This is a genomic window from Pseudomonas sp. DTU_2021_1001937_2_SI_NGA_ILE_001 (assembly GCF_032463525.1).
Taxonomy (GTDB): domain Bacteria; phylum Pseudomonadota; class Gammaproteobacteria; order Pseudomonadales; family Pseudomonadaceae; genus Aquipseudomonas.
Window position 1 is genome coordinate 113432 of record NZ_CP135971.1, and the last position, 230686, is coordinate 344117.

Consider the following 230686-nt stretch of genomic DNA (forward strand, 5'->3'; position numbering starts at 1 on the left):
TCAGCGAGATTCGACTAACATTCAATCAGGACGAGCAGCGTCCCCATGAGGATGACGCAGCCGGAGTGGCAGTGCAGGAAGCGCGGCCGAGTCTGCAGGCGCCGCCGATGTACAAGGTGGTGTTGTTCAACGATGACTACACGCCAATGGATTTCGTTGTCGAAGTGCTGGAGGTGTTCTTCAACCTGAATCGCGAGCTGGCTACCAAGATCATGCTGACCGTTCATACTGAAGGCCGGGCGGTATGTGGGTTATATACCCGTGATATCGCCGAAACCAAAGCCATGCAGGTCAATCAGTACGCCAGGGAAAGTCAGCATCCGTTACTCTGTGAGATCGAGAAGGACGGTTAAACGCCGACCACTTGGGTATGAGGTGAAGCTATGTTAAACCGTGAGCTCGAAGTCACCCTTAATCTGGCCTTCAAGGAGGCGCGCTCCAAGCGTCATGAGTTCATGACTGTCGAGCACCTTCTCCTGGCCTTGCTGGACAACGAAGCCGCCGCCACCGTCCTGCGTGCGTGCGGTGCCAACCTCGATAAGCTCAAACACGATTTGCAAGAGTTCATCGACTCCACCACGCCGCTGATCCCCGTACACGACGAGGATCGCGAGACCCAGCCGACCCTCGGCTTCCAGCGCGTTCTGCAGCGCGCTGTCTTCCATGTGCAGAGTTCCGGAAAGCGTGAAGTGACCGGTGCCAACGTGCTGGTCGCCATCTTCAGTGAGCAGGAAAGCCAGGCCGTGTTTCTGCTCAAGCAGCAGAGCGTGGCCCGGATCGATGTCGTCAACTACATCGCTCATGGAATCTCCAAGGTTCCGGGGCATGGCGAACACTCTTCCGAAGGTGAGCAAGATATGCAGGACGACGAGGGCGGTGAGGCTTCTTCCTCGGGCAATCCTCTGGATGCCTATGCCAGCAACCTGAACGAACAGGCGCGCCAGGGGCGTATCGACCCGCTGGTCGGTCGTGAGCAGGAAGTCGAGCGTGTGGCGCAGATTCTCGCCCGTCGTCGCAAGAACAACCCGCTGCTGGTCGGTGAGGCTGGGGTGGGCAAGACCGCCATCGCCGAAGGTCTGGCCAAGCGTATCGTCGACAACCAGGTGCCGGACCTGCTGGCTGGCAGCGTGGTGTACTCCCTGGACCTTGGCGCGCTGCTGGCCGGCACCAAGTACCGCGGTGACTTCGAGAAGCGTTTCAAGGCGCTGCTCAACGAGCTGCGCAAGCGGCCGCATGCCATCCTGTTCATCGACGAGATCCACACCATCATCGGTGCCGGTGCGGCCTCGGGTGGCGTCATGGATGCCTCCAACCTGCTCAAGCCGCTGCTGTCTTCCGGTGAGATCCGCTGTATAGGTTCCACCACCTTCCAGGAATTCCGCGGCATCTTCGAGAAGGACCGTGCCCTGGCGCGGCGCTTCCAGAAGGTCGACGTGTCCGAGCCTTCCGTGGAAGACACCATTGGCATCCTCAAGGGGCTCAAGGGGCGTTTCGAGCAGCACCACGCCATCGAATACAGCGACGAGGCGCTACGCGCCGCCGCCGAACTGGCTTCGCGCTACATCAATGACCGGCACATGCCCGACAAGGCCATCGACGTCATTGACGAGGCGGGCGCCTACCAGCGTCTGCAACCCGTCGAACAGCGCGTCAAGCGCATCGAGGTGGCGCAGGTCGAGGACATCGTTGCCAAGATCGCGCGTATTCCGCCCAAGCACGTCAACAGCTCCGACAAAGAGCTGCTGCGCAATCTGGAGCGCGACCTCAAGCTCACCGTGTTCGGGCAGGATGCGGCCATCGACTCGCTGGCTACCGCCATCAAGCTTTCTCGCGCCGGGCTCAAGTCGCCAGACAAGCCAGTCGGCTCGTTCCTGTTCGCCGGGCCTACCGGTGTCGGCAAGACCGAGGCGGCGCGGCAATTGGCCAAGGCGCTGGGCGTCGAGCTGGTGCGCTTCGACATGTCCGAGTACATGGAACGGCATACCGTCTCGCGGCTGATCGGTGCGCCTCCGGGCTACGTCGGTTTCGACCAGGGCGGCCTGTTGACCGAGGCCATCACCAAGCAGCCGCACTGCGTACTGCTGCTCGATGAAATCGAGAAGGCGCACCCCGAGGTCTTCAACCTGCTGCTGCAGGTCATGGACCACGGCACCCTGACCGACAACAACGGGCGCAAGGCGGACTTTCGCAATGTGATCCTGATCATGACCACCAACGCTGGCGCGGAAACCGCCTCGCGGGCTTCCATTGGCTTCACCCAGCAGGATCACTCCTCGGATGCCATGGAAGTGATCAAGAAGAGCTTCACGCCGGAGTTCCGCAACCGTCTGGATACCATCATCCAGTTCGGTCGCCTCAGCCACGAAGTCATCAAGAGCGTGGTGGACAAGTTCCTCACCGAACTGCAGGCGCAACTGGAAGACAAGCGCGTGTTGCTCGAAGTGTCCGATGCGGCACGCAGCTGGCTGGCCCAGGGCGGTTACGATGCGGCGATGGGCGCGCGGCCGATGGCGCGGCTCATCCAGGATCGCATCAAGCGGCCGTTGGCCGAGGAGATCCTGTTCGGCGAGCTGTCCGAGCATGGCGGTGTGGTGCATATCGATGTCAAGGATGGCGAGATCACCTTCGACTTCGAAACCACGGCGGAAATGGCCTGACCGTCTGCCCGTCCCGCAAGGGACGGGTAGCGATCCTGCAGAAACGACAAAGCCCGGCATTGCCGGGCTTTGTCGTTTGAAGCTTACGCGATCAGCGAGCGCGGTAGGTGATACGCCCTTTGCTCAGGTCGTAGGGCGTCAGTTCAACGCGCACCTTGTCACCGGTCAGAATACGGATGTAGTTCTTGCGCATCTTGCCGGAGATATGCGCGGTTACGACGTGCCCATTTTCCAACTCCACGCGAAACATGGTGTTGGGCAGGGTGTCGACGACAGTGCCTTCCATTTCGAAGCTGTCTTCTTTCGACATGCAGTAAAGCCCTCGGGTATCAAATGAGTGGCCCGGTGCAAGTGGCGCCAGGCAAAAGCGGCGTGCATTGTGCCCGAAAAAGGCCTGTCAAGCCAAGGACTTCAATACAGAGTGACCCATCTTTGATTGGTCAGCAGTTCGATGGGTCGATATTGGGTCTTGTAGTTCATCTTCTTGCAGTTCTTTATCCAGTAGCCAAGATAGACCGCGTGAAGATGCAGGCGCGCGGTTTCCGCAACCTGCCAGAGAATCGCATAGCGCCCGAGGCTGCGCCGCTCTTCGTCGGGATCATAGAAGGTGTACACCGCTGAAAGTCCGTTGGGCAGCAGGTCGGTGACCGCAACGGCCATCAGGCGGCCTTCGGCGCGGAACTCGTAGAAGCGCGAGAAGGGCAGGTCGCGTACCAGGAAGGTGGTGAACTGATCGCGGCTGGGCGGGTACATGTCGCCGTCGGCATGGCGTTGCTCGATGTAGCGCTGGTAGAGGTCGAAATATTCCTGGGTGAACACCGGCTTGACGCTGCGCACTTCCAGGTCGGCGTTGCGCTTGATGATGCGCTTCTGCTGCCGGGTGGGCACGAACAGTTCGACGGGGATGCGAGCTGGTATGCAGGCGCTGCAGTTCTGGCAGTGCGGTCGGTAGAGGTGATCGCCACTGCGGCGAAAGCCCATGTCCGAAAGATCGGCATAGACCTGCACGTCCATGGGCTGGCTGGGATCGAGGAACAGCGTCGTGGCCTGTTCTTCGGGCAGGTAGCTGCAGGAGTGGGGTTGAGTGGCATAAAACTTGAGCCGCGCCAGCTCTGTCATGATTGCCCCCGTTTACATAAGCCGATAGACAAGAGTGTAAGCCAGCCTGTCAAACTCGCCTAGGCAACCAGTCGGCGTTATTTTCGGCATCGATGTAACGGTTCAGGTAATCGGCGAATGCCGCGCGGCTGATGGGGCCGGCTCCGAGGCTGTGCAGGTGGTCGGTCGGCATCTGGCAGTCGATCAGTACGAAGCCCCAGGCCGCGAGGTGCTCCACCAGCGTGGCGAAGCCAACCTTGGATGCGTTGTCGGCGCGGCTGAACATGGATTCGCCGAAGAACAGCCGGCCCATGGCCAGGCCGTAGAGTCCGCCGACCAGTTCGTCGCCCCGCCACACCTCAACGCTGTGGGCATGCCCGCGGCGGTGCAGCTCGCGATAGGCATCCTGCATGCCGTTGGTGATCCAGGTGCCCTGTGCATAGCTGCGTGGCGCAGCGCAGGCGCCGATCACTGCGTCGAAGTCCTGGTCGAAGGTCACTCGGTAGCGTTGTTGGCGCAGCAGCTTGGCCAGGCTGCGTGAGACATGCAGCTGTTCGGGCAGCAGCACCGTGCGTGGGTCGGGCGACCACCAGAGGATCGGCTGGCCATCCTGAAACCACGGAAAGCAGCCGTGGCGATAAGCCTGCACCAGACGCTGCGCAGACAGGTCGCCGCCAGCGGCCAGCAGCCCGTTGGGTTCACGCAGTGCCTTGTGCAGCGGTGGAAATTCCAGACTGTCGCGTCTTAGCCAGGTCAGCATGGGGCGAGATTTCTCGGTAGGGGAGGGCAGATGTGCAACTCTGTATGCCAGGTATGGTCAGAGCCAGGTTGACGTGAGTTTATCCTGACCTATGTCGTGGATGAATCCTGCTTCATAAGCCTTTGTCACGAAAGAGAATGCGTGCTCAAATTGAGCCTCGTCGGCGATGCTTGAAGACCCAGCTGCTGCGCGCCAGACTTGTAGCGCGCCGCGCCATGTCCGCAGGCGGCCAAGGGCGTACAATGCCCCCGTTGCGCGTTATGATTCAAGTCACGCGTCCGATGCTGTCGCCTGGCTTGAGCCAGGCGCTGCCGTTCGCGTCGGGTCGCCGTCGTACTGGTCGTTAAATGAGATGTTCGCGCTGTTGCGCAGGAATTAGAGCGTTTTGAAGAAATCCACTCCAGCACCCGCACCTGCGGCTGTCCCCCTCTGGCGACAGCAGCTGCACTATCGACTCAAGGAAGGGGCACTGATCGCCTTCGGCTTCCTGTGCCTGTACCTGATCATGGCCCTGCTGACCTATGACCAGAGCGATCCGGGCTGGAGCCACACCAGCAGCAACGGCGCCCAGGTGCAGAATGCCGCCGGCCGCGCCGGTGCCTTCAGTGCCGACATCCTGTTCATGGTCCTGGGCTACTTTGCCTATATTTTCCCGCTGTTACTGGGCATCAAGGCCTGGCAGGTGTTCCGCCAGCGTCACGAGCCCTGGCAATGGAGCGGCTGGCTGTTCTCCTGGCGCCTGATCGGCCTGGTGTTCCTGGTATTGGCCGGTGCCGCGCTGGCGCATATCCACTTCCATTTCGCCGCTGGCTTTCCCGGTTCGGCGGGCGGTGTGCTGGGCGAGGTGCTCGGCGACCTGGCCAAACGCGCACTGAACATCCAGGGCAGCACCTTGCTGTTCATCGCCTTGTTCCTGTTTGGCCTCACCGTGTTCACCGACCTTTCCTGGTTCAAGGTCATGGACGTCACCGGCAAGATCACCCTGGATCTTTTCGAGTTGCTGCAAGGCGCCGTGAGCCGCTGGTGGGCGGCGCGGGTCGAGCGTCGCAACATGGTGGTCAAGCTTCGCGAAGTCGACCTGCAACTCGAAGACGAACGCCACGAGCCCAAGGCCTCTGCGCGCCGCGAGCCGGCCCTGGGTGCCCGGGACAAGGTCTTCGAACGCGAACAGCCACCGGTCGCCAAGCCTGCGCCTGCCGCACCGGTTGCCACGCCAGCCGCCAAGCCCGCCGCGGAGCCGCGCGACAAGGCCGCTCCGGCGATCATTCCACCGACCCCGGCCAAGGCTCCGGAGCCGAGCAACCGGGTGATGAAGGAAAAGCAGGCGCCGCTGTTCGTCGACAGCGCCGTGGAAGGCACCTTGCCGCCTTTGTCGATCCTCGACCCGGTGGAAAAGAAAGCCCTCAGCTATTCGCCGGAATCCCTCGATGCAGTGGGCAAGCTGCTGGAAATCAAGCTCAAGGAGTTCGGCGTCGAAGTGACGGTGGACTCCATCCATCCCGGTCCGGTGATTACCCGCTACGAGATCCAGCCGGCGGCCGGCGTGAAGGTCAGCCGCATCGCCAACCTGGCCAAGGACCTGGCGCGTTCGCTGGCGGTGACCAGTGTGCGGGTGGTCGAGGTGATCCCCGGCAAGACCACCGTGGGTATCGAGATTCCCAACGAAGACCGGCAGATCGTGCGTTTCTCGGAAGTGCTTTCCACGCCCGAGTACGACAGCGCCAAGTCGCCGGTCACCCTGGCCCTGGGCCATGACATCGGTGGCCGACCGGTCATCACCGACCTGGCCAAGATGCCGCACCTGCTGGTGGCCGGTACCACCGGTTCCGGTAAGTCGGTGGGGGTCAACGCCATGATCCTGTCGATCCTGTTCAAGTCCAAGCCCGAAGATGCGCGGCTGATCATGATCGACCCGAAGATGCTCGAACTGTCGATCTACGAAGGCATTCCGCACCTGCTGTGCCCAGTGGTCACCGACATGAAGGACGCCGCCAATGCGCTGCGCTGGAGCGTCGCCGAAATGGAGCGGCGCTACAAGCTGATGGCGGCCATGGGCGTGCGTAACCTGGCCGGCTTCAACCGCAAGATCAAGGACGCCGAAGAGGCCGGCACACCGGTCAGCGACCCGTTGTACCGCCGTGAAAGCATCCACGACGAGGCGCCGTTGCTCAGCACCCTGCCGACCATCGTGGTGGTGGTCGACGAATTCGCCGACATGATGATGATCGTCGGCAAGAAGGTCGAAGAACTCATCGCGCGGATCGCCCAGAAGGCGCGGGCCGCCGGGATCCACCTGATCCTCGCTACCCAGCGTCCATCGGTGGACGTGATCACCGGTCTGATCAAGGCCAACATCCCGACCCGCATGGCGTTCCAGGTGTCGAGCAAGATCGACTCGCGGACCATCATCGACCAGGGCGGCGCCGAACAGCTGCTCGGTCACGGTGACATGCTCTACATGCCGCCGGGCACCAGCCTGCCGATCCGCGTCCATGGTGCCTTCGTCTCCGATGACGAGGTGCATCGCGTGGTTGAGGCCTGGAAAATGCGCGGCACCCCCGACTACAACGACGACATCCTCTCCGGTGTCGAAGAGGCCGGCAGCGGCTTCGAGGGTGGCGGCGGCGGAGGCGACGGCGATGACAGCGAGAGCGACGCCCTGTATGACGAGGCGGTCAATTTCGTGCTGGAGAGCCGTCGGGCATCGATTTCCGCTGTGCAGCGCAAGCTCAAGATCGGCTATAACCGCGCGGCGCGGATGATCGAGGCCATGGAAATGGCCGGTGTGGTCACCCCCATGAACTCCAACGGCTCGCGTGAAGTGATCGCCCCGGCGCCGATGCGCGATTGATCCCTGGGTTTCAATGGCGATGCCGTGTATCGTGCATCGCCGCCCTTACAGCGAATTCAAAGAGGACCCCCATGCGTCTTATCCGCATGTTTCTCGCCACTGCTCTGACTCTTTCCGCCGTGACCGCCCATGCCGATGGCAAGGACGTGGCGCGCCTGACCCAACTGCTGGAAAAATCCCAGACTCTCAGCGGGCGTTTCTCGCAGATGACCCTCGACGGCGGCGGCACCCAGTTGCAGGAAGCCCAGGGCAGCATGATTCTGCAGCGTCCCGGCCAGTTCAACTGGCATACCGACCCACCCCAGGAACAACTGATGGTCTCCGACGGCAAGAAGGTCACCCTCTGGGACCCGGACCTGCAGCAGGTGACCATCAAGACGCTCGACCAGCGCCTGACCCAGACCCCGGCGTTGCTGTTGTCCGGCGACGTGTCGAAGATCAGTGAAAGCTTCGACATCACCTCCAAGGAGGCCGGTGGTGTAGTCGACTTCGTGCTCAAGCCCAAGACCAAGGACAGCCTGTTCGATAACCTGCGCCTGTCGTTCCGTAATGGCCTGATCAACGACATGCAACTAGTGGACAACGTCGGCCAGCGCACCAATATCCTGTTCACCGGCGTCAAGGCCAACGAACCGGTGCCCGCCGGCAAGTTCCAGTTCCAGATTCCCAAGGGCGCCGACGTCATTCAGGAATAACACCGCGGATCATGGACCTGTTCAGTCGTGAACCCATCGCCCAGCCCCTGGCCGCACGCTTGCGCGCCACCAACCTGGACGAGTACGTGGGCCAGGAACATGTCCTGGCCCACGGCAAGCCGTTGCGTGAGGCGCTGGAGCAGGGCGCCCTGCATTCGATGATCTTCTGGGGGCCGCCCGGGGTGGGCAAGACCACCCTGGCCAGGCTGCTGGCCAAGGTTTCCGATGCGCATTTCGAGACCGTCTCGGCGGTGCTGGCGGGTGTCAAGGAAATCCGCCAGGCCGTCGAAGTGGCCAAGCAGCAGGCGGCGCAGTACGGTCGGCGCACCATTCTGTTCGTCGACGAGGTCCATCGCTTCAACAAGTCCCAGCAGGACGCCTTCCTGCCGTATGTCGAAGACGGCACGCTGATCTTCATTGGCGCAACCACCGAGAATCCCTCCTTCGAGCTGAACAACGCGCTGCTGTCACGCGCCCGCGTCTATGTGCTCAAGAGCCTGGACGAAGCGGCCCTGCGCAAGCTGGTGCAGCGTGCCCTGACCGAAGAGCGGGGCTTGGGCGGGCGGCATCTGAGCCTGTCCGATGAAGGCTTCGCCACGCTCATGGCTGCCGCCGACGGGGACGGTCGGCGCATGCTCAACCTGCTGGAGAATGCCGCCGACCTGGCCGAAGATGGCAGCGAGATCGGCACTGAAATGCTCAACAGCCTGTTGGGCGACAGCCGCCGACGCTTCGACAAGGGCGGCGAGGCCTTTTACGACCAGATTTCCGCCCTGCACAAGTCGATCCGTGGTTCCAATCCCGATGCCGCGCTGTACTGGTTCGCGCGCATGATCGACGGCGGTTGTGACCCGTTGTACCTGGCGCGCCGGGTGGTGCGCATGGCCAGCGAGGATATCGGCAACGCCGATCCGCGTGCCTTGCCGCTGTGCATGTCGGCCTGGGATGTGCAGGAACGCCTGGGCAGCCCGGAAGGCGAGCTGGCGGTGGCGCAGGCCATCGTCTACCTGGCTTGCGCGCCGAAGAGCAACGCCGTTTACATGGCCTTCAAGGCGGCCATGGCCGATGCCGCCGCCAACGGTTCGCTGGAGGTGCCGCTGCACCTGCGCAACGCACCCACCAAGCTGATGAAGCAACTGGGCTATGGCGAGGAGTACCGCTACGCCCATGACGAACCGGACGCTTACGCTGCCGGTGAAGACTACTTCCCCGAAGACCTCGAGCCGCGCCAGTACTACCAACCGGTGTCCCGTGGCCTGGAATTGAAGATCGGCGAAAAGCTTCGTCATCTGGGGGCGCTGGATGCCGCCAGCCCTCGGCAGCGGAGAAAATCATGATTCAGACCATTCTGGCGGTGTCGATTGCCGGCATCGCTGGTACATTACTGCGTTTCGCGACCGGCAACTGGGTCAACGTCCGCTGGCCGCAGCACTTCTACACGGCGACCCTGGCGGTGAACATCGTCGGTTGCCTGATCATCGGCGTGCTGTATGGCCTGTTCCTGATCCGTCCGGAAGTGCCGGTCGAGGTGCGCGCCGGCCTGATCGTCGGTTTCGTAGGTGGTCTGACGACCTTTTCATCCTTTTCACTGGATACGCTGCGCCTGCTGGAAAGCGGGCAGGTCCCGCTGGCCCTGGGCTATGCCGGCATCAGCGTGTTCGGCGGCCTGCTCGCAACCTGGGTAGGCCTGACATTGACCCGACTTTGATAGACGAGAGAACGATATGCTCGATTCCAAACTGTTACGGACGCAACTTCAGGACGTAGCGGATCGCCTGGCCTCCCGTGGTTTCACCCTGGACGTGGCGCGCATCGAAGCGCTGGAAGCTCAGCGCAAGGTGGTCCAGACCCGCACCGAACAGCTGCAGGCCGAGCGTAACGCCCGTTCCAAGTCCATCGGCCAGGCCAAGCAGCGCGGCGAAGACATCGCGCCGCTGATGGCTGACGTCGAGCGCATGGGCAATGAGCTGTCCGCCGGCAAGGTCGAGCTGGACAGCATCCAGGCCGAGCTGGACGGCATTCTGCTGACCATTCCCAACCTGCCCGACGCTTCCGTGCCGGTCGGGGAAGACGAAGACGGCAACGTCGAAGTGCGCCGCTGGGGCACGCCGGCCAGCTTCGGCTTCCCGGTCCAGGACCACGTGACCCTGGGCGAGAAGTTCGGCTGGCTGGACTTCGAGACCGCCGCCAAGCTGTCTGGCGCGCGTTTCGCATTGCTGCGTGGCCCCATCGCCCGTCTGCACCGCGCCCTGGCGCAGTTCATGATCAACCTGCACATCAACGAGCACGGCTACGAGGAAACCTACACCCCGTACCTGGTGCAGGCACCGGCCCTGCAGGGCACCGGCCAGTTGCCCAAGTTCGAAGAAGATCTGTTCAAGATCGGCCGCGATGGCGAAGCCGACCTGTACCTGATCCCCACCGCCGAAGTGTCGCTGACCAACATCGTCTCCGGGCAGATTCTCGACGCCAAGCAACTCCCGCTGAAGTTCGTCGCCCACACCCCGTGCTTCCGTAGCGAAGCCGGTGCTTCGGGGCGTGACACCCGCGGCATGATCCGCCAGCACCAGTTCGACAAGGTCGAGATGGTCAAGGTGGTGGCGCCGCACGAATCGATGAACGAGCTGGAATCGCTGACCGCCAATGCCGAGCGCGTCCTGCAACTGCTGGAGCTGCCGTACCGGGTCCTGGCGCTGTGCACTGGCGACATGGGCTTCAGCGCAGTGAAGACCTACGACCTGGAGGTCTGGGTCCCCAGCCAGGACAAATACCGCGAAATTTCCTCCTGCTCGAACTGCGGCGATTTCCAGGCGCGACGCATGCAGGCGCGCTGGCGCAACCCGGAAACCGGCAAGCCGGAGCTGGTCCATACCCTCAACGGTTCGGGCCTGGCAGTCGGTCGTACCCTGGTCGCGGTGCTGGAGAACTACCAGCAGGCCGACGGTTCGATTCGCGTACCGGAAGTACTCAAACCCTACATGGGCGGCCTTGAGGTCATCGGTTAAATGGAATTCCTGCCACTGTTCCATAACCTGCGTGGCAGCTGGGTCCTGGTGGTGGGCGGCGGCGAGATCGCCTTGCGCAAGTCGCGCCTGCTGGCCGACGCGGGTGCGCTGTTGCGGGTCGTCGCTCCGCAGGTCGAAGCCCAGTTGCAAGAGCTGGTCGCAGGCAGTGGCGGGGAAATCCGCCCGCGCGGCTACCAGGAGACCGACCTGGACGATTGTGTGCTGGTCATCGCCGCAACCGACGACGAGCCGCTCAACGCCCAGGTATCCGCCGACGCCCGGCGTCGCGGCATGCCGGTCAACGTGGTGGACGCGCCGGCGCTGTGCAGCGTGATCTTCCCGGCCATCGTCGACCGCTCGCCGCTGGTCATCGCGGTGTCCAGCGGCGGCGATGCGCCGGTGCTGGCGCGGCTGATCCGCGCCAAGCTGGAAACCTGGATTCCTTCCACTTACGGACAACTGGCTGGCCTGGCGGCGCGCTTTCGCCATCGGGTCAAGCAGCTGTACCCGAATGTGCAACAGCGCCGCGCATTCTGGGAAGAGGTGTTCCAGGGGCCGATCGCTGATCGGCAGCTGGCCGGGCAGGGGGCCGAAGCCGAACGCCTGTTGCAGGCCAAGGTGGATGGCGAGCCGCCCCACGCGCCGGGCGAGGTGTACCTGGTCGGTGCCGGCCCTGGCGACCCGGACCTGCTGACCTTCCGCGCCCTGCGCTTGATGCAGCAGGCCGATGTGGTGCTCTACGACCGCCTGGTGGCGCCGGCGATTCTAGAGCTGTGCCGTCGCGATGCCGAGCGCGTCTATGTGGGCAAGCGGCGTGCCGACCATGCCGTGCCGCAGGATCAGATCAACCAGCAATTGGTCGACCTGGCCCGCCAGGGCAAGCGCGTCGTGCGCCTCAAGGGGGGCGACCCGTTCATCTTCGGCCGTGGTGGCGAAGAGATCGAAGAACTGGCAGCGCATGGCATTCCGTTCCAGGTCGTGCCGGGCATCACCGCCGCCAGTGGCTGTGCAGCCTACGCCGGCATTCCCCTGACTCATCGTGACTATGCGCAGTCAGTGCGCTTCATAACGGGACACCTGAAGAACAACACCAGCGACCTGCCCTGGAGCGACCTGGTTGCCCCGGCGCAGACGCTAGTGTTCTACATGGGCCTGGTGGGCTTGCCGACCATCTGCGAACAGCTGATCGCCCACGGGCGTGCCGCTGACACCCCGGCGGCACTGGTGCAGCAGGGCACCACGACCAACCAGCGGGTGTTTACCGGCACCCTGGCCAACCTGCCGCAACTGGTCGCCGAGCACGAAGTGCATGCGCCGACCCTGGTGATTGTTGGCGAGGTGGTAGTGCTGCGCGAAAAACTGGCGTGGTTCGAAGGCGCTCAGGCTGATCTGCCAGCCCTGTAGCCTGTCTGGCAGGACCGCCCATCCAAGCCCTGGAAGCGAGGCCGCTCGCTCCCAGGGCTTTTTTCATTGCCAGATGCCTTTGCCCGGCAGGCGCTCACGGTCGTGGGCCTGGGTGAAATCCTGCTGCGGTCCTTTGGGCACCACGCCGGTCGGGTTGATGGTGCGGTGGCTGCCATAGTAGTGGTGCTTGATGTGCTGGAAGTCCACGGTCTGCGCCACGCCTGGCCACTGGTACAGCTCGCGCAGCCAATGGCTCAGGTTCGGGTAGTCACTGATGCGCCGCAGGTTGCACTTGAAGTGGCCGTGGTACACCGCGTCGAAGCGGATCAGCGTGGTGAACAGGCGAATGTCAGCCTCGGTCAGGTATTCCCCGCTCAGGTAGCGTTGCTTGCCCAGTAGCTGTTCCAGCTCGTCGAGCTTGGCGAACAGCTGGTCGAACGCTTCTTCGTAGGCGCCCTGCGAGGTGGCGAAGCCGGCGCGATACACACCGTTGTTGACGTTCGGGTAGATCTGCTCGTTGAGCGCGTCGATCTGCGTGCGCAGTGGCTCAGGGTAGAGGTCCAGGGGGTTGCCGGTCAGGCCGTCGAACGCGGAGTTGAACATGCGGATGATCTCCGCCGACTCGTTGCTGACGATGCGCTGGGTCTTTTTGTCCCACAGTACCGGCACCGTGACCCGCCCGGTGTAATGCGGGTCGTCCCGAGTGTAGCGCTGGTGCATGAACTGCAGGTTGTCGAGGGCGTCGCCGGACGAGCCGGTGGCGGTATCGAAGGTCCAGCCGTTCTCCAGCATCAGCCAACTGACCACCGACACGTCGATGAGCTTTTCCAGGCCCTTGAGCTGGCGCACGATCAGCGTGCGATGCGCCCAGGGGCAGGCCAGCGAAACATACAGGTGGTAGCGCCCGGCTTCGGCAGCGAAACCGCCCTGTCCGGAAGGCCCCGGCGCGCCGTCGGCGGTCACCCAGCTGCGGCGCTGCGCGCTCTCGCGCTGGAATGCGCCGTCTTTGGTTTCATACCACTGGTCGTGCCAGCGCCCTTCGATCAGCAAGCCCATGATGGTCTCCGTTTCCATAGTGGTTCATTGGAGACCAGTCTAAAGGCCATGGTTCGAACTAAAAGTGCAAATACTGGCCGCTATCTATCGAATCAGGCGATAGATAGGGCATTGCGGTCGCGCCTGTCCCAGAACTGCCGGGCCTGCTCGAATGCTGCGTCCCGCTCGACACCCAGGCCGCGCAAGGCCAGCGCCATGGTCGCCAGCAGTGCCAGGCTGCCGTAACTGTCTTCGACTTCACCACGCCAGAACGCTACCAGGTGGGCAGGTTCCAGACTGGCGGGCTTGACGTGGCGCCGTTCGGCCAGCGCCGGCCACTCTTCGTCCCAGTCCGCCCCGGCCGTGGTGCCATACAAGTGGCTGATGGTGTCGGGGTTGACCTCGATTTCGCCGCCGTCGCCCTTGATGACGATGGCGTGGTCACCCAGCAGCCGGCTCGCTTCGCGATGCACGGCCTGGTAGCCGGGGTGGAAGATGCTTTGCAGACCGCAGCGTGCCTGGAGCGGGTTGAGCACCCGGGCCAGGGAGTGGATCGGCGAACGCAGGCCGAGCGTGTTGCGCAGGTCGATCATGCGCTGTAGCGGCGGTGCCCAGTCGCTCAGGGGGATGAACGCCAGATGGCGCTGCTGCATGGCGGTCTGCACCGCGCCCCAACCACGGCACAGGGGAATGTCCAGTAGCTCCAGCAACTGCTCGGTGTACAGTCGCCCGGCGGTGTGTGCGCCGCCGCCATGCAGCAGCACACGCACGCCGTTGTCGGCCAGGCAGCGGGCCGCCAGCAGGTACCAGGGCAGATGGCGTTTCTTGCCGGCATAGGTGGGCCAATCGATGTCGACGTCAATGGCTGGGGCGTTCAGGCGCTGGCGCACGGCCTCGGTGAAACCGGCCAGTTCCTCCGGGCTTTCTTCCTTGTGACGCAGCAGCATCAGGAAGGCGCCGAGCTGCGCCTCTTCAACCTGTTCGTCGAGCAGCATGCCCATGGCTTCACGGGCTTCTTCGCGGGTCAGGCCACGGGCGCCGCGCTTGCCCTTGCCAAGAATGCGCACGAACTGCGCAAAGGGATGCTCGGCGGGCGTTTCGGTGACGAGGGGGCGGTGGTCGGTCATATGCAGTTGGTCGGCTTGGGCAGGCCTGCCAGGCGCGCAGCCAGCTTGGCGGGGCGGCCGTTGAACAGGCGGTTGAGGTACTGGCTGTTGCCCTTTTCCGGGCCCAGCTTGAGGGCAGCGTACTTGATCAGCGGGCGGGTGGCGGGCGAGAGCTGGAATTCGGCGTAGAAGTCGCGCAGCAATTGCAGCACTTCCACGTGCTCGTCGGCGAAGGCGATGTCTTCTTCGGCGGCCAGGGCGCGTGCCACCTCCAGTGACCAGTCGTCGAGGTTCTCCAGAAAACCGTCCTGGTCCAGCGGGACCTGGCGGCCGGCAACGGTAAGCGCATTCATAGCCAGGTGTTCACCTTGTCGAAGCGGATGGACAACTCGACGAAGCCGAAATAATCCACCGCGCGGGCTGTGGCGGGCAAGACAAGGCCTCGCGCGGCGCGGTCTTCTTCGAGGATGAACAGTCGTTCGCCCAGCGCCAGCAGTACGGCATCGGGCTGGCTCAGGGCATAGGTGGCGTCGCCGCACAGCAGCACGGCGTCTGTTTCGCCCAGTACGCGCAGGCAACTGGCCAGGCGGCTGTCGGCGAAGGGGGAGTGGGATACAACGTGCAAGGTCGCCATCAGATCGTAATCACCTGGTCGTAACGGGCAATGAGCGCGGCGATGTCGGCACCACTGGCCAGCGGCTCGATGGCCTCGTCCAGCGTTGCGGTACAAATGCCGCGTTGCTGCAGGCTGTGGCCGCAGGCATACAGCTCTTCGACACCGAACATCGGCAGGGCCTTGAGATTGGCGGTGACGTCCTTCTGCTGCACGGCGCCGGCTGTCTGGCCGGCCTGCAGTTGGAACACGCCATCGTCGAGAAACAGCAGGGCGACCGGCAGGTCGAAGGCGCCGGCGGCCAGGACGATGTCCAGCGCTTCACGCGCTCCGGGGCCTGACCAGGGCGCCTGGCGGCTGATGATCAACAGGGATTTGCTCACCTTACGGCCCTCCGAAGCAGACCACCCGGTCTGCTGCCTGTACGGCGTCGTGCAATTGCCCCAGCCCGGACAGCTCCCAGCCGGGCATCAGGTTGCCGGCCTGGCGCTGGTAGCGCGTGGCTTCCTGGTCGTTGATCACGCCGCGGCGCAGACCAGCAGCGATGCACACCACGCCATCCAGCGCGTTGTGGGTGACGAAGTCATGCCACTGGCGTGGCAGGTCCTGTTCGTCCTGAGGCGTCACGACGGTGCTGGCAGCGTTGTAGACGCCATCCTGGTAGAAGAACAGCCGTACGATCTGGTGCCCGCCGTCCAGCACCGCCTGGGCGAACAGCAGGGCGCGGCGCGACGAGGGATCATGCGGCGCGGAAAAAACGGAAATGGCGAACTTCATGGCGGGCCCGGTGGTTGTCACAGGCCGCCATGATAAAGAATTCGAGGCCCTGCGTGTGAGAACCGGCGCGGCGCTGCGGGTTTGCCTGGCGCACCGGCTGGCACCGCAGCGCGGCTGAAGCGCTCCCTGTCCTGGCGAGGGAGCGGTAGGACCGGCTTCAGCCAGGATTGGCCTATGCGCCCTCTACGGGCATCTGTAACAGCGCAGCGCCCAGGCATTTGCCGTGGGCGTCCAGGGCCAGGGAGCGGGTGACACCGCCGCGCAGCAGGCCGGGCAAGACGAAATTCAGCGCGTGCAGCTGCGGCAGTTCATAGCGCTGCACCGGCCCGGCGCTGGCGTCGCGAAGATGAGCGAACCAGGCCTCGACCCGCTCGGCGGTCAATGCCTTTTCCAGGGTCGGATAGTCCTCGGCCTTGAAGGCGATCACCGAGATGTTCGACGTATCGCCCTTGTCACCGGTTCGGGTGTGGGCGAGCTGATGCAAGATGACAGTCATGGGCTTACCTGCAGATCGACATGGGCAATGGCCTGCTCGCGTGGCAGATACAGGCTGGCCACGGCCAGCACCTCGCGCACCTGGCGCGTGGCGCCGCCACCGCCCGCCGGACCATTGGTGTAAAGGGTCTCGACCTCATTGGCGAGGGCCTGGGCCAGTTCGCGGGTCGCGCAGCGCCCGGTGACGCGCAGACGCACCTCCCAGGGTTCGGCCGTCTGGCCGAACGTGCTGCCGTGCAACGAGTCGACGCCCAGCAGTTCGCAACGCAGCTCTTGCACCTGCACCCCGCTCAGCGCCAGGCGCTGCTCGACGATCTGCCCGGCCAGGCGCGCCCGAGCCACGGCATTGGGGCCGCCATAGGACATCTGTCCTTCGCCGATCCAGCCATCGCGATAACCGACCGTCACTTTCAGGTGTTCAGGGCGCTCGCGACCATTGGCGCCACTGACCGCGATACGGTCAGCAGCGACCGGGGTGAAGGTGACCGCGGAAAAGTCGGCGGTGACATCCGGGGTGAGGTAGCGGCGCGGGTCATGCACCTCATACAGCAGCTGTTCGGTACAAGTCGCCACGTCGATGCGCCCACCGCTACAGGCCACCTTGGTGATCTGCGCATGACCGTCGCGGTCGATCTCGGCGAGGGGAAAGCCCAGGCGGGCCAGGTCAGGCACGTCCTTGACCCCAGGGTCGGCGAAATAGCCGCCGCTGACCTGCCCGGCGCACTCGAGCAGGTGGCCGGTCAGCGTGCCGCGTCCGCGCCGCAGCCAGTCATCGGCGGCCCAGCCAAAGGCATGCGCCTGCGCAGCGAGAAACAGCGAGGGGTCGGCCACGCGGCCGGTGATGATCACATCGGCATCCAGCTCCAGGGCCTGGACGATACCTTCGATGCCCAGGTAGGCATTGGCCGAAACCAGGCGTTCGCCCAGCTCGGCCACCTTCAGGCCGTTGTCCAGTGTCCACTCGGGGTGGGCGCGCAGGGTGGCGAGCACGTCGTCGCCCTCCACGGCGGCGACCTTCAGGCCGTGCAGGCCCAGTTCGCTGGCGATTTCCAGCACCTTGCGCATGGCCCCACGGGGGTTGGCCGCGCCCATGTTGGTGATGATGCGCAGGCGTCGGCCGCCCTGGCGCAGGTAGGGCAGAACGGCGCGCATGCGGGTGGCCAGCAGCGGGTCGTAGCCGGCCAGCGGGTCGGCCAGGCGAGCCTGCTGGGCCAGCGCGATGGTGCGCTCGGCCAGGCATTCGAAGATCAGGTAGTCAAGCTCGCCGTGGCGGGCCAGCTCCACGGCAGGTTCGAGGCGGTCTCCGGAGTAGCCGGCGCCGGCGCCGATACGCAATGTGGTCATGTTCAGAACACTCCAAATGCCAGTGCTGCGAGGGTCATCAGCACCGAGGCGGCAAACAGGAAGGGCAAGGTAAAGCGCTGGTGGTCGGCGAGCTCCAGCTTGCACAGACCGACCAGCAGGAAGGTCGCGGGTGTCAGCGGGCTGACGGGAAAACCGGTGGTGTGTACGCCCAGCAGCGAAGCCTGCGCCACTTGCACCGGGTCCACACCCAGCGAACGGCCGACTTCAGCGATTACCGGCATGACGCCGAAGTAGAACGAATCAGGATCGAACAGCAGGCTCAGCGGCATCGAGATGAAACCCACCACGGCCGGAATCAGGCTGCCGTGCCCCGGCGGAATCTGCTGCACGGCCACTTCGGCCATGGCCTTGAGCATGCCGGTGCCCTGCATGATGCCGGTGAACACCCCGGCGGCCAGGAGAATGCTCGCCATGGTCAGCGCGGTCTTGGCGTGGGCGTCGATGCGCTGGCGTTGCTGATCCACATTGGGGTAGTTCAGGCACAGCGCCGCCACGGTGCCGAGCATGAACATCACCACCGGGTCGACCCAGCCGGCAATCATCACCGCCATCACCACGATGGACAGCGTCAGGTTCAGCCAGAACTTGCCTGGCTGGCGCAGGCTCTGCTCTTCCGGCGTCAATACGCGCTGCGGTGCAGCGGCCTGGCTGCCAGCGGTCAGGCCCAGACGCTTCTCCTCGCGCCAGCCCAGCCACCAGGCACTGGCGAAGACGAAGGCCAGGCCCACCAGTTGCACCGGGATCAGCGGCTGGAACAGATCGGCGACGGGAACGTGCAAGGCCGCCGACGAACGCAGCACCGGGCCGGTCCAGGGCAGGAAATTCACCCCGGCGGCCATCGCCGCCACGCAGGCCAGTATGCGCCGGTCGATGCCCAGCCGCGTATACAGCGGCAGCATCGCCGGGACCGTGACCAGAAAGGTCACTGCCCCGGAGCCGTCCAGGTGCACCAGCAAAGCGAGCAGGGCGGTGCCGCAGACGATCCGGGTCGGGCGCGTGCCCACGGCGCGCAGGATGCGGTCGATGATCGGGTCGAGCATGCCGGCGTCGGTCATCACCCCGAAGAACAGGATGGCGAAGATGAACATGCCCACCACCGGTGCCACGTTCTTGATACCGGTGAGAATGAAACCGCTGGTCTGCAGACCGAAGCCGGCCAGCAAGGCGGCGGCCACGGGTAGCGCGATCAGCGCCACCAGGGGGGAGAGACGCTTGCTCATCACGGCGACGAGCAGGCAGAGAATCGTGATGACGCCGTAAAGCGCAAGCATGGGGACACTCCGGATTGTTTTTGTTGTTGTGCCGAGTATCGGGAACGGGCGAATTGCCTGTAAATTGCAATTACCTGGTGGTCACATTCGAAAAAATTAAATGAAGAATGCCCTGCAGCACATTCGTGCCTTTCTTGCCGTGGTGCATCGTGGCAATTTCGCCCGCGCCGCCGACGACCTGCACCTTTCGCCCTCGGCGCTGACCGTGCAGATTCGCCAGCTCGAAGGCTGGCTGGGCATCAGCCTGCTGGAGCGCAGCCCGCGCCACGTCGAGCTGACCGCCGCCGGCCGCGAAGCGCTGCCGGCCATGGAAAAGCTGCTGCTGGATTTCGCCAACATCGTCAACGCCGGGCAGGGGCTGGCTGCGCTGCGCCGTGGAGTGGTGAGTGTCGCCGCCCTGCCTTCGCTGTGCTCCAGTGCTCTGCCTGAATGCCTGGCGGTGTTCCGCGGCGAGTTTCCCGGCATCGAAGTGCGCCTGCGCGACGTCGTGGCTGATCGTATCTGCGAGCTGGTGCGTGATGGCGACGTTGATTTCGGGCTCGGAGTGCGACCGCGGATGGTCCATGGGCTGGATTTCCAGACGCTGATGCAGGACCGCCTGTGCCTTTTCGTGCCCATCGGCCACCCGCTGGCCGATGGCACCCTGACGCTGGCCGACCTCGACGACCAGCCGATGATATTGACGGGGCGTGACAGCAGCGTGCGGGTGCAGATCGAGCAGGTGTTTCAGCTCGGTGGCTTGGCGTTGCGCCCGGTGCTGGAGGCCAACTACATGTCGACGGTGCTTGCCCTGGTGCGCAACGGCCTGGGAATCGCCTTGCTGCCCGAGTCCGCTGACGATGGCGACCCGCGCCTGGTACGGCGGCACCTGAGCGAACCGGGTCTGGCGCGCGAGCTTGGGGTGATCACCCGCCAGGGCTACGGGTTGTCGCCAGCGGCCTTGCGTCTGGTGGAATGCCTGGAGGAACTGTCGAACGCCGAGCCTGTGCCAGACAAGACAAGGCCCTGAATGTCCAGGACCTTTTACCGGCTGTTTTCAATCGCTCGCTGATCAGGTCTTGAAGCGACCGACCAGCGTTTGCAGGTGCGTCCCGAGGCGCGCCAGCTCGACGCTCGAAGCGGCCGTTTCATCACTGCCGGCAGAGGTCTGTTCGGACAACTGGCGTACATTGAGCACGCTGCGATTGATCTCGTCAGCCACCGCGCTCTGTTGTTCGGAGGCGGTGGCAATCTGCAGGTTCATCGATTCAATGGTGGCCACCGAACGGGTAATGCTCAGCAGCGAGGTGCCGGTGCGACGCGTCAGCTCGACGCTGTTGCCGGTCAGCGCGCGGCTCTTGTCGAGAGCTTCGGCGACCTGCTCGGTGCGCCGGTGCAGGCTGCTGATCAGCGCCTCGATCTCCTCGGTGGACATCTGCGTGCGTTGCGCCAGGCTGCGCACTTCATCGGCGACCACGGCAAAACCGCGTCCGGCCTCACCGGCCCGGGCCGCTTCGATGGCGGCGTTGAGGGCCAACAGGTTGGTCTGCTGGGCAACCGACTTGATCACATCCAGAACGCTGCCGATCTTGTCGCTTTCCTGTTTCAGCTCGGCCATGGCTGCCGTGGAGTTGCCGACCTCGGCATCCAGGTGGGTGATCTGCTCGATCGCCTGGTTCACCACTGCGTCGCTTTCACGGGCGGCGTGTCCAGCGTTGACTGCCGCGCTCGAAGCCTGTTCGGCACTGCGCGCCACCTCCTGCACGGTCGTGGCCATCTCGTTCATGGCCGTGGCCACCTGATCGGTCTCGAGCTTCTGGCTGTTCACCCCGGCGCTGGTCTGCTTGGTCACGGCTGACAATTGTTCTGCGGCACTGGCGATCTGTACGACACCGTCGCGCAGGCCGCCAATCAGCTCGCGCAAGCTCACGGTCATGCGTTGCATGCTGGTCTGCAGCAGGCCCAGCTCATCGCGGCGTGACACACGTACGTCCTGGCTGAGATTGCCCTCAGCGACCCGTTCGGCAATCTGCAGTACCTCTTTCAAGGGCGTGACGATCAGGCGACTGATCAGCCACGAAGCCAGGATGCCGAACAGCAAGGCCAGCACGGTAGCGCCCAGCAGGCGTTCGTTGGCTGTCTTGAGTTCGTCGTCGCGCTTCTGGGACTGGCTTTCCAGCAAGTGGCCGGTGCTGGCGAACACATTCTGGATGTCGGTATCCAGCGCCGCTTTGGCCTGGTTGTACTGCGCGTCGTTGTGTTCCTGGGTAGCACGCACGAAGTCCTGGAAATGACTGCGGTAACTGCGCAAGGCCGTGCCTGCTTCAGTGGCGGCACGCTGATTGGCTGGGTCTGCAAAGACTTTGCCCAATGTGGCGATGCCCGCATCGAGGTCATCCAGTATCTTGGTAACCTTGGCTGCACGCCCCTCGTCCGGGGTGATGGTATAGCTCAGCCGGGCAATCCGCAGGTCGCGCACGGTTTCGTTGATCTTGCCGATGTTGCTTAACCGGGTGCTGCGTTCACCCAGATCGCGCAAACCCTTCCAGCCCACCGCCGCAATCATCAGCGTCAGCAATAAAACCAGGGTGAACCCAAGAGCCAGTTTGGCCCTGACACTGATATCTCCCAACACGCTCTCAACTGAATTGAACATAGGCGTTACTCAAGGACTGGACTCAACTATCGGTAGGCACAATGAATCCTCAGCGGGTTGCAGAAGAGTCGCTGTGCCCGTTAAAAAAGTTGTCTGATGTCTTCAGCTGGCAGGAGCATCTTTCAGAGAAAAGCGCCGCGAAATGGGCGTTTGCCGTGTTTGAAGATGCGCACGCTTTGGGCCGTTCGTAACTATCGACCGGCCCTTCAGTTTCTGAACCAGCGAATAGTGCGGTTAACGCTAAAAGAATGCAGGGGTAAAAAACTATTTTTGTTCTGGATTTGATGTGGCGCACATTACGACCGCCACGTTCGGCCTGCCGTGGCGGCTTAGACAATAGTTTTTTCGTCTTAAAGGGCTGTGACAAACGCAAGACAACTAGCAAGCCCTTCGCTTGGCGAGATTTAGAACGTCGTGCATGCAATAAGCGCTTGGGGCTGTTGCGCGATGGCAGGCGCTTTTGCTCGCAAGCTTGATCACCCATTTCGAAAGCCGGCCTGAGCCGCGCGCACGACCGGAGCCTTTCAAGGTGGCCATGAGCCTCATCCGGCGCTTGGCGAGGCCAGCCTGAAACCTGACCTGAGACGAGCGCAAGGGCAGGGCGGGCAGACGCAAAAAAGCCCCGGAATACGGGGCTTTTCTGTCTGAATATGGCGGAGGCATAGAGATTCGAACTCTAGGACCTGTTACAGTCGGCAGTTTTCAAGACTGCTGCCTTAAACCACTCGGCCATACCTCCACTTTCGTTGCGGGCGCCATCATACCGGAATGTAACAAGCTGTCAAACACTGGGGCTGGAGCGGCTCGAAGGCTCTGTTATGATCTTTGCAACTTGTCATTTCAACAAGCTATCAACTGTGAGGAGCTTCGCCATGCGCGAACAGGATTACCTACTTAAAACCGGCGTGCAGGAAGCCGACCAGCTCGAGGTGAGTCGTGTCCTGCGCAATACCTACGGCCTCCTGGCCCTGACCCTGGCCTTCAGCGGTGTGATGGCCTTCGTCGCGCAGCAGATGCGCGTCGGCTACCCGAACATCTTCGTCGTGCTCATCGGCTTCTATGGGCTGTTCTTCCTGACCGCCAAGCTGCGCGACTCGGTCTGGGGTCTGGTGTCCACTTTCGCCCTGACCGGCTTCATGGGCTTCATCCTCGGCCCGATCCTCAACCGCTACCTGCAGATGAGCGGCGGCGCCGAAGTGGTCAGCTCGGCCTTCGCCATGACCGCCCTGGTGTTCGGTGGTCTGTCGGCCTACGTGCTGACCACCCGCAAGGACATGAGCTTCCTGAGTGGCTTCATCACCGCCGGTTTCTTCGTCCTGATGGGCGCCGTGCTGGCCGGTCTGTTCTTCAACATCAGTGGCCTGCAACTGGCGATCAGCGCCGGCTTCGTGCTGTTCTCCTCGGCCTGCATCCTGTTCCAGACCAGCGCCATCATCCATGGCGGTGAGCGGAACTACATCATGGCCACCATCAGCCTGTACGTGTCGATCTACAACCTGTTCGTCAGCCTGTTGCAGATCTTCGGCATCATGGGCCGCGACGACTGATCGCCGCGCTCCTGAAGTCAAAACAAAGCCCGCGTCAGCGGGCTTTGTCGTTTTCAGCGGTTGAAACGTTCAAGGCTGAAGGCCGACAGGTCGAGGTCGCTGTGGCCACGCAGGCAACGCTGCGCCAGCGCTTCGCCGAGCGCTGCCGAATGCTTGAAGCCATGGCCCGAGCAAGCCGACACCACGGTCACACGCGGCATGCTCGGGTGCTCGTCGACGATGAAGTGGTAGTCGGGTGTCACCGTATAGGCGCAGACCGAGGTCTTCACGGCGCGGCTGCCCACGCCGTCGATGCGCCCGGCGACCTGAGTGCGGTACATGGTTTCAACCTGATCGTCGTTGACCTGCCGGTCGAGTGCGTCCGGGTCGCAGGCCTGCTGGTACTGCTCGGTGGCGATCTTCATGCTGGCCTCGCCGGGCAGGGGCGGGAAACCGTAGTTGACGTCGATGAAGCCGGGGCCGTGGGTGAGGATGAAGCTGGGTGAGGCCGGGGCGAAGCGTTCGGGTGAGGTCACTTCGAACCAGTAGAGCGTCTGCCGGCAAACCCGCAGCAGGCTGTCGAACGGCGCGCCGAGCAGTTTCGCCGACCACATCCCGGCACTGACGACACCCGGTCGGCCAGAATTTCGCCCCGGTCGGTGCTGATCTTCACCCGATCGTCCATCTGTACCAGACCGGTTACCCGTTCATTGCAGCGCAAGGTTGCCCCTTGGCTGCGCGCCAGTTGCAGTTGCGCGGCAATGCAGCGTTCCGGGCGCAGATAGCCACCCTCTGGCTCGAAGTAACCCACGGCGTTGTCCTGCACCGGCGCGAATTGCGCAAAGCGCTGGCGGATCTGCGCCGCATCCAGCACTTCGTGCCGGATACCGTAGGCGCGGGCCAGGGCGATGGTGCGCTGGGTGAAGTCCTCCGGGTCTTGCGGATCATGGCGTTGGCTAGAGGTCATGACCAGCACGCCGCACTGCTCGAACAGCGCTTCGCCGGTGCGCGCTTCCAGCTCGCGCCAGATCGTCTGGGAGCGTCGCACCAGCGGCAGGTACTGCGGGCCTTCGCCGTTGGACAAACGCGTGATACGGGTGTCGCCATGGCTGGAGCCCTGGTCATGGGGCGGGTTGTAACGGTCGATGCCTACGGCCTTCACGCCAGACTGGCTCAACTGATAAAGCGCGGCGGCGCCCATGGCACCGAGGCCGATGACGGCGACTGGGTAATGCGTCTGCATGCGATATCCGTTTTGGCAAATGGCCCATTGCACCGGCGTGGCGTCTGAAAAGCAAGGCGCTTGCCCCTCAGGCGTGGACCGAAGGGGGGTTGCATTCGGCTGTCATTTAAGGTGCGGAAAAATGACAAAAGTTTTCCACGAAAAGCGTGGGTATGTCTGTGGGTAACTCTGTGGATGTCCCGTTTTTACTGGGCTTTATGGGTGTGGTTAATTTATGAGCAGCAAGCGGCGTGGTGGGTTTCCAACCTGTTTGAGGGGCATGCAAGCGGGATGAAAAGCGTGATGCAAATGGCAAATTGGCATTGTTTTACGAAAAAATTTCGTGGGCCTGCAGGTCCGTGAAGGCAGCGGCAAGAAAAAAGGCGCGACCCTTGCGGGGCGCGCCTTTTGCGTGAATCGAGGGCTATCAGGCGATAGCGCCGTCGCTCCACTCACCATTGACCAGGCGACGCAGGCCCAGCGGGTTGGCGTTCTGCAGCGCGGGCGGCAGCAGGGCGTCGGCATGGTTCTGGTAGCACACCGGGCGCAGGAAGCGGTCGATGGCCAGGGTGCCGACGGACGTGCCACGGGCGTCGGAGGTGGCCGGATACGGGCCGCCATGCACCATGGCGTCGCAGACTTCCACACCGGTCGGGTAGCCGTTGACCAGGATGCGACCGACTTTGTCTTCCAGCAGCGGCAGCAGCCACTGATAGCCTTGCAGGTCGCCCGGCTCGCCGATCAGCGTGGCGGTCAGTTGGCCGCGCAGGGCCAGCAGGGCCTCCTTGAGCTGGGCGTCGTCGGCCACTTCGATGGCGATGGTGGTCGGGCCGAAGACTTCTTCCTGCAGCAGTTCGTCGCCATTGAGCAGCAGGCTGACGTCAGCCTTGAACAACTGCGCCTGGGCCTGCTTGCCTTCCTGCGGCTTGCCAGCCAGGTGCGTGACACCCGCGTGGCTCAGCAGGTGCTCGACGCCCTTGCTGTAGCTGCGCAGGCCGCCGGCATTGAGCATGGTCTGCGGGTTCTGGCCACCGATCTGCTCGGCCAGTTGCTCCAGGAAGGCCGAGAAGGCCGGGGAGCGCAGGCCGATGACCACGCCAGGGTTGGTGCAGAACTGCCCGGCGCCCATGACCACCGAAGCGGCCAGTTCCTTGGCTACGGTTTCGCCGCGGGCATCCAGGGCCTGAGGCAGGACGATGACCGGGTTGATGCTGGACATCTCGGCGAACACCGGGATCGGTTGCGGGCGCTCGGCGGCCATCTTGCACAGCGCGTTGCCGCCATTGAGCGAGCCGGTGAAGCCCACGGCCTGGATCGCCGGGTGCTTGACCAGGCCTTCGCCGACGCCGTTGCCGAAGATCATGTTGAACACGCCCTTGGGCATGCCGGTGCGCTCGGCGGCGCGGACGATGGCCTGGCCGACCAGGTCGGCGGTGGCCATGTGGCCGCTGTGCGCCTTGAATACCACCGGGCAGCCGGCAGCCAGGGCCGCTGCGGTGTCACCGCCGGCGGTGGAGAAGGCCAGCGGGAAGTTGCTGGCGCCGAATACGGCGACCGGGCCGACGCCGATACGGTACTGGCGCAGGTCGACGCGCGGCAGCGGCTTGCGGTCTGGCAGCGGCAGGTCGATGCGCGCGCCCAGGTAGTCGCCGCGGCGCAGAATCTGTGCGAACAGGCGCATCTGACCGCTGGTACGGCCGCGTTCACCCTGGATACGGGCCTGGGGCAGGGCGGTTTCCTGGCAGACGATGGCCACGAAGTCGTCGCCCAGTTGGTCCAGCTCATCGGCGATGGCATCGAGGAATTCGGCACGACGCGCCGGGCTCAGCTGACGGAATTCCGGGAAGGCGGCCTTGGCGGCCTGCGCCGCAGCGTCGATCTCGCTGTCGGTGGCCTGCACGAAGCTGTAGGGCAGGGCTTCGCCGGTGGTCGCGTCCAGGCTCTGGTGCTGGCTCTGACCTTGGGCGCTGCGCGCGCCGCCGATGAAGTTGTGGCCGAGAATGGTGGGCATCGGTATCTCCTGTTGTTATGACCTGGGGTGCGGCAGGTGCAGCACCCTATGGGTTGCCGAGTAGCGGTTGGAGTAGGGAGGAGCAGGCAGGCCGCGACCGGTGCTGCTTCAGCTTCTGTACGAAAATTCGCTGCACTGGGCACAGGTCGAGAAAAACAGGGTCAGAGGCAGACGAATGTCCACAACGCTGCCGCCGACTACCTGTGTACCGGCCTGTGCCCCAGGCAACGGGTACCGAATAAAGTCAGCAGACATCGTACAACCATGCTCGTGCGCTGCGCAACTGCCGCACGGTGTTAACCTGCGGCCACCTTCATATTCGGAGAGTATTGATGTCCTACGTCTGGCTGGTGCCTTCGGTCGTTCTCGCGCTCGTCGCTGTGCTGCGGGTGCGTGGTCATTTCAGACGGGTCCGGGAACTGCGCCGTGAGCGCGTCATACGTGATTACGTGTTTCCCGGCGGCTTGTTCGACGCACTGCGCGTGCACCACCCGCACCTGACGATCAAGGAGTGTCAACTGGTTGCCCAAGGCCTGCGGCAATTCTTCCTGGCCTACCACAAGAGCGGTTATCGCTATGTGTCGATGCCTTCCCAGGTGGTCGACGACTTGTGGCACGAGTTCATCCTGCATACGCGGGCCTACGATGAGTTTTGCCGCCAGGCCTTTGGCCGCTTCTTCCATCACACCCCGGCGGCCGCCCTGGGCGAGCAGGCGGCGGCGAAGAGCGACGCGGGCCTGCGGCGTACCTGGTGGTACGCCTGCAGCGAAGAGAAGATCAACCCGAAACGGGCGCTGCGCCTGCCCCTGTTGTTCGCCCTGGATGCCAAGCTGGTGATTGCCTCGGGCTTCGTCTATGCCCTGGACTGTGAGGGCATGCGCCGCGCCACTGAGCAGCAGGGCGCGGCAGTGGTGCACTGTGGCAGCGACCTGTTCTGTTCCGACCCGGGTCTGGGCAGCGATGGCAGCGGTTCCGGTTGCGGCGGTGGCAGCGATGGTCACCACGGCAGTTCGGGGGGGGATGGCGGCGGTGATGGTGGTGGCGCAGCCAGCAGTGGCTGTGGTGGGGGCGGTTGCGGTGGCGGGTGTGGCGGAGGCGGCGGCGACTGAGCCGCCCGCCACCGTACCGGCAGCCCAGGACTCAGTGACAGCCCAGACGGTTGACCAGTTGCATCAGGGCCTGCACCGCCAGCCCGGCGTCGGCTGCGCTGATCGACTCTGCCGGGTTGTGGCTGATGCCACCCTTGCAGCGCACGAACAGCATACCCACAGGCCAGTGGTCGGCCATGGCGATGGCGTCATGCCCGGCGCCGCTGGGCAGTGACAACGAACGCCCCTGCACGGCCAGCAAGACCTCTTCGAGGCTCTGCTGAATGCTCTTGTCACAGGGCGTGGCAGGAATCGAATAGTAGGTCTGTGCGCTGAAACGCAGCCCGCGCTGCGCCGCAATCGTCCCGGCCTGGTCGAGCAACTGTTGCAGCAGCGCGTCCAGTGCCACGTCCTCGGGGCCACGGATGTCCAGGGTCAGGGTCACTTCGCCAGGAATCACGTTCACCGCACCGGGGTGGCACTGCACGGTGCCCACGGTGGCGACCAGCTGCGGACCGGCCGCGCGCGTGCCGGCCTCGATGGCAGCCATCCATTGCACCGCCCCCGCCAGGGCGTCCTGGCGATGGCCCATGGGCACCGTCCCGGCATGTCCGGCCTGGCCCTTGAACGAGCAGTTCAGCCGTCGGGCGCCGTTGATCGCCGTCACTACCCCAAGGGCCAGATTCTCGCCTTCCAGGCATGGCCCCTGTTCGATGTGCAGTTCCAGGTAGGCGGCAATCTCGTGCCTGGCCCTTGCGGCTTCGCCGACTTTCAGCGGGTCCAGGCCGAAGTCGAGCATGGCCTGCGCGACGCTGATGCCGTCGGCATCGGTTTCGTCCAGCCAGTGCGCCGGCCAGGTGCCGCTCAGGCCACGGCTGCCGAGCAGGGTGATGCCGAAGCGCGTGCCTTCTTCGTCGGCGAAACCGACGATCTCGATGGCGTGGTCCAGGCGCCGCTGCTGGTCATGCAGATGCTGCACGACCTCGATGGCGGTGATGACCCCGAGCATGCCGTCGTAGCGCCCGGCATCACGTACGGTGTCCAGATGCGACCCGAGCAGCAGGGCGGATGCCCCCGTCCTGCGGCCTTCGTAGCGACCGCAGATATTGCCGACGCTGTCCTGCCAGACCCGCATGCCCGCCCCCTGCATCCATTCGCCGACCAGGGCATTGGCCTGGCGATGCTGGGGCGACAGGTAGACGCGGGTCAGCGCGCCGGGCGTGGCGCTCAGTGTGGCCAGTTCGTCGCAGCGGGCCATGACACGGGCCGCGGCCTGCGCGCTGCAGGCCGCGCCCATTTCCATGAAGCTCATGACTGCACGCTGGCGTAGTGATCCCAGGCGGCCTGCATCGCGGCGCCTTGCGTGGTGCGCAGGCCCAGGCGGTTGAGCACGGCTTCCAAGGCGCAGAGGGTCTGCATCACGCAATCCTTGCGGGCGTTGTAGCCCATGGTGCCGATGCGCCAGATCTTGCCGGCCAGCGGGCCGAACGAAGTGCCGATCTCGATGCCGAAATCCTGTAGCAGCAGCTGGCGTACCTGCTCGCCGTGTACGCCCTCGGGAATCACCACGCCCAGCACGTTGTTCATCTTGTGTTCGAGGTTGCCGAAGGTCTGCAGGCCCATGCCCTGGATGCCCTTGAGCAGCGCGTCGCCGTGCAGCTTGTGGCGGGCGATGGCGCTGTCCAGGCCTTCTTCGAGCAGTATCCGGGCGCACTCGCGGGCGCCGAACAGCGCCGAGGTGGCCTCGGTGTGGTGGTTGAGGCGTTCGGGGCCCCAGTAGTCGAGGATCATCCCCAGGTCGAAGTAGTTGGAGTAGATCATCTCGTCTTCGCCGTCGCGATGCGCGTCGGTGCGGATGCCGGCTTCGACGCAGGCGCGGCGACGGATCACCTGCTCCATGCGCTCGCTGAGGGTGATCGGCGCCGTACCCGACGGCCCGCCCAGGCACTTCTGCAACCCGGCGGACACCGCATCCAGGCCCCAGGCGTCGCTGTCCAGCAGGTTGCCGCCCAAGGAGGCGGTGGCATCGGTGTAGAACAGCACGTCATGGCGACGGCAGATCTCGCCCAGTTCCGCCAGCGGTTGCAGCATGGTGGTCGAGGTGTCGCCCTGCACGGTGAGCAGCAGGCGCGGCTTGACGCGCTTGATCGCGTCTTCGACCTGGCCGGGCTCGAACACCTCGCCCCAGGGCGCTTCCAGGGTGTGCACCTCGGCGCGGCAGCGTCGGGCAATCTCGCACAGCAGGTGGCCGAAGCGGCCGAACACCGGTACCAGCACCTTGTCGCCGGGGCGGATCGCCGAGACCAGAATGGCCTCGATGCCGGCCCGCGAGGTGCCGTCGACCAATAGCGTCCAGCGGTTATCGGTACGGAACACGCCGCGATACAGCGCCATGACCTCGTTCATGTAGCCGGTCATGGCCGGGTCGTACTGGCCGATCAACTGGCTGGACATGGCGCGCAGCACGTGCGGGTCGGCATTGATCGGCCCGGGGCCCATCAGCAGGCGCTGTGGCGGGTTGACCGGCTGGTAGCTGGAAATGTTCATCGGCAGGAAACTTCCGTTGGTCATTATCGAAGACTCAGTTCAGCCCGCGAACGGACGAGATGAACTGCTTGAGTTCGGCGGTCTGCGGGTTGGCGAACAGCTCGCGGCTGTCGCCCTGTTCCCAGACGCGGCCCTGGTGCATGAACACCACGCGGTCACCCACTTCGCGGGCGAAGTTCATTTCGTGGGTGACCAGGATCAGGGTCATGCCTTCGGCGGCCAGTTGCTCCAGGACCTTGAGCACTTCGCCGACCAGTTCCGGGTCCAGCGCCGAGGTGATTTCGTCGCACAGCAGCACCTTGGGCGACATGGCCAGGGCGCGGGCGATGGCCACGCGCTGCTGCTGGCCGCCGGACAGGTTGGCAGGGTAGTAGTCCATGCGGTCCGCCAGGCCGACCTTCTCCAGCATGCGTGCGGCCAGTTCGCGGCATTCGGCCTCGCTTTTCTTCAAGACCCGGCGCGGCGCCAGCATGACGTTCTCGCGGGCGGTCATGTGCGGGAACAGGTTGAAGTTCTGGAACACCATGCCCACCGAGCGGCTGATTTCCCGGGCCTGCGAGTCGCGGTCGGTGACGGTCATGCCGGCCAGCTTGATGCTGCCGTTCTGGTAACCCTCCAGGCCGTTGATGCAGCGCAGCAGGGTGCTCTTGCCCGAGCCGCTGCGGCCGATGATCGACACCACTTCGCCGATCTCGATGTCCAGGTCCACGCCTTTGAGGACGTGGTTGTCGCCGTAGTACTTCTGTACCTGATCAATGGTGATGAGCGGCATTGAATTTCTTCTCCAGGAACTGGCTGTAGCGCGACAGCGGATAGCACATCAGGAAGTAGCCCAGGGCTACCAGCCCGAACACCTTGAAGGGCGCGTAGGTCACGTTGTTGAGGATGGTGCCGGCCTTGGTCAGCTCGACGAAACCGATGATCGAGGCCAGCGCCGTGCCCTTGATGACCTGCACGGCGAAGCCCACGGTGGGGGCGATTCCGATGCGCAGCGCCTGGGGCAGGATCACCCGGTACAGGGTCTGGCCGAAGTCCAGGCCCAGGCAGCGGCAGGCTTCCCACTGGCCACGCGGCAGGGCGCGGATGCTGCCGTGCCAGATGTCCACCAGAAAGGCACTGGTGTAGAAGGTCAGCGCCAGCGAGGCGGCGGTCCATGGCGAGACGTCGATGCCCAGCAGGGCGACGCCGAAGAATGCCAGGAACAGCTGCATCAGCAGCGGCGTGCCCTGGAACAGCTCGGTGTAGGCGCGGATCAGCCTGTGCAGCCAGGTGTGTCGCGACAGGCGCATCATCACCAGGGGAATGGCGACCAGAGTGCCGCCGACGAACGCGGTCATGGACAGCAGGACGGTCCAGCGTGCGGCGAGCAGCAGGTTACGCAGGATGTCCCAGTCGCTGAAGGTGGTCATCATGGCTGGTCTCCAAAGCATTTGCGGCCGATGGCCAGCAGCGCCTGGCGCATGGCGATGGACAGCGCCAGGTACATCAGGGCGGTGACCAGGTACACCTCGAAACTGAGGAAGGTGCGCGACTGGATCAGGCTGGCGGCGAAGGTCAGTTCTTCATAGGACACCTGGGACACCACCGAAGAACCGAGCATGACGATGATGCACTGGCTGACCAGCGCTGGATAAATGCGCTTCATGGCCGGTGGCAGTACCACGCGGATGAAGGTCTGGCTGCGGGTCAGGCCCAGCACCCGGCCGGCTTCCCACTGGCCACGCGGAGTGACCTGGATACCGGCGCGGATGATCTCGGTGCTGTAGGCGCCGAGGTTGATCAGCATGGCCAGCAGTGCGGCCTCACCGGCGCTCAGCTTGAGTCCCAGGTTGGGCAGGCCGAAGACGATGAAGAACAGTTGCACCACGAAGGGCGTGTTGCGGATCAGCTCGACGTAGGCGCCCCACAGGCGGCTGGCCAGCGAAGGCCGGCCGCTGCGCAAGGCAGCACCGAGAATGCCCAGGGACACCCCGCCCACGGTGGCCAGCACCGTGAGCTGGAGGGTCACCCACAGGCCGGCGAGCAGCTCCGGCCAGTAGGGCAGCAGGGCGGGGAAGTTCAGCTGTGCAAGCATGGCGAAGCCCTTAAGCGCCCAGGTTTTCAGGCAGTGGCGCTTTCAGCCACTCTTCGGAGAGCTTGTTCAGGGTGCCGTCCTGCCGAGCCTCGTCGATGATCGCGTTGACCTTGTCCTTCAGCGCCGCCTCGTTCTTGCGCAGGCCGATGAAGCACGGCGAATCCTTGAGCATGAACTTGGCCACCGGAGCGCGCTCGGCGTTCTGCCGGGCGATGGCGGCGACCACCAGGTTGCCGGTGGCAACGTACTGCACCTGGCCGGACAGGTAGGCCGACAGCGTGGTGTTGTTGTCTTCGTAGCGCTTGACCTGAGCGCCGCCCGGGGCGATTTCAGTGAGCACCATGTCCTCCACCGCGCCACGGGTCACGCCGATCGACTGTCCGGCCAGGCCGGCGGCATCCTTGAGGCTGGCATCCTTGGCACCGAACACACCGAGGAAGAACGGCGCGTACGCCTTGCTGAAGTCGATCACCTGTTCACGCTCGGCGTTCTTGCCCAGGCTGGAGATCACCAGGTCGACCTTGTCGGTCTGCAGGTAGGGCACGCGGTTGGCGCTGGTGACCGGCACCAGTTGCAACTTTAGTTTCATCTGCTTGGCCAGATGGCGGGCCATGTCGATGTCATAGCCCTGTGGCTGCAGATCGGTGCCGACCGAGCCGAATGGCGGGAAGTCCTGAGGGACGGCGATGCGGATGACACCGCGCTTCTCGATGTCCTGCAGCTGGTCGGCCAGCGCTGCGCCCGCCTGGGTCAGCAACAGAGCGCCTGCCAGTACCGCCATCAGTTTCTTCTTCATCTTCGACACCCCTGTTGATCAGCGTAATGAAACAAAAGATTCGTTAATCGTGATTCTGCAACGAGTGTGCCAATGGCCTTTCGCCGTGCGTCGGTCACCCGGCGGGTGCTTGAAACCAGTCGCAATGCTTTGAAAGTCAGGCTCTGCAAAGCTGCTCAGGTGCTTTGGGGGGGAGCTCCGGCGGTGGGCATGCGGCGGAAGGGGCAGAAAGGAAGCGGGCGAAAAAGGCGCTTTGGTGAGTTCCAGTGCGCCAACTTGGTGCGTTAGCGCTGTTCTAGCTCATCCAGCTCGCCATACAGGGTGGCGATCTGCTGGATGCGCTGGCGCCCGTCGCCGAGCTGCTCGTGCAGCACCGCATTGACCAGCAGGTTGATCAGGCTGTTGGCGCTGGCGTAGCTGTCGAAGGCCGAGACGCTGTCCAGCGGGGTGCAGAGGTGCCAGCGCGCCCGTTCGATCACTGCCTGGGCCTGCGGTTCACAGATCACCAGGGTAGGAATCTGCCGCGCCTGCAGGCTGTCCAGCAGAGGCTTGAGCAGGCGTGGGCGACGGCGGAAGCCCAGTACCACCACCAGGTCGTCGGTGCCGGCATCGACCAGTTCCTCGGCCAGGGTCTGGCCCGGTTGCGGCAACACCTGCACGGCACTGCGGATCTGCAGCAGCTGCTGGCGCAGGTGCAGGGCCACGGGGTAGGCGTTGCGCATGCCCACCACCCAGACCCGGCGGCTGTGGCCCAGCGCTTGCACCACTTCGGTGAACTGCCGGGCATCGATGGCATTCACCCATTGGCTGAGGTTGGCCATTTCCTGCTTGTAGTGCCGCGCCAGCAGGGTGTTGCCCTGCACCGCATCGCGGTTGTCGGCCACCGGCATGCCGGTCTGGCGCAGGGTGCGCAGCTCTTCGCGCATGTCCTTGTACTTCTCGTAGCCCAGGCGCTTGAACAGGCGGCTGACGGTGGCTTTGGAAACCCCGGTCAGGCGCGCCAGCTCGGCGCTGTTGTAGCTCACCAGGTCGTCGTAATGGTCGAGCATGAACTCGGCCAGGCGCTGTTCCTGGGGCGTGAGTTGCGAGTAGTGGCTGCGCAGGCGTTCGTCTAACTGATTCACAGAGGCACCTTGTAACTTTTGTTTCATTCGGTCGATGATATAGCAATCACGCGTTTGCCTGCACTGTCCGTTTCGCGACGGCATGCCAGGCGGCGGTCTTGCAGCCCGCGTAGCAGAAGCCGTGCTTCTGACGCCCCAAGGAGTTCACCATGACACAGGTCACGCCCGACTGGGCCGCTTACGTCGAGCAGATGGAACAGGTGCTGGGCCTGCAGCTCGATGAGGCCCGCCGCCAGGAACTGCTCACCCAGTTCAGCCGTATAGCCGCCATGGCCGAGCCGCTGATGGACTACCCGTTGGATGACCGGCTGGAAGTGGCGGGGGTGTACCGAGCATGAATCCAGCCTCCCTGACCATTGGCCAGCTGCGTACGGCATTGCGTAGCGGCGAACTCAGCGCCCGCGGCATCGCCGAACACAGCCTGGCGGCCATCGCCCGCCACGACCCGGCGATCAACGCCTGGACCCAGGTGACCGCCGAGCGCATGCTGCGCGAGGCCGATCAGCAGGACCTGCTGCGCCGCCAGGGAGCCGCCTTGCCAGCGCTGGCTGGCGTGCCCTATGCGGTGAAGAACCTGTTCGACGTAGAGGGCTTCGCCACCCTGGCCGGTGCCAAGCTGTTCCAGCAGCGTCCACCGGCCACGCGCGATGCCTGGGCGGTGCGCCAGCTGACGGCCAGTGGTGGCCTGCTGGCCGGGCTGCTCAACATGGACGCCTATGCCTATGGCTTCACCACGGAAAACACCCACTTCGGCGCCACCCGCAACCCCCATGACCTGACGCGCATTGCCGGTGGTTCGTCCGGTGGTTCGGCGGCGGCGGTGGCGGCCGGGCTGGTGCATTTCTCCCTGGGCAGCGACACCAATGGTTCGATCCGCGTGCCAGCCTCGCTGTGCGGGATCTTCGGCCTCAAGCCGACCTTCGGCCGCCTGTCGCGCAGCGGCACCCATCCCTTCGTCGGCAGCCTCGACCACATCGGCCCGCTGGCGCGCTGCAGCGAAGACCTGGCGCAGGTCTATGACGCGCTGCTGGGGCACGACCCGGACGACGGTTTTCAGGCCGACAGGCCGGCCGAGCCGTTGACCGTCAGCCTGGCGCGTGGCGCCGACGGCTTGCGCTGCGCGGTACTGGGCGGGTACTTCCAGCAATGGTGCGATGACACGGCCAAGGAGGCGGTGGCGCGGGTCGCCAGAGCGCTGGGCAGCGAGCGGGAGATCACCCTGGCCGAAGCCAGCCTGGCGCGCAGCGCGGCGTTCATCATCAGCGCCAGCGAGGGCGGCAACGCCTACCTGCCAGCGCTGCGCAGTGCGCCGCAGGACTTCGAGCCGCTGTCGCGCGAGCGTCTGCTGGCCGGGGCCATGATTCCTTCGGCCTGGTACGTGCAGGCGCAGCGCTTTCGCCGGCATTTCCAGCGCCAGGTGTTGCCGCTGTTCGACGAGGTGGATGTGCTGATCGCCCCGGCCACGCCGACGTCGGCGACCCTCATCGGCCAGGAAACCATGAACATCGGTGGTGCCGAACTGCCGACCCGCGCCAGCATGGGCATGCTGGCCCAGCCGATTTCCTTCCTTGGCCTGCCGGTGGTCAGTGTGCCGTTGCGCGGCGCCAATGGCCTGCCGATCGGGGTGCAGCTGATCGCCGCGCCGTTCAACGAACAGGCCTGCCTGCGCGTGGCGCATGAGCTGGAGCAGCGGGGCGTGACCCAGGTTGCGGCCATCAATCAGGAGTGAGGCGATGAACCTGCAAGCCATTGACCGCCCAGAGGTGCTGGCCGAAGTCAGCGCCGCGTTCCAGCGCTACGAACAGGCGCTGGTGGGCAACGACATCGAGGTGCTCGACGAGCTGTTCTGGCACGACCCGCGCACTGTGCGCCTGGGCGCTGGGGAAAACCTCTATGGCATCGAAGCGATTCGTGCCTTCCGCGCTGCACGGCCCGCTGCTGGCCTGGCCAGAACCCTGCGCAACACGGTGATCACCACCTATGGCGAGGACTTTGCCGTCTGCAGCACCGAGTTCACCCGTGCGGGCAGCGAACGCATCGGCCGCCAGCAGCAGACCTGGGCGCGGCTCGAGGGTCGCTGGCGCATCGTCGCCGCGCAGGTCAGCCTCATGAGCTGATTCGCCCCATTGACCCTGCCGGCGCGGCTTCAGCGAACAGCATTGCTCTTCAACCCGACTACAGGACACCCCATGCTCAATACCACCCAGGCCGCCCGCGGAATCGCAGTGGCGCCTCACAGCCTGGCCGCACAGTCGGCGCTGGCCATTCTGCGCAGCGGCGGTAATGCCATCGAGGCGATGGTCGCGGCGGCGGCGACCATCGCCGTGGTCTACCCGCACATGAATGGCCTGGGCGGCGACGGCTTCTGGCTGATCGTGCCCAAGCACGGCGCGCCGCTGGCCATCGACGCCAGCGGCCCTGCCGGCAGCCTGGCCAGCCTGGCGCGTTACCAGGGTCAGGCGCGCATTCCGACCCGCGGCGCGGCAGCGGCGCTGACCGTGGCCGGCACCGTCGGCGGCTGGCAGGAGGCGCTGGCGATCAGTGCCGAGCGCGGCGGCCGCCTGCCGCTGGCTACGCTGCTGGCCGACGCCATTCACTACGCCCGCGCCGGCGCACCGGTCACGCCGTCGCAACAGGCTGCCACCCAGGCCAAGCTCGGCGAGCTGCAAGCAGTGCTGGGGTTTGCCGACACCTACCTGGTCGATGGTCAGGTCCCGGCAGCCGGCAGCCTTTTCCGCCAGCCGCGTCTGGCGGCCACCTTGCAGCGTTTGAGCGAGCATGGCCTGGACGATTTCTATCGTGGTGAACTGGCCGCCAGCATCGCGGCCGACCTGGCGCAGCTCGGTGCGCCGGTCACCGCCGATGACCTGGCCGCCTACCGCGCACAGCGCGTACGTCCGCTGGAGCTGGCGCACGCTGCCGGCAGTGTCTACAACCTGCCGGCACCGACCCAGGGCCTGGTTTCGCAACTGATCCTCGGCATTGCCGAGCGTGCCGGCCTGGCACAGCAGCCGGTGGATGAGGCGCAGTACGTGCACACCTTGGTGGAAGCGACCAAGCTGGCCTTCAAGGTTCGCGATGCGCATATCACCGACCCGGCCGACATGCGCGTCGACCCGCTGACCTTCCTGGCGCCGCACTACTTGGAGCAGCAGGCGGCGCTTATCGATCCGCAACAGGCCATGCCCTGGGGTGCCGGCAAGGGGCCGGGCGACACGGTGTGGATGGGCGTCATCGATCAGGACGGCCTGGCGGTGTCATTCATCCAGAGCATTTACCACGAGTTCGGCAGCGGTGTGGTGCTGCCAGGCAGTGGCCTGGTGTGGCAGAACCGCGGCGCCTCGTTCAGCCTCGACCCCGGCCACCTGTTGGCCCTGCGTCCCGGCAAGAAGCCCTTCCACACCCTCAACCCGGCGGCTGCGCGTCTCAAGGACGGGCGCACCATGGTCTACGGCACCATGGGGGGTGACGGCCAGCCGCAGACCCAGGCTGCCGTGTTCAGCCGCTATGCCGTGTTCGGCCAGCCCTTGCAGCAGGCGGTCAGCGCGCCGCGCTGGCTTCTTGGACGCACCTGGGGCGACAGCAGCGATTCATTGAAGGTGGAGGGGCGCTTCGAGCCGGCGGTGCTCGCCGCGCTGCAAGCGCTTGGCCACGAGGTGGAAGTGCTGGCACCGTTCAGCGAAACCATGGGCCACGCCGCCGCGGCGGTACGCTGGCCCGATGGCAGCTTCGAAGGCGCCTTCGACCCGCGCGGCAATGGCGCCGCAGCCGGGTACTGAGGGCCGGCGAAGTGCTCAGGCCAACTGGCGAGCCTTGGCGGTGTCGCGCAGGAAGGCCAGCAGGGCGAGGCCGGGCAGGGCGGTGCCAGCGACCAGGATAGCGGTCCAGCCGCCGTGTTCGAACAGCAGGCTGGCCACGGCCGAGCCGATGGCGCCGCCGATGAAGATGCTGGTCATGTACAGCGCATTGAGGCGGCTGCGGCTGGCGGCGTCCAGGGCGTAGACGGCACGCTGGCCGAGCACCATGTTGACCTGCACGCAGAAGTCCAGCAGCACGCCGGTGACGGCCAGGCCGACCACACCGGCGCCGATGGGGCTCAGCGCCGGCAAAAAGCACAGCGCCGCCAAGGCCAGCACTGTCAGGCTGGCCTGGCGGGTGTGGCCGGCATCGGCCAGGCGCCCGGCCACCGGCGCGGCCAGCGCACCAATGGCGCCGACCAGGGCGAACAGCGCGATCTGGCTTTGCGACAGGCCATGGTGGCGCGCCAGCTCCAGCGGTACGGCGGTCCAGAACAGGCTGAAAGTGGCGAACATGCACGCCTGGTAGAAGGCGCGCTGGCGCAACACCGGTTGCTGGCGCAGCAACTGCCACAGCGAAGCCAGCAACGCCGGGTAGGAGGCGCGGTGCTCGGGCTGGCGACTGGGGATGGTGGTGGCCAGCATCACGCAGATGGCGAGCATCACCCCGGCGGCACAGGCGAATACCGCACGCCAGCCGAAGTGGTCGGCGATCAGACTGGCCAGCGGCCTGGCCAACAGGATGCCCAGCAACAGGCCGCTCATGATGCTGCCCACCACTCGCCCGCGCGTGGCTTCCGGCGCCAGGTGTGCGGCCAGCGGAATGAGGATCTGCACCGATACCGAACTGAAACCCACCAGCAGCGACAGCACCAGGAACAGGTTGGGCTGCTCGACCAGTGCCGCGCCGGCCAGGCTCAGCACTGCCAGCAGCGCGGTGGCGATCATCAGCCGACGGTTTTCCAGCAGGTCGCCCAGTGGCACCAGGAAGAACAGGCCCAGCGCGTAGCCGATCTGGGTCAGCGACACGATCAGGCTGGCCAGGGTGCTGGATAGGCCGAGGTCCGGCGCGATCAGTTCGATGATCGGTTGGGCGTAATAGATATTGGCGACGATGGCGCCGCAGCAGAAAGCGAACAGCAGTACCAGGCCGGGAGTCAGGGCTGCAGGTGTGTGGCGTGAAGTCATCGGGCGGTCCATGGCGTTTGGCTGGCCGGCCAGGCACAGGGCTGGGGCTGGCGGCGGGTGGAGGGGATGATGGCGTGCAGGCTACCGGCTTTCGCCGGCAGGCAGAACTGCCGGCGAATCGATACTGGCTATGCCTGCCGGTGATGGCGCTCAGGCCAGGGCGGTTTTCGTCGGGCAGTCCAGCACCAGGCTGGCACCGCCTTCGGCAGCGGCATCGATGCTCAGGCGGAAACCGTGCAGCTCGACGATGGCCGCCACCAGCGACAGGCCCAGGCCGAAACCTTGCGGGTTGTCGTGTTCGCTGCGGTGAAAGCGCTGGAACACCGCTTCGCGTTCGGCCGCCGGAATGCCGGGGCCTGAGTCGCGCACCTGGATGCGCGCGTGGCCTTCCCAGGTGCCGGCGTGCAGCACCACGTTGCCACCCGCCGGGGTGAACTTGATGGCGTTGTCTAGCAGGTTGGCCAGTGCCTCGAACAGCAACGCACGGTCGCCGGTCACCGCGGGCAACGGCTCGTCCAGGGTCAGGTGCAGGCTGATCTCGCCCTCTTCGGCCAGCGGGAGGTAGAAGTCATGCAGCTCCTGCAGCAACGGCGCCAGCTGCAGTTCGACGAACGCCGAGCGGCGTCGCTGGTCCTGCAGTTCGGAGATACGCAGCAGGCCGCGAAAGCGCGCCATCAGACCGTCGGCCTCGGCAATCACTTGGGCGATTTCCGGGCCGTGCGGCGAGTCCGGCGCCTCCTGCTGGATGCGATACAGACGGGCGCGCAGTCTGGTCAGTGGCGTGCGCAGGTCATGGGCAATGTTGTCGCACACGCCTTTGACTTCGTTCATCAGGCGTTCGATCTGGCCCAGCATGTCGTTGACGATCAGCGCCAGCATGTCCAGTTCATCGCGACGCGTGGAGACCGGCAGACGCTTGCTCATGTCGCCGCTGACGATGGCCTCGGCGCTGGCCTGCAGGGCATGGATGCGTCGCAACGGGCGACGGCGCAAGAGGTACCAGCCGGCCACGCCGGGAATGATGGTCAGCGACAGGCCCCAGAGCAGGGCATGCAGAATCAGGGTCGAGACGGCGAACAGCGAACCGTTGTCCCGCACGATGATCAGCCAGTTGCCGGCGCGGGTGCGGGTGGCCACGGCGGCGCAGCTGCTGCGCGGCAGGTTCGGGTCGGTGGAAACGATGCAACTGCCCAGTTCGTGGATCTGTCCGTCCAGCGGCAGGTTGGCCGGCACCTGGCGAATCGGCCCGAACAGGGGGCGCAGGCGCGCGTCGAACAGGCCGAAGGCATCCACCGCCGGTTTGTCGAAGGCCATGCTGGCCACCAGCGCTTCGACCAGGTCCTGGCCTTCGAAGCGGGCGAACAATTGCTGACGCTGCATCAGCGAGTGGCGGGCCATCTGGTCGAGGTAGCCCTTGACCTCCCAGTACAGCACCCCCAGCAGGATGCTGCTCCAGGCCACGAACAGCGTACTGTAGAGCGCCAGCAGACGGCTGCTGGATGAGCGCCAGCCCTTAGGCAGGTTCGCTAATGACATACCCCGTGCCCCTTACCGTACGGATCAGCGGCGCGGTGCCCGGTGGGTCGATCTTCTTGCGCAGCCGGCCGATGTGCACGTCGATCAGGTTGGTGCCGGGGTCGAAGTGATAGCCCCAGACTTCCTGGAAGATCATCATCCGGGTGATGACCTGGCCATGGTTGCGCATGAGGAATTCCAGCAGCTTGTACTCGGTGGGCAGCAGGGTCAGCACGCGGTCGCCGCGGCGCGCTTCGCGGCTCATAAGGTCCAGCTCCAGGTCGGCGACCACCAGCTGGCTCTTCTGCTCGGCCGGGCTGTTGCGGCGCAGCAGTACCTCGACCCGGGCCGCCATCTCGTCGGAGGCGAATGGCTTGGACAGGTAATCGTCGCCACCGGCGCGCAGGCCGCGCACACGCTCGTCGACGTCGGACAGCGCACTGATCATCAGGATCGGTGTGCTGATGCCCTGGGCGCGCAGGCGCGTGACGATGGTCAGGCCGTCGACCTGCGGCAGCATGCGGTCGAGGGTGATCAGGTCGTAGTCACCGCTGACGGCCTTGTCCAGGCCATCACGGCCGTTGTCCACCCAGTCCACGTCCAGCCCGTGGCTGCTGAGTTCCGCGACGATTTCCCTTGCGGTGACGGCGTCGTCTTCGATTGCCAGGATTCGGGTCATCTTGCCTGCCTGCAGTCTCGGAGAAAGCCTTATCTTGCCTGTGCGAACCTGAAAATTTCCTGAAAGAAAGTTCATGATGGCCCCTTGCCCGGCGCTGGCGTGCTTCTGCGCCTGGCGGGCAAAGGCCGGGCGCGGTCAGTCTTGGCGGCTGCGGCGCAGTTCTTCGAGCAGCTTGTGTTTGTCGCGTTCGCGTTTGGCGGTCATGTCTTTCTCGCCGCGGATCTGCGCGTGGCTGAGCAGAGCGAAGATGAAGCTGCCGCCGATGATGTTGCCAGCCAGGGTCGGCGCGGCGAAGTGCAGCCAGAAGTCCGACCAGCTCGCCTCGCCGGCAAAGACCAGGTAGGAGACCTCCACCGAACCGACCACGATATGGGTGAAGTCGCCCAGCGCCATCAGGTAGGTGATGACCACGATGATCGCGATCTTGGCGCTTTCCATCGAGGCGATCATCCACACCATGGTAGCGATCATCCAGCCGGAGACGATGCCCTTGGCGAGCATCTGCCCCGCTTCGTTCTCCATCACCTTGCGGCCGATGTCGAGGAAAGCCATGTCGGTCTGCGCGTCGAAGATCGGCAGGCGCAGCATCACCCAGGCCACCAGCAGGGTGCCGCACAGGTTGCCGAACAGCACCACGCCCCAGAGCCGCAACAGGCGCCCGAAGTTGCCCAGGGTGAGTTTGCTCATCACCGGCAGCACTGCGGTGAGGGTGTTCTCGGTGAACAATTGCTGGCGCGCCAGGATCACCGCCAGAAAACCTGCCGAGTAGCCCAGGCTGGCGATCACGTGGCTGGCGTCGCTGTCGCCCAGCCGTGAACGGAACAGCCCCATGGCCATCAGCGACAGGCCCATGGTCAAACCGGCCGCCAGGGCCGACCACCACAAGGCGGCGACGCTGCGCTCCAACTCATGGTCGCCCTGCACACGGATGGTCTCGTGCAGCACCACCGCGCGCGGCGGCAGCTTTTCATCGATCTCGCGCTCTTCTTCGGCTGACAGGCCGGGGGTCTTGCCGTCTGCTTGCTCTTGCATAGCCACTACCTTCATGAGAAATGCGACGGGGGCCCGTCTGTCTGTTGTGTCAGACCGATGGCCCCTGCAGTCGTTCGCCGCTCATGAAGTGGCCATTCAGGCCGGCAATGCGTCGCTGTGCAGGCGCTCGACACCCAGCTCGCGCATGGCCTGCCAGGCCGCCTGCAGCGAGCCGTTTAGGTCGATGGCGCGGCAGGCATCTTCGATCACCGCCGTGGCGAAGCCGGCACGCGCCGCGTCCTGCGCCGACCAGGCTACGCAGAAGTCCAGCGCCAGGCCCACCACATAGAGGCTTTCGATACCGTGTTCACGCAGGTAGCCGGCCAGGCCGGTCGGCGTCTGGCGGTCTGCTTCGAGAAATGCCGAATAGCTGTCGATCTGCGCGTTGCAGCCCTTGCGCAGCACCAGTTGGGCATGTGGCAGGTGCAGGTCGTGGTGCAACCGTGCGCCCTGGCTGTCCTGCACGCAGTGGGTCGGCCAGAGGGTCTGCGCGCCGTAGGGCAGGCTGATCGACTCGAACGGCACGCGGCCGGGGTGGCTGGCGGCGAAGGACACATGCCCGGCCGGGTGCCAGTCCTGAGTGACGATCACCCGGGCGAAGCGCTGGCCGAGCTGGTTGATCAGCGGCACCAAAGCATCGCCGTCGGCCACGGCCAGGGCGCCGCCGGGCATGAAGTCATATTGCATGTCGATCACCAGCAGGGCGCTGCGCCGGTCGCTGGGGGCGTGAAGGCGGGGCATCGAGGCTCTCCGGTCGAAGGATGATGGCCATTGTGCGCGTGTGGCAGAGCAAAGGCGACTGCTCCGCTGGCACGGTTGAGAGTTACATTTGGGAATAAGTTTCAATTGTAGTTACAACTCGGTACTATCCGCCGCGCTAAAAAAACGGGCCGCCATGAGCCCGCTGTTCATCAAGGGGATAAAACTACACATGCGTCGCACTCTGGTTTCTCTGTGTGCCCTGCAGGCGGCACTCAGCCCGCTGGCCTGGGCCGATCAGGCCATGGCTGACAAGCCGGGCATCGAACTGCAGGTCATCGACATCAACGCCGCTGGCGACAGCGAACAGGCCACCGGCCCGGTGCAGGGCTACAAGGCGACCCGTTCGGCCAGTGCCACGCGTACTGATACCTCGATTCATGAAACCCCGCAGTCGATCAGTGTGGTGACCCGCGAGGCCGTGGAAGACCTTGGCGCTACGCGCCTGCAGGAAGCCCTGGATTACGCCGGCGGTGTCGGTCGTGCCAACAACTTCGGGGGGCAGGGTCTGACCAGCCTGACCGTGCGCGGTTTCACCACCAGCGAGTTCTACCGCAACGGTTTCCCGATCAACCGTGGCTATCCGAGCATGCCCGACGCCAACACCATCGAGCGCCTGGAAGTGCTGCGCGGCCCGGCTGCCACCCTGTATGGCCGTGGCGACCCGGGCGGCACCTTCAACGTGGTGTCCAAGCAGCCGTCGCGCGAAGCTTCGGTGACCCTGGGCAGCCAGCTCAACGACCAGGGCATGACGCGTGGCACCCTGGACGCCACCGGCCCGCTGGACGAAGAAGGTCGCCTGGCCTACCGCCTGAACGTGCTGGGCGAGGGCGGCGAGACCTTCCGCGACCATGTCGAAACCGAGCGTTATGCGGTGAGCCCGGTGCTGAACTGGGAAGTCAACGACAGTACGCGGATCACCTTCGAAGGTGACTTCATGCGCAACAACGCGCCGCTGGACCGTGGCCTGACCCGCTACCCGGCGCAGATCGGCACGGCCTCGCCAGACACCTTCTGGGGCGAGAAGGACGTCGGCAAGCTGCACACCGACAGCAACATGGCGCAGCTGCGTTTCGAGCACGACCTGAATGCCGACTGGACCCTTGGTGGCGGCGTGCAGATGCTCGACGGCACCATGAAGGGCAATGGTGTCGAAGCCAACGGCATCGCCGCCGATGGCCGCACCCTGGGTCGCAACTTCAACTGGCGCAAGCTGGACTGGACCGATGTCGATGTGCAGCTCAATCTCACCGGCCACTTCAATGCGGGCGGCTTCGACCACCTGCTGCTGGCCGGTGTGGAATACGAAGACTACGACTACAAGTCGATCATCCTGCGTTCCAGCGGCGCGGTGAGCGCCTATCCGATCGACATTTTCAACCCGGTCTATGGCCAGCCACGTCCGGCACTGACCCGCACCACCACCCACGACAAGGAAAACCTCAAGACCTGGGCGGCGTTCCTGCAGGACCAGGTGAGCCTCACCGAGCGCTTGAAGCTGCTGGCTGGCGCGCGCATCGAGCGTTTCGAGCACCAGTACGATGCCTACATCACCGGCGTGCGATCCTGGGAAAAGAGCGACAGTGCCGTCACGCCGCGTCTGGGCCTGACCTACGACCTCACTGACGAACTGGCGCTGTATGCCAGCGCTTCGCGGTCGTTCAAGCCCAACAGCGGTGCCTCTCGCCTGGGTGGCGGTTTCGATCCGGAAGAGGGCAAGGCCTATGAGGTGGGGGCCAAGTGGCGGACCCTGGATGACCAACTGAGCGTGGAAGCGGCGATCTACCAGATCGACAAGAAGAACGTGCTGACCACCGACCCGGTCGACTCGACCTTCAGCGTGGCCGCCGGCCAAGTGCGCAGCCGCGGCTTCGACCTGAACCTGGTGGGTAACATCACCTCAGCGTGGAAGGTAATGGGCAGCTACGCCTATGTCGATGCACAGGTGACCAAGGACAACACCCTGCGCGACGGCACGCGCTTGCTCAATATCCCGCGTGAAAGCGCCAGCCTGCTGAGCATCTACGAGTTCCAGGACGGCCCGCTGCGCGGCCTGGGCCTGGGCGGCGGTGCCCGCTACGTGGCCGAACGCGCCGGACAGACCGCCAACGTGCCGAACTTCAGCATGGACAGCTACACCGTGTATGACGCGCTGTCGTACTACAAGGTCAACGACAAGCTGCGCCTGAACCTGGACGTGAAGAACCTGTTCGACAAGGAATATGAAGAGGGGGCGTTCGGTAACGTCTACGCCTACCCAGGCGCCCCGCGTACCGTGCAGGTGGGCTTCACTTACAAGCTCTGAAGCCTGCTTGTGGTTTTAGCCGCAATACGGGTCAGTTAGGCCAGGTAAGAGCGGCCTCAGCCGCGAAGCGACCGCCTGTTCACAGCAGATGCAGTGAATTTCCTGGCGATTTCGCGGCTAAAGCCGCTCCCACCGGGCCACATGCCGCTTAAGCGAACAATGTTGGCTTTAGCCGCGAAGACCGCATCACGGTCTCTACGGCTGAGGCCGACCCTACCGGGCCAGGCCGCGCCCGGTTGAGCGGTTCTTCACCGCTCAGGCAAAGACGCGGATCGGCTGGCCGGCGTGCCAGGCCTGGATGTCCTCGATCATCTGCCCGTAGAAGGTCCGGTAATTGTTGCGTGTCACGTAGCCGATGTGTGGCGTGGCCAGCACGTTGTCCAGCGTGCGCAGCGGGTGCTCGGCCGGCAGTGGCTCCTGGTCGAACACATCCAGTGCTGCACCGGCGATGCGCCGCTCGCGCAGGGCCTGCACCAGGGCCGCTTCATCGATGATCGGCCCGCGCGAGGTGTTGACCAGCTGCGCGGTGGGTTTCATCCAGCCCAGCGCCTGGGCATCCACCAGCCCGCGGCTGCGTTCGCCCAGCACCAGATGCACCGACAGCACGTCGGCCTGTTCGAACAGTGCCTGCTTGTCGACCCGCTCGACCCCCACTTCGGCAGCCGCCTCAGCCGTAAGGTTAGGGCTCCAGGCGATCACCCGCATGCCGAACGCCTGTCCATAGCGCGCCACCCACTTGCCGATGCTGCCCAGCCCCAGCAGCGCCAGGGTCTTGCCGTACAGATCGCCGCCGACGCCCACCTGCCAGCCCCCGCCACGCAGCGAGTTGGCCTCTGGCACCAGGTTGCGGGTCAGGCCCATGATCAGCGCCCAGGTCAGCTCCGGCGCGGCATTCTTGTAGCTGTCGGTGCCGCACACCTCGACGCCCAGCGCCCGCGCAGCGGCCACATCCAAGGCGGCGTTGCGCATGCCGCCGGTGACCAGCAGCCGGAGGTCGGGCAGGCGTTCCAGCAGGGCACGGTCGAATGCCGTGCGCTCGCGCATCACGCAGATCACCTGGAAGCCTTGCAGGCGGGCGGCAAGGGTTTCGGTGTCGGCGGGGTAATCATGCAGAAAGGTCACCTGGCCGATGGGGTCGAGCACCGACCAGTCCACCACACCGCTGGCCACGTTCTGCCAATCGTCCAGCACCGCAATCTTGAGCAGGGTCATCTTCGAGGGTCTCCGGGCTTGTGTGGCTTCGCACATTACCCCTGAAACGCTCAACCAAACAGCCCAGCGGCAAGATTGATGGTCAGGCCGAGGATTGCCGTGTTGAACACGAAGCCCAGCAGGCAGTGGGCAAGCACCACACGGCGCATGGCGCGGGTCATGACCCCGACGTCGGAGGTCTGCACTGCCACGTTCAGGGTGAAGGAGAAGTACAGGAAGTCCCAGTAGTCCGGGTGACGTTCACCATCGGGAAAATTCAGCGCCGGCTGCTCGCCACCACAGCTGTAGAACAGCCGCGCGTAGTGCAGGCTGAAGATCACGCCGGTGAGCAGCCAGGAGCCGGCGATGGTCAGGGCAGTAAAACCGTAGCGCAGGGCGGGGTTGGCCGGGTGGGCGTCGCTGTGATTGGCCAGCTCGACTACGATCGCCGCGACGCTGGCCAGCGCCCCCAGGCAGACCGTAAGTAATACCACCCCGGCGTTCTCGTCCTCCATGACCGCCACCCTCCTGACATCGGCGGCGCTGCTGCGCGCGGTGCGCGCGAGTATCAAGGCGAGAAACAGCCACACCGCCACGTTCCAGCCCACCAGGCCCTGCTGGATGGGGCTCAGCTGTGGGGCGACGACCACGGTAAGAAGGCCCGCCAGCAGGCCGACGGTGGCTGAGGCGGTGAGGCGCGGGTGGGTATGAACGACATGCGGCATGGCCGGATTCTCTGATGGCAGGCGCTCAATACAGCACAAATAGCTCGGCGCCGGTAGATCACGGCTCATGGGCGGAGGGTTGCAGCGGCTTCAGCGGCGAAGACGGCGACGTCTTCACTGCGTATGCAGCGGCTTTGCGCGATCTTCGCGGCTGAAGCCCTACATGCCCGGACTTCAGATGAATTTGACGCCTGGCCTGGCGCGCTCATCGACGCTCAATTCAAAGACGTCCGGTCGGGAATAGTGCCCGGTCACGTCGAAGTCGTATCGCACCCGGGCCAGCTCTGCGGTATCGATCTCGGCCACCAGCAGGCCGCGCTCGCCCACCAGCGGCCCGGCCAGCACCTCACCCAGCGGGCCGACGATCACGCTGCCGCCGTTGATCAATGGCCGCTCGGCCGGCCAGTTCTCCACCTCGGTGCCCAGTTGCTGCGGCGAGTCCTGCACCTGACAGGCGCTGACCACGAAGCAGCGCCCTTCGCAGGCGATATGGCGCATGCTGGCTTGCCACATGTCGCGCTCGTCGACAGTCGGCGCGCACCAGATCTCGACGCCCTTGGCGTACATGGCAGTGCGTAGCAGCGGCATGTAGTTCTCCCAGCAGATCGCCGTGCCCAGGCGCCCGGCGCTGCCTTCCACCACCGGCAGGGTCGAGCCGTCGCCCTGGGCCCAGATCAGCCGTTCGGTGCCGGTGGGCATCAACTTGCGGTGCTTGGCCACCAGACCATCCTGGGCCGTGAAGAACAGTGCGGTGCAGTACAGGCTATGGCCGCTGCGTTCGATCACACCGACCACCAGGTCGGCCCCAGTGCGCGCCGACAAGGCCGCCAGTTCGTCGGTTTCGGCGCCCGGCACGTCGATGGCGTTGGCGTGGTAGCGGGCGAAGGCTTCGCGACCTTCGGGCAGACGGTAGCCCAGCTGGGTGCCGAAGCGCTCGCCCTTGGGATAGCCGCCCAGCAGGGCCTCGGGCATCACCACCAGGCGTGCGCCGGCGTCGACGATGGCTTGTTCCCAGCTCAGGATCTGCGCCAGGGTTTCGGCCTTGCCGCCGGGCAAGGAACCGATCTGCAAGGCGGCAACGATGGATCTGGACATGACGACTCTCCGCAATGACAAGTGAATGGCGCCATTCTCAAACCTGCCGCGCTATGAATAAATACGCGCTCATTGCTAACTGATATGAGTGCCATGAATATCGAGTCTGTCGACCTCAACCTGCTCAAGGTCTTCGAAGCCCTGTTCGAAGAGGGCAGTGCCAGCCGCGCCGCCTTGCGCCTGGGGCTTACCCAATCGGCGGTTAGTGCGGCCTTGCGGCGCCTGCGCGAGGTGTATGGCGATACCTTGTTCGTGCGCACCGGGCGTGGCTTGGCGCCGACCTTGCAGGCCAACCAGCTGCGCCCGCTGATCGCCGAGGCGCTGGCGCGCTGTCGGCAGAGCCTGACGCTGCTGGATCCCCATCGGGCAGACTTCCAGGGCCGCAGCGTCAGCCTGGGGCTGTCGGATGATTTCGAGATCGCCCATGGACGGCGGCTGATTGCGGCGGTGCAGGCGTTGGCGCCCGGCTTGCGGCTGATCTTCCGCCAGACCCATAGCCAGATCGTCGCCACGGACCTGCTGGAGCGGCGTATCGATCTGGCGATCACCGTCGGTGGCTGCAATGCGCGGTTGCTCGGGCGCGAGGTGCTGGGGGAGGGCGGTTATGCCTGCCTGGTGGACCCTGCCAGCCTGCAGGCCGGGCAGCACGCACTGGACCTCGATGAGTTCGTGGCTCGTGAGCATCTGCTGGTATCGTCGGCGGGCTTCATCGGCATTGTTGATGAGGCGCTGGCCGCCCAGGGGCTGCGGCGCCGCGTGGCGGCTTCCACTACGCATTTCGCGGCACTGCCGTGGTTGTTGCGCGGCACCTCATGCGTTTCGACCATCCCGGCGCATGCCGCCGAGGCGATCGCCGCTGCCACCGGGCTGCGGGCACTGCCATGCCCGCTGGCGCTGCCGCGCTACCCGGTGGAACTGGGCTGGCGCACGGTAACCCCGGGGGACCCGGCGGTGGCGCGGGTGCGTGAAGCGATTGCTGCATGCCTGCAGCCCTGAAGCTTCATTGCGGCCACTTCTCCAGCAGCATGGCGACGAACTTCTCCGCTGCCGGCGACAGCGAAGCGCCACGTCGGTAGACCAGGCCCAGCGAGCGGTTCACCACCGGTTCTTCCAGCGGCACGCTGACCAGGGTCGGGTGGTCGGCGGCCGGCATCGCCAGGCTGGGCATCACCGACACACCCAGGCCGGCCTCCACCAGGCCCAGGGATGTAGACAGGTGTTGGACCTCGTAGAACCACTTGGGGCGCCAGCTAAGCCCGGCCAGGGCATGGTCGAGGATCATCCGGTTGCCGCTGAGCCGGCCTACACCGATCAATCGGTAGTCGCTCAGCTCCGACCAGGTCACCGAGGTGCGCCCGGCCAGTTCATGGTCACGGCGACAGGCGAGCACGAACGGCTCGTTGACCAGCGGCATGAAGTCGATGTCCGGGTGCTGGCCGCTCATCATGTTGATGCCGAAGTCGGCCTCGCCGCGCAGCACGGCCTCCAGCCCGTCATTGGCACTGAGGTCGAGCAGGCGGATGCGGATCTTCGGGTATTGCTCGTTGTACAGGCGAATCACCGACGGCAGGAAATAGAACGCCGCAGTGGGGATGCAGGCGAGGGTGACCTGGCCGGTTTGCCGTTCGGCCAGTTCGCGAATACTCAGAATCGAATCTTCCAGGTCGTCGAGCAGGCGCCTGGCCTTGGGCAGAAAATCGCGTCCCACACTGGTCAGGCTCACCCGGCGGGTGGTGCGTTCCAACAACGGGGTGCCCAAGCCTTCTTCCAGCTTCTTGATGCGTCGAGTCAGGGCAGGTTGGGAGACATGCAATACGTCCGCAGCTTCGTGGAAGCTGCCCAGTTCGGCGATTTTCACGAAAGATCTTATATCTTGTAGCTCATATTCCACGATGATGCTCCGTTGCGCGTTGCATTGTTATTGATAATTCGTGCGCAATAATGGCTACGATCTTTGCATTGGATTGATTTTTCAACTGCTGGCACTCTTGCCCCTAGAACATCAATAACACCGATTGATTAACAAGAGTCAGCAGTCATGCAACCAATTCCCTGCGTGCTCATGCGCGGCGGTACCTCCAAGGGACCGTTCTTTCTTGCCAAGGACCTGCCTTCCCAGCCAGAAGAGCGCGATGAGATGCTGATCAGTCTCATGGGTTCCGGCCATGAACTTGAGATCGATGGCATCGGCGGCGGCAGTCCGCAAACCAGCAAGGTTGCCATCATCAGCCCCTCCACGCATCCAGAAGCCGATGTCGATTACCTCTTCGTGCAGGTGATGGTCAACGAGCGTCGTGTCGATACAGCCCCCAACTGCGGCAACATGCTCTGCGCCGTCGGCCCGTTCGCGGTCGAACAGGGCCTGGTCACGGCCGATGACGGCAAGACCCTGGTGCGCATTCGCAACGTCAACACCGGTACCTTGGTGAATTCGCTGGTCGACACGCCCAACGGCGTCGTCAACTACGAAGGCACGGCCTCGGTCGATGGCGTTCCTGGTACTTCTGCACCGGTGCACCTGACTTTCCTCGATGCGGTCGGCAGCAAGACCGGCAAACTTTTCCCCACCGGCAAGGTGCGTGACGTCTTCGATGGTATCGAAGTGACCTGCATCGACATGGCCATGCCCATGATGCTCGTGGAAGCCGAGAAACTTGGCAAGACCGGCGGCGAAACCCCGGCCGAGCTGGACGCCGACACCGAGTTGCTCAAGCGCCTGGAAAACCTGCGCCTGCAGGCCGGCCTGGCAATGGGCCTGGGCGATGTCAGCGAGAAAGTGATTCCCAAACCCGTATTGATTTCTCGTCCTCGGCACGGCGGCACGCTGCAGGTGCGATACTTCATGCCACACAACTGTCACCGCTCACTGGCGATCACCGGGTCCATCGGCCTGGCTACCGCCTGTGTCAGTGCCGGCAGCGTGGCCGCCGAGCTGCTCGGCGAGTCGGCCCTGGCGCTGAGCCAGGTTCGATTGGAGCACCCTAGTGGGGGTATCGATGTGGCCTTGAGCCGCAGCGGCCCGGAGGGCACTTTGCAGGCATCGGTGGTGCGCACCGCCCGGCGTCTGTTTTCAGGATTCGTCTACGTTCCAACCCCGCAACGGCTGGCCGGCTGACCCGGTTCGTCCGTTGACCCAGCGCATCCGCACAATTTCAACAATGGGTGATGCCTCATGAGACTCATCAAATCGCTGTACTTCCAGATCATCTGCGCCGTCATCCTCGGCGTACTGGTCGGTCACTTCTGGGCGCAACAGGCCGTTGCGCTGAAACCCCTGGGCGACGCATTCATCAAGCTGATCAAGATGATGATTGCACCCGTGGTGTTCTGCACCATCGTCACCGGCATTGCCGGCATGACCGACAAGAGCACCCTCGGGCGTCTGATGAGCAAGACGCTCCTGCTGTTCCTGGTGCTGACGGTGATCAGCCTGGCGATCGGCCTGGCCGCCGTGTACGTGTTCAAGCCCGGCGTGGGCATGAACATCGACCCGGCAACCCTGAGTACCGCCGGCCTGGCGCAGTACACCGCTTCGGCGGCCAAGCTGAGCGTGGTCGACTTCTTCATGCACATCATCCCGGACACCTTCATCGGTGCCTTCAACAAGGGTGAAGTGCTGCCGGTGCTGTTCATCGCCGTACTCAGCGGCTTCGCCCTGTCGGCGCTGGGCGAGAAGGGCCGTCCAGTACTGACCGTGCTGGAATCAGCTTCGCAGATGGTGTTCAAGATCTTCGGCTACCTGATGCGCTTTGCGCCGGTCGGTGCTTTCGGTGCCCTGGCCTTCACCGTGGGCCAGTACGGGATCACCTCCCTGGGCTCGCTGGCCAAGCTGATCATGACCCTGTATGTCGCCTGTGCCTTCTTCGTCTTCGTGGTGCTTGGTGGCCTGTGCCGCATCTACGGCTTCAGCCTGTGGAAGCTGCTGCGCTACTTCCGTGAAGAGTTCCTGGTCGTGCTGGGTACCTCGTCCACCGAGCCGGTGCTGCCGCGCATGCTGGAAAAACTCCAGGGCCTGGGTTGCAAGAAAGGCGTCGTTGGCCTGGTGCTGCCGACCGGCTACTCGTTCAACCTGGACGGCACCGCCATCTACCTGTCGCTGGCCGCCATCTTCATCGCCCAGGCCTGCAACATCGACCTGACCGTCGGCCAGACCCTGACCATGCTGGCAATCATGCTGCTGTCGTCCAAGGGCGCGGCAGGCGTCACCGGCAGCGGTTTCGTGGCCCTGGCTTCGACCCTGACCGTGATCCATGACATTCCGCTGGCCGGCCTGGCCCTGCTGATCGGTATCGACCGCTTCATGTCCGAAGCGCGTGCGCTGACCAGCCTGGCGAGCAACGCTGTCGCCACCGTCGCCATCGCCCTCTCCGAAGGCGCCTGCGACCGCGAAACCCTGCAGCGTGCGCTCGATGGCAAGCCGGCAGCGCCGGTCGATGTACCGCAGCAATGGGTCACCGACAAGCCCCAGCAAATCAGCTGATACCTCGCTTCACCCCCAAAGGACTTCATGCAGTATCTCGCCTGGCGCCTCACGGCGCCGGGCGGGCAGGGAGGCCGTGTCTCTGAACATTGGCCGCGCCGACATAACAACAAGAGAAAAACAACATGCTCGCATTACTTGGCCTGGCCATGGTCGTGGTATTCACCTACCTGATCATGAGCAAGCGTCTCTCTCCGATCGTCGCTCTCACTGTGGTCCCTATCGTCTTCGCCATCATCGGCGGCTTTGCGCCGACCACCGGCAAGATGATGCTCGACGGCCTGAAAATGGTCGCTCCCTCGGCAGTGCTGCTGCTGTTCGCCATTCTGTTCTTCGGCCTGATGATCGACGCTGGCCTGTTCGACCCGCTGATCCGCAAGATCCTCAAGCGCGTCAAGGGCGACCCGATGCGCATTGCCATCGGCACCGCGCTGCTGTCGCTGCTGGTAGCCCTGGACGGTGACGGCACCACCACCTACATGATCACCTGCGCCGCGATGTTGCCGCTGTACAAGCGCATCGGCATGAACCCGATGATCCTGGCGACCATCTCCATGCTGTCGCTGAGCATCATGAGCGGCATGAGCCCCTGGGGTGGTCCGGCCACGCGCGCCATCGCGGCGCTGGGCCTGGACGCCACCGAGTACTTCATTCCGATGCTGCCGACCATGATCGGTGGTGCGGCCTGGGTGGTGTTCACCGCTTTCCTGCTGGGCCGCGCCGAGCGCAAGCGCATCGGCATCATCCAGCTGGAGTCTGGCGGCACCAAGTGCTACATCGAGGAAATCCTCGAGAACACCCCCTACAAGCGTCCGCGCCTGGCCTACGTCAACCTGGTGCTGGTGATCATCGTGATGACCGCCCTGGTGCTGGGCGTGATGCACGCCGCGATTTTGTTCATGATCGGCTTTGTCGCGGCGCTGATGATCAACTACCCCAAGCTGGAAGAGCAGAAGGAGCGCATCCTGTCGCACTCCGGCAACGCCATGACCGTGGTGCTGCTGGTGTTCGCCGCCGGTATCTTCGCCGGCATCTTCTCCGGCACCAAGATGGTCGACGCCATGGCCCAGACGCTGGTGGCCTGGATTCCTGATGCCTGGGGTCACTGGTTCCCGCTGGTGGTCGCATTGACCAGCATGCCGATGACCTTCGTGCTGTCCAACGACGCCTACTACTTCGGCGTGGTACCGATTCTTGCCAACGCAGCCGCCGCCTACGGCATCTCGCCGCTGGAAATCGCCCGCGCCTCGGTACTTGGCCAGCCGGTTCACCTGATGAGCCCGTTGGTGGCCTCGACCCTGCTGCTGGTGGGCATGGTCGACCGCGACATCGGTGACTTTCAGAAAGCCACCGTCAAATGGGCGGTGCTGACCTCGCTGGTAATCACCGTGCTGGCACTGCTGACCGGCGCCATCTCGTTCTTCGCCTGAGGGCGAACCTGGGCCGCCGGGGGGAGCTGGCGGCCCAATCCCCACCCTGCATAACAATAAAGAAGAGTACCTGGATCATGACCAAAGTCATTACCCGTGCGGCTGCCTGCGGCCTGCTGTTTGCCAGCCTGCCGGATGCCGGCGCCGCCGGTTTCATCGAAGACAGCAAACTCAAGCTGCAACTGCGCAACGTTTATTTCAACGAGAACTTCCGCGACGAGCAGGGCCTCAGCGCCCGTGCCGCAGCCACGGCCAAAAGCGAGCGTACCGAATGGGCGCAGGGCTTCCTGCTCGACTATCAGTCCGGCTTCACTCAGGGCACGGTAGGGTTCGGCCTCGATGCCATGGGCCTGCTGGGCGTGAAGCTGGATTCCGGCCGTGGCCGCAGCGGCACGGGTTTGCTGCCAGTGCACGATGATGGTCGCGCCGCCGACGAATTCTCCAGCTTCGGCGCCACGGCCAAGGCGCGGTTCGCCAAGACCACGCTCAAATACGGCACCCTGCTGCCGAAGAACCCGGTACTGGTCTACAACGACGCGCGCCTGCTGCCGCAGACCTACGAGGGCACACAGATTGTCAGTAACGACATCGAGGGGCTGACCCTGACCGGTGGCTTGCTCGATCGCCAGAAATTGCGCGACTCTTCCGACAGCAACGGCGTCACCCCGGATGGCTACAGCGGCGGCGAGTCGGGTGACTTCCGTTACTTCGGCGGCGAATACAAGCTCACCAAGTCGCTGCGCCTGAGCTACTTCAACGGTGAGTTGGAAAACTTCTACCAACAGCATTTCTTCGGCGTGCAGCACGACCTGCCGTTGGCCGGCGGCGTACTGACCAGCGACCTGCGGGTATTCGACAGCCGTGATGTCGGCCATGCCTGGAAGGGCCAGATCGACAACCGCATGTACAGCGGCCAGTTGGCTTACAGCCATTCCGGGCACACCGTCGGTGCCGGTTACCAGAAACTCAGCGGCGATGCCGGCCTGCCGTTCGTCAACGGCGCTACCGTTTATTCGTTCAGTAACGTGGGGATTGGCAAGTTCATCCAGGAAGACGAGAAAACCTGGATGGTCAGCTACGCCTACGACTTCGGCACCCTCGGCGTGAAGGGCCTGAACTTTTCCACTCGCTACCTGAGCGGTGACAACGGCAAGTCCGGCGCTGCTGGTCAAGCCGAGTGGGAGCGCGATATGGAACTGGCCTACGTGATACCCGATGGCTCGTTCAAGGGCCTGGGCGTGAAGCTGCGCAACTACGTGTACCGCTCCGACTTCTCCCGCGGCCGCGACAGCAACCGTATCTACTTCACCTACGACATCGCCCTCTGGTAATACCTCCTTCCACGCGCGGGGCCTGCAAGGCCCCGCCGTGCCTCAGCGCCAAGGCCTGATCAATACCGCCCTGAGCCGGGCGGTACTCCTTAGACCCCTAGCCCCACCAGATACCTTCTCTGTACTGCACCGTGGGCGGCAGTACCGTGCGCAGAAAGGCGAGGTATTGCTCGAATAGCTCTTTATTGGGGAGGCGGGCTACGAAACCGCATTGTTCTTCATCGACGTGGACGGCGATGATGAGGAAATAACGGTCGATGGTGACGTGCTGATAGTTGTGCCAAGGGAGGCTGGTTTCGTGTACAGCGGGTGGGGGCTCCCAGCTCAACAGTCGTAAGGCAGCGATGATTACCATCGCCACAGGGCCGAGAAGCACGGCAGAGCCAAGGAAAACGGCTAACCCCAGCAATGCGACAATGACGATCAGCGCCATCCCTTTCACAAAGTCTTCCATATAGCGGGGGACGCATAGCTGATAATTGACCTCAGCGCGTTCGAGATGAATGCGGTAGTGAAAATGTGATTTTCTGAAGGCACCTACTAAAAGAAGAGCTAGCATGCCTATTGATAGGCTCACTGTCATCATCCAGTCGTTCAGGTCTTCGCTTAAATACCAGACTAAAATGCCTACTGGCAAAAAGGACGCCAGCATGAAGAGTGGCAAGGTCCAAAAGCAACTTCGTGGAAGTTTTATTCTTTTTGCGGACCAGCTCAGCTTTGCAGACGACGCGCGGTCGGGAAGGAGGTTTTTTGGGGAGGCCATTATCTTGCTGTTGTGTCGATTAACTATTACAAAGTCGTGTTTTTATGAAAAAGGAGTTTAGCAAAGCACAATCAGGTTGCTTTTTTCGGTCGTTCGCGCTGCGTTACCAGTAATGGGTTCTCCTCTGACTCATTAGTCTCATTTGCGTATGGCTGGAGTTTTAATTGAAATAGATATCCGGTAACTCCAGCGCCACCTGATCGGCCAGCGACAGCCCGCTCATGTCCGATGCGCTCGTGCAGGGAAAGTGTTCACGCCGGTCGCTGCGACCCGAGCGGAGATGAGTGAGGGCTGGGGAAGAAGCTTCGCCGTGGTGGGCTTGGGCATGGAAAGGCTCCGCAGACCGTCTGGATTGTTCAACAAAGGCTTGGGTAAACATTAGCTATTAACGTGCCAGATACGGTCTGCGGCGGGGGAACAGGTCAGAGACTGTTTTCTTGGATTCAGAGTCTGGTTGGGGAAATTCACCCTTTCTTCCGGTCTACCCCCACCAGATACCTTCCCGGTACTGCGCGGAGGGCGGCAGTACCGTGCGCAGAAAGGCCAGGTATTGCTCGAATAGCTCTTTATTGGGGAGGCGGGCTTCGAAACCGCATTGTTCTTCATCGACGTGGACGGCGATGATGAGGAAATAACGGTCGATGGTGACGTAGTTGTACTCGTGCCACGGCAGGCTGGTTTCGTATTCTGTGGGAGGCGGCTCCCAGCTACTCAGTCGCAAAGCCGTTAGGATCAGACCCCCTGCGCCTAGAATAAATATTATTGATTCCGTATAAGCGGCGACTGCAAGCAGTACAAGAAGTCCGGCGGCGGCAACGCATTTATATACTAAGCCTTCGTGCTTGAAGTAACGAGGGCGGTAATCTAGCTCTCCCTTTTCGGGGTGAATTCTGTAGTTGAAGTCGGTGCGCTTTAATGCGTCTGACAGAATGCAAAGGCAGGTGAGAATTGCTCCAGATATAAAGATGGCGTAAGTGATGAAAAAGTCCGTGTACAGATCTCGAAAAATAATGATGGTGAGTACCGGCCATATGGTTAGCCCAATTGGCCAGATCCAGATTGACGCGCGAGGAAGGTTTATTCTCTTCACGGACCAACTGTAAAGAGCCGGGGGTGTGGTCGGTAAAGCCTGAACTTCATGAGATACTTCGAATGCGTCCGGCGTTGGCTTGTCTAAGATCATTGTTCCTGGGGCCTTTAATTTATGACGGGTGGGCGCTCGACTTCAGCCCCACCAGATGCCTTCCCGGTACTGCGCGGAGGGCGGCAGTACCGTGCGCAGAAAGGCCAGGTATTGCTCGAATAGTTCTTTACTGGGGAGGCGGGCGTCGAAACCAATATCTTCTTCGTCGGTTTGAAGGGCGATGATTCGGAATACTCTGTCGATGGTGACGTAGCGATATTCCTCCCAAGGCAGCGTGATGACGTGCTCGGTAGGTGGCGGCGGGGGTAACCGGGTCGCACGCAACGCGGCGTAGATCATGAAAACGACGGGGCCGATCAAGAAGAGCACCGATCCTATAACAGATGCTACAGCAAGCAGAAGAATGATCAGAATAGCGGCGATGACATTAAAAACCGTGCCTAGATGCTTGTAGTAGTGGCGGCGAATATCCATTTCTGCTTGGTGCCTGTATATCCGATAGTCGAAAACGGAGCGGCGCAAGGCTTCAGCGAGCCAACAGCAACCCGCTGCGAGAGATGGGATAAGAATCAAATATAACTCAGAAGGATCCTCTAATATTTCTTTCCAGGATACTGCCGCGAGCAATGCTGGAAATGCCATTACGATAAAGGGGGCGATACAAATGGCTCCTCTTGGGAGGTTGATTCTTTTCACTGACCAACTCTGGAGTGTCGGAAGATCGCTCTGTGACGCCTGAGCTTCTCGGGGTGATTCGATTACGTCAGGGTTTGGCTTGCGTGCAACCATCGATGTTCGGAGTCCTTCGATTCATGACAAAGAAGCGGCCGGCGTCAGCCCCACCAGATACGTTCTTGGTATTGCGTGGTGGGGGGCAGTACCGTGCGCAGAAAGGCCAGGTATTGCTCGAATAGTTCTTTATTGGGGAGGCGGGCTTCGAAACCGCATTGTTCTTCATCGACGTGGACGGCGATGATGAGGAAATAACGGTCGATGGTGACGTGGTTGTACTCGTGCCACGGCAGGCTGGTTTCGTATTCTGTGGGAGGCGGCTCCCAGCTACTCAGTCGCAAAGCCGTTAGGATCAGACCCCCTGCGCCTAGAATAAATATTATTGATTCCGTATAAGCGGCGACTGCAAGCAGTACAAGAAGTCCGGCGGCGGCAACGCATTTATATACTAAGCCTTCGTGCTTGAAGTAACGAGGGCGGTAATCCAGCTCTCCCTTTTCAGGGTGAATTTTGTAGTTGAAGTCGGTGCGCTTTAATGCGTCTGACAGAATGCCAAGGCTGGTGAGAATTGCTCCAGATATAAAGATGGCGTAAGTGATGAAAAAGTCTGTGTACAGATCTCGAAAAATAAAGATTGTGAATGCCGGCCATATGGTGAACGCAATTGGCCAGATCCAGATTAATGCACGAGGAAGGTTTATTCTCCTCACAGACCAGTTGAGTGTCGGTGTGTTTTGATCGGTTTTAGCAAGGGTGGGTGGATTGTTCATGTGGTTAAATAGCTTTTTAATCCGTAGCATGAAAGTGGTTTAGGGGCTTTCTTAAGTTGTCAGTCTCTAAGCATGATGAAGCTGTTCTTGGGGCGTTTTAGATTCCTGATGAGCCAGTTTTCAACTGTTGAGTCGTCCTCAGAAATTTCACCCGTGTTGCTCAGTTTTATCCGAAAGCGATAGCCCATATCACTCATCGACGGCATGAGGACTTCTGTGGGATACCAGATCTGGAATTCTAAAAAGGTAGCTGACTCGGGCAGCGGTACCCACGTCTGCCAGATAGCTGGAGTATTCTTTTCAATTTTCTGAGGTGTGGCGACGGCAGGCTCTGCCTGCAATACCCCCCATTTCGATAAGGGTAAGCACTGACCGTCCTCGATAAACGTGTTCCTCAAACACTCATCCCAGTCAGGACTGATTTTCGCTCCGCTGATGATGTCGATAACTATTTGTTGGTCGCGTAGATTGGCGGGAAAAAGTACTTGTATAAACGCACCTGTATGAAGCGCTTGGCTGGCATTTAGTTCGCCGTGAGCGGTATGGTAATTAGCTTGGGATTTGACCAATATCTGTGGGCAGAGCAGCGCTTCCTTGAAGGCGCGTATTTCTTCGATATGATCAGAGAAATTTTTCCCAAAGCGATTTTTTTCTGTATAGGACCAATAGCATCTTCTCAACCAAGCGCTAATGTGGTCCTGCTTAAGGGCGTTGATTAGGGTGCTGGCGGTAAGATAGATAACACCGCCGATAAGCGCTATCAGAGCAGCCCTTCCGCCGAGCACTGATATAGCAGCACCCATGGCAAACTTGGCTGAAGCCAATGCTGCTATCTGCTGCGCAATAACTACGCCGCCCATGATGAATACACCTAGCCCTTTTACCAACATTAAATTTCGCTCTCTAGGGTTTTTGGCTGCGTTGATATCATCATGGATTTCTGCAAGCTCAAGAGCTGCAGCTCCCGCCCCAGCTGATCCCATCAGAAAAAGTCGAGTTCGAAAACTCGTTACTGTGCTGGCCCAGCCGAAATTGCCTCTCTTTTTCCAATATGCTGCTGACTGATTCAAAATAGAGGTGGTTTTATCGCCGATCTTCGTCGGAGGTGTATTTCGAATGGTTTCCCAAGAGGCGGCTACGTAAATGCCCAGCCAAAGGTTCAGGGTGTAGCCTAAGTTGTAGCCGATTTTTATCAGGTCTTTCTGATTAATCGTGCCATCCTTTCTGACGTCATTCCAAACTACGATGACATTGATAAGATTAATGAGCACCACAATCGAGGCGAACCTTCCGCTGAGGTTCTGGCGAGCGGCCCACTCCCTGCTTTGTAGAGCCCACCTTTCTAGGTGCTGTCCTGAAGACCAGCTGAGATTGATGATTTCCCGGCGAAATCGGTCTATGTAGTGCTGGCCTTGGTAATCCAGCAGCAAGGGCATGTTCACACCATGACTGCGCAGTTGAGCTGTCTGAGCGCGAATTTGTTGCCCCAGATTGTGGCGCTCTTGGCGGTTAACAGTGTAGTGCCAGCGATTCTTCAAATCTTGCAACTGCTGAGTTAGCAAGCGTTGCTGATTTTTCCAGTTCTTGAGCTTGGCGGCGATCTCTGGGTCGATGGCTAAAGGCTTGCTCTTAGGGGCCAGAGTCTGGTTCAGGAGCAAGTGACGAAGCAGCGCGCTAACGGTTTTCGTATCGTGCAGGGAACGGCTTCCCAGAAGGGCGAGGCTCGTCTGCAGCATCCCCTGCATCAGTTGGCCAGTGGCGCGTTCGCCGAGAGCTACCATGGCTTCCAGGGTCTTGCGTGGAATATCTTTCAGTGCTTTTACCCAGGGAACATGGGCGAAGTCCGGGTGATTGAAGGCACTGTTGAACTCTCCCGCGCGAGTGGCCAAGCTGGTCAGGTCGCCGAAGCCTTGCAGTAATCGGTTGGCCTCGGAGTTCAGGGCGGCCTTGATGGCTGGGGAAAAGCCGTAGTTGTGCAGGCCGAACAGTGTAGTGGTCTGATGTTCCTGGTCCTCCAGCCACTTTCGGGTTTCTTTGTCCTGGGCGAAGATCACCTGCATCTCTTCGAAAATACCCGTCAGATGCATTAGCGTCTTGGGGGTGAGTGTATCGATGAACAGCGCCATGGGCTCGATGCCAACATGAATCAGCCATCGCTCAACATCGTTACGCGTGTCCTTGATGCGCTGCAGCAATCGTTCTTGCATAGGAAGCTGCTCCAGCAGGTAGTAGCGTGCTGCCTTCAGGTCTACTTCCTTGCGCCAGTTCTTGCGCCTGAGCCACTCTTTAACGTCGGCGTCATCGGGTGTTTTGCCGTAGCGGTTGAAGAGTTGGGCTTTTTGATCATCAGCGATTCTGTGTCCGTTCGTCCTGTAGCCTGATCCTCTGTTTTGGTTGGCTTCCTCACGTGTATGGTCGGCTTCCCTTTTTGCCAGATACGCCTCGGCATCGCGCAGATACTCATGGGTCAGGCGCAGATCCCCCTTGGCTTTCTCCGGTAGCTTGTCTCCTTCAACGCCCGGATCTGCCCCGCACAGTTCGGTCACATAACCGGCAATGGTGATCCGGTGTGCATGTTCGGTTTCCCAGACCTGGTATTCGGCGATTTCGGCGGCCATTTGCGCCGCCAGGTCGCGGGCCACGGCCAGTGGGTCGTCCAGTGCGATGAGCAGCGCGCTGTCCTTGTCGGGCACGCTGCCCAGCCAATGCACGTCGGCTCCGAGGGGGACCCAGCTCGGTGTGTCGGGCTCTTCCGGTGTCGGCGGCGGTTCGCTGCTGGGCAGCGAGGTGTCGTCGAAACGCTGGTCTTCATGGACACTGCCGGCATCGATATCGGCCACCACACGGGCCAGTTCGCGCAAGGGCCGCGTGTGCGGTTCGTTCAGGGTCTGGCAGTAGCTGGCCAGGTCCAGGCGTTTCATCCAGACCGTGCGACTGCCGGTGTGCGAGCGCATGTGTTCGCACAGGCGCCAGGTCCACTGCACCGGGGCATAGGCGATGTGCAGCACATGCCGGCGCGGGTAGAGCAGGAAGGGTCTGGCTTCGCCGGCGCCGTTGCGTTCATCGAGGCCAAGGTGGGCCTGGGTCCAGACGATGCGTGCCAGGCTCGCGTCGTGGGCCGAGTAGGTGTACTCGTGAAAAGTGCCGGCGGTTTCGTCGAATACGTAGACAAAACCGTCGGCCAGTTGCCGAAGCGTGTACTGGCGGCTTTGCAGAAGCGGCAGGCTGGCCCAGCGACCCTCTCTGGGCAAGGGTTTCAGGGCGCTTGGATTGGCGTCGTAACGCGAGCGGTCCAGTGCATAGCGCATGGGCACGATGGCGATGTCCGGGCCTTTGAACGGGCAAAGGCTGGTGCCGCTGGCCGGGGTCTTGTCGAATTCGGTGGCGAGGCGCTGGCGGCGCGTGCCGTGTTTTTCGGTCATGGCTGATGTTCCTGGGTCTGACGGCGGCAGCCGACGAGGGATGAGCGCCTGAACCAAGATTCGTGCCGTTGAGTAATTTCTCTTCTATTTCAGTTGGTTAGTTTGACTTTTGCGGCGCGGCGGCCTTCCTGGTGGCCGCGGACCGAGCAAACCGTTGCGCATCGCCGTGCAATGGCTTGCGCGGGCACCGGAGGTTGCAGCCGCCAAGGGGAGAGGTGCGACGAGGACGGTATTTTGCGCGAAGGTGACTGCGCAGATCCTGCGCATCATGGTTGATGGCTGGCAGCGCGGAGAGAATGAAAAAACGGCGCGCAAGGGGGCTGCGCGCCGGTGGCCCATCAGGGCGAGGGGTACCGCTTGAAGAGGGCTTAGCGCACCAGGCACGGCTGCTTGTTGTTGAAGCTCCAGCCGGGAATCAGGAACTGCATGGCCACGGCATCGTCACGGGCGTTCAGGCCCATGCTCTTGTACAGCTCGTGGGCCTTGTTCAACTGGTCCATGTCCAGCTCCACGCCCAGGCCCGGCTTGTTCGGCACCGCGACCTTGCCGTCGACGATCCTGAACGGTTCCTTGGTCAGACGCTGGCCGTCCTGCCAGATCCAGTGGGTGTCCAGGGCGGTGATCTCGCCGGGGGCGGCGGCGCCGACATGGGTGAACATGGCCAGGGAAATGTCGAAGTGGTTGTTGGAATGCGAACCCCAGGTCAGGCCCCACTCGTTGCACATTTGCGCCACCCGCACCGAGCCCTGCATGGTCCAGAAGTGCGGGTCGGCCAACGGGATGTCCACCGACTGCAGCTGAATGGCGTGGCCCATCTGCCGCCAGTCGGTGGCGATCATGTTGGTGGCGGTGCGCAGGCCGGTGGCGCGGCGGAACTCGGCCATCACCTCGCGGCCGGAATAACCGTTCTCGGCGCCGCAGGGGTCTTCGGCATAGGCCAGTACGTTGTGCTGGTCGCGGCACAGGCGAATGGCTTCCTTCAATGACCAGGCGCCGTTGGGGTCGAGGGTGATGCGCGCATCGGGAAAGCGCTCGGCCAGGGCGGTGACCGCTTCGATCTCTTCGTCGCCGCGCAGCACGCCGCCCTTGAGCTTGAAGTCCTTGAAGCCGTAGCGGGCATGGGCGGCCTCGGCGAGGCGCACCACGGCCTCTGGGGTCAGGGCCTTTTCATGGCGCACGCGGAACCAGTCGTTTTCCGCATCCGGCTCGCGGCGGTAGGGCAGGTTGGTCTGGTCCTGGTCGCCCACGTAGAACAGGTAGCCGAGCATCTCCACGGCATCGCGCTGCTGGCCTTCGCCGAGCAGAGCTGCCACCGGCACCTCCAGGTGCTGGCCAAGCAGGTCGAGCAGGGCGGCTTCCAGGGCGGTGACCGCATGAATGGTGATGCGCAGGTCGAAGGTTTGCAGGCCGCGGCCGCCGGCGTCGCGTTCGGCAAAGGCCTTGCGCACGTCGTTGAGAATCTTCTGGTAGGTGCCGATGCCGTTGCCGACCACCAGGGTGCGGGCGTCTTCCAGGGTTTGGCGGATCGCTTCGCCCCCGGGGACTTCTCCCACGCCGGTGTGTCCGGCGCTGTCCTTGAGGATCAGGATGTTGCGGGTGAAGTAGGGGCCATGCGCGCCGCTGAGGTTGAGCAGCATGTCGTCATGGCCGGCTACGGGCACTACTTGCAGGCTGGTGATGACGGGGGTGCTGCCGGAAGTCTGAATGGTCATGTTCGGTTCCTTTGTTCTTGTCAGCGTTCAGCGGCTCAGTGGCTGGGTGAGGTCTTGATGTCGGCCACCGGCGTGGCGCCTGGCTTGGGTGTGTTGCGTGCCGCGAAGACGATGACCGCGGCGAAGATCGAGGTGAAGGTCAGGCCATAAAGGCCGCCCTGGATGGAGCCGGTGTGCTGTTCCAGGAAACCGAAGGTGGTGGGTGCAACGAAACCACCGAGGTTGCCCACCGAGTTGATCAGGGCGATGACCGCCGCGGCGATGCGGGCGTCCAGGTAGGCCTGGGGGATTGGCCAGAACAGCGAAGAGGCGGACTTGAAGCCCAGCGCCGCGAAGCAGATGGCCACGAAGGCGAAGATCGGCCCGCCGGTGGTGGACATGAACATGCCGGCCGCAGCCACCAGCAGTGCGGCGGCGACCCAGGCCTGCTGGCGCTTCCATTTGCCGGCCAGGCTGGCGAAGGCGTACATGCCGATGATCGACAGCAGCCACGGAATGGAGTTGAACATGCCGACTTCGAAATCGCTCAGGCTACCCATCTTCTTGATGATGCTCGGCAGCCAGAAGGTCGCGGCGTAGATGGTCAGCTGGATCAGGAAATAGATCAGGCAGAACAGCAGGATCTGGCTGTCCTTGAGCAGTTGCCCCAGTGAAGGCTTGATCGGCGTGGCGGCTTCACGGGCCTGTTGCTCGGCGTCGATGGCGGCGACCAGGGCGTCCTGTTCGGCGCGGCTCAGCCATTTGGCGTCATGCGGCTTGGAGTCCAGCCAGAACCACACGAAGAAGCACAACACCACCGAGAACATGCCTTCGATGAAGTACATCCATTGCCAGCCCTTCATGCCCAGGCCGCTGATCTGCAGCAGCAGGCCGGACAGCGGGCCGGAGATCAGCGAGGCGATGGCCGAGCCGCTGAGGAAGATGGCGATGGCCTTGCCGCGCTCCACGCCAGGCAGCCAGCGCGTGAAGTAGTAGATCACCCCAGGAAAGAAGCCCGCTTCGGCGACACCCAGCAGAAAGCGCAGGATGTAGAAGTGGGTTTCGTTCTGGATGAAGGCCATGCAGGCGGCCACGATGCCCCAGGTCAGCATGATGCGGGTCAGCCAGACGCGAGCGCCGACTTTCTGCAGGAGGATATTGGAAGGGACTTCGAACAGCGCATAGCCGATGAAGAACAGGCCGGCGCCCAGGCCGTAGGCGGCAGCGCCGATGCCCAGGTCGGTTTCCATGTGCGAACGTACGAAGCCGATGTTCACCCGATCGATGTAGTTGACGATGAACATGATGACGAATAGCGGCAGGACGTGACGCTTGACCTTGGAAATGGCCGACTGCAGGGTCGGGTCCAGGGTGCTGTTCATCCCGGGGGTGGATGTACTCACTGGGTTTTCTCCCACTCGTTGTTTTTATGCGGGTCATGGGCGAGTCGATGCTCGCCTTGTTGGTCATCATACAAGTAAAGGTTATTGCTGCAAGAGGGAAGTGCAGGGGAAGTGCGCGCAAAAGCGCATGGGTGTGGTTTTTAAAATAGTGTTTTTTGCTGATTTTAAGCGCTAAAACCCGCGTATATTCGGATTTTTAAGGGTTTTATGAGGTGTTGTAAAAAGCCTTTGAGATGCGCTTTTTATCGGCCGAGCGGTGACGGGTGAAAAGATTGATGAGGTAGCTTGTCTAACAAGTTAGACGAGTCAGACCGGACATGTGCAGGCCTTCGAATGACGCTGCGATGCTATGATGCGGCGCATCCTCGTTGGCCGGGCCGGTGTGAAAGCCTTTTTCGCCGGGCAGGTCACCGAGAAAAAATACAACTTCCAGCCGGAACGCCTGCATGCAAGAAACGCCCGCTGCCGCACCCAAGCGCCGCTCCCACAGCCTGGCCACCGACCTGGTGACGGAACTCAGCCAGCGCATCCTGCTGGGCAAGATCGCACCGGGGCAAAAGCTGCCTTCGGAAAACGAGATCGTTCGCGAATATGGGGTCAGCCGCACCGTAGTGCGTGAGGCCATCTCCAAGCTGCAGGCCTCCGGGCTGGTGGTCACCCATCATGGCAAGGGCACCTTCGTGCTGCCGCGTGAGGACCAGACCGGGCTGCGCCTGAAGGTCGAGACCGCGTCACGGGTGCGCGACATCATCGAACTGCGCATTGGCCTGGAAACCCAGGCCGTGGCCCTGGCTGCGCTGCGCCGTACCGACGAGCAGCTGGCGGCGATGCGCCAGGCGCTGGATGACTACCAGGACCTGCTGGCCAAGGACGACAGCTGCGTAGAGGCCGACAAGCGCTTTCACATGCTCATCGCCGAAGCCACCGGCAACCCGTATTTCCTGGAAATCATGCAGCACCTGGGCAGTGCAATGATCCCGCGTACGCGTATCGCCAACAGCGAGCGCGCTGGCAGCAATCTCGTCCCACACGGCTATCTGGCCAACCTCGAACATGAAGCGCTGCTCAGTGCCATCCGCCGCAAGGACCCCGATGCTGCACGGGCGGCGATGTGGACTCACCTGAGCAACAGCCGCGAACGCCTGGTGCCTCTGGAATAGCCGCCAGCGAGCGGTTTCGATTGCCTCGGGCCTCGGTCACTGCGCGTCTGCCGCCAGAACCTCCAGCATCACTTGCGTCTGCCATGGGTAATAGGGGTTGAAGGTCAGCCGGGCGTGGACCTTGCCCGGCTCGCGATAACCCCAGTCTGAATACCACACCGGCTCACCCGCCAGGCAGCGGGCCATGTCCTGTGGCGTCTGGCCGTTCCAGCAGATTCGCTGGCTGCCTTGCGGGCCGTACAGCGGGTTTTCCGGCGAGAACAGCAGGCCCATGTGGGAAAACTGGCTGATCCGCAGCTGTGGCAGGTGATCGTCACGCACCAGCACCCTTGGGCTGCGTGCCGCCGGTGCCGGGTCGCTGCCGTACCACAGCAGGCGGCTGGCCGGGTGGCTGAAGCGCTGGTTGAAGGTATCGAGCACAAAGGCGGTGTCCAACACCGAGTCGTGTTCGGTGATCGCCACGAACACCGGTTTGTTGTACGGCGCCTGTTCCAGGCGCTGGCGCGCCAGCAGGCTGCTGCGATGGAACTGCGCGAAGCCATTGGTGGGCACATTGAGGTAGCGCACTGGCGTTTGCATCGGTCGCCCGTTTTCATGAGGCTTGGCCAGCCACGGGCGTGCCCAGCTGATCCACGGGGTCAGCCACACGTATTCGCTGTCGGACCGAAACGCCGGGGAAAACAGCACAAGTCCGGCGATTTCTTCATGCTCGTAGGCGTAGTCCAGCACCAGGTTGGCGCCAGTGGAGAAACCGCCGAGATAGATGCGTGGCACCTCGCGGGTCAGCTGCGCGGCCTGTTCGCGTACCACTTGCTGCCATTGTTCGAGGGGCACTTCGAGCATGTCCTCGGGGCGGGTGCCATGGCCTGGCAGCAACACGCTACGCACCAGATAACCCTGGTCGGCGAGGCTCTGGCCAATGTCATGGAACGACCACGGCGAATCACCCAGGCCATGCACCAGCAGGATGCCGCCCCGCAGGGTGCCCGTCGGGCGCCACTGCTGCGGGGCATTCCAGGCCAGCTCCGTGGCGTGGTCGGGGGTCTGGAAGTCGCGCGTGTCGCGTAGCAACTGCAGGGTGGTCTGGCGATAGCGTTCAAAGGCCGTGTCGGACGAGGGCTCGTCGGCCTGGCTGACGCAAGCTTGCAGGGGTAGGGCGCACAACAGGGTCAGGAAGCGGCGGATCAACGGCGTGCACCTTGAGGGCGGGAAGGGCGAAGCATGCACTGTGCCACGGCCTTAGCCCCGGGCTCCAGTTTCAGGCACACTGCCGGCTTCGATAAATTCAACAAAACCCATTCGTCGGGAGTCTGCCATGTTCGCCCTCGATCGCGCCCTGGCCCAGGATATCGTCGACCGTGCCATGGCGATCCTGCCACACAACGTCAATGTCATGGACTATCTGGGCATCATCATCGGCAGTGGTGATGCGCAGCGCCTGAGCAGTTGCCATGCCGGTGCCCAGCAGGTGCTGGCGACCCGGCAAGTGGTGGAGATTGACGCCGGCGCCGCCAGCCGCCTGGGCGGCGTCAAACCGGGCGTCAACTTGCCGCTGATGCTCGACCATCAACTGGTGGGGGTGCTGGGCATCACTGGCGATCCGGAGCAGGTGCGGGTCTATGGCGAGCTGGTGAAGATGACCGCCGAAATGCTCATGGAACAGCGCCGCCAGCAGGCCGATCTGCAATGGCGCCAGCAGCGCAGCGACGAACTGCTGGCGCGTCTGCTGTGGGGCGACTGTCCCGACAGCCTGGCCGAAGAAGCGCGGCAGCTGGGTCTGCAACCGCAGCTGCCGCGTCAGGCGCTGCTGCTGCAGGCCAGCGAACCGCTGAGCATGGAGCACCCGCTGATCGCCCGGTTGCGTGCACGCTGTCCCGACAGCTGGTGCATCCTGCGTGGGCCCGACCTGGTGTTCTGGTGCCGGCCCAGCCAGCGTGGCCTGGCAGACCTGCAGTGGCTGGAGCAGGGCTGGCCGCTGCTGCGCATCGGCGTGGCGGAACCGGCGCAGGACCTGGCCGAGCTGCGCCAGTGTTGTGCGGCGCTGCGCGACCTGATCGATTACGCGGCCCAGCGCTGCCCGGCACAGCGCCTGCTGTCGCTGCACGAGCTGCGCCTGCCGGTGCTGTTCTGGCGTCACCGCGATGACTGGCTGGCCCGTGACATCGCCGCACCGATGAGGCCCCTGCACGAACATCCACAGCTGCTGGAAACCCTCGACCGCTGGCTGCAGCACAGTGGCGAAAGCCAGGTCTGCGCCGAAGCCCTGGGCATTCATCGCAACAGCCTGCGTTACCGCCTGGAAAAGATCGCCGAACTCACAGGATGCGATCCCTACCGCACCGCCGACCTGCTGCAGCTTTATCTTGGGCGCCAGGTGCAGGGAATGTGCAAATGAGCGGCATTGTGCAAATGAACGGCACCTGACGGTGATGGTTGTGCGCCAGCCCGGCGTAAAGCCAGGTTGCCGATGCGAAGATGCGGGCACAAGAACAGGAGTTGCCTCATGAACATCGTCATTGCCCCCGACTCTTTCAAGGACAGCCTCAGCGCCCAGGCCGTCGCCCAGGCGATCGCCAGCGGCCTGCAAGAGGTCTGGCCCGACGCCGAGCTGCGCATCTGCCCCATGGCCGACGGCGGTGAAGGCACCATCGAATCCGTCCTCGAGGCCTGCCACGGCCAACTGCGCCAGGCGCGTGTGTCCGGGCCGCTGGGGCAACCGGTAGAGGCGCACTGGGGCTGGCTGGCTGACAACCGTACGGCAATCATCGAGATGGCCACCGCCAGTGGCTTGCAACTGCTGGAGACGGTACAGCGTGACGCGCGAGTGACCACCACCTATGGCACCGGCGAGCTGATTGCCCAGGCCCTGGATGCCGGAGCAAGGCGAGTGATTCTGGCGATTGGCGGCAGTGCCACCAACGACGCTGGCAGCGGCATGCTGACGGCGCTCGGTGCGCGTTTCCTCGATGCCTGCGACGAGCCCCTGCCACCCGGCGGATTGGCCCTGGCGCAACTGGCGCGTGTGGACCTGACCGGGCTTGATCCGCGACTGGCCGAGGTGCGCTTTGAAATTGCCGCCGACGTCGACAATCCGCTGTGTGGTCCGCAAGGCGCCTCACACATTTTCGGCCCGCAAAAGGGCGCCACACCCGAGCAGGTGCTGGCGCTGGATGCCGCGCTGGGACATTTCGCCGATCACTGCGCGGCCGTGCTGGAGCGTGACCTGCGTGACAGCCCCGGCAGCGGTGCGGCCGGTGGCATGGGTTTCGCGGCCAAGGCTTTCCTGGGCGCCAGCTTTCGGGCGGGTGTCGAGGTGGTCGCCGAGTTGACCGGCCTGGAGCGCGCGCTGCAGGGGGCCGACCTGGTCATCACCGGTGAGGGTCGTTTCGATGCCCAGACCCTGCGAGGCAAGACGCCGCTGGGCGTGGCGCGATTCGCGGGTCGCCAAGGCGTCCCCGTGGTGGTACTGGCCGGTACGCTGGGCGAGGGCTATGAACAGTTGTATCAACAGGGCATCAGCGCGGCCTTCGCCCTGGTCGATGGGCCGATGACGCTGGAGCATGCCTGCCGATACGCCGCCGGCTTGTTGCATGATCGGGCGCGCGATCTGGCCATGTTCTGGCAGTTGGCCGCTCAGCGACGCCGCTGACGGGGTTTCTGGCGTCTGCCCGGCGAGCCGACGGGGAGATCGATCGGATGGCATTTGCGACTCAAGATGTATGACGAGAGGCCGATAAGCCGGTGATGTCGTCTGACGACTGCGCGCCGTTTCCTCTCTCATAACAAAGAGTCGTAGCCATGAACCTACGCAATATGACCATCGCCCGCCGTGCGGGCTTGGGTTTTGCCCTCATTTCTCTGCTTGTTGCATTGCTAGGCTGGTTCGCACTGGTACAGATGCACACCATTCGCCAGAGTGAAGTGGCGGTGGAAACCAACTGGGTACCCAGCATGCGAGTGGTCGCTGACATCCGCGAAATCATGCTGCGCATCCGCACTATCTCGCTGCGCATGGCCCTGGACCCGGATCCTGCCAACGTCGGCACCTACAAAGGCCAGATGGACACCCGCCTGAAAGACCTGGACGGCAAGATGCAGGTGCTCGACAAGTTCGTCGACACCCCGGAAGAAAAGACCCTGGCCGACCAGTTCCGCACCACGCTGGCGCAGTACCGTGATGGCCTGGCGCGCTCCTTCGATCTGGCCGCGCAGAAGGACATGGCTGGCCTGAACAAGCTGTTGCTGGTGGACATGAAGACCATCGTCGACGGTTCGGGCAAGCAACTGGCCGACCTGAGCGATTTCTATAACAAGCAGATCGATGCCGAAGGCATGGCGGCCGAAGCGCAATACGACAATTCCAGCCATGTGGTGCTGATATTCGTGGTCATCGCCGCCCTGGCCACCATCGGCCTGGCGCTGTGGTTGACGCGCAGCATCGTGCGCCCGCTGGAAAGCGCCGTGCGGGCGGCAGAGCATGTGGCCGAGGGCGACCTGACGCGTACCATTCACGTCGAGGGCGAAGACGAAGTGACCCGTCTGCAGCGCGCCTTGCAGCAGATGCAGAACAACCTGCGCTCGGCCATGACCCACATCAGCAGCTCGGCCACCCAGCTGGCCTCGGCGGCCACCGAGCTGAACTCGGTGACCGAAGACAGCTATCGCGGTTTGCACCAGCAGAATGCCGAGATCGACCAGGCGGCCACGGCGGTCAACGAAATGACCTCGGCGGTGGAAGAGGTGGCGCGCAATGCCGTGTCGACTTCCGATGCCTCCAACCACTCCAGCGCCTCGGCCAAGGCCGGGCAGCAGCGGGTGATGGACACGGTGCAGTCGATCCAGTCGCTGACCGACAACGTGCAGAGCACCGCCACCCTGGTGCAGAACCTCGCCGATCAGTCGCAGGACATTGGCAAGGTCCTGGATGTGATCCGCGCCATCGCCGAGCAGACCAACCTGCTGGCCCTCAACGCGGCCATCGAAGCGGCGCGCGCGGGCGAGTCTGGCCGTGGCTTCGCGGTAGTGGCCGACGAAGTGCGTGCCCTGGCGCATCGCACCCAGCAGTCGACCCTGGAGATCGATGCCATGGTCAGTGCCATGCGCAACGGCTCGGCCCAGGCCTTGACCTCCATGCTCGCCAGCCGCGAGCAGGCCGGGTCGACGCTGCAGATGGCCCAGGGCGCCGGTGAGTCGCTCAGTGAAATCACCCAGTCGATCAACCAGATCTCCGAACGCAACCTGGTGATCGCCAGTGCGGCGGAAGAGCAGGCGCAGGTGGCGCGAGAAGTGGACCGCAACATCGTCAACATCCGCGACCTGTCGATGCAGTCGACCCAGGGCGCCAATCAGATCAGCGCCTCGAGCAACGAGCTGTCGCGCCTGGCCGGCGACCTCAGCCAGGTGGTGGCGCGCTTCAAAGTGTAACGCCCGTCGTGACATTTCTGGCCCTTGCTGCCGACCGGCCAGCGCGCGCATGATGCGCTCGGTCGGTCAGGCATCCTTCCCGCAGCCTGACCTTTCGGTTGAGGAGGGCCAGAGCGTCATGGACAAGCATCTCACCCCGCACGTCTTCAGCAGTTGGCTGCACAATCCCACGCATCGTCAGTGGCTGGCCCTTGAGGCCAATCGCCTGCTTGGCTTTGCCAAGGCCGCACGCCTGGAACAGGGCTTCGGTGACCTGGACGGCTACGGTCGGCTCAAGGTCGGCGCCTGCGCCCAGACCCTCAACACCGCTCGCCTGGTGCATTGCTTCTCCCTCGCGCATATTCAGGGCATTCCCGGTTTTGCTGAACTCATCGACCACGGCCTGGCGGCGCTGCAAGGCCCGTTGCGCGATGCGCAGCACGATGGCTGGTTCGATGCACCGCTGGAGGAGGGTGGCAGCAGCGACAAGCAGGCTTACCTGCACGCTTTCGTTGCCCTTGCCGCCAGCTCGGCCACGGTGGCGGGACGCCCCGGCGCGGCGGCGTTGCTGGAGCGTGCGCAGGCCGTGTTGCTCGAGCGCTTCTGGAGCGAAGAGGAAGGCGCCCTGCGCGAGGCGTTCTCCCAAGACTGGCGGCATGAAGAGCATTACCGCGGCGCCAACAGCAACATGCACGGCACCGAAGCATTTCTGGCTCTGGCCGACGTCACCGGCGACGCTCGCTGGCTGGATCGCGCCCAGCGCATCGTCGAGCGGGTGATCCATCAGCAGGCGGCGGCCAACGATTTCCAGGTCATCGAGCATTTCAGCCGCAGTTGGGAGCCGCTGCCAGACTACAACCGCGACAACCCCGCCGACCCGTTTCGCCCGTATGGCACCACCCCCGGCCACGGTTTCGAATGGGCACGCCTGCTGTTGCATCTGGAAGCGGCGCTGCTGCGGGTACGTTGCAACGCGCCGGGCTGGCTGGCCAAGGACGCCCGGTACTTGTTCGACAGTGCCTGTCGTCATGCCTGGGAGGTCGATGGCGCCCCTGGCATCGTCTATACCCTGGACGACCAGCGCCGCCCGGTGATTCGCCAGCGCCTGCACTGGACCCACTGCGAGGCCATCGCCGCTGCCGCTGCCCTGTTGCAGCACAGCGGCGAAGAAGTCTTCGAGCAGTGGTATCGGCGTTTCTGGGAGTTCAGCGAAGCCCGTCTGATCGACCGGGAGCACGGCAGCTGGCACCACGAACTCGATGAGCATAACCGGCCGGCGGGGATCATCTGGGACGGCAAGCCGGATCTCTACCACGCCTACCAGGCGGTGCTGTTGCCCATGCTGCCCCTGGCGCCCAGCTTGGCCACGGCGCTGGCGCAACAGGGCGCGGTGCACTGATGCTTTGGGCGGGAACGGTTGTGTTGGCGAGCCTGCTCGCGAACAGGCCAGGCATGCCCATGCATCTGCCGTGGGCGTGACACAGCCATCGCGGGCAAGCTCGCCAACGGCAATTGAACGTTACTGGCTGCCGCCGCGCACAGGCTGGCAAGGCGAGGGCATCAGCTGCGCTTCTCGCTCCAGCGCATCACCTGGCGGGCCAGGAAGCTCCCGGTGAAAATCACGCCAAACAGGCGCAGGGTCTGCATGGCCAGGACGAAGCCGACATCGGAATGGGTGTCGATGGCGATGATCGCCATACTGTCCAGGCCGCCAGGGCTGGTGGCCAGGTACACCGACAGGTAGTCCTTGTCCATTGCCAGCGAGATCAGCCAGGCCGAAACCGCGCACATCAGGATCAGCAGCAGCGAAGCCAGGGCCATCATCGGCAAGTGCCGCCAGACATACAGCACGGTCTGGCGGTCGAAGCGCAGACCCACGTAGCAGCCCACCGCGCCGTAGGCGAAGGGGATCAGCCAGCTCGGCAGACTGATTTCCAGCACGCCGGACAGCTGCAACACCGTGCCCAGCAGCAGCGGCACCAGCAGGGCCCCGGCGGGCAGGCGCAAGCCCAAAAACACACCGGTACCGATGACCGCAAGACTGAGGCCCACGTTGCTCAGGTCCAGGCTGGCCGCGTGGCTGGTGCTGGCATGCCCCGTGGCACCGCCCACCGAAGCCCCCAGCCAGTGGCTGACCAGCGCGCCGAACATCACCACCAGCACGACTCGCACGTACTGCATGGTGGCCACCACGCGGGGGTCTGCGCCGTAGTCTTCGGCCATGCCCACCATCGCCGATGCTGCGCCAGGCGAGGTGCCCAAGGCCGCAGTGTGGCTGGGAATGCCGGCGTAGCGCACCAGAACCACGCCGACCAGGGCGCTCAGCATCACGGTCAACACGGTACCCAGCAGCATGACGTGCCATTCCTGCAAGGCCATGAGCAATACACTCAGGCTCATGGCGTGGGCGATCATCAGGCCGACCGTGCCTTGGCCCAGTTGAAAGAGGATCTTCGGCAAGCGAATGGTGGCACCGGCGACGCCAAAGGCGATGGCCACCAGCATGGGGCCGAGAAATAGCGCGGCAGGCAGGTGCAGGGCGCTGAACAGTTGGCCGGCCAGGCCGGCGCAGAGAATCAGACAGGCCCATTGGGCCAGAGCGGGGAAGGGGGTCGAAGCGAGTGGTAAAGCGCGCGGCAAGGCAATTCTCCCAGGCGAGTGACGCGAAGCCTTGATGACGGTTCGCATGAGGGAATTATCCGGGCTTGAAATCATCAAGTCTATTTTCTAATAATCATGAATCAATAACTAATGTTGATCGATTATGGACCTGCGCGACCTCACCTATTTCGAAACCATCGCCGAGCTGGGCCACTTGGGGCGCGCGGCGCAAAAGCTCAATCGCAGCCAGCCGGCCCTGACCAAGAGCATCCAGCGTCTGGAAGAGTCGTTCGGCACCCGGCTGTTCCAGCGCGACGGTCGACGCATCAAGCTCACCCCGGTGGGTGAACTGCTCAAGGCGCGCGGCAAGGAGCTGCAGCAGAGCATCGCGCAGACCCAGCGCGAGGTGCGCGACTTCGCCAGCGGGCTGGTGGGCAACATCCGCCTGGGGTGCGCGGCGACCATGGCCGAGCACCTGCTGCCCAAGCTGACCCAGGCGCTGATGCAGCGCGCTCCCGATCTGACCTTCAAGCTGGTGATCGGCCAGGACGACCTGCAGCGCGAGGCGCTCAACCAGGGGCAGGTCGACATGATCATCTGTTCGCTGATCCCCGACAGTGAGCAGTTCAGCAGTTTCCCGTTGTTCGACGACGAACTGGTGGTGATCGCCAGTGAGCATCACCCGGTGTTCGACAGCGCCCTGCAGATGCGCGACCTGTGCGATTACCGCTGGGTGCTGCCGCCGATCGGTGTGTCGTCACGCAAATGGCTGGATGCGACCTTCGCCGCCCACAGCTTGCCGTTGCCGGTGGTGCAGATCGAGGCCAACTCGATTTCCCTGCTGCCGGGCCTGATCGCCCAGAGCAACCTGCTGAGTTTCATCGCCCGGGAAAGCGTGGAGTTCGGCCAGAGCATGAAACACCTGCGCGTGGTGCCGGTGCCCGAAGTGACCATGAAGCGCACCGTCGGCGTCACGGTGCGCAAGGGGGCTTATCAGTCCCCGGCCGCCCAGGACATGCTGGCAATGCTGCGCGATCATGGCCGGGATTTCTTGAGCTGGTCTTGAGTGCGCCCCACCGCGCGCCGCACAAAAGGGGATTTTGCTGTTATAACAACCGCTTGAAACGTTTCAGACAGGAGCACGATCAAGATGCATCACGCTGACCTCGCCATGGATAGCCCGTTTTTGAACCCGGCCTTGATCCGCTTCGAGCTGCATTTCGGCGGCGACCGCTCGCCGCTCAACGACGCCGACGCCGATGAAGACCCGGAAGCCGAAGTCTACCTGGACCCTGACTTGCTGGGCCTGGACGACTTCGCCGACGCCGACAAGCTCGACCCCGGTTATACCGGCGACATCGGTTCCGCCTCGCTCAACTGAGTGCGCCGTTACGTGCCAGGTAGCGGGCCAGTGCCTCGGCGGCCAGCTCTACGCTGGAGCTGACCCCGGCCCAGCTACAGGCCAGCATCAGGTTGCGCGGCAGGCCGAAATTCTCCACCTCGAACCCCTGCGCGTCTAAGCCCTGCTCATCGTGCGGCACTTGCTCGCGCAGCGGCACCAGCGGCTTGCAGTAGGCCCACACCGGTTTTTCCAGGGCCACCGCCATGCCCACCTCGAAAGCGGTGCCGGAGTCCGGTTCCAGACCACGAAAGGCGTTGAGGTTGGCCAGCACCGCCGTGCAGCGCTGCAGCATGCCGATATTCTGCTGGCAGATCAGCCGCGCCGTCTCGCCGGGCGGCAGTCCCGGTTCCACCTGGTTATCGAATGGATACAGACCCTGCATGCCGTGCGCGGCGCACAGGTCCTTGAGGTAGCGGCCGTGCTCGATGGCATTGGCGCGAAACACATCGAAACCGGCCAGGTAGATCAGCGGTGCAGGCATGATGGCGTTCCTCGTGGCAGTGCAGGGCACAGCATGGCAGGTCGGCCTGACGACCGCCACTGATCGGGCTGGACGGCCAGCGGCTGCAATCTGTACGGATAGCCAGTATCCTTGCCGGGTCTTCGATTCGCCCGGCGCCTCCCGTGACTCCTCCACCGCTCGACAATCCGCTCTACTACCTGGTCAATTTCCACCAGGTGCTGGCCTGGATCAGCCAGCGCTACGACGACCTGCTCGATACCAAAGAGCGGCAGTTCATCCACGACTTTTGTGCACTGCCGACGCCGGCCCAAGGCTTGCTGGTACGCATGGTGATGCGCAAGGGCAGCCTGTTCCGCATCAGCAAGCTCAGCTACGCCGAGCTGGGTGATGCGCGACTGGCCGTGCAACCGTTGGTGGCGCTGGGCTGGGTCGACGATTGCCCGGCCTTGGACCTCGACGCGCTGTTCCAGGTGCTGCGCAAGGACGAACTGCTGCAGTGCTTCAAGGCCCATGGCATCAAGGCGAGCGAACGCAAGCCGCAGTGGTACGAGCGCCTGCTGCCGGCGTTCGCCGAAGCTCGGCCGCTGCGCGCCTGGCACCCCGACCTCGAAGAGCAGGTGCTGGCCCTGCGGGTGATGGAACTGTGCGACCGCTTACGGCTGCTGTACTTCGGCAACCTGCACCAGGAGTGGTCGGAGTTCGTGCTTGCCGACCTGGGCATCTACCGTTACGAAAGCGTGGAGTTCGCCGTCGACTCACGCGCCATTGTCAGCCGCGCCGACATCGACGCCTGCGTGTGCCTGCATGCCTGCCGCAAAGCGCTTGAGGCGGGTGCCGAGCTGGCTGAGCTGGCCGCCACGGCCCTGAACGTCACGACCGACAACCCCTGGCTGCGCATGCGCCGGGGCAAGTTGCTGTTTCTCATCGGCCAGCAGGCCGAACGCCAGCAGGACTGGCCGCTGGCCCTGCAGGTGTATCGCGACTGCGGTTACCCCGGCGCCCGTTCGCGGCGTGTCCGGGTACTGGAGCGCAGTACCGACTACGCCGCGGCCATGGCGCTCTTGCAAGAGGCACGCAGCCTGCCGGAAAGCGATGCCGAAGTGCAGCACCTGCAGCGGGTACTGCCACGCCTGCAGCGCCAACTGGGGCTGGCGACCGAGCGTCGGGGCCGCGTGGCGGCGCCGCAGCGCATCGACCTGTGCCTGCAGCCCGAACCGGGCCTGAGTGTCGAACAGCTGGTCAGCCTGCATCTGGCCGAAGAAGGCAGCGAGACCCATTACGTGGAGAACACCCTGGTCAATTCGCTGTTCGGCCTGTTGTGCTGGCCGGCGATCTTCGCGCCGTTACCGGGCGCGTTCTTTCATCCTTTCCATACCGGGCCCAGCGACCTGCACAGCCCCGACTTCCATACCCGACGCAAGCCATTGTTCGACGCCTGCCTGGCGCACCTTGATGATGGCAGCTGGCAAGCGCTGATTCGGGAACGCTACGCCGCCAAGTACGGCCTGCAGTCACCCTTCGTGTTCTGGAACGCCTTGCCGCCCGAGCGCCTGGAACTGGCCCTGGCCTGCCTGCCGGCGGAGCATCTGCGCCGCTGGTTCATGCGCCTGCTGCAGGACATCAAGGCCAACCGCACCGGCATGCCAGACCTCATTCAGTTCTACCCGGCGCAACGCCGCTACCGGATGATCGAGGTCAAGGGCCCTGGAGACCGCCTGCAGGACAACCAACTGCGCTGGCTGGCCTTCTGCGCCGAGCACGGCATGCCCGTGGAGGTCTGTTACGTGCAATGGGCCAGCAGCGACCAGAACCTGGCGCAAAGCGCCTGAGCCGTTGCCCGCTGCCGTTGCCCGCTGCATGGCGGCTCAGTCATCGACGTCGCGCTCGCGCGACCAGTTGCCACGCTTGCCTTCGCCCATTCCCTTGTCATGCATCTTGCCGTCCGGCCTTCCGTTTGCCGCGTCGTCCCGGTCGGTGGTCGACGGCGGCATGCCGGGGGTGTCATTGCCTTGGCCAGGGCGGGTCTGGTCGACATCCGGCTGGGTGCTGCCGTCGCTGCCCATGGTGCTGCCGCGGCCGGTGGGGGGTTGGGTCGGGTCGGTGTCGACGGCCAGCGCAGTGTTGCCGGCCAAGGCCAGAATCAGGGCCAGGGCCAAGGTGCTGTTACGGATCATGATCGCTGCTCCCAGGGGATGGATGGTCCACATTGGGTCTCGGAGAGCGGCAGGCGTGCGCGGGCGGGAGATGGAAGGCAAGGGCAGGCGACCACTGGTGCGGAGGCCTGCCGGGCGGCCGGGCAGGGGGGGCTGCCCGGCATCGCGGATCAGTTGACCACAGGCTTGCCGGAAGGCGTGGTGGTCTGGGTCTTATCGTGGTTCATGTTGTTGTGACCGTCATGGGTGGTCTTGCCCGGAACCTTGCCATGCTGGACATCGGTGCCACTTTCGCGAGGCTGGGTCTTGGTGCCTTGGGTGTTGGAGGTATTACGGTCAGTGGTCGGCGTGCCATCAGTGCCAGGCAGCTTGGTGGCGTTCGGGTTGACCGGGTTGGTAGGCCCGGTGGAGCCGGCCATGGCGGCGCCGGAGACGGCGGTGAGCAGGCCAGCGAGGGCGAGTGCGGTCAGTCGGGTCGTGCGCATGCTGATTACTCCTGTGAATGAGGCATACATGGATTGGTCATGAGCGATGATGCTTAGGTGCCATGCTCGCCGACGAACGGTGCTACGTCGAGCCGCTCGGTTCAATACCACCCCAAAATTTCCCCTCAATGTGTGTCGTCAATTGGTCATGAAAGGGTCATGACTATGAAATGTCAGACGGCGCGAAACCTCGGTTTTTGACAGTTCTGCTACAGAGGTGGCGGGCTGCCATCCATAGATATTGGCGCTTTGATATCAGCCTGCGTTGTGTCAGCGAAGCGCCCGTAAACCGGGAGCCAGAAAGGCTTTGTCAGGTTTTTTCCAGCCCCGGAAAACCCGCGAAAGCGTCTCGCGGGAGGGCGCTTTCGAGTGTTTGTCATTAAACAGAAACATTTCCGGTTTTAAATCCGCCTCGGGCCTTCTCAAGTGGACCACCCCACAATTTCTCCTGGATCGAGGTATTCCCGTGACACTGCTGACTAAAAAACGCTTGTCTGTCCTGCTCGCTTCGCTGTGCCTGAGCGGCATGGCCCATGCGACCGACGTAACGGGCGCGGGTTCGAGTTTCGTTTTCCCGGTGATTTCCAAGTGGTCCCAGGACTACAGCAAGAACTCGCCGAACCGCATCAACTACCAGTCGATCGGTTCGGGCGGTGGTATCGCTCAGATCAAGGCAGGCACCGTTGATTTCGGCGCTTCCGACGCTCCGATGTCGGCCGAAGACCTGCAGGCCGGCGGCCTGGGTCAGTTCCCGAGCGTGATCGGCGGTATCGTGCCGATCGTCAACCTCGAAGGCGTGGAAAGCGGCAAGCTGAAGCTCGACGGTCCGGTACTGGCCAAGATCTTCCTGGGTGAAATCAAGAAGTGGAACGACCCGGCACTGGTTGCGCTGAACCCAGGCCTGAGCCTGCCAGCCACCGACATCACCGTGGTTCGTCGCTCCGACGGTTCGGGCACCACCTACAACTTCACCAACTACCTGAGCAAGGTCAGCCCCGAGTTCAACGAGAAGCTGAAGTTCGGCTCTACCGTTCAATGGCCAGTGGGCGTGGGCGGCAAGGGTAACGAAGGTGTATCGGCCTACGTGAAGCAGATCAAGGGTTCGATCGGCTACGTCGAGCATTCCTACGCGACCACCAACAAGCTGGCCTACACCCAACTGAAGAACGCCGCCGGCAAGTTCATCGAGCCGACCGCCAAGGCCTTCGCCGCCGCTGCCGACACCGCCGACTGGGCGAGCGCCAAGGACTTCAACCTGATCATGACCAATGCTCCGGGCGAGGCTGCGTGGCCAATCACCGCCACCACCTGGATCATCATGTACAAGCAACCCAAGAACGAAGAGAAGAGCAAGGCAGCTTTCGACTTCTTCAAGTGGTCCCTGGAAAACGGCCAGTCGCAGGCCGAATCGCTGGAATACGTAGCTCTGCCGAAGTCGCTGGTCGACCGCGTAGAGACCTACTGGAAAGCTGAGTTCAAGTAACAGCGTTTCAAGCCTGTAGCTCACCCCCGTCATCAGCCAGGCAGGCCGGTGGCGGGGGCTTTCCCTTGCGAGTGGATCGAACATGACTGAAAACACCCAATATCTGTCCGCCGAGCTGAGCGCTGCCGATTCCGACAGCGAAAAGCGCGCCCAACGGGATCATCGTCACGATGTGTGGTTCCGGCGCGTCCTGCAGGCCTCGGGGATGCTGGTGCTGATACTGCTGGGCTGTATCGCGGCATCTACTCTGTGGGGTGGAAAACTGGCCTTCGAAACCTTCGGTTTCGGCTTTCTGACCAGCACCGACTGGAACGTCAACGAAGGCAAATTCGGCGCCCTGGTGCCTATCTACGGCACGCTGGTGACCTCCTTTCTGGCCTTGCTGATCGCCGTACCGGTGAGTTTCGGCATCGCCATCTTTCTGACCGAAGTCGCGCCGCCATGGTTGCGCATGCCCATTTCCTCGGCCATCGAGCTGCTGGCTGGCATTCCTTCGATCATCTACGGCATGTGGGGCCTGTTCGTCTTCGGCCCGTTCATGGCCGCACACATTTCGCCATGGATCACCGAGCACCTCGGCAGCCTGCCGTTCGTAGGTGTGCTGTTCCAGGGCGCGCCGCTGGGTATCGGCATGCTGACTGCCGGTATCGTGTTGGCGATCATGATCATCCCGTTCATCACCTCGGTGATGCAGGAAGTTTTCCGCACCGTACCGACGACCCTCAAGGAGTCGGCCTACGCGCTGGGCGGTACGACCTGGGAAGTGGTCTGGGACATCGTCCTGCCGTACACCCGTTCGGCGGTGGTCGGCGGTATCTTCCTCGGCCTGGGCCGTGCCCTGGGCGAGACCATGGCGGTGACCTTCGTACTGGGTAACGCCATCCAGTTCTCGCCGTCGCTGATGATGCCAAGCAGCTCGATCGCCTCGGTGATCGCCAACGAATTCAACGAGTCCTACACCGACCTGCACCGTTCGGCGCTGATCGCCCTGGGCTTCCTGCTGTTCGTCGTGACCTTCATCGTGCTGGCCCTGGCCCGCCTGATGCTGTCCCGCCTGTCGCGCAAGGAGGGCCTATGAGCGACGTGAAAGCCAACGCCAACCTGTACCGGGTTCGCGCGCTGAAAAACAACATCGCCATGGTGCTCAGCTGCGCTGCCACGGCATTCGGCCTGCTGTGGCTGGTGTGGATCCTGCTGACCACCATAGTCGAGGGTGTCAGTGCCCTGAACCTCGACCTGTTCACCGGCATCACTCCGCCACCCGGCGCCCAGGGCGGCCTGGCCAACGCCTTCTACGGCAGCATCCTGATGTCGCTGATCGGCCTGTTGATCGGCACCCCGATCGGTCTGATGGCCGGTGTCTGGCTCGCCGAGTTCGCCCGCTACTCCAAGCTGGGCAACGCGGTGCGCTTCATCAACGACATCCTGCTCTCGGCACCGTCCATCGTCCTCGGCCTGTTCGTCTACACCGTGGTGATCCTGCCGCTGAACGCCGTAAGTGGCCACACCATCGGCTTCTCGGCCATCGCCGGTGCCATTGCCCTGGCGCTGCTGGTGATCCCGGTCGTGGTGCGCACCACCGATGAAATGATGCAGCTGCAGCCCACCACCATGCGTGAGGCGGCCCTGGCCCTGGGTGTGCCGCAGTGGAAGCTGACCATGCAGATCGTCCTGCGTGCGGCCAAGGCCGGTATCGTCACCGGCATCCTGCTGGCCCTGGCGCGCATCACCGGTGAAACCGCGCCGCTGCTGTTCACCGCATTCGGCAACCAGTTCTGGAGCAGCGACCTGCTCAAGCCGATCGCCAGCGTTCCGGTGGTGGTCTTCCAGTACGCCATGAGCCCGTTCGAAGACTGGCACGCCCTGGCCTGGGCCGGCGCCCTGGTCATGACGCTGTTCGTACTGCTGCTGAGCCTGATGTCTCGCTTAATTCTTCTGCGCAATAAGGCGTCCTGATGAACAACCTTTCTCTCGCGAACGAAAAAATCAAGATTCAGGTCCGTGGCCTGGAGTTCTTCTACAACAGCCATTGCTCGCTGAAGTCGATCGACATGCTGATTCCCGAGAAGCGCATCACTTCGATCATCGGGCCGTCCGGCTGCGGCAAGTCGACTCTGCTGCGCGTGTTCAACCGCATCTACTCGATGTATCCCAAGCAGGAAGCGCGTGGCGAAGTGCTGCTCAATGGCGAGAACATCCTGGATTCGGGCTACTCGATGAACCGCCTGCGCAGCCACGTGGGCATGGTGTTCCAGAAGCCGGTGCCGTTCCCGATGTCGATCTACGACAACATCGCCTACGCCATCCGCCACCACGAAAAGCTCTCGCGCCGCGAGATGGAAGAGCGTGTCGAGCAGGCCCTGCGCGGTGCCGCGCTGTGGGACGAAGTGAAAGACAAGCTCAAGCAGAGCGCCACCGGCCTGTCCGGCGGTCAGCAGCAGCGTCTGTGCATCGCCCGCACCATCGCCCTGCGCCCGCAGGTGCTGCTGCTCGACGAGCCGACCTCGGCCCTCGACCCGATCTCCACCGGCCGGATCGAGCAACTGATCACCGAGCTGAAGGAGCAGTTCACCGTGATCATCGTGACCCACAACATGCAACAGGCCGCGCGCTGCTCGGACTACACCGCGTTCATGTTCCTGGGTGAGCTGATCGAGCACGGCGATACCGACACCATGTTCACCAAGCCGTCGAAGAGCCAGACCGAAGACTACATCACCGGTCGTTTCGGCTGATTGCCGCCACTTGGCAGGAGCATGACGGGAGCCACCCAGGTGGCTCCCGTTTTTTTTCGCCTGCGCAAAAGGTGCGGCCAGCAACATTCGGGTGGGGCCGGCTCAGGTCAGGATCGGGTGGTTCGGTCTGGGCCGCGGTCTCCCGTCAGGGTTTGTCTCGCTGTTCACCCATGAACGCCTCGATCCGCTCGCGCAGCCAACGCTCGGCCGGGTCGCTGTCCATCACGCTCAACCAGGTCATCGACAGGTCCAGCCCGGGTGTCTCGAAGGGCAGGGGTTCGTCCTTGAGCAAGCCCATGCGGCTCATGGCCTCGGCGGCGTAGTCCGAGAGGTTGGCGATCAGGTCGGTGCCGGCCAGCAGTGCAGGCAGGGAGGTGAAGCGTGGTATCGACATCACCACCTGGCGCTTGCGGCCGATGGCCTCCAGCCATTCATCGGCGAAGCTGCTGACGCTGGCCACGTGGGACACCACCACGTGCGGGCGCGAGCAGTATTCGTCGAGGGTCATCGGTGTTTGCGCGGCGTCGGCGCGCACCACCCGTGGCTGGCAGTTGCGCAGGCGCTTGCGCTTGGCGTTGGCTGGCAGGTCGCGGGTCAGGCACACGCCCACGGTGATTTCCCCGGACATCAGCAGGTCGGAGATATTCCAGTAATCGGCATGCTTGACCACCAGCACGATACCCGGCGCCTCCTCGCGCAGGGCGCGCATCATGGCCGGCAGCAGGCTGAACTCCACGTCGTCGGACAGCCCGATACGGAAGGTCAGGGTGCTCACCGCCGGGTCGAACTCGCGGGTCAGGCTCAGCGCGGTGGACATCGCGTCCAGGGCCGGGGTCAGGTGGCGGAGAATCTCGTGGGCCCGCGCCGTGGGTTCCATGCGATGCCCCACGCGCACGAACAGTGGATCGTCGAGCAGATTGCGCAGCCGGTTCAGCGCTGCACTGATGGTCGGCTGGCCGAGAAACAGCTTTTCCGCCGCTCGGGTGACGTTGCGTTCCTGCATCAGGGTCTCGAACACCACCATCAGGTTGATGTCCGCCTTGCGCAGCTCGTTACGATTCATCGGCAAATTCCTTGATTCCGGCCCCCAGGTGCCGGCCGATGGGCGCCAGTCTAAAAAGTGCCATCACCCGGCGTCCAGCCTGTTGCCGTCGCCCGCCAAAACTTTTTGCAATGCATTTTCACCTTGCGAGCGTAATTGTCGTGCGCTTCGGTGGTCTGTGTTCGGTACGCTGCCTGGCTCGGCTCAGCGCTGCCGTCGCTCTGGCACGAGGCTTCGCGCCGACCCCAACAAGGAAAAGGAGCTATTCGCATGCAGGTTGCAAAGATCGCCACCCTGGCATTGTCCATCGCCTTGCCGGGCCTGGCCCAGGCCGCCACGCCGAGCTACGGCGAGCGTCTGGAGGGCTTTGCCTATCCCTATCCGCTCAAGTCGTTCGCCTTCGAGTCGCAGAACCAGAAACTGGAAATGGGCTACATGGACGTCGCACCCAACGGCAAGGCCAACGGGCGCACGGCAGTGCTGATGCACGGCAAGAACTTCTGTGGCGCCACCTGGGTGGCGACCATCAAGACCCTCAGCGAAGCCGGCTACCGGGTCATTGCCCCGGACCAGATCGGTTTCTGCACCTCCAGCAAGCCCGCGCATTACCAGTACAGCTTCCAGCAGCTGGCGCTCAACACCCATGCGCTGCTCGACAGCCTGGGCGTCGACAAGGTGTCGCTGGTCGGTCATTCCACCGGCGGCATGCTCGCCACCCGTTTCGCCCTGATGTACCCGCAGCAGACTGACAAGTTGGTGATGGTCAACCCCATCGGCCTGGAGGACTGGAAAGCCGAAGGCGTACCGTACCGCAGCGTTGACCAGTGGTACCAGCGGGAGCTGAAGGTGAGCGCCGAGGGCATCCGCCAGTATGAACAGAAGACCTATTACGATGGGCGCTGGAAGCCCGAGTACGACCAGTGGGTGAACATGCTCGCCGGCCTGTTCAACGGCCCCGGCAAGCAGGCCGTGGCGTGGAATTCGGCGTTGATCTACGACATGATCTTCACCCAGCCGGTGTTCTACGAGTTCCCCAACCTCAAGGTGCCGACCCTGCTGATGATCGGCGACCGCGACACCACCGCCATTGGCAGCGACATCGCCCCGCCTGAGGTCAAGGAACGCATCGGCCAGTACGCGCAATTGGGCAAGGACACCGCCAAGCGCATTCCGGGTGCCGAGCTGGTCGAGTTCAAGGGCCTGGGTCACGCGCCGCAGATGGAAGAGCCCGAGCGCTTCCACAAGGCGTTGCTGGAGGGCCTGCAGTTGAAATAACGGCCGCTTGCGCAGCAGGCCGGCCCTTATACCTCGGCCCAGGCGCGTCAGTTGGGCGCTTGACTGCTTTTGTTGGAGAGCGTGTTCGCGAATGGAAGGCTATCTGGACCGGGTACACCCGTCGCTGCATCAGTGCCCTTGAGTCACCTTTCCGCCTTTACGGCGGGTTACTTTTGGTTTCCAGGTGCCCTGCGCGCCAAAAGTAACCAAAAGCCATTGCTCCTGGCTTGGGTCTGCCCTGCGGGCAGACTTCCCTCCTTCCGGCCTGCGCCGAAGTCGCGTTCGGCGGCGTCTGTAAGTTCTGTGCTTGAAAAGCAAAAGCGACGCCAGACCAGATTCCTCTGATCTAAAAGATCAGTATTGGTTTTAACCGCAATACTGTTCGCTTAAGCGGAATGTGGCCCGGTGGGAGCGGCTTTAGCCGCGAAAGCGCCAGGAAATTCAGTGCATCTGTTGTGAGCTTGCGGTCGCTTCGCGGCTGAAGCCGCTCCTATCCGGTCTAGCTGACCGCTATTGCACTCAGGTCTGAAACCGACCAAGACTCGCCATATCGAAACAGCCGCACATCAACACCCGGCGAATCTTGGTATGGTGATCTTACCGTGCCATGCCATAAGGAAATCTCATGAGCTTGTCCCTGCTGAGTCGCTACGCGTTCTTCGTTGGCTGCGTGCTGTTCACCCTGGCAACCCTGCCATTCGCCCATCAGCATGAATGGCTATGGCCATTGACCCTGGTGTTCGGGCTGCTCAGCCTGCTGGGTGTTTTCGACCTGCTGCAATCGCGCCATGCCGTGCGCCGCAACTACCCCATTCTGGGCAACATTCGCTACCTGATCGAAGGCATTCGCCCGGAAATTCGCCAGTACTTGCTGGAAGCCGACGGTGAAGCCTTGCCCTTTTCCCGAGCCCAGCGCGCCCTGGTGTATTCCCGAGCCAAGAACGAGCCTTCGGACAAGCCGTTCGGCACCTTGATGAACGTCTACCAGACCGGCTACGAGTTCATCAGCCACTCCATGCGCCCCGCGCCGCTGTCGGACCCGGCCAGCTTTCGGGTAGAGATCGGAGGGCCGCAATGCACGCAACCCTACTCGGCTTCGGTGTTCAACATCTCGGCGATGAGCTTCGGTTCGCTTAGCGCCAACGCCATCCGCGCCCTGAACAAGGGCGCCAAACTGGGCCAGTTCTCTCACGACACGGGGGAGGGCAGCATCAGCCCTTACCACCGGGAGCATGGCGGGGACCTGGTCTGGGAGCTGGGTAGCGGCTATTTCGGCTGTCGCACCGACGACGGTCATTTCGACGCCCAGAAGTTCGCTCGGCAGGCCAGCGACCCGCAGGTGAAGATGATCGAGATCAAGCTCAGCCAGGGTGCCAAACCCGGCCATGGCGGTATCCTGCCCAAGCACAAGGTCACCCAGGAAATCGCCAGCACCCGTGGCGTGCCGATGGGCGAAGATTGCATCTCGCCTTCCAGCCACAGCGCCTTCTCCACACCCCTGGGACTGATGCACTTCATCGCCCAGCTGCGCGAGTTGTCCGGCGGCAAGCCGGTCGGGTTCAAGCTGTGCCTGGGCCACCCGTGGGAATTCATGGGCATCGCCAAAGCCATGCTGGAAACCGGGATACTGCCTGACTTCATCGTCATCGATGGTGCGGAAGGTGGCACCGGTGCGGCACCGGTGGAGTTCACCGACCACCTTGGTGTACCGATGCGCGAGGGCCTGTTGTTCGTGCACAACACTCTGGTGGGCATCAACCTGCGCGACAAGATCAAGCTGGGCGCCAGTGGCAAGATCATCAGCGCTTTCGATATCGCCAGTGTCCTGGCCATCGGCGCAGACTGGGGTAATGCTGCCCGTGGCTTCATGTTCGCCATCGGCTGCATCCAGTCGCAGTCTTGCCATACCAACAAATGTCCGACCGGCGTCGCCACCCAGGACCCACTGCGCCAGCGCGCCCTGGTGGTCGAAGACAAGGCCACCCGCGTCTACAACTTCCACCGCAGCACCTTGCATGCCCTGGCCGAAATGCTCGCCGCCGCCGGCCTGAGCCACCCCTCGCAACTCACCGCCCGCCACCTGGTGCGGCGTATGTCCGCCACCGAAGTGAAACTGTTCTCCCAGCTGCACGTGTTCCTCAAGCCAGGCGAACTGCTCAGCGGCGATGTGGCCGGAGAGTTCTACGCCCGCATGTGGCGTGCGGCACGGTCCGACAGCTTCGACCCGATGCCGGCGGATGAAACGGCGATGGAGCCGACGGTGATTGGGCAGGCGAGAGCGTAACAGGCAGGGTATGTCGCTGGGCGGCGCTGCAGGCGACGAAAGTCGCCTTTGAGGCTTCTGATGATTCTGTCGTTAGACGGTGCCGGCTAGGTGTTTTGAGGTTGGCGGATGTCGATCACTGCTTTCGGCCAGACGCTGACCTTTCCAGGAATGTAAGTTATAGCTCGCTGCGGTCTCCGTTCATGGATGCCCGCAGCCTTATAGGCTCCCGTTTTTCCCCCTCAAGACATTGCATCGATCAAGGACGTCTCATGAGTATCCTGCGTTTTACCTTGTTTAGCTTGTTTCTCAGCGTGGCTGGCTTTGCGCACGCGCAGGACGTACCGGATTACGGCGGCGTTCCCGATAAGTTGATACAGAAAGTCGGAGAGAAAGACTTCAAAGGAATGTTCAAGGTCATGTTCAGCGCCGCAAAGAATGAACAAAAGTCAGATACGGAAATGCTGGATGGCTTCTCCAAGCAGCTTGAAGAGCAGCTCGAGGACGCGGGAGATTTTTTGGATGCTGATTTGTACAAAGAAGAGCGCTTCGGGCAGCGTGTGAGCATTCTTAATTACGTAGTGAATTACTCCAGCAAGCCTGTGGGGGTCACCATCAAGATGTATAAAACGCGCATCGGTTGGGTCGCACTCAACGTGATGGTCAAAAGTGATTTCGACAAGTTCCTCAACGAAATGCGCGGTTTGCCGGCCAGTAAATGACTGTGAAAAGCGCCGGGCCTTCAAGTATCAAGTGATTGCTGAAAGCGCTAGCCATTACGGGAATTCTGGGTATTCGCTGGATCGGTGGGGGCGGCTTTAGCCGCAATACTGGTCAGTTAGACCGGGTAGGAGCCAACTGTCTTTCACCGAAGATCGACCAACGGTCAAATTGCACCCTCTCGCCATGGTGCACCATCTCGCACCATGGCGTTTAACCTCACCAGCAGGACTCGCATGCACGCCGTCAGCGCCACCTTCGCGCACTTACCTCGGGCGCGAAGTTGAGCGTATCGGTTCTTGAAGTCCTCGTTGTAACGGACCATCACCAAGGTACTCATGTACATCGCACGGCGTAGCTTCGCGCGTCCGCCGTAAATGTGCCGGTTACCGCGCTTAGTCCCACTGTCGTTGTTGTAAGGCGCCACTCCTGCCAAGGCCGCCACCTGTCCACGACTCAGATCCCCCAGCTCGGGCAGATAGCAAAACAGGCTGGAGATCGACACCGCGCCGATGCCTTTGATCGCTTGCAGGCGGTCCACCAAGGCCCCATCGACCTGTCGAGTCTGTGCAGCAATGCGTCGGTCTGCTGCCTTGATCATCTCTTGGATTTTGGCATTGAGCTCCCGATAGGCCTGCTGCACTTCAGGTTCTTGCGCTTGTTGAATACGGCGACGGTTGTCATCACGCTGCTGAACGAAGGCGTCACGCTGGTTCACCAGTTCGGTCAACTTATCGCGCGCTTCATCGGCCACCACAAACTCTTTCTTTCGCAAGGCATGGGCGAACATGGCCAGCATCTGCGCATCGATCGAGTCGGTTTTGGCTTGCTTGCCCATGGCCAGAGCGAACTGGCGAGCACGCAGCGGATTGATACGCATGACCTTGAATCTGGCCTTGGCCAGGAGTTTGACCGATAACCTTTCATAGCCGCCTGTGGCCTCAACCAGTACCTGCTCGACCCGGTTATCACTCAACCATTGGATAAGCTGGTGGATTCCTTCAGAGGTGTTGGTGGTGCAGAAGCTATTGCTCTGGGGATACAGCGCAATCTGCAGGGTATCTTTGGCGACATCGATTCCGGCGTAGGCGGTCATAAGAAAAACCTCTAGGCTTAAGGGCGAGAGGTCACTCTGAACGGGCTCACGCTTGTTGTTCGAGGTCGGACTCAGTCAACTGTTCGAGCTTGGAGTCAGAGTGAAAAGAGTGGATGGCAGTTGGGCTCCTACACGTGCTCCAGGGCACCGCGGCTTAACAGTTGCCATCCACCCCTCTCACCTCTGACTTTACCCTGTCGAAAGACACAAGCGGCTTCAGCCGCGAGGCGACGGCATGTTCACAGCAGATGCAGTGAATTTCCTGGCGCTTTCGCGGCTAAAGCCGCTCCCACCGAGCCCCGTGACGCTTAACCGAACAGTATTGTCTGTAGGCTGTTTCACTATTCATCGAAAGGCAGTGCTGTATCCGAGCCTCTTCGCACTTCAAACACATTCAGGGTCATGGCCACCAGCGTGTAGTAGCCGTATACGCCGACCAGTTCGACCATTCCTTGTTCACCGAACAAGGTCACGCCTTGCTGGTAAAGATCGGCAGGGACGCGGCGGGTTTCGTAAAGCGCTTTGCCAATGTCATAAACACACTGTTCATCCTGCTGCTCGAACGTGGGTGTCTTCTGCTGCTTGAGTGCTTCCAGTACTGCATCAGAAAGCCCCGCGCCTTTGGCAATAGGCTCATGGATTTGCCACTCGGCTTGCGAACGCCACCAGGCTGCCGTGGTAAGAATCGCCAACTCGCTCAAGCGCAGTTCGAGCCCGGTACCGTACCGGCAGAATGCACCCAGCCGCTGTGCATGATCGGCCAGCGACGGGCTGTGAATCCAGGCCAGGAAAGGACCATCGAGATTGCCCCGCGGCCCCTGGAGAATCTCGGCCAGCACCCTTTGCTGATCATCCGTCATGGCGCTGCTCGGCAAAGGGCTCAACCGGGAAGTGATGTCCATGCTTATCTCTCTTGCAGGTTGGAAAGGTCGGTCACAATGGCGCGGGCTAGCTTCTCGGCAATCTCGTCGATGTTCAAGCGTCGCGAAGCTGTTTCAGGATCTTCACCCGCTCACCCCGGCCACCCGCCTCAACGCCCAAAACTGTCCCGGTAGAACGACGGTGCCAGGCCGACCGTTTTTCGGAAGGCCACCCGGAAGCTCTCCACCGAGGCGAAGCCGCAGCGTTCGGCAATCTGCTCGGTATTGAGGATGCTGCTTTCGAGCAGCGAGCGAGCCTGGGCCATGCGTGAATGTTGCAGCCAGGCTTTGGGCGTCATGCCGGTCGCTTCGCTGAAGCGGCGTAGAAAGGTGCGCTCGCTCATCAAGGCTTTTGCTGCCATGTCGCGAATGGTCAGCGGCTCGCTCAGATGTTCACGCGCCCAGTCGAGTACCGCCGCCAGGTCGTGCCGGGGTGTTGGCGCGACCGGTGCTGGAATGAACTGCGCCTGTCCCCCGGCACGCAGTGGCGCCATCACCAGGCGCCGAGCGACGGTGTTGGAGATATGTGCACCGAAGTCCCGTTCGACCAGGTGCAGACAGGCGTCGATGCCGGCGGCGCTGCCTGCCGATGTGATGATCTGGCCGTTGTCGACGTAGAGCACCGCTGCATCCACTTCTATTGCCGGGAAGCGTGCTGCGAGTTCTTCACAGTAGCGCCAGTGAGTGGTTGCTCGCTTGCCATCGAGCAGCCCGGCGGCGGCCAATACAAAAACGCCGGAGCAGATCGACAGCAGCCGCGCGCCACGCGCATGTGCTTTGCGCAGTTCGGCCAGCAATGCCGGGGGAGGAGGCTCGTCCCGGTTGCGCCAGCCTGGAATGATGATGGTGCGTGCCGCTTCAAGCGCTTCATGGCCCGCGTCGGCGCTAACCGCAAAACCGCCGAGCGCGCGCATGGGACCCTGGTCGGCCGCCACCACGGCGTGTCGATACCAGGCAAAGTCGAACTCGGGGCGTGGCAGCGCGAAGATCTCGATGGCAATGCCGAACTCGAAAGTACACAGGCCGTCGTAGGCCAGAATGGCGACCAAACCGGGGGCATCATGCATTTGGCGGAAAGTTACCAGTGGCTGTCGAGTTCGCCACTGTAGCGCAGTCACTCACGCGCCTAAAGTGGCCCAACCCCATTTGCGAGAAACAGCGCCATGTCCAGCCTGATCACCCAAACCCCAGCCGCCAGTGCCAACGAGGCCCTTGCCCATTTCAGCAATCGCCTGCGCTTTGAAACCGATTGCTCGGACGTCTACCACAGCCAGCAGGCTGGCGAGATCGACTATGTACTGGTGGATGTACGCGGCGCTGCCGCTTTCGCTGCAGGACATGTGCCCGGTGCGCTGAGCCTGCCGACCAAGACCATCACCGCCGAACGTTTGGCGGCGTTTCCTGCCGATACCCTGTTTGTCGTCTACTGTGCCGGGCCCCACTGCAACGGTGTTCACCGGGCCGCCGTTCGGCTGGCCCGGTTGGGTTACGCGGTCAAGGAAATGATCGGTGGCGTCACGGGCTGGCTGGATGAAGGCTTCACGCTTGCCAATGATGACGGCGGGCCGCGCGCATCCACTCCGATTTCTTGCGCGTGCTGAGCGTAGGCTCGGCTGCCAACGCTGATGGCGTCATGCACTGATCCTCCAGATACGCGCCTTGGCGGCATTCGAGGAGTATCTGGATGGGGTCAGCGTGGATGAGCCGACCTTGCCAGCGCAATCCCCCTAAGGCGCCTCATACCGCTCGTAATCCAGCGCAATCCCATCGTTGGCCGGATAGCTGACGTACACCACGATGTCGTCGCTGGTGGCCACCAGGGCGTAGGGCCATTTGCCGTTGGCTTTGCGCAGTTCCTGGTACAGCGAGAGGAAATAGCTTTTCGTCAGCCCGGTGGGGTCGTAGGGCACCTGCCCGGTGAAGATGGGGTAGTGGTCCTGGTTGCACAGCTGTACGCGTTCCAGCTTGACCTGGTTCTTCTCCAGCACGGCGCGGGCTGGGTGGTGCCAGGTCGCCAGGTCGACATCGTGACAGTCTGCCGTTTTGCGCTGGTAAAGCTCGGTATCCTGCAGCGCCGGCAGGGCCATTGCCAGGGAAGGCAGAGCCAGTAAAACCACTAGAAGTAAACGCATCGCCTGAGCGCTCTCGGACCTTGGGGCGAGGAGTGTAGAGGTTTGTGGGTCGAGGCGGCTATCACTGCCGGCTTGGCCGAGGCTGATGGGCTGTAGCGTAAGGGCGGGCGGCCCTGAAACGATCTGTAAGTCGCTCCAGGGCTGGCATTGTGCCTGCCGATGTCATTCCTTGCTCAGATCGACCAGCGGCGTCTGCCGCACTTCGGTTTCCCGCCCGCCCTGAATCTCGCTCACCTGCTTCAGGGCCTTGTCCACCGCCGGCTTGTCAGCCAACAGGCTGTACTGGATGCGGAACTGCTTGTGTTCCTTCGGCGCGATGGTCGGCACCAGGTTCAGCGGGCGCTGGTAACGACGGTTGTAGGAGAAGCTGGTGCCAGGCTCCAGCCCGGTGACGTAGCCCTGGCCCTGGGTGTCGGTGTTTTTCCACAGCGAGAACACCGGCAGGGTCTGGGTGTTGAAACCGACCGAGACGCCCAGGCTGCCGGCCTTGTTGTGCAGTACGGTCAGGGTGTCGCCCTTGGCGTCGGCGTAGGGCACCACGTTGTAGACCGTTTCGTCGTAGTCCTTGGTGGGCGCGCGATAGGTTTGCCAATCGGCCAGGTCGCCCTTGGCCTTGTCGTTGAACGGCGACACCTGTTTCACCGGTGCGGCGAACCGCGCGCCTTGCTCCAGGAACGGCGTGCTGAAGTTGCTGTGATACAGCGCCTGGTATTCCTTCGGATAATCGCCGTTGTTGGTCAGGGTGTCGTTGAGGGCGAAGGTCACGCTGCCGGGCTCGGTGACCAGCTCGGTGGCGACGGAGAAGTCGACCTTCTTGAAGGCCTGCTCTTTCAGCTCTCCACGCAGGGTGATGGCGTAGGGCGGTTTTTCATCGATGTGCAGGGTGACCTTGCTGGCTGGAATGTTCGCGGCCCGGCCATGCAGGGTCAGCAGTTCGCCATTGTCCATGCCGGGGTGGCCGACCCATTCGTAGCCACAGCGGGTGACCAGCTCGTTGAAGCCTTCCAGCCAGCCCAGGCCACCGCGGCCATTGAGTTCGATGAAGGCCGGGTTGACCACTTCCTTGACCGGCGAATCCCAGCCCATACGCACATCGCCAACCGAAGCCTGCAAGACGTTCATGCCGCGCGTCGGCACCACGGAAAGCTTCAGGGTGCCGTTGTCGATGTCGACGATGCTGACGCCTTCCTGCCGCCCGCCGTGCAGGGTGCGCAGGGTGACACTGAAGGGTTTGTCGGTTTTCACGCCGAGTTGTTCGCTGGTGATCTGCCACGGCTGGGCGGCCTTGTCGGTGTCGAGCAGAACGTAATCCCAGGCCATGGCGTGGGAGGCAGCGGACAGTGCGCCGAGTGCAACGAAAAACTTAATAGGGGTCATGACAGCAGCCTTTCTTGGAGTTGTGCCATTTTTATAGACCTGAAGAAACGTTTCAGCAAGCTTAATCGGCGCTGTCCCACCGCAGAATCCGGCACGATGCTGGCGACTGGCCAAAGGTCGTGATTCGCCCCGCGTGGCAATCCGCGCTACCATCGGGCGCAGACCTCATTGATCGCCAGGCCACCTGGCGGCGCTGTTCCACCTTATTGTTGACTGCCCGATTCCATGCCTAAAACTCCCTCATCCGAGTCGCGCCTGCGTGCTCGTCTGTTCGCCTTTTTGCGTGCCTTCTGGCCCGCGCCTCATGCCATCGACAGCCTTGAACGCCTGCGTGCCAGTGGAGGTGCGGCGCTGGGGATCCTCCTGGTCGGGCTCGGCGCGGCGTTCTGGCTCAATGGTCAGGCCGCCCACCAGCACGGTCTGCTGGCCCTGGCGCTGGTGGCGCCGCTGGGCGCCAGTGCGGTACTGGTGTTCGCCGTGCCGTCCAGCCCGCTGGCCCAGCCGTGGTCGGTGGTGGGCGGCAATACGTTGTCGGCGCTGGTGGGTATTGCCTGTTGCAAATGGATTCCCGACGCCGGCCTGGCGGCGGCGCTGGCGGTGGGGCTGTCGATTGCGCTGATGCTGTTCATGCGCTGCCTGCACCCGCCGGGCGGGGCTTCGGCGCTGCTGATGGTGCTGATCGGTTGCGAGCGCTTCGAGTTCGCGTTCAGCCCGGTGCTGGTGGACTCATTGCTGATGGTGGCCGCCGGGCTGGTCTACAACAACCTGACCGGGCGCAGCTGGCCGCACTTGCCACTGCCGACCAAGGCGGCGCCCACCCACCTGCAGCGCAGTGACCTGGACGCGGTGCTGGCGCGCTACAACCAGATTCTCGATATCAGCCGCGATGATCTGGAAACGCTTCTGGAGCAGGTCGAGGCGCTGAACTTCCAGCGCAGCGTCGGCGAGCTGCGTTGCCGTGACGTGATGACCCGCAACCCGCTGACGGTGCGTCAGGAAACCTCCCTGCGCGAGGCCTGGGCCTTGATGCGTGAGCACCGCATCAAGGCGCTGCCGGTCACCGATCGCCAGCAGCACCTGCTGGGCATCCTCACCGTGGCCGACTTCATGGGCCAGATCGACCTCGACGTACACGATGGCATCGCCTGGCGGCTGCGCACCCTGGTGCGTCCGAAGAAAGCCGCCGAGGTACGTACGGTGGGGCAGATCATGACCCGCACCGTGCGCGTATCGAGCAGCGACCGACTGCTGCTGGACCTGGTGCCGGTGTTCTCGGACAACGGCCACCGGCATATTCCGATCATCGACGACACCCAGCGCCTGGTCGGCATCATCACCCAGTCGGACCTGATCCGCGCCCTGTATCGCGCGGTGCGGGGCTGAACGGCAGCGCTTCACGCTGGCGCCGCGCCCGGCCCAGGCGCAGGCCGACCCAGGCCCACAGCAGCGACAGCGCGGCGCCGCACAGCATGGCCAGTGCCGGGTGTTCGCCGAGCAGGTCCAGACCACGCTTGAGCCAGCCGCTGAGCGCATCGCCGCCGCGATAGACCACCGTGTCGATGAAGTTCTTGGCCTTGTACTTCTGCTCGGCGCCGACCACGCTGTAGAGCATCTCGCGACCAGGGCGCACCAGCGCGTATTCGCCGGCGCGGCGCAGCACCATCACCAGGGCGAACACGCCGAACACCGGCGCCACGGCCAGCAGCACGAAACCGACGGTCAGGGCCAGGGGCACGGCGGTGAGCAGCAGGCCGACACCGAGCTTGCTGGCGATACGTCCGGTGAGAAACAGCTGGGTGAAGATCGCCAAGGCCTGCACCACGGTATCCAGCAGGCCGAACACCTGGGTTTGGGTAATGCGCTCGGGAAAGCGCTCGGCGACGATGCGCGCCTGTTCGAAGTACAGGAAGGTGCTGACGCTGGCCAGCAGGATCACGAACAGCGCGATGCCCAGCAGAAAAGGCGTGCGCAGCACCGCCGTGGCGCCGGCCAGTGGGTTGCCGCCCAGCGGCTGGCGGCGTTGCTCGACGGCCTCGGCGTCGGGAGCCTTGGTTTCACGCCAGCGCAGCAGGCCCAACGCACAAGCCAGGCTGCCGGCCAGCAGCAGGGCCGAGAGCACCAGCAGGCCGGCATGCCCCAGGTACACCACCAACAGCGTTCCGCTTAGCGGGCCGAGCAGGCCACCCAGGCTGGCGCCGCCGGCGATCAGCGCGAACAGCCGCTTGGCCTGGGCGTTGCTGAACACATCGGCGAGCACGCTCCAGGCCAAAGAAATGCTCAGCAGGTTGAACACCGACAGCCACACGTAGAACACCCGACCGGTCCACAGGTTGTCCGGTTCCACAGCCAGGGCCGCTGCGAAGCCCAGCAGGTTGGCGACGAAAAAGCCGAATACCGCACTCAGCAACCGTGCGCGGTCGAGCCGCGAAGCCAGCCAACCAAACATCGGCAGCGCGGACAGGGTGGCGACGAAGGTAGCGCTGAACAGCCATTGCAGGTTGTCGACGCCACCCGCCACGCCCATCACTTCGCGTACCGGGCGCAGCATGAAGTAGCCGGTGAACAGCAGCACGAACACGCCCAGGCCGAGCAGGACCGGGCGCTCCTCTCCAGGCCGCAGGTCGAAGAGCCGGCGAAGGCGGGTCAATGAAGGCAGCGGTGTTGGGTTGAGCAAGGGTGACTCCCGTGGCCGACGAGGGGGGGTGGCCTGCGCGGCGGCTGGGCACCCATGGTCGGCTGCGGCGGGACGGCGGTGCAGTGCGCCGCCGCGCCGCGGGAGTGCTCAGGTCAACAGTTGGGCGAATGCCTGGTCGGCTTCCAGCACCGCCGGCAACTGCTTGAACAGCGTATCCAGGTCGATGCCGTCGAACAGCGGGCCGCTCACCGCCGCCATGGCCTCGGGAGTGGCTCCACCGTGCTCCTGCAGCGCCTCGCAGACGACGATGGCCTGGGCGATGATGCGCGGCAACGGGGCATTCTCCGGAGCCTGCATCGGCCGCGCCTGGAAGGCGATGGCCTGCTGGATCACGTTCGGCAGATGCCAGCGTCGCGCCAGTTCCGCGCCCACTTCAGGGTAGCCGAAGCCCAGGTGCAGGGTTTCGTTGGCCGCACGGCCCGAGGCGCCGGAGCGACTGGCGTTGTTCAGCCGTTCGGCCACTGCAGGGGCGCCGGTCTGGATCAGCAGTTCACCGATGTTGTGCATCACCCCGCAGGTGAAGGCGATTTCCGCATCCACGCCGGTCTGTTTGGCCAGCAGCCGGGCAATGCCGGCCACCTCGAAGCTCTTGAGCCAGAAGTCCTTGAGGTCGAAGTTGGGAACCGCCTTGAACGCACCCGTCACCGCCGAGGCCATCACCAGTGTGCGCAGGGTGTTGAAGCCCAGGCGCATGGCTGCGTCTTCGATGCTCGAAGAGTCCCGCGAGCCCCTGAAGCGCGCCGAGTTGGCCAGGCGCAGGATCTTGGCGGAGATTACCGGGTCCTTTTCGATGTTGCGGGCGATGCTCTCCAGGCTCGAAGAAGGGTTGTCGAATTGCAGCATCAGGTCCTGAGCGACCTTGGGGATGCTGGGCAGGCTTTGCAGATCGGCGAATACGTGTTCAATGTCCATGGGCGCATCCTCATGACTTCGGGGATGATTGCAACGATAGTCAGTATTTGCTCACTTGCACGCTTTGCCGATCAGTTTGGGAAACAGTCCGCAATATCTCGGTTATCGAATTTCGTTTGCGCCTGTCGGGTATCTGACCAGCTGTCATGAAAAAAACCAGGTCATGTGATATCAAGTAGCCGTTATTTTGGCCGTCACAGTTTGTTGTAGCGGATCGATTATCCCGTCGACCGGCCTCCCGGCTGTGAGTGGCGCTTTAGAGCGGTCGCAACCGGCCGCCGATAAGGCCTTGCGTGCAACAGGGCTTATCGGACGACATGTGATACAGCTTCGCGTATTCACCGATAAAGTTTCGAAATTGGATCACTTAATGAGAAGTCTGGGTTTCAGCAAGAAAATCCTGCTGGCGGCTGCGTTGACCGTGGGCGTGGCATTTACCGTGTTCATCGTCGCCAATGATTACCGGCAACGGCAGACATTGAAGAGCAATGTGCTGAACGAACTTCAACAACTGGGCACCCTGACCACGCAGAACATCCAGGTGTGGCTGGAAGGCCGCAGCCAGTTGCTGCAATCCATGGCCCAGCAGGTCGCGCTGGATGGCCAGGACGTCCCGGCGTTGCGCCGCGCCATCGACCTGCCGGCCTACACCGAGAACTTCCAGCTGAGCTACTTCGGCGCCAGCAGCGGGCTGATGTTCTCCATCCCGACCGGTAATCGCCCGGCCGACTACGACCCGCGTGCGCGCGGCTGGTACAAGGCCGCGCAGACCGCCGGCAAGACCGTGGTCACCGACCCCTACATCGCCAGCTCCAGCGGCAAGCTGGTGGTCACCGTCGCCACGCCGGTCAACCGCCAGGGGCAACTGGTTGGCGTGGCCGGGGCTGACATCAGCCTGGAGGCCATCAGCAAGACCATCAACTCGCTGAATTTCGGCGGGCACGGTTATGCATTCATCGTCAACGCCGAAGGCCGGGTACTGGTGCACCCGGACGCCAGCCGCTTGCTCAAGCCGCTGAGCGAGCTGTACCCGCAGGACACCCCCAAGGTCGCGCCCGGTGTGAGTGAAGTCGAGACCGGTGGGCGTGGCGAGATCATCGCCTTTACCCCGGTGGAAGGGCCGACCGCCAGTCGCTGGTACGTGGCCCTGGTGCTGGAACAGAACGCTGCCTACGCGATGCTAGGTGAGTTCCGCAGCTCGGCGATCACGGCGATGCTGGTGGTGGTGCTGGCAGTGATCCTCATCCTCGGCCTGCTGATCCGCGTGCTGATGCAACCGCTGCACCGCATGAGCGGCGCCATGCGTGACATCGCCGCTGGCGAGGGCGACCTGACCCAGCGCCTGTCGGTCAACTCCCAGGACGAGTTCGGTGAGCTGGCCGGCTCGTTCAACCAGTTCGTCGAGCGTATCCATGCCTCGATCCGCGAAGTGGCGTCCACCGCTGCCCAGTTGGGCGCGGCTGCAGGCCAGGTGGTGGAGGTGTCGCATGCGTCGATGGGCCAGTCGGACGAGCAGTCGCATCGCACCGAAAGCGTGGCGGCAGCCATCAACGAATTGGGCGCCACAGCCCAGGAAATCGCCCGCAACGCCGCGCAGACCTCGCAGAAGTCGGCAGATGCCAGCCAGATGGCGGGCGACGGTCGCCAGGTGATGCAAGAGTCGATCAGCGCCATGAACGCGCTGTCGGGCAAGATCAGCGAATCCTGCGCGCACATCGAGGCGCTCAACGGCAAGACCGCCAACATCGGGCAGATTCTTGAAGTCATCACCGGCATCTCGCAGCAGACCAACCTGCTGGCGCTCAACGCCGCCATCGAGGCTGCACGGGCCGGTGAGGCGGGGCGCGGCTTTGCGGTGGTGGCCGACGAAGTGCGCAATCTGGCGCACCGCACCCAGGAGTCGGCGCAGCAAGTGCAAGGCATGATCGACGAGCTGCAGGGCGGGGCCAAGGATGCGGTGACGACCATGCTCGCCAGCCAGCAGCACAGCGAGACCAGCGTGGCCATCACCAATCGTGCCGGTGAGCGACTGGGCGCGGTAACCCAGCATATCGACGAGATCAACGGCATGAACCAGTCGGTGGCGGCGGCCACCGAAGAGCAGACCGCCGTGGTCGAGTCGATCAACCTGGACATCACCCAGATCAACACCCTTAACCAGCAGGGCGTGGCCAACCTCAAGGTCACCCTTCAGGCCTGCCAGTCGCTGGAGCAGCAGACTCGCCGCCTGCAGCAGCTGGTGGGTTCGTTCAGAATCTGAGTGGCCACGGCAGCCGGGGCGTACCCCGGCCGCCATGATGTTCCGGGAGGTGCTGCTGGCTGACTGTTATCGATTTGCCATGGTCGGTACACTGCGCTGCAACATCCAGGCTGCAGGGTGTCAGTCGGCGCAGGTCGTGCGCCGCCGCAGCCTCGCCCCCCGGTCGCCTGTCGGCCGGAGCGTTCTTACCGGAGTGATTGCATGTTGCACCGTCTCGGGCGCCAGCTGGCGTCTGTCGTCGTCCTGGTCTTTTGCCTGTTGGCCGTTGCCCGGGCGCAGGATCCCGTCCTGCATTTCGGCATCCTCTCCACCGAAGCCTGTGAGAGCCTGCGGATCATCTGGCAGCCGTTGCTCGACGACATGGGTCAGCAGATCGGCCAGCCGGTGCAGCCGGTGTTCGCCGACGGCTATGGGGAATTGATCGACGGTCTGCGCCAGGGGCGCATCGACATCGCCTGGCTGGGCAACAAGGCGGCACTGGCAGCGGTGGATGGCGCAGGCGCCGAGATCTTCGCCCAGACCTCCATGGACAACGGCCTGCCGGGCTATTACGGACTGTTGATCGTGCGTGACGACAGCCCGATCCACACCGTCAGCGACCTGCTGCGCCTGGCCCCGCAGCTGACCTTCGGCAACGGTGATTTCAACTCCACTTCGGGTTATCTGGTGACCGGCTACTACCTGTTTGCCCGCCAGCACGTCGACCCGGCCACGGCCTTCAAGCGCACCCTCAACCAGAGCCATGAAGCCAATGCCCTGGGCGTGGCCAGCGGTGAACTGGATGCCGCCACCTTCAACACCGACAACTGGGACCGCCTGGCCTTGGTGAACCCACAGGCGTTGGCGCGCCTGAGGGTGGTCTGGAAGTCACAGATGATTCCTTCCGACCCCATTCTGTGGCGCACATCGCTGCCGGCCCCGCTCAAGGCCAAGGTGCGCAGTTTCCTCCTCGGGTATGGCAAGACCGAGCGGGAAGTGCAGGTGCTCAAGGGGCTGCAACAGAATCGCTTCGTGGCCTCGAACGACGATCAGCTATTGCCGATCCGTCAGTTGCTGTTATTCAAGGAACGCACCGACGTGGCGGCCAGTCAGTTGAGCGTGGAGCAGAAGACCGCGCGCTTCAGAGAGATCGACGCCCAGCTGGGCCGCCTGCAGGACCGTATCAAGCCGCTCGAAGGGCCGCGTTGAGCACGGCAGCACTACAGATTCTGCTGCGCAGGCAGTACCATGCGCCGCTTCAGTCGCAACCCCGCCACGAGGACAGAACATGCCTGGCAGGCTGATCTATCTCATCGGACCTTCTGGCTCTGGCAAGGACAGTTTGCTGGACGCCGCACGTGACAGCCTCGCCGCGCGGGGCTGCAAGGTGGTGCGCCGGGTCATTACCCGTTCCGCCGAAGCGGTGGGCGAGGCCGCCGAGGCGGTCAGCGTCGAGCGCTTCCTGGCCCTGCAGGCGCAAGGGGCCTTCGCCCTCAGCTGGCAGGCCAACGGCCTGTACTACGGCATTCCGGCGCAGATCGATGACTGGCTTGAGGCCGGGCATGACGTACTGGTCAACGGGTCGCGTGGCCACTTGCAGGCCACCCGGCAGCGTTATCCGGCGTTGCTGGCGATCCTGCTGACCGTCGATCAGGACGTGCTGCGCCAGCGCCTGCTGGCCCGCAGCCGCGAAACCCCCGCCGAAATCGAGGCACGCCTGGCGCGCAACGCACGCTTTGCCGCCGAGCTGCTGGCCGAGGCGCCCTATGTGCGTCTGCTGGACAATTCCGGCGCCTTGCAGGACAGCGTGCGGCAACTGCTCGCCTGGCTGGAGCACCCCGCGACCTTCTAGCCGAGCTGATTTTCAGCCGCGGACAGCGCCTAACCCGCCAGCCACATCCAGAGTGGCAGGGTCACGGCCGAGAACAGCGTCGTCAGGGCAATCGCCGAGCTGGTCTTCTGGCTGTCTTCCAGGGTGGTGGCGAAGGCCAGCACGTTCACGCCGCTGGGGCCGGCGGCCATCAGCACCAGCACGCTGCGCGGCATGCCGTCGATACTCAGCACATGGCAGGCCAGCCAGGCCATGACCGGCATCACCAGCAGCTTGGCCACGGCGATGCTCAGCGCTTCGGCGCTGGGTGTCAGCCGGTAGCTCGACAGGTTGGCGCCGAGCACCAGCAAGGCGCAGGGCAGGGCTGCCTTGGCCAGCCAGGTGGCCAGTTGCTCGGCCCACGACGGCAGCGGCAACCCGGACAGATTCACCGCCATGCCCGCCAGCAGGCCGATGATGATCGGGTTGGCCAGGCTGGCCACCAGGCTGCGCACATTGAAGCGTGCGCTGCCGGTGAGGGTTTCGTACACCGAGTGGAAGCTGAACAGCAGCAGGCTGTGCACCGAGACCACGGTGAACAGCAACAGCAGGCCGGGCGGGCCGAACAGGGTGCTGACCATGGGGATGCCGATCAGCAGGTTGTTGGAAAAGCTCGCCGTCAGCCCGAAAGGCACCGGGCGCCCGCTCCAGCGGTGGGTCAGCGCGTTGACCAGGATGAACACCAGCAACGCCGGTACGAAGTAGGCCGCCAGCACGCCGAGGTCCAGGCCGTCATGCAGCGGCGACTTGAGCATGCCGGTGAACAGCACCATCGGCATGAACAGCTTGAACGCCAGGGTACTCAGCGCCTTGGCGTTTTCCCCGGCGATGACCTGGCGGCGGCCCAGGCCATAGCCCAGCACGATCAGTAGAAAGATGGGCAGGATGGCTTGGATGACGGCCACGGCGTGTCCTTTTACGGCGGTTTCGAAACGACGGCCGCGCAGTATGCCGGGTTGCACTGGCCTGCGCACGTGTCTGGCCCCGCGTTTCGCCCTCGCAGGTTTTGCGTGACGTCGATGTAACCATTGATGTTATATTGTTGCAAAATTAGCGAGCAGGGGCCGGACGTCTCCTTCCGGCCTGACCGAGATCCAGAGCATGAACACCTACCTTCCCGATGTAGCCCTGACCGAGACCTCCGCAGCCTTGATCCCGCTGGACTGGGTCGGCATGCAGGGCATTCAGTTGCCCTTGCTGATGGATGAGCCGGGGCAGAAATACCCGCTGCTGGCCCAGGCCGATGTGCAGGTCGACCTGGCCGACCCCAGCGTCAAGGGCATTCATATGTCGCGCCTGTACCGGCTGCTCGATGGCTTTGCCGAACACCAGCCGGTGTTGCCGCATACCCTCTATGCGCTGCTGGAGGCGATGGTGGTCAGCCACGCCGATTGCCTGTCCAGCAGCGCACGGCTGCAGTTGCGCTTCGATCTACCATGCCGCCGGCCAGCCCTGGTGACCGCCGGGTTGAGTGGCTGGAAAGCCTACCCGGTGCAAGTCGATGCGGTATGGCAAGGGGGCCGTCTGCAGCTGGATGTGGCGGTGGATGTCACGTACTCGTCCACCTGCCCGTGCTCGGCGGCCTTGTCGCGGCACCTGCTCGAAGCGGCCTTTCGCCGGCGCTTCGTCGGGCACAGTGCCGTGGACCCTGAACAGGTGGCGGTGTGGTTGCGCGAGCACGGTTCGTACGCCACGCCGCACAGCCAGCGCAGCGTGGCACGGGTTCAGGTGCGCCTGCCGGAACAGGCTGCCAGTCTGCACCTGATGGAACTGATCGACCTTACCGAACAGGCCCTGGGCACGCCGGTGCAGACTTCGGTCAAGCGCGCTGACGAACAGGCTTTCGCCCGTCTCAACGGCCAGAACCTGATGTACGTCGAGGATGCGGCACGCAAGATCCAGCACGCCTTGCAGGACCGCTTCGCCGCCTCCAGCGTCAGCGTCCAGCACCTGGAAAGCCTGCATCCCCACGACGCCGTGGCCTCTACCTCCAATTACCTGATCTGAGGGGCAGTGCATGATCCGCAAGAATCCGTCCGGCCATCTGCCGGTCATCGCCGAGTCGGCGTACATCGACAAGACCGCGATCATCTGCGGCAAGGTGATCATCCAGGACAACGTGTTCGTCGGCCCCTATGCGGTGATCCGCGCCGACGAAGTGGACGCCAGTGGCGACATGCAGCCCATCGTCATCGGCGCCAACTCCAACATTCAGGATGGCGTGGTGATCCACTCCAAGTCCGGCGCCGCAGTGACCATCGGCCAGTACAGCTCGATTGCCCATCGCTCCATCGTGCATGGCCCCTGCGAAGTCGGCTACCGGGTATTCATCGGCTTCAACAGCGTGCTGTTCAACTGCAAGGTCGGCCACGGCAGCGTGATTCGCCACAACTCGGTGGTCGATGGTCGCGACCTGCCGGAGAGCTTCTACGTGCCGTCCACCACGCGCATCGGCCCGGCCACCGACCTGAGCCAGTTCCCGCCGGTCAGCGTCTCGGCCTCGGAGTTCTCCGAAGATGTAGCGCGTACCAACATCGACCTGGTGCGCGGCTACAAGGCCCTGCAGAACGAGTTCTAAGGGGCCGTGATGACTGAACAGGAACTCCTGGCCCAGCCGGCCGAGTGCTACATGGACGACGCCCAGCAGGGCTACTTCCGCGAACTGCTGCTGCGCCAGCGCCATGAGCTGCAGGAGCGTATCGCCGGGGAATTCGACGACCTGCGCGAGTACGAGCCGGTCAGCGACCTGGCCGATATCGGCGCCGCCGAAGAGCAGCGGCACTGGCAATTGCGTGTGCTGGAGCGTGAAAAGAAGCTGCTCGACAAGATCGACGCCGCGCTCGAACGCCTGGCCCGTGGCGAGTTTGGCTGGTGCGCCGAAACCGGCGAGGCCATCGGCCTCAAGCGCCTTTTGCTGCGGCCCACGGCCAGCCTGTGCATCGAGGCCAAGGAGCGCCAGGAACTGCGCGAGCGACACCTTCGCGACCATTGATTTGCGTGGGGGCCAGGACCCATACCGCTCGTTCCAACAAAAGCCTAGGAACGCATGACTGACTGACCCGTGTCGGGCTCAAGGCCCCCGTACCACCACCCATTCGAACAACGGACCCTGTTTTTCCATGACCATTGCCGTTCAACCTCGACCCGCTTCGCGGCTGCGCTCGATCGACGCCCTGCGCGGGCTGATCATTCTGTTCATGCTGCTCGACCACGTGCGCGAGACCTTTCTCATGCATCACCAGGTGACCGACCCGATGGATGTCACCGCCACCGCGCCGGCGCTGTTCTTCAACCGGACCCTGGCGCATCTGTGTGCGCCGCTGTTCGTGTTCCTTACCGGACTGTCGGCGTTTCTGTATGGCGAGAAGCACAGCGGTCGCCGCGATGTATCGGCCTTCCTGTTCAAGCGCGGTCTGTTCCTGGTGGTGCTGGAGTGGACGCTGGTCAACTTCGCCTGGACCTTTCAGTTTCCGTTCGCGGTCGTCTACCTGCAGGTGATCTGGGTGATCGGCCTGAGCATGATCGCCCTGGCCGCGCTGGTGTACTTGCCGCGCCCGGCGCTGGTGGCGCTCGGGGTGGTGATCGTCGCCGGGCACAACCTGCTCGACGGCGTGCATTTCGGTGTCGAGTCGGCCATGCATGTGCCTTGGGCGGTGCTGCATGATCGCGGCTGGCTGCAGCTCGCCGAAGGCGTGCGCCTGCGCACCTCCTACCCGCTGCTGCCGTGGATCGGCATCATCACCCTGGGTTACGCCGCCGGCCCCTGGTTCGCCAGCCAGGCCGATGCCGCGATTCGCCGCACCCGCCTGCTGAGCACCGGCGCCGGCCTGCTGGCGTTGTTTCTGGTGCTGCGCCTGCTCAATGGTTATGGCGAGAAGCCCTGGGCCGTGGGGGAGAGCGGGGTGCAAACACTGATGAGCTTCTTCAACGTCACCAAGTATCCGCCGTCGCTGCTGTTCACTTGCCTGACCCTGGGCACCGGCCTTCTGTTGCTGGCCGCCTTCGAGCGCTGGCAGCAGCGCAGCTGGGTCAAACCGCTGGTGACCTTTGGTGCGGCGCCGATGTTCTTCTACCTGTTGCACCTTTACGTGCTGAAGATTCTCTACCTGAGCGCCGTGGCGATCTGGGGGCTGAACCAAGGCCAGTACTTCGGTTTCGACAGCGTAGCGGCGGTGTGGCTGGCCAGCGCGGCGCTGGCAGCGTTGCTGTTCCCGGCGGTGCGCTGGTTTGCCGAATTGAAGGCGCGGCGCCGTGACATTGCCTGGCTGAAATATTTCTGAGGCCACCATTCATCGCCGACACGGCACTTCCCGGTCGGCGACCTCTCCCATGCTTGCAGGCGTTCTGCATCCAAGACGGGAGAGATGTGATGGAAATCGACGAAAACGCACCCGGCAATATTTCCCAGTGCCCGGCGACCCGTACCACCGACAACGAAACCGGTTTCGACTCCAACACTCAGGTAGAGAACGAACCCATGCGGCCCGCGCGTCCTCAGGTGGATGAACGCCCGGCGCCGGCTCCGGAGCGTGCTTCCTGAGCGAAATGTCGGTAACACCCTGGCAAATACTGCCAGGGCCCTGCCGGGGATGGCCCTCTACGCTGTGAACTCCCGATGCCCAGGAGTACCCGCCATGGATGGAGCCGCATTCCCCGTCGTTCAGCCTGCCAGCGTGCACCAGGTGCACGTCCTGACCACCTTGACCGCACCCAGTACCACGCCTTTCCAGGACTTCCACCTCGGGCGGCTGCTGGTGCATGAGCTGCGTGCCGCCCAGGAACACGACCTGGCCGACAGCCTGGCCTGGGTGGTGCTGCCCGACCGGCTGCACTGGCTGGTGGCCCTGCGCGGGGCTTCGGCAGCGCGGCTGGTGCAACGTATCAAGGCCCGCAGCGCGCGGGCTATCAACCGTGCCTTGGGCAGCTGTCGGCCCATCTGGCAGGCCGGTTACCACGACCTTCCCGTCCAGCACGAGGGCGACCTGCTGACGCTGGCCCGGCAGATCGTCGCCTACCCTCGGCGTGCCGGGTTGGTGCGTCGCTCGCGGGACTATCCGCTGTGGGATGCCATCTGGGTGTGACCCGCAGCGTGGGGCTGCCAAAGGCAGGTATTGACGAACCTTTCGTCACTTTCCATGTGGGCACAAGAACATTTTTCCAATGCTTGCTTGACGAGGGAGAACGATCGTTCTACCTTAGTCTTCAAGGAGAAACCAATGACAGACACCCGAGCAAAAATCCTGACCACCGCCGAGCAACTTATTTATCAACATGGGATTCATGCCACCGGCATGGACTTGCTGGTAAAAACCTCGGGTGTCGCGCGCAAAAGCATCTATCGCTATTTCGCGACCAAAGATGAAGTGGCCGCCGCCGCGTTGAGTGAGCGCGATATACGCTGGATGCAGTGGTTCAGAACGGCATGCGACCAAGCAGATACACCGCAAGATCGTATTCTCGGCATGTTTACGGTACTTAAAGGCTGGTTCGAATCAGACGGATTTCGCGGCTGCGCATTCATCAATACAGCCGGTGAAGTCGGCGACCCCGAAGACCCTGTTCGGCAGATTGCGAAGTTGCACAAGCAAAAGTTGCTGGATTATGTACTTGAGTTGACCGAGGCATTGCAGGTCGAGCACCCGCAGGCCTTGGCCCGGCAGTTGCTGGTGCTGATCGAGGGCGCCATCACCACCGCCAGAGTGATGGGTGACTACAGCGCCGCCGACAGCGCAAAGGAAGTGGCGCATTTGTTGTTGAAACAGGCCCTGCCATAAGGGTCTGGGCTTTTGTAAGAAACGCGTGATGATGTTGCAACTATCCGATTGATCTGGAGGCATTCCCATGTCCGACGCTCGCGGTCACTAGTTCGAGTTTGGCCATCTTGGCGACCTCGAATAAGTTTGTTAACTGGCTTCAAACTGTTTGAAGTGCCTGGTGCCGCGTGCGTGGCATGCAGGGTACTGCAATACGCTTTACGTTTACTTCTGTTCAAACAGCCCTTGATGCAAGGGCTTGTGCAATACCCAAACTTAACTTGCGAAATCATTCAATTATCTTGGAGGCACTGCCATGTCCAACGAACAACCTCGCCCGCCACTTCCTCCGTTCACTCGCGAGTCGGCAATCGAAAAGGTTCGCCTCGCCGAAGACGGCTGGAATACCCGCAACCCGGAGAAAATCGCGCTCGCCTATACCCTCGACACGAAGTGGCGTAACCGCGCCGAGTTCGCCAACAACCGGCAAGAGGCCCAGGACTTCCTCACGCGTAAATGGAAGAAAGAGCTGGACTACCGTCTGATCAAGGAACTCTGGGCGTTCACCGACAACCGCATCGCCGTGCGCTATGCCTATGAGTGGCATGACGACTCGGGTAACTGGTTCCGTTCCTACGGCAACGAAAACTGGGAATTCGAGGCCGATGGCCTGATGCACCGCCGCTTCGCCTGCATCAACGACATGCCGATCAAGGAAAGCGAGCGCAAGTTCCACTGGCCGCTGGGACGTCGCCCCGATGATCATCCTGGCCTGACTGAACTGGGTCTGTAACAGGATCTGCCAACGCTCCTTGATGTGACAAAGCACCTTCATCAGGAAGGTGAGGCGTGAAGCCATCGGCCTTGAGTAAAACCCAGGTCGGAAAAACGCTCCTTGTGCTCCAGCCCTGCTGATTCACCCACGCCCTATCAGGCGGTGTGGTGAATCAGCACGGCTGGAGCGTTTTTTTGCGCCCCTGTAAAGCTCGCTCTGCCTGCGTTGAACGCTGCCCGAGTGCGCGCCGGAATTACCCTGCGACACCTTTGAGAACGCTGGAGCCTGCTTGCGAAGGCCGCGTCATGTTCATGGCAGAAGCGCTGGCTTTGCCGGCCTCTTCGCGAGCAAGCTCGCTTCCACGGTCGCAAAGCGCTTGATCGAACAGTTAGACCGGGTAGGAGCGGCTTCAGCCGCGAAGCGGTCGCCTGTTCACAACGGATGTGCAGGGAATTTCCTGGTGCTTTCGCGGCTAAAGCCGCTCCCACCGGGCTGAGCATGCCGCTTGATCGAACAGTTAGACCGGTTAGGAGCGGCTTCAGCCGCGAAGCGATCGCCGGTTCACAACGGATGTGCAGGGAATTTCCTGGTGCTTTCGCGGCTAAAGCCGCTCCCACCGGGCTGAACATGCCGCTTGATCGAACAGTCAGACCGGGTAGAAGCGGCTTCAGCCGCGAAGCGAGCGCCTGTTCACAACGGATGTGCAGGGAATTTCCTGGTGCTTTCGCGGCTAAAGCCGCTCCCACCGGGCTAAACATGCCGCTTGATGGAACAGTTAGACCGGGTAGAAGCGGCTTCAGCCGCGAAGCGACCGCATGTTCACGACAGATGCAGTGAATGTCCTGGCGCTTTCGCGGCTAAAGCCGCTCCCACCGGGCTGAGCATGCCGCTTGATCGAACAGTTAGACCGGGTAGGAGCGGCTTCAGCCGCGAAGCGATCGCCGGTTCACAACGGATGTGCAGTGAATTTCCTGGTGCTTTCGCGGCTAAAGCCGCGCCCACTGGGCCACATGCCGCTTGATCGAACTGATTTGGGCTAAAGGCAGAGAAGGTCTGCTCACCGGCGCACTCCAGGCAAAGCAATCGATAGCGCAGGCGCAGCGTTGGGCATGGGCGGGAGCGCAGGATTCAAGCCACTGGCACGCGGCGGCGTCATCGCCGCTGGATGGTCCGGAGCGAGGGGCGGGGAGGTGTTTCGATGAACAGGGCGGGAGATGGCGCTCTGTAGACGAGCGCCAGTCAGACAGGGGCAGGGGTCAATTGGTACAGCCGGTTGCCATGACCAGATACTCCAGGGTGTGACGACGGCCTTGGGAGTCGTCATAGGTCATCCGCACGGGGACGACTTCGCAGCCAGCAGGGATTTCGGGGTGTGAGACAACGTGGGCGATGTCCAGCGGCACGGTGTAGCGATAAGGCTCGACCGGAGCCGGCGCGGCCTGCGAGGACAGTTCATCGGCAGCGGCGACCGAGCAAAGGCCGCTGAGCAGTAGAGCGAACAAGGGTTTCATGATGGTTCACCGTATGGGGGTGAGCAGATCGCGCCGCGTGCGGCGCTGCTCGGAAAGCGCGGAAAGGGGGGGCGGCGCCGACAGGCACCGACCCTTTGCACCGCCAGGTCAGAAAGGCTTGGTAGGCAGGTATTTGCCGTCCAGGGTGATCACGGCGCGAGAACCGCCTTCCGGATCATCGACCTTCTTGATGTCCAGCTTGAAGTTGATGGCGCTGATGATGCCGTCACCGAACTTCTCGTGGACCAGCGCCTTCAGGGTGGTGCCGTACACCTGCATCATCTCGTAGAAGCGGTAGATGGTCGGGTCGGTCGGCAGGCTGTTCTCGAAGCTGCCGCGAATCGGGATGCTTTGCAGCAGCGCGATGCTGTCGGCATCCAGATTGAGCTTTTCGCCCACCACCTGCGCCGCACTGGCGGGCAGCGGGTGCTGGCCGAGCAGCGCAGCGGTGACGAAAGCCTCGGACAAGCCGGTGCCCTCGGTCAGCTCGGCGAAGGACAGCCCCTGGCGGGCCTTGGCCAGGATGATGATTTCGGTGAGCTGCTGGCGGGTGCCTTGGGTGACTTGAGACTGAATCATGGGGTGATCTCCTTGGGGGACAGTGCCTGTTGCGTTACGAAACGGCGTGGACTTCGGGGTTGTCGGCAAGGCACACGAAGGTGCCGGTGTGGCGATCGAAGGCATCGATGCGCCCGCTCTCGATGTCGTATACCCAGCCATGCAAGGTCAGCCGACCTTCTTCAAGCGCCAGGCGTACCGACGGATGGGTCTGAATGTTGGCCAGCTGGGCAATGATGTTTTCGCGCACCATGGCGGCGACCTTGGTCGGCTGGTCCGGGTGCTGCCGGGCTTCGTTCACCACCTTGGCGGAGTCGGCGTAGCGCAGCCAGCTGGCGACGGCGGGCATGTGGTCCAGGCATTTGCAGGTGGCGATGGCGGTCATCGCACCGCAGTCGGAATGGCCGCAGATCACGATGTCGGCAACCTGCAGGGCTGCGACCGCGTATTCGACCGAGGCCGACACGCCGCCCGGTTCCGGGCCATAAGAAGGCACGATGTTGCCGGCGTTACGGATCACGAACAGGTCGCCTGGCTCACGCTGGGTGACCAGCTCAGGCACCAGCCGGCTGTCGGAGCAGGAGATGAACAGGGCTCTTGGGTTTTGCTGAGTGGCCAGGTCCTTGAACAGTTTGACTCGCTCGGGGAACGCGTCTCTCTGGAACTTCAGGAAACCGTCGATGATGTGCTTCATGGCAGCGCTCTCGATGTCGCGGGGTGTGGAAGCGAGATTACGGAGCGCGAGACATAAGGTAAAAGTCTCATTTATTATGTTTTTTATTAGATATTCTTATGGTGGTAGGCATGCTCGCCCGACACATCCAGTACTTCCATGCGGTGGCCGAACATCTGAGCTTCACGCGGGCCGCAGCGTCGCTGCATGTCTCCCAGCCGGCGCTGTCGCAGCAGATCCGGCTGTTGGAGGAAAGCCTCGGCACACCGTTGTTCGATCGCTCGGGCCGCACGTTACGCTTGACCGATGCAGGGGAGGTCTACCTGCAGTACGTGCGCCGTGCATCACATGAATTGCGCGAGGCCAGGCAGGCCATCCACGATGTCAGCGACCTCAGTCGTGGCTCACTGCGGGTGGCCGTGACGCCCACCTTCACCACCTATCTGGTCGGGCCCATCGTGGCGGCCTTTCACGCCCGTTACCCCGGCATCACCCTGGACCTGCGAGAAATCTCCCAGGAGCGCATGGAAGACCTGCTCATCACCGGCGAGGTGGATGTGGGCATCGCCTTCGATGAGATACGCACGGCGGATATCGAGGCCGTGCCCTTGCTGGTGGAGACCCTCGCGCTGGTGGTCAACCGCCGGCACCGCTTGGCGGGGGAGGCGCGCATCGACCTGCAAAGCCTGAACGCCGAGTCGCTGGTGCTGCTCAGTGCAGAGTTCGCGACGCGCGAACAGATCGACCGCTACTGCCGCATGCATGGCATTCACCCCCAGGTGAAGATGCAGGTCAACGCCCTGGGCGCGGTGCTCGAAATCGTTCGCAGGACAACCCTCTCGACCTTGTTGCCCGCCAAGACCGCCTTGGCCCATGACGACCTGCTCGCCATCAGCCTCGATCCCGAGCGCCTGCAGCGCACGGCGGTGCTGATGCAACGCAAGGACGCCTATCGCAGCGCGGCGGCACGAGTGTTCATCGAGCTGGCCAAGGAGGTCGCCGCACACCTGGAGGATTGAGCGCTTGTGGACTCGGCAGGCACTGGCTAAAGGCAATACGGGTCAGTCAGGCCGGGCCCGAGGCGATGAGGTCGTGGCTCGCATCCACGAAGCCTTGCGGGTCTTCGAGCATCATCAGGTGCCCGCAGCCGGGCAGCTTTCGAGATGCCTTTTGCCCAGGCAATAAAAAACCCGCCGAAGCGGGTTTTTTGTCCCAGACCATCCCACCTCCCTGTCGGCAGTATCCCTTCACGGTCGATCGTCCCTGATCCTGGCGAGCATCCTGTTCGCCAGTGGTTGGATCCAATACTAGGCCTGTGCCTTGGGGTAGAAAATGGCGATTTCCCGCGATCGCGTGTAAGCCTTTGGCTATACCTACGTAATCTGACAGTCCTGTAGGCGATTTCCGGCAACGTCGGTGGCAATGATTGCAAGAAGCCGTCCTTCCGCTTGCAGGATATTTCTGAAAAAATCCCGCCCGCTTGCGCCCCGTACCCCCGCTCTCTACGCTGCCTGCCGTCGCTGAAGCCAGCGGCAGGGCTTGGCCGCCCGCAACGTCCGAAGTATGGAGATAGCGCGTCAGCGTGTTCGTGGGTACCCGTTATCCGCGCAACGTCATGGCAGCTGCGCAAGGGACACCTTCGGGTGTGCCGGGTGATCTCCTACCGTCCGGTCGGCCAACCCTTGTGCAGTTGCCACCCCATTCGTTTGGCCGCGGGTTGGGTCGGTGATTCCTGTTCATGCAGCCAGTAGGAGTACGCCATGAAGAAACTCGTTCCCGATCCGTCGCTTTCCCTGGTCGCCTCCTGTGCGACGCCGTCCTCGATGAGCTTTGAAGACCAGCTCAACCACGCCGCCGACCTGCTCAACTGCGCGAATGCCACGGCCTATGAATGCGGCGACAGCCTGCACGGTCAGCCGCGTGCCCTGGCGATGGCCTCCGCACACCTGATCGCCCAGGCCCAGGCGGTCATCGAACAGGCCCTCGCCGGCCTGCAGCACCTGCCGATCACCGATCCGCTGCGCGAAGGTACCTGAAGCTGGTCTTGGGGCGTCAGGCCAGCGTCGCGCGCAAACGGTCGGCAGCCGGGTCGCTGGCCAGCAGGCTGAACTGGTGCAGGCTGAGGAAGCTGCCAGCCTTGCATTCCACGTCACGCAAGGTGCCTTCCAGGGTAAAACCCAGCGCCTGCAGCAGCTTCACGCTGGGCAGGTTTTCCGGTTCGACGTCGGCGTGGACGCGGTGCACGCCCATGGTCTGCAAGGCATGCACCAGGATCACCGGCAACGCCCGGCGCATCAGGCCCTGGCCCCAGGCGTGGGGCAGCAGCCAGTAGCCCAGTTCGATTCGCCGATGCGGGTGGCACCAGTCGTTGAAACCGCAGGCGCCGATCAACTGGTCATCGGTCTGGCGCGCCAGCGCCCACCAGATCCCGCTGCCGGATTCGACGATGTGCCTGTACCAGGCCATCTGCTCCTCGGCGGCGGCCAGGCTGTCGTAAGACACCCCGTAGTGGGCGATGACCCTGGGGTCGGAAAGGCCGGCGTAGACCTGGGGCAGGTCCGTCGCGCGCAGCGGGCGCAGGCGCAGCTCGCCCAAGTCGAACGAGGGGCCTGCCTCGGCCGTGGCGGGGTGACGATAGGTGTGGGAAATCATGTGAATCCGTTTTCTGAAAGTGCCTGTGCGGTAATGAGAAACTCAGCCCCTGGCCATCCAGCTGGCCAGGCCATGGCGGCCCTTGACCCCCAGCTTACTGGCGGCGCGCTTGAGGTAGCTCTCTATCGAGCTGTTCTTCACCTGTAGCCGCGTGGCCAGTTCGGGCACGCTGGTGCCCGAGAGAAAACCGACGCACACCTCCTGTTCACGGGCCGACAGCGGCACATCCGCGCGTTCGAGTTTCCGCGAGAAGGCCTTGTCGATCGAGTCGCTGTGCTGGCCTGCGCCGGGCGTGGTCGGGCCGGGTGGCGTCAGATTGCGCGAGTGCTGTTCGAGCAGCTTCAGCAGGGTGTCCGCCAGGTTCTTGAGTACTGACATTTCCTGCAGCGAGAAGGGCGGCGAGCTGGCCTGCCGAGAGACGCAGATGACTCGGCGCAGGCTGCCACTGCCAGCCACCAGGCTGCACTGGTCGGCCAGGCGTTTCGAGTGCTGATCGCCGGCAGGCAGGCGGCGCTGGATCAGCAATGGGTCGTCCATATGCAGAATGCTGGGTAACAGGCTCTGCACGTGCTCGGCGCTGGCTGCGTTGTCAAGTGGTAGCCCAGAGCCACCCAGTACGGTGATCCGCTCGACGCTGGCCCGTTGCATGTCCAGTGTCCATTCGCTCATCTCCAGGCCATCGACCTGCACCAGGTCCTCGATCAGCCCGAGCACCTGAGCGGCGAAGCTCGGGTATCCCATGCTCGAGACTACCCGTGCCAACTGTCGGCAGAACAGTGGATCGTTGAGCTCGTCGATGCGTACTGCGCTGTTCATGGTGACCGCTACTCCCCTTAATGACACGTCCAGAAGCTTTCCGTAGCTCCCTTTCAAGCTGATCATCCTAGGTGCAAAGCATGTAACTACACCGTTCGGAAGGTTACAAATTGTTAACTGCCTGGGTTGCCCCGGTTTGAGGGGTCATGCGCGGCGAAAGGGGCGATGTTTAATTGGCGCCTGAATTTTGCCGAGAAGGACCTTGAGCCATGCCAGCCCGTGCTGCCGACTGTTTTGCGCTGAGCGCCGCCCAACGAGACATCTGGCTCGACCAGATCAGCCATGGCGACTCGCCCCTCTATAACATCGGCGGGTACGTGAAGCTGAGCGGGCCCCTGGAGGCCACGACGCTGCACCAGGCGCTGGAGCACCTGGTGGCGGCGCACTCGGCCTTGCGCACGGTGATGGTCCCGGGCCAGGACAGCGATGGCCTGCCGCTGCAGTGCTTCGCCGCGTCGATGCCCGTCAGCCTGCCGTTGCACGACCTCAGCCAGCGGGCTGAGCCGGTCGCGGCGGCGCAGCGCCTGGTCGACGAGCAGATGCAGCGTCCTTACCGGCTGTATGACAGCCCGCTGTTCAGCTTCTGCCTGATCCGCCTGGCTGCCGAAGAGCACTGGCTGGTGACCCAGGCCCACCACCTGATCCTCGACGGCTGGGGTTTCGGGCAGATGATCAAGGCGCTTGGCGAGCACTACACCGCGCTGTGCCAGGGCAGCAGCGTCGAGGGCGAGCCGCTGTGCTACAGCAGCTTCATCGCGGACGACCAGCGTTACCGCCAGTCCAGCCGCTTCCAGCACGACCAGGCCTACTGGCTCGCCAAGTACCAGGACCTGCCCGAGCCGGTACTCACCCCGCGCCAACGTGGTCGTGCCGCTGGCGCCGAGACGCCTGCGCACACCTGGGTGCAGGCGCTACCGGCCACGCTGCACGAGCGTATGCAGGCGCTTGCGCAACGCCAGCGGGCGTCGGCCTTTCATGTGCTGCTCGCCGCCTTGCATGTGTATTTCACCCGCACCACGCAGCGCCCGGAATGGGTGGTGGGCATCCCCCTGCTCAACCGCACCGGGGCACGCAACAAGGCCACCCTGGGGCATTTCGCACAGGTCAGTGCGGTGCGCCTGGACACCCCGGCACAGGCGGATTTCGCCAGCCTGATCAGCGAGGTGCGCGACCGCCTCAAGCGTGATTTTCGTCATCAGCGCTTCCCGCTGAGCGAACTCAATCGCAGCCTCGGCCTGTCCCCCGAAGCGCGTGGGCAGCTGTTCGAGGTATCGGTTTCCTACGAGCAGGAAGACCACGACTACCGCTATGGCGATGCCCGCGCCAGCACCTTGAAAGTCTCCAACGGCCACGAAAGCACACCCTTGGCCGTGCACCTGCGCAGCAACCGCCACACTGGCGACACCTGGCTGCATCTGGTCTACAACCGTGCCTGGCTGGCGCATGAGCAAGCCCAAGCCATTGGCGCACGGCTGCTGCAGGTGCTGGAGCAGGGGCTGGAAAACCCGGCGCTGGCAATCGCCGAATTCGAGCTGCCGACTCCGGCCGAGTGCCAGCGCATGGCCGCCTGGAACGCCACCCACATGGCCACCCTCGACCCGTTGCTGATTCATCGGCGCATCGAACGTCAGGCGCGTCAGCAACCGGATGCGTTGGCGGCGCGGCACCTCGACCAGCAGCTGACCTACGCGCAACTCGACCAGCGCGCCAACGCCCTCGCCACACGCCTGATCGAATGCGGCGCTGGCCCGCAGACCCGTGTGGCGGTGGTCTGCCAGCGCGGTCTGGACACCCTCGCCGGGCTGCTGGCGGTACTCAAGGCGGGCGCCGCCTACGTGCCCGTCGACCCGGCGCATCCCCAGGAACGCCTGGCCTATCTGCTGACCGACAGTGCGCCGGCGGTGGTGCTGACCCAAGCCGCGCTGCTCGAACGCCTGCCGCCGCTGGCAGTACCGGTCGTGGCGCTGGAGGCCGTGACATTGCAGGCGGCCGATCTTCAGCCTGCGCAGCTCGACGAGCAGGGCAACGACCTGGCCTACGTCATCTATACCTCCGGTTCGACCGGCCAGCCCAAAGGGGTCATGGTCGAGCACCGCATGCTCGCCAACCTCGTGGACTGGCACTGCGCAGCTTTCGATGTGCAGCCGGGCACCCAGACCTCCTGCCTGGCCGGCTTCGGCTTCGATGCCATGGCCTGGGAGGTCTGGCCGACCCTGTGTGCCGGCGGCACCCTGCACCTGGCGCCGGTGCAGGAGGGCGGCGACGATGTCGAAGCCTTGCTGGACTGGTGGCGTGCCCAGCCGCTTGAGGTCAGCTTCCTGCCCACGCCGGTGGCGGAACATGCCTTTGGCCATGCGCAGGAGCACCCGACCTTGCGCACCCTGTTGATCGGCGGCGACCGCCTGCGTCAGTTCAGCCAGGCGCGCCGCTACACGGTGATCAACAACTACGGCCCCACCGAAACCACCGTGGTCGCCACCTCTGGTGCGTTGCAGCCCGACGCCTGCCTGCACATCGGCGGGCCGATCGGCAATACCCAGGTCCATGTGCTGGACGCACACCGGCAACCGGTGCCGGTCGGCGTGGTCGGTGAGCTGTACATCGGTGGGGCAGGGGTCGCGCGCGGCTATCTGAACCGGCCGGAACTCACCGCCGAACGTTTCATCGACGACCCGTTCAGCGCCGTGCCCGGTGCGCGGCTGTACCGCAGTGGCGACCAGGTGCGCTGGAATGCCGACGGCACTTTGGAGTACCTGGGCCGTAATGATGACCAGGTGAAGATTCGCGGCATGCGCATCGAGCCGGGCGAGATCGAAGCGGCCATCGCCGCCCGGCCGGGGATCAAGGACGCCGTGGTGCTGGTGCGTGACCAACACCTGGTGGCCTGGTTCACCGAGTCGGCCGCTGTCGATGTCGGCCAACTGCGCGACGCGCTGCGCGGGCAGTTGCCGGCTTATATGGTGCCGCGCGCTTTCGTGCGCCTGGAGCAGTGGCCACTGACCCGACACGGCAAGCTCGACCGCCGCGCGCTGCCCGCACCGGATGCCGCCAGCCTGGACCTCAGCACCTACGAGGCGCCGCAAGGCGCGGTGGAAACCCGCATGGCCGAAATCTGGGCCGAAGTGCTGGGCACCGAACGGGTCGGGCGGCAGGACAACTTCTTCGAACTGGGCGGCCATTCGCTGCTGGCCATCGCGCTGGTCAAGCGCCTGCGCGGCGCTGGCCTGCAAGCCGATGTGCACACCTTGCTCAGCCACCCGAGCGTGGCCGCGCTGGCCGCCAGCGAGCAGCGCACTGCGGCGCTCAGCACCCCGGCCAACCGTATCCCGGCTGGCTGCACGCAGATCACCCCGGAGCTGCTGAGCCTGACCCGGCTGAGCCAGGCCGAGATCGACGTCATCGTCGCCGGCGTGCCGGGCGGCGCGGGCAACGTCCAGGACATCTACCCGCTGACGCCCCTGCAAGAAGGCATTCTCTACCACCACCTGAGTGCCGGGCAGGGCGACCCGTACCTGCTGCAGTGGCGCCTGACCTTCGACTCGCTGGCGCGTCTGCAGGCCTGGGCGGCGGCGTTGCAGCAGGTCATCGAGCGGCATGACATCCTGCGTACCGCGCTGGTCTGGGAGGGTCTGGAAACGGCGCATCAGGTGGTATGGCGTCAGGCGCCGCTGTCGGTGCAGGCCATCGACCTCGACCCGCACGACACCCAGGGCTCGACCCTGGAACGCCTGCAGCGCCCGTTCGATGCCCGTCACCATCGCCTCGACCTGGCCCAGGCACCCTTGATTCGCCTGGTGCACGCCCGGCAGCCGGGCAGCGATGAAATCGTGGCGATCATCCTGTTCCACCACTTGGTGCTGGACAACAGCGCCATGGAAACCGTCAGCCGCGAGATGGCGGCCATACTCGAAGGCCGCCGGGCCGAGCTGGCGCCGCCAGTGCCGTACCGCGACTACGTGGCCCAGGTACGCCTGGCCAGCGACGAGGCGCGGCACGCCGCGTTCTTCAGCGAGATGCTTGGCGATGTCGACGAGCCAACGCTGCCCTTCGGTCTGCAAGAGGTCGCGGCGGACGGCAGTGCCGTGGAAGAGAGCCGCCGTACGCTGAGCAGCGAACTCGCTTTGCAGGTACGTGAGCAGGCCCGGCGTGCCGGTGTGAGCGCGGCGAGCCTGTTGCACGTGGCCTGGGCGCGGGTGCTGAGTACCCTGGCCAAGCGTAACGATGTGGTATTCGGCACCGTACTGCTGGGGCGCATGGGCGCGGAGGATGCCGACCGTTCGCTGGGCGTGTTCATCAACACCTTGCCGCTGCGGGTCGAAACCGCCCTCGATACCCGTAGTGCAGTTCAGGCCGTACACGCCCGGCTGTCGGCGCTGATCGCCCACGAACAGGCTTCGCTGGTACTCGCCCAGCGCTGCAGCGGTGTGGCGGCCGGTACACCCTTGTTCAGCGCCTTGCTCAATTACCGGCACAGTGCAGCGGTGAAACCACGCGAAGGCCAGGGCCTGTGGCAGGGCGTGCGCGTGCTGGGCGGCGACGTGCGCAGCAACTACCCGCTGACCCTCAGCGTCGACGATCTGGGTGAAGGTTTCGACCTGCACGTGCTGGCCCAGCAGGGACTGGGCGCGCAGCGCATCGTCGGCTGGGTGCAGCACTGCCTGGAGCAACTGGTGCAGGCCCTGGCCTCGGCACCTGCGACCGCTCTGCAACTGCTGCCGATCCTCAGCGCCGCCGAGCGTCGCCAGCTGCTGGACGCTGGGCGCACCCCGGCGCAGGCGTTCCCCCAGCATGCCGCCGTGCAGGCTCTGGTCGAGGCGCAGGCGCGTGCCTGTCCCGACGCGCCTGCGCTCATCCAGGCCGGGCAGGTGCTCAGCTACAGCGAACTGAACACCCAGGCCAACCGCCTGGCGCACCACCTGATCGGCCTTGGCATCGCCCCAGAGCAGCGTGTCGCCCTGTGCCTGCAACGCGGCGTGCAGCGCGTGGTCGCCATGCTCGCGGTGCTCAAGGCCGGCGCCGCCTATGTGCCGGTAGACCCGGCGTATCCGGCCGAACGCATTGCCTATCTGCTCGCCGACAGCGATCCGCGTGTGGTGCTGACCGAAACCGCCACTGACGCCCTGGCTGCCGAGCGCCCGCGCCTGAACCTCGACTCGCCGGTCTGGCGGCAGGCTGCCGGGGGCAATCCCCAGGTGCCTGGTCTAGCGGCGCACAACCTCGCCTATGTGATCTACACCTCCGGCTCCACCGGGCAGCCGAAGGGCGTGATGGTCGAGCACCACACCCTGGAGAATCTGGTGCACTGGCACTGTCAGGCCTTTGACCTGGCGGCCGGCAGCCACACCAGCAGCGTCGCCGGTTTCGGCTTCGACGCCATGGCCTGGGAGGTCTGGCCGGCCCTGTGCAGCGGTGCGGTGCTGCACCTGCCGCCTATGGAGGTGGGCAATGAGCATGTCGATGAACTGCTCGACTGGTGGCTGCAGCAGCCGCTGCAGGTCAGCTTCCTGCCGACCCCGGTGGCCGAGCAGGCGTTGCGCCGTGCCCATCAGCACCCGACGCTGCGCACCCTGCTGGTCGGTGGTGATCGCCTGCGCCAGTTCGACCGCGACCCCGGCTTCACGGTGGTCAACAACTACGGCCCTACCGAGACCACGGTGGTCGCCACCTCTGGCGCGTTGCGCCCGGGTGGTGCCCTGCACATCGGCCGGGCCATCGCCAATACCTGGGTGTACGTGCTCGACGAACAGCGCCAGCCGGTGCCCGAGGGCGTGACCGGTGAGCTGTACATTGCCGGTGCCGGGGTGGCGCGCGGCTATCTGAATGCCGAGGCATTGACCGAGGCGCGCTTTGTCGCTGACCCGTTCAGCGCCAGCCCTGCTGCGCGCATGTACCGCAGCGGCGACCTGGTGCGCTGGAATGCCGACGGCACGCTGGACTACCAGGGCCGTAACGACGACCAGGTGAAGATCCGCGGCATGCGCATCGAGCTGGGCGAAATCGAGGCGGCGCTGGTCAGCCTCGACGCGGTGCAGGACGCCGTGGTGCTGGTCCGCGAGCAGCGCCTGCTGGCCTGGTTCACCGCAGCGGCCGAGGTGAGCGGCGAGGTCCTGCGTGAAGCCTTGCAGGCGCGCTTGCCGGCGCACATGGTGCCGCTGGTGTTCATCCGCCTGGACGCCTTGCCGCTGACCGCACACGGCAAGCTCGATCGCCGCGCGCTGCCCGACCCGGACCGCGATGCACTGCTCCGCCGTGCCTACGAGGCGCCGCAGGGCGAGGTGGAAGCGCGCATCGCCGCCCTCTGGGCGCAGGTGCTGGACGTGGAAAAGGTTGGCCGCCAGGACAACTTCTTCGAACTCGGCGGCCATTCGTTGCTCGCCGTGACCCTGGTCGAGCGCCTGCGCAGCGCCGGCCTGCCGGTCGATGTGCGGGTGCTGCTCGGCCAGCCCACCGTCGCCGCGCTGGCCGCCTCGGTCGGCAGTGGCCGTGAGGTGCAGGTGCCGGCCAACTTGGTGCCAGAGGGCTGCACGCGCATCACCCCGGAGCTGCTGAGCCTTGCCCGGCTCGACCAGGCAACGATCGACCGCATCGTCGCCGGCGTGCCCGGCGGCGCCGCCAACGTGCAGGAAATCTACCCGCTGGCGCCGCTGCAGGAGGGCATTCTCTACCACCACCTGACCGGCGAGCAGGCCGACCCCTATCTGCTGCAGCTGCACATGAACGTCGACAGTCGCCAGCGCCTGGAGGCCGTCGTCGAGGCCCTGCGCCAAGTCATCGCCCGCCACGACAGCCTGCGCACCGCCGTGGTCTGGGATGGCCTGACCACGCCGCAGCAGGTGGTCTGGCGCCACGCCGAACTGCGCGTCGAAGAAGTGCCGATGCTGGCCCGGCACAGTCAAGCCGCCCCGGCGCGCATGGACCTGACCCAGGCGCCGCTGCTGCGCCTGGAGTTCTGCCAGCGCTCAGACGGGGAAGGGCTGTCGGCCACCTTGCTGTTCCATCACATCGTGCTGGATGCCATGGCCCTGGAGGTGATGCGCGAGGAAATGCTCGCCCACCTGCGGGGCGATGCGCCGCCGACTCGGCCGGCGGTGCCGTATCGCAACTACGTGGCGCATGCGCGCCTGGGCATGAGTGAGGCGGAGCACGAAGCCTATTTCCGTGAGCAGCTGGGCGGCATCGAGCAGCCGACGCTGCCGTTCGACCTGCACGACGTACGAAGCGGCGAGCAGCGTCTGGAAGAGGCCTGGCAGCGCCTGCCCGACGCGCTGCTGCGGCGCCTGCGCAGCCAGGCCCGGCAACTGGGTGTCAGCCTGGCCAGCCTGTTGCACCTGGCCTGGGGCCGGGTACTGGGCGCGGCCACCGGCAACGGCCAGGTGGTGTTCGGCACTGTGCTGCTGGGGCGCCTGCAAGGCGGCGAGGGCGCCGACCGCGGGCTGGGCATGTTCATCAATACCCTGCCGCTGCGCGTCGACCTCGACGGCGTCGGCGTGCGCGACGCTGCGCGTGCCACCCATGCGCGGCTGGCCCAGTTGCAGGCCTACGAACACGCCTCGCTGGCCCAGGCCCAGCGCTGCAGCGCGGTGGGCGCTGCGCGGCCGCTGTTCAGCGCGATCCTCAATTATCGCCACGCTGCCGGGCAGGCACGCCAGGATGCCCAGCGCGACGCCTGGCGCGGCCTGGAAATCCTCGACAGCGACAATCACACCCACTACCCGCTGAGCCTTAACGTCGACGACCTCGGCGAACGCCTGCGTGTCGGTGTGACCGCACCGCAAAGCGTCGGGGCACGGCGCATCGCCGAGCAGCTGCTGGAAGTGCTGGCAGGGCTGGTGAATGCCTTGGAAAGCCAGCCGGAACTCGCCCTGCAGCGCCTGCCGGTCTTGGCCGCTGAGGAGCGCAATCGTTTGCTGGTGGAATTCAATCGTTCGGCCTTGGCTTTCGACACGCAGTCCACCCTGCACGCGCTGTTCGAGGCGCAGGCGCGGCGCCTGCCGGAGGCCATGGCGGTGCTCAGCGAGCACGAGCAGCTCAGCTACCGGCAGCTCAACGCGCGTGCCAACCGCCTGGCCCACCAACTGATCGTCTTGGGGGTGCAGCCCGATGACCGCGTGGCGCTGTGCGTCGAGCGCGGCGTGTCACTGGTGGTCGGCCTGCTGGCGATTCTCAAGGCCGGTGGCGCCTACGTGCCGCTCGACCCCAGCTACCCGCGCGAGCGCTTGCAGTACATGCTCGAAGACAGCGCGCCCACGGCGTTGCTGGTCCAGACTGGCACCCGCCCACTGCTCGACCCGCGGGGCCTGGCCTGCATCGATGTCGATGCCGACGACCCCGCCCAGCAGGCCACGCACGATCCGCAGGTGCCCGGCCTGGAGGCGAGCAACCTGGCCTACGTGATCTACACCTCCGGTTCCACGGGGCGCCCCAAAGGGGTGATGGTCGAGCATCGCAACGTGGTCAACCTGGTGCACTGGAGCGCTCGGCAGTTCCCTCAGGACGCGCAGGGCCGCGTGCTGCACAAGACGCCGATCAGCTTCGATGCCTCGGTGTGGGAGCTGTTCTGGCCACTGTGCAGCGGCGTGCCGTTGCTGCTGGCACGCCCCGACGGCCAGCGCGACCCGGCCTACCTGGCGCAGCTGATCCGCGAATGGCGGGTCAGTGTGGTGCAGTTCGTGCCGGCGCTGCTCCAGCACTTCCTTGAGCTGCCGCAAAGCGCGGCCTGCGACAGCCTCACCGATATCGTCTGCGGCGGCGGCGAGCTGACCCCGGCGCTGGCCGGCCTGTTACGCCAGCGCCTGCCCAAGGTTCGCCTGCACAACGTCTACGGCCCGACCGAAGCCACCGTCGACTGCAGCGTCTGGACCCTGGCCCCGGAACAGCCGGTGCCTGAGCGCTTCCTGCCGATTGGCGGGCCGGTGGCCAACACCCAACTGTACGTACTGGATGCCCACGACCAGCCGGTGCCGCTGGGCGTGGTCGGCCACCTGCACATCGGCGGGGCGGGGGTCACCCGTGGCTACCGCAACCTGCCGCAGGCCCAGGCCGAGCGCTTCATCGCCAGCCCCTTCGTAGCCGGTGAGCGGCTGTACCGCAGCGGCGACCTGGTGCGCCAGCACGCCGACGGCAACCTGGAATTCCTCGGCCGCAACGACGACCAGGTCAAGCTGCACGGTCTGCGCATCGAACTGGGCGAGATCCAGACGGCGCTGGCGCAGTGCGCCGGTGTCGAGGACGCCGTGGTCATGGTGCGCGACGACGGCCCGGGTGGGCAGCGCCTGGTGGCCTATTACACCGGCACGCCGAGCGGCGCCGAGGTGTTGCGCGAGGCGCTGCGCAGCCGGCTGCCGGACTACATGCTGCCGGCCCTGTACCTGCACCTGCAGAACCTGCCGCTGAGCCCCAACGGCAAGCTCGACCGCCAGGCCCTGCCGGCCCCCGGCAGCGAGGCGTTGCCGGTACGCATTCACGAAGCCCCGCAAGGTGAAATGGAAGCGCTGCTCGCCGACCTCTGGCGCGAGCTGCTGGGCGTGGAGGCGGTGAGCCGGCATGACAACTTCTTTGAACTCGGTGGCCACTCGCTGTTGGCCATCAGCCTCACCGCACGCTTGCGGCAGGAAGGCATCGAGGCCGACGTCCGCGCCTTGTTCGAGCAACCGACACTGGCCGGTTATGCCGCCATCACAGAGAGCATGGAGATTTTCCTGTGAGCATCAACGAGCTTCTGGCGACACTCAAGGCACTGGACATCCAGCTGGCCGTCAAGGATGGGCAACTGGCCGTGCAGGGCAATCGCCGCGCGCTCACCGACAATGGCCTGGTCGAGCACCTGCGCACGCACAAGGCGGCGCTCATCGAAGCGCTTGAACAGGGCCTTTACAGCAACGCCAAGCGTGGCCAGCCGACGCTGCCGGCCAATGGGATCGGCGCCGATTGCACACGCATCACCCCCGACATGCTGACCCTGGTGACGCTCGACCAGGCGGCCATCGACGCGCTGGTCGAGCAGGTCCCCGGTGGCGCCGCCAACGTGCAGGACATCTACCCGCTGGCGCCCTTGCAGGAGGGCATCCTCTACCACCATGTGAGTGCCAGCGGCCGAGATCCGTACGTGATGCGCGTGGATTTCGCGGTGGTCGACGCGCAGCGCCTGGAGGCCTTCGCCGATGCCTTGCAAACGGTCATCGACCGGCATGACATCCTGCGCACCTCGGTGCACTGGCAGAATCTGCAGCGGCCGCTGCAGGTGGTGTGGCGCAATGCCCGGCTGAGCATCGAGCAGCGCGCCGCCGGCCTCGACGCCGAGGCGCCGTTGTGGCTGGACCTGACCCAGGCGCCGCTGCTGCGCCTGGTGTGCGGCAGCGCCGCCGATGGCCGGGTGCGTGCCAGCCTGCTGTATCACCACATCGCTCTGGACCACAGTGCACTGGAGGTGGTGCGCCAGGAAATCCACGCCTGCCTGTCGGGCCTGGGCGCCACCCTGGGCACACCGGTGCCGTTTCGCAACTATGTCGGGCAGGCGCTGCTGGGCGTCAGCGAGGCCGAGCACGAGGCGTTCTTCACCGGCATGCTCGGTGATGTCGTGGAGCCGACCCTGGCCTACGACCTGCAAGACCTCAGCGGTGACGGCGAGCAAGCCAGCGAGCACAGCATCACCCTCGACCTGGCACTGAGCCTGCGCCTGCGCGCGCAGGCGCGCAGCCTCGGGGTCAGTGTCGCCAGCCTGTTCCACCTGGGCTGGGCACATGTCCTGGCGGGCCTGACCGGCCGCCAGCGGGTGGTCTTCGGCACTGTGCTGATGGGGCGCCTGCTGGGCGCCGAGGCCACCGAGCGGGCCTTGGGCATCTTCATCAACACCCTGCCGCTGTGCCTGAACCTGGAAGCCCAGGACGTGGCGGCGGCGATCCGCACCACCCACCAGCGCCTGACCACCCTGATGCGTCACGAGCACGCCCCGCTGGCCCTGGCGCAGCGTTGCAGCGGCGTGGCCGCGCCGACGCCGCTGTTCAACGCCTTGCTCAATTACCGCCACAGCTCCGCCGAGCATGGCAGCGGTGAACTGTGGCAAGGCATCGAAGTGCTGCAGGCCACGGAGCGCAGCAATTACCCGGTGGTGATGAGTGTCGACGACCTGGGCGAGGCCTTTGCCTTGACTGCCCAGACGGTGGCGGGCGTCGACCCGCTGCGCATCGGTCTGTACCTGCAGCGCGCCATGCAGCAGCTGCTCGACGCGCTGGAGCAGGCACCCACCGCAAGCCTGGCGCGGGTCGATATTCTGCCGGACGATGAGCGTATCCAGCTGTTGCAGGCGTTCGCCGGTTCGCGCAGCGCTTATGAAAGCCTGCACACCGTGCACTGGCGTGTCGAACGCCAGGCCCTTGAACGCCCCGACGCGATTGCCGCCCAAGTGGGCGATGCACGCCTCAGCTACGCCGAACTCAATGCCCGCGCCAACGGCCTGGCCCATCATCTGATCGAACGGGGCGTGCGCCCCGACACGCGGGTGGCGGTGCTCGCCCGCCGTGGCCTGGACACCCTTGTGGGTCTGCTGGCGGTGCTCAAGTCCGGTGCCGGCTATGTGCCGGTGGACCCGGCGCACCCGGACGAACGCATCGCTTACCTATTGAGCGACAGCGCCCCGGTGGTGGTGCTCAGCCAGCAGGACCTGCTGGCTCGCCTGCCGACGCTGAGCGCCCCGTTGCTGCTGCTCGATCAGCCGAGCTGGAGCGCCCGCGAAGACAACCCGCAGGTGCCGGGCCTCAACGCCCGCCACCTGGCCTACGTGATCTACACCTCCGGTTCCACCGGCCAGCCCAAGGGGGTAATGGTCGAGCACCAGAGCCTCAACAACCTGGTGGACTGGCATTGCCAGGCCTTCGACCTGAGCGCGGGCAGCCACACCGCCAGCGTGGCGGGGTTCGGCTTCGACGCCATGGCCTGGGAAGTGTGGCCGGCGCTGTGTGCCGGGGCGACCCTGCACCTGCCACCGGCGCACATCGGCAACGAACAGCTGGATGCCTTGCTCGACTGGTGGCAGGCGCAACCGCTGCAGGTGGCTTTCCTGCCCACGCCGGTGGCCGAGTATGCGTTCAGCCGCGAGCTGAAGCATCCGACGCTGCGCACCCTGCTGATCGGCGGCGACCGCCTGCGGCAGTTCCCGCGTGACCCCGGCTTTGCGGTGGTGAACAACTACGGGCCGACCGAAACCACGGTGGTGGCCAGCTCCGGACGGCTGTGGCCGGAAGGCCGCCTGGACATCGGCAAACCTATCGCCAACACCCGCCTGTACCTGCTCGACGAGCACCGGCAACTGGTGCCCCGTGGCGTGGCCGGTGAGTTGTACATCGGTGGCGAGGGCGTGGCACGCGGTTACCTGAACCGAGCCGACCTGACCGCCGAGCGCTTCTTGGATGATCCGTTCGTGGCCGAGCCGGGCGCGCGGATGTACCGCAGCGGCGACCTGGCGCGCTGGAACGCCGACGGCACCCTGGAGTACCTGGGGCGCAACGACGACCAGGTGAAGATCCGTGGCATGCGCATCGAGCTGGGCGAGATCGACAGCCAGCTGGCACAAGTGCCCGGCGTCGAAGAGGCGCTGGTGCTGGCCCGCGAAGACGTGCCCGGCCAGCCGCGCCTGGTGGCCTATTTCAGCGGGCCGCAGGCGTTGTCGGCCAGCGACCTGCGCAGCGCCTTGCTGGCGCGGCTGCCGGGCTACATGGTGCCGAGTGCCTTCGTGCACCTGGCCGCCTGGCCGTTGACCGCCAACGGCAAGGTCGACCGCCGCGCCTTGCGGGCACCGGACCGCGAAGCCTTGCCGGAGCGGGCCTTCGAAGCGCCGCAGGGCGAGCTGGAAAGCACCCTGGCGGCGATCTGGTGCGAACTGCTACAGGTCGAGCGGGTAGGGCGGCACGATGACTTCTTCGAGCTGGGTGGCCATTCATTGCTGGCCATGCGCATGGTGGCCCAGGTGGGCCAGCGCTTGCAGCGGGTCCTGAGCCTCGCCGAGCTGTTCGCTGACGCCAGCCTGGCAGCCGTTGCCCAGTGCCTGGAAGGCGCGACCCCCGACCATCTGCCAGCCATCGAGGCGGCGCCGCGCAGCGGGCCGTTGCCGTTGTCGGCGGCGCAGCAGCGCATCTGGTTCATGGCGCAGATGAGCGATGCCAACAGCGCCTACAACATTCCGCTGGGCCTGGTCCTCAATGGCGCGTTGGACAGCCGTGCGCTGCGCCTGGCCCTGGAACGTATCGTGGCGCGCCACGAGGCGCTGCGCAGCCGCTTCGTCGAGCACGATGGCGACGCGTGGGTGGAGGTGGCCCCGGCCAGCACACGCCCGGACTTCTGCTGGCAGGACCTGCGCGGCCAGGACCGCCAGGTAGTGCGCGAGGTGATCCGCGCCGAAGCCGCGCAAGCCTTCGACCTGCAACAGGACCTGCCGATTCGCGGGCGCCTGCTGTGCCTGGACGAAGACCGCCACATCCTGCTGCTGACCCTGCACCACATCGTCGCCGACGGCTGGTCGCTGGGCGTGCTCACCCGCGAGCTGAGTGCGCTGTACCAGGCGTTCAGCCAGGGCCAGGCCGACCCGTTGCCGGCCCTGGCGCTGCAGTACGGCGACTACGCCCTGTGGCAACGCCAGTGGCTCGACGCGCAGAGTCTCAACGCACAGGCCGACTACTGGAAGCGCACCCTGGAAGGTGCGCCGATGCTGCTGAGCCTGCCGACCGACCGGCCGCGTCCGGAGCGCCAGGACTATAGCGGCGCCAGCGTGGCCCTGCCGCTGGATGCCCGGCTGTGCACCGAGCTGCGCGCCTGCAGCCAGCGCCACGGGGTGACCCCGTTCATGCTGTTCATGGCCGCCTGGGCGGTGCTGCTGGCGCGCTTGTCCGGGCAGAGCGAAGTGCTGATCGGCATGCCGGTGGCCAACCGCCGACGTGCCGAGATCGAAGGGTTGATCGGCCTGTTCGTCAACACCCTGGCCGTGCGCGTCGATACCGGTGGCGCAGCTGATGTGGCCACCTTGCTGGCCCGGGTGAAGAACCGCGTGATCGAGGCCCAGGCCAACCAGGACCTGCCGTTCGAGCAGGTGGTGGAGCACGTGCGGCCACCGCGCAGCCTGGCCCACAGCCCGCTGTTCCAGGTTTCGCTGGCCTGGGACGGCAGCCAGGGCGCGCCGCTGCAATTGGGCGACCTGCAGCTCGAAGCGCTGGGCGAGCAGCCGACCTTCGCCAAGTTCGACCTGACCCTGAGCGTCAGCGAAAGCGCCGAGGGCTTCACCTGCCTGCTCGACTATGCCACCGCGCTGTTCGACCCGGCCACGGTGGAGCGTTACGCCGGCTACTTCACGCAACTGCTGCGTGGCATGGCTGCCGACGCCCAGGCGCTGCCCGAGCGTATCGAGCTGCTGAGCGCGGCCGAGCGCCAGCGCCTGTTGTACGAGTTCAATGCCAGCGACATCGCCACGCCGCCCCAAGAGCGCCTGCCGGCGCTGTTCGAGGCGCAGGTGGCGCGCACCCCGGAAGCCATCGCGCTGGACGTCGATGCCCGGCTACTGAGCTACCGGCAGCTCAATAAAGAGGCCAACCGCCTGGCCCACCACCTGATCGCCCAGGGCGTGAGCGCCGACAGCCGCGTGGCGATCTGCGTGCAGCGCGGTGCCCAGCTGGTGGTCGGTCTGCTGGCGATTCTCAAGGCCGGCGGCGCCTACGTGCCGCTGGACCCCGGTTACCCGGTCGAGCGCCTGGCCTACATGCTCGAAGACAGCGGCGCCCTGGCGCTGCTGGTCGATGGCAGCACCCGTGAGCGCTTTGCCGGCGGCGCGACACCGCTGATCGACCTGGATGCCTGCCTCTGGGCGGACCAGTCCGAGACCGATCCACAACTGGCGACGGCCAGCGCCAGCGACCTGGCCTACGTGATCTACACCTCCGGCTCCACCGGGCAGCCCAAGGGCGTGATGGTCGAGCACCGCAACCTGTGCAACCTGGTGCAGTGGAGTTCGCGGCTGTGCCCGCCGCAGCCGACCGGTGCGCTGCTGCACAAGACGCCGGTGAGTTTCGATGCCTCGGTATGGGAGCTGTTCTGGCCGCTGTGCGCCGGGCTGCGCCTGGTGCTGGCGCGGCCCGACGGGCAGCGCGACGCGGATTATCTGGTGGAGGTGATCCGCCAGCGCCAGGTCAGCGTCGTGCAGTTCGTGCCGGCGCTGCTGCAGCAGTTCCTGGGCGCAGCGCAGTGCCACACCTGCAGTTCGTTGACCGACATCGTCTGCGGCGGCGGCGAGCTGACCGCCGTGCTGGCTGCTCAGGTGCGCCAACGCCTGCCCAATGTCCGCTTGCACAACGTCTACGGCCCCACGGAAACCACCGTGGACTGCAGTGTCTGGACACTGCAGCCCGGCCAGCCGGTGCCCGCCGAAACCTTGCCGATCGGGCGGCCGATCAGCAACACCCGCCTGTATGTGCTGGACGCCTGGGATCAACCGGTGCCGCAAGGCGTGGTCGGCCAGTTGCACATCGGCGGTGCCGGTGTCGCGCGTGGCTACCTGAACCTGCCGGCCGCCCAGGCCGAGCGCTTCATCGCCAGCCCGTTCGTGGCCGGTGAGCGCCTGTACCGCAGTGGCGACCTGGTACGCCAGTTGGCCAACGGCGAACTGCTGTTCGTCGGCCGCAGCGACTTCCAGGTCAAGCTGCATGGCCTGCGTATCGAGTTGGGCGAGATCGAAGCGCGCCTGCTCGACCACCCGGCGCTACGCGAAGCCGCCGTGCTGTTGCGTGACGAGCGCCTGGTGGCCTGGTTCAGTTGTGCGGCGGGGCCACGGCCGGGCATCGACGCGTTGCGCAGTCACCTGTTGGGCACGTTGCCGGACTACATGGTGCCCACCGCCTTCGTCGCCCTGGACAGCCTGCCGCTGACCCCCAACGGCAAGCTCGACCGCCAGGCCCTGCCGGCACCGGACGACAGCGCCGTGCTGGCGCGCCACTTCGAGGCGCCGCAAGGCGAAACCGAAATCTGGCTGGCGCAGCTGTGGGCCGAGCTGCTCAAGCTGCCGCGCGTCGGGCGGCAGGACAACTTCTTCGAGCTGGGCGGGCACTCGTTACTGGCGGTCACCCTGGTGGCGCGCATGCGCCGTGCCGGTTTGTCCGTGGATGTGAGCGTGCTGTTCGCCCAGCCGACCCTGGCGGTGCTGGCGCGCAGTGTGGTGCGCCAGGCTCAGGTGCCGGTACCGGCCAACCTGATCGCAGCGGACTGCACGCAGATCACGCCCGATCTACTGCCCCTGGTCAGCCTCGAAGCGGCGGACATCGAGCGCATCGTCGCCCGGGTGCCGGGCGGTGCGGCCAACGTGCAGGACATCTACCCGCTGGGCCCGTTGCAGGCCGGCATTCTCTATCACCATCACCTGGCGGCGGGGGAGGCCGATCCCTACCTGCTGGAGGCGCGTTTCGCCTTCGCCAGTGCCGAGCGCCTGGCGGCCTTCTGTGCGGCGCTGCAACGGGTCATCGAGCGTCACGACATTCTGCGCACCGCGTTGCATTGGGATGCTCTGCAGACCCCGGTGCAGGTGGTCTGGCGCCAGGCCAGCCTGCCGGTGCAGGCGGTGCCGCTGGCGGCGCTGGACGGCCCGGCACGCCTGGACCTGAGCCAGGCGCCCTTGCTGCACCTGGCGCACGCCAGCGACGAGGCCGACGGGCGGATCGTCGCGGTGCTGCGCTTCCACCACGCGATCATGGACCACATCGGCCTGGAGGTCCTCGGCCACGAAGTGCAGGCCATGCTGCTCGGCGAACAGGCGCAGCTGCCTGAGCCGGTGCCGTATCGCAACTACATCGCCCAGGTGCTGCAAGGCCCTGACGAACAGGCCCACGAGGCGTTCTTCCGTGAACAGCTGGGTGATATCGACGAACCCAGCCTGCCCTACGGCATGACCGCATCGCACCGCGTGCAGGCTCCCGGCGTGGCGGTGCTGCCGCTGGACCCGGCGCTGGCGCTGCGCCTGCGTGGCCAGGCCCGCCAGCTGAACGTCAGCGTGGCGAGCCTGATGCACCTGGCCTGGGCCGAAGTGCTGGGCCAGCTCTCCGGTCGCGAACAGGTGGTGTTCGGCACCGTGCTGCTGGGCCGCCTGCGCGGCGGCGAAGGCGCCGAGCGCGCCATGGGCGTGTTCATCAACACCTTGCCGCTGCGCATCGACCTGGGCGAACTCAGCGCCCGCGACGCGGTGCTCGACACTCATCAGCGCCTCAGCGCGCTGCTCGCCCACGAACAGGCCCAACTGGCCCTGGCGCAGCGTTGCAGTGCGCTGCCGGCGGGCACGCCGTTGTTCAGCACCCTGCTGAACTTCCGCCACAGCAGCGCGGCGCCGACCCGAGTGCCGCCTGGCAGGGCATCGAGGTCTTGCAGGCCGAAGAGCACAGCAACTACCCGCTGACCATGAGCATCGACGATCAGGGCGATGAGTTTCTGCTCACCGCCCGTACCCAGGGCGGCCTGGATGCGCAGCGTATCTGCGCCTACCTGCAGCAGGCCCTGGGCGAACTGGTCAGGGCGCTGGAGCTGCATCCGCAGCAGGGCCTGGCCGGGGCGATCTTGCCAGCCTTGGAGCGCGAGCGTCAGCTGAACACCTTCAACGACACGCGCCGCGATTACCCGCGCGAGCAGGCGCTGCACCAGCTGTTCGAACAGCGCGCCGCGCTGCATCCACAGGCCGTGGCACTGGTGCATGGCCGCCGCTCGCTGAGCTATGCGCAGCTCAACGCACGGGCCAATGCCCTGGCGCATCATCTGCGCGGGCAGGGCATCCGGCCGGGCGATCACGTCGGCATTCTGCTGCCGCGTTCGGCCGAACTGGTGATTGCCCAGCTGGCCATCGGCAAGTGCGCGGCCACTTACGTGCCGCTGGACGTCAACGCGCCCAGCGAGCGGCACAGCTACATGCTCGAAGACTGCGCCGCGGTGTGCCTGCTGACCCAGCGCGGGCTGCCGGTGGCGGCATCGATCAGGCGTATCGACCTGGATGCGCTGGCCCTTGACGACCAAGCCGTGCACAACCTCGACCTGCCGCATGCAGCGGACTCGGCGGCCTATGTGATGTACACCTCAGGCTCCACCGGGCTGCCCAAGGGGGTTCGGGTCGGACACCGTGGCATCCTGCGCCTGGTGCTGAACAACGGTTACGCCGAGTTCAGCGACCGCGACTGCTTCGCCCTGGCCTCCAACCCTGCCTTCGATGCCGCGACCCTGGAAGTGTGGGGCGCGCTGCTCAATGGCGCGCAACTGTCGGTCATCGACCACGCGACCCTGGTCGACCCGCAGCGCTTCGCTACCGCGTTGCGCCAGGGCGAGGTCAGCGTGCTGTTCCTCACCACGGCGCTGTTCAACCAGTACGCGCAGCTGCTGCCGCAGGCGCTGGCCGGCCTGCGCGTGTTGTTCTCCGGTGGCGAGCGCGCCAACCCGGCGACCTTCCGCGCCTTCCTGGACCACGCGCCGAACACCCGGCTGTTCAACGCCTACGGCCCGACCGAGACCACCACCTTCGCCACCGTGCATGAGGTGCGGGCGGTCGAGGCCGGAGTGGAGGCCCTGCCGATTGGCCGGCCGATCGCCAACACCCGTGTCTATGTGCTGGATGCGCGCCAGCGCCTGGCGCCATTGGGTGTGGTGGGCGAGCTGTACATCGGCGGCGATGGCGTGGCCCTGGGGTATCTGAACCGCGCCGACCTGAGCGCCGAGAAGTTTCTCGCCGACCCGTTCAGCGACCAGTCGGGGGCGGTGATGTACCGCACCGGTGACCTCGGGCGCTGGCTGGAAGACGGCCTGCTGGAATGCCTGGGGCGCAACGACGACCAGGTCAAGATCCGTGGCTTCCGTATCGAACTGGGCGAGATCGCCAATGCCCTCCAGCTGTTGCCGGGCGTGCGCGATGCCGTGGTCCTGGCCCGTGAGGATGAGCCGGGGCAGGTGCGCCTGGTGGCCTACTTCACTGCGGTCGAGGGCGGCGAAACCCAGACGGCGCAACAGATGCGCGCACAGTTGCAGACCTGCCTGCCGGACTACATGGTGCCGTCGGCCTTTGTCGAGCTGAAGACCCTGCCGCTGACCGCCAATGGCAAGCTCGACCAGCGGGCGCTGCCCAAGCCCGACCATTCGAGCCTGGTGGGGCTGACCTACGAAGCGCCGCAAGGGCAGATGGAAAACGCCTTGGCAGCGATCTGGGCCGAGGTGCTGCAGGTCGAACGGGTCGGGCGCCACGATCACTTCTTCGACCTGGGCGGGCACTCCCTGCTGGCCATGCGCATGGTCTCTCAGGTGCGTCAGCAACTGGGCGTGGAGCTGCCGCTGGGTGAGCTGTTCGCCCTGGGCGAACTGGCTGCGGTGGCGGCGGCGCTGGCGAAGCAGCAGGCTGTCGCGGTCGAGGCCATCCGTGCGGTGCCGCGCGGCGACGCCGCGGCGTTGTCGTTCGCCCAGCAGCGCCTGTGGTTCCTGACCCAGATGGAAGGCGGCAACCAGGCCTACAACATTCCCCTGGCCCTGGATCTGCGTGGGCCACTGGACCTGAACGCGTTGCAACGCAGCCTGGCGCGGATCGTCGAGCGTCATGAAACCCTGCGCAGCCGCTTTGTCGCCAACGACCAGGGCGCCGAGGTGGTGTTCGTTGGCGGGGCGCTGCAAATGTCGCGGGAAGACCTGCGCGAGCGGCCGCAGGCGCTGCACGAGCGGCTGGCGCAGCTGGCCGTCGAACCCTTCGACCTGAGCGCCGAGCCGGCCCTGCGTGCCTGCCTGTTGTGCCTGGACGAAGACCGCCACGTGCTGGCGCTGACCCTGCACCACATCGTCGCCGACGGCTGGTCGATGGGCGTGCTGACCCGCGAACTGCTGGCCCTGTACTCGGCGCTGCGCCACGGCCAGGCCGACCCGCTGCCCGCGCTGGCGATCCAGTACGCTGACTTCGCCGCCTGGCAACAGGGCTGGCTGAGCGGCGAACGCCTAGAGCGCCAGAGCGCTTACTGGCGCCAGACCTTGCAGGGCGCGCCGACCTTGCTGAGCCTGCCCACCGACCGGCCACGGCCGGCGCAGCAGGACTTCGCCGGCGCCAGCCTGGCGCTGCGCCTGGACGCCGGGCTGACCGCCGGTCTGCGGGCTTTGGCGCAACGCCAGGGGGTTACGCTGTACATGACGCTTATGGCCGCCTGGGCCGCCTTGCTGGCGCGCTTGTCCGGTCAGGCCGAGGTGGTGGTCGGCAGCCCGATTGCCGGGCGCAATCGCGCCGAGCTGGAGCCGCTGATCGGCCTGTTCGTCAACACCCTGGCGATTCGTCTCGACCTGTCGGCGGCGCCCACCGGCGAGGCCCTGCTGGCGCAGGTGCGTGAGCAGGTGCTGGCGGCGCAGGATCATCAGGACCTGCCGTTCGAGCAGGTGGTCGAGAGCGTGGCCCCGGCGCGCAGCCTGGCGCATTCGCCGTTGTTCCAGACCACCCTCAACTGGCTGGCGGGCGAAACCACGCTGCCGGCCCTGGATGGCCTGGCGCTGTCGGTGGTGGAGCAGAGCAGCCAGGTGGCCAAGTTCGACCTGTCGTTGAACCTGGGTGAATGCGGCGAGGTGCTGGTCGGCACCCTGGACTACGCCACGGCGCTGTTCGATGAGGCCAGCGTGCGCCGTTATGGCCGGTATTTCGAGACCTTGCTGCAGGCGCTGGTCAGCGACGAGCTGGGCGTCATCGCAGCTGTGCCGCTGGTGAGCGGGGATGAGCGTGACACCTTGCTGACGACCTTCAACGCCAGCGCCATCGCATTCGCGCCGGCGCAGACCCTGCACGGGCGGATCGAGGCCCAGGCGCTCGAACGTCCGAGTGCCATCGCCGCCCAAGTGGGCGATGTACGCCTCAGCTACGCCGAACTCAACGCCCGCGCCAACGGCCTGGCCCATCACCTGATCGAACGGGGCGTGCGCCCCGACACGCGGGTGGCGGTGCTCGCCCGCCGTGGCCTGGACACCCTGGTGGGGCTGCTGGCGGTGCTCAAGGCCGGTGCCGGCTATGTGCCGGTTGACCCGGCGCACCCGGACGAACGCATCGCTTACCTATTGTGCGACAGCGCCCCGGTGGTGGTGCTCAGCCAGCAGGATCTGCTGGAGCGTGTACCGGCGCTGAGCGCCCCGTTGCTGCTGCTCGATCAGCCGAGCTGGAGCGCCCGCGAAGACAACCCGCAGGTGCCGGGCCTCAACGCCCGCCACCTGGCCTACGTGATCTACACCTCCGGTTCCACCGGCCAGCCCAAGGGGGTAATGGTCGAGCACCAGAGCCTCAACAACCTGGTGGACTGGCATTGCCAGGCCTTCGACCTGAGCGCGGGCAGCCACACCGCCAGCGTGGCGGGGTTCGGCTTCGACGCCATGGCCTGGGAAGTGTGGCCGGCGCTGTGTGCCGGGGCGACCCTGCACCTGCCACCGGCGCACATCGGCAACGAACAGCTGGATGCCTTGCTCGACTGGTGGCAGGCGCAACCGCTGCAGGTGGCTTTCCTGCCCACGCCGGTGGCCGAGTATGCGTTCAGCCGCGAGCTGAAGCATCCGACGCTGCGCACCCTGCTGATCGGCGGCGACCGCCTGCGGCAGTTCCCGCGTGACCCCGGCTTTGCGGTGGTGAACAACTACGGGCCGACCGAAACCACGGTGGTGGCCAGCTCCGGACGGCTGTGGCCGGAAGGCCGCCTGGACATCGGCAAACCTATCGCCAACACCCGCCTGTACCTGCTCGACGAGCACCGGCAACTGGTGCCCCGTGGCGTGGCCGGTGAGTTGTACATCGGTGGCGAGGGCGTGGCACGCGGTTACCTGAACCGAGCCGACCTGACCGCCGAGCGCTTCTTGGATGATCCGTTCGTGGCCGAGCCGGGCGCGCGGATGTACCGCAGCGGCGACCTGGCGCGCTGGAACGCCGACGGCACCCTGGAGTACCTGGGGCGCAACGACGACCAGGTGAAGATCCGTGGCATGCGCATCGAGCTGGGCGAGATCGACAGCCAGCTGGCACAAGTGCCCGGCGTCGAAGAGGCGCTGGTGCTGGCCCGCGAAGACGTGCCCGGCCAGCCGCGCCTGGTGGCCTATTTCAGCGGGCCGCAGGCGTTGTCGGCCAGCGACCTGCGCAGCGCCTTGCTGGCGCGGCTGCCGGGCTACATGGTGCCGAGTGCCTTCGTGCACCTGGCCGCCTGGCCGTTGACCGCCAATGGCAAGGTCGACCGCCGTGCGCTGCCGGCACCGGACCGCGAAGCCTTGCCGGAGCGGGCCTTCGAAGCGCCGCAGGGCGAGCTGGAAAGCACCCTGGCGGCGATCTGGTGCGAGCTGCTGCAGGTCGAGCGGGTGGGGCGGCATGACCATTTCTTCGAACTAGGCGGCCACTCGATGCTGGCAGTGACCCTCATCGCTCGTCTGCGCGCCCTGGGTCTGCAAGCCAATGTGCGGGTGCTGTTCGCTCAGCCAACCCTGGCGGCGCTGGCGGCCAGCATCGATGCCGACGCCGTGCACGCCGAGCTGCCGGAAAACCGCATCCCTGCCGGTTGCCAGCGCATCACCCCCGAGATGCTGACCCTGGTGAAGCTGGAGCAGCCGGCCATCGAGCGCATCGTCGCGGCGGTGCCCGGCGGCGCCGCCAACGTGCAGGACATCTACCCGTTGGGGCCATTGCAGGCCGGCATTTTCTACCACTACCTGTCGCGCCCGGACGACGATCCGTATCGCCTGCAGGCGCGCTTCGCCTTCGCTGACCGCTCGCGCCTGCAAGCCTTCTGCCAGGCGCTGCGCCAGGTCGTCGCGCGCCACGACGCGTTGCGCACCGCGCTGTTCTGGGACGGGCTGGAGGCCCCGGTGCAGGTGGTCTGGCGGCATGCCGAACTGATGCTGCACGAGGTGCCCCTGGCCAGGCTCGACGACCTCGCGCCACTGGCCCTGGAGCGCGCGCCGTTGCTGGGCCTGGCCTACGCGCAGGACCCGCACGACCAGCGAGTCCTGGCGGTGCTGTCGTTCCATCACCTGATCATGGACCACCTCGGTCTGGAACTGCTGGGCCAGGAATTGCAGGCGCTGCTGCTCGATCAGGGGGCTGCGCTGCGTGAGCCGGTGCCGTATCGCAACTACATCGCCCAGACCCTTGCCGGGCCGGGGCAGGCCGCCCACGAAGCGTTCTTCCGTGAGCAACTGGGCGACATCGACGAGCCGACCCTGCCGTACGGGCCGACCGCGCTGCACAGCAGCCGGGCGCCGGGCGAGTCCCGTCAGCGCCTGGATACCGCGCTGTGTACACGCATCCGCGAGCAGGTACGGGCGATGGGGGTGAGCCCGGCGAGCCTGCTGCACCTGGCCTGGGCGCAGGTGCTGGGGCAGTTGTCCGGGCGTGACCGGGTGGTGTTCGGCACCGTGTTGCTGGGCCGCCTGCAAGGGGGCGAGGGCGTGGAGCGCACCCTGGGGGTGTTCATCAACACCCTGCCGTTGCGTATCGACCTGGCCGGGCAGTCGGTGCAGCAAGCCCTGTTGCAGACCCATCGGCGCCTCATCGGCCTGCTGGCCCACGAGCATGCGCCGCTGGCCCTGGCTCAGCGCGCCAGTGCCTTGCCGGCGGGTGCGCCGCTGTTCAGCGCCTTGCTCAACTACCGGCATAGCCGCCGCCAGGAGGGCACCGGCGAAGCCTGGCAGGGCATCGAGCTGCTGCAGGCCAGCGAGCGCAGCAGTTACCCGCTGACCCTCAGCGTCGATGATCTGGGCGAGGCGTTCGAAGTGACCGCCCTGACGGCCAAGGGCATCGACGCGCAGCGCGTGTGCGGTTACCTGGTGTGTGCCGTGCAGCAGCTGCTGCAGGCCCTGGAGCAGGCGCCAGCGACGGCGCTGCAGGACTGCAGCGTCTTGCCGCCCGCCGAGCGCCAGGAACTGCTGGAAGACTTCAATGCGCCGCGCGCCATGCCGGGCAACCCTTGGCCGGTGCATCAGCACATCGAACGTCGGGCGTTCGAATCCCCTGGCGCCATCGCCGCCCAGGTGGGTGATGCACGACTCAGCTACGCCGAACTCAACGCCCGCGCCAATGGCCTGGCCCATCATTTGATCGAACGGGGCGTGCGCCCCGACACGCGAGTGGCGGTGCTCGCCCGCCGTGGCCTGGACACCCTGGTGGGGCTGCTGGCGGTGCTCAAGGCCGGTGCCGGCTATGTGCCGGTGGACCCGGCACACCCGGACGAGCGCATCGCTTACCTATTGAGCGACAGCGAACCGGTGGTGGTGCTCAGCCAGCAGGACCTGCTCGAACGCGTGCCAAACCTGAGTGTTCCGCTGGTGCTGCTCGATCAGCCGAACTGGAGCGCCCGCGAAGACAACCCGCAGGTGCTGGGCCTGAATGCGCGCCACCTGGCCTACGTGATCTACACCTCCGGTTCCACCGGCCAGCCCAAGGGCGTGATGGTCGAGCACCAGAGCCTCAACAACCTGGTGGACTGGCATTGCCAGGCCTTCGCGCTGAGCGCGGGCAGCCACACCGCCAGCGTGGCCGGTTTCGGCTTCGACGCCATGGCCTGGGAAGTGTGGCCGGCGCTGTGCGCCGGGGCGACCCTGCACCTGCCACCGGCGCACATTGGCAATGAACAGCTGGACGCCTTGCTCGACTGGTGGCAGGCGCAACCGCTGCAGGTGGCCTTCCTGCCCACGCCGGTGGCCGAGTACGCCTTCAGCCGCGAGCTGAAGCATCCGACGCTGCGCACCCTGCTGATCGGCGGCGACCGCCTGCGGCAGTTCCCGCGTGACCCCGGCTTTGCGGTGGTGAACAACTACGGGCCGACCGAAACCACGGTGGTGGCCAGCTCCGGGGCGATGCAGCCCGGTGGCGTGCTGCACATCGGCAAGCCGGTCTCGCATGCCCGCCTGTATGTGCTCGATGCCCGCCAGCAACCGGTGCCGGTCGGCGTGCCCGGCGAGTTGTACATCGGTGGCGAGGGCGTGGCACGCGGTTACCTGAACCGAGCCGACCTGACCGCCGAGCGCTTCTTGGATGACCCGTTCGTGGCCGAGCCGGGGGCGCGGATGTACCGCAGCGGCGACCTGGTGCGCTGGCTGGATGACGGCACGCTGGATTACCTGGGGCGCAACGACGATCAGGTGAAGATTCGCGGTGTGCGTATCGAACTGGGCGAGATCGAGCAGCACCTGGTGCAGTGCCCCGGCATCGGCGAGGCGGTGCTGGTCACCCGGCAACTGGACGACGCGTCCGTGCGCCTGGTCGCCTACTTCACCCGTCGCGATCCGGCGCTGGACGGCCCGGCGATTCGCAGCCACTTGCTGGAGCGCCTGCCGGAGTACATGGTGCCGGCGTTCTACGTGGGCCTGGACGCCTTGCCGCTGACCGCCAACGGCAAGGTCGACCGCCGTGCGCTGCCTGAGCTGGCCGCGCACGAGGCGGACGGTGCCGCCGCCGAGCCACCACGCACGGCGCTGGAGCAGCGCCTGGCCGAGCTCTGGATGCAGGTCCTGCAGGTGGGCGCGGTAGGGCGCCGCGACAACTTCTTCGAACTGGGGGGGCACTCGCTGTCGGCCATCCGGCTGGTCAGCCTGATGCAGGACGAGGGGCTGCCGGTGACCCTGGCCGAGCTGTTCCAGCGGCCGGACATCGCTGCCCTGGCCGAATGGCTGGAACAGCGTCCAGCGACGGCGTTGCAGCCTGTGATCGAAGTGCGCAAAGGCGGCGACGAGCCGGCGCTGTTCCTGTTCCACGACTTCACCGGCCTGGACGCCTACTTTCCAGTGCTGGGCCAGCACCTGCCCGGTGATTTCCCGATCTACGGCCTGCCGGGCATTGCCCTCGGCGAGCCGCAGCTGCGCACCATGGAGTGCCTGGCCGCACGGATGATCGGGCACCTGCGCAGCGTGCAGCCGCACGGGCCTTATCGACTGGCCGGCTGGTCATTCGGCGGGGTGCTGGCCTACGAGGTCGCCACGCAGTTGTCGGGCATGGACGAGACGGTGAGCTTCGTCGGCCTGATCGACAGCTACACGCCGCGCCTTACCGACCAAGGCAAGGCGCGCTGGCAGGGGCCCGATGCCCTGCAGCGGCACCTGCTCGCGCATTGCCAGAGCCATTGGCAGGCCCAGGGTGAGGCGGGGCATGCCGCCGTGCAGCAGTTGGCGAGCTGGCAGGCCCGGGCGATCCTGCCGGGCTTCGACGAGCTGCTGCAGGCGTGTCGCGACGCCGGGTGGCTCTACGAGGAACTGGCCCAGGCCAGCGACCGCACCCTGCGCCACTACCTGGAGCGCGAAGTCGCCCACGGCCATGCCCTGGCCCATTACCAGCTGCAACCGCTGGGCCTGCCCGTGCACCTGTTCTGCGCCGAGGAGCGCGGCCAGGCCCCGGCGCAGGCGAGTGCCGACAACGGCTGGGAAACGGTGCTGCCGGCGCCGTACCTGCGGCGCCTGAGCGTGCCGGGGGACCACATGAGCCTGATGCGTGCGCCCCAGGTCGAAGTGCTGGGCCAGGTATTGGGCAAGGCACTGCGCAACGTGCCGCCCGAGCCACCGGCGCCAGCGGCGCACGCCGCGCTGCTGGCGATCCAGAGCGGCCAGGCCGAGCGGACGCCGTTGTTCTGTGTGCCGGGCGCCGGCGACAGCGTGACCAGCTTCATCGGCCTGGCCGAGGCGCTGGGCAGCGCCTGGCCGATCTATGGCCTGCAGCATCGCGGCCTGGACGGGCGCAGCCTGCCGCACAGCCGCGTGGAGGCGGCGGCGCGCAGTTTCCTGGCGGTGCTGGAAGCGCAGTATCCGCAGGGGCCGCTGCACCTGGTCGGGCATTCGTTCGGCGGCTGGGTGGCGCATGCCATGGCGGCGATGCTCGAAGCCAAGGGCCGCGAGGTGTGCTCACTGACCCTGATCGACAGCGAGGCGCCCAATGGCGAGGCGCTGTGTGGCAAGGCCTACACCGGCACGGCGGTGCTAGAGCGGCTGGTCGAGGCGCTCGAACTGTCCGGTGGGCGATCCCTAGGCCTCGACGCGCAGGCCTTCGCCGGTCAGGACGACAGCACGCAGATGCGCCTGCTGGAAGAGGCCATGGTCCGCGGCGGTCTGTTGCCGCCACGGCTGGCGGCCCAGGCGCTGCAAGGCATCGTGCGGACCTTCGGCAGCGCCCTGCGCAGCGAATATCGACCGCAGCCTGGGACCTACAGCGGGCCGGCGCATCTGGTGCTGGTGGCCGACGCCGGTCTCGACGAGCTGGAGAACCGTCTGGCGCAGGCGAGCATGGCGGCGGCCTGGAGGCAGGTGTTGCCGGGGCTGAAGCTGTGGCATGGCCCGGGTGACCATTTCAGCATCCTCAAGGCGCCGGACGTCTACAGCCTGGCGGCCTGGTGGTACGAGGCGCAGGCCAGCGGCGTCGAGGAGACCCTGTCATGAGCGGCTGACACCAGGCTGGAGCGTTATCGAGAAACTGACGCCCCCTTACCGAGCCGGGCGGCGTCGTCACAGGGCTGTGAAACACCATGAGCAAAACGAAAATGCGCCGTATCGGCTGGGCAGGGGCCCTGGTGGTCGCGGTGGCGGTGGCGCTGTACGCCATCAGTGCACCCGCCAAGCCACCGACCTACATCAGCACCGAAGTGCAGCGCGGCGACATCGAAGACGCGGTATTGGCCACCGGGACGCTGGAGGGGATCCGGCAGGTCGATGTGGGGGCCCAGGTGTCCGGGCAGTTGATGTCGCTCAAGGTGAAACTGGGCGACAAGGTGAAGAAGGGCCAGTGGCTGGCGCAGATCGACCCACTGGTGCTGCGCAACACCCTGCGCCAGGCCGAGGTCGACGAAGAACAGCTGCAGGCCGAGCGACGTTCGACCCTGGCGCAGATGAAACAGGCCCGGCGCCTGTATGAGCGCTATCGGCAACTGCATGCCGACCAGGCGGTGTCGAGCCAGGACTTCGAAAAGGCCGAGTCCGACTACGAGGTGCTCCAGGCCAGCCTGGGATCGCTGGACGCGAAGATCAAGAGTGCCCAGGTGCAGATCGACACGGCCAAGGTGAACCTCGGTTATGCGCGCATCGTCGCGCCCATCGACGGTGACGTGGTGGGCATCGTGACCCAGGAAGGCCAGACGGTCATCGCCCAGCAGATGGTGCCGGTGCTGCTCAAGCTGGCCAACCTCGACACCATGACCATCAAGGCCCAGGTCTCGGAAGCCGATGTGATTCATATCAGCCAGGGCCAGCCGGTGTACTTCACCATCCTCGGCGAAGACAAGCGCTACTACGCCACCCTGCGCGGCACCGAGCCGGCGCCCCAGGACTACCTGGAAACCGAAGACAGCACCTCGGCGCGGCAGAATGCGGCGGTGTTCTACAACGCGCTGTTCGACGTGCCCAACCCCGACCAGCGGCTGCGTATCGGCATGACCGCCCAGGTGCGCATCGTGCTCGACACCTCCAGCGACGTGCTCAACGTGCCGGTCGCGGCGCTCGGTGCGCGCAACGGCGACGGCACGCACAACGTGCGCGTGCTGGATGCGCAAGGCTTCGCGCAGACACGCCAGGTGAGCGTCGGCATCAACAACAAGGTTCAGGTGGAGATCCGCGACGGGCTCAAGGCAGGCGAGCGCGTGGTGATCGCTGACCCGCAAGCGATGGCGGCGGGGAGCTGAGCATGAACCAGAAGGTTGACCTGCAGGGGCTGGATGACCACCCCCTGGACACCGGCCAGGCGTTGCTGCGGCTGCGCAACGTGAGTCGCAGCTTCATGGCCGGCGACCGTGAGTTCCACGCCCTGCGCGGCATCGACCTGGACATTCACGCCGGGGAACTGGTGGCGATCATCGGCTCTTCGGGCTCGGGCAAATCCACCCTGATGAACATCCTCGGTTGCCTGGACCACGCCAGTGCCGGCAGTTACCGGGTCAAAGGCCATGAAACCCGTACGCTGGACGACGACGCCCTGGCGGCGCTGCGTCGCGACCATTTCGGCTTCATCTTCCAGCGCTACCACCTGTTGCCGCACCTGGATGCCGTGCGCAACGTGGAGATTCCGGCGATCTACGCCGGCACTGCGCAGGCGGCGCGTCATCAGCGCGCCGAGGCGCTGCTGGCCCGGCTGGGCTTGCGTGGCCACCTGGAACACCGCCCGAGCCAGCTCTCGGGGGGGCAGCAGCAGCGGGTGAGTATCGCCAGGGCCCTGATGAACGGCGGCCAGGTGATCCTCGCCGACGAACCCACCGGCGCACTGGACAGCGCCAGTGGCCGTGAGGTGATGAGCATCCTGCGCGAGCTGCACGCTGCCGGGCACACGGTGGTGCTGGTCACCCACGACCCGAAGATCGCCGAGCATGCCGAGCGGGTGATCGAGGTCAGTGACGGGCAGATCGTCAGCGACCGGCGCAATGTTCCCGCCACGCCAACGCTGCCCAGGCCGGAGGTCGAGGCGGCGCCACGGCGCGGCTGGAGCGTCGGCCTGGGGCTGTTTCGTGAAGCCTTCGCCATGGCCTGGATTGCGCTGATCTCGCATCGCATGCGCACCTTGCTGACCATGCTGGGGATCATCATCGGCATCACTTCGGTGGTGTCGATCTCGGCCATCGGCGAAGGCGCCAAGCGCTACGTGCTCAAGGACATTCAGGCGATCGGCAGCAATACCATCGATATCTACGCCGGCAGCAACTTCGGCGACAGCCGGGCCAAGTCGATCGAAACCCTGCTACCGGCGGACGTCACCGCGCTCAACCAGCTGTATTACGTCGACAGCGCCACGCCGGTGGTGGGCCGCAGCATGCTGCTGCGTTATCGCAATCTGGACGTCGATGCCCAGCTCAATGGCGTCAGCAGTCGCTACTTCCAGGTGCGCAACCTGCAACTGGCCGCCGGGATCAGCTTCAGCGACGAAGATGCGCGGCGCCAGGCGCAGGTGGTGGTGCTCGACCACAACACCGCACAGCGCCTGTTCGGCGCGGATGTGAACCCGCTTGGCCAGGTGATCCTGGTCGGCCAGTTGCCGTGCACGGTGATCGGCGTCACCGCCGATCACAAGAACCTGTTCATCGCCGGCAACACGCTGAATTTCTGGATGCCCTACGAAACCGCTGCCGGGCGCGTGCTCGGCCAGCGGCACCTGGACAGCATCAGCGTACGGGTCAAGGACGGCATGCCCAGCAAGGCCGTGGAGGAACGCATCAACGCGCTGATGCTGCAGCGCCATGGCACCAAGGACTTCTTCACCAATAACCTCGACAGCGTGATGCAGACCGTCGACAAGACCAGCCGCTCGCTGACCCTGCTGCTGTCGTTGATCGCGGTGATCTCGCTGGTGGTCGGCGGCATCGGGGTGATGAACATCATGCTGGTGTCGGTGACCGAGCGGACCCGCGAGATTGGCATCCGTATGGCGGTGGGGGCACGGCAGTCGGACATTCGCCAGCAGTTTCTGGTGGAGGCGATCATGGTCTGCCTGATCGGCGGGGTGATCGGCATCGCGCTGTCCTACGCCATCGGCTATTTGTTCACCCTGGTGGTCAGCCAGTGGGAGATGGTGTTTTCACCGCTGTCGGTGGTCACCGCGTTCGCCTGCTCGACGCTGATCGGCGTGCTGTTCGGTTTCGTGCCGGCGCGCAATGCCGCCAGGCTCGACCCGATCAACGCCCTGGCCCGCGATTGAGATGCACGGCCAGGGCGTATGGCTTCAGTGGGTCGAGACCTGGCCTTCAGGGGCTTCGTACAGCCAGCGCATCAGCGCGTTGCGCCCGCTGATGCCCAGTTTGGCCGCAGCACGACGCAGGTAGCTGCCGACGGTGTGCGGCGTGAGCATCAGTTGCTCGGCCTGTTGGGGCACGGTGTGCCCGGCGAGCAGGCCCAGGCAGACCTGTTGCTCGCGCTCGGACAGCCTGATGCCGGTTTCGCGCAGGCGCTCCTGAAAGCGCACCTCGATAGTGCCCGAGCTGTCACCCAGGCCCTGGTGGACCTGCACGTGCCGGTCCAGCAGCGAGAACAGCAGGGGCGCCAGGTCATTCAGTTGGCCACGCTCCTGTTCGCTGAAGGCCTGGGCGGTGGCGCTGCGCAGCGCCACGATGCGGTGCTGGAAGTATTCCGAGGTGTCTTGCGAGCAGAGCCGCAAGGCTTCATCGCAGGGCGGCGCATCGCGTCTGGAGCTGATCAGCTCTTCGAACGGCGGGTGCGGCACCAGGGTCGAGCAGAGGCGCGCGACCGACTGCAGGTGAACGGCGTCCACGCGTAGTTGCGCGGCAATCAGGCCATGCAGGTCGTGGGTGAAATGCTGCGTGCCGATGCTGGCGATGGCTTTGCCTATTTGCGGCAGAAGGGTGTGAGGCATGTTGTTTCATCCATGAAATTGAGAACCAGTGGTTTTATTGTGGGGCGATTATGTGACTGGGTGGTCACGTTTTTTCAAGTCATTTTTTCGGTGAGGCGATATAAGGCGTTACTTCAGAATGGATCCGGGATTTCAGGACACGCTACAGCGAGTTGGATAATAGCCGTGCGCGTGTTACCGGATCATGTAGCCGGGCGGGGTAAACGCAGGCTTAGTTCATTTGGCCGTGGTGTCGCTCGATACTTTCGGCGCAGGCCGCTTTGGCTCCGGGTGACCGAGCACGCCTGCGAGCTGGCCTGAAAGCCGCGCCCCTCCTGCTTCGTGCACATGTGCTCAGGCGTTGCGCCGTCTGCTGGAGTGACGCGCTGTCATTTCTGGCGCGACGTTATTTCGACGAATTATCGCTGTAATTAAACGCAGGGTCGGTCTATTGACCCGTTGTTATGTGTGGGTATGTCGGTGGTGCTCATCCAAGTTATAGCGCGGTACCGGTTTCTGCGTTAGATCAGGCCGGGGAGGGGGATAAATGCCCGGTCGCGGGCAGGTTATTTGAGCTAAGTTGGGTAATTAGCTGATCTAAGTCTGTGGGCATCGGTATCTAATTGGGCACGCCATTCGTGCCTGCTTAGTTCGTCGGCTTCGTCAGCGGACACAGCGCCGGGAAAGCTGCCACGCGACGCCACGGGTACGACAGGCCGATGTGCTAGGGTGCGGGCCTGTCCAGGAGAAAGTTTTTCTACCATGTCTGCCACCTTGTCCACGTTACCCTCGCTCAATGCCCTGCGTACCTTCGAGGTGGCGGCGCGGCATCTGAACTTTCGCCTGGCTGCCGATGAGCTGGCAGTGACCCAGGCTGCCGTGGCCCAGCAGGTGCGGGGTCTGGAAGCCAGCCTGGGGATTCGCCTGTTCGAGCGCCTGCCGCGTGGGCTGGCCTTGACCAGTGCCGGGCGAGCCTACGCCGAGAGTATCGGCCGGGCCCTCGAGCTGATTGTCCAGGCCACCCAGGCGCTGCGCCCCGACCTCTTGCAACTGACCGTCAGTGTGCCGCCGAGCTTTGCCTCACGCTGGCTGATCCCGCGCCTGGCGCGTTTCACCGAAGCTCACCCGCACATTGACCTGCGAGTGCTGGCCACCGAGCAGTTGTCGCGTTTCCACACCGATGGCGTGGACGTGGCGGTGCGCTATGGGCGCCCGCCGTTCGGGCCGGGGCTGAACGTCGAACGGCTGCTGGAGCAGCGTATCGTCGTGGTGGGCAACCCGGCGCTGATCGAACGCTTGGGCTGCCCGCGCGAGGCTGCCGACCTGCAGCACTTCCTGTTGCTGCACGATGCCCACAACCTCTGGCCCCGCTACATGGAGCATGCGTTTGGCCGTTCGCAGCACGGCGGTTCGAAGAACCTGCGTTTCAACAGCACGTCGCTGGCCATCGAGGCGGCTCTTGCCGGGCAGGGCCTGGCACTGGTGAGCCGCGCGTTCGTGGCCGATGACCTGAGAGCCGGACGCTTGGTGGCCGTTCTCGACCACGAACTGCCGATGGACAAGGCGTTCTACCTGGTATGGCCGCGGCGGGGCGTGAGCGACGGTCCGCTGCATACCGTACTGGACTGGCTCAGAATCCAGGCCAGGCAGTAGAAAAACTATCGTTTTGTGCAGCTTGCGCTGCCTCTCTCAGGGGGTGATCGCCTGCTAGGCTGGCTGCTCATTACTTTTCTGGAGAACACCCCATGGCTGAGCAAAAAGTGGCGATCATCATGGCCGGCGGCAGTGGTATGGGCGCAGCGGCGGCCAGGCGCCTGGCCGCCGATGGCTTCAGGGTCGGCATCCTCTCGGCCTCGGGCAAGGGCGAGGCGCTGGCCGCCGAGCTGGGCGGCATCGGCGTCACCGGCAGCAACCAGTCCAGCGCCGACATGCAGCGCCTGGTGGAGCAGGTGCTGCAGGCCTGGGGGCGCATCGACGTACTGGTCAACAGCGCCGGCCATGGGCCGCGGGCGCCGCTGCTGGAAATCAGCGACGAAGACTGGCACACGGGCATGGACGTGTACCTGATGAACGTGATTCGTGCCACGCGGCTGGTGACGCCTGTCATGCAGCGCCAGGGTGGTGGCGCGATCATCAATATTTCCACGGCCTGGGTCGCGGAACCTGCGGCGATGTTTCCCACCTCGGCGGTGTTCCGCGCCGGTCTCGGCGCCTTCACCAAGCTGTTCGCCGACAGCTATGCCAAGGACAACATCCGTATCAACAATGTTCTTCCGGGCTGGATCGACAGCCTGCCGCAGACCGACGAGCGCCGCGCCAGCGTGCCGCTCGGCCGTTACGGGCGCAGCGAAGAGATCGCCGCGACCATTGCCTTTCTGGCCAGTGATGGCGCAGCCTACATCACCGCGCAGAGCCTGCGTGTCGACGGTGGGCTGATGCGCAGCATCTGAACGGCGCAGCGGTCGCCTACATCAAGAGGAACGCGATGAACAAGCAGCACGCTGGCGCCGCCAGCCAGGAACCGGTCGTGGTTTGCGACCGTGAGCGTACCGCGCAACTGCTGGACTTTCCGCGCCTGGTCGAGGCCATCGCCCAGGCCGCGCGGGAACTGCGCGACGGCCAGATCCTCAGTCCTGAACGCCTGGTGGTGCCGCTGGGCAGCGGCGTGCTGTTGAGCATGCCGGCCACGGCCCGCGACATCGGCATCCATAAGCTGGTCAATGTACACCCGGCCAATGCGGCGTTGGGCTTGCCGTCGATCCACGGCACGGTGAGCGTGTGCGACGCGCAGACCGGCCGCATCGCTTGCCTGCTCGATGGCCCCGAGGTCACCGGGCGGCGTACCGCGGCGGTGACCCTGCTGGCCATTCGCACGCTGTTCGACGGTCAGCCGACCGAGTTCCTGTTGTATGGCACCGGCGTGCAGGCGCGTTATCACGTGCAGGCCATCCACGCGCTGTACCCGCAAGCGCGTATCCGCATCAGCGGACGCGACCGGGTAAGGGTTCGGCAGTTCTGCGCAGAGGTCGCCGCACTGCACCCGCGGGTCGAGGCCCTGGAGGGTAGCGTGCCGCCAGAGGTGCAGGTGGTGATCACCCTGACCACCAGCCTGGCGCCGGTGTATGACCAGGCGCCTCGCAGTGGTCGTCTGGTGATCGGCGTCGGCGCCTTCAAGCCGGAGATGGTCGAGATCGGCCCGGCGACCCTGGAAGGCAGTGAGATCTACGTCGATGAACCCGAGGGCGCCCACGCCGAAGCCGGTGACCTGCTGCAGGCTGGCGTGGACTGGACACGAGTCGGCTCGCTGGCCGCCGCGCTGGATGCGCCGTGTAAGCCTGGCAGGCCGGTGGTGTTCAAGAGTGTCGGCACCGGTGCCTGGGACCTGGCGGCGGCGCGGGTGGCCCTGGCGGCGCTCGCCAGCCAGGCAGATTGATCGGTAGGACCGGCTTCAGCCGGGATACCTTTCGCAGCTGAGGTCGGACAGGGCGCAGTTGTCCTTGGGAGGCGGGGCCGGACAGAACGGCCAGCCCCGTTTGGCTCATGGCTGGCGGGTCACGCGCCAGACCGTGTTGGCCAAGTCGTCGGCGATGATCAGCGCGCCTTTCGGGTCGACGGTCACGCCCACCGGGCGGCCGCGGGTCTTGCCGTCTTCACCACGGAAACCGGTGGCGAAGTCCACTGGCTCACCAGCCGGTTTGCCGTCGTTGAAGGGCACGAAGATCACCTTGTAGCCCACCGGGTTGTCACGGTTCCAGCTGCCGTGCTCGCCGACGAACACGCCATTGGCGAACCTGTCGCCCATCGCCGGGATCGAGAACGACACGCCCAGCGCCGCGACGTGGGAGCCCAGGCTGTAGTCCGGCTTGGTCGCTCTGGCCACCATGTCCGGGTTCTGTGGATGGGCACGGCTGTCGACGTTCTGCCCCCAGTAACTCCACGGCCAGCCGTAGAAAGCGCCTTCCTTCACCGAGGTCAGGTAGTCCGGCACCAGGTCCGGGCCCAGTTCGTCACGCTCGTTGACCACCGCCCAGAGCTGCTCGCTGCCGGGCTGGATGGCCAGCGCCGTAGGGTTGCGCAGGCCGGTGGCGTAGGGCTTGTGCGCGCCGGTCTGGGTGTCGATCTGCCAGACCATCGCGCGGTCGGCTTCGACTTCCATGCCACGTTCGCCGATGTTGCTGTTCGAGCCGATGCCCACGTACAGGTAGCGGCCGTCGGCGCTGATGGTCATGGCCTTGGTCCAGTGGTGGTTGACCTCCGCCGGCAGGGCGGTGAGCCTGACCGGCGCACCGCTGGCCTGGGTCTGGCCGTCCTGGTAGTCGAAACGCACCACGGCATCCTGGTTGGCGACGTACAGCTTGCCGTCGGCGAAGGCCAGGCCGTAGGGCGCGTTGAGGTTGTCGGCGAACACCGTCTGCACTTCGTAGCGCCCATCGCCGTCGGCATCGCGCAGCAGGGTCAGGCGGTTGCCGCCCTTCACCTTGGTATTGCCCTGGGCCTTGATGTAGCCGGCGATCACGTCCTTGGGCTTGAGCTTGGCGGCATTACCGCCGCGGCCTTCGGCCACCAGAATGTCACCGTTGGGCAACACCAGGGTCTGGCGCGGAATCTTCAGGTCGGTGGCAATGGCGTTGATGGCGAAGCCTTGCGGCACCGTGGGCTTCTGGCTGCCCCATTCGGCCGGCTCGGCGATCTTCATGCTGGGCAACAGGCCGCGTTGTGGTTCGGGCAGCTTAGGGTCCGGTCCGCGCGCCTGGGTGCTGTCGGCTTCGCCGCCGCAGGCGCTCAGCAACAGGGTCAGGCCGAGCAGGCTCAGTGGTTTGATCAGGCGGCTGTTCATCGGGCACCTCCGGCGCGCAGGTTGCTGAAGCCGGTCCACGCCGAGACCACGGCCAGCAGCGCGACCAACACCGACAGCACCAGGCCGGCGGGCATCACCGCCCAGGCGTCCTTGGCGTGTTCGAAAGCGTTGATCAGGGCCAGCACCCAAGTGGCCAGCAACAGCAGCAGGTAGACCAGCGGGCGGCCGCCCTTGTGCGCGGCGCGCAGCAGATTGGAGATGGCGAACAGGCCGGCCAGACCGGCGAACAGCAGGCCCCCGGCGATCAGCCAGGAAGCGAAGTTGCTCCACTGGATCTGCACGGTGTTGTAGTAGGCGATATCGCTGAACAGGGCGCCGAGGAACAGCGACACGCTGCCGCCGAGCAGGATCCCGTGCAGCGGGCCCGGCGCGGTGCGGTAAGGGGGTTGGTCGGGGACGGTCACTGTGGTGCTCCTTGTGTGTTCTGGTTCACTTCCAGGGCAGGGGTTCGAAGGTATTCGAACAAGGAAGTGGATACCGGGAGCGCCGCTTAAGTTCAGCAGCAACCCGGCCCTGAAACATCCTGCAACAGAGCCGGGTTCAGTGATTCGGTGTGGCGGCTCAGGGCACGCGGGTCAGGACCTGTTCGGTCAGTTCGCCACCGACCATCAGCAGGTAGCGCAGCTTGCCGTCGGTGGTGGGCTGCAGGATGGTGGCACTCTGCGATTTGTGCAGCGGATGGCTGAACAGCGCGGGGTTGGCGGAGTAGGCAAAGCTCTGGAAGTGCAGAGCGTTGCCCACCCAGCGCACGTCGTTGTACAGGTAATGCCAGTCGCCGCTGGCCGCATGGTCGATAACGGTGACGCCGCGGGCGTCGCGGCGGATCTCGACCTGCACTTCGCCATCGAGCGCCCACTTGCCCAGGTAGCGTTGCAGGTTGGCATGCGCCGGCACCTGCGGCGCCGGGGTGAAGTCGCTGGTCTGGTAAGGCGTCTGGCGGGCACGCTCGGCAGCGCTCGGGTAGCCTTCGCAGCGCGGTGCCAGTTGCGTGACCTTGCGGTAGTCGAAGGTCAGTGACTGGCCGGCCACCTCCATGCCCAGTTGCATCGTCTGCGGCGAAAAGGCCAGCACCTTGAGTTCGAAGCGCTCCTGCGGGGCTTGTACCTGAATACGGCTGCCGTCGGCGGCGATGCTGTAGCGTCCCGGCTCCGGCGCTTGCACATGGCTGTCCAGGCAGTTGAAGGGGTGCAGCAGCACCGTGCCATCGGCACGGAATTCACTGACGTTGGCGATGCCGTTGTTTAGCGGTTGCATCGCCCAGATGCCGACCAGACGGCTGGTGTCGCTGGCCAGCGCGGTGGCCCCTGGCGAGACTTCCTTGGAGGTGGCACAGCCGCCGAGCAGGGCGGCGCAGAGCATGAAGCAGAGCAGCTTTGTTGACACAGGGTTCTTCCGTTGCAAATCGTTGTTCAGCGCCCCGGCGTGATTTTCGGTGCGGGGCGGATTTCAGCCCAGCTATGACCGCCGGATCAAGGTTCAGTGCCCGACCGGTCGGCGGTCGGGCAGACGGCGTGGCGATGCCGTGCCATGATGGCGCGCTTGATTCCTTCAAGCGCCAGCCAAAGCGGTTCGCACATCCAGGGCTTGGCGAACATCCTCGAACTTTGACGGTCAACTGGCCTCGACTCGTGTTGCAGGAGAACCCCATGCATCTGGACCTCATCGAATCCATCAGCCTGGCCGGCAAGGCGCAGGTGCCGAACGACGATCGGGCCGGCTGTGGCGAGCGGCATGCCTGGGTCATCGACGGTGCCACCGACCTCGGCCCGTCGGGGCTGTTGGGCGAGCGGGGTGGGGCGGCGTGGCTGTCCGGTGTTGCGCATCGTGCATTCATGGCCGCCGAAGGTACCCTGGCCGATATCTGCGGGCAGGTCTTCGCCAGCGTGGCCACGGCCTATGCGCAGGCGCGCCAGCGTGAACCACAGGGCAAGTGGGAGTTGCCGCAGGCAGCCCTGGCGGCGCTGGCCCTCGAAGGCCCGGTGCTGGCCTGTGGTTTTCTGGCCGATTGCGTGGTGCTGCACCGCAGCGCCCAGGGCGTGGCCTTCCTGACGCCGGCGCCGGATCGTCATCAGGAACGCGCCGAGGCCCTGGCCCTGGGGCCGGGGGCGGGCGCGGGGGCGGTGCGCACGCCAGCGGTGCTGGCCGACCGCCGCGCCGCCCGCGAGCGGCCCAAGGCGGTGCTCAGCGTGGACGCCGCGCAGGCGGCGAAGGCCATCGAGTATGTACGTGTGGCGGTGGCGCCCGGTGATGACCTGCTGCTGATGAGCGACGGCTTCGCGGCCTTGCTGGACACCTACCAGGCCTATCAACCGGAAGCCTTCATGCAGCGTTTGCTGGCCACCGGGCTGGCGCCGCTGGCCGAAGAGCTGCGGCGCATCGAGCGCGATGACGCGGCCTGCCTGCGCTACCCTCGCTTCAAGGCCAGCGACGATGCCACCGCGCTGTGGCTGCGGGTGAGCTGAGTCCGCCTTGGCCGCAACACTGATCGCTTAGACCCTTGGCGAGCTTGCTCGTGCAGGGCCTAGGTGAACTGCTCGATCAGCCAGTTCTGCAGGCGCAGGCACGCCGGGTCATCGGCGGTGTCCTGGTTGACCACCAGGTAATGGATTTCGTCCTTGAGCATCACCTCTCCGGCCAGCGGCCTGACCAGGCGGCCCTGGCGTAGCAGCGGCGCGACCAGGTGATCCCAGCCCAGCGCCACGCCCTGGTCGTCCAGCACCAGTTGCATCAGCAGGCTGTAGTCGTTGCTGCTGAAGGCCGGGGTGCAGCCGGGCGTGCGGCTGCCGCTCTGGCTGGCCGGGTGGCTGAACCAGGCGTTCCAGTCGAAGCGCTCGGTCAGCTGTGCGCGCCCGTATGGGTCGAGGTCCAGCAACGCGGCCTGGCGCAGCCCCTCTGCCGTGCGCAGCTGGGGATGAGCGTCGAGGTAGGCGGGGGTGCATACCGGGTAGATCACTTCATGGAACAGCGCCCGGCGCCGGTAGCCCGGCCGTTCGTCCAGCGCCTGGCTGATGAAGATGTCCGGGACGATGCCCGGCTCCATGGCCCGGAAGCGTTCCGTGGTGATCACGTTCAGGCGGATCTCGGGGTTGGCATTGGCAAAGCCCTTGAGCTGTTGTCCCAGGCGCAATGCCGACAGCGCGTGGGTGCAGCACAGGGTCAGGTTGCGGCGGTCGCGGGTTTCCCGGCGGATGCGTTCAGTGGTCTGGTAGATGTTCAGCATCGACAGCTGCGCCGTGTCCAGCAGCAGGCTGCCGGCGGCGGTCAGGCTGACTTCACGGCCCTGGCGCAGGAACAGTTCGGTGCCCAGGTGTTCTTCCAGGTCGCGTATCTGCCGGCTGATCGCCGCCTGGGTCACGCACAGGGCCTCGGCGGCGCGGCTGAAACTGCGGTAGCGGGCGGCGGCGACGAAGGAGCGCAAAGCCTTGAAAGACGGCATGTTGAGCAGCGCCAGGTCGGTCTGGGAGAGGTTGCGCATAACAAAAACTACCTGTTTCGAGGTAAAAAAATTCGGTTCAGCCGCCACCGGCCACGCCCTAGAATCCACCCCAGGGCCAGGCCGGCGCCCAGCATAACGCCTGGCCTGCCGCCTGGCCGACCTTTGTGCTGCCAGACGCGGCTCACTTTTTTCAGAACAAGGATTTCCCGATGATCGACCCAGGTGCCCGACAGGCCTTCATGCTCGGCGTGCGCAAGCTGTTGCCGCTGATTCCCGGGGTGATTCCCTTTGGCCTGGTGACCGGGGTCACGGCCATCGACATGGGCCTGTCGCCCGCTTCGACCCTGGGCATGACTGCGCTGTTCTATGCCGGCTCGGCACAGATGGCGGCCTTGCAACTGACTCAGGCCGGCGTGGTGCCGATCGCCATCGTGGTCACGGCGTTGATCATCAATCTGCGCTTCATCATGTATGGGGCGGTCTTCGCCGCCCACCTGCAGCACCTGCCACGGCGCATCACCTGGCCGGCGGCGTACCTGCTGTCCGACCAGTCGTTCGCCCTGTGCAGCCTGCGCGCCTCGGCGGGGCAGCACGATGCCCGGCTGTTTCCCTTTTACCTCGGCACGGCCATTTCCATGTGGCTGGCCTGGATGCTCTCGGTGGCCGCGGGGGTGTACGTCGGCGCCAGCATCCCCGGCAGCTGGTCGCTGAGTTTTGCCATTCCGCTGTCGTTCCTGGCCCTGCTGGTGCCGGGCATTCGCAATGCGCCCAGCCTGGGCGCGGCCGTGGTGGGCGGGCTGCTGGCGGTGTTGCTGGTGCGCCTGCCGTACAACCTGGGGCTGGTCATCGGCTCGGTGTGCGGCATCGCCACGGGGGTTTGGCTTGAGCAACTGCGTCGGCCGGCGTTTCCAGCCACGGAGCCCGACGCATGAGCGATCTGACACTGTGGACCACCTTCATCGCCATCGGCCTGGGCACCTTCGCCATTCGCCTGTGTTTCATCGAACTGCATGGTAAGTGGCGCGTGCCGGCGCTGTTCACCCGCGCACTGGCCTATGTGCCGGCCAGTGTCATGGCCGCGCTGGCCTTGCCGGCCGTGGTCTACCCGGCAGGCCAGCCCGGTGGGCTGCTGGATAACCCGCAGGTGCCGGCGGCCATCCTCGCCGCTCTGGTGGCCTGGAAGACGCGCAGTACCGTGGCCACCCTGGCGGTCGGCATGGCTGCGCTGTGGGGGTTGCAATACCTGGCCTGAACGCAGTCAGCGCACGCCGATCTCATCCAGCAGCCACTTCTTGAATACCTCGGATGCCTCGTGACGGGTTCGGCGCTTGGGGTACACCAGGTAGTGGCCGATGTACTGGATGTCATGGGTCAGGCTGCGCAGCGGGGCCACCAGCGCGCCGCTGCGCAGTTCGCCTTCGGCCAGCAGGGTCGATTCCAGCACCACACCCATGCTGTTCACCGCCGCGGCGATGGCCATGGCGCTGCGGTCGAAGCGCAAGGCGTAGTGGTGCGGGGCGAACAGGTGGTTGGCTTCGAACCAGCCTTTCCATTGCAGCATCTGCACTTCGCACTGGATCAGCGTGTGCGAGTAGAGGTCCTGGGGGCTGCGGATGTGCTTTGCGACCTCGGGGCTGCACAGCGGGGTGAGGTGCTCCACGGCCAGCGGCACGATTTCGTGCAGGCTGCCGCGCGGCTCGCCGTAGACGATGTCGAGGTCGAAGTCGTCGTTGTCGAAGCGCGCATAGTCGGTACTCGCCGAGAAGCGCAGATCGATGTGCGGGTAAGCCGCCACGAAGCGCTGCAGGCGCGGCATCAGCCACTGGGTGGCGAAGCTCGGTGCGGTGTGCAGGCGCAGCGGCGGTGGCTCGTCGGCATTCACCAGGGCAAAGCCGCGTTGCATTTCGTCGAGGCCACGTTGCACGTGTTCCAGCAGCACGCGGCCCTTGAGAGTCAGGTTCACCTCTCGAGTGGTGCGTTCGAACAACTGCAGGTCGAGGGCTTCTTCCAGCTTGCGGATCGAGTGGCTGACGGCGCTGGAGGACAGCCCCAGTTCCTGGGCGGCGACCGCGAAGGAGCCGCTGCGCCCGGCTGCCTCGAAGACCCGCAAGGACGATAGCGGCACTTTACGCAGTGCGGCTATTGGTGAATTTGGTTCACTCATTCTTGTAAAAATGTCCTTTGTAAGCCCGCAATATCGGGTGATAGCGTTGGTTTCAGGTTCCGTTCCGGACTGTTTGATGAATCTCATACAGTAGTTCGGCATGGCGACTCTTACATCGCAAGCAGGAATACACAATGACAATAATTCCTCAGCGAGCGCCGACGACGCCGGATACGCTCGCCCACCTGAAACACCACGCCTGGCGCATCCGCCGCTTCGCCCTGCGCATGGGCGAAGTACAGGGCCAGGGCTATGTCGGCCAGGCCCTGGGCTGGGCCGATGTGCTGGCCGTCGCCTACTGCCATGCCATGCGTCTCGACCCGGCCAACCCGGAATGGGAGGGCCGCGACCGCTTTCTGCTCTCTCATGGTCACTACGCCATCGCGCTGTATGCGGCGCTGCTGGAGGCCGGCGTGCTGCCTGAACAGGAGCTGGAGACCTACGGCGCCGACGACAGCCGCCTGCCGATGTCGGGCATGGCCACCTATACCCCCGGCATGGAAATCTCCGGCGGTTCGCTGGGCCAGGGCCTGGCCATCGGCGTAGGCATGGCCCTGGCGCTGCGCATGAAGGGCAATCCGGCCTGGGTGTTCAACTCGATGTCCGATGGCGAGCTGGACGAAGGCGCGACCTGGGAAGCCGCCCTGTCGGCGGCGCACCACCAATTGGGCAACCTGATCGCGCTGGTCGACCTGAACAAGCAGCAGGCCGATGGCAACTCCCATGAGGTGCTGGAGTTCGAACCCCTGGTGGACAAATGGCAGGCCTTCGGCTGGCACGTGCAGCGGGTCGACGGCAACGACCTGGCAGCGGTGCTGCAGGCGTTCGACAGTGCCATGGCCCTGGAGGCGGCGCAGCCGCGGGTGATTCTCTTCGACACCCTGATGGGCAAGGGCGTGGACTTCCTCGAAGACCGCGAGAAGAACCACTTCATCCGCGTCGAGGCGGACGAATGGCAGGCCGCCTTGCGCGCTCTGGATGATGGCTATGCACAGGGGGCGCAGTGACATGAGCAACGAAACCACCCACAAGCCGCGGCTGACCACCTCGGCGATGATCGCCTCGATCGCCGCCGAAGGTCAGCGTACCGAGACGGCGCCCTTCGGCCACGCGCTGGTGGCGGCGGCGCAGCGGGACCCGCGCATCGTCGGCATGAGTGCCGACCTGTCCAAGTACACCGACCTGCACGTGTTCGCCCGCGAGTTTCCCGAGCGGCACCTGCAGATGGGCATGGCCGAGCAGTTGCTGATGGCTGCCGCCGGTGGCATGGCCAAGGAAGGGCTGGTGCCGTTCGCCACCACCTATGCGGTGTTCGCCACCCGGCGTGCCTATGACTTCATCCACCAGGTGATCGCCGAGGAGCGGCTCAACGTCAAGATCTGCGCGGCCTTGCCTGGCCTGACCACCGGCTACGGCCCCAGCCACCAGGCCACCGATGACCTGGCGTTGATGCGCGCGGTGCCGGGCATGACGGTGATCGACCCTTGCGACGCGCTGGACACCGCCCAGGCTGTGGAAGCCATCGCCGCGCACCACGGGCCGGTGTACATGCGCCTGCTGCGCGGCAAGGTGCCGATGGTGCTCGACGAATACGACTACCGCTTCGAACTGGGCAAGGCCAAGCTGCTGCGCGACGGCAAGGACGTGCTGATCATCGCCAGCGGGATCATGACCATGCGTGCCCTGGAGGTGGCGCAATTGCTCGGCGATGGCAGTGCCGATGTGGCGGTGCTGCACGTGCCGACCATCAAGCCGCTGGATGAAGCGAGCATCATCGAAGCCTGCCGGCGCAGCGGGCGCCTGGTGGTGATTGCGGAGAACCACAGTACCGTGGGCGGTTTGTCCGAGGCTGTCGCACTGACCCTGCTCAAGGCGCGGGTGGCGCCCGAGCTGCGCCAGGTGGCGCTGCCGGACGCCTTCCTGGATGCCGGCGCACTGCCGACGCTGCATGACCGCTACGGCATTTCTGCCGCGGTGATGGCCGCCAACATTCGTCAATGGCTGGGTTGAGGAGCACGTACATGAAAGTTGCATTCATCGGCCTGGGGGCCATTGGCCTGCCCATGGCTCAGCAGATCCGCCAGGCCGGCCATGCGCTGATCGGTATCGAACTCAGCGAAGCGGGCCGTGAACGGGCGCGTGAGCAGGGCCTGGAGGCCAGCGCTGACTGGCGTGCTGCGCAGGACGCCGAGGCCGTGGTGGTGATGGTCGCCACCCCGGCGCAGTTGCAGGCCCTGGTGGACAGCTTCGAGCCACTGCGCCCTGGCCAGTACTGGGTAATCATGAGCACCGTCGGCCCGGCTGCCGTGCGTGAACAAGGTGAACGCCTGGCGGCATGCGGGGCGCGGGTGGTCGATGCACCGGTTACCGGCGGCGTGGCCCGGGCGCGCACCGGCAGCCTGCTGATCTTCGCCTCCGGGGCGCCTGCAGACGTGCAGGCGGTCAACCCGGTGCTGGCGGCGATGGGTGAGGTCAAATCCACCGGGGACAGCATCGGTGACGGCCAGGCCATCAAGGTGGTCAACCAGCACCTGTGTTCGGTGCACCTGGTGGCCGCTGCCGAAGCCCTCAACCTGGCCCATGCCCTGGGCCTGGACCCAGCCAAGGTACTGGAGCTGGTGGAGCGCGGGGCGGGGGGCTCGTGGATGCTCTCCGACCGTGGCCCGCGCATGCTGCAGGGCACCGATGCGCAGGTCACCAGCATGGTCGACATCTTCGTCAAGGACAGCGGCCTGGTGGCCGATGCGGCTCAGGCCTGCCATGCCTCGGTGCCGCTGCTGGACATCGCCCACCAGCGTTTTTCCAGCGCGGCGCAGGCCGGGCTGGGGCAACGTGACGACAGCCGGGTGATCGAAACCTGGCGCTGAAACGGCACACATGAAGACCGGGCAGGCGGGCCTGCCCACCCGTACAACAACAATAAAGGCAGGGTTTTCCATGAGTCATTCCACTGAGGTGGCCGCCGGGCCACACGACAAGGCTTCGAAAGTCTCCTTCGCCTCCATGGTCGGTTCGGCCGTGGAGAGCTATGACTTCTTCATCTACGGCACAGCGGCCGCCGGCTGGTTCGGCTCGGTGTTCTTCCACACCACCGAGCCGATCGTCGGCATCCTGGCGGCCTTCGCCACCATGGCGGTGGGCTTTTTCATGCGCCCGCTGGGCGGTTACCTGGCCGGACACTACGGCGACCGCATCGGCCGCAAGGCAGTGCTGCTCTGGTCGCTGCTATTGATGGGCGGCGCCACGGTGCTGATCGGTGCGCTGCCCACCTACGAACAGGCCGGGGTCGTCGCGCCGCTGCTGCTGATTCTGTTGCGCATGATCCAGGGCATCGGCTTTGGCGCGGAGTGGGGCGGTGCAGTGTTGATGGCCTGTGAGCATGCGCCACCGCAGCGCCGCGGCTTCTTCGGCGCGGTGCCGCAGATCGGCATTCCGCTTGGTCTGCTGATGGCCAACGGCGCGTTCCTGCTCTCCGGTGCGCTGCTCGAAGGCGACTGGGTGTGGCGCGCACCCTTCCTGGCCTCGGTGGTGATGGTCGGCGTGGGCATGTGGATTCGCCTGGGGGTCAGCGAGTCGCCGGAATTCGAGAAGATGAAAGCCGAGAACACCCTGATCCAGCAGCCGGCGCTGACCGTGATCCGCAACGACTGGCGCAAGATCCTGCAGATCGTCGGCCTGCGCCTGGCGGAAACCGGCGGTTACTACCTGGCCACCAGCTTCATGCTGTCGTACGTGCTGCTGGCCGGGGTGGCGAGCAAGGAAAACGTGCTGTGGGGCACCCTGGTCGGTTCGGCGCTGGGGCTGGGCAGCCACCTGTTCTTCGGCGCGCTCAGTGACCGCATCGGGCGCAAGAAGGTGTTCCTCATCGGCTCGCTGTTCACCATCGCCTTCGGCATTCCGCTGTTCCTGCTGATCAACACCGGCGTGGTGGTGCTGATCGTGGTCGCGGTGGCGCTGTCGCTGCTGCTCAGCCACGACCCGATCTTCGCCGTGGAGGCGAGCTGGTTCACCGAGCAGTTCCCGGCCAACGTCCGTTCGTCGGGCATTTCCCTGGGCTACAACGGTGCCTCGCTGGTGGCCGGTGCCTTGCCATTCCTGGCCACCGGCCTTTACGCCATGGTCGGCTGGATCGGACCGGCCCTGTTGTTCAGCGCCTTGGGGGTGATCTCCACCGCTTGCGCGTTGAAGATGCGCGAGACCGCTCCGGCGGTGGTGGGCGAAGAACAGCTGTCGGGCACGCTGGCCACGGCTGCACACTGACCGCGGCTTGCGGGGCGGGTGGTCGTCAGGCGGCCCGCCTTGCAATCCGGCGGCGTGTGTAGGCTGAAGCGGTCACTGACGTGCTGCGCTGGTCAATGCCTGGGTTTCTCGGTTAGGGTCGGGGCTTCGCGACTCGACACCCACGAGGCCCTGGATGGTTTCTTCTCTTTTGCGCCCCGAACCTGCGCCGTTGCTGGCTCCCGGCGAGACCGTGGTGCTGTTCGATGGGGTGTGCAAGCTGTGCAACGGCTGGGCGCAGTTCGTAATCCGTCACGACCGCCGGCAGCGCATCCGCCTGGCCACCGTACAGTCGGCCGAAGGCCAGGCGCTGCTGGCCTGGGCCGGGCTGCCGCTGGATCGCTTCGATACCATGGCGACCATTCGTGACCGGCACTACTGGGTGCGTTCCGAAGCCTTCTTCGAGGTGGTGCGGCAGTTGCCGGGGCTGTGGCCGTGGTTGCGGGTGTTGCGTGTGGTGCCGGAGCGTCTGCGTGACCTGGGCTACGACTGGGTGGCGCGTAACCGTTACCGCTGGTTCGGCCGCCATGCGCAATGCCTGATGCCCACTGCGGACCACCAGCGGCGTTTCCTGCACAGTGATGTGCTGCGCTGACCCGAGCCTGCTGCACCGCCGGGTAACGCGGCGCAGCAGGTCATGCCGGGGTCAGTCGTGGTGCTCTTCGCCCACGAAGGTCAGCGAGGTGAACAGGCCTCGGGCTTCGATGTCGGCATCGCCCTTGACCGGCAGGGTGACTTCGGCGGCGATGACGTTCAGGCCTTCGTTGCGCACCACCACGCTGGCGCGACCTTCGGCGTCGGTTTCGGCGCTGACTTCATCCGGCTCGCTGCGGTAGTCGCCGATCAGCTTGATACCGGCGGCGGGCTTGCCATCGACCAGCACCTTGACCGGCAGCGGCTTGCCCGGCCCGACCTTCAGCGGATCGGCCAGCGGCACGATGACCATCTTCAATTTGTCCAGCGCTGGCAGCCGGGCACCGGGCGCATAGATCGCCAGGCTGTACTTGAAGGTGTGGATCGAGTCCGTGCCCCCCGGCACCTTGCTGCGTCCCTGGTTGATCCATTTCTTGTCTTTGTCGCGGGTCCACATGCCGTTGTCCAGGGCCACGCTCATGATCGCCACGGGTTTGATCGGCTTGAGCCGGGCATGGTCGTCCAGGCGCTCGACGGTCACCGGCACCTGCCGGCCGGCCAGGTCATAGGCCCAGGCGCCACTGACTTTCTGCGCCTTGAAGGCGTTGTCTTCGGCGCCATGGCCGTAGATCACTTCGATGTTGCCGCGACGTTGCTCGGTCCACAGGCCATGGGCCGAAGCCTGGCCGGCGCACAGCAGGGCGCCGCTGATGCCCAGTGCCAGCAAAGAGGAGTTGAAACGCATGGTGTTTCCTTTTTTCTTATCGATCAGAGGTTGAGGGTGAAGCTGACGGTGAAATTGCGCGGTTCGCCTGGTGCGATCCAGTAATTGCTGTAGGAGCGCTCGTAGTACTTCTCGTCGAAGATGTTATTGAGGTTCAGGCCCACCGTCAGGTTGTCGGTGGCTTTGTAGTGCGCCAGCAGGTCGACGGTGTGGTAGGCCGGCAGCTCGAAGTTCGAACCCGATTCTCCGGAGCGATCACCCACGTAGTTGAACGCTGCGCCCAGGTCCGAACCGCGCAGCGTGCCTTCCTGGAACTCGTACACGCCCAGCAGGCTGCCGCTGCGCTTGGCCACGCCGAGGATGCGGCTGCCGGTGGGAATGCTGCGGTCGCCCTTGGTGACTTCGGCATCGATGTAGGCGAAGGCGCCTATGATCCGAACTGCATCGGTCAGCTGGCCGGTCAGCTGCAGGTCAAGGCCCTGGCTGCGGGCCTTGCCCACCGCGCGGCTGGTATCGCTGCCCGGGTCGAGGGCCAGGACGTTTTCCTTGTCGATATGAAAGGCGGCGAGGGTGGTGCTCAGACGCTCGTCGAACAGCTCGCTCTTGATGCCCACTTCATAGCCGACGCCTTCTTCGGGGTCGAAGCTCTTGCCGGCGGCATCCAGGCCGTTGTTGGGCTTGAACGAGGTGGAGGCGTTGGCGAACAGACCGACTTGCGGGGTCAGCTGGTAGAGCAGGCCGGCACGTTGGGTGAAGGCGTCGTGGCGTTGGCGCTGGGTGCTGTTGCCGGCGTAGTTGTCGATCTGCTGGTCGAAGTGCTCGTAGCGTGCCCCGAGCATGCCGCGCAGCTTGTCGGTGAAGATGATCTGGTCCTGCAGGTTCAAGGCACGGCTTTCCACGTGCTCGAAAAAGTCGGTGCCGGAACGCGCGCCGTTGGGCTTGGCCTGGCCGTACACCGGGTTGTAGATATCGATGGCGTAGGGGCTGCCGGCGATGGTGGTGACCCGTTCGTTCTTGCGGTAGTTCTCGTACTCGGTGCCGATCAGTACCTCGTGCTGCAGGGCGCCGGTGTCGAAGAAACCGTGCAGCTCCAGCTGGGTGATGCTGTCGTGCCAGTTCATGTCTCGTTCGCGGTAGCGACGGTTGACGGTATGGCCATCAGCGTTCAGCGGGCGTGACTCGCTGGCGAAGCCGCCCAGCTCGCCTTCCTTGTAGTGGCTGGCCAGGCGCAGCGACCAGCTGTCGTTGAGGCGGTGGTCCAGGATCGCCTGAATCAGGTTGTTGTCGTTGTCGATCTTGTCGTCCGGCTCGCCGAGGAAGGTCGAGCGCGACACGCCGCTCCAGCGGTTGTTCGGCGCGACGATGCCACGGTCGAAGATCGAGTCGTGGCGGACGAACTCGGTCTGCACCAGCAGGCTGGTGTCCGGGCTCAGTTCCCAGCGCAGCGACGGGGCAACGAATACGCGGTGGCTTTGCACGTGGTCGCGGAAGCTGTGGTTGTCTTCCACGGCCAGGTTGACGCGGCCCAGCAGCGTGCCTTCGGTGTTCAACGGGGCGTTGGCGTCCAGCGCGGTGCGGTAGCGGTCCCAACTGCCGGCGCTGGCCTGCAGGGTGGTGAAGGCTTCGCGCTGGGGCTGCTTGGTGACGATGTTCACCGTGCCGCCAGGGTCGCCACGCCCATACAGGCTGGCGGCCGGGCCCTTGAGCACCTCGATGCGCTCGACGTTGGCGGCGTCCGGGGTGGCCGGGTAGCCACGGTTGGCGCTGAAGCCGTCCTTGTAGAACTCCGACGTGGTGAAGCCGCGGATGCTGTACTCGTAGAGGGTCAGGCCGCCGAAGTTGTTCTGCCTGGACACGCCGCCGGCGTAGTCCAGGGCACGTTCCACCTGGCTGGTGCCAAGGTCCTGGAGCACGGTGGCGGGCACTACGCTGATCGACTGGGGAATGTCCTTGATCGCGGTGTCGGTCTTGGTCGCGGTGGCCGAGCGCGTGGCGCGGTAGCCCTTGACCGGACCGCTGGCGGTTTCGTAGTCCTGCTCGGCACTGACCGTCAGTGCGTCGAGTTCGATGGGGGAAGCAGGGTCGGCAGCGTAGAGCGGGGCGCCGAGCACGCTGAACGCGAAGCCGGCGAAAGAGGCGATTGTGCGGGACGACATGGAGGGTTTCCTGATAGTTATAGTTACAATATAACATCCCAATCAAGATTTATTAGCATTTGTGTCGGCAATTTTCTGCCGGTTGCGCAGGTTTCGGTGGTTTGCCTGGCTGCAGGCTATGCTTGGGGGCCGCAATCCTGACTTCCCGACCCGAGGATGCCCCCGCGATGTCCAGCCTCACCGCCCGTGATTTTTCGCCTGAACTGCTGGAGCTGTACGACTACTACGCCCATGGCCAGATCAACCGCCGCGAGTTTCTCGACCGGGCGGCGAAGTTCACCGCCGGCAGCCTTACCGCCGTGGCCGTTTTGGCCGCGTTGAGCCCGGACTACGCGCTGGCCGAGCAGGTGCCGTTCACCGACCCCGACATTGTCGCCGAATACGTGACCTACCCGTCGCCCAAGGGCCACGGCCAGGTGCGTGCCTACCGGGTCAGGCCTGCTAAGGTCGCCGGCAAGCTGCCCGCCGTGGTGGTGGTGCACGAGAACCGTGGGTTGAACCCCTACATCGAGGACGTGGCACGGCGTGTCGCCAAGGCTGGCTTCATCGCTCTGGCCCCGGATGGGCTGAGTTCCCTGGGCGGTTACCCCGGCAACGACGACAAGGGTCGGGAAATGCAGCAGCAGGTCGACCCGGAAAAACTGTTGAATGACTTCTTTGCCGCCATCGAGTGGCTGATGGCCGACCCGGCTGTTACTGGCAAGGTCGGTATCACCGGTTTCTGCTATGGCGGCGGTGTGGCCAATGCGGCGGCGGTGGCCTACCCGGAACTGGGGGCGGCGGTGTCGTTCTACGGACGCCAGCCTAGGGCCGAAGAAGTGCCGCGTATCAAGGCGCCGGTGCAGATCCACTACGGCGAGCTGGACACGCGAATCAATGAAGGCTGGCCTGCCTACGAACAGGCCCTGAAGGCGGCTGGCACCCCGTATGAGGCGTGGATCTACAAGGGCGCCAACCATGGCTTCCACAACGACTCCACGCCACGTTACGACGAAGCGGCGGCCAAGCTGGCGTGGGAGCGGACCCTGGGGTGGTTCAGGCGTTACCTGGTGTGAAACTCAGGGCCGGGTAGGAGCGGCCTCAGCCGCGAAGCGACCGCCTGTTCACGACATATGCACTGAATTTCCTCGCACTTTCGCGGCTAAAGCCAATACTGGTCAGTTAGACCGTTGGAGCTTGCTCGCGAATGGCAGGCTATCTGGACCGGGTACACCCGCCGCAGCATTAGTGCCCTTTAGTCACCTTTCCGCCTTTACGGCGGGTTACTTTTGGTTTCCAGGTGCCCTGCGCGCCAAAAGTAACCAAAAGCCATTGCTCCTGGCTTGGGTCTGCCCTGCGGGCAGACTTCCCTCCTTCCGGCGCCATTCCAGGGGGCCGGCGCAATGGGCCGTCCCTGGCCCAGTGCGCCTAAGCCGGCTTCCCTGCCGGCTTACCCCCTTCCATGACACCTCCACTCGGCCTGCACCGAAGTCGCGTTTGGCGGCGTCTGTGAGTTCTGCGCTTGAAAAGCAAAAGCGACGCCAGATCGGATTGCTTTGGTCTAAAAGATCAGTATTGCGGCTAAAGCCGCTCCCACCGGGGCACATGCCGCTTAAGCGAACAGATTGGCTTTAGCCGGGATTTGCAGAGTTTCAGTGGCGCCCGCGTCGACGCGCCAGGCGTGCCTGCCAGTCGCCGGCGTGGCTGCGCTGGCAGGCTTGCTCGCTGTCGCAAGACACATGGCGTTCCACCTGTTCCAGGTGGATACCGGCTTCGGCCAGGGCCATGCCGGTGAGTTCGTTCATGCGTTGGTCCTGGCCGGCCAGCAGCGCCGCCTGACGACTGGCTTCGGTGTCGAACACCCAGGTCACCAGCAGGCTGGCAGGGAAACGCTGGTAGTCGACCTCATGGGTCAACCATTGGAAGCCTGGCAGTTGCGCCTTGGCGGTTTCGCAGGCTTCGGTGAGGGTGCGGCCGAGCAGGCGTTCGAGGTGCGCCTGTTCGCGCTTGGATAAGGACATGGCGGGTCAGTCTGCTGAAAAAGCGTTCAGTCTTGCACGCTTGCCAGCGCCTGGGAAATTCATGCATTGCCCGATGGCTTGCGGCTGCTGCGGCGTGGCTTGGCGGCGGCGCTGGTCGCTGCAGCCTTTGCCGTGGTCTTGTTTGACGTACCGTCCTTGGCGCCGCGCGAGTTGCCGGACGCCTTGCGCTTGCGGGATTTCTTCCAGGGCGCCGCACCCGCCGGTGCGGGCATGCCCTGCAGGTTCAGACGCAGGCCCTGGCAGCGTTCGACCTGCTTGCTCATCCACGCCGCCTGTTTGGCGACGAACTCTTCCAGGCTCATCTCGCCGCTCTGCACCATGTCCAGTGCCTGCTCCCAGATCGCCGTGGTGCCGGGGTCGGCAATCGCCCGCGGCACGTTGTCGATGAGGCTGAACGCCGGAGGGGTGGCGCTGAGCGCCTTGCCGTCCTTGCGCAGATAGCCCCGGTCGAGCAGGCCCTGGATGATGCCCGCACGGGTCGCTTCGGTGCCGATGCCGGTGGTCTCCTTGAGCTTCTGCTTGAGCAGCGGGTCTTCGACCAGACGCGCGACGTTCTTCATGGCCTTGATCAGGTCGCCCTCGGTGTAGGGCTTGGGCGGCTGGGTCCACAGGTCCTTGAGCTGCACCCCGGTGACCGGGCAGTTGTCGCCCTGGCGCAAGGCCGGCAGCGCCTGGGGCGGCGGGGCCTGCTTGCCCTTGGCCGGGGCCAGGGCCTCGGGCAGGGCGCGTTTCCAGCCGGGTTCGATGACCCGCTTGCCGACCGCACGCAGGGCCTGCCCGGCGCAGTCGAAATCCGCCTGGGTCCGGTCGTACTCGTGGTTGGGCAGGAACTGCGCCAGGTAACGGGCGCGGATGAGGCTGTACACCGCGCGCGGCTTGCCGCTCAGGCGTTCGAAGGCCCGTGTCGCGGCGGTGGGAATGATGCCGTGGTGGGCGCTGACCTTGGCGTCGTTCCAGGCCCGCGAGCGACGCTGCGCGTCGAGGTGTTCACGCAACGGCTGCAGGCTCGGGTCGGCGGCGCACAGCGCGGCGATGATACCGGCCGCCTCGCCATGCTGGCTGACGGGCAGGTAGCCGCAGTCGCTGCGCGGGTAGGTGATCAGCTTGTGGGTTTCGTAAAGCGCCTGGGCGATATCCAGGGTTTCCTGGGCGCCGAGGCCGAGCTTCTTCGAGCAGATTTCCTGCAGGGTACCCAGGTCGAAGGGCAGCGGCGCGGCTTCGCGAACCCGCTCGGTGCGTAACCGCGCCACCCGGGCGCTGCCGGCCTGGGTGATGTCGTGGGCGGCCTGCTGCGCCAGGGCCTGGTTCAGGCAGCGGTCCTGTTCGTCGCAGAATTCGCCAGGCGCGCGCCACTGGGCGGTGAAGTCCTGGCCGTCGTGGCGCAGGCCGACGTCGATGGCCCAGTAGGGTACTGGTACGAAGTCGGCGATGCTGCGGTCACGGTCTACCACCAGACGCAGGGTAGGGGTCTGCACCCGGCCCACCGGCAATACGCCCTGGTAGCCGGACTGGCGCCCGAGCAGGGTGAACAGACGGCTCATGTTCATGCCGATCAGCCAGTCGGCCCGCGACCGGCCCAGCGCCGAATGATAAAGGCTGAAGGTATCGGCGCCCGGACGCAGCGCCGCCAGCGCCTTGCGGATCGAGGCGTCGTCCAGCGCCGACAGCCACAGACGCTGGATCGGCCCGCGATAGCGACAATGCTCGACCAGTTCGCGGGCGATCATCTCGCCTTCGCGGTCGGCGTCGGTGGCGATCACCAGCTCGCGGGCCTCGCCAAGCAGGCGCTTGACCGCCTTGTACTGGCTGGCGGTCTTGGGCTTGACCTGCATCTTCCAGGTGCCGGGCACGATCGGCAGGTCCTGCAGCACCCAGCGCTTGTAGCGGGCGTCGTAGGCGTCGGGCGGCGCGGTTTCCAGCAGGTGGCCGATGCACCAGGTGACGGTGACGCCGGCGCCGCTCAGGCAACCGTCGCCGCGTCGGGTGGCACCCAGCACGGCGGCGATGTCCTTGGCCTGGGAAGGTTTTTCGCAGAGAAACAGGCGCATGGCCGGCAAGCTTTCTTCAATCGGTCGAGGCCGACAGGATGCGCCAGGGCCTCGGGCAGATCAAGTTTTATCTGTATGGGCATACAGTAAAAAGGCCGGGCTCCTTGCCTTCACAGCCCTGTATTGCGGCTAAAGCCAATACCGCTCGGTTAGGCGTCATGTGACCCGATGGGAGCGGCTTTAGCCGCGAAAGCGCCAGGAAACTCACTGCATCTGTTGTGAACAAGCGGTCGCTTCGCGGCTGAAGCCGCTCTTACCCGGTTTAACTGACCTGTATTGCGGCTAAAGCCTCGCCCATCCAGCGTTACAGCAAGGTGATGGGGTAGTCGACGATCAGGCGCAGTTCCGATACGTCGCCTTCGCCCTGGTCGGCGTTGGCACGGTGGAAGGCCTGGCGTACCCGCAGCGACAGGTCCTTGGCCGCGCCGCTCTGCACCACGTACTTGGCTTCCAGGTCGGTTTCGTTGTGCTTGCCGTCTGCGCCATACAGTCCGGCATAGGCGCTGTCGGCCGACACCCGTGTGCCGTCGACGTCGTAACCGCGCATGTGGCGGGCCATGAAGCTCAGGCCGGGCACGCCGTAGTGCGTCATGTCCAGGTTGTAGGTGATGCCGAACGAGCGCTCGTTGGGGCCGTTGAAGTCCGACCATTGCACCGAGTGGGCCAGCAGCACCGAGTCGCCACCTTCGCCATTGCCGTTGTTGCCCACCGCCAGGTAGTCGAACGGCGTGTCGCCGTGCACTTTCTGCGCCGACAGGGTGACCGAATGCGCACCGAGGAAGGCGTAGGTCGCGCCCAGCGAGGCGGTGGTGTTGTCGATGGCGCCGGCCTTGGCCTGGCCCTGGTCGAGGGTGCGGTACAGGTTGGCGTCGAAGGTCAGCGACTGATCGCCGCCCAGGGCCAGCACGTAGTTGGTGTTGGCGTAGTACTGGTTCCACACGTCTTCGAACTGCGCCGCGTAGAGGCTTGCGGTCCAGTTCGGGGTGATCTGGTACACGCCACCGGCGTAGGTCGCCTTGCGCGCCGTGACATTGGCGTACAGCGCGTAGATATCGTGGTCCTGATTGGTGGTCACGTTGCTGTTGGTGCTGGTGTAGCGCCCGGCTTCCAGGTCCAGGCCATCGATCTCGCTGCTCTTGAGTTCCAGGCCGGTGGCGCTCTGCGGCAGCAGGCGTGTGCCGCCCACGGCGAATACCGGAGCGGTGGGCTGCAGGTTGCCGTAGCGCAGCTGGGTCTTGGACACCCGCAACTTGAGCGCCGCGCCAGCGCTGCCAAAGCTGTCTGCGGCCTTGCCATCGCGCTCCAGAGGCAGGTTGCCGGTGCCGCTGTCGCCTTCCTGGGCATCGAGCTTGACGGCGAAGTGGCCGAAGGCATCGATGCCGACACCGACGGTGCCTTGGGTGAAGCCCGAGCTGTAGTTGCCGATGAAGCCTTGTGCCCAGTCACGGTTGTCGCGGTCGCCGTCCTGGCGGTCACGGTTGAAGTACTGGTTGCGGGCCAGTATCGACAGGCTGCTGCCGGCGGCGAAGCCTTTGGCGTCGTCCTGGCTTTCGATGGTCTCGGCCATGGCCAGTTGATTGAGCGAGGCAGAAACCGCCAGGGCGACGGCGCTCCAGTGTCTTGGGGTCATGGTTTGCATTCCTCTGGTGTCAGGGCCCGAAGCCGGTGCGGAACTGGCCGGCGTTTGGTCGAATTCGGGCGGTGGCAGCAGGCGGGCGTGGTGCCCGACCGGGGTGAGCGGCGCGCCGTTTTATATCACGGTATTTCAATGAGTTAGGCGCCTGCGCGGTAAGGCTTGGTTAAAAAGCTGTAACTTTCAGACAGCAATTCGACGCTGCGCCGCAGCGTTCGTTCAGGGTTTTCAAGCCCTGCGCCGGAGCTGCCGAAAGGCGCGTGGCGGCCTGCTGGCCATTTCCCATGAATGCGCTGTTCGCCTGGCTTCGCCAGCTTGCTAACATGAGCTCACAAATGGATAGGGGGGCTTTCATGCGAAAGGTCTTGTGCATCGAAGACGACCAGGACACGGCTCATGAAATCGCCGCCGAGCTGGGCCGGATGGGCTTTGCCGTGGAGTGTGCCGGGGATGGCCAGCAGGGGCTGGAGCTGGCGCTGCAAGGTGCCTACGACGCCATCACCCTCGACCGCATGCTGCCGGGCCTGGATGGTCTGGAAGTGATCACCCGGCTGCGCGGTGCGGGGGTGCGCACCCCGGTGCTGATGATCAGTGCGCTGACCGACGTGGACGACCGCATCCGTGGCCTGCGTGCCGGCGGCGACGATTACCTGGTCAAGCCGTTCGTCTCCGAAGAGATGGCCACGCGCATCGAGGTACTGCTGCGCCGCCATGGCGAGGTGCCGGAGCGCGAAACCCTGCTGCAGGTCGGCGACCTGGGCCTGGACCTGCTCAGCCGCGAGCTGCTGTGCGGTGAGCAGCGCGTGGGGCTGTCGCCCATCGAGTTCAAGTTGCTGGAGTTCCTGATGCGTAACGCCGGAGCGGTGGTGACCCGCGCGCTGATCTTCGAGTCGGTGTGGGGCTATCACTTCGACCCCGGCACCAAGCTGATCGACGTACACCTCACACGCCTGCGCCGCAAACTCGATGTGGTGGGTTGCAAGGTGGTGATCAATGCCCTGCGTGGCTCCGGCTTCGTGCTGGTCGACGGCACGGAGCAGTGAGCGTGCGCGCCCGCCTGCTGCGCACCACGGCCTTTCGCCTGACCCTCACCTATGCGGTGGTGCTGTCGCTGGGCGCCTTGCTGCTCAACGTGCTCATCTACTGGCAAGTGGAGGGCTACCTGTCGCGGCAGACCGACAAGATCATGCTCGGCGAGATGCGCCAGTTGCTCTACCTGCCCGCCGAAGCGTTGCCCGAGGAAATCACCCGGCTGGAGGAGGGCGACCTGCGCGGGGTGATTTCCTATGGCCTGTTCGAGGCCAATGGGCGTTATCTGCATGGTGCTTTGCAGCACCTTCCTGAAGACATTCCGCTCGACGGCCAGCCGCATGAGTGGCAGGAGGCCGGGTTCGCTGCCGGTACCAAGCTGATCGGCCGCAAGCTGGTCAATGGCCAGGTGCTGGTGATCGGCTACGAAGCCAAGACCCTCGCCGGGCTGCGTGCCATCCTGCTGCGCTACCTGGGCTGGAGCGCCTGTCTGATTCTGGTGGTCGGCCTGCTGGTCGCGATATTGCTGGGCTTCGCGCCGCTGCGCCGCATGCGTCATGTGCAGGCCGCCAGCCGGCGTATCGCCGAAGGCGATTTCACCCAGCGCCTGCCGGTCACCCGCCGTGGCGACGAGCTGGACATGCTGTCATCGCTGGTCAACCGCATGGTCGTCGAGGTCGGGCGCCTGCTCGATGAGGTCAAGAGCCTCGAAGACAACGCCGCCCATGACTTGCGCACGCCGCTGAACAAAATGCGCGCGCAACTGCACCGCACCCTGATGGACTGGGAACACGCGCCCCGCGAACAGCTGCGCGTGCGCCTGGAAAAATCCCTGGACGCCGCCGATGCGCTGCTCAGCCGTTTTCGCGCCCTGCAGCGCATTGCCGAGATCGACAGCCAGGCGCGCCGTGCGGGCATGACCACGTTGGCCTGCGGGCCGCTGCTGGAGCAGGTATTCGAGGATTACCAGCCGGTGGCCGAAGAGGCGGGTATCGAGCTGCGCCTGGCCATCGAACCGGTACCGCCGTTGCTGGCTGACCGGGAGTTGCTGGCCGAAGCGTTGATGAACCTGCTGGACAACGCGGTGAAATTCACCCCGGCGGGTGGCTGCGTGTGGCTGAAACTGGTGGCCGGGCCGCAAGGCACGCGTATCGAAGTACAGGACAACGGCCCGGGGATTCCCGAAGACCAGCGCCACACCGTTCTGCAGCGTTTCGCCCGCGGGCATCATGAAGCCCGGGGCAGCGGCACCGGGCTGGGCCTGGCCATCGTCGCGGCGGTGACCAGGACCCACGGCTACCAGTTGCTGCTCGAAGACGCGCAACCGGGGCTGCGCGCGGTGTTGCAGACCGCTTGAGGTCAGGCCGGCAGGCCGATCTCCACGGCGTCACCGTTCAGCCGCACCGGCCAGCTTGGCAGGTTCTGCTCCGGGTACTCCAGGCAGGTGCCGTCTTCGAGGCGAAAGTGCTGCTTGTACAACGGCGAGGCGATCACCAGCTCGCCGCCCAGTTGGCCGACCAGGCCCCGGCCGATCACATTGGCCCCGGATTTCGGATCGCGGTTGCCTACCGCGTAAAGCGGGCACGGGTTGCCCGGCAGGTAGAACAGTGCGATCTGCTGGCCCTGCAGCCAGGCGACCACGCCGGAATTGGCGACCAGGTCCTGGCGTGAGCACAGGGCCTGCCAGTGCAGGGCTTGCGCGGTTGCGGGTTGGGCATAGGCGACGTTTGTCTGGCTCATCAGACCACCTCCTTGAACAGTGGAATCAGGTTGAGTTCATCGGCTTTCGCCGGGCGGCGCTGCTCGCGTTCACGCACGAAGTGCACGTCCGGGTCGCTGCGCTGGTCGTTGACGAAGGTGCGGAAGCGCTTGAGCTTTTCCGGGTCCTTGAGGGCGTTGGCCCATTCGCATTCGTACCGGTCGACCACCAGCTGCATCTGCGCCTCCAGCTCGGCAGCCAGCCCCAGGCTGTCGTCGATGACCACGGCCTTGAGGTAATCCAGGCCGCCTTCCAGCGACTCGCGCCATACCGAGGTGCGTTGCAACTTGTCGGCGGTGCGGATGTACAGCATCAGGAAGCGGTCGATGTAGCGGATCAGGGTTGCGTCATCCAGGTCAGTGGCGAACAGCTCGGCGTGGCGCGGGCGCATGCCGCCGTTGCCGGCCACGTAGAGGTTCCAGCCGTTTTCGGTGGCGATCACCCCGACGTCCTTGCTCTGCGCCTCGGCGCATTCGCGCGTGCAGCCGCTGACTGCGAACTTGAGCTTGTGCGGCGAGCGCAGGCCCTTGTAGCGGTCCTCGATACGCAGGGCCATGGCCACGCTGTCCTGAACCCCGTAGCGGCACCAGGTGCTGCCTACACAGGATTTCACCGTGCGGGTCGACTTGCCGTAGGCATGCCCGGTCTCGAAGCCGGCAGCGATCAGTTCGCCCCAGATGTCTGGCAGTTCATGCAGTTGTGCGCCGAACAGATCGATGCGCTGGCCGCCGGTGATCTTGGTGTAGAGGTCGTATTTCTTCGCCACAGCGCCAATCGCCAACAGCCCGTCCGGGGTGATCTCGCCGCCGGGGATGCGCGGCACCACCGAGTAGGTGCCGTTCTTCTGCATGTTGGCCATGAAGGTGTCGTTGGTGTCCTGCAGCGGGATCAGCAGCGGGTCGGTGATTGGCCGGTTCCAGCACGAGGCGAGGATCGAACCTACCGCCGGCTTGCAGATGTCGCAACCATGCTCGCCCTGTCCGTGGCGCTGCAGCAGGTCCTCGAAGCGCTCGATGCCCTCCACGCGGACGATGGAGTACAGCTCCTGGCGGGTGTAGGGGAAGTGCTCGCACAGGCTCTTGTCCACGCTCACGCCACGGGCGATCAGCTCGTGCTCGAAGACCTGCTTGAGCAGCGCCGTGCAGCCGCCGCAACCGGTGGCCGCCTTGGTACAGGCCTTGATGCCGGCCAGGTCGCTGCAGCCGTCGTCGATGGCGGCGCAGATCGAAGCCTTGCTGACGTTGTGGCACGAACAGATGGTCGCGGTGGCCGGCAGAGCGTCGGCGCCCAACGCCGGAGCGCCTTCACTGTGCGGCAGGATCAGGCTGGCCGGGTCTTCGGGCAGGGTGATGCCATTCTGGGCGTACTGCAGCAGGGTGTCGTAGTAGCTGTTGTCGCCGACCAGCACCGCGCCCAGCACCTGTTTGCGGTCGGCCGAGACCACCAGGCGGCGGTAGCTGGCGGTGGCTTCGTCGATGTAGCGGTAGCTCACCGCGCCGGCCAGCGCGCCATGCGCATCACCGATGGAGCCGACGTCCACGCCCAACAGCTTGAGCTTGGTGGACATGTCGGCACCGAAGAACGCTTCGGCATCCTGCCCGCACAGCTGCGCGGCCACGCTGCGGGCCATCTGGTAGCCGGGGGCGACCAGGCCGAAGATGCTGCCGTTCCAGGCGGCGCATTCGCCGATGGCGTAGATGTCGGCATCGCTGCTGCGGCAGTGCTCGTCGATGGCCACGCCACCGCGCGGGCCTAGCTCCAGCTGGCACTGGCGGGCCAGGGCATCCTGGGGGCGGATACCGGCGGAGAACACGATCAGGTCGGTTTCCAGGTATTGGTCACCGGTGAAGTTCATGCGGTAGCGGTATTCGCTGCCGGCGCTGATCGACTGGGTGGCACGCGACAGGTGCACACCGACCCCCAGAGCCTCGATCCGCGACTTCAGCGCCGCGCCGCCGAGGTCGTCGAGCTGCACGGGCATCAGCCGTGGGGCGAACTCCACCACATGGGCTTCCAGACCCAGGGACTTGAGCGCATTGGCCGCCTCCAGGCCCAGCAGGCCACCGCCGACCACCACGCCACGACGTGCCTTGGTGGCTGCGGCGCGGATGGTGTCCAGGTCGTCGAGGGTGCGATACACCAGGCGCGAGTCGCCTTCGGCACCTTCGATGGGGGGTACGAAAGGGTACGAGCCGGTGGCCAGCACCAGCTTGTCGTAGGCGAAGCGACCTTGAGCGGTGATGACTTCGCGGCGCGCACGGTCGATCTCCAGTACCGGTACGCCAAGGTGCAGGGTCAGGCCGGGTTGCTGGTACAGTGCGGCGTCGCTCATTGCCAGCGACTCGGCATCACGACCGCTGAAGTATTCGGACAAGTGCACACGGTCGTAGGCGCGCTGGCGCTCTTCACCGAACACATGGATGCGATGTTTCGCCAGGGCGCCGCCGGCGATCAGTTGCTCGACGCAGTGGTGCCCGACCATGCCGTTACCGATGACGATCAGGGTTTGTACATCGTTGTCTGGGGAGCTTGTGCTGTTCATGGCAATTCCCGGCCTAGGCCAATCAGGTTTTTGTGAAGCAAAAAAAAGCGCCCGGAACCGTGAGGTTCCAGGCGCCTTTGCCTGTTCTGGTTATGTGGTGACAGCCTGGCCTCGTTGCCGGTGGCACCTGTAAGCCCTGTGCATCTGTGCCGGAAGGACCGGGCGACAGTGGCGATCGGCATCGACCGGCCTGGGCCGCTGCACCTGCGTGGGTGAGCTTGCCAGGCTTCATGCAGGGGCTGTGCCATATCGAGACGGGCCTGGTGGGCCGGGCTTTGCGCCTGATGGCACGGGTTTGCACACACGGTGGATGCCTTGAATTGGTGCGTGCGTGTGCAGGCATGGAGCAGGGCGGCGATGGGTTACCATGCCGATCTTTGCCAAATCAGGGGCCCTTCATGTCCGAACCGGCCATTCACATTACCGCCGTCAGCCAGGCCGAGGTGCCCGCCACCGTCGCCTTCGTGATGCGCGCCCGAGCCACTCTGTTCCCTACGCTCGACCCCGCCGTGCTGCCCGACGACCTGGCACGTTTCGAGGCGGTCTACCAGCAGGGCGGTGATGCCTGCTTTCTCATCGCCCGCCAGGCTGGGGAAATCGTCGCCGCCATCGGCTACCTGCCGTATGACCATCGTTTCGCGCAACTGGACTATCGCGGCCAGCGCACCGTGGAAGTGCTGCGCTTGTTCGTCGAGCCGGCCTGGCGTGGCGCCGGGCTGGCCAGCCGGCTGTTCGAGGCGCTGGCCGAGAAGGCGCGCAAGCAGGGTATCGAGACCCTGTACCTGCATACCCACCCGTTCCTGCCCGGCGCCATCGCCTTTTGGCAACGCCACGGCTTTACCGTGGTCGATGTCGAGAACGACCCACTCTGGCAGACCACGCACATGGAGAAACGCCTCGATGAGTCTTGATGCCGAACGCTGGCAGCGCCTGTGGCAGGCGCGGGGTGCCGAACCGCCTGTTGGCCGTTTCGCCGCATTGCAGGCCTTATATGCCGAGCCGGGCCGGCATTATCACGGTGCTGCGCACATCCGCGCCTGCCTGGCCGCTCTGGATGAGCTGCATGCCCAGGCCGTGGATGTCGGCCAGGTGGAGCTGGCCATCTGGTATCACGATGCGATCTACGATACGGCACGCCAGGACAACGAGACGCGCAGCGCCGAGCTGGCCGAACTGGACTTGCGCGAGGTGGGCCTGGAGGAGGATGCCAAGGCGGTCGCCGCGCTGATCCTGGCCACCGATCACCGGCATGCTCCGGCTACCGACGATCAGCGCCTGCTGGTGGATATCGACCTGTCGATCCTGGGCGCGCCCTGGCCGGTGTACCAGGCCTATGCCGAGGCGGTGCGCCGCGAGTATGCCCGCTTCCCCGATGCGCTGTACCGTCCTGGCCGTGTGGCGGTGCTCAGGCAGTTCCTGCAGCGTCCGGCCATTTTCACCACGCCCGCCGGCCAGGCCCGCTGGGAAACAACGGCAAGGAGCAACCTTCAGGCCGAGATTCAGCAGTTGGAGGCGTGACAAGGTTGGCTCGGTAGGCTTCAGCCGCGATGGCTGAGCCACCCGCCGTGCAGATGTGGTGAGCGTTCCGGCCTTTTCGCGGCTGAAGCCACTCCCACCCGCCCGGCGTTGGTCGGGGGGAGCGGGCGTTGCCTCAGTGCGGCGCCTGGAAGCGGCGTGCGGTCTTGAGCAGCTCTTCGGGGCTGATGTGTCCGACCACCCCGGCCTTGGCGCTGCCGGGCTGCGGCAGGTCGAGGATGTGGCCCTTCATCTTGCCGATGATGTGCATCTCGCACGGTTTGCAGTCGAACTTCAGGGTCAGTACCTCGTCACCCTGTACCAGCTGCATCGGCGCCACCTTGGTACGCACGCCGGTCACGCCCTTGGCCTGTTTCGGGCACAGGTTGAAGGAGAAGCGCAGGCAGTGCTTGGTGATCATCACCGGCACCTCGCCAGGCTCTTCGTGGGCCTCGTAGGCTGCGTCGATCAACTGCACGCCATGGCGGTGGTAGAAGTCCCGCGCTTTCTGGTTGTAGACGTTGGCCAGGAACGACAGGTGCGACTCGGGGTACACCGGCGGTGGATTGCTCTCGGCCTTGCGCCCGCCACGCGGGTGCGCCGCTACCCGAGCAGCGTCCAGCGCCTCGATGGCTTCGCGGCGCAGCGCCTTGAGCTGCGAGTTGGGAATGAAGAACGCCTGTGGCGCATCCAGCCGCACGTCCTGGGCGTGATAGATCGTGGTGCCCAACTGGGTCAGCAGGTCACGCAGCTGTTCCAGGGCCTGTTCCGGTTTGTTGGCCGCGCCGAACGGGCCGTCGAGACTCACCGAAACCTGCACGTTCTCCTCGCTGGTGGCGGTCAGGGTCAGGCGGTCTTCACGCAGCACGGCGTGCCAGCGGATGCCGATGCGTCGCTCGGCGGAGGTTTTCAGCAAGGCCTGCTGCCAGTTGTGGTCGAGGTTGCGGCTCAGCGGGTGGCTGGGGCGCAGGCGCGAGAGGGCAGCCGGCATCTCGTTGGGTTCGACGCGATAGCGCCAGCGCTTCTCGCCGTCTTCCTCGAACTCGCCCTTCAGCTCGGCGATGTTGGCACGGAAGCCCACCACCTCGCGTTTGACCAGCACGTTCAGGCCGTCACCGTTGGACAGCGGCTCGTGGGTCACGGCGATCAGGTCGCGCTTGTTGACCTTTTCCACGGTGCCCACCGGCAGACCGGTGAAGGTCGGCGAGTCGAAGGCACCGATGTCGATCTTGCGCTCGCTGACGAAATAGTCGGTGCTGCCACGGTGGAAGGTCTTGTCCGGGTCGGGCACGAAGAAGTGCGCGGTGTGGCCGCTGGACGCGCGTGCCAGGTCCGGGCGGTCGGTGAGAATTTCGTCGAGCATCTGCCGGTAGTGAGCGGTGATGTTCTTCACGTAGCTCACGTCCTTGTAGCGCCCCTCGATCTTGAACGAACGCACCCCGGCCTCGACCAGGGCGCGCAGGTTGGCGCTCTGGTTGTTGTCCTTCATCGACAGCAGGTGCTTGTCGAAGGCCACCACGCGACCCTGTTCGTCCTTGAGGGTGTAGGGCAGGCGGCAGGCCTGCGAGCAGTCGCCGCGGTTGGCACTGCGCCCGGTCTGCGCGTGGGAGATGTTGCACTGCCCGGAGAAGGCCACGCACAACGCGCCGTGGATGAAGAACTCGATGGCGGCGTCGGTTTGCTCGGCGATCTGGCGGATTTCCTGCAGGTTCAGTTCACGGGCCAGGACCAGTTGCGAAAAACCGGCCTGGTCGAGAAACCTGGCCCGCTCCAAGGTACGGATGTCGGTCTGGGTGCTGGCATGCAGCTCGATGGGCGGAATGTCCAGCTCCATCACCCCGAGGTCCTGGACGATCAGCGCATCGACACCGGCGTCGTACAGCTGGTGGATCAGCTTGCGCGCCGGCTCCAGCTCATCGTCGTGCAGGATGGTGTTGAGGGTGGTGAAGATCCGCGCGTGGTAGCGGTGGGCGAACTTCACCAGCTCGGCGATCTCGCTGACCTCGTTGCAGGCGTTGTGCCGTGCGCCGAAACTCGGCCCGCCGATGTACACGGCATCGGCGCCATGCAGGATGGCTTCGCGGGCGATGGACACATCGCGGGCGGGGCTGAGCAGTTCCAGGTGGTGTTTGGGTAAGGACATGACGAGCGGAATCCGGGCGCAGGGCAAAGCGCGCATTGTAGTGGCAGCGGCGCGCCACTGCACCCTTCGCCCGGTATTTCGATGGTCGCGGCTGATCGCCGGTCGTGCTCAGGTATTGCTCTCGGTGAATTTCTCGAAGTACAGGTGGCCGTTGTCGATGGCGTTTTCGCTCAGCCAGGTCTTCACCGACTCGACCATCGGCGGCGGGCCGCACAGGTACATGTCGAATGGCGCCTGGCGCAGCGCAGCGGCGTCGAAGTGCTCGGCCAGGTAGCCGCGCCGCCCGTCCCAGGAAGGTTCGGCCTCGCTGAGCACCGGCACGAAACTGAAACCGGGAATGCGTTCGGCATAGGCTTCGATGCGCGCCAGCTCGCACAGGTCGGCCTGCTGGCGCACGCCGTAGTAGAGCGTCACCGGCTGGCCGCAGCCGCCGCGCTCGGCGATCTGGTCGAGCATGCCAAGGAACGCCGACAGACCCGTGCCACCGGCGACCATCACCAGTGGGCGTTCGATCTGGCGCAGGTAGAAGGCTCCCAACGGCGCCTCGAAGCGGATCTCGTCGCCGACCTGGCAGCGCTCGCGGATGTAGTTGCTCATCACCCCGTCAGGCAGCAGGCGAATGAGGAACTGCAGGCGGTTGTCGGCGCTGGGCTGGCTGGCGAAGGAGTACGAGCGCCAGGCGTCGGTGCCGGGAATCTGCAGGCGTGCGTACTGTCCGGGAAGGAAGTCCAGCTGGCGATCGTCGGTGCTGGCGTCCAGGTGCAGGATGGCCGTACCGGCCGACACCTGTTGCACGTGGCAGACCCGGCCGCTGCCCTGCACGGTGCGGTTGGCTCCGCACAGCGAAGAGTCGAAGTCGAAGTAGAACGAGGCGTCGGACTGCACGCGGGTCTGGCAGGTGAGTACCTTGCGCTGGGCCAGGTCCTGTTCCGACAGGGCTTCTTCGTCGACGTAGTCGAGGCTGTAGCTGCCCGACTCGCACCGGCCCATGCAGGTGGCGCACACACCCTCACGGCAGTCCAGGGGGATGTTGATACCGTTGCGCAACGCGGCGTCGAGGAGGATCTCGTTGCCGTTGACGGGGAAGAACAGCGTCTTGCCGTCGGCGAAACTGAAGGCGACCTTGTGATTCATGATTCGGCGTCCGCGCAGTCAGAGGTGATAGAAGTCCAGCACCGAGTTGATGGTGTCGTTGAGCAGCACGACATGCTTGCGGGTGATCACGAAGCTGTCGCCGCTCGGGCGCAGGTCATAGGTGGCGTAGCCGAAGAACTGCTCGCTCTGGCCCAGGCGGTGGTACAGGGTGGTCCAGTTGGCCTTGACCTGCAGCTGGCCGCCCGCCCGTTCGGCAATGCGCAGGTTGCCGATGTTGTGCAGGGTGCGTGGCATCGGGATGGTCGAGGCAGCCTTGCCGGTGCGAATGCGGAACACCCGGTCTTCCAGCCCGGAGCGGTTGGCGTAGTAGATCAGCGACATGCCTTTCTTCGGGTCGCTGGTGTAGCTGTGCTCGGACTCCCACTGCGGCAGGTGGAACTCGCTGTCTTCGCTGAACAGTGCCAGGTAGGCGTCCCAGTCCTGGGCGTCGCACAGCTCGCATTTGCGGAAAAAGAATTGCTCGATCTGGTAGTGCAGTTGCGGATTCATGTTCATACCTCGCGCAGCTTCAGGGGCTGGTCCTGGGCGATCTTGTCCAGGCCTTGCAACAGGAAGCGCTGCCAGTTGTTGTGCTGGTTGACGTACAGGCCTTCATGGGTGAATTCGGTGCCGGTCAGTGCGGGCTGGATGCCGATCGCCTCGCTGTTGGCGGTGGGGCCTTCGACCCATTTGCCATGGCCGCGGGAAATGTCGCTCCAGCGCTCCAGGCGGGCCTGGAAGCCGCGCTGGGCCTCGCGGAACTCCACCAGGTCGTCTGGCGTACCCATCCCCGAAACGTTGAAGAAGTCTTCGAACTGGCGGATACGGCTTTCTCGGTCGGCGTCGGACTCGCCCTTCACGCCGATGCACTGGCTGATGACCTCGGTCTTGTTCCAGGCCACCGGGCGCACGATGCGCAGCTGCGAGCTGATCTGGTCCATGAAGAACAGGCTGGGGTAGATGTTCAGGTTGCGCAGGCGGTGCATCATCCACTCGGCCTTGGCCTGGCCGTACTCGGCCACCAGGCGCGGCATCACTGCGGCATAGCCGGGGCGTACGGTGGGGTTGGGCATGTCGCTGAACAGCAGGCTGTGGCCGTTGTGGAAGGAGAACCAGCCGTCGTCGGTCTGCGCATCGCCGGCACCGAGCTTGCTGTAGTCCAGGGTGCTGCTGGCGCCGCCTTTCTCGGCGTTGACCTGCTGGCGGTGCTGCACGGTGGCCACGTAGTTGTAGTGCACGGTGCTCACGTGGTAGCCGTCCAGGCCGTTTTCGTTCTGCAGCTTCCAGTTGCCGTCGTAGGTGTAGGTCGACTTGCCGGGCAGCACTTCCAGCTCGCCGGTGGGCGACTGGGCGACCATCATGTCGAAGAACACCTTGGCGTCGCCGAGGAAGTCTTCCAGGCTGTCCTGGCCTTCGGCGTCGAGGCTGATGAACACGAAGCCCTTGTAGCTGGCGATGCGCGCCTTCTTCAGGCCACGGGTGGCCTTGTCGAAGCCTTCGGGGTACTCGCCCGGCGCCTTGACCTTCACCAGGCGCCCGTCGCTCTTGTAGCACCAGGCGTGGAAGGGGCAGGTGAAGGTGCTCTGGTTGCCTTTCATCACCCGCGTCAGGGTAGTGCCGCGGTGCTGGCAGGCGTTGATCAGCGCGTGCAGCTGGCCTTCGCCATCACGGGTGATGATCATCGGCTGGCGACCGGCACGCATGGTCAGGAAGTCATGCTTGTTGGCGATCTCGCTCTCATGGCAGGCGTAGATCCAGTTTTTCTCGAAGATCAGTTCCATCTCCAGGTCGAACAGCTCCGGCTCGGTGAACATGTCCCGGGCGATGCGGAACACGCCTTCGGCGGGGCGAAAGTCCAGGCAGCCGTTGATGAAGTCCTTCCACTGATCGACGCTTCTTGTTGGGTTCATGGTCCTGTACCTGTCACATCGGGCGATTCGGCAGGTGCTCGCTGGCACCCTCGGTTGGGGCCATTTAACGAAGCGGCGCGCTACAGGGTCTATCCGCTTTTTTGGCAAACCCGGTCCGTAAATTTCGTTCTGCCAGGGCCTTCGGGCGGGCGCGTATAACACCCGGCGCAGGGCACGTCTTGCCGCTTCCTGCAGCGTCGTTATCCATAAAACGCAGCGCTGGCAGCGCGGCGGTAACAGACTTGTGTCGGGAGTACCCATTCGCGCAACGGCTGGCGCCATTGGCGCGTCGATGCCAGGGGTTGCACCAGGGCAGGTCACGCATCGGCCGGCAGGCTGCCTGAAGGTGCAGCCCAGGCTCTGCGCCGCGGCTGCGGCGCCCGGGCGGGGGTGTGGCGGCAGGCCCCGCCCGATGGCGGACTGTCCGAAAACTTGTCGATCACTATCCGCTTAGTGAGCCTTCCGATGGGTGAACGCGGCGATGGCGTGTCGCTTGCATCGTGCGTCTGTAGATACGCCGCAGAGCGTGCATCGAGAAAAACAGCCTGAGAGTGCCGTGATGACCCCGAAGCCTGAATCACCCTTGCGTGATATCCATGCCGATCATTCCGATCTTGCCGGCGCGCGTTCCTGGATGTCGGATATCTGTGGCCCTCACCACCTGGTGGCCAGCCGCCCGGGGCGCCTGCATTTTCGCCACAGCGCCAGCGTGCTGCGCTCGATGTCCACCACGCTGGGCATCATCGAGTACGGCACCGACGTGACGGTGGACATCGCCGAGCCGCAGACCTTCAACAGCTACAGCGTCAGCCTGCCCCTGTGCGGCGAGCAGGAACTGGTGAAGAACGGCGAGCGCCTGCATTCCAACCGCGACTACGGGATCATCGTCGCCCCCAACGAAAGCCAGGCGCTGAGCATCGCCGGCGACTGCCGCAAGCTGCAGGTGGTGATCAGCCGCACGGCCATGACCAAGACCCTGGAAGACATGCTGCAACGCCCGGTCAGCGAGCCGTTGCGCTTCACCGCTCGCATGGACGCGCTGAGCGGCGCCACCGCTTCCTGGTGGCGCATGGCCCGGCATTTCATTGAGGAAATGGAGCAGGGCGAGCTGTACCATCAGCCGCTGTTCAGCCGCGACCTGGAGAGCGCGCTGGTCAAGGGGCTGATTCTCGCCCAGCCGAACAACTACAGCGAACAGCTGCGCGAGAACCTGGAGGTGCGCCTGCCGCACTATCTGCTGCGTGCCCGTGACTACATCCACGCGCATGCCCGCGAGGAACTGCACCTGGAGCACATCGAGGCGGCCTCCGGGGTGTCGCGCTTCAAGCTGTTCGACGGCTTTCGCCGGCATTTCGGCCTGTCGCCCATGGCTTACCTGAAGAAGTACCGGCTCAGCGCGGTACGCCAGACCATCCTCGAGGACCGCAGCGGGCGCAATATCTCGGGTATCGCCATGGAGTGGGGCTTCAATCACCTGGGGCGCTTTTCCAGTGAATACCGCAAGCTGTTCGACGAAACGCCGAGCATGACCCAGCAACAGGCCGAGCGGCATCGCCCCCGCGCGCATTGACCGGGCCGCCCATGGCGGCAGACGACCTCTTTGACGGATAATCCCCGGCCATGTCGCCCTGGCCGGACTCCAGGGTTATGCGAATCGAGGTTTGAGATGGTGAAAGTTAAACCGCGTCCAGCGGTGAATGGAGTGGCGTCTGCTGACCGGGTACTGACCGTACTGACTGCCTTTCGCATCGGCGATAGCGCGTTGGGCCTGGCCGAACTGGCCGAGCGTACCCAGCTGAACAAAAGCACCATCATGCGCCTGATGGTGTCGCTGGAAACCCACGGGCTGATCAACCGCATGGCCGACGGCCGCTACCAGCTGGCCAGCGAAGTCATGCGCCTCAATGCGGTGTACCAGGATGCCCTGGACCTGGAACGGCATATCATGCCGCTGCTGCACCAGTTGACCGAAGGTATCGGCGAAACGGCATCCTTCTACGTGCGCCATGGCGCCTACCGTCTGTGCCAGTACCGGGTCAACTCGCAGCACAGCCTGCGCCTGCACCTGCAGCCTGGCGACATGCGACCGATGGACAACGCGGCCGGAGCCCAGGCGCTGCGCACGCCGTTCGACAAGGGCGCAACGCTGGAGACGGCGTTCTATTCCTGCGGCGCCACCGATCCCCATGCGGCGTCCATGGCCCTGCCGGTCTACGATGCACAGCACGAAGTGATCGGTGCCCTGGTGGTTTCCGGCCCGGCCAGTCGCCTGACCGAGGAATATGCCCGCAGTGTGCAGGGCCAGTTGCATGACGCGGCGCAGACCCTGATGCGCAGCCTGGGGTGCAAGGGCTGAGCAGGCTTTTTCGCGGCTGAAGCCGCTGTTGCCGGGTAGCGTGGGGCGGGGGAGAGACGGGTGGGACCGGCTTTAGCCGCAATACTGGTCAGTTAAACCGGGTAAGAGCGGCTTCAGCCGTGAAGCGACCGCATGTTCACAGCAGGTGCAGTGAATTTCCTGGCGCTTTCGCGGCTAAAGCCGCTCCTACCGAGCCACATGACGCCTAACTGACCCGTCTGGGCTTTTGCTTGGCAATGGCCTCAGCCAGCGTTGAGCGGTTTGTCTTGTGCGGCGGCGGCTTCGGCCTGCCGCTTGCGGCCCATCACCACCACCATGAAACCACCCAGGGCGCACAGCGCCGCCAGTGGCATCAGTGCCAGCGAGTGGCTGCCGGTGGCGTCGTGGATCGCGCCGTAGACGTTGACCATCAGCCCGCCACCGATCAGGTTGGCCATCGCACCGATGGCGGCCAGGCCGGCCGCTGCGGTGGACGACGACAGCCAGCCGGAAGCCAAGGCCCAGAATGGGCCTTTCATCGAATAGGCGCCGATCAGTACCAGGCTGAGCATCACGACAGTGAGGGCCAGGTTGCTGGTGAACAGGGTCATCAGCAGGCCGGCGGTGATCATCAGCAGGGTACAGGCGGTGTGCCAGCGCCGCTCACCGGTGCGGTCCGAATTACGTCCCCAGACGATCATCAGCACCGAGGCCAGGCCGTAGGGAATGGCGTTGACCAGGCCGACTTCCATGGAGGTCAGGCCGAACGACTTGAGCAGTTGCGGGCCCCACACGCTCAGGGTGCTGCCGGCGGCCGATGCGCCGGAGTAGATCAGCGCCATGATCCAGATGTCCTTGTGGCGCAGCAGTTTCCACAGCGAGATATGGCCGATGGCGGTCTTCTTCGCGCCTTCTTCGGCCAGGCGGCCGGTCAGCCAGCCGCGTTGCTCGTCACTCAACCAGCGCGCCTGTTCAGGACGGTCGGTGAGCACGAACAGGCAGGCGATGCCCAGCAGCACGGCGGGAATGCCTTCGAGAATGAACAGCCAGTGCCAGCCGCGCATGCCCATCCAGCCGTCCAGGCTCAGCAGCAGGCCCGACAGCGGCGAACCGACGAAGTTGGCCGCCGGAATCGCCACCATGAACAGCGCCACCAGGCGGCCACGGTAGGCCGAAGGCAGCCAGTAGGTGAGGTACAGCAGCACGCCGGGGAAGAAGCCGGCTTCCGCCGCGCCCAGCAGAAAGCGCATCACGTACAGCGACTGGGCACCTTGCACGAAGGCGGTACCCGCGGAAATCAGGCCCCAGGTGATCATGATCCGGGCGATCCAGATCCGCGCGCCGAACTTCTGCAGGGCCAGGTTGCTGGGCACTTCCACCAGAAAGTAGGCGAAGAAGAACAGGCTGCTGGCAAAGCCGAAGACCTTGGCCGACAACGCCAGGTCCTGGTTCATCTGCAGCGAGGCCATGCCGATGTTGCCGCGGTCGATGATCGCGATGAGGTAACAGACGATCAGGAACGGCAGCAGCCGCCAGGTGACGCGGCGCATGGTCGAGCGTTCGAGCTCGCTGATCGGTTCGGTGACTGAAGTCATGGGACTCTCCGTTGTTGTTTTTCTGGAGTAGCACAGGCGCCCCCGCTGGAGGCGCAGTATCGATGTGACGGGTCAGTTGTCCAGCAGGTGGCGGTTGACCACGCAGCGCGGGTCAGGGGCCTGGCCGTCCCACAGGCCGATGATCTGTTGCAGCGCGAGCATGCCGACCCGGTCACGCGCCTCCTGGGTGTTGGCCCCCACGTGTGGGGTCATCACCACATTGGGCAGGCCGAACAGCGCGCTGTCCGCCGGCAGCGGCTCGGGGCTGAAGGTGTCCAGGCCGGCACCGCCGATACGGCGCTCGCTCAGGGCCTGGATGAGTGCTTCGGTGTCGATCAGCTCGCCCCGCGCGGTGTTGATCAGCAGGCTTCCGGGGCGCATGCGCTGAAACTGCGCGGTGCTGAACAGGTGGCGGTTGGCGTCGGTCAGCGGGCAATGCAGGCTGATGATGTCGCACTTGTCCAGCAGGTGCTCGAAGTTCTCTTCGCGTTGCAGGTGCTCACGTTCCGGCAGTTGTTTCAGGTAGGGGTCGTAGACTTTCACCTGCATGCGCAGCGGTGCCACCAGGTCCATGAGAATGGCGCCAATCGAGCCCATGCCCACCAACCCGAGCGTCTTGCCGAACAGTTCCACGCCGTTGGCGGTGGCCTTGTCCCAATGGCCGTCGCGCATGCGCGCATCCAGCAGGGCGGTCTGGCGCGCCACGCTGAACATCAGCGCAAAGGCGTGTTCGGCGACCGACTGGGCGTTGGCGCCCAGGGCGATGGTGACCGGAATGCGCCGCGCCGCGGCGGCCTGCAGGTCGATGGTGTCGTAGCCGACGCCATGCTTGGCGATGATCGACAGCTTGGCCGAGGCCTCGATCATTTCCTGGGTCAGCTGGCCCTGGCGCACGATGATCGCATCCGGCTGTTCAGCGCGGATCACCTGCAGAAGCTCGTCAGCGGCGTAGGGCGTGGTGGGAATCACACGCACACCTCGGGCGGCGGCGTGGTTCATGGCTTCGGCGGTCAGCGCCGGGCCGGTGAGCACAATGGTACGGGTCATGGGACACCTTGTTGTTCTTGGCTGTGTTGCTGGCGCCTGGGGTGCGGCGCATTGACACGGACACGCTATCACAATGAAACGTCGTTTCAATATCTGTTTTTTTTGGCTTTTGAAAGACGCGATTTATTTAATCATTGAGCCTATTGAAAGGTTAAAAATGAAATGACATTCTGAAAAAAGCGCTCGCGACCGGCGAGGCATCCCTTACAAGACCAAGAGAGGAAAAGCACATGAGCATCGGATTTCGCGTTCTGGAGCGTGTACGCAAGGTCAGCGCCGAATGGGTGGAGCGTTACCGCGACGTCCCGGTGGCCAATGTCAGCGACTCGATGAATCGCATGACCGCCGGCGGTGCCCGCTTGCGCCCGATGCACGCCAAGGGTGTGCTCGCCGGCCCGGCGCTGACCGTCAAGGCCCGCCCCGGCGACAACCTGATGCTGCACTACGCGCTGGACATCGCCGAGCCGGGCGATGTGATCGTGGTCGATGCCGGGGGTGACCTGAGCAATGCGCTGATCGGCGAAATGATGGTGGCCTATGCGATCAAGCGGGGGGTCGCCGGTATCGTCATCAATGGCGCGATCCGTGATGCCGGCGCCATCGGTGCCGGGGATTTCCCGATGTTCGCCGCCGGCATTTCCCACCGCGGCCCGTACAAGGACGGCCCGGGTGAAATCAACGTACCCATCGCCATCGACGGCATGGTCATCGAAGCCGGCGACCTGGTCATCGGCGACGAAGACGGCCTGCTGTGCGTGCCCTACGACCAGGTGGCCGAGGTCTACGATCGTGCGGCGGCCAAGCACGGCGCCGAACAGAAGCAGATGGAGCAGATCGCCCTGGGCACCAACGACCGCAGCTGGGTGATCGACAGCCTGAAGAAGAAGGGCTGCCAGCTGCCAGAAGGGCACTGAGGCCCACCGACGCCCTCTTCAGAGCGGTGTCAGGCGCAGAAAGCGGGTGCCGTCCATCGTATCGCTCAGCCAGCGCGCCTGCACACCGAACACCGCCTGCAGGCGCTCGGGTGTCAGCACCGTCTCCGGTGCGCCGAGGGCCACCAGCCGGCCCTGATGCAACACCGCCAGGCGGTCGCACTGCAGGGCCTGGTTGAGGTCATGCAGGGCGATGACGCAGGTGACCGGCAATGCCTTGACCAGCCCGAGGATGTTCAGCTGGTGCTGGATATCCAGATGATTGGTGGGCTCGTCCAGCAGCAGGATGCGTGCCTGCTGGGCCAGGGCGCGGGCAATGTGCGCGCGCTGGCGCTCGCCGCCGGACAGCGTCTGCCAGCGGCGCTCGCTCAGATGCAGCAGGTCCACATCGGCCAGGGCCTGCTGCACGATGCGCTGGTCCTCGCTGCTCCAGGGCGCCAGCGCCGACAGCCAAGGCGTGCGGCCCAATTCCACGGCATCGCGCACGCTGATCGCATCGGCGGTCTCGGCCTGCTGTTCCACCAACGCCAGCCGTTGCGCAACGTCGCGGCGGTTCAGGCTGGCCAGGGGCTGGCCGTCGATCCATAGCTCCCCGCTGGCTGGCGCCTGCAGGCCGGCCAGCAGCCGGAGCAGCGTCGACTTGCCTGAACCGTTGGGGCCGACGATGCCCAGGGTTTCGCCCGGGATCACTCCCAGGCTCACGTCCTGCAGCAGGGCCTGGCCCTTGACGATGCAGGTCAGTGCGCGACAGGCCAGTGCCGTGGTCCCTTGGGCCTGATTGAAGGCATTCATCGTGGACGTTGCCCCCGGATCAGAATCAGCGCGAACACCGGCGCGCCGATCAGCGCGGTGATGACGCCCACCGGCACGGTCTGGCCCTTGATGAGGGTGCGCGACAGCACGTCGGCGGCGATCAGGAACAGTGCACCGCACAGGGCGCTGAGCGGCAGCAGCCTGGCGTGCCGTACGCCCACCAGCAGGCGCACCGCATGCGGGATGACCAGGCCGACGAAGCCGATGGAGCCGACGATCGACACCAGCACGGCGGTGACCAGTGCGGTGCAGCCGATCAACGATACCTGCACGCGCCGTACCGCGATGCCCAGCGAGGCCGCCGAGTCGCTGCCGAACAGGAAGGCATCCAGGGCGCGCCGATGCCACAGGCACACCAGCAACCCGGCCAGCACCACGGGTACGGCCAGGGCCACCGAGTGCCAGCGCACGCCACTGAAATTGCCCAGCAGCCAGAACATGATGCCGCGCGCCTGCTCGGAACTGGCCGATTTGGTAATCAGGAACGAGGTCAGGGCATTGAACAGCTGCGAGCCGGCAATGCCCGCCAGAATGATGTGGCTGGCGGCATTCGCACGCTGCGACGAGCGCGCCAGCAGGCTGACCATGGCGAAGGCCGCCACCGCGCCGACGAAGGCTCCGGTCGACAGGGAAATTGCCCCGGCGCCCAGACCCAGCAGCGCCACCAGTACCGCGCCGGTGGAAGCCCCGGCGGAAATGCCCAGCAGGTAGGGTTCGGCCAGCGGGTTGCGCAGCAGCGATTGCAGCACCACCCCGGACAGCGCCAGGCCGGCGCCACAGGCGGCGGCGACGATGGCACGGGTCAGCCGGTAGTTCCAGATGATGCCTGCGTCGATGGGATCGACGGGGTAACCGGCCTGCCAGAGTTTGTTGGCCAGGATCTGCGCGACCATCTGCGGGCTGATGTGGGTTTCACCGATGCTGGCGCCGACGATGATCGCCACCAGCAGCAGGGCGCTCACCCACAGGCCGTGCACAAGGATGCGTGGCATGTTCAGCGCGCACCCGTGATGCGGTCGGCGGCGGCTGCCAGTTCTTCGAGGCCGGTGAACAGGCGCAGGCCGGCCTGCATGGCTTCGGCGTCGATGACCACGATGCGGTCGTGACGCACCGCGTCCATGTTGCGGGTCACCGGGTCACGCTTGAGGAATTCGAGTTTCTTGCGGTAGTCGTCGGCCGGGAAGCGTCGACGGTCCATGCGCGCGATCACCAGGATGTCGGGGTTGGCCTTGGCGATGCGTTCCCAGCCGACGGTTGGCCATTCCTCGTCGGATTCGACGATGTTGCGCATGCCCAGGCTGTTCAGCATGAAATCCGGGATACCCTTGCGACCGGCCACGTAGGGGTCGATGTCGAGGTCGGCGCTGGAGTACCAGAACACCGCCGAAAGGTCGCGCTGGCGATTGTGCTGCGCATGGGCGACTGCCGCCGCGAGGCGCTGTCGAAGTTGCGCGACCAATGCCTGACCGCGCTCCTGGACATCGAAAATCTGCGCCAGCTGTTCGACGCTCTGGTACAGCGTATCGATGCCGAAGGCTTCCAGCCGGGTGCCGTCGGCGCCGACCAGGTTGTCCTTGCCTTCGCAGTCGGAGGGCATCAGGTAGGTGGGGATGTGCAGTTCGTGAAATTGCTCGCGGGTGCCGACCACGCCTTGCTTGCCGACCATCCACTCCAGTTGCACCAGTACCAGGCCCGGCCGCTTGCCGAGTACCGCCTCGAAGCTCGGCGCGTTGTCTGCCAAGCGCTCGACCTTGTCGTTCTCGGCCTGGTAACGCGGGTCCACATCGTTGAACCACAGCGAGGTGCCGGCCAGGCGTTCGCCCAGTCCCAGCGCATAGAGCATCTCGGTGCCGGCCTGGCCGATGGTCACCACCTGGCCCGGGGCCTGGGTGAAGGTCAGCGGCATGCCGCAGTTTTCCAGGGTCAGGGGGTAGCGGGTAGGCTCGGCCAGGGCCGTGGCGCTGAACCCCAGGGCGGCGGCGAGCAGCAACAGGCGGGGTGTGGGCATGCGGCGCGGTCTCCTTGCGTGGTGGTAGCGGGCGGCGCACCGAAGGAAACACACCCCGGTCGCATGCCCTCGGGCAAGGTGCGACCCGACCTGCCGAAACGCAGGTGCGGATGTCCTTCCCGGACACCCCGCCGGTCAGTGATCGAATGTGTCGGCAGGTCTCCTGACTGGCATGTCATGGCCTGCTTCCGGCCTTCCCGGGGTGGCCCAGTGGCGGTGTGGAGCGGCTCGATGCCTACAGTTGCGGGGGCAGTTTCGGTTTGGCCTGTACGCCGGCCTGCGAATTCCCTGTTAGTTCCTCTCGGAAACCGACGGCGGCGATGGTAAACGATCTGTCCGGCCGAGGCGAATACACGTACAGCGGTCCCGGATTTCAGACAGGTGGTCCGAAAATATCCGGGGGGGCGGATAAAAGCCTGGTGTTGTGTGTCAAAACTCCCCGCTTACCGGCTATGCTCGCGCCGCTTGGCTGTCCGCCTCGGCCCCATCCTGTCGCGGGAGACCGATCCGGCATTGGCCGTGCCTGCCCTCGACCCCTTGGCGCTTTTCGACCAAGCCTTCGCTCATGGAGCCCTTTGCCGTTGACCGCTGAAACTGCTCCCGTCTTGCTGCTCTGCACGCCAGACCCCGCGCAGGCCGAAGAACTCCGCGCGCTGCTTCTGCCGTTCTACCGCGTCGAGCTGTACGACGACCTGCAGGCCGTGGCACGCCGCGTCGGTATCGACACCGGCCTGCTGCTGCTGACTCAACAGGCGCTGCGCGACGATCCTTGTACCCTGGCCGCCGCGCTGCGCGCGCAGCCGGAATGGTCGCAGGTGCCCATCATGCTGCTGACCCCTGGCAAGCTGGGCGCTGCCGACCAGGCGTACCATGCGTTGCCGGAGGAGGCCGGCCATGTCGTGGTCCTGGAACGCCCGTTCAGCCTCAACACCCTGCTCAGCATGGTCGCCGCCTGCTGGCACGCCCGCGCCCGCCAGTACGATATGCGCGACCGCCTGGCCGAACTGGCCGAAGAGCGCGGTCGCCTGCAAGCACTGCTGGAAAACATTCCGGTCGGCGTGTGCTTCATGGACGAACACGGCCAGAGCCTGATCCGCAACCCACTGTACCGGCGCTACGTGCCGGATGACCTGATTCCCTCGCGCTCGCCGGAAAACGCGCTGCGCTGGGTGGCGCTGGATGACCACGGCAGTCCCTTGCCGCGCGACATGTTCCCCGGCGCCCAGGCGCTGCGCGGTGTGCCGGTCAATGGCATCGAGTTTCGTCACACCCTCGAAGACGGTATGCCGTCCTGGATGCGTGTCAGTGCCGTGCCGCTGTACGGCGAGCAGGGCAAGATCATCGGCGCCGCCTCGGTGATCGTCGACATCAACAAGGAAAAGCAGGCGGAACTGTCGCTGCGCCGCTTCGCCGACGAGCTGGAAACCCAGGTGCAGGCGCGTACCCAGGCATTGGACAGTGCCCTGCAGCAACTCAAGGCCGAGAGTGCCGAGCGCGCACGGGCCGAAGAACAACTGCGCCAGTCGCTGAAAATGGAGGCGGTGGGGCAACTGACCGGCGGCATCGCGCACGATTTCAACAACATGCTCACCGGCGTGATCAGTGCCCTGGAGCTGATCCGCCTGCGTCTGGGCAAAGGCCGGCTCGACGGCGTCGAACGCTTCATGGATGCCGCGTACAGCTCGGCGCAGAGTGCCGCCTCGCTGACCCAGCGTCTGCTGGCGTTCTCTCGGCGCCAGTCACTGGACTCCCGACCGGTGCAGGTCAATACCCTGATCCTGGCGTTCCAGCAGCTGCTCGAAGGTCTGCTCACCGAGCAGGTGCGTGTAGAGCTGCAGTTGTGCAGCGAGGATCCGTGGATCTGGGCCGACGCCAATCAGCTGGAAAATGCCGTACTCAACCTGGTGATCAATGCCCGCGACGCCATGCCCGACGGCGGCGTGCTGACCATCGCCACCGGCCTGCAGCCTGGCAAGGGTGGGCAGGAAATGGTCGATATCAGCGTGCGCGATAGCGGGGCCGGCATTCCTCGTCGCCTGCTGGACAAGGTGCTGGAGCCGTTCTTCACCACCAAACCCATCGGCCAGGGCACCGGCCTGGGCCTGTCGATGGTGTATGGCTTCGCCACCCAGAGTGGCGGGCATCTGGGCATCGCCAGCGAGGAGGGCGAGGGCACGACGGTGACCATCAGCCTGCCGCAGTGCGTGACCAGGACCGAGGACGCCGAAGTCATGGCTTCGGCCGCCATACCGGGCAATGGACAGACCATCCTGCTGGTGGAAGACGACGACTCGGTGCGGCTGATCAATCAGGAAGTGCTGCAAGAGCTTGGCTACCAGGTGGTGGTCGCACGTCAGGCCGAAGAGGCGCTGCGCCTGCTCGACGACCTTCCGAGCCTCGACCTGCTGGTCAGCGATGTGGGCCTGCCCGGCATGAATGGTCGGCAACTGGCCGAGGTGCTGCAGCAGCTGTACCCGAGGCTGCCGGTATTGTTCCTCACCGGGTATGCCGAGGGCGCGATCAAGCGCGAGGACTTCCTCGGCCCTGACATGCACTTGCTGACCAAGCCGTTCAGCCTCGACGTGCTGGCCCATCAGGTGGCACAGATGCTCGAAAGACGCGCGTCGCACGCGAGGCGTTGAACTCTGCCTGAAGCGGGTGAATCACAAGGGCAGGGATCGACACACAGGGAGGGGCGGCGATGCACTCGCCTTCGTTGCAAAAACGCCTGGAGCCCCAGGGCTCCAATGCCGTGCATGTCTATGAAACCGACCTGCCGGCGCGTCTCGACCGGCTGCCCTGGAGCCGCTTCCACACATTGCTGGTCTTTGCCTTGGGTATCACCTGGCTGCTCGACGGGCTGGAAGTGACCCTGGCCGGCTCGGTGGCCGGTGCGCTGAAAGACAGCCCCGTGCTGCGCCTGAGCAACGCCGACATCGGCCTGGCCGGTGCGACCTACATTGCCGGGGCGGTGCTCGGGGCGTTGTTGTTCGGTTGGCTGACCGACCGCCTGGGGCGGCGCAAGCTGTTCTTCATCACCTTGTTCCTGTACATCGGCGCCACCGCTGCCACGGCGTTTTCCTGGAACCTGGCGAGCTTTCTGCTGTTCCGCTTCCTGACCGGGGCAGGCATCGGCGGCGAGTACACGGCGATCAACTCGACCATCCAGGAGTTCACTCCGGCGCGCTTTCGCGGCTGGGTGGACCTGACCATCAATGGCACTTTCTGGATCGGCGCGGCACTGGGCGCGCTGGGCGCCATCGTGTTGCTGGACCCGAACTTCGTCGGCAGCGAAACCGGCTGGCGCCTGTGCTTTGGCATCGGTGCGCTGCTTGGCTTGCTGATCCTGTTCATGCGCCTGTGGATCCCGGAGAGCCCACGCTGGCTGATGATCCACGATCGCCCCGAGCAAGCCCGGCGCATCGTCGAGGCTATCGAGGCCGGGTATCGCGCACGGGGCATCGACCTGCCGCCTGTGCAAAGCCCACCACTGCGCCTGCGCGCCCGTCACCATACACCGCTGCGGGAAGTGTTCAGCACGCTGTTCGTCGCGCACCGCGTGCGCGCCCTGGTGGGCATGAGCCTGCTCACCGCACAGGCGTTTTTCTACAACGCGATCTTCTTCACCTACGCCCTGGTGCTCACCGACTTCTACGCCGTGCCCTCGGCGCAGGTCGGCTGGTACGTGCTGCCCTTCGCCCTCGGTAACTTCTGCGGCCCCCTGCTGCTCGGCCGTTTGTTCGACGTGGTGGGGCGGCGGGTGATGATCAGCGCGACCTACTTCCTCTCCGGCGTGCTGCTGGCAATCAGTGGCTATCTGTTCGCACAGGGCCTGCTGACGGTCGTCGAACAAACCATTGCCTGGATGGTGATTTTCTTCTTCGCCTCGGCGGCGGCCAGCTCGGCGTACCTCACCGTGGCTGAAACTTTTCCCCTGGAAATCCGTGCCCTTGCCATCGCCGTGTTCTACGCCTTCGGTACCGGCCTGGGTGGCATCCTTGGCCCGACCCTGTTCGGCGCGCTGATCGACAGCGGCGAACGCAGCCAACTGCTGCTCGGCTACCTGCTCGGCGCAGCACTGATGATTCTCGCCGCCGGCGTGCAGGCTCGCTGGGGCGTGGCAGCAGAGCGCCGCGCATTGGAGGATGTGGCCAGGCCGTTGTCGCAGGCTTAGGCACCCTCTGTTCGCTTAAGCGGCTGTGGCCCGGTGGGAGCGGCTTCAGCCGCGAAAGCGCCAGGAAATTCACTGCATCTGTCGTGAACAGGCGGTCGCTTCGCCGCTGAAGCCGCTCCTACCCGGCCTAACTGACCAGTATTGGCGGCATGTGGCCCGGTGGGAGCGGCTTTAGCCGCGAAAGCGCTAGAAAATTCACTGCATCTGTCGGGAACAGGCGGTTGCTTCGCGGCTTGATCTCCTCTCCGTTCCAACCGAACGTACTGGCTTTGGTGGTGATGCCGTTTGGTCAGCGCCTTCAGCGGCCAGGGTAGTCGGCCACCACTTGGCGTTCCCCCGCTGCGGTCACGCCGATGACCTGGTAGGCATCCTGGCGGTTGCCATATTCCATGCCCGGCGAGCCCATCGGCATGCCCGGTACGGCGATGCCCAGCAGCTCGGGGCGCTTGTCGAGGTCGATGATCTGCTGCGCCGGCACGTGGCCTTCGACGAACTTGCCGCCAATCACGCCGGTATGGCACGAACCCAGGCTCTGCGGAACGCCCAGGCGCTGCTTGACGGCGGCCATGTCGGTTTCGACATGCTCGTTGACGGTGAAACCGTTGTCCTGCAGGTGCTTGATCCACTGCTTGCAGCAGCCGCAATTGGCATCGCGGTGCACGTCGAGGGTCGGCGCGGCCTGGGCGAGGGTGGCGCTGCTGGCGACGACGGCCAGGATGAGGTTACGCAGGGGCGTGCTGAAGTTCTGCAAGCGCATGGGCTTTACTCGCGTTGTGAGGCGTGGATGTCGGCGCCGGGAAGGTCAGGGTGAAGGTGGTCAGGCCATTGGTTGCACTGCTGACTGACACCTGCCCGGCATGAGCGTGCATGATCGAGCGCACGATGGCCAGGCCCAGGCCGGTGCCGCCCTGGTGGCGCGCGCGGCTGGCGTGCACGCGGTAGAAACGGTCGAACAGGCGTGGCAGGTGCTCGGCGGCGATGCCTTCGCCGGGATTGCTGACCGCCAGGCTGGCCTGCCCGTCGCGCATGCGCAGTTGCAGGCGCACAGGGCTGCAGTCCGGAGCATGGCGGATGGCATTCGATAGCAGGTTGGAGAAGGCGCGCTGCACCATCAGGCGGTCGCCAAGTGCCGTGGCCTGGCCTTCGATCTCAAGGCGGATGCCCTTGTCTTCGGCAGTCAGGGCAAACAGTTCCACCACGCGTTCGGCTTCGGCGCGCAGGTCGAGTTCACTGGCTGCCAAGGGCGCGGACGGCTGGCTGACGCTGGCCAGGTAGAGCATCTGCGAGACCATGCGCGACAGGCGCTCCAGCTCCTCGGTGCAGGATTCCAGCGCCTGCTTGTAGTCCTCCGCAGGGCGCGGGCGGGACAGGGTCACCTGGGCCTTGCCCATCAGGTTGTTCATTGGCGAGCGCAGTTCGTGGGCCAGATCATCGGAAAACTGCGTGAGCTGGCGAACGTCGTCGTCCAGGCGCTGCAGCATTATGTTGATGGCCTTGGCCAGTTCCTGAAGCTCGTCGGGCAGGCCGTCGCTGGTCAGCCGCTGCGACAGGTCACGTGCCGACACCCGACCGGCCACCTTGCGAAATGCCTTGAGTGGACGCAGCGCGCGACGCACCACCCACCAGGCACCGCCACCGGCCAGCAGGAAGATCACCGGCATGGCCACCAGCGTGGACTGCACATAGGCCTGCAGCAGGTTGGCATCATCCTGACGGTCCAGGGTCAGTACCGCCATGACCTGTTGCCCGCTACGCAGCTGGATCAGCCTCGATGCGCTCAACAGGTCGTGGCCCTGGGGGCTGCTCAGGTTGACGAAGTCGTCGGGCTGGCCGCTGCCGAATAGCGGCGGCAGCACGGTGTCCTCATCCTTGCCGATCACCAGCAGGCGCTTGCGCGGCACGCTGCTGTCCAGCAGGGTCAGGGTGAAGTTGTCGTGGCCGATGATCTGGTCGCGCAGGCTGTGGGAATTAAGGCCCCGGTCGGCGCCGGACCAGTAGCCCTCGGTGAGGCTGTGGCGCACCTGGTTGAGCTTGTCGGTCAGCTCGTTGCGCGCCCGGTCGTCCAGTTGGCGAGAGATGGTCAGGCAGGAGAGGGTCGCCATGCCCAGCACCAGCAGCGCGCACAGTGCGCTGACGGTCAGGCCCAGACGCATGGATAGCCGCATCGAGGGGCGCGCAGGCTTCATTCCCGGTACTCCAGCACATAGCCTACGCCACGCAGGGTGTGGATCAGCTTGCTTTCGAAAGGGTCGTCGATCTTGGCGCGCAGGCGGCGGATCGAAACTTCGACGACGTTGGTGTCGCAGTCGAAGTTCATGTCCCAGACCTGCGAGATGATGCGCGTGCGGCTCAACACCTCGCCACTGTGGCGCATCAGCAGGTGCAGCAGGGCGAACTCCTTGGTGGTCAGGTCGATGCGCCGATGGCCGCGAAAGGCTCGATGGCGACCGTGGTCCAGCTCCAGGTCGGCGACCCGCAGCACGCTCGGCAGCCCCGGCTGATCGCTGCGGCGCAGCAGGCTGCGCACCCGGGCCAGCAGTTCGGGGAATTCGAAGGGTTTGACCAGGTAGTCGTCGGCCCCCATGTCCAGACCCTTGACCCGGTCTTCGAGACGCCCGCGTGCGGTGACCATCATCACCCGCGTATGGCTTCTGGCACGCAGTGCCGCCAGCACTTCCCAGCCTTCGAGCTGCGGCAGGTTGACGTCGAGGATGATCAGCTCGTAGTCCTGAGTACGCGCCAGGTGCAGGCCGTCGATACCGGTACTGGCGATGTCAACCACGTAGCCGTTCTCCGACAGGCCCTGATGCATGTATTCGGCCGTCTTGGGTTCATCGTCGACAACTAGGATCCGCATGGATGTTTCCTGTGCTGGGTGGCAGGGCGGCGATTCTGCAGGTTGTAGCTGCTACAGGGTCAAGCCGCTGGAAACTCTAATACAGGGGCGCTGGGCGTTGGGCTGCCTTACAGAATTGTAATTTCCGGGCAATCCTGGCGATAACGGCGCCTTTCTACAGTCCCCGGCACTGAATGGGCGGGCCGTCCGGGCTCGTCTGCGCGTTGTACCTGGGGAGGTCTGAACGTGTCCGGGGATCGAAATCCTTTACTGCCGTCGCGCTTGGCGTGCGGGCTGTTGTGCGCGTTGTTGTTCGGCGCAGGCCCGGCCCAGGCTGCCGACCTGAGCCTGGCGGCGGCCATCGAGGCGGCCTTCGCCAATAATCCCGAGCTGGCCGCCGTGCGCCAGGAACTCGGTATCGCCGCCGGCGAACGGCGCCAGGCGGGGCTGATGCCCAACCCAGAGCTGTCGTGGGAGGCCGAAGACACCCGTCGTGATAGCCGTACCACGACGGTGATGCTCAGCCAGGCCCTGGAGCTGGGCGGCAAGCGTGGTGCGCGCATCGAGGCGGCCGAGCGCGGCCAGGACGCCGCTCAGCTGGAACTGGAGCGCCAGGCCCTGGAGCTGCGCGCCGACGTAGTCGCGGCCTTTCATGCGGCGGCGCGGGCGTATGCCGCCGTAGAGCTGGCCGAGCAGTCCCGGCAGTTGGCCCAGCGTGGCCTGCAGGTGGCGCAGGGGCGGGTGCGTGCCGGTCAGGTCTCGCCCATCGAAAGCACCCGCGCCCAGGTGCAACTGGCGGAAACCGAGCTGCAACTGCGCAGGGCCCGGGCCCTGCGCGACGACAACCTGCGCCAGGTGGCCAGGCTCACCGGTCTGCCCGCCGAGGGCATCGATGGCCTCGGCGGGCAGGCGCTGGCACCCGGCAGTGCGCCCGCCGCCGCCGACCTGCTGGGGCGTCTGGCGCAGACCCCGGCGCTGCGCCTGGCCGAGATGCAGATCCGCCAGCGCGAGGCCGACCTTGGTGCGCAGCGTGCCCAGCGAATTCCCGACCTGAGGGTCAGCGTCGGCAGCCAGTACAGCGAGCAGGAGCGCGAGCGGGTGAATGTCGTCGGCCTGTCGATGCCGTTGCCGCTGTTCGATCGCAACCAGGGCAATGTCCTGGCCGCGTCCCGGCGTGCCGACCAGGCCCGCGACCGCCGCAACGCCGTAGAGCTGGACTTGCGTACCCGAACCCGCTCGGCCCTGGAACAGTGGGCCACGGCGGCCAACGAGGTGGAGTCGTTCAGCCAGGTGATCCTGCCGGCCGCGCGCACCGCCGTAGACAGCGCCTCGCGGGGCTTCGAGATGGGCAAGTTCGCCTTCCTCGACGTGCTCGATGCCCAGCGCACCCTCATTGATGCCCGCACCCGCTACCTCGAAGCCCTGGCCGCTGGCAGCGAGGCGAGAGTGGCCATAGAGCGTATCTACGGCGCCAGCCAACCCTGATTTCCGATCCGCGCCCTTGCCACTGTGTGGTGCGGGCCTGTCACCCAAGCAGGAGCACTCATGAACAACACACGCAGCCTGGCCATTGCCGTGGCACTGGTCGCCTTGGGCGTCATCGGCGGCCTGACGGTCAACGACAAACGGGGCCTGCCGCTGGCCGGCGCGCAGGCCGCCACGAGCGATGAGCACGACCACGATCATGCCGAACCCACGCCCGCCAAACCGGATGAAAAATCGCGGAAAGCCGCCGAAGCGGCGCATGGGGCCGAGGACGGCCACGTCGACGGCGATGCACAGGGCAAAGGCGAAGAGCCGCATGAAGGTGAGCACGGCCATGAGGAGGCGGGGCAGGTGCCGCTCTCGGCCGAGCAGATACGCAGCGCCGGTATCGACGTGGCCGTGGCTGCGCTGCGGCCGATGAGTGCTTCGGTGAGTTTTCCTGGCGAGATCCGCTTCGACGAAGACCGTACCGCGCACCTGGTGCCGCGTGTCAGTGGTGTGGTGGAACAGGTCCTGGTCGAACTTGGCCAGCCGGTGAAGAAGGGCCAGGTGCTGGCGGTGATTGCCAGCCCGCAGATCGCCGACCAGAGAAGCGAGCTGAGCGCCGCACAACGGCGCCTGGAAACCGCGCGCCGCACTCTGGAGCGGGAAAAGACCCTGTGGCAGGACCGCATCTCGGCCGAGCAGGACTATCAACTGGCCCGCCAGGCTTTCGAAGAGGCGCAGATCAACCTGGCCAACGCCCGGCAGAAACTTTCGGTAATCGGGGGCGGGGGCAATCCGGCCGGCGGCAACCGTTATGAAATGGTCGCGCCCTTCGATGCGATGGTGGTGGAAAAGCACTTGAGCATCGGTGAGGTGGTGGGCGAGGCGAGCAACGCCTTCACCCTTTCGGACCTGTCGCGGGTCTGGGCGACCTTCGGGGTCACGGCCAGGGACCTGGACAAGGTGCGGGTCGGCCGCGAGGTGCTGGTCAGTGCGCCGGAACTCGCGACTCAGGTGCAAGGGCGCGTGGGCTATGTCGGCAGCCTGCTTGGCGAACAAAACCGCGCGGCACCGGTACGCGTCACCCTGGCCAACCCGCAGGGTGCCTGGCGTCCGGGCTTGTTGGTGGATATCGAAGTCGCGGTGGGTCAGGCCCCGACGGTGCTCAGCGTGCCGGAGGCGGCGCTGCAGACCGTCGACAACGCCAGTGTGGTGTTCCTGCGCAATGCCGAGGGGTTCAAGGCGCAGCCGGTGAAGACCGGGCGCCGGGCCAATGGCCAGGTGGAGATCCTCGACGGCCTGCAGGCCGGCACTGAAGTGGCCGTCGCCGGCAGCTTCGTTCTTAAGTCCGAGCTGGGCAAAGGCTCGGCCGAACACGCTCATTGAGGCCGCCCTACATGTTCGAACGCCTGATTCAATTCGCCATCGAGCAGCGCATCGTGGTGATGCTCGCCGTGCTGCTGATGGCCGGCCTGGGTATCGTCAGCTACCAGAAGCTGCCCATCGATGCCGTGCCGGACATCACCAATGTCCAGGTGCAGATCAATACCGCTGCGCCGGGCTACTCGCCGCTGGAAACCGAGCAACGCATCACCTTCGCCATCGAAACCGCCATGGCCGGTCTGCCGGGGCTGCAGCAGACCCGCTCGCTGTCACGCACCGGGCTGTCACAGGTGACGGTGATCTTCCAGGAAGGCACCGACCTGTTCGCCGCCCGCCAGTGGGTCAGCGAGCGCCTGCAGAACGCTCGCCAGCAGCTGCCAACCGGCGTGGATGCGGTGATGGGGCCGGTTTCCACCGGCCTGGGCGAGATCTTCCTGTGGACGGTGGAAAGCCGCCCCGGCGCTCTCAAGGACGATGGCACGCCCTATACGCCCACAGACCTGCGGGTGATCCAGGACTGGATCATCAAGCCGCAATTGCGCAATGTGCCGGGTGTGGCCGAGATCAACACCATCGGTGGCTTCGCCCGGCAATTCCAGATCGCCCCGGATCCGCGCAAGCTGGCGGCCTATCGCCTGACCCTCAATGACCTGCTCACCGCGCTGGAGCGTAACAACGCCAACGTCGGTGCCGGCTACATGGAGCGCAGTGGCGAACAGCTGGTCATCCGCGCCCCAGGTCAGCTGAGCGGCCTGGACGATATTGCCGACGTGGTGATCAGCAGTGCCCAGGGCACGCCGGTCAGGGTGCGCGACGTGGCGCAGGTGATGATCGGTAAAGAGCTGCGTTCTGGCGCCGCCACCGAAAACGGTCGTGAGGTGGTGCTCGGCACGGTGTTCATGCTCATTGGCGAGAACAGCCGCAGCGTCTCCAGGGCCGTGGCGGCCAGGCTGGAAGAGATCAACCGCACCCTGCCCGAAGGCGTGGTGGCCGTCACCGTGTACGACCGCACCAATCTGGTGGAGAAGGCCATCGCCACGGTGAAGAAGAACCTGGTCGAGGGGGCGGTGCTGGTCATCGCCATCCTGTTCCTGTTCCTCGGCAACATCCGTGCGGCGCTGATCACCGCCATGGTCATTCCGCTGTCGATGCTGTTCACCTTCACCGGGATGTTCGGCAACCGGGTCAGTGCCAACCTCATGAGCCTGGGCGCCCTGGATTTCGGCATCATCGTCGACGGGGCCGTGGTGATCGTCGAGAACTCGATCCGGCGCCTGGCCCACGCCCAGCATCGTCACGGCCGCCTGTTGACCCGGGCCGAACGCTTCCACGAGGTCTTCGTCGCCGCCCGTGAGGCACGCCGACCGCTGATCTTCGGGCAACTGATCATCATGGTGGTGTACCTGCCGATCTTTGCCCTCACCGGGGTCGAGGGCAAGATGTTCCAGCCCATGGCCTTTACCGTGGTGATTGCCCTGCTGGGCGCGATGATCCTGTCGGTGACCTTCGTACCGGCCGCCATTGCCATGTTCGTGACTGGCAAGGTCAAGGAAGAAGAGGGCCTGTTGATGCGTAAGGCGCGCGAAAGCTATGCCCCGGTGCTGGGCTGGGTGCTGGGCCATCGCAACCTGGCCTTCGGCGTGGCGGTCCTGCTGGTGGGGGTGTCCGGTTTTACCGCCAGCCGCATGGGCAGCGAGTTCATCCCCAGCCTCAGCGAAGGCGACTTTGCCCTGCAGGCCCTGCGCGTGCCGGGCACCAGCCTGAGCCAGTCGGTGGACATGCAGCAGCGCCTGGAAAAGGCCGTGATGGAACGCATGCCGGAAGTCGAGCGGATCTTCGCCCGTACCGGAACGGCGGAAATCGCCGCCGACCCGATGCCGCCGAACATTTCCGACAGCTACGTGATGCTCAAGCCGCGCAGTGAATGGCCCGACCCGGACAAGTCCCGCGACACCCTGATCGCCGAATTGCAGGCGGTGGCTGCCGGTGTGCCAGGCAGCAACTATGAGCTGTCACAGCCCATCCAGCTGCGCTTCAACGAGCTGATTTCCGGGGTGCGCAGCGACGTGGCGGTGAAGGTGTTCGGTGACGACACGCAGGTGTTGAACCAGACCGCCGCACAGATCGCCGCCAGCCTGCAGGGCGTGCCTGGTGCCTCGGAAGTGAAGGTGGAGCAGACCACCGGCCTGCCGGTACTGAACATCAATATCCGCCGTGACCAGGCGGCTCGTTTCGGCCTGAATGTCGGGGACGTGCAGGACGCCGTCGCGATCGCCGTTGGCGGTCGAGAGGCCGGTACGCTGTACGAGGGCGACCGGCGCTTCGACATGGTGGTGCGCCTGCCCGACAGCCTGCGCACCGACCTGGATGCCCTGGCCAGTCTGCTGATCCCGGTGCCCGGTGGCGCGGGCCAGCAGATCGGCTTCATCACGCTGGCACAGGTTGCCAGCCTGGATCTGCAACTGGGACCCAACCAGGTCAGCCGCGAGAATGGCAAGCGTGTGGTGGTGGTCAGCGCCAACGTGCGCGGTCGTGACCTCGGGTCGTTCGTCCAGGAGGCCGGCCAGCGGCTGCAGGAGCAGGTGCGTATTCCCGCGGGCTACTGGACCACCTGGGGCGGCCAGTTCGAGCAACTGCAATCGGCGGCGCAACGCCTGCAGATCGTCGTGCCCATCGCCTTGCTGCTGGTGCTGACGCTGCTGTTCATGATGTTCAACAACCTCAAGGATGGCCTTCTGGTGTTCACCGGCATTCCCTTCGCCTTGACTGGCGGGGTGTTGGCCTTGTGGCTGCGCGATATCCCGTTGTCCATCTCGGCGGGCGTGGGCTTCATCGCGTTGTCTGGCGTGGCGGTACTCAATGGTCTGGTGATGCTCGCCTTCATCCGCAACCTGCGCGAGGAGGGTCGCTCGCTGGCTGACGCCGTGCACGAAGGCGCGCTGACCCGTCTGCGCCCAGTGCTGATGACAGCCCTGGTGGCGTCACTGGGGTTCATTCCCATGGCCCTGGCCACCGGCACCGGTGCCGAGGTGCAGCGGCCCCTGGCAACGGTGGTGATTGGCGGCATCCTGTCGTCCACGGCACTGACCCTGCTGGTGCTGCCAGCGCTCTATCAATGGGCGCATCGCCGCGATCCCGACTGATTCACCAGCGCCAGCGCAGAACGCCCGCGGTCGCAAGACAGCGGGCGTTCTGCGTGTTGAGCCTGGGGTTGTGCAGATGACGAAATGGTCATTCTGGGGTCATGCCGGGTTAATTCACGGCTGGTTAAGCTGGCTCCATCTTTTGAAGGAGAACCCCCGATGAAAACCCTCAAGACCCTCGCCGCCATCCTCGTCTTCGGCCTGCCCCTGGCCGCCCAGGCCAACAGCCCCGAGCACGTGCGCCCGCAGGGCCCCCAAGGCTGGCGCGGCACCGTCGAGCATTTCGCCGAGCAGAGCGGTCGGCCCGCACCGGCGATCACCGAGTACCGTTATGGCATGCCGCTGGACGTCGCCAAGATGCATTTCCAGAGTCCTCTGGACAAGAGCTGCCAGGCGGTGCCGCGGCTGATGGTCTACGAGAACAGCCAGGGTGACCTGCAAGCCATGCGCTACCAGGCCATGAGCGGTTGCCGCTCTAACCAGTGAGTCAGGACGTCGCGCCGGGCGGCCACCGCAAGGCAGCGGCTGTCCGGCGTACAGCATCTAGAAGATGTAATCGGTGGTCAGGAAACTCGAGTCGCGATTGCGGATGATGTCACTGACCAGCGTCTTGTTGCTGTCCTGGAAGCGCGTGGCGACCAGGGTGCGGATGGAGAACACGCGCAAGGCGTCATGCACGGACAAGGTTCCCTCGGCAGAGTTCTTGCGGCCATTGAAGGGATACTGGTCCGGCCCGCGCTGGCACTGCGCGTTGATGTTGATCCGCCCGACCTGGTTGGCGAAGGCGTCCACCAGGCGCCCGACCTCGGCCGGATCGTTGCCGAACAGGCTCAGTTGCTGGCCGTAGTCGGAGTCGAGCACATAGTCGATCACCGTCTGCAGGTCGTTGTAGGCCACCACCGGCACTACCGGGCCGAACTGTTCCTCGTGGTACACGCGCATCGCCGGGGTCACCGGGTAGAGCAGGGCAGGGTAGAAGAAGCTCTGCAACACCTCGCCGCCGCCTTCGTTCACCACCTGCGCACCCTTGTCCACGGCATCGGCCACCAGGCCTTGCAGGTAGTCGGTCTTGCCCGGCTCCGGCAGCGGTGTCAGCGCCACGCCCGGCTCCCACGGCATGCCCGGCTTGAGCTGCGCCAGCCTGGCCTGGAATTTCTCCAGGAACGGCTGCACCACGTCTTCATGCACAAAGAGAATCTTCAGCGCCGTGCAGCGCTGGCCGTTGAACGACAGCGCGCCGGTGATCGACTCGTTCACCGCGTTGTCCAGGTCGACGTCCTTGAGCACGATGCCGGGGTTCTTGGCATCCAGGCCCAAGGCGGCGCGCAGACGGTGCGGGCGCGGGTGTAGCTTCTTCAGGTCGCTGGCGGCCTTGTTGGTGCCGATGAAGGCGAACACATCGATCTTGCCCGTGGCCATCAGCGCACTGACCGTTTCGCGGCCACGCCCGTAGATCACGTTGATGACCCCGGCCGGAAAGCTGTCGCGGAACGCCTCCAGCAATGGGCGGATCAGCAGTACACCGAACTTGGCCGGCTTGAACACCACGGTGTTGCCCATGATCAGTGCCGGTATCAGGGTGGTGAAGGTCTCGTTGAGCGGGTAGTTGTACGGGCCCATGCACAGCGTCACACCCAGCGGCACCCGGCGGATCTGCCCCAGCACGTCCTGCTCCAGCTCGAAGCGGCTGGAGCGGCGGTCCAGCTCCTTGAGGGCATTGATGGTGTCGACGATGTAGTCGCAGGTGCGGTCGAACTCCTTCTCCGAGTCCTTGAGGTTCTTGCCGATCTCCCACATCAGCAGGCGCACCACGGGCTCGCGCTGCTCGCGCATGCGCTTGAGGAACTGCTCGACATGGCGGATGCGCTCGGCCACGCGCATGGTCGGCCAGGCGCCCTGGCCACGATCATAGGCGCGCACGGCGGCGTCCAGCGCGGTCATGGCGGTGTCGGCATCCATCAGCGGCGTGCTGCCCAGAATCACTGGTTGCAACGCCTCGCCCTCACGCAGACACACCGGGCTGCGCACCGGCGCCAGCGGCCCCGACCAGCTCTCCAGAATGCCATCGACCAGGTACTCGCGCTGCTCGATGGCCGGCCCTGGCTGCCAAGTCTGCGGAATCTGCTCAAGGGTGGGGAACAGCGTTTCAAGACGACTGGCCTGCGGCATGACGATCACCTCGCTCGATGGGTGAAAAGGGGAGAGCCCCACACACTACGCCTGCCCAACCCGGCAAAGAACCCCGAATTTGCGAACAGACTGATTTTTATCAACTTTTTTCATCTCGGTGCTTGACGTTAATCTTCAACGCGGTATGATGGCGCCAATTCCGCGATAGCTCAGTTGGTAGAGCAAGTGACTGTTAATCACTGGGTCCCTGGTTCGAGTCCAGGTCGTGGAGCCAGAATTTTGTAATAGGAATCAAGGTCTTACGCAGCTCACGCTGAGAGATCGCACCAGTGATGACGCAGATGTCACTGGCACGCGATACCAGTGATAAGCACGTAAGACCTTTTTTCGTTTCCTGTTACAAAAAGCTCGGATTGCCGCTTCGGGTGTGCCCATGCCGTCTCTAATCAATCGATCTAGAGGCGTGCACCATGAACATCGCATCCATCGTTTCCACCAAGGGCGGACCCGGCAAGACCACGGTCACCGCCAACCTGGGCGCATTCTGCGCCGATGCCCAACTCCGAACCCTGCTCATCGACCTCGACACCCAGCCGTCGCTGTCGTCGTTCTATCGCCTGGAGCACGAAGCCCCTGGCGGCATCTTCGATTTCTTCCCAGGCATCCTCGGATCAGGTCGCACTATTCATCGGTGTTTGCGGTCTTAAGCCATTGGGGTGGGATATCCAGTCCAGTGGCACAAATGGGGATGGGCCTGCCAGGTTGAATCTTGAAAGGTGTTGTGATGGAAAACGCGGATGTCAGTCGTTTCAAGTCGCTCGATGATCGTAGCAAGATCGAATTTCTAGCCCATTTCGATGGCGCTTTGAAACTTGAATTTGTGAATTTCCTGGCAGATCTTGCCAGCGATCCCGAGCAGGACGATCTTCTCAGAATCGAGGCGATGAAGGTCGTGGGTTTGTACAAAGGGGCTTACGATGGCGCTGAGGTGCAACGGAAGCTCTTATACATCGCTCTACGTGAAGATGAGGATGATGAGGTAAGGGTGTATGCCTTCAACTCGCTGGCTTTCGTGGATGTCGGTGATGTCGAGGTGAACGCATCCAGAGCGCTGGTCAAGAGCGATGAATATATTTTGATCAAGGCGGCTGCTTTTTCACTGATCGCTCAGCACAAGCATTTGCCGGTCGCTCGAGAGGCATTGCAAGCGATTCAGGGCGACAAGGAGTTTGGCAAGGCTGCGGTGAGGGAGTTGGGTTGATTTTTTATATCAAGTGGCTGATTGATGCTCTTACATTTATGTCGAGGCACTCCGCTCAAATCAGCACTGGCCCTTATCTGCGCCATTCAGCCATACACAGAACCTCGTGTGAAGAGCAGGGGGCCGGAGCGCAGCCGAGATGCACAGTGCGCCGCCCGCTCAATGGGAGTAGGCAGGTACTTTTAAAGGCATCCCCAAGGTAAAGCGATTTACCACTTTCCATCGCCCGCTTGGCCAGACTCTGTAAATCTTTCAGCACCGGTACGAGATCTTCGGGTTCGCAGCTGAGTTCTTCGGTTGCGGACCACAGCACGGATGCCTTGCTCAGCGCGACTTCATTCGCTTGCGCCAGGACTTCCGTCAGTTCATCGGGAAACCGGTACAGCCAGGACTCACCGTCATCCCCGAGGAAGATGTCCTCGGGCATGTGTTTTTCGTCGTTCCATTCCTGCTCTTCCAGGATGGCCCAAAGTGTGCCGATTTCAAGATCGGTAAAGCCCTTGTACTGGACGGGCCTCAGCTGAGCTGCAATTTCTGCACCCTAATGGGACGTTTCGATTCGAGTGGCGTAGCGCAATGCATCGGCATCACTCGCCACGAAAAAGTCTGCAATGGTACTCATGACCGTTCTCCTGATTGCCTGACTTGTTGTGGTTGCAGGGTTCGGATTGTAGAAATGCCTAGAAAGGAGAGTGCGTGGCCCCAACTGGGACAGGCCATCGGCCCGCGCAGTGGATGACTGCGCGGGCCGACGCCTTTCTATTCCACCTCTTCCAGCACTCCCTGGTCCTCTCCCAGGAACCCGCCACTCTGATGCTGCCACAGGCGTGCGTACACGCCGTTCTTGGCCAGCAGTTCAGCGTGTGTGCCCTGTTCGATGATGCGTCCTTCGTCCATCACGATCAGCCGGTCCATGGCGGCGATGGTCGAGAGGCGGTGGGCGATGGCGATGACGGTCTTGCCGACCATCATTTCATCGAGGCTTTCCTGAATCGCCACTTCGACTTCCGAGTCCAGGGCGCTGGTGGCTTCGTCGAGCAGCAGGATCGGGGCGTTCTTGAGCATCACGCGGGCAATGGCGATGCGCTGGCGCTGGCCGCCGGAGAGCTTGATGCCACGCTCGCCGACCAGGGTGTCGTAGCCGCTGCGGCCCTGCTTGTCGCTCAACTGGCGGATGAAACCGTCAGCCTGGGCGTTGATGGCCGCACGCTGGATCTGCTCGTCGGTGGCATCCGGGCGACCGTAGGCGATGTTGTCGCGGATCGAGCGGTGCAGCAGCGAGGTGTCCTGGGTAACCATGCCGATGGCGCTGCGCAGGCTGTCCTGGGTCACTTGGGCGATGTTCTGCCCGTCGATGCGAATCTCGCCGCTGTCGACATCGTAGAAGCGCAGCAGCAGATTGATCAGCGTCGATTTACCGGCCCCGGAACGGCCCACCAGGCCGACTTTCTCGCCGGCTCGGATGTTCAGGGTCAAGCCATCGAGCACCTGGCGTTCGCCGTTGTAGTTGAAGCTCACCTTGTCGAAGCTCACCGCGCCGCCGGTGGTCACCAGCTCGCCGGCATTGGGCGCGTCCTGGACCTTGGGGCCGCGGGTCAGGGTTTCCATGCCGTCCTGCACGGTACCGATGCTCTCGAACAGCGAGGTCATCTGCCACATGATCCAGTGCGACATGCCGTTGATGCGCAAGGCCATGGCAGTGATCGCCGCTACCGCGCCGGCACCGACCTCGCCCAGGTGCCATAGCCACAGGGCATAGCCACCGGCAGCCATGATCAAGGCGACGACCAGGGCCTGGTTGACGATCTCGAACTGGCTGACCAGGCGCATCTGGCGAAAGCCGGTCTGTTTGAAGTCTTCCATCGCCGCACGGGCAAAGTGCGCCTCGCGCTTGGAGTGCGAGAACAACTTCACGGTGGTGATGTTGGTGTAGGCGTCGGAAACCCGGCCGGTCATCGACGAGCGTGCATGCGCCTGTTCCTGGCCGACTTTACCCAGGCGCGGCACGAAGTACAGCATGGCCAGGCCGAACAGGGCGATCCAGGCCATGAACGGCAGCATCAGTTTCAGGGCGAAACCACCGGCCAGGGCGATGATGGCAATGAAATACACGCCGATGCCGGGAATGATCTCGATGAGGGTGAACAGCACTTCACGCACGCCCAGGGCCGTTTGCATGACCTTGGTGGTGACCCGCCCGGAGAACTCGTCGGAAAAGAACGATAGGCTCTGGCGCAGCATCAGCCGGTGAAAGTCCCAGCGCAGTCGCAGTGGCAGGTTGATGGCCAGCACCTGGTGCTGGACCATGGTTCGCAGTGCCACCAGGCCAATGCTGACCACCAGCACGATACCGATGCCCCAGAGAACCTGGCGTTCCTCGCCGCTCACGGCACCGCCGGCCTGCCAGGTCGAGAGCAGGTCGACCACTTGACCGAGAAAGGCGAACAGCCAGGCCTCGTAGATCGATACCGCTGCGCTGAGTAGCGCAAACAGCAGGATGTAGCCGCGGGCGCCCCGGGTACAGGCCCAAAGAAAACGCACCAGACCCATCGGTGGGGGCGGCGTCTCGTCAGGCGGGAAGGGGTCGAGCCAGCGTTCGAACATGCGCAGCATTGTGGTCTCCAATTGATCCGTCAGGGAGATTGTGTCACCGACTGAGAGCTTTGAGTGGGTTAGGTGTCACTGGAGGGCAAAACGTTCCACGGCTGCGGCGTCGTCCGCGCCCCGGCGCGGTGTTGACCCCTGTCGTCAGCAAGGCACAGCCGTGCCGAGCCCTGCAACGTTGCGCCTGTTCGGTGTCAGACAACAGCCGGATTGCCCAGCCGCAATGAGCGCTAGAGGTAAACGGCGAAGCCTGCGGCTTGAATTGAACCCAACACTGTTCGGTCAGACCGTTGGAGCTTGCTCGCGATGGCTGCGTCATGTTCACAGCAGATACAGCGGCGTGGCCCGCTTTTCGCGAGCAAGCTCCAACAAAAGCCGAGAAGCGTTTAATCGAGCTGTATTGGACGTGAACCCCTTGCGCTGCAAGCCACCGCACCCAAGCGCAGCGGTGGGTACAACTGTCTGCCCCGGCTGCTGTCCGAGAGTAGAGTGGGCTAACGACAGGTGCAGGATGATCGGTATGAAAGGATGTACGGCAGTGCTGCTGGCGCTGGGTGTGCTGAGCAGCAATGCCTGGGCCACGCCCAAGTCGTGCGAAGAGCTCAAGAAGGAGGTCGAGTTGAAGATTCAGGCTGCCGGGGTGTCCAGCTATACGCTGGAAATCGTACCCAGCGACCAGAAAGTCGACGCCAGGGTGATCGGCACCTGTGATGGGGGTAACCGCAAGCTGGTCTACCAGCGTACCGACCTGATTGGCTCGCAGATAATGTAAAGGTGCTGTAAGGGCGGTCTCGACGACCTGACAGCGAACAGGCAGGCCGTCGGAAATGGCTGCCCCTCAGGTATGCGGAGCCGGTGCGGCGGGGGAGGCTCCGGCATACTCGCCCTTGAGGTGACCGTCCTTGTCCAGCAGGTAGCTGTCCATTACTTCGCGCACCACCGGCCCGGCCACGCGGCCGCCGGCTTCGCCGTTTTCGATCATCACCGCCACCACAACCTTCGGATGGTCGGCGGGGGCAAAACCGACGAACAATGCGTTATCGCGATTGCGCTCCAGGGTCTTGTCGCGGTTATAGCGTTCGCCTTGCTTGATCGCCACCACCTGCGCCGTACCGCTCTTGCCGGCAATCCGATACTGCGCTCCGGCAGCGGCGGCACGGGCGATGCCGCGAGGGTCATGCATGACCATCTGCATGCCCTGGTTGACCTGGTCCCAGGCGCGTTTGTCGTGCAGCACGATGTCAGGCATCGGGTGTTCATCCACCGGTGGCTGGCCGCCGACGCTCAGCGCCAGGTGCGGCCTGTGCCATACGCCCTTGCTGGCCACCAGGCTGGTCGCTTGGGCCAGTTGCAGCGGTGTCACCTGCATGTAGCCCTGGCCGATGCCGAGAATCAGGGTTTCGCCGGGGTACCAGGCCTGACGGCGGGTGGCGCGTTTCCAGTCCTGGGATGGCATCAAGCCAGGGGCTTCCTCGGACATGTCCAGCGAGACTTTCTGGCCCAGGCCGAATTCGGTCAGGTAGTCATGCAGGCGATCGATGCCCAGTTTGTGCGCAACGTCGTAGAAGTAGGTGTCGTTGGAACGCATGATGGCGGTATACATGTCCACCCAGCCGTCGCCGCTGCGGTTCCAGTTGCGGTACTTGTGGTCATAGTTGGGCAGTTCGTAGTAGCCGGCATCGAACACTCGGCTGGACGGGGTGATGACGCCGCTGTCGAGGCCGGCCAACGCCACCTCGGGCTTGACCGTCGAGCCTGGCGCGTACAGGCCGCGCAGCACCCGGTTGAACAGCGGCCGGTCGATCGAGTCGCGCAGCTCGGCGTATTGCTTGAAGCTGATGCCCTTGACGAACAGGTTGGGGTCGAAGGCCGGGTTACTGACCATCGCCAGCACGTCGCCGTTCGCAGGGTCCAGCACCACCACCGCGCCGCGTCGTTCTCCCAGGGCTTTTTCCGCCGCCAGCTGCAAGTGGGCATCCAGGCTGAGGTGGATATCTTCGCCTGGCACCGGGTCGTGGCGGTTCAGCACCCGCATGACCCGACCCTGGGCGTTGGTCTCGACCTCTTCATAGCCTACGTGGCCGTGCAGCTGCTTTTCATAGAAGTGCTCGATACCGGTCTTGCCCACCGACTGTGTACCCCGGTACTCAGTTGCGTCGAGGAACTTGGTTTCTCGTTCGTTGATCCGCCCGACATAGCCCACCGAATGGGCGAAATGTTCACCCAAGGGGTATTCGCGGATGAACTGCGCCTCGACATCCAGCCCGGGCAGGCGGAACTGGTTTACCGCGAGCAGGGCGATCTGTTCTTCGTTGAGGTCGAACATGAGGGTGACCGGCTCGAATGGCTTTCGCGCCCGGCGCAGGTCCTTGTCGAACTGTTGGCGATCTTCCTGCGACAGCGCCAGGACGTCGACCAGGCTGTCGAGCACCTTGGCTGCGTCACCTGCGCGTTCACGGGTCATGGTCAGGTTGAAGCTGGGCGTGTTTTCTGCCAGCAGCACGCCATTGCGGTCGTAGATCAGGCCGCGCTCTGGAGGAATCGGCAGTACATGTACGCGATTGTTTTCCGACACCGCCGTCTGCTGGTCATGTTGCAAGACCTGCAGCACATACAAGCGGCCGACCAATATGGCGGCCAGGCTGAGCACCAGCAAGGCGCAGGCCTTGACGCGTCCGTTGACCAGGCTGCGTTCTTGTTCGTGCTCCTTCAGGCGAAGAGGTTGTGGCATGGCGGGTACTGATCACTGTGAAAATGGATTTCTTTCCTGCAGGGCGCACAGCAGAGCCCGACAGCACGACGAAGATGATGGATGCCCGGTGGCCTGTGCGGGGCCTGGCTGGCAGGGGCCAATCGAGGAAAATGCGGGTTTTGCGCGGGTCAGGCCCGCCGTCTGAGCGGCGCTATTTTAGTCGTGATCAGGTGCCTCCGGGCCTTCATGAACAATTGTTCATGAAGGCCCGATCCATATTCCGCGTCGCCCGCAGGAAGCAGGGCCGTGGGGGGCACTTTAGTGCGGGTCTTCAGGTAACGCCATGCCCGTCATGCTGGGCAGTACCGCGTCGCGGCGGATCAACCCGTGGTACAGCGCGGCGGCCAGGTGCAGCAGGATCGTCAGCAGCAGCGCATAGGCAACCCAGGTATGGGCGCTGCGCAGTATCGCGTGCAGTTGCACCGAGGGCGACACCAGCGCGGGCAGTTCGAGACCGCCCCAGAGTACCACCGGGTAGCCGCCGGCCGACTGCATGCTCCAGCCCAGCAGGGGCTGGGCGAGCAGCAGGGCATAGAGCGCCAGGTGCGAGAGGTGCGCGGCGCCACGTTGCCAGCCGGGCATGTCGTGGGGCAGTGCTGGAATGCGCTGCGTCAGGCGTATTGCGATACGCAGCAGGACCATCACCAGCAACGCCGCCCCCAGTGTCTTGTGAATGACCACCAGCGTCGCGTAGTGCGGGGCAACGCTGGCGACCATGCCCAGGCCGACCAGCAGCATGGCCAGAACCAGGGGAGCCATCAGCCAGTGGAAGATGCGCATGACCAACGGGAAATGAGTCGGCTTCATCAGTGGTTCTCCTGGGCCTGTTCACGGGTACGGCGGTTGAAGGATTCCGAGTAGGCCGCCGAACGTGCGCTGAGCAGCGGGTCGTCAGAGGCTCGGATGCCATCGGGAAGAATCAGCGGGTCGTAGTTGATGTCGCGGCAGTCGCCGCCCATCTCGGGTTGCATGCGCTCGATCACCAGTTCGCCGGCGTCCAGCTGGGTGCGCTCTTTGGGCCACGCCTGGGTAGCATCGACGGTGCTGTCGCCCGGCTCACCCAGGGTGAATCGCAAGCGCCAGCGCAGCGGGCCCTGGGCCAGGCGCTGAGCGAGTTCATCGGCGAGGAAATTGGCGTCGCCACGCTTGTCGGCCGCTAGCGGCTCATAGGGCGCGACGGGTTGCACCGACCAGCGCACCGGATGTTCGTGCCCCTGGCCATCCACCAGGTAGAAAGCGTTGAGGCTGTAGTAGGCGCCATTGGCATAGCTGGACGAGGGCGTGGAAGATTTCGCCCAGTCGCGGAAAGCCTGGGTTTCCGGGTGCGCCTTGAAGAAGGCCGCCGCTTTTTCCGGGTCGGGCTTGCCGGTGTCGGGTTGCGGCGCCGTGGCTTTCTGCAGCTCATAGAAGCTGGCCACGTCACGGACCACGAACACCGGCATCGCGTTCATCGCGGTGCGCCATTCCTGGCCCTCGGCGGGCTGGAAGCGCAGCGCCAGGCTGCGGATCGGTGCGGCGCCGTCGCTGGCCGCCGGGTTGCCACCGGGAATCGCCAGACGGCCCACGACCGGTACGCGGCCCGGCGCGAACAGTGCAGCCCGTGACAACTCGGCGGCCGCGCCATTGCTTTCGAAGTGCCCGATCACGCACAGCCCCTTGGCATGGTTGCGCCGATAGCCGGGGTGGACACCGCCGTTGGCCTCCAGGGCATTGATGACTTTCGCCGGGGTCAGGCGTTGCGGGTCGAGCCAGCCGCCCGCGTAGGCGAACACGGCGGCCGTGCCCAGCACCACGACGGCGATGGCGGCCAGGCGCAGGGGGATATGGGGGGTGCTACCTGTCATTTAGGCTTCCTTGGGCTTAGGCTGAGTGCATTGAGCGGGTACGACGCACCACGTGCGCGGTTATTCCCGCAGGCCGCGCAGAAATCTTTTTCGCCCACATCGGGAATAGATCGTCGCCACGTTCGTCTTTACCGCTCGAATCCACCACTAACCGGCGCTGCGATGCACACACTGGATGACCAATCACTGCGCGACCTGTTGCCCCGGTTACGGCGCTTCGCCCTGTCGCTGACCCGCAGCACCAGCAGCGCCGACGACCTGGTCCAGGCCACGCTGGAAAAGGCGCTGTCGGCCTGGAGCGAGCGCCGCGCCGAAGGCGACCTGCGCGCCTGGCTGTTCTCGATCCTTTACCGCCACTTCATCGATGGCCAGCGCCGCGCGCGGCGCTACGCGCGGATCCTCAGCCTGTTCGGCGCAGACAACCTGGCGAGCGCATCGCCCGAAGAAATCGTCAGCGCCCGTTCGACCCTGGAAGCCTTCGAGCGCCTGCCCGCCGAACAGCGAGCGCTACTGGAGCTGGTCAGCGTCGAAGGGTTGAGTTATCGCGAAGTCGCCCAGGCGCTGGATATTCCCATGGGTACGGTCATGTCCCGGCTGTCGCGCGCCCGCCAGGCGCTGCGTAGCCTGAGCGAGGGACAGGCCACGACACCCTCATTACGGGTACTGAAATGAACGAACGCATTCCCCACGACGATGAGCTGCACGCCTATCTCGACGGCCAGCTTGAACCTGCACACCGCCAGTGGCTGGAAGCCTGGCTGGCGGTTCATCCTGAAGATGCCCGCCGCGTGCAGGGTTGGCGCCAGGATGCCCAGCAGTTGCGTGCGGCCTTCGCCGGCCAGGGCGGCGGGCCGCTGCCTGAACGACTCGACCCGGCTCACATTCGCCGCGGCCTTCGGCAGCGTTGGCAGGCACGCCTGGCCACCGCAGCGGCCCTGCTCGTGGCACTGGGTGTCGGCGGCTTGGGTGGCTGGCAGATGCGCGGTGATAGCGTGGCACGGCACAGCCTGCCGATGCAGGATGCGGTACAGGCATATCGGCTGTTCGCCGGCGCCGACCAGAACGTCCTCGACCTGCACGAGGGAGGCGAACTGCGCAACTGGCTGGCGCGCTACCTGAAAGATGCCACGCCGCCGCCGGCCATGGATCGCGTCGGCCTGAAGACGGTCGGTGCGCGTCTGCTGGCCACCGAGCAAGGCGCGGCGGCGCTGGTGATCTACGAGGATGGCCAGGGCCGCCGCCTGACCTTCTTTATCCGCCCACCGGGCTCGCACAACGAGCTGCTGCCGCCGGGGCAGCGTACCGAAGGCGACCTGCTGACACGCTACTGGAGCCACGGCGGCTACAACTACGCGGTGGTCAGCCGCAGTGATGACCCATTGGCTGAAAGGGTGGGGGAAATGGTGGGGTTTTAGGCCTAATCCAGGTCAGTCAGGCGCTCTGAGGCTGGGTGGGAGCGAGCTTGCTCGCGAATAGGCCTGCTGTGAACGTGACGTCGCTTTCGCTGAGCAGCGCTCTACAGCAACAGCCCCCACAACGCCAGCAGCGGCTTTGCTCCGGACTTCATTGCGTGGACGATGGACGGCTCGTTGTGCACGATGCCGCCACAACCTGGACTCCACCAGCCACGGCCCTCCTGATACCACTCACCCTCGCTCAGCACGATGTAGAACTCTTCGGGCGGGTGCTGATGAAACGGATAAGTCACCTGCGGCGCCATCACCGCCACGCCCAGGGTGAGGGTCGCGCAGGCGATGGGCGCGGTTGGGCCCACCAGCATGGCGTGGCGATGGCGGTCGACAAAATGGTCATCCTGCCCTGGGGCGGCCTGGCGCTGCATCCAGTCGGCATGGGGCAGCAAGTCGTCGATGCTGTCGATGACCCTGTCGACCTGCGGCGCGGTACCACGGGCATCCGCCATCGCCGTGTCGAACCAGGCGCGGATAGCGGTCGGGGGCTCAACACGCTCGCCTTTCTCGGCCAGTTGCAACATGGCCGACTGCAGCGTCTTGCGGCAGCGCTCGATACCGGCGTTGTTGGGACCTCCGCTGACCAGCAGCGCGGCCAGCGCGTCCAGCAGCTGCCTGGCATGAGCAACGGCGTGATGATCAGGGCTGGCGACTTCGGGCATCGGCAGAGCCTCCGGGGTTCGGCAACAGGCTTGGAAGGGGGCAGCGGGAGGGCCGCTGCACCTGGCCGCTATCTAAACACGGAACTGATCCATTAGGCGCAACTGGTCACTGGCCAGACTGTTGAGCTGGCTGCTGATCTGCGCGGCGTCGTCGGCCTTTTCCGTCAGGCTTTCGGTCACGCTGCGGATGGCCGAAACGTTGCGATCGACTTCCTCGGCCACCGCGCTCTGTTGTTCTGCGGCACTGGCAATCTGCAGGTTCATGTCATTGATGACCGTCACCGCGGCGCTGATTTCGTTGAGGGCATGCGAGGCTTCATGGATGCGCCTGGCACTGGTTTCGGCCTGGGACTGGCTGGAATGCATGGTCGCGACTACGTTGGCGGTGCCTTCGCGGATACGCGCGACGACCAGGCGGATCTCTTCGACCGAGTCCTGGGTGCGCTTGGCCAGGCTGCGTACTTCATCGGCGACAACCGCGAAGCCTCGGCCGTTCTCACCGGCACGTGCGGCTTCAATGGCGGCATTGAGGGCCAGCAGGTTGGTCTGCTCGGCAATACTGCGAATCACGTCCAGCACCAGGCCGACCTCCTGGCTGCTGTGCTCCAGCGTCGAGACTTCCGCTACCGCCTTGTTGACTTCGCTTGCCAGGCTGGAAATGTCCTGGTTGCTTTTTTCGATGATCGACATGCCTTGCCTGGACGCCTGGTCCGCATTGCGGGCGGCTTGCATGGCATTCGAAGCGCTGGTGGCAACGTCATGCGCGGTGGCGTTCATCTGGTTGGAGGCGGCGGCCACCTGCTCGATTTCCCTGAACTGGATCTGCATGCCTTCGCTGGTCTCCTGGGCGATGCTCGACGACTGATCGGCGGTCTGGCGCGCATTGGAGGTGATCTGCTTGATCTGCGCGATGGTCGGCTGCAGCTTGTCGAGAAAGCGGTTGAACCATTTGACCAGTTCTCCCAGCTCGTCGGCCTTGTGGTAGTTGAGGCGCTGCGTCAGGTCGCCGTCACCACTGGCAATGTCCTTGAGCATTTCGGCGACACCGTTGATCGGCCGGGTAACCCCGGACGCCGTGGCCCAGATCAACAGCAGGCCCAGTGCCGCAGCGATGGACGCGATCACCAGAGATTTGATCGTGTTGTCGGTCTTGGCCTGCTCCAACAGGCTCTGCAGCTTGTCAGAGTCGGCCATCAGCACCGCCTTGGGCAGATCGATCGACACACCCCATGGCGCCGCGCCGGGAATGGGCGCAACGGCACTGACCGCGCGGATGGAGGCATCGCTGGTGAGGATCGACGCTGCCGGGTCTTTGAGGCCGTTGAGCAGCGGCTCGCTCTGTGCGCCGAGGACGTCCTTGACGTTCTTGCTGACCTGCGCGGCGTCGTCACTGTAGGCCGCCAGAATACCGCTGGGCGTCACCACCAGCACTCGACCGGCGCCCCCGAAGATCTTCTTCTGCGCATCGTTGGCGGCCTGTTGCAACGAGCCCAGGCTCAGGTCCACGCCAATCACCGCGACGACTTTTCCGTTCACGACCACCGGTTGGGAAAGTGAAGTCATCAACTGGACGACGCCACCTTGGGTGTCGGCGTAAGGAGCCATCAGGCAGGCTGCCTTGCTATCGCGGGGGCAGGTGTACCAGCTGTTGTAGGGCACACCGCTGATACTGAGTTCCGTCTTCGAGATATCGGCTTCGCTGATGGGGAAGTTCATGTCCTGACCTGTGCCGCGGTTCCAGGCGCTGGCAAAACGTCCCGACTCACTCGAGCCGCGGGCCATGTCATCGACGAACTCGCTGTCCTTGCCATCCAGGGCATTGGGTTCATAAGCCAGCCAGATGCCCAGTACGTCGGTATTACGCTCGAAGGTGGTCTTCAGTTCCTTGTTGAGTTCTTCACGCAGCGTCGCCGCGCTCAGGTCACGCTGTGCGGCCATGGCTTGCAGGTTCTTGGCGTGGTCGGAAAGCGCAGTGATGACCTGCAGGTTCTTGGCGAAGTATTGCTGCAGGCTTTTGCCCTGGTTGCCGGTTTCGGCAGACAGCAGCCGTTCCACACCGTCGGACAGCATCTTGCTGCTGGAGCTACTGATCAGGCGGTTGTTCTGTACGCCTTGGTAGATATCCATGCCAACCACCAGGCCTGTCACGATGACCAGGCACAGCCCGGACAGCAGGGTGATCTTGGAGCGGATGGAAAGGGCAGTGCGCATGGGCAAGCTCCAGTTGGGTGTTGTGATGTCGACCCGAGGCATGGTCGATGATCTTTCACGCTCTTGGGGGGCATCGGCTTGGGGCAGTCTTTCTTTAAGGAATGCCGCTCGACGGCCGTCATTGTCGAAGGCGGCGCCTCCCTGGCAGCGGCGATATCGGCCGCGCCGGCGAGTGTCGGTGCAGGAGGGGGGCGGCAGGCTTCAGGCCGGCAAGCTTCTTGCGGCTGAAGGCGCTTTTACAGGGCAAGAGCCGCGCCGAAGGATAACGGGTGGGACCGGCTTCAGCCGGGAGGCTTTTTTCGTCTGAAGCCACTCCTCTTGGGCGAGCGTGGTGCTGACGGATTCGGCAGCATCAGGCTCGCTGAGGCGATCAGCCGAGGTGCTCCGATGTCGGTGATCTTTTCACCCAGGCCATAGCTGCTGCCGATCTAGCGCATGTCGCCGTCTGCATGCAGTTGCTGAATGTGCGCCGACAGCGCCTGGCCCAGCGCGTCGTTCTGTTTGGTGAACATGACTGCGGCCTGGCCGGGTTGTTGCGAGGCCTTCACCCGCGGGTCGCCTTGCGCCACATTGATGCTGGCCCCCGCATAGGCGCCTTTCTGCTGGGTGGTCTTGGCCACCGCGAAGCTGTCGGTGGCGACATCGATGTGCCCCGAGGTCAGGTCCTGGGCCATGGTGACGGGGGGCGGAGATGTATTGGAAGGTGCTGGAGCCGATCATCGACGCGCGGCTCACCCGCTCCGGCAGGGCGATGGTGAAGCGCAGCGACGAGGCCTGGAAAATCATGAGGGAGAAACCCGGCAGCGCCGGAATGGCAATGCGCAACGCCTGGGGCAGGGTGTAGCCAACGCTCAGTTTTGAAATTCGGCGTAAAGATTACCGCCCTGGCGCTTGGCGGCATAAGAAGCCTGGTCGGCACGGTCCATCAGCGCTTCCAGGGCGCTGTCCGGGGTGGCGTGGGCGTAGCCGAGGCTGGCGCCGATCTCGACTTGCAGGGTCTGGTCGAACAGCCAGAAGGGTTCGCCCAGTGCCTGCGTGATGCGTGCGGCCAGTGCCGTGGCATCTTCGGCTTTCAAGAGTGGAGCCTGGAGCACGACGAATTCGTCGCCGCCGAGTCGGGCCACGGTGTCGGTGCTGCGTACCACGCCCTGGATGCGCGACGCGACCTCCTTGAGCAGCGCGTCGCCGGCGGAATGCCCATGGGTGTCGTTGATCGCCTTGAAGCGGTCCAGGTCGAGGCAGTGCAGCACGAACGGCTCTGTGGAGTGCGTGGCGAGCTTGAAGGCCTTGACCAGGCCACGGTGGTTGGCAAGGCCGGTCAGCGGGTCGTACTCCGCCAGGCGGGCCATTTCCAGGCGGTCCTTGATGTTGCGGATGGCGGTCTTGTAGGCGTGTCTGATGGTGTCGATACCGCCCAGCAGAAACAGCAGGAACATGCCTGCGAGAATCTGATTGGATAATTCCCGGGTATAGAGGGCGGTCAGGATGGACGGCGGCACTGCCAGGCACAGGGCCAGGCAGGCAATCCCGGGCCTGACGTACAGCCTGGCCACGACACCGGCGGCGTAGCCGAACAGCATCGCCACGCACAGCAGCTTGACGTCCTGTTCGTTGACCAGAAATGCACGGGAAACCGACGCACCGACCGATGCCGCGATCACGGTGGTGGTCACGATATGCATGATTTCCCAGAACTGCGCTTCGGGTCTTTCCAGCCGCGAATATTTGCGACGGGCCTTATGCACTTGCATGCAGGTGACTTTTATCGCCGACGCCAGTCCGCCAATAACGGCCATCCAGGCAAAGATTGCCTCGCTCGTGGCGTGCCAGGAAAATAAATTCAGTGCGATCAACGTGACGCACATGATGGAAGTGGGCTTGGAGGTATGGGAAAGTTCTGCGATGAGTGCCAGATAAATATCCGGGCGCTCAACTGAGGAAGTATTGTGCGAGGTCTGCATGACGGTTCTTGATAATGCTCGGGTCAGTCGTTCTGGCAGCATTCTCGCTGGGTGGGGCGCTGCGGGATTATCGATCATTTGCAGGGAAACAGGCAATTCCCAGTCGGCTTTTGGAAATTGAAAAACAGTGACCTCTGCTAATGGATGCGATATTCGGAATTACCAGGCTCTCGGGCAATTAGCCAAGCATTTCATGATTGAGCGAATTGCATGAATAATTTGCCGCGGCAATGAACGCTGCAGAGACTTTTCATTTCAACCACTTATTCCGCTCGGATAAAACGGCCCGGCACTCAGGGCAAATGCTACACCGGTGGCGTAAGAAGAATTTTTCATGGGCTGGGCACTGCGCGAGGTTCTTCTGGTCATATTTTGTAACCTTTGCCCCGCAGGTCTTCCGCTCGAGGTTCGCTCGGTGAAGCCGCTGAACGCGGGTTCATCGTCGCTGGACTCGCTCGGGGCCACGTGATTCCGTACCGCCAGAAGGTCATCATTCATGCCCGTCACCTCAACTGCCTCCCGTCACATCACCGGGAGCGAGCCTTCGCGCCGTACCCGGCGCGGCCTCGACATTCTCAATTTCACCCTGGCCGACGTGCGTGACGGCCTGGGACCGTACCTGGCGATCTACCTGATTGCCGTGCGCGGGCCGGGGGAGGGCTGGAACGAGGCCACGGTGGGCTTCGTCATGACCCTGGCCGGCATCGCCGGGCTGATCTCGCAGACCCCGGCGGGGGCGTTCATCGACCGAAGTCGGCACAAGCGCGCGGTGATCGGCGTCGCAGCCCTGCTGGTGACCTTCTGCAGCCTGCTGCTGCCATGGATCTCCAGCTTCGCCATGGTCGCCTTGACCCAGTCGCTGGCCCAGGTCGCGGCGGCAGTCTTCGCGCCGGCGCTGGCGGCCATCACCCTCGGGATCGTCGGGCCGGCGGCCTTCACCCGGCACATCGGTCGCAACGAAGGCTTCAACCACGCGGGCAATGCCTTTTCGGCAGCACTGGCCGGTGCACTGGGCTATCTGTTCGGGCCGATGGTGGTGTTCTGGCTGATGGCCGCGCTGGCCTTCGCTTCGATCATTGCCCTGTGGCAGGTGCCGGCCGATGAAATCGACGACGACCTGGCGCGCGGGCTGGATGATGGCCCGAGCGCGCACCCGCCGGTGTCGTCCTGGCAGGCGCTGTTAGCCAATCGCCACCTGATGCTTCTGGCGCTCCTGGCAGCGATCTTCCACCTGGCCAATGCGGCGATGCTGCCGTCCATCGGTCAGCAGCTCACGCACATCATCGGCAAGGACAGTGCCACTTCGCTGATCGCCCTGTGCATCGTCGCCGCCCAATGCGTGATGGTGCCGGTGGCGATTCTGGTGGGGCGACACGCTGACCGCTTCGGGCGCAAGCCGATATTCCTGTTCGGTTTCGCGATACTGGCGCTGCGTGGCGTGCTTTATACCTTTTCCGACAACCCCTTTTACCTGGTCGCGGTGCAGTGCCTGGACGGCATCGGTGCGGGGATCTTCGGCGCGCTGCTGCCGGTGGTGATCGCCGACCTGACCCGTGGTACCGGGCGGTTCAATGTCAGCCAGGGGGCGGTCGCCACGGTACAGGGCATCGGCGCCTCTCTGAGCGCGACGCTGGCCGGGGTGATCATCGTGCATTTCAGCTATGCGTACGCCTTCCTGACCCTGGCTGCCATCGCCGGAATCGGCTTCGTGCTGTACCTGTTGCTGATGCCGGAGACCATGCGCCAGGCTGGCGCGGTGAAGCCCGCGACCGTGCAGATCGCGGGCCAGGAATGACCTCGCTGTGGCGTCAGTCGGCCTTGGCTGCCTGATCCTGCTGGAACTTCTTCACCACTTCGTTGGCGATCTTGAAGCTGTCCAGGGCGGCGGGCACGCCGCAGTAGATGCACGCTTGAAGGAGAATTTCCTGGATCTCGGCCGGCGAGACGCCGTTGTTCAGGGCGCCGAGCACGTGCAGGCGTACCTCGTTGGGGCGGTTGAGCGCGGTGAGCATGGCCAGGTTGAGCATGCTGCGGGTCTTCAGGTCCAGGCCCGGCCGGGTCCAGACTTCGCCCCAGCACCATTCGGTGGTGATTTTCTGCATCGGGATCATGAAGTCTTCGACCTCATTCACCGAGCGGTCCACGTACTCGGCGCCGAGCACTTCGCGGCGTACCGCCAGGCCCTTGCGAAATTGCGGGGTATCGAATTCATCGGGCAGTGACATTGCAGGCTCCTGATTGCGCATGGTGAGGGGGCGGCAGGCGCCTGGCGGGCCCCGGCCGGGTGGGCAGAGAGTAGAGCACCACGGCAGGGGACGGAAAGCCTGATTTGCCCCGCGCCGCCCGGTTTGCGCCACGGGCCTGATCCCGTCCCAGCAATAGGGGTATGATCGGGGCTTCCCTTCGTCACCAGGACCCGCGCCGCCCATGCCTGATTCCCTTCCGCCCTGTGTGCTTTCCATCCAGTCCCACGTCGCCCTGGGCCACGTCGGCAACGATGCCGCCGTGTTCCCCCTGCAACGCCTGGGCTTCGAGGTGCTGCCGGTGCATACCGTGCAGTTCTCCAACCACACCGGCTATGGTCAGTTCCGTGGCCAGGTGTTCGATGCCGAACACATTCGCGAGGTGCTGGCCGGGCTGCGTGATCGCGGTGCGTTATCCCGGGTTTCGGCGGTGCTGTCCGGGTACCTGGGCGATGCGGGTATCGGTGCGGTGATCCTCGAAGCGGTGGACGAGATCCGCCGCGACAACCCGGCGGTGCGCTACCTGTGCGACCCGGTGATGGGTGACGTGGGGCGTGGCGTATTCGTCAACCCGGCGATTCCGGACTTTCTGCGCAACCTGGCGATTCCCCACGCGAGCATCGTCACCCCTAACCAGTTCGAGTTCGAACTGCTGACCGGCAGCCGCCTGGTCAGCGTCGAGGATGCCGTGCGTACTGCGCGACAACTGCGTGGGCGCGGCCCGGACGTCGTGGTGATCACCAGCCTGGCGACCCCAGACATCCCCGCCGACCAGCTCGGCACCCTGGCAGTCAACGGCGAAGGCGCCTGGCTGGTGAATACCCCGCGTCTGGCCCTGCACCCGCTGCCCAACGGTATGGGCGACGTGTTCTCCGCCACCTTGCTGGCGCGCCTGCTGGGCGGCCAGCCCGTGGCGCAGGCGCTGGAACTGGCCACCGCCACGCTGTTCGGCCTGGTCGGCGCCACCGCCGAAGGCTCCCGTGACCTGCCACTGGTCGCTGCCCAGGAGCAGATCGTCAAGCCTGAGCAGGCCTTCGCTGCCACACCCGTCTGACGTCCTGGCTTTGCGGGTCCGTGCAGTCACGGACCTGCTCTGCTCGCGCATGGCGCGGCGTCGCTGATCTTCTAATGTATATACAAATAGGGGCGATTCCGGATCCGCCCGTGCATTTGTTCGTCTGCATTGCAGAGTGGGGGTTGACCTAAGCCATTTCGCCGGGCTAAATGTATATACATTAAACAAGAAAGGCATGACAAATGCTCTCCAGCCCAAGCCAGCGCCTGCTCTGGCGCGACCTCACCCTGTTCGATGGCACCCGCCAGCTCGATGAACCCATGGCGGTCATGGTCGAAGGCGGGCGTATCGCGGGCGTCTGGACCGAACAGGCGTTCGATCCAGCCCTGGCAACGGGTGCCGTCGAAGCCGGGCGTGGCGGGGTGATGACCCCCGGTCTGGTGGATTGCCATACCCACCTGGTGTATGCCGGCGACCGCGCCCGCGAGTTCGAACAGCGCCTGCAGGGCGTCAGTTACGAGGAGATCGCCCGCAACGGCGGTGGCATTCTCAGCACCGTGCGCGCCACCCGCCAGGCCAGTGAAGAACAGCTGATCGAAGCCAGCCTGCCGCGCCTGGATGCCTTGCTCGCCGACGGCGTGACCTGCGTGGAAATCAAGTCTGGCTATGGGCTGACCCTGGAAGATGAACTGAAAATGCTGCATGTCGCCCGGCGCCTCGGCGAGCTGCGCCCGGTGCGGGTCGTCACCACCTTGCTGGGCGCGCATGCATTGCCGCCGGAGTACGCCGGCAATGCCGACGGCTACATTGACCTGGTCTGCACGGCGATGATCCCGGCCGCTGCCGAGCAGGGGCTGGCCGATGCGGTGGACGTATTCTGCGAAGGCATCGCCTTCTCCCCGGCGCAATGCGAGCGCGTCTTCCAGGCCGCCGCCGCCCATGGCCTGGCGATCAAGGCGCATGCCGAACAGCTCTCCAACCTCGGCGGCAGCGCCCTGGCCGCCCGTTATGGCGCACTGTCGGTCGACCATATCGAATACCTCGATGAAGCCGGCGTACAAGCCCTGGCGGCCGCAGGCACCGTGGCGGTGCTGCTGCCCGGCGCCTTCCACGTACTGCGCGAGACCCAGCAGCCGCCCATCGACCTGCTGCGCCGCCATGGCGTGCCCATCGCCGTGTCCAGCGACGCGAATCCCGGCACCTCGCCCATCTGCCTGCCGACGCTGATGGCCAACATGGCCTGCACCTTCTTCCGCCTGACCCCGATCGAGGCCCTGGCCGGGATGACCGCGCACGCTGCCCAGGCGCTGGGCCGCCGCGAGCTGGGCCGCATCGAGCCGGGCGCGCCGGCCGACCTGTGCCTGTGGGATATCCATCACCCGGCCGAACTGGCCTATGCCGTGCAGGCCGGGCGCCTGCGCCAGCGCGTTTTTGCAGGAGTCATCACCCATGATCGCTGATCGCCTGAACATGGACACCTGGGCCGGGCGCGTCGACCCCGAACCGGACAGCGCGCGCTGGCACCAGTGCATCCAGCCGTGGGCCGAAGCCGCCGCGCCGGGTGTGGCGCTGCTGGGCTTCGCCTGCGACGAAGGCGTGCGTCGCAACCAGGGCCGCACCGGCGCTGCAGGTGGCCCCCTGGCGATGCGCAAGGCGCTGGCCAGCCTGGCCTGGCACCGCGCGGCACCGGCCTGGGATGCCGGCGACATTCACTGCGAAGACGGCGACCTGGAAGCGGCGCAGCAACGTCTGGCGGCTGCCGTGAGCCGTCTGCTGAGCGACGGGCAGTTGCCCATCGTGCTTGGCGGTGGCCATGAGGTCGCGTTCGGCAGCTGGTCCGGCCTGGCCCGGCATTTCGAAGGGCAGGGTGCTGCGCCACGCATCGGCATCGTCAATTTCGACGCGCATTTCGACCTGCGCGACCACGCCACGGTGCGCTCGTCGGGCACGCCGTTCTCGCAGATCGCCGAGCAGTGCCGCCAGCGCGGCTGGACCTTCGACTACGCCTGCATCGGCGTCAGTCGCGCCAGCAATACGCGGGCGCTGTTCCAGCGCGCCGCCGAGCTGGGCGTGCTGGTCAGGGAAGATCATGAGATCCGCGAGTCCACGCTGCAGGTCATTGGCGATGAACTGCACTATTTCGCCCTGCGCTGCGATGCGCTGTATCTGACCATCGACATCGATGTGCTGCCAGCCAGCGAAGCGCCAGGTGTCAGTGCGCCAGCCGCGCGTGGTGTGCCCATTCATTTGCTCGAACCCCTGGTGCAGCGCCTACGCGATAGCGGCCGGCTGCGCCTGGTGGATCTTGCCGAGCTGAACCCTTCCTTCGATATCGACAACCACACCGCCAAGGCGGCGGCGCGGCTGATCCATACCCTCACGTTGACCACTCATTACTGAACAAGAACAACAACCTTCCCAGGGAGATTGCCATGACGACTTATCGTGACACCGTGATCCGCGCGCCTCGCGGTACTCAGCTCAATGCCAAGAGCTGGCTGACCGAAGCGCCGTTGCGCATGCTGATGAACAACCTCGACCCCGAGGTCGCCGAGAACCCCAAGGAGCTGGTGGTGTATGGCGGCATCGGCCGTGCCGCGCGCAACTGGGAGTGCTACGACAAGATCGTCGAGACCCTCAAGGAACTCAACGACGACGAAACCCTGCTGGTGCAGTCCGGCAAGCCGGTCGGCGTATTCAAGACCCACGCCAACGCGCCACGGGTGCTGATCGCCAACTCCAACCTGGTGCCGCACTGGGCCAGCTGGGAGCACTTCAACGAGCTGGATGCCAAGGGTCTGGCCATGTACGGGCAGATGACCGCCGGCAGCTGGATCTACATCGGCAGCCAGGGCATCGTGCAGGGCACTTATGAAACCTTCGTCGAGGCCGGCCGCCAGCACTACGGCGGCAACCTCAAGGGCCGCTGGGTGCTCACCGCCGGCCTTGGAGGAATGGGCGGTGCCCAGCCGCTGGCTGCGACCCTGGCGGGTGCCTGCTCGCTGAACATCGAGTGCCAGCAACAGAGTATCGACTTCCGCCTGCGCACCCGCTACGTCGACGAGCAGGCCAGTGACCTGGACGACGCCTTGGCGCGTATCGCCCGTTACACCGCCGAAGGCCAGGCGGTGTCCATCGCCCTGCATGGCAACGCAGCCGAAATCCTGCCTGAGCTGGTGCGGCGTGGCGTGCGCCCGGACATGGTCACCGACCAGACCAGCGCCCACGACCCGCTCAACGGCTACCTGCCGGTTGGCTGGAGCTGGGAACAGTACCGCGACCGCGCCAAGACCGACCCGGCGGCGGTCATCAAGGCGGCCAAGCAATCCATGGCCGTGCACGTGCAGGCGATGCTCGACTTCCAGAAGGCCGGCGTACCGACCTTCGACTACGGCAACAACATTCGCCAGATGGCCAAGGAAGAGGGCGTGGCCAATGCCTTCGATTTCCCGGGCTTCGTACCGGCCTACATCCGTCCGCTGTTCTGCCGTGGCATTGGCCCGTTCCGCTGGGCGGCGCTGTCCGGCGACCCGCAGGACATCTACAAGACCGACGCCAAGGTCAAGGAACTGATTCCCGACGACGCGCACCTGCATCGCTGGCTGGACATGGCCCGCGAACGCATCAGCTTCCAGGGGCTGCCGGCGCGTATCTGCTGGGTCGGCCTGGGCCTGCGTGCCAAGCTGGGCCTGGCCTTCAATGAAATGGTGCGTTCCGGCGAGTTGTCGGCGCCGGTGGTGATCGGCCGCGACCATCTGGACTCCGGCTCAGTGGCCAGCCCCAACCGTGAGACCGAAGCCATGCGCGACGGCTCCGACGCCGTATCCGACTGGCCGCTGCTCAACGCCCTGCTCAACACCGCTGGTGGCGCCACCTGGGTGTCGCTGCACCACGGCGGTGGCGTAGGGATGGGCTTTTCCCAGCATTCGGGTATGGTCATCGTCTGTGATGGCAGTGACGATGCCGCCGCGCGCATCGCCCGCGTGCTGACCAACGACCCGGGCACCGGGGTGATGCGCCATGCCGACGCCGGCTACCAGATTGCAATCGATTGTGCCCGTGAACAGGGCCTCAACCTGCCCATGATCGGCAAAGGAGCTTGATCCGTGACTGCCCTGATTCTCAAACCCGGCACCCTTGACCTGGCCCAGCTGCGCCAGGCCTACCAGCAGCCGCTGCGCCTGCAACTCGACCCGTCGGCGCACGCGGCCATTGATGCCAGTGTTGCCTGCGTGGAAAACATCCTCGCCGAAGGCCGCACCGCCTACGGCATCAACACCGGTTTCGGCCTGCTGGCCTCGACACGCATCGCCCCGGCCGACCTGGAAAAACTGCAACGCTCTCTGGTGCTCTCGCACGCCGCCGGCGTGGGCGAGGCGCTGGACGACGCCATGGTGCGGCTGATCATGCTGCTCAAGGTCAATAGCCTGGCCCGTGGCTTCTCGGCGATTCGCCGCAAGGTCATCGACGCGCTGATCGCCCTCATCAACGCCGAGGTCTATCCGCACATTCCGCTCAAGGGTTCGGTGGGTGCCTCTGGCGACCTGGCGCCCCTGGCGCACATGTCTCTGGTGCTGATAGGCGAGAGCAAGGCCCGTTACAAAGGCCAATGGCTGCCGGCCAGCGAAGCCCTGGCCGTCGCCGGCCTGGAGCCGCTGACCCTGGCCGCCAAGGAAGGCCTGGCGCTGCTCAACGGCACCCAGGCGTCCACCGCCTATGCCCTGCGTGGCCTGTTCGAGGCGGAAGACCTGTTCGCTGCCGCCACGGTCTGCGGTGGCCTGAGCGTCGAAGCCATGCTCGGTTCGCGGGCGCCGTTCGATGCGCGCATCCACGCCGCACGTGGCCAGCGCGGCCAGATCGACGTGGCGGCGGCGTACCGCGAGCTGTTGACTGAAAGCAGCGAAGTATCGCGCTCCCACGCCAACTGCGACAAGGTCCAGGACCCTTACTCGCTGCGCTGCCAGCCGCAGGTCATGGGCGCCTGCCTGACCCAGCTGCGTCAGGCTGCCGAGGTGCTGGAGGTGGAGTCCAATGCGGTGTCCGACAACCCGCTGGTGTTCGCCGAGCAGGGTGACGTGATCTCGGGTGGCAACTTCCACGCCGAGCCGGTGGCCATGGCTGCCGACAACATTGCCCTGGCCGTGGCCGAAATCGGCGCGCTGTCGGAGCGGCGCATCTCGCTGATGATGGACCGTCACATGTCGCAGCTGCCGCCGTTCCTGGTCGAAAACGGCGGGGTCAATTCCGGCTTCATGATCGCCCAGGTCACCGCCGCCGCCCTGGCCAGCGACAACAAGGCCCTGGCCCATCCGCACAGCGTCGACAGCCTGCCGACCTCGGCCAACCAGGAAGACCACGTGTCCATGGCGCCTAACGCTGGCAAGCGGTTGTGGAGCATGGCTGAAAACGTGCGCGGCATTCTCGCCATCGAATGGCTGGGCGCCTGTCAGGGCCTGGACTTCCGCCATGGCCTGAAAAGCTCGCAGAAGCTGGAACAGGCCCGCAGCCTGCTGCGCGCCGAGGTGCCGTACTACCAGGAAGACCGCTTCTTCGCCCCGGACATCGAGGCTGCCAGCGCCCTGTTGGCCAGCGGTTGCCTCAATGCGCTGATACCCGCGCGTCTGCTGCCAAGCCTCTGAGCCTTCATCCTCGATACGGTCGCCTGCTGCCGGGCGACCCTTCAGGGTGCTTTGATCCCCAACGCCGGGAGGTCGACATGCCGATCCCTGTGCCAGCAGGCGCCATTGAGCTGTGGCAAGGTAGGGGGCGCGGGTTATCATACGACTCTTTGCGCTGACAAATCTCATGGAGAACCGGTGAGCAGCCCGACGCCCCCGCGCTACAAGATGATCGAAGAGTTTCTGCTGACGCGCATCCGCAACGGCGACTACCCGGTCAATCACCAGATCCCTCCGGAAGAACAACTGGCGCGTGACTTTTCCGTCAGCCGCATGACCGCCAACAAGGCGATCAACAACCTGGTGCAGCAGGGTTATCTGGTGCGCCAGGCCGGGTTGGGCACCTTCGTCACCGACCTGCGTGCCGAATCGTCGCTGCAGGAAGTGATGAACATAGCCGAAGAGGTGCGTGCCCGCGGCCATCAGTACTCCAATGATGTGCTGCGCAGCGAGGCCGTCGCCGCCGATGACGAGGTGGCGCTGCGCCTGGGGCTGCGCATTGGTTCGCCGGTGTTCCACAGCATTCTGGTGCATCGCGAGAACGGCCTGCCGATCCAGCTCGAAGACCGCTACGTCAACCCGCGCTGGGTGCCGCATTACCTGGCCAGCGATTTCTCCCGACAGACGCCCAACGAGGTCTTGGTCGCCAACTGCCCGATCAGCGACATCGAACATGTGGTCGAGGCCATCCACGCCGACGCGCAGACCGCTCGCTGGCTGGAAATCGAGCCTGGTGCGGCGTGCCTGTGCATGGTGCGGCGTACCTGGTCCAGCGAGAACCTGGTCAGCTACGTGCGCCTGACCCACCCCGGCGAGCGCTACAAGCTGCGCTCCACCACCCGCCATCGCTGAAACCGTCCGGCTTCGCTGCGATTTGCCGCTATCCTTCTTCAGGCCGCGTGCCATACCTGGCAGCGGCCCATAACCAGAATATCGAAGAAGGACGCTGGCCCATGATCTACCGCAAGTTCGCTGCGCTGCTCGCAGTCTCCGCCTGTTTCGTGCATACCCCTTTGTCGCTCGCCGCCTCGGTGGCCCCGGTGGCCGCCGAGAACGGCATGGTGGTCACCGCCCAGCACTTGGCGAGCCACGTGGGTGTGGA

General features: G+C 64.7%; 185 protein-coding genes, 2 tRNA genes, 7 pseudogenes and 1 riboswitch (2 of these 195 cut by a window edge). Of the genes and pseudogenes, 97 read left to right on the forward strand and 97 right to left on the reverse strand.

All coding sequences use genetic code 11. From position 1 onward, the window contains the following. Together clpS and clpA are read left to right on the forward strand one after the other, a co-directional pair. Positions 1-353, forward strand: the 3' portion of a protein-coding gene (clpS, locus tag RRX38_RS00515; protein ID WP_295477715.1) for an ATP-dependent Clp protease adapter ClpS. Its footprint begins 10 nt before the window's first position; the window shows 353 of its 363 coding nt (coding positions 11-363); its start codon lies off the left edge, out of view; the stop codon is at positions 351-353. 30 nt (positions 354-383) lie between these two features. Beyond that, on the forward strand, positions 384-2657 hold the full coding sequence (gene clpA / locus RRX38_RS00520) for an ATP-dependent Clp protease ATP-binding subunit ClpA (RefSeq protein ID WP_295477712.1): 2274 nt from the start codon (positions 384-386) through the stop codon (positions 2655-2657). Positions 2658-2748: 91 nt separating this feature from the next. On the opposite strand, the gene infA is transcribed toward clpA, so the two are convergent. From infA to aat, 3 genes are all read right to left on the reverse strand, one after another. Then, a complete protein-coding gene (gene infA / locus RRX38_RS00525; RefSeq protein WP_002553999.1) occupies positions 2749-2967 on the reverse strand; it encodes a translation initiation factor IF-1 in 219 nt (72 codons plus the stop codon). A gap of 101 nt (positions 2968-3068) precedes the next feature. Then, positions 3069-3776 (reverse strand): arginyltransferase, encoded by a 708-nt coding sequence (locus RRX38_RS00530; protein WP_315961075.1) that lies wholly within the window; start codon positions 3774-3776, stop codon positions 3069-3071. 49 nt (positions 3777-3825) lie between these two features. Then, complete coding sequence (aat, locus tag RRX38_RS00535; protein WP_315961076.1) at positions 3826-4515, reverse strand: leucyl/phenylalanyl-tRNA--protein transferase; 690 nt, start codon at positions 4513-4515, stop codon at positions 3826-3828. Positions 4516-4900: 385 nt separating this feature from the next. Between aat and RRX38_RS00540 the strand changes: the two genes are divergently transcribed. The 6 genes from RRX38_RS00540 (at position 4901) to cysG (ending at position 12470) form a co-directional block, all read left to right on the forward strand. Beyond that, positions 4901-7366 carry a DNA translocase FtsK gene (locus tag RRX38_RS00540; protein ID WP_315961077.1) on the forward strand — a complete coding sequence of 822 codons (2466 nt, stop codon included), beginning with the start codon at positions 4901-4903 and terminating at the stop codon, positions 7364-7366. A 71-nt stretch (positions 7367-7437) separates the two neighbouring features. Continuing rightward, positions 7438-8061 carry an outer membrane lipoprotein chaperone LolA gene (gene lolA, locus RRX38_RS00545; RefSeq protein ID WP_295477700.1) on the forward strand — a complete coding sequence of 208 codons (624 nt, stop codon included), beginning with the start codon at positions 7438-7440 and terminating at the stop codon, positions 8059-8061. A gap of 11 nt (positions 8062-8072) precedes the next feature. Next, on the forward strand, positions 8073-9398 hold the full coding sequence (locus RRX38_RS00550; RefSeq protein ID WP_315961078.1) for a replication-associated recombination protein A: 1326 nt from the start codon (positions 8073-8075) through the stop codon (positions 9396-9398). After that, positions 9395-9769: a fluoride efflux transporter CrcB gene (gene crcB, locus RRX38_RS00555; protein WP_315961079.1), complete on the forward strand. Its 375-nt coding sequence runs from the start codon at positions 9395-9397 to the stop codon at positions 9767-9769. The genes RRX38_RS00550 and crcB overlap by 4 nt, the downstream gene beginning before the upstream one ends. Positions 9770-9785: 16 nt before the next feature. Beyond that, positions 9786-11066: a serine--tRNA ligase gene (gene serS, locus RRX38_RS00560; protein WP_315961080.1), complete on the forward strand. Its 1281-nt coding sequence runs from the start codon at positions 9786-9788 to the stop codon at positions 11064-11066. Continuing rightward, positions 11067-12470, forward strand: coding sequence for a siroheme synthase CysG (gene cysG, locus RRX38_RS00565; RefSeq protein WP_315961081.1), 1404 nt, complete (start codon positions 11067-11069; stop codon positions 12468-12470). Between the two features lie 63 nt (positions 12471-12533). On the opposite strand, the gene RRX38_RS00570 is transcribed toward cysG, so the two are convergent. From RRX38_RS00570 to RRX38_RS00610, 9 genes are all read right to left on the reverse strand, one after another. Beyond that, a complete protein-coding gene (locus tag RRX38_RS00570) occupies positions 12534-13526 on the reverse strand; it encodes a glutathione S-transferase family protein (RefSeq protein WP_315962611.1) in 993 nt (330 codons plus the stop codon). Positions 13527-13618: 92 nt separating this feature from the next. Then, on the reverse strand, positions 13619-14632 hold the full coding sequence (locus RRX38_RS00575; protein ID WP_315961082.1) for a glycosyl transferase family protein: 1014 nt from the start codon (positions 14630-14632) through the stop codon (positions 13619-13621). Beyond that, positions 14629-14964: a TusE/DsrC/DsvC family sulfur relay protein gene (locus RRX38_RS00580; RefSeq protein WP_295477684.1), complete on the reverse strand. Its 336-nt coding sequence runs from the start codon at positions 14962-14964 to the stop codon at positions 14629-14631. Before RRX38_RS00580 ends, RRX38_RS00575 begins: the two co-directional genes overlap by 4 nt. Continuing rightward, positions 14961-15245, reverse strand: a complete 285-nt coding sequence (tusB, locus tag RRX38_RS00585) for a sulfurtransferase complex subunit TusB (RefSeq protein ID WP_315961083.1) — start codon at positions 15243-15245, stop codon at positions 14961-14963. Before tusB ends, RRX38_RS00580 begins: the two co-directional genes overlap by 4 nt. Next, complete coding sequence (gene tusC / locus RRX38_RS00590; protein ID WP_315961084.1) at positions 15245-15607, reverse strand: sulfurtransferase complex subunit TusC; 363 nt, start codon at positions 15605-15607, stop codon at positions 15245-15247. The genes tusB and tusC overlap by 1 nt, the downstream gene beginning before the upstream one ends. A gap of 1 nt (position 15608) precedes the next feature. Next, complete coding sequence (gene tusD, locus RRX38_RS00595; RefSeq protein WP_315961085.1) at positions 15609-16001, reverse strand: sulfurtransferase complex subunit TusD; 393 nt, start codon at positions 15999-16001, stop codon at positions 15609-15611. Between the two features lie 172 nt (positions 16002-16173). After that, positions 16174-16497, reverse strand: coding sequence for a hypothetical protein (locus RRX38_RS00600; protein WP_295477673.1), 324 nt, complete (start codon positions 16495-16497; stop codon positions 16174-16176). Continuing rightward, positions 16494-17840, reverse strand: a complete 1347-nt coding sequence (locus RRX38_RS00605; protein ID WP_315961086.1) for an acyclic terpene utilization AtuA family protein — start codon at positions 17838-17840, stop codon at positions 16494-16496. The genes RRX38_RS00600 and RRX38_RS00605 overlap by 4 nt, the downstream gene beginning before the upstream one ends. Before the next feature lie 2 nt (positions 17841-17842). Beyond that, positions 17843-19171 carry a citrate:proton symporter gene (locus RRX38_RS00610; protein ID WP_315962612.1) on the reverse strand — a complete coding sequence of 443 codons (1329 nt, stop codon included), beginning with the start codon at positions 19169-19171 and terminating at the stop codon, positions 17843-17845. Between the two features lie 61 nt (positions 19172-19232). Between RRX38_RS00610 and RRX38_RS00615 the strand changes: the two genes are divergently transcribed. Then, a complete protein-coding gene (locus tag RRX38_RS00615) occupies positions 19233-20141 on the forward strand; it encodes a LysR family transcriptional regulator (RefSeq protein WP_295477667.1) in 909 nt (302 codons plus the stop codon). 42 nt (positions 20142-20183) lie between these two features. Here the strand turns inward: RRX38_RS00615 and RRX38_RS00620 are convergent, their stop codons facing one another. Both RRX38_RS00620 and RRX38_RS00625 read right to left on the reverse strand, forming a co-directional pair. Then, positions 20184-21767, reverse strand: a complete 1584-nt coding sequence (locus RRX38_RS00620; RefSeq protein ID WP_315961087.1) for a methyl-accepting chemotaxis protein — start codon at positions 21765-21767, stop codon at positions 20184-20186. 651 nt (positions 21768-22418) lie between these two features. After that, positions 22419-22506 (reverse strand) — tRNA-Ser (locus RRX38_RS00625). Positions 22507-22639: 133 nt separating this feature from the next. On the opposite strand from RRX38_RS00625, the gene RRX38_RS00630 reads away from it, so the two are divergent. After that, a complete protein-coding gene (locus RRX38_RS00630; RefSeq protein ID WP_295477661.1) occupies positions 22640-23314 on the forward strand; it encodes a Bax inhibitor-1/YccA family protein in 675 nt (224 codons plus the stop codon). A gap of 53 nt (positions 23315-23367) precedes the next feature. On the opposite strand, the pseudogene solA reads toward RRX38_RS00630, so the two are convergent. Both solA and RRX38_RS00640 read right to left on the reverse strand, forming a co-directional pair. Next, positions 23368-24536 (reverse strand): annotated as a pseudogene (solA, locus tag RRX38_RS00635) (N-methyl-L-tryptophan oxidase). Positions 24537-24942: 406 nt separating this feature from the next. Continuing rightward, entirely contained in the window at positions 24943-26526 is a 1584-nt protein-coding gene (locus tag RRX38_RS00640; RefSeq protein WP_295477655.1) for an aldehyde dehydrogenase (NADP(+)), read from the reverse strand. A 332-nt stretch (positions 26527-26858) separates the two neighbouring features. On the opposite strand from RRX38_RS00640, the gene RRX38_RS00645 reads away from it, so the two are divergent. Next, complete coding sequence (locus RRX38_RS00645) at positions 26859-27635, forward strand: hypothetical protein (protein WP_315961088.1); 777 nt, start codon at positions 26859-26861, stop codon at positions 27633-27635. Between the two features lie 31 nt (positions 27636-27666). Here RRX38_RS00645 and hpxK read toward each other — a convergent pair whose 3' ends face one another. From hpxK to RRX38_RS00680, 7 genes are all read right to left on the reverse strand, one after another. Continuing rightward, a complete protein-coding gene (hpxK, locus tag RRX38_RS00650) occupies positions 27667-28926 on the reverse strand; it encodes an allantoate amidohydrolase (RefSeq protein WP_315961089.1) in 1260 nt (419 codons plus the stop codon). Continuing rightward, complete coding sequence (locus tag RRX38_RS00655) at positions 28923-30185, reverse strand: alanine--glyoxylate aminotransferase family protein (protein ID WP_315961090.1); 1263 nt, start codon at positions 30183-30185, stop codon at positions 28923-28925. The genes hpxK and RRX38_RS00655 overlap by 4 nt, the downstream gene beginning before the upstream one ends. Before the next feature lie 10 nt (positions 30186-30195). Next, a complete protein-coding gene (locus RRX38_RS00660; RefSeq protein WP_295477643.1) occupies positions 30196-30933 on the reverse strand; it encodes an amino acid ABC transporter ATP-binding protein in 738 nt (245 codons plus the stop codon). Beyond that, the gene (locus RRX38_RS00665; RefSeq protein WP_315962613.1) at positions 30914-31570 is read right to left on the reverse strand and encodes an amino acid ABC transporter permease; all 657 of its coding nucleotides are present in this window, start codon (positions 31568-31570) and stop codon (positions 30914-30916) included. Before RRX38_RS00665 ends, RRX38_RS00660 begins: the two co-directional genes overlap by 20 nt. After that, positions 31570-32235, reverse strand: coding sequence for an amino acid ABC transporter permease (locus RRX38_RS00670; protein ID WP_295477640.1), 666 nt, complete (start codon positions 32233-32235; stop codon positions 31570-31572). Before RRX38_RS00670 ends, RRX38_RS00665 begins: the two co-directional genes overlap by 1 nt. Positions 32236-32245: 10 nt before the next feature. Then, complete coding sequence (locus RRX38_RS00675) at positions 32246-33040, reverse strand: transporter substrate-binding domain-containing protein (RefSeq protein WP_410524854.1); 795 nt, start codon at positions 33038-33040, stop codon at positions 32246-32248. A gap of 254 nt (positions 33041-33294) precedes the next feature. Further along, a complete protein-coding gene (locus RRX38_RS00680; protein WP_295477634.1) occupies positions 33295-34134 on the reverse strand; it encodes a MurR/RpiR family transcriptional regulator in 840 nt (279 codons plus the stop codon). 149 nt (positions 34135-34283) lie between these two features. Here RRX38_RS00680 and hpxX point away from each other — a divergent pair, with 149 nt between their 5' ends. The 4 genes from hpxX (at position 34284) to RRX38_RS00700 (ending at position 37913) form a co-directional block, all read left to right on the forward strand. Beyond that, complete coding sequence (gene hpxX / locus RRX38_RS00685; RefSeq protein ID WP_295477630.1) at positions 34284-34472, forward strand: oxalurate catabolism protein HpxX; 189 nt, start codon at positions 34284-34286, stop codon at positions 34470-34472. Then, positions 34469-35863 carry an AtzE family amidohydrolase gene (locus RRX38_RS00690; protein WP_315961091.1) on the forward strand — a complete coding sequence of 465 codons (1395 nt, stop codon included), beginning with the start codon at positions 34469-34471 and terminating at the stop codon, positions 35861-35863. Before hpxX ends, RRX38_RS00690 begins: the two co-directional genes overlap by 4 nt. Positions 35864-35867: 4 nt before the next feature. Then, positions 35868-36251 carry an oxalurate catabolism protein HpxZ gene (hpxZ, locus tag RRX38_RS00695; protein WP_315961092.1) on the forward strand — a complete coding sequence of 128 codons (384 nt, stop codon included), beginning with the start codon at positions 35868-35870 and terminating at the stop codon, positions 36249-36251. Between the two features lie 72 nt (positions 36252-36323). Beyond that, on the forward strand, positions 36324-37913 hold the full coding sequence (locus RRX38_RS00700) for a gamma-glutamyltransferase family protein (protein WP_315961093.1): 1590 nt from the start codon (positions 36324-36326) through the stop codon (positions 37911-37913). Between the two features lie 15 nt (positions 37914-37928). Here RRX38_RS00700 and RRX38_RS00705 read toward each other — a convergent pair whose 3' ends face one another. The 5 genes from RRX38_RS00705 to pncA all read right to left on the reverse strand — a co-directional run bounded on the left by RRX38_RS00705 (position 37929) and on the right by pncA (position 43086). Continuing rightward, the gene (locus RRX38_RS00705; protein ID WP_295477620.1) at positions 37929-39119 is read right to left on the reverse strand and encodes an MFS transporter; all 1191 of its coding nucleotides are present in this window, start codon (positions 39117-39119) and stop codon (positions 37929-37931) included. Between the two features lie 150 nt (positions 39120-39269). Continuing rightward, on the reverse strand, positions 39270-40655 hold the full coding sequence (locus RRX38_RS00710; RefSeq protein WP_295477618.1) for a sensor histidine kinase: 1386 nt from the start codon (positions 40653-40655) through the stop codon (positions 39270-39272). Beyond that, positions 40633-41313: a response regulator transcription factor gene (locus RRX38_RS00715; protein WP_295477615.1), complete on the reverse strand. Its 681-nt coding sequence runs from the start codon at positions 41311-41313 to the stop codon at positions 40633-40635. Before RRX38_RS00715 ends, RRX38_RS00710 begins: the two co-directional genes overlap by 23 nt. A gap of 135 nt (positions 41314-41448) precedes the next feature. Beyond that, on the reverse strand, positions 41449-42345 hold the full coding sequence (locus RRX38_RS00720) for a formate/nitrite transporter family protein (protein ID WP_295477612.1): 897 nt from the start codon (positions 42343-42345) through the stop codon (positions 41449-41451). Positions 42346-42441: 96 nt separating this feature from the next. Next, positions 42442-43086, reverse strand: coding sequence for a bifunctional nicotinamidase/pyrazinamidase (pncA, locus tag RRX38_RS00725; RefSeq protein ID WP_315961094.1), 645 nt, complete (start codon positions 43084-43086; stop codon positions 42442-42444). A 190-nt stretch (positions 43087-43276) separates the two neighbouring features. Between pncA and RRX38_RS00730 the strand changes: the two genes are divergently transcribed. Continuing rightward, complete coding sequence (locus tag RRX38_RS00730; protein WP_315961095.1) at positions 43277-45409, forward strand: TonB-dependent siderophore receptor; 2133 nt, start codon at positions 43277-43279, stop codon at positions 45407-45409. Between the two features lie 255 nt (positions 45410-45664). Here RRX38_RS00730 and RRX38_RS00735 read toward each other — a convergent pair whose 3' ends face one another. The 3 genes from RRX38_RS00735 to RRX38_RS00745 form a co-directional block, all read right to left on the reverse strand. Then, positions 45665-46621, reverse strand: a complete 957-nt coding sequence (locus RRX38_RS00735; RefSeq protein ID WP_315961096.1) for a D-2-hydroxyacid dehydrogenase family protein — start codon at positions 46619-46621, stop codon at positions 45665-45667. Positions 46622-46671: 50 nt separating this feature from the next. After that, positions 46672-47325, reverse strand: coding sequence for a DUF1345 domain-containing protein (locus RRX38_RS00740; protein ID WP_315961097.1), 654 nt, complete (start codon positions 47323-47325; stop codon positions 46672-46674). Positions 47326-47499: 174 nt separating this feature from the next. Then, entirely contained in the window at positions 47500-48420 is a 921-nt protein-coding gene (locus tag RRX38_RS00745) for a carbon-nitrogen hydrolase family protein (protein ID WP_315961098.1), read from the reverse strand. Positions 48421-48504: 84 nt separating this feature from the next. On the opposite strand from RRX38_RS00745, the gene RRX38_RS00750 reads away from it, so the two are divergent. After that, complete coding sequence (locus RRX38_RS00750; protein ID WP_315961099.1) at positions 48505-49416, forward strand: LysR family transcriptional regulator; 912 nt, start codon at positions 48505-48507, stop codon at positions 49414-49416. 4 nt (positions 49417-49420) lie between these two features. Here the strand turns inward: RRX38_RS00750 and RRX38_RS00755 are convergent, their stop codons facing one another. After that, positions 49421-50311: a LysR family transcriptional regulator gene (locus tag RRX38_RS00755; protein ID WP_295477597.1), complete on the reverse strand. Its 891-nt coding sequence runs from the start codon at positions 50309-50311 to the stop codon at positions 49421-49423. A 147-nt stretch (positions 50312-50458) separates the two neighbouring features. On the opposite strand from RRX38_RS00755, the gene RRX38_RS00760 reads away from it, so the two are divergent. The 4 genes from RRX38_RS00760 (at position 50459) to RRX38_RS00775 (ending at position 55661) form a co-directional block, all read left to right on the forward strand. Next, the gene (locus RRX38_RS00760; RefSeq protein ID WP_295477595.1) at positions 50459-51535 is read left to right on the forward strand and encodes a 4-oxalomesaconate tautomerase; all 1077 of its coding nucleotides are present in this window, start codon (positions 50459-50461) and stop codon (positions 51533-51535) included. Between the two features lie 57 nt (positions 51536-51592). Further along, positions 51593-52900, forward strand: coding sequence for a C4-dicarboxylate transporter DctA (dctA, locus tag RRX38_RS00765; protein WP_295477592.1), 1308 nt, complete (start codon positions 51593-51595; stop codon positions 52898-52900). 125 nt (positions 52901-53025) lie between these two features. Beyond that, the gene (locus RRX38_RS00770; protein WP_315961100.1) at positions 53026-54330 is read left to right on the forward strand and encodes a citrate:proton symporter; all 1305 of its coding nucleotides are present in this window, start codon (positions 53026-53028) and stop codon (positions 54328-54330) included. Between the two features lie 77 nt (positions 54331-54407). After that, positions 54408-55661: an OprD family porin gene (locus RRX38_RS00775; protein ID WP_315961101.1), complete on the forward strand. Its 1254-nt coding sequence runs from the start codon at positions 54408-54410 to the stop codon at positions 55659-55661. A gap of 97 nt (positions 55662-55758) precedes the next feature. On the opposite strand, the gene RRX38_RS00780 is transcribed toward RRX38_RS00775, so the two are convergent. From RRX38_RS00780 to RRX38_RS00810, 7 genes are all read right to left on the reverse strand, one after another. Beyond that, entirely contained in the window at positions 55759-56424 is a 666-nt protein-coding gene (locus tag RRX38_RS00780) for a hypothetical protein (RefSeq protein WP_315961102.1), read from the reverse strand. A gap of 481 nt (positions 56425-56905) precedes the next feature. Further along, a complete protein-coding gene (locus RRX38_RS00785; RefSeq protein WP_315961103.1) occupies positions 56906-57607 on the reverse strand; it encodes a hypothetical protein in 702 nt (233 codons plus the stop codon). Between the two features lie 42 nt (positions 57608-57649). After that, the gene (locus tag RRX38_RS00790; RefSeq protein WP_315961104.1) at positions 57650-58264 is read right to left on the reverse strand and encodes a hypothetical protein; all 615 of its coding nucleotides are present in this window, start codon (positions 58262-58264) and stop codon (positions 57650-57652) included. A 137-nt stretch (positions 58265-58401) separates the two neighbouring features. Next, complete coding sequence (locus tag RRX38_RS00795; RefSeq protein ID WP_315961105.1) at positions 58402-59070, reverse strand: hypothetical protein; 669 nt, start codon at positions 59068-59070, stop codon at positions 58402-58404. A gap of 59 nt (positions 59071-59129) precedes the next feature. After that, on the reverse strand, positions 59130-62492 hold the full coding sequence (locus tag RRX38_RS00800; protein ID WP_315961106.1) for a T6SS effector BTH_I2691 family protein: 3363 nt from the start codon (positions 62490-62492) through the stop codon (positions 59130-59132). A gap of 368 nt (positions 62493-62860) precedes the next feature. Then, positions 62861-64204 (reverse strand): glucarate dehydratase, encoded by a 1344-nt coding sequence (gene gudD / locus RRX38_RS00805; protein ID WP_315961107.1) that lies wholly within the window; start codon positions 64202-64204, stop codon positions 62861-62863. 35 nt (positions 64205-64239) lie between these two features. Continuing rightward, positions 64240-65565: an MFS transporter gene (locus RRX38_RS00810; RefSeq protein ID WP_295477767.1), complete on the reverse strand. Its 1326-nt coding sequence runs from the start codon at positions 65563-65565 to the stop codon at positions 64240-64242. Positions 65566-66032: 467 nt separating this feature from the next. Here RRX38_RS00810 and RRX38_RS00815 point away from each other — a divergent pair, with 467 nt between their 5' ends. After that, positions 66033-66746, forward strand: coding sequence for a FadR/GntR family transcriptional regulator (locus tag RRX38_RS00815; protein WP_295477578.1), 714 nt, complete (start codon positions 66033-66035; stop codon positions 66744-66746). Positions 66747-66782: 36 nt separating this feature from the next. Here the strand turns inward: RRX38_RS00815 and RRX38_RS00820 are convergent, their stop codons facing one another. Then, on the reverse strand, positions 66783-67934 hold the full coding sequence (locus tag RRX38_RS00820; RefSeq protein WP_315961108.1) for an alpha/beta hydrolase: 1152 nt from the start codon (positions 67932-67934) through the stop codon (positions 66783-66785). Between the two features lie 127 nt (positions 67935-68061). Here RRX38_RS00820 and RRX38_RS00825 point away from each other — a divergent pair, with 127 nt between their 5' ends. From RRX38_RS00825 to RRX38_RS00840, 5 genes and pseudogenes are all read left to right on the forward strand, one after another. Continuing rightward, positions 68062-69141: a CdaR family transcriptional regulator gene (locus RRX38_RS00825; protein WP_315961109.1), complete on the forward strand. Its 1080-nt coding sequence runs from the start codon at positions 68062-68064 to the stop codon at positions 69139-69141. A 108-nt stretch (positions 69142-69249) separates the two neighbouring features. Continuing rightward, positions 69250-70395 carry a glycerate kinase gene (locus RRX38_RS00830; RefSeq protein WP_295477572.1) on the forward strand — a complete coding sequence of 382 codons (1146 nt, stop codon included), beginning with the start codon at positions 69250-69252 and terminating at the stop codon, positions 70393-70395. 164 nt (positions 70396-70559) lie between these two features. Beyond that, positions 70560-71312, forward strand: a pseudogene (locus RRX38_RS24890) (MCP four helix bundle domain-containing protein); the annotation flags it as partial. 18 nt (positions 71313-71330) lie between these two features. After that, the gene (locus RRX38_RS24895) at positions 71331-72170 is read left to right on the forward strand and encodes a methyl-accepting chemotaxis protein (protein WP_410524885.1); all 840 of its coding nucleotides are present in this window, start codon (positions 71331-71333) and stop codon (positions 72168-72170) included. Between the two features lie 118 nt (positions 72171-72288). Next, positions 72289-73548 carry an AGE family epimerase/isomerase gene (locus RRX38_RS00840; protein ID WP_315961111.1) on the forward strand — a complete coding sequence of 420 codons (1260 nt, stop codon included), beginning with the start codon at positions 72289-72291 and terminating at the stop codon, positions 73546-73548. A 161-nt stretch (positions 73549-73709) separates the two neighbouring features. Here RRX38_RS00840 and RRX38_RS00845 read toward each other — a convergent pair whose 3' ends face one another. After that, complete coding sequence (locus RRX38_RS00845) at positions 73710-74789, reverse strand: AbrB family transcriptional regulator (RefSeq protein ID WP_315961112.1); 1080 nt, start codon at positions 74787-74789, stop codon at positions 73710-73712. Positions 74790-74913: 124 nt separating this feature from the next. Here RRX38_RS00845 and RRX38_RS00850 point away from each other — a divergent pair, with 124 nt between their 5' ends. Together RRX38_RS00850 and RRX38_RS00855 are read left to right on the forward strand one after the other, a co-directional pair. After that, on the forward strand, positions 74914-75816 hold the full coding sequence (locus tag RRX38_RS00850; RefSeq protein WP_295477564.1) for a LysR substrate-binding domain-containing protein: 903 nt from the start codon (positions 74914-74916) through the stop codon (positions 75814-75816). 84 nt (positions 75817-75900) lie between these two features. Further along, positions 75901-76131 (forward strand): hypothetical protein, encoded by a 231-nt coding sequence (locus RRX38_RS00855; RefSeq protein WP_295477562.1) that lies wholly within the window; start codon positions 75901-75903, stop codon positions 76129-76131. Here RRX38_RS00855 and RRX38_RS00860 read toward each other — a convergent pair. Then, positions 76124-76633: a nucleoside 2-deoxyribosyltransferase gene (locus RRX38_RS00860; RefSeq protein ID WP_295477560.1), complete on the reverse strand. Its 510-nt coding sequence runs from the start codon at positions 76631-76633 to the stop codon at positions 76124-76126. The genes RRX38_RS00855 and RRX38_RS00860 overlap by 8 nt on opposite strands. 143 nt (positions 76634-76776) lie before the next feature. Here RRX38_RS00860 and RRX38_RS00865 point away from each other — a divergent pair, with 143 nt between their 5' ends. Then, on the forward strand, positions 76777-78444 hold the full coding sequence (locus tag RRX38_RS00865; RefSeq protein WP_315961113.1) for a VRR-NUC domain-containing protein: 1668 nt from the start codon (positions 76777-76779) through the stop codon (positions 78442-78444). Positions 78445-78480: 36 nt separating this feature from the next. Here RRX38_RS00865 and RRX38_RS00870 read toward each other — a convergent pair whose 3' ends face one another. Together RRX38_RS00870 and RRX38_RS00875 are read right to left on the reverse strand one after the other, a co-directional pair. Beyond that, positions 78481-78789, reverse strand: coding sequence for a hypothetical protein (locus RRX38_RS00870; protein WP_315961114.1), 309 nt, complete (start codon positions 78787-78789; stop codon positions 78481-78483). A gap of 149 nt (positions 78790-78938) precedes the next feature. Next, positions 78939-79253 (reverse strand): hypothetical protein, encoded by a 315-nt coding sequence (locus RRX38_RS00875; protein ID WP_295477554.1) that lies wholly within the window; start codon positions 79251-79253, stop codon positions 78939-78941. 466 nt (positions 79254-79719) lie between these two features. On the opposite strand from RRX38_RS00875, the gene pstS reads away from it, so the two are divergent. The 4 genes from pstS to pstB all read left to right on the forward strand — a co-directional run bounded on the left by pstS (position 79720) and on the right by pstB (position 83471). Beyond that, entirely contained in the window at positions 79720-80736 is a 1017-nt protein-coding gene (gene pstS / locus RRX38_RS00880; protein ID WP_295477552.1) for a phosphate ABC transporter substrate-binding protein PstS, read from the forward strand. A gap of 82 nt (positions 80737-80818) precedes the next feature. Beyond that, positions 80819-81814 (forward strand): phosphate ABC transporter permease subunit PstC, encoded by a 996-nt coding sequence (gene pstC, locus RRX38_RS00885; protein WP_295477550.1) that lies wholly within the window; start codon positions 80819-80821, stop codon positions 81812-81814. Continuing rightward, entirely contained in the window at positions 81811-82692 is an 882-nt protein-coding gene (pstA, locus tag RRX38_RS00890) for a phosphate ABC transporter permease PstA (RefSeq protein WP_295477548.1), read from the forward strand. The genes pstC and pstA overlap by 4 nt, the downstream gene beginning before the upstream one ends. Then, a complete protein-coding gene (pstB, locus tag RRX38_RS00895) occupies positions 82692-83471 on the forward strand; it encodes a phosphate ABC transporter ATP-binding protein PstB (RefSeq protein WP_315961115.1) in 780 nt (259 codons plus the stop codon). Before pstA ends, pstB begins: the two co-directional genes overlap by 1 nt. A 145-nt stretch (positions 83472-83616) precedes the next feature. Here pstB and RRX38_RS00900 read toward each other — a convergent pair whose 3' ends face one another. Further along, positions 83617-84534, reverse strand: coding sequence for a LysR substrate-binding domain-containing protein (locus RRX38_RS00900; RefSeq protein ID WP_295477545.1), 918 nt, complete (start codon positions 84532-84534; stop codon positions 83617-83619). A 249-nt stretch (positions 84535-84783) separates the two neighbouring features. Here RRX38_RS00900 and RRX38_RS00905 point away from each other — a divergent pair, with 249 nt between their 5' ends. From RRX38_RS00905 to RRX38_RS00915, 3 genes are all read left to right on the forward strand, one after another. Beyond that, positions 84784-85788 (forward strand): alpha/beta hydrolase, encoded by a 1005-nt coding sequence (locus RRX38_RS00905; RefSeq protein WP_315961116.1) that lies wholly within the window; start codon positions 84784-84786, stop codon positions 85786-85788. Positions 85789-86413: 625 nt separating this feature from the next. Next, positions 86414-88072, forward strand: coding sequence for an FMN-binding glutamate synthase family protein (locus RRX38_RS00910; protein WP_315961117.1), 1659 nt, complete (start codon positions 86414-86416; stop codon positions 88070-88072). A gap of 251 nt (positions 88073-88323) precedes the next feature. Further along, entirely contained in the window at positions 88324-88773 is a 450-nt protein-coding gene (locus RRX38_RS00915) for a hypothetical protein (RefSeq protein WP_315961118.1), read from the forward strand. Between the two features lie 164 nt (positions 88774-88937). On the opposite strand, the gene RRX38_RS00920 is transcribed toward RRX38_RS00915, so the two are convergent. The 3 genes from RRX38_RS00920 to ftrA all read right to left on the reverse strand — a co-directional run bounded on the left by RRX38_RS00920 (position 88938) and on the right by ftrA (position 91854). Then, positions 88938-89867, reverse strand: coding sequence for an IS110 family transposase (locus RRX38_RS00920; RefSeq protein WP_315959592.1), 930 nt, complete (start codon positions 89865-89867; stop codon positions 88938-88940). Between the two features lie 341 nt (positions 89868-90208). After that, positions 90209-90769: a carboxymuconolactone decarboxylase family protein gene (locus tag RRX38_RS00925; protein ID WP_315961119.1), complete on the reverse strand. Its 561-nt coding sequence runs from the start codon at positions 90767-90769 to the stop codon at positions 90209-90211. A 128-nt stretch (positions 90770-90897) separates the two neighbouring features. Further along, positions 90898-91854, reverse strand: coding sequence for a transcriptional regulator FtrA (ftrA, locus tag RRX38_RS00930; RefSeq protein WP_315961120.1), 957 nt, complete (start codon positions 91852-91854; stop codon positions 90898-90900). 96 nt (positions 91855-91950) lie between these two features. Here ftrA and RRX38_RS00935 point away from each other — a divergent pair, with 96 nt between their 5' ends. Beyond that, entirely contained in the window at positions 91951-92388 is a 438-nt protein-coding gene (locus RRX38_RS00935) for a rhodanese-like domain-containing protein (RefSeq protein ID WP_295477533.1), read from the forward strand. A 126-nt stretch (positions 92389-92514) separates the two neighbouring features. On the opposite strand, the gene RRX38_RS00940 is transcribed toward RRX38_RS00935, so the two are convergent. Continuing rightward, a complete protein-coding gene (locus RRX38_RS00940; protein WP_295477531.1) occupies positions 92515-92919 on the reverse strand; it encodes a hypothetical protein in 405 nt (134 codons plus the stop codon). Positions 92920-93081: 162 nt separating this feature from the next. Further along, a complete protein-coding gene (locus tag RRX38_RS00945) occupies positions 93082-94296 on the reverse strand; it encodes an aldose 1-epimerase family protein (RefSeq protein WP_315961121.1) in 1215 nt (404 codons plus the stop codon). Between the two features lie 225 nt (positions 94297-94521). Between RRX38_RS00945 and RRX38_RS00950 the strand changes: the two genes are divergently transcribed. Next, positions 94522-95679, forward strand: coding sequence for an HPP family protein (locus RRX38_RS00950; protein ID WP_315961122.1), 1158 nt, complete (start codon positions 94522-94524; stop codon positions 95677-95679). On the opposite strand, the gene RRX38_RS00955 is transcribed toward RRX38_RS00950, so the two are convergent. Both RRX38_RS00955 and RRX38_RS00960 read right to left on the reverse strand, forming a co-directional pair. Continuing rightward, positions 95630-96970, reverse strand: a complete 1341-nt coding sequence (locus RRX38_RS00955; RefSeq protein WP_315961123.1) for an NTP/NDP exchange transporter — start codon at positions 96968-96970, stop codon at positions 95630-95632. The genes RRX38_RS00950 and RRX38_RS00955 overlap by 50 nt on opposite strands. A 108-nt stretch (positions 96971-97078) precedes the next feature. After that, positions 97079-97903, reverse strand: a complete 825-nt coding sequence (locus RRX38_RS00960; protein WP_295477523.1) for an HDOD domain-containing protein — start codon at positions 97901-97903, stop codon at positions 97079-97081. Between the two features lie 370 nt (positions 97904-98273). On the opposite strand from RRX38_RS00960, the pseudogene RRX38_RS24900 reads away from it, so the two are divergent. The 4 genes and pseudogenes from RRX38_RS24900 to phnN form a co-directional block, all read left to right on the forward strand. Further along, positions 98274-99308: pseudogene (locus tag RRX38_RS24900) on the forward strand (cache domain-containing protein); the annotation flags it as partial. A gap of 90 nt (positions 99309-99398) precedes the next feature. After that, positions 99399-100163 carry a methyl-accepting chemotaxis protein gene (locus tag RRX38_RS24905; RefSeq protein ID WP_410524886.1) on the forward strand — a complete coding sequence of 255 codons (765 nt, stop codon included), beginning with the start codon at positions 99399-99401 and terminating at the stop codon, positions 100161-100163. A 201-nt stretch (positions 100164-100364) separates the two neighbouring features. Then, positions 100365-101351, forward strand: coding sequence for a phosphate/phosphite/phosphonate ABC transporter substrate-binding protein (phnD, locus tag RRX38_RS00970; RefSeq protein ID WP_315961124.1), 987 nt, complete (start codon positions 100365-100367; stop codon positions 101349-101351). A 79-nt stretch (positions 101352-101430) separates the two neighbouring features. Then, positions 101431-101994 carry a phosphonate metabolism protein/1,5-bisphosphokinase (PRPP-forming) PhnN gene (phnN, locus tag RRX38_RS00975; RefSeq protein ID WP_315961125.1) on the forward strand — a complete coding sequence of 188 codons (564 nt, stop codon included), beginning with the start codon at positions 101431-101433 and terminating at the stop codon, positions 101992-101994. Between the two features lie 29 nt (positions 101995-102023). On the opposite strand, the gene RRX38_RS00980 is transcribed toward phnN, so the two are convergent. Next, positions 102024-102917 carry an AEC family transporter gene (locus tag RRX38_RS00980; protein WP_315961126.1) on the reverse strand — a complete coding sequence of 298 codons (894 nt, stop codon included), beginning with the start codon at positions 102915-102917 and terminating at the stop codon, positions 102024-102026. Between the two features lie 196 nt (positions 102918-103113). On the opposite strand from RRX38_RS00980, the gene folE2 reads away from it, so the two are divergent. From folE2 to RRX38_RS01020, 8 genes are all read left to right on the forward strand, one after another. Then, positions 103114-104019: a GTP cyclohydrolase FolE2 gene (gene folE2 / locus RRX38_RS00985; protein ID WP_315961127.1), complete on the forward strand. Its 906-nt coding sequence runs from the start codon at positions 103114-103116 to the stop codon at positions 104017-104019. Between the two features lie 10 nt (positions 104020-104029). Continuing rightward, a complete protein-coding gene (locus RRX38_RS00990; protein WP_315961128.1) occupies positions 104030-104590 on the forward strand; it encodes a carbonate dehydratase in 561 nt (186 codons plus the stop codon). Positions 104591-104599: 9 nt separating this feature from the next. Continuing rightward, positions 104600-105004: an RNA polymerase-binding protein DksA gene (dksA, locus tag RRX38_RS00995; protein ID WP_295477509.1), complete on the forward strand. Its 405-nt coding sequence runs from the start codon at positions 104600-104602 to the stop codon at positions 105002-105004. Positions 105005-105131: 127 nt separating this feature from the next. Then, positions 105132-106292 carry a DUF1624 domain-containing protein gene (locus tag RRX38_RS01000; RefSeq protein ID WP_315961129.1) on the forward strand — a complete coding sequence of 387 codons (1161 nt, stop codon included), beginning with the start codon at positions 105132-105134 and terminating at the stop codon, positions 106290-106292. An 89-nt stretch (positions 106293-106381) separates the two neighbouring features. Continuing rightward, positions 106382-106552: a hypothetical protein gene (locus RRX38_RS01005; protein WP_315961130.1), complete on the forward strand. Its 171-nt coding sequence runs from the start codon at positions 106382-106384 to the stop codon at positions 106550-106552. A 94-nt stretch (positions 106553-106646) separates the two neighbouring features. Beyond that, positions 106647-107093, forward strand: coding sequence for an REP-associated tyrosine transposase (locus RRX38_RS01010; RefSeq protein ID WP_295477503.1), 447 nt, complete (start codon positions 106647-106649; stop codon positions 107091-107093). A 135-nt stretch (positions 107094-107228) separates the two neighbouring features. After that, positions 107229-107786, forward strand: a complete 558-nt coding sequence (locus RRX38_RS01015; protein WP_315961131.1) for a TetR/AcrR family transcriptional regulator — start codon at positions 107229-107231, stop codon at positions 107784-107786. Positions 107787-108081: 295 nt separating this feature from the next. Further along, positions 108082-108558: a nuclear transport factor 2 family protein gene (locus tag RRX38_RS01020; protein WP_315961132.1), complete on the forward strand. Its 477-nt coding sequence runs from the start codon at positions 108082-108084 to the stop codon at positions 108556-108558. Positions 108559-109796: 1238 nt separating this feature from the next. On the opposite strand, the gene RRX38_RS01025 is transcribed toward RRX38_RS01020, so the two are convergent. The 3 genes from RRX38_RS01025 to RRX38_RS01035 all read right to left on the reverse strand — a co-directional run bounded on the left by RRX38_RS01025 (position 109797) and on the right by RRX38_RS01035 (position 111303). Further along, entirely contained in the window at positions 109797-110051 is a 255-nt protein-coding gene (locus RRX38_RS01025; protein ID WP_315961133.1) for a DUF2790 domain-containing protein, read from the reverse strand. Positions 110052-110159: 108 nt separating this feature from the next. Beyond that, positions 110160-110630: a cyanase gene (gene cynS, locus RRX38_RS01030; protein ID WP_315961134.1), complete on the reverse strand. Its 471-nt coding sequence runs from the start codon at positions 110628-110630 to the stop codon at positions 110160-110162. Positions 110631-110664: 34 nt separating this feature from the next. Beyond that, a complete protein-coding gene (locus RRX38_RS01035) occupies positions 110665-111303 on the reverse strand; it encodes a carbonic anhydrase (protein WP_315961135.1) in 639 nt (212 codons plus the stop codon). A 110-nt stretch (positions 111304-111413) separates the two neighbouring features. On the opposite strand from RRX38_RS01035, the gene cynR reads away from it, so the two are divergent. Beyond that, positions 111414-112301: a transcriptional regulator CynR gene (gene cynR, locus RRX38_RS01040; protein WP_315961136.1), complete on the forward strand. Its 888-nt coding sequence runs from the start codon at positions 111414-111416 to the stop codon at positions 112299-112301. 46 nt (positions 112302-112347) lie between these two features. On the opposite strand, the gene RRX38_RS01045 is transcribed toward cynR, so the two are convergent. After that, positions 112348-112503, reverse strand: coding sequence for a hypothetical protein (locus RRX38_RS01045; RefSeq protein ID WP_315961137.1), 156 nt, complete (start codon positions 112501-112503; stop codon positions 112348-112350). A gap of 539 nt (positions 112504-113042) precedes the next feature. Here RRX38_RS01045 and RRX38_RS01050 point away from each other — a divergent pair. After that, positions 113043-113318: a DUF6124 family protein gene (locus RRX38_RS01050; RefSeq protein ID WP_315961138.1), complete on the forward strand. Its 276-nt coding sequence runs from the start codon at positions 113043-113045 to the stop codon at positions 113316-113318. A gap of 16 nt (positions 113319-113334) precedes the next feature. On the opposite strand, the gene RRX38_RS01055 is transcribed toward RRX38_RS01050, so the two are convergent. Both RRX38_RS01055 and RRX38_RS01060 read right to left on the reverse strand, forming a co-directional pair. Then, positions 113335-113934, reverse strand: coding sequence for a GNAT family protein (locus tag RRX38_RS01055; protein ID WP_315961139.1), 600 nt, complete (start codon positions 113932-113934; stop codon positions 113335-113337). Between the two features lie 42 nt (positions 113935-113976). After that, a complete protein-coding gene (locus tag RRX38_RS01060; protein WP_315961140.1) occupies positions 113977-114750 on the reverse strand; it encodes a helix-turn-helix transcriptional regulator in 774 nt (257 codons plus the stop codon). A 209-nt stretch (positions 114751-114959) separates the two neighbouring features. Between RRX38_RS01060 and RRX38_RS01065 the strand changes: the two genes are divergently transcribed. The 5 genes and pseudogenes from RRX38_RS01065 (at position 114960) to RRX38_RS01080 (ending at position 145384) form a co-directional block, all read left to right on the forward strand. After that, on the forward strand, positions 114960-124454 hold the full coding sequence (locus tag RRX38_RS01065) for a non-ribosomal peptide synthetase (protein ID WP_315961141.1): 9495 nt from the start codon (positions 114960-114962) through the stop codon (positions 124452-124454). Next, positions 124451-132022 (forward strand): annotated as a pseudogene (locus tag RRX38_RS24910) (amino acid adenylation domain-containing protein); the annotation flags it as partial. The gene RRX38_RS01065 and the pseudogene RRX38_RS24910, both read left to right, overlap by 4 nt. A gap of 5 nt (positions 132023-132027) precedes the next feature. After that, the gene (locus RRX38_RS24915) at positions 132028-142149 is read left to right on the forward strand and encodes an amino acid adenylation domain-containing protein (RefSeq protein WP_410524855.1); all 10122 of its coding nucleotides are present in this window, start codon (positions 132028-132030) and stop codon (positions 142147-142149) included. Between the two features lie 86 nt (positions 142150-142235). Next, positions 142236-143384, forward strand: a complete 1149-nt coding sequence (macA, locus tag RRX38_RS01075; protein ID WP_315961142.1) for a macrolide transporter subunit MacA — start codon at positions 142236-142238, stop codon at positions 143382-143384. Positions 143385-143386: 2 nt separating this feature from the next. Next, the gene (locus tag RRX38_RS01080; protein WP_315961143.1) at positions 143387-145384 is read left to right on the forward strand and encodes a MacB family efflux pump subunit; all 1998 of its coding nucleotides are present in this window, start codon (positions 143387-143389) and stop codon (positions 145382-145384) included. 24 nt (positions 145385-145408) lie between these two features. On the opposite strand, the gene RRX38_RS01085 is transcribed toward RRX38_RS01080, so the two are convergent. Continuing rightward, the gene (locus RRX38_RS01085; RefSeq protein ID WP_315961144.1) at positions 145409-146056 is read right to left on the reverse strand and encodes a helix-turn-helix transcriptional regulator; all 648 of its coding nucleotides are present in this window, start codon (positions 146054-146056) and stop codon (positions 145409-145411) included. Positions 146057-146797: 741 nt separating this feature from the next. Here RRX38_RS01085 and RRX38_RS01090 point away from each other — a divergent pair. The 3 genes from RRX38_RS01090 to lhpI all read left to right on the forward strand — a co-directional run bounded on the left by RRX38_RS01090 (position 146798) and on the right by lhpI (position 149468). Beyond that, the gene (locus RRX38_RS01090; protein ID WP_315961145.1) at positions 146798-147688 is read left to right on the forward strand and encodes a LysR substrate-binding domain-containing protein; all 891 of its coding nucleotides are present in this window, start codon (positions 146798-146800) and stop codon (positions 147686-147688) included. Between the two features lie 92 nt (positions 147689-147780). Continuing rightward, positions 147781-148485 (forward strand): SDR family oxidoreductase, encoded by a 705-nt coding sequence (locus tag RRX38_RS01095; protein WP_315961146.1) that lies wholly within the window; start codon positions 147781-147783, stop codon positions 148483-148485. A gap of 35 nt (positions 148486-148520) precedes the next feature. Next, entirely contained in the window at positions 148521-149468 is a 948-nt protein-coding gene (gene lhpI, locus RRX38_RS01100) for a bifunctional Delta(1)-pyrroline-2-carboxylate/Delta(1)-piperideine-2-carboxylate reductase (RefSeq protein ID WP_315961147.1), read from the forward strand. A gap of 105 nt (positions 149469-149573) precedes the next feature. Here the strand turns inward: lhpI and RRX38_RS01105 are convergent, their stop codons facing one another. The 3 genes from RRX38_RS01105 to RRX38_RS01115 form a co-directional block, all read right to left on the reverse strand. Next, positions 149574-150872, reverse strand: coding sequence for a sorbosone dehydrogenase family protein (locus RRX38_RS01105; RefSeq protein ID WP_315961148.1), 1299 nt, complete (start codon positions 150870-150872; stop codon positions 149574-149576). After that, complete coding sequence (locus RRX38_RS01110) at positions 150869-151297, reverse strand: DUF2231 domain-containing protein (RefSeq protein WP_315961149.1); 429 nt, start codon at positions 151295-151297, stop codon at positions 150869-150871. Before RRX38_RS01110 ends, RRX38_RS01105 begins: the two co-directional genes overlap by 4 nt. 157 nt (positions 151298-151454) lie before the next feature. After that, entirely contained in the window at positions 151455-152276 is an 822-nt protein-coding gene (locus RRX38_RS01115) for a hypothetical protein (RefSeq protein WP_315961150.1), read from the reverse strand. Between the two features lie 263 nt (positions 152277-152539). Between RRX38_RS01115 and RRX38_RS01120 the strand changes: the two genes are divergently transcribed. Further along, the gene (locus RRX38_RS01120; RefSeq protein ID WP_315961151.1) at positions 152540-153355 is read left to right on the forward strand and encodes a protein phosphatase 2C domain-containing protein; all 816 of its coding nucleotides are present in this window, start codon (positions 152540-152542) and stop codon (positions 153353-153355) included. Between the two features lie 59 nt (positions 153356-153414). On the opposite strand, the gene RRX38_RS01125 is transcribed toward RRX38_RS01120, so the two are convergent. Next, positions 153415-154368, reverse strand: a complete 954-nt coding sequence (locus tag RRX38_RS01125; protein WP_315961152.1) for a LysR family transcriptional regulator — start codon at positions 154366-154368, stop codon at positions 153415-153417. Between the two features lie 170 nt (positions 154369-154538). Here RRX38_RS01125 and RRX38_RS01130 point away from each other — a divergent pair, with 170 nt between their 5' ends. Beyond that, complete coding sequence (locus RRX38_RS01130) at positions 154539-155261, forward strand: AzlC family ABC transporter permease (protein ID WP_315961153.1); 723 nt, start codon at positions 154539-154541, stop codon at positions 155259-155261. Continuing rightward, on the forward strand, positions 155258-155581 hold the full coding sequence (locus RRX38_RS01135) for an AzlD domain-containing protein (protein WP_315961154.1): 324 nt from the start codon (positions 155258-155260) through the stop codon (positions 155579-155581). The genes RRX38_RS01130 and RRX38_RS01135 overlap by 4 nt, the downstream gene beginning before the upstream one ends. A gap of 6 nt (positions 155582-155587) precedes the next feature. Here the strand turns inward: RRX38_RS01135 and RRX38_RS01140 are convergent, their stop codons facing one another. Next, a complete protein-coding gene (locus RRX38_RS01140) occupies positions 155588-156493 on the reverse strand; it encodes a LysR substrate-binding domain-containing protein (protein WP_315961155.1) in 906 nt (301 codons plus the stop codon). A 134-nt stretch (positions 156494-156627) separates the two neighbouring features. Here RRX38_RS01140 and RRX38_RS01145 point away from each other — a divergent pair, with 134 nt between their 5' ends. The 5 genes from RRX38_RS01145 (at position 156628) to RRX38_RS01165 (ending at position 161366) form a co-directional block, all read left to right on the forward strand. Next, complete coding sequence (locus RRX38_RS01145) at positions 156628-157500, forward strand: transketolase (RefSeq protein ID WP_315961156.1); 873 nt, start codon at positions 156628-156630, stop codon at positions 157498-157500. Between the two features lies 1 nt (position 157501). Then, positions 157502-158503 (forward strand): transketolase family protein, encoded by a 1002-nt coding sequence (locus RRX38_RS01150; protein ID WP_315961157.1) that lies wholly within the window; start codon positions 157502-157504, stop codon positions 158501-158503. A gap of 11 nt (positions 158504-158514) precedes the next feature. After that, positions 158515-159360: an NAD(P)-dependent oxidoreductase gene (locus RRX38_RS01155; protein ID WP_315961158.1), complete on the forward strand. Its 846-nt coding sequence runs from the start codon at positions 158515-158517 to the stop codon at positions 159358-159360. Positions 159361-159430: 70 nt separating this feature from the next. Then, the gene (locus RRX38_RS01160) at positions 159431-160753 is read left to right on the forward strand and encodes an MFS transporter (RefSeq protein ID WP_295479588.1); all 1323 of its coding nucleotides are present in this window, start codon (positions 159431-159433) and stop codon (positions 160751-160753) included. A 154-nt stretch (positions 160754-160907) separates the two neighbouring features. Continuing rightward, entirely contained in the window at positions 160908-161366 is a 459-nt protein-coding gene (locus tag RRX38_RS01165) for a thiol-disulfide oxidoreductase DCC family protein (RefSeq protein ID WP_315961159.1), read from the forward strand. 51 nt (positions 161367-161417) lie between these two features. On the opposite strand, the gene RRX38_RS01170 is transcribed toward RRX38_RS01165, so the two are convergent. Both RRX38_RS01170 and RRX38_RS01175 read right to left on the reverse strand, forming a co-directional pair. Continuing rightward, positions 161418-162149: a DUF4198 domain-containing protein gene (locus RRX38_RS01170; RefSeq protein WP_295479582.1), complete on the reverse strand. Its 732-nt coding sequence runs from the start codon at positions 162147-162149 to the stop codon at positions 161418-161420. Between the two features lie 23 nt (positions 162150-162172). Beyond that, entirely contained in the window at positions 162173-164284 is a 2112-nt protein-coding gene (locus tag RRX38_RS01175; RefSeq protein ID WP_315961160.1) for a TonB-dependent siderophore receptor, read from the reverse strand. A 167-nt stretch (positions 164285-164451) separates the two neighbouring features. On the opposite strand from RRX38_RS01175, the gene yghX reads away from it, so the two are divergent. After that, the gene (gene yghX / locus RRX38_RS01180; RefSeq protein WP_315961161.1) at positions 164452-165339 is read left to right on the forward strand and encodes a YghX family hydrolase; all 888 of its coding nucleotides are present in this window, start codon (positions 164452-164454) and stop codon (positions 165337-165339) included. Between the two features lie 576 nt (positions 165340-165915). Here yghX and RRX38_RS01185 read toward each other — a convergent pair. The 3 genes from RRX38_RS01185 to RRX38_RS01195 all read right to left on the reverse strand — a co-directional run bounded on the left by RRX38_RS01185 (position 165916) and on the right by RRX38_RS01195 (position 169983). Further along, positions 165916-166284 (reverse strand): hypothetical protein, encoded by a 369-nt coding sequence (locus RRX38_RS01185; protein WP_315961162.1) that lies wholly within the window; start codon positions 166282-166284, stop codon positions 165916-165918. 59 nt (positions 166285-166343) lie between these two features. Then, positions 166344-168353 carry a DNA topoisomerase III gene (locus RRX38_RS01190; protein ID WP_315961163.1) on the reverse strand — a complete coding sequence of 670 codons (2010 nt, stop codon included), beginning with the start codon at positions 168351-168353 and terminating at the stop codon, positions 166344-166346. A 304-nt stretch (positions 168354-168657) separates the two neighbouring features. Then, positions 168658-169983, reverse strand: coding sequence for an OprD family porin (locus RRX38_RS01195; protein ID WP_315961164.1), 1326 nt, complete (start codon positions 169981-169983; stop codon positions 168658-168660). A 356-nt stretch (positions 169984-170339) separates the two neighbouring features. On the opposite strand from RRX38_RS01195, the gene RRX38_RS01200 reads away from it, so the two are divergent. Continuing rightward, complete coding sequence (locus tag RRX38_RS01200) at positions 170340-171029, forward strand: response regulator transcription factor (protein ID WP_295479564.1); 690 nt, start codon at positions 170340-170342, stop codon at positions 171027-171029. Positions 171030-171031: 2 nt separating this feature from the next. Then, the gene (locus RRX38_RS01205; RefSeq protein ID WP_315961165.1) at positions 171032-172372 is read left to right on the forward strand and encodes an ATP-binding protein; all 1341 of its coding nucleotides are present in this window, start codon (positions 171032-171034) and stop codon (positions 172370-172372) included. A 2-nt stretch (positions 172373-172374) separates the two neighbouring features. Here the strand turns inward: RRX38_RS01205 and nirD are convergent, their stop codons facing one another. Both nirD and nirB read right to left on the reverse strand, forming a co-directional pair. After that, complete coding sequence (gene nirD / locus RRX38_RS01210) at positions 172375-172755, reverse strand: nitrite reductase small subunit NirD (RefSeq protein WP_295479558.1); 381 nt, start codon at positions 172753-172755, stop codon at positions 172375-172377. Continuing rightward, on the reverse strand, positions 172755-175316 hold the full coding sequence (nirB, locus tag RRX38_RS01215; RefSeq protein ID WP_295479555.1) for a nitrite reductase large subunit NirB: 2562 nt from the start codon (positions 175314-175316) through the stop codon (positions 172755-172757). The genes nirD and nirB overlap by 1 nt, the downstream gene beginning before the upstream one ends. Positions 175317-175714: 398 nt before the next feature. Between nirB and RRX38_RS01220 the strand changes: the two genes are divergently transcribed. Both RRX38_RS01220 and RRX38_RS01225 read left to right on the forward strand, forming a co-directional pair. Further along, positions 175715-176227, forward strand: coding sequence for a GNAT family N-acetyltransferase (locus tag RRX38_RS01220; RefSeq protein WP_295479552.1), 513 nt, complete (start codon positions 175715-175717; stop codon positions 176225-176227). Beyond that, the gene (locus RRX38_RS01225; protein ID WP_295479549.1) at positions 176217-176834 is read left to right on the forward strand and encodes a hypothetical protein; all 618 of its coding nucleotides are present in this window, start codon (positions 176217-176219) and stop codon (positions 176832-176834) included. The genes RRX38_RS01220 and RRX38_RS01225 overlap by 11 nt, the downstream gene beginning before the upstream one ends. Before the next feature lie 133 nt (positions 176835-176967). On the opposite strand, the gene RRX38_RS01230 is transcribed toward RRX38_RS01225, so the two are convergent. The 4 genes from RRX38_RS01230 to antA all read right to left on the reverse strand — a co-directional run bounded on the left by RRX38_RS01230 (position 176968) and on the right by antA (position 182018). Beyond that, positions 176968-178974: a peptidase U32 family protein gene (locus RRX38_RS01230; RefSeq protein ID WP_295479547.1), complete on the reverse strand. Its 2007-nt coding sequence runs from the start codon at positions 178972-178974 to the stop codon at positions 176968-176970. A 108-nt stretch (positions 178975-179082) separates the two neighbouring features. Then, the gene (gene antC, locus RRX38_RS01235) at positions 179083-180108 is read right to left on the reverse strand and encodes an anthranilate 1,2-dioxygenase electron transfer component AntC (protein ID WP_295479545.1); all 1026 of its coding nucleotides are present in this window, start codon (positions 180106-180108) and stop codon (positions 179083-179085) included. An 18-nt stretch (positions 180109-180126) separates the two neighbouring features. Beyond that, a complete protein-coding gene (gene antB, locus RRX38_RS01240; protein ID WP_295479542.1) occupies positions 180127-180618 on the reverse strand; it encodes an anthranilate 1,2-dioxygenase small subunit in 492 nt (163 codons plus the stop codon). A gap of 2 nt (positions 180619-180620) precedes the next feature. Next, on the reverse strand, positions 180621-182018 hold the full coding sequence (gene antA / locus RRX38_RS01245; protein ID WP_315961166.1) for an anthranilate 1,2-dioxygenase large subunit: 1398 nt from the start codon (positions 182016-182018) through the stop codon (positions 180621-180623). 559 nt (positions 182019-182577) lie between these two features. Here antA and RRX38_RS01250 point away from each other — a divergent pair. Together RRX38_RS01250 and RRX38_RS01255 are read left to right on the forward strand one after the other, a co-directional pair. Continuing rightward, positions 182578-183588 (forward strand): AraC family transcriptional regulator, encoded by a 1011-nt coding sequence (locus tag RRX38_RS01250; protein ID WP_295479536.1) that lies wholly within the window; start codon positions 182578-182580, stop codon positions 183586-183588. Positions 183589-183684: 96 nt separating this feature from the next. Next, positions 183685-184374 (forward strand): IclR family transcriptional regulator, encoded by a 690-nt coding sequence (locus RRX38_RS01255; protein WP_315961167.1) that lies wholly within the window; start codon positions 183685-183687, stop codon positions 184372-184374. 242 nt (positions 184375-184616) lie between these two features. Here the strand turns inward: RRX38_RS01255 and RRX38_RS01260 are convergent, their stop codons facing one another. Then, positions 184617-185948: an MFS transporter gene (locus RRX38_RS01260; RefSeq protein WP_315961168.1), complete on the reverse strand. Its 1332-nt coding sequence runs from the start codon at positions 185946-185948 to the stop codon at positions 184617-184619. Positions 185949-186020: 72 nt separating this feature from the next. Then, on the reverse strand, positions 186021-186995 hold the full coding sequence (locus RRX38_RS01265) for a hydroxyacid dehydrogenase (protein WP_315961169.1): 975 nt from the start codon (positions 186993-186995) through the stop codon (positions 186021-186023). A gap of 230 nt (positions 186996-187225) precedes the next feature. Here RRX38_RS01265 and RRX38_RS01270 point away from each other — a divergent pair, with 230 nt between their 5' ends. Continuing rightward, entirely contained in the window at positions 187226-187909 is a 684-nt protein-coding gene (locus RRX38_RS01270; RefSeq protein WP_315961170.1) for an RraA family protein, read from the forward strand. 18 nt (positions 187910-187927) lie between these two features. Here RRX38_RS01270 and RRX38_RS01275 read toward each other — a convergent pair whose 3' ends face one another. Genes RRX38_RS01275 through RRX38_RS01285 form a run of 3 tightly spaced genes read right to left on the reverse strand, consistent with a single transcriptional unit; the run spans position 187928 to position 190748 of the window. Then, entirely contained in the window at positions 187928-188719 is a 792-nt protein-coding gene (locus RRX38_RS01275) for an ABC transporter ATP-binding protein (protein WP_315961171.1), read from the reverse strand. Next, positions 188716-189732: a FecCD family ABC transporter permease gene (locus RRX38_RS01280; RefSeq protein WP_410524856.1), complete on the reverse strand. Its 1017-nt coding sequence runs from the start codon at positions 189730-189732 to the stop codon at positions 188716-188718. The genes RRX38_RS01275 and RRX38_RS01280 overlap by 4 nt, the downstream gene beginning before the upstream one ends. 2 nt (positions 189733-189734) lie before the next feature. Beyond that, positions 189735-190748: an ABC transporter substrate-binding protein gene (locus RRX38_RS01285; protein ID WP_315961172.1), complete on the reverse strand. Its 1014-nt coding sequence runs from the start codon at positions 190746-190748 to the stop codon at positions 189735-189737. 135 nt (positions 190749-190883) lie between these two features. Continuing rightward, a riboswitch (cobalamin riboswitch) is annotated at positions 190884-191076 on the reverse strand. Between the two features lie 253 nt (positions 191077-191329). Here RRX38_RS01285 and RRX38_RS01290 point away from each other — a divergent pair. Both RRX38_RS01290 and RRX38_RS01295 read left to right on the forward strand, forming a co-directional pair. Continuing rightward, positions 191330-193390, forward strand: a complete 2061-nt coding sequence (locus RRX38_RS01290; protein WP_315961173.1) for an ATP-binding protein — start codon at positions 191330-191332, stop codon at positions 193388-193390. 59 nt (positions 193391-193449) lie between these two features. Beyond that, positions 193450-194922 (forward strand): MFS transporter, encoded by a 1473-nt coding sequence (locus tag RRX38_RS01295; RefSeq protein WP_315961174.1) that lies wholly within the window; start codon positions 193450-193452, stop codon positions 194920-194922. A 298-nt stretch (positions 194923-195220) separates the two neighbouring features. Here RRX38_RS01295 and RRX38_RS01300 read toward each other — a convergent pair whose 3' ends face one another. Genes RRX38_RS01300 through RRX38_RS01310 form a run of 3 tightly spaced genes read right to left on the reverse strand, consistent with a single transcriptional unit; the run spans position 195221 to position 197779 of the window. After that, a complete protein-coding gene (locus tag RRX38_RS01300; protein WP_410524857.1) occupies positions 195221-195679 on the reverse strand; it encodes a DUF411 domain-containing protein in 459 nt (152 codons plus the stop codon). Then, positions 195645-197108: a heavy metal sensor histidine kinase gene (locus tag RRX38_RS01305; RefSeq protein WP_315961175.1), complete on the reverse strand. Its 1464-nt coding sequence runs from the start codon at positions 197106-197108 to the stop codon at positions 195645-195647. The genes RRX38_RS01300 and RRX38_RS01305 overlap by 35 nt, the downstream gene beginning before the upstream one ends. Continuing rightward, positions 197105-197779 (reverse strand): heavy metal response regulator transcription factor, encoded by a 675-nt coding sequence (locus tag RRX38_RS01310; protein WP_295479507.1) that lies wholly within the window; start codon positions 197777-197779, stop codon positions 197105-197107. Before RRX38_RS01310 ends, RRX38_RS01305 begins: the two co-directional genes overlap by 4 nt. A 261-nt stretch (positions 197780-198040) precedes the next feature. Here RRX38_RS01310 and RRX38_RS01315 point away from each other — a divergent pair, with 261 nt between their 5' ends. From RRX38_RS01315 to RRX38_RS01330, 4 genes are all read left to right on the forward strand, one after another. Next, entirely contained in the window at positions 198041-199243 is a 1203-nt protein-coding gene (locus RRX38_RS01315; protein WP_315962616.1) for a TolC family protein, read from the forward strand. A 60-nt stretch (positions 199244-199303) separates the two neighbouring features. Next, entirely contained in the window at positions 199304-200614 is a 1311-nt protein-coding gene (locus RRX38_RS01320; RefSeq protein WP_315961176.1) for an efflux RND transporter periplasmic adaptor subunit, read from the forward strand. 11 nt (positions 200615-200625) lie between these two features. Beyond that, positions 200626-203754, forward strand: a complete 3129-nt coding sequence (locus RRX38_RS01325) for a CusA/CzcA family heavy metal efflux RND transporter (protein WP_315961177.1) — start codon at positions 200626-200628, stop codon at positions 203752-203754. A 159-nt stretch (positions 203755-203913) separates the two neighbouring features. Beyond that, a complete protein-coding gene (locus tag RRX38_RS01330) occupies positions 203914-204240 on the forward strand; it encodes a DUF2790 domain-containing protein (protein WP_315961178.1) in 327 nt (108 codons plus the stop codon). A 57-nt stretch (positions 204241-204297) separates the two neighbouring features. Here RRX38_RS01330 and RRX38_RS01335 read toward each other — a convergent pair whose 3' ends face one another. After that, a complete protein-coding gene (locus RRX38_RS01335) occupies positions 204298-205923 on the reverse strand; it encodes an NADP-dependent glyceraldehyde-3-phosphate dehydrogenase (RefSeq protein ID WP_295479496.1) in 1626 nt (541 codons plus the stop codon). A 159-nt stretch (positions 205924-206082) separates the two neighbouring features. Here RRX38_RS01335 and RRX38_RS01340 point away from each other — a divergent pair. The 3 genes and pseudogenes from RRX38_RS01340 to RRX38_RS01350 all read left to right on the forward strand — a co-directional run bounded on the left by RRX38_RS01340 (position 206083) and on the right by RRX38_RS01350 (position 207145). After that, a tRNA-Asn gene (locus RRX38_RS01340) sits at positions 206083-206158 on the forward strand. Positions 206159-206354: 196 nt separating this feature from the next. Further along, positions 206355-206534 (forward strand): annotated as a pseudogene (locus RRX38_RS01345) (ParA family protein); the annotation flags it as partial. A 134-nt stretch (positions 206535-206668) separates the two neighbouring features. Then, positions 206669-207145, forward strand: coding sequence for a hypothetical protein (locus RRX38_RS01350; protein ID WP_315961179.1), 477 nt, complete (start codon positions 206669-206671; stop codon positions 207143-207145). Positions 207146-207218: 73 nt separating this feature from the next. Here the strand turns inward: RRX38_RS01350 and RRX38_RS01355 are convergent, their stop codons facing one another. Both RRX38_RS01355 and RRX38_RS01360 read right to left on the reverse strand, forming a co-directional pair. After that, positions 207219-207572, reverse strand: coding sequence for a hypothetical protein (locus RRX38_RS01355; protein WP_315961180.1), 354 nt, complete (start codon positions 207570-207572; stop codon positions 207219-207221). 332 nt (positions 207573-207904) lie between these two features. After that, entirely contained in the window at positions 207905-209758 is a 1854-nt protein-coding gene (locus tag RRX38_RS01360; RefSeq protein WP_315961181.1) for an ABC transporter ATP-binding protein, read from the reverse strand. A 511-nt stretch (positions 209759-210269) separates the two neighbouring features. Here RRX38_RS01360 and RRX38_RS01365 point away from each other — a divergent pair. Next, positions 210270-210521 carry a DUF1161 domain-containing protein gene (locus RRX38_RS01365; RefSeq protein WP_315961182.1) on the forward strand — a complete coding sequence of 84 codons (252 nt, stop codon included), beginning with the start codon at positions 210270-210272 and terminating at the stop codon, positions 210519-210521. 66 nt (positions 210522-210587) lie between these two features. Here RRX38_RS01365 and mrdA read toward each other — a convergent pair whose 3' ends face one another. From mrdA to RRX38_RS01380, 3 genes are all read right to left on the reverse strand, one after another. Next, a complete protein-coding gene (gene mrdA, locus RRX38_RS01370; RefSeq protein WP_315961183.1) occupies positions 210588-212480 on the reverse strand; it encodes a penicillin-binding protein 2 in 1893 nt (630 codons plus the stop codon). A gap of 279 nt (positions 212481-212759) precedes the next feature. Further along, a complete protein-coding gene (locus RRX38_RS01375; protein WP_315961184.1) occupies positions 212760-213308 on the reverse strand; it encodes a cytochrome b in 549 nt (182 codons plus the stop codon). Further along, on the reverse strand, positions 213308-214345 hold the full coding sequence (locus tag RRX38_RS01380; RefSeq protein ID WP_315961185.1) for a catalase family peroxidase: 1038 nt from the start codon (positions 214343-214345) through the stop codon (positions 213308-213310). Before RRX38_RS01380 ends, RRX38_RS01375 begins: the two co-directional genes overlap by 1 nt. A 162-nt stretch (positions 214346-214507) precedes the next feature. On the opposite strand from RRX38_RS01380, the gene RRX38_RS01385 reads away from it, so the two are divergent. Together RRX38_RS01385 and RRX38_RS01390 are read left to right on the forward strand one after the other, a co-directional pair. Next, positions 214508-215017, forward strand: a complete 510-nt coding sequence (locus RRX38_RS01385) for a sigma-70 family RNA polymerase sigma factor (protein ID WP_295479471.1) — start codon at positions 214508-214510, stop codon at positions 215015-215017. Further along, entirely contained in the window at positions 215014-215760 is a 747-nt protein-coding gene (locus tag RRX38_RS01390) for an anti-sigma factor (RefSeq protein WP_315961186.1), read from the forward strand. Before RRX38_RS01385 ends, RRX38_RS01390 begins: the two co-directional genes overlap by 4 nt. A 101-nt stretch (positions 215761-215861) precedes the next feature. Here RRX38_RS01390 and RRX38_RS01395 read toward each other — a convergent pair whose 3' ends face one another. The 6 genes and pseudogenes from RRX38_RS01395 to RRX38_RS01415 all read right to left on the reverse strand — a co-directional run bounded on the left by RRX38_RS01395 (position 215862) and on the right by RRX38_RS01415 (position 220438). After that, a complete protein-coding gene (locus RRX38_RS01395) occupies positions 215862-216476 on the reverse strand; it encodes a dimethylsulfonioproprionate lyase family protein (RefSeq protein ID WP_315961187.1) in 615 nt (204 codons plus the stop codon). Positions 216477-216548: 72 nt separating this feature from the next. Further along, positions 216549-217304, reverse strand: a complete 756-nt coding sequence (locus RRX38_RS24920; protein WP_410524887.1) for a methyl-accepting chemotaxis protein — start codon at positions 217302-217304, stop codon at positions 216549-216551. A 102-nt stretch (positions 217305-217406) separates the two neighbouring features. Then, positions 217407-218729: pseudogene (locus tag RRX38_RS24925) on the reverse strand (HAMP domain-containing protein); the annotation flags it as partial. A gap of 386 nt (positions 218730-219115) precedes the next feature. Beyond that, entirely contained in the window at positions 219116-219361 is a 246-nt protein-coding gene (locus RRX38_RS01405) for a transporter substrate-binding domain-containing protein (protein WP_315961189.1), read from the reverse strand. Between the two features lie 16 nt (positions 219362-219377). After that, a pseudogene (locus tag RRX38_RS01410) lies at positions 219378-219524 on the reverse strand (amino acid ABC transporter permease); the annotation flags it as partial. 14 nt (positions 219525-219538) lie between these two features. Further along, positions 219539-220438: a GGDEF domain-containing protein gene (locus tag RRX38_RS01415; protein ID WP_315961190.1), complete on the reverse strand. Its 900-nt coding sequence runs from the start codon at positions 220436-220438 to the stop codon at positions 219539-219541. A gap of 706 nt (positions 220439-221144) precedes the next feature. On the opposite strand from RRX38_RS01415, the gene RRX38_RS01420 reads away from it, so the two are divergent. After that, the gene (locus RRX38_RS01420) at positions 221145-222443 is read left to right on the forward strand and encodes an MFS transporter (RefSeq protein WP_315961191.1); all 1299 of its coding nucleotides are present in this window, start codon (positions 221145-221147) and stop codon (positions 222441-222443) included. Between the two features lie 13 nt (positions 222444-222456). Here RRX38_RS01420 and RRX38_RS01425 read toward each other — a convergent pair whose 3' ends face one another. Continuing rightward, complete coding sequence (locus RRX38_RS01425) at positions 222457-222873, reverse strand: carboxymuconolactone decarboxylase family protein (RefSeq protein ID WP_295470874.1); 417 nt, start codon at positions 222871-222873, stop codon at positions 222457-222459. Positions 222874-223075: 202 nt separating this feature from the next. Between RRX38_RS01425 and pdxY the strand changes: the two genes are divergently transcribed. The 7 genes from pdxY to ggt form a co-directional block, all read left to right on the forward strand. Then, the gene (pdxY, locus tag RRX38_RS01430; protein ID WP_295470872.1) at positions 223076-223945 is read left to right on the forward strand and encodes a pyridoxal kinase PdxY; all 870 of its coding nucleotides are present in this window, start codon (positions 223076-223078) and stop codon (positions 223943-223945) included. 203 nt (positions 223946-224148) lie between these two features. Beyond that, positions 224149-225366, forward strand: coding sequence for an imidazolonepropionase (gene hutI, locus RRX38_RS01435; RefSeq protein WP_315961192.1), 1218 nt, complete (start codon positions 224149-224151; stop codon positions 225364-225366). After that, positions 225356-226306 (forward strand): formimidoylglutamase, encoded by a 951-nt coding sequence (gene hutG, locus RRX38_RS01440; protein WP_315961193.1) that lies wholly within the window; start codon positions 225356-225358, stop codon positions 226304-226306. The genes hutI and hutG overlap by 11 nt, the downstream gene beginning before the upstream one ends. Before the next feature lie 32 nt (positions 226307-226338). Beyond that, positions 226339-228009: a urocanate hydratase gene (gene hutU / locus RRX38_RS01445; protein ID WP_315961194.1), complete on the forward strand. Its 1671-nt coding sequence runs from the start codon at positions 226339-226341 to the stop codon at positions 228007-228009. Positions 228010-228012: 3 nt separating this feature from the next. Continuing rightward, positions 228013-229545 (forward strand): histidine ammonia-lyase, encoded by a 1533-nt coding sequence (hutH, locus tag RRX38_RS01450; RefSeq protein WP_315961195.1) that lies wholly within the window; start codon positions 228013-228015, stop codon positions 229543-229545. 177 nt (positions 229546-229722) lie between these two features. Beyond that, positions 229723-230436 (forward strand): histidine utilization repressor, encoded by a 714-nt coding sequence (hutC, locus tag RRX38_RS01455; RefSeq protein WP_295470866.1) that lies wholly within the window; start codon positions 229723-229725, stop codon positions 230434-230436. A 101-nt stretch (positions 230437-230537) separates the two neighbouring features. After that, positions 230538-230686, forward strand: partial view of a gamma-glutamyltransferase gene (ggt, locus tag RRX38_RS01460; protein ID WP_315961196.1) — the start only. It continues 1579 nt past the right edge of the window; the window shows 149 of its 1728 coding nt (coding positions 1-149); its start codon is at positions 230538-230540; the stop codon falls past the right edge of the window.

Coding starts and splice junctions, on each gene's coding strand:
- clpA (WP_295477712.1), top strand. CDS start 384: ATGTTAAACCGTGAGCTCGAAGTCACCCTTAATCTGGCCTTCAAGGAG.
- infA (WP_002553999.1), bottom strand. CDS start 2,967: ATGTCGAAAGAAGACAGCTTCGAAATGGAAGGCACTGTCGTCGACACC.
- RRX38_RS00530 (WP_315961075.1), bottom strand. CDS start 3,776: ATGACAGAGCTGGCGCGGCTCAAGTTTTATGCCACTCAACCCCACTCC.
- aat (WP_315961076.1), bottom strand. CDS start 4,515: ATGCTGACCTGGCTAAGACGCGACAGTCTGGAATTTCCACCGCTGCAC.
- lolA (WP_295477700.1), top strand. CDS start 7,438: ATGCGTCTTATCCGCATGTTTCTCGCCACTGCTCTGACTCTTTCCGCC.
- RRX38_RS00550 (WP_315961078.1), top strand. CDS start 8,073: ATGGACCTGTTCAGTCGTGAACCCATCGCCCAGCCCCTGGCCGCACGC.
- crcB (WP_315961079.1), top strand. CDS start 9,395: ATGATTCAGACCATTCTGGCGGTGTCGATTGCCGGCATCGCTGGTACA.
- serS (WP_315961080.1), top strand. CDS start 9,786: ATGCTCGATTCCAAACTGTTACGGACGCAACTTCAGGACGTAGCGGAT.
- cysG (WP_315961081.1), top strand. CDS start 11,067: ATGGAATTCCTGCCACTGTTCCATAACCTGCGTGGCAGCTGGGTCCTG.
- RRX38_RS00570 (WP_315962611.1), bottom strand. CDS start 13,526: ATGGGCTTGCTGATCGAAGGGCGCTGGCACGACCAGTGGTATGAAACC.
- RRX38_RS00575 (WP_315961082.1), bottom strand. CDS start 14,632: ATGACCGACCACCGCCCCCTCGTCACCGAAACGCCCGCCGAGCATCCC.
- RRX38_RS00580 (WP_295477684.1), bottom strand. CDS start 14,964: ATGAATGCGCTTACCGTTGCCGGCCGCCAGGTCCCGCTGGACCAGGAC.
- tusB (WP_315961083.1), bottom strand. CDS start 15,245: ATGGCGACCTTGCACGTTGTATCCCACTCCCCCTTCGCCGACAGCCGC.
- tusD (WP_315961085.1), bottom strand. CDS start 16,001: ATGAAGTTCGCCATTTCCGTTTTTTCCGCGCCGCATGATCCCTCGTCG.
- RRX38_RS00600 (WP_295477673.1), bottom strand. CDS start 16,497: ATGACTGTCATCTTGCATCAGCTCGCCCACACCCGAACCGGTGACAAG.
- RRX38_RS00605 (WP_315961086.1), bottom strand. CDS start 17,840: ATGACCACATTGCGTATCGGCGCCGGCGCCGGCTACTCCGGAGACCGC.
- RRX38_RS00615 (WP_295477667.1), top strand. CDS start 19,233: ATGAAGAATGCCCTGCAGCACATTCGTGCCTTTCTTGCCGTGGTGCAT.
- RRX38_RS00620 (WP_315961087.1), bottom strand. CDS start 21,767: ATGTTCAATTCAGTTGAGAGCGTGTTGGGAGATATCAGTGTCAGGGCC.
- RRX38_RS00630 (WP_295477661.1), top strand. CDS start 22,640: ATGCGCGAACAGGATTACCTACTTAAAACCGGCGTGCAGGAAGCCGAC.
- RRX38_RS00640 (WP_295477655.1), bottom strand. CDS start 26,526: ATGCCCACCATTCTCGGCCACAACTTCATCGGCGGCGCGCGCAGCGCC.
- RRX38_RS00645 (WP_315961088.1), top strand. CDS start 26,859: ATGTCCTACGTCTGGCTGGTGCCTTCGGTCGTTCTCGCGCTCGTCGCT.
- hpxK (WP_315961089.1), bottom strand. CDS start 28,926: ATGAGCTTCATGGAAATGGGCGCGGCCTGCAGCGCGCAGGCCGCGGCC.
- RRX38_RS00655 (WP_315961090.1), bottom strand. CDS start 30,185: ATGACCAACGGAAGTTTCCTGCCGATGAACATTTCCAGCTACCAGCCG.
- RRX38_RS00660 (WP_295477643.1), bottom strand. CDS start 30,933: ATGCCGCTCATCACCATTGATCAGGTACAGAAGTACTACGGCGACAAC.
- RRX38_RS00665 (WP_315962613.1), bottom strand. CDS start 31,570: ATGACCACCTTCAGCGACTGGGACATCCTGCGTAACCTGCTGCTCGCC.
- RRX38_RS00670 (WP_295477640.1), bottom strand. CDS start 32,235: ATGCTTGCACAGCTGAACTTCCCCGCCCTGCTGCCCTACTGGCCGGAG.
- hpxX (WP_295477630.1), top strand. CDS start 34,284: ATGACACAGGTCACGCCCGACTGGGCCGCTTACGTCGAGCAGATGGAA.
- RRX38_RS00690 (WP_315961091.1), top strand. CDS start 34,469: ATGAATCCAGCCTCCCTGACCATTGGCCAGCTGCGTACGGCATTGCGT.
- hpxZ (WP_315961092.1), top strand. CDS start 35,868: ATGAACCTGCAAGCCATTGACCGCCCAGAGGTGCTGGCCGAAGTCAGC.
- RRX38_RS00700 (WP_315961093.1), top strand. CDS start 36,324: ATGCTCAATACCACCCAGGCCGCCCGCGGAATCGCAGTGGCGCCTCAC.
- RRX38_RS00705 (WP_295477620.1), bottom strand. CDS start 39,119: ATGACTTCACGCCACACACCTGCAGCCCTGACTCCCGGCCTGGTACTG.
- RRX38_RS00710 (WP_295477618.1), bottom strand. CDS start 40,655: ATGTCATTAGCGAACCTGCCTAAGGGCTGGCGCTCATCCAGCAGCCGT.
- RRX38_RS00715 (WP_295477615.1), bottom strand. CDS start 41,313: ATGACCCGAATCCTGGCAATCGAAGACGACGCCGTCACCGCAAGGGAA.
- RRX38_RS00720 (WP_295477612.1), bottom strand. CDS start 42,345: ATGCAAGAGCAAGCAGACGGCAAGACCCCCGGCCTGTCAGCCGAAGAA.
- pncA (WP_315961094.1), bottom strand. CDS start 43,086: ATGCCCCGCCTTCACGCCCCCAGCGACCGGCGCAGCGCCCTGCTGGTG.
- RRX38_RS00730 (WP_315961095.1), top strand. CDS start 43,277: ATGCGTCGCACTCTGGTTTCTCTGTGTGCCCTGCAGGCGGCACTCAGC.
- RRX38_RS00735 (WP_315961096.1), bottom strand. CDS start 46,621: ATGACCCTGCTCAAGATTGCGGTGCTGGACGATTGGCAGAACGTGGCC.
- RRX38_RS00740 (WP_315961097.1), bottom strand. CDS start 47,325: ATGCCGCATGTCGTTCATACCCACCCGCGCCTCACCGCCTCAGCCACC.
- RRX38_RS00745 (WP_315961098.1), bottom strand. CDS start 48,420: ATGTCCAGATCCATCGTTGCCGCCTTGCAGATCGGTTCCTTGCCCGGC.
- RRX38_RS00750 (WP_315961099.1), top strand. CDS start 48,505: ATGAGTGCCATGAATATCGAGTCTGTCGACCTCAACCTGCTCAAGGTC.
- RRX38_RS00760 (WP_295477595.1), top strand. CDS start 50,459: ATGCAACCAATTCCCTGCGTGCTCATGCGCGGCGGTACCTCCAAGGGA.
- dctA (WP_295477592.1), top strand. CDS start 51,593: ATGAGACTCATCAAATCGCTGTACTTCCAGATCATCTGCGCCGTCATC.
- RRX38_RS00770 (WP_315961100.1), top strand. CDS start 53,026: ATGCTCGCATTACTTGGCCTGGCCATGGTCGTGGTATTCACCTACCTG.
- RRX38_RS00775 (WP_315961101.1), top strand. CDS start 54,408: ATGACCAAAGTCATTACCCGTGCGGCTGCCTGCGGCCTGCTGTTTGCC.
- RRX38_RS00780 (WP_315961102.1), bottom strand. CDS start 56,424: ATGGCCTCCCCAAAAAACCTCCTTCCCGACCGCGCGTCGTCTGCAAAG.
- RRX38_RS00785 (WP_315961103.1), bottom strand. CDS start 57,607: ATGATCTTAGACAAGCCAACGCCGGACGCATTCGAAGTATCTCATGAA.
- RRX38_RS00795 (WP_315961105.1), bottom strand. CDS start 59,070: ATGAACAATCCACCCACCCTTGCTAAAACCGATCAAAACACACCGACA.
- RRX38_RS00800 (WP_315961106.1), bottom strand. CDS start 62,492: ATGACCGAAAAACACGGCACGCGCCGCCAGCGCCTCGCCACCGAATTC.
- gudD (WP_315961107.1), bottom strand. CDS start 64,204: ATGACCATTCAGACTTCCGGCAGCACCCCCGTCATCACCAGCCTGCAA.
- RRX38_RS00810 (WP_295477767.1), bottom strand. CDS start 65,565: ATGAACAGCACCCTGGACCCGACCCTGCAGTCGGCCATTTCCAAGGTC.
- RRX38_RS00815 (WP_295477578.1), top strand. CDS start 66,033: ATGCAAGAAACGCCCGCTGCCGCACCCAAGCGCCGCTCCCACAGCCTG.
- RRX38_RS00825 (WP_315961109.1), top strand. CDS start 68,062: ATGTTCGCCCTCGATCGCGCCCTGGCCCAGGATATCGTCGACCGTGCC.
- RRX38_RS00830 (WP_295477572.1), top strand. CDS start 69,250: ATGAACATCGTCATTGCCCCCGACTCTTTCAAGGACAGCCTCAGCGCC.
- RRX38_RS24895 (WP_410524885.1), top strand. CDS start 71,331: ATGACCCACATCAGCAGCTCGGCCACCCAGCTGGCCTCGGCGGCCACC.
- RRX38_RS00840 (WP_315961111.1), top strand. CDS start 72,289: ATGGACAAGCATCTCACCCCGCACGTCTTCAGCAGTTGGCTGCACAAT.
- RRX38_RS00850 (WP_295477564.1), top strand. CDS start 74,914: ATGGACCTGCGCGACCTCACCTATTTCGAAACCATCGCCGAGCTGGGC.
- RRX38_RS00855 (WP_295477562.1), top strand. CDS start 75,901: ATGCATCACGCTGACCTCGCCATGGATAGCCCGTTTTTGAACCCGGCC.
- RRX38_RS00860 (WP_295477560.1), bottom strand. CDS start 76,633: ATGCCTGCACCGCTGATCTACCTGGCCGGTTTCGATGTGTTTCGCGCC.
- RRX38_RS00870 (WP_315961114.1), bottom strand. CDS start 78,789: ATGATCCGTAACAGCACCTTGGCCCTGGCCCTGATTCTGGCCTTGGCC.
- RRX38_RS00875 (WP_295477554.1), bottom strand. CDS start 79,253: ATGCGCACGACCCGACTGACCGCACTCGCCCTCGCTGGCCTGCTCACC.
- pstC (WP_295477550.1), top strand. CDS start 80,819: ATGACTGAAAACACCCAATATCTGTCCGCCGAGCTGAGCGCTGCCGAT.
- pstA (WP_295477548.1), top strand. CDS start 81,811: ATGAGCGACGTGAAAGCCAACGCCAACCTGTACCGGGTTCGCGCGCTG.
- pstB (WP_315961115.1), top strand. CDS start 82,692: ATGAACAACCTTTCTCTCGCGAACGAAAAAATCAAGATTCAGGTCCGT.
- RRX38_RS00900 (WP_295477545.1), bottom strand. CDS start 84,534: ATGAATCGTAACGAGCTGCGCAAGGCGGACATCAACCTGATGGTGGTG.
- RRX38_RS00905 (WP_315961116.1), top strand. CDS start 84,784: ATGCAGGTTGCAAAGATCGCCACCCTGGCATTGTCCATCGCCTTGCCG.
- RRX38_RS00910 (WP_315961117.1), top strand. CDS start 86,414: ATGAGCTTGTCCCTGCTGAGTCGCTACGCGTTCTTCGTTGGCTGCGTG.
- RRX38_RS00915 (WP_315961118.1), top strand. CDS start 88,324: ATGAGTATCCTGCGTTTTACCTTGTTTAGCTTGTTTCTCAGCGTGGCT.
- RRX38_RS00920 (WP_315959592.1), bottom strand. CDS start 89,867: ATGACCGCCTACGCCGGAATCGATGTCGCCAAAGATACCCTGCAGATT.
- RRX38_RS00925 (WP_315961119.1), bottom strand. CDS start 90,769: ATGGACATCACTTCCCGGTTGAGCCCTTTGCCGAGCAGCGCCATGACG.
- ftrA (WP_315961120.1), bottom strand. CDS start 91,854: ATGCATGATGCCCCCGGTTTGGTCGCCATTCTGGCCTACGACGGCCTG.
- RRX38_RS00935 (WP_295477533.1), top strand. CDS start 91,951: ATGTCCAGCCTGATCACCCAAACCCCAGCCGCCAGTGCCAACGAGGCC.
- RRX38_RS00940 (WP_295477531.1), bottom strand. CDS start 92,919: ATGCGTTTACTTCTAGTGGTTTTACTGGCTCTGCCTTCCCTGGCAATG.
- RRX38_RS00945 (WP_315961121.1), bottom strand. CDS start 94,296: ATGACCCCTATTAAGTTTTTCGTTGCACTCGGCGCACTGTCCGCTGCC.
- RRX38_RS00950 (WP_315961122.1), top strand. CDS start 94,522: ATGCCTAAAACTCCCTCATCCGAGTCGCGCCTGCGTGCTCGTCTGTTC.
- RRX38_RS00960 (WP_295477523.1), bottom strand. CDS start 97,903: ATGGACATTGAACACGTATTCGCCGATCTGCAAAGCCTGCCCAGCATC.
- RRX38_RS24905 (WP_410524886.1), top strand. CDS start 99,399: ATGGGCCAGTCGGACGAGCAGTCGCATCGCACCGAAAGCGTGGCGGCA.
- phnD (WP_315961124.1), top strand. CDS start 100,365: ATGTTGCACCGTCTCGGGCGCCAGCTGGCGTCTGTCGTCGTCCTGGTC.
- phnN (WP_315961125.1), top strand. CDS start 101,431: ATGCCTGGCAGGCTGATCTATCTCATCGGACCTTCTGGCTCTGGCAAG.
- folE2 (WP_315961127.1), top strand. CDS start 103,114: ATGAACACCTACCTTCCCGATGTAGCCCTGACCGAGACCTCCGCAGCC.
- RRX38_RS00990 (WP_315961128.1), top strand. CDS start 104,030: ATGATCCGCAAGAATCCGTCCGGCCATCTGCCGGTCATCGCCGAGTCG.
- dksA (WP_295477509.1), top strand. CDS start 104,600: ATGACTGAACAGGAACTCCTGGCCCAGCCGGCCGAGTGCTACATGGAC.
- RRX38_RS01000 (WP_315961129.1), top strand. CDS start 105,132: ATGACCATTGCCGTTCAACCTCGACCCGCTTCGCGGCTGCGCTCGATC.
- RRX38_RS01005 (WP_315961130.1), top strand. CDS start 106,382: ATGGAAATCGACGAAAACGCACCCGGCAATATTTCCCAGTGCCCGGCG.
- RRX38_RS01010 (WP_295477503.1), top strand. CDS start 106,647: ATGGATGGAGCCGCATTCCCCGTCGTTCAGCCTGCCAGCGTGCACCAG.
- RRX38_RS01015 (WP_315961131.1), top strand. CDS start 107,229: ATGACAGACACCCGAGCAAAAATCCTGACCACCGCCGAGCAACTTATT.
- RRX38_RS01020 (WP_315961132.1), top strand. CDS start 108,082: ATGTCCAACGAACAACCTCGCCCGCCACTTCCTCCGTTCACTCGCGAG.
- RRX38_RS01025 (WP_315961133.1), bottom strand. CDS start 110,051: ATGAAACCCTTGTTCGCTCTACTGCTCAGCGGCCTTTGCTCGGTCGCC.
- cynS (WP_315961134.1), bottom strand. CDS start 110,630: ATGATTCAGTCTCAAGTCACCCAAGGCACCCGCCAGCAGCTCACCGAA.
- RRX38_RS01035 (WP_315961135.1), bottom strand. CDS start 111,303: ATGAAGCACATCATCGACGGTTTCCTGAAGTTCCAGAGAGACGCGTTC.
- cynR (WP_315961136.1), top strand. CDS start 111,414: ATGCTCGCCCGACACATCCAGTACTTCCATGCGGTGGCCGAACATCTG.
- RRX38_RS01045 (WP_315961137.1), bottom strand. CDS start 112,503: ATGGTCTGGGACAAAAAACCCGCTTCGGCGGGTTTTTTATTGCCTGGG.
- RRX38_RS01050 (WP_315961138.1), top strand. CDS start 113,043: ATGAAGAAACTCGTTCCCGATCCGTCGCTTTCCCTGGTCGCCTCCTGT.
- RRX38_RS01055 (WP_315961139.1), bottom strand. CDS start 113,934: ATGATTTCCCACACCTATCGTCACCCCGCCACGGCCGAGGCAGGCCCC.
- RRX38_RS01060 (WP_315961140.1), bottom strand. CDS start 114,750: ATGAACAGCGCAGTACGCATCGACGAGCTCAACGATCCACTGTTCTGC.
- RRX38_RS01065 (WP_315961141.1), top strand. CDS start 114,960: ATGCCAGCCCGTGCTGCCGACTGTTTTGCGCTGAGCGCCGCCCAACGA.
- macA (WP_315961142.1), top strand. CDS start 142,236: ATGAGCAAAACGAAAATGCGCCGTATCGGCTGGGCAGGGGCCCTGGTG.
- RRX38_RS01080 (WP_315961143.1), top strand. CDS start 143,387: ATGAACCAGAAGGTTGACCTGCAGGGGCTGGATGACCACCCCCTGGAC.
- RRX38_RS01085 (WP_315961144.1), bottom strand. CDS start 146,056: ATGCCTCACACCCTTCTGCCGCAAATAGGCAAAGCCATCGCCAGCATC.
- RRX38_RS01090 (WP_315961145.1), top strand. CDS start 146,798: ATGTCTGCCACCTTGTCCACGTTACCCTCGCTCAATGCCCTGCGTACC.
- RRX38_RS01095 (WP_315961146.1), top strand. CDS start 147,781: ATGGCTGAGCAAAAAGTGGCGATCATCATGGCCGGCGGCAGTGGTATG.
- lhpI (WP_315961147.1), top strand. CDS start 148,521: ATGAACAAGCAGCACGCTGGCGCCGCCAGCCAGGAACCGGTCGTGGTT.
- RRX38_RS01105 (WP_315961148.1), bottom strand. CDS start 150,872: ATGAACAGCCGCCTGATCAAACCACTGAGCCTGCTCGGCCTGACCCTG.
- RRX38_RS01120 (WP_315961151.1), top strand. CDS start 152,540: ATGCATCTGGACCTCATCGAATCCATCAGCCTGGCCGGCAAGGCGCAG.
- RRX38_RS01125 (WP_315961152.1), bottom strand. CDS start 154,368: ATGCGCAACCTCTCCCAGACCGACCTGGCGCTGCTCAACATGCCGTCT.
- RRX38_RS01130 (WP_315961153.1), top strand. CDS start 154,539: ATGATCGACCCAGGTGCCCGACAGGCCTTCATGCTCGGCGTGCGCAAG.
- RRX38_RS01135 (WP_315961154.1), top strand. CDS start 155,258: ATGAGCGATCTGACACTGTGGACCACCTTCATCGCCATCGGCCTGGGC.
- RRX38_RS01140 (WP_315961155.1), bottom strand. CDS start 156,493: ATGAGTGAACCAAATTCACCAATAGCCGCACTGCGTAAAGTGCCGCTA.
- RRX38_RS01145 (WP_315961156.1), top strand. CDS start 156,628: ATGACAATAATTCCTCAGCGAGCGCCGACGACGCCGGATACGCTCGCC.
- RRX38_RS01150 (WP_315961157.1), top strand. CDS start 157,502: ATGAGCAACGAAACCACCCACAAGCCGCGGCTGACCACCTCGGCGATG.
- RRX38_RS01155 (WP_315961158.1), top strand. CDS start 158,515: ATGAAAGTTGCATTCATCGGCCTGGGGGCCATTGGCCTGCCCATGGCT.
- RRX38_RS01160 (WP_295479588.1), top strand. CDS start 159,431: ATGAGTCATTCCACTGAGGTGGCCGCCGGGCCACACGACAAGGCTTCG.
- RRX38_RS01165 (WP_315961159.1), top strand. CDS start 160,908: ATGGTTTCTTCTCTTTTGCGCCCCGAACCTGCGCCGTTGCTGGCTCCC.
- RRX38_RS01170 (WP_295479582.1), bottom strand. CDS start 162,149: ATGCGTTTCAACTCCTCTTTGCTGGCACTGGGCATCAGCGGCGCCCTG.
- RRX38_RS01175 (WP_315961160.1), bottom strand. CDS start 164,284: ATGTCGTCCCGCACAATCGCCTCTTTCGCCGGCTTCGCGTTCAGCGTG.
- yghX (WP_315961161.1), top strand. CDS start 164,452: ATGTCCAGCCTCACCGCCCGTGATTTTTCGCCTGAACTGCTGGAGCTG.
- RRX38_RS01185 (WP_315961162.1), bottom strand. CDS start 166,284: ATGTCCTTATCCAAGCGCGAACAGGCGCACCTCGAACGCCTGCTCGGC.
- RRX38_RS01190 (WP_315961163.1), bottom strand. CDS start 168,353: ATGCGCCTGTTTCTCTGCGAAAAACCTTCCCAGGCCAAGGACATCGCC.
- RRX38_RS01195 (WP_315961164.1), bottom strand. CDS start 169,983: ATGACCCCAAGACACTGGAGCGCCGTCGCCCTGGCGGTTTCTGCCTCG.
- RRX38_RS01200 (WP_295479564.1), top strand. CDS start 170,340: ATGCGAAAGGTCTTGTGCATCGAAGACGACCAGGACACGGCTCATGAA.
- nirD (WP_295479558.1), bottom strand. CDS start 172,755: ATGAGCCAGACAAACGTCGCCTATGCCCAACCCGCAACCGCGCAAGCC.
- nirB (WP_295479555.1), bottom strand. CDS start 175,316: ATGAACAGCACAAGCTCCCCAGACAACGATGTACAAACCCTGATCGTC.
- RRX38_RS01220 (WP_295479552.1), top strand. CDS start 175,715: ATGTCCGAACCGGCCATTCACATTACCGCCGTCAGCCAGGCCGAGGTG.
- RRX38_RS01225 (WP_295479549.1), top strand. CDS start 176,217: ATGAGTCTTGATGCCGAACGCTGGCAGCGCCTGTGGCAGGCGCGGGGT.
- RRX38_RS01230 (WP_295479547.1), bottom strand. CDS start 178,974: ATGTCCTTACCCAAACACCACCTGGAACTGCTCAGCCCCGCCCGCGAT.
- antC (WP_295479545.1), bottom strand. CDS start 180,108: ATGAATCACAAGGTCGCCTTCAGTTTCGCCGACGGCAAGACGCTGTTC.
- antB (WP_295479542.1), bottom strand. CDS start 180,618: ATGAATCCGCAACTGCACTACCAGATCGAGCAATTCTTTTTCCGCAAA.
- antA (WP_315961166.1), bottom strand. CDS start 182,018: ATGAACCCAACAAGAAGCGTCGATCAGTGGAAGGACTTCATCAACGGC.
- RRX38_RS01250 (WP_295479536.1), top strand. CDS start 182,578: ATGACCCCGAAGCCTGAATCACCCTTGCGTGATATCCATGCCGATCAT.
- RRX38_RS01255 (WP_315961167.1), top strand. CDS start 183,685: ATGGTGAAAGTTAAACCGCGTCCAGCGGTGAATGGAGTGGCGTCTGCT.
- RRX38_RS01260 (WP_315961168.1), bottom strand. CDS start 185,948: ATGACTTCAGTCACCGAACCGATCAGCGAGCTCGAACGCTCGACCATG.
- RRX38_RS01265 (WP_315961169.1), bottom strand. CDS start 186,995: ATGACCCGTACCATTGTGCTCACCGGCCCGGCGCTGACCGCCGAAGCC.
- RRX38_RS01270 (WP_315961170.1), top strand. CDS start 187,226: ATGAGCATCGGATTTCGCGTTCTGGAGCGTGTACGCAAGGTCAGCGCC.
- RRX38_RS01275 (WP_315961171.1), bottom strand. CDS start 188,719: ATGAATGCCTTCAATCAGGCCCAAGGGACCACGGCACTGGCCTGTCGC.
- RRX38_RS01280 (WP_410524856.1), bottom strand. CDS start 189,732: ATGCCACGCATCCTTGTGCACGGCCTGTGGGTGAGCGCCCTGCTGCTG.
- RRX38_RS01285 (WP_315961172.1), bottom strand. CDS start 190,748: ATGCCCACACCCCGCCTGTTGCTGCTCGCCGCCGCCCTGGGGTTCAGC.
- RRX38_RS01295 (WP_315961174.1), top strand. CDS start 193,450: ATGCACTCGCCTTCGTTGCAAAAACGCCTGGAGCCCCAGGGCTCCAAT.
- RRX38_RS01300 (WP_410524857.1), bottom strand. CDS start 195,679: ATGCGCTTGCAGAACTTCAGCACGCCCCTGCGTAACCTCATCCTGGCC.
- RRX38_RS01305 (WP_315961175.1), bottom strand. CDS start 197,108: ATGAAGCCTGCGCGCCCCTCGATGCGGCTATCCATGCGTCTGGGCCTG.
- RRX38_RS01310 (WP_295479507.1), bottom strand. CDS start 197,779: ATGCGGATCCTAGTTGTCGACGATGAACCCAAGACGGCCGAATACATG.
- RRX38_RS01320 (WP_315961176.1), top strand. CDS start 199,304: ATGAACAACACACGCAGCCTGGCCATTGCCGTGGCACTGGTCGCCTTG.
- RRX38_RS01325 (WP_315961177.1), top strand. CDS start 200,626: ATGTTCGAACGCCTGATTCAATTCGCCATCGAGCAGCGCATCGTGGTG.
- RRX38_RS01330 (WP_315961178.1), top strand. CDS start 203,914: ATGAAAACCCTCAAGACCCTCGCCGCCATCCTCGTCTTCGGCCTGCCC.
- RRX38_RS01335 (WP_295479496.1), bottom strand. CDS start 205,923: ATGCCGCAGGCCAGTCGTCTTGAAACGCTGTTCCCCACCCTTGAGCAG.
- RRX38_RS01350 (WP_315961179.1), top strand. CDS start 206,669: ATGGAAAACGCGGATGTCAGTCGTTTCAAGTCGCTCGATGATCGTAGC.
- RRX38_RS01355 (WP_315961180.1), bottom strand. CDS start 207,572: ATGCCCGAGGACATCTTCCTCGGGGATGACGGTGAGTCCTGGCTGTAC.
- RRX38_RS01360 (WP_315961181.1), bottom strand. CDS start 209,758: ATGCTGCGCATGTTCGAACGCTGGCTCGACCCCTTCCCGCCTGACGAG.
- RRX38_RS01365 (WP_315961182.1), top strand. CDS start 210,270: ATGAAAGGATGTACGGCAGTGCTGCTGGCGCTGGGTGTGCTGAGCAGC.
- mrdA (WP_315961183.1), bottom strand. CDS start 212,480: ATGCCACAACCTCTTCGCCTGAAGGAGCACGAACAAGAACGCAGCCTG.
- RRX38_RS01375 (WP_315961184.1), bottom strand. CDS start 213,308: ATGAAGCCGACTCATTTCCCGTTGGTCATGCGCATCTTCCACTGGCTG.
- RRX38_RS01380 (WP_315961185.1), bottom strand. CDS start 214,345: ATGACAGGTAGCACCCCCCATATCCCCCTGCGCCTGGCCGCCATCGCC.
- RRX38_RS01385 (WP_295479471.1), top strand. CDS start 214,508: ATGCACACACTGGATGACCAATCACTGCGCGACCTGTTGCCCCGGTTA.
- RRX38_RS01390 (WP_315961186.1), top strand. CDS start 215,014: ATGAACGAACGCATTCCCCACGACGATGAGCTGCACGCCTATCTCGAC.
- RRX38_RS01395 (WP_315961187.1), bottom strand. CDS start 216,476: ATGCCCGAAGTCGCCAGCCCTGATCATCACGCCGTTGCTCATGCCAGG.
- RRX38_RS24920 (WP_410524887.1), bottom strand. CDS start 217,304: ATGCAGATCCAGTTCAGGGAAATCGAGCAGGTGGCCGCCGCCTCCAAC.
- RRX38_RS01405 (WP_315961189.1), bottom strand. CDS start 219,361: ATGGCCCAGGACCTGACCTCGGGGCACATCGATGTCGCCACCGACAGC.
- RRX38_RS01415 (WP_315961190.1), bottom strand. CDS start 220,438: ATGCAAGTGCATAAGGCCCGTCGCAAATATTCGCGGCTGGAAAGACCC.
- RRX38_RS01420 (WP_315961191.1), top strand. CDS start 221,145: ATGCCCGTCACCTCAACTGCCTCCCGTCACATCACCGGGAGCGAGCCT.
- RRX38_RS01425 (WP_295470874.1), bottom strand. CDS start 222,873: ATGTCACTGCCCGATGAATTCGATACCCCGCAATTTCGCAAGGGCCTG.
- pdxY (WP_295470872.1), top strand. CDS start 223,076: ATGCCTGATTCCCTTCCGCCCTGTGTGCTTTCCATCCAGTCCCACGTC.
- hutI (WP_315961192.1), top strand. CDS start 224,149: ATGCTCTCCAGCCCAAGCCAGCGCCTGCTCTGGCGCGACCTCACCCTG.
- hutG (WP_315961193.1), top strand. CDS start 225,356: ATGATCGCTGATCGCCTGAACATGGACACCTGGGCCGGGCGCGTCGAC.
- hutU (WP_315961194.1), top strand. CDS start 226,339: ATGACGACTTATCGTGACACCGTGATCCGCGCGCCTCGCGGTACTCAG.